The sequence below is a fragment of the Aequorivita aquimaris genome (assembly GCF_001573155.1).
In the GTDB taxonomy this organism is placed as follows: Bacteria; Bacteroidota; Bacteroidia; order Flavobacteriales; family Flavobacteriaceae; genus Aequorivita; species Aequorivita aquimaris.
In genome coordinates this window covers 57,672-288,357 of the sequence record NZ_JRWG01000003.1, presented here as the reverse complement: position 1 = coordinate 288,357, position 230,686 = coordinate 57,672, and the positions used below count along the sequence as shown (strand labels likewise).

The 230,686-nt window shown below is 39.6% G+C and carries 221 protein-coding genes, 2 tRNA genes and 1 riboswitch (2 of these 224 only partly in view); of the genes, 132 read left to right on the top strand and 91 right to left on the bottom strand.

The window, feature by feature from the left end; genetic code table 11:
• On the top strand, positions 1-852 hold the 3' portion of the coding sequence (locus tag LS48_RS06615; RefSeq protein ID WP_062621522.1) for a phosphatase PAP2 family protein. The gene continues 153 nt to the left of window position 1, outside the view; 852 of the gene's 1,005 nt are visible here — the last part of the coding sequence; its start codon lies off the left edge, out of view; it ends in the stop codon at positions 850-852.
• An 83-nt stretch (positions 853-935) separates the two neighbouring features.
• Here LS48_RS06615 and ychF read toward each other — a convergent pair whose 3' ends face one another.
• Complete coding sequence (gene ychF, locus LS48_RS06610; RefSeq protein ID WP_062621520.1) at positions 936-2,030, bottom strand: redox-regulated ATPase YchF; 1,095 nt, start codon at positions 2,028-2,030, stop codon at positions 936-938.
• A gap of 204 nt (positions 2,031-2,234) precedes the next feature.
• On the opposite strand from ychF, the gene LS48_RS06605 reads away from it, so the two are divergent.
• The 3 genes from LS48_RS06605 (at position 2,235) to LS48_RS06600 (ending at position 3,712) form a co-directional block, all read left to right on the top strand.
• Positions 2,235-2,708, top strand: coding sequence for a hypothetical protein (locus LS48_RS06605; protein WP_062621242.1), 474 nt, complete (start codon positions 2,235-2,237; stop codon positions 2,706-2,708).
• A gap of 154 nt (positions 2,709-2,862) precedes the next feature.
• On the top strand, positions 2,863-3,039 hold the full coding sequence (locus tag LS48_RS15315; protein WP_157881722.1) for a hypothetical protein: 177 nt from the start codon (positions 2,863-2,865) through the stop codon (positions 3,037-3,039).
• Between the two features lie 136 nt (positions 3,040-3,175).
• On the top strand, positions 3,176-3,712 hold the full coding sequence (locus tag LS48_RS06600) for a hypothetical protein (RefSeq protein WP_062621240.1): 537 nt from the start codon (positions 3,176-3,178) through the stop codon (positions 3,710-3,712).
• 80 nt (positions 3,713-3,792) lie between these two features.
• Here LS48_RS06600 and LS48_RS06595 read toward each other — a convergent pair whose 3' ends face one another.
• A complete protein-coding gene (locus LS48_RS06595; protein WP_062621238.1) occupies positions 3,793-4,143 on the bottom strand; it encodes a 4Fe-4S dicluster domain-containing protein in 351 nt (116 codons plus the stop codon).
• A 62-nt stretch (positions 4,144-4,205) separates the two neighbouring features.
• Between LS48_RS06595 and LS48_RS06590 the strand changes: the two genes are divergently transcribed.
• The 8 genes from LS48_RS06590 to LS48_RS06555 all read left to right on the top strand — a co-directional run bounded on the left by LS48_RS06590 (position 4,206) and on the right by LS48_RS06555 (position 11,555).
• A complete protein-coding gene (locus tag LS48_RS06590; protein WP_062621236.1) occupies positions 4,206-5,231 on the top strand; it encodes an acyl-CoA reductase in 1,026 nt (341 codons plus the stop codon).
• A gap of 68 nt (positions 5,232-5,299) precedes the next feature.
• Entirely contained in the window at positions 5,300-6,367 is a 1,068-nt protein-coding gene (serC, locus tag LS48_RS06585) for a 3-phosphoserine/phosphohydroxythreonine transaminase (protein WP_062621234.1), read from the top strand.
• Positions 6,368-6,426: 59 nt separating this feature from the next.
• Positions 6,427-7,380: a D-2-hydroxyacid dehydrogenase gene (locus LS48_RS06580; RefSeq protein ID WP_062621232.1), complete on the top strand. Its 954-nt coding sequence runs from the start codon at positions 6,427-6,429 to the stop codon at positions 7,378-7,380.
• Between the two features lie 108 nt (positions 7,381-7,488).
• Positions 7,489-8,127: a DUF937 domain-containing protein gene (locus LS48_RS06575; protein ID WP_062621230.1), complete on the top strand. Its 639-nt coding sequence runs from the start codon at positions 7,489-7,491 to the stop codon at positions 8,125-8,127.
• Between the two features lie 120 nt (positions 8,128-8,247).
• Entirely contained in the window at positions 8,248-8,670 is a 423-nt protein-coding gene (locus tag LS48_RS06570) for a DUF6146 family protein (protein ID WP_062621518.1), read from the top strand.
• Entirely contained in the window at positions 8,667-8,969 is a 303-nt protein-coding gene (locus LS48_RS06565) for a DUF6787 family protein (protein ID WP_062621228.1), read from the top strand. The genes LS48_RS06570 and LS48_RS06565 overlap by 4 nt, the downstream gene beginning before the upstream one ends.
• Entirely contained in the window at positions 8,966-9,295 is a 330-nt protein-coding gene (locus LS48_RS06560) for a hypothetical protein (RefSeq protein ID WP_062621226.1), read from the top strand. Before LS48_RS06565 ends, LS48_RS06560 begins: the two co-directional genes overlap by 4 nt.
• A gap of 46 nt (positions 9,296-9,341) precedes the next feature.
• Entirely contained in the window at positions 9,342-11,555 is a 2,214-nt protein-coding gene (locus tag LS48_RS06555; RefSeq protein ID WP_062621224.1) for a TonB-dependent receptor, read from the top strand.
• 27 nt (positions 11,556-11,582) lie between these two features.
• Here the strand turns inward: LS48_RS06555 and LS48_RS06550 are convergent, their stop codons facing one another.
• A complete protein-coding gene (locus LS48_RS06550; protein WP_062621222.1) occupies positions 11,583-11,885 on the bottom strand; it encodes a hypothetical protein in 303 nt (100 codons plus the stop codon).
• Between the two features lie 49 nt (positions 11,886-11,934).
• Positions 11,935-12,534, bottom strand: a complete 600-nt coding sequence (gene folE, locus LS48_RS06545; protein ID WP_062621516.1) for a GTP cyclohydrolase I FolE — start codon at positions 12,532-12,534, stop codon at positions 11,935-11,937.
• 121 nt (positions 12,535-12,655) lie between these two features.
• Between folE and LS48_RS06540 the strand changes: the two genes are divergently transcribed.
• The 9 genes from LS48_RS06540 to LS48_RS06500 all read left to right on the top strand — a co-directional run bounded on the left by LS48_RS06540 (position 12,656) and on the right by LS48_RS06500 (position 21,353).
• Positions 12,656-13,318 carry an ABC transporter ATP-binding protein gene (locus tag LS48_RS06540; RefSeq protein ID WP_062621221.1) on the top strand — a complete coding sequence of 221 codons (663 nt, stop codon included), beginning with the start codon at positions 12,656-12,658 and terminating at the stop codon, positions 13,316-13,318.
• Positions 13,319-14,083, top strand: coding sequence for a TIGR02757 family protein (locus LS48_RS06535; RefSeq protein ID WP_062621218.1), 765 nt, complete (start codon positions 13,319-13,321; stop codon positions 14,081-14,083).
• Positions 14,084-14,206: 123 nt separating this feature from the next.
• A complete protein-coding gene (locus LS48_RS06530; protein WP_062621216.1) occupies positions 14,207-15,412 on the top strand; it encodes a sensor histidine kinase in 1,206 nt (401 codons plus the stop codon).
• Between the two features lie 95 nt (positions 15,413-15,507).
• Complete coding sequence (locus LS48_RS06525) at positions 15,508-16,704, top strand: sensor histidine kinase (protein WP_062621213.1); 1,197 nt, start codon at positions 15,508-15,510, stop codon at positions 16,702-16,704.
• 45 nt (positions 16,705-16,749) lie between these two features.
• The gene (locus tag LS48_RS06520) at positions 16,750-18,672 is read left to right on the top strand and encodes a BatA domain-containing protein (protein WP_062621210.1); all 1,923 of its coding nucleotides are present in this window, start codon (positions 16,750-16,752) and stop codon (positions 18,670-18,672) included.
• On the top strand, positions 18,669-19,925 hold the full coding sequence (locus tag LS48_RS06515) for a dihydroorotase (RefSeq protein WP_062621207.1): 1,257 nt from the start codon (positions 18,669-18,671) through the stop codon (positions 19,923-19,925). Before LS48_RS06520 ends, LS48_RS06515 begins: the two co-directional genes overlap by 4 nt.
• On the top strand, positions 19,925-20,245 hold the full coding sequence (locus LS48_RS06510; protein ID WP_062621204.1) for a hypothetical protein: 321 nt from the start codon (positions 19,925-19,927) through the stop codon (positions 20,243-20,245). The genes LS48_RS06515 and LS48_RS06510 overlap by 1 nt, the downstream gene beginning before the upstream one ends.
• A 50-nt stretch (positions 20,246-20,295) precedes the next feature.
• Positions 20,296-20,619: a DUF4870 domain-containing protein gene (locus LS48_RS06505; protein ID WP_062621202.1), complete on the top strand. Its 324-nt coding sequence runs from the start codon at positions 20,296-20,298 to the stop codon at positions 20,617-20,619.
• A gap of 77 nt (positions 20,620-20,696) precedes the next feature.
• Complete coding sequence (locus tag LS48_RS06500) at positions 20,697-21,353, top strand: alpha/beta hydrolase (protein WP_062621200.1); 657 nt, start codon at positions 20,697-20,699, stop codon at positions 21,351-21,353.
• Between the two features lie 22 nt (positions 21,354-21,375).
• On the opposite strand, the gene LS48_RS06495 is transcribed toward LS48_RS06500, so the two are convergent.
• The gene (locus tag LS48_RS06495) at positions 21,376-21,870 is read right to left on the bottom strand and encodes a hypothetical protein (RefSeq protein ID WP_062621197.1); all 495 of its coding nucleotides are present in this window, start codon (positions 21,868-21,870) and stop codon (positions 21,376-21,378) included.
• A gap of 2 nt (positions 21,871-21,872) precedes the next feature.
• Positions 21,873-22,649, bottom strand: a complete 777-nt coding sequence (locus LS48_RS06490) for an MBL fold metallo-hydrolase (RefSeq protein ID WP_062621195.1) — start codon at positions 22,647-22,649, stop codon at positions 21,873-21,875.
• 78 nt (positions 22,650-22,727) lie between these two features.
• On the opposite strand from LS48_RS06490, the gene LS48_RS06485 reads away from it, so the two are divergent.
• Positions 22,728-24,182 (top strand): hypothetical protein, encoded by a 1,455-nt coding sequence (locus tag LS48_RS06485; RefSeq protein ID WP_062621192.1) that lies wholly within the window; start codon positions 22,728-22,730, stop codon positions 24,180-24,182.
• On the opposite strand, the gene bcp is transcribed toward LS48_RS06485, so the two are convergent.
• Entirely contained in the window at positions 24,179-24,631 is a 453-nt protein-coding gene (bcp, locus tag LS48_RS06480; protein ID WP_062621190.1) for a thioredoxin-dependent thiol peroxidase, read from the bottom strand. The two genes, LS48_RS06485 and bcp, sit on opposite strands and share 4 nt — an antisense overlap.
• A gap of 30 nt (positions 24,632-24,661) precedes the next feature.
• On the opposite strand from bcp, the gene LS48_RS06475 reads away from it, so the two are divergent.
• On the top strand, positions 24,662-25,324 hold the full coding sequence (locus LS48_RS06475) for an endonuclease III domain-containing protein (RefSeq protein ID WP_062621188.1): 663 nt from the start codon (positions 24,662-24,664) through the stop codon (positions 25,322-25,324).
• A 107-nt stretch (positions 25,325-25,431) separates the two neighbouring features.
• On the opposite strand, the gene LS48_RS15500 is transcribed toward LS48_RS06475, so the two are convergent.
• Together LS48_RS15500 and LS48_RS06470 are read right to left on the bottom strand one after the other, a co-directional pair.
• A complete protein-coding gene (locus LS48_RS15500; RefSeq protein WP_166517850.1) occupies positions 25,432-25,584 on the bottom strand; it encodes a hypothetical protein in 153 nt (50 codons plus the stop codon).
• 57 nt (positions 25,585-25,641) lie between these two features.
• Positions 25,642-26,226 (bottom strand): RNA polymerase sigma factor, encoded by a 585-nt coding sequence (locus LS48_RS06470; protein ID WP_062621186.1) that lies wholly within the window; start codon positions 26,224-26,226, stop codon positions 25,642-25,644.
• Positions 26,227-26,481: 255 nt separating this feature from the next.
• Between LS48_RS06470 and uvrA the strand changes: the two genes are divergently transcribed.
• A complete protein-coding gene (gene uvrA / locus LS48_RS06465; protein WP_062621184.1) occupies positions 26,482-29,259 on the top strand; it encodes an excinuclease ABC subunit UvrA in 2,778 nt (925 codons plus the stop codon).
• A gap of 283 nt (positions 29,260-29,542) precedes the next feature.
• Positions 29,543-30,832: a hypothetical protein gene (locus LS48_RS06460; protein ID WP_062621183.1), complete on the top strand. Its 1,290-nt coding sequence runs from the start codon at positions 29,543-29,545 to the stop codon at positions 30,830-30,832.
• A 157-nt stretch (positions 30,833-30,989) separates the two neighbouring features.
• On the opposite strand, the gene LS48_RS06455 is transcribed toward LS48_RS06460, so the two are convergent.
• The 3 genes from LS48_RS06455 to LS48_RS06445 form a co-directional block, all read right to left on the bottom strand.
• Positions 30,990-32,276 (bottom strand): glycosyltransferase family 4 protein, encoded by a 1,287-nt coding sequence (locus tag LS48_RS06455; protein ID WP_062621180.1) that lies wholly within the window; start codon positions 32,274-32,276, stop codon positions 30,990-30,992.
• Complete coding sequence (locus LS48_RS06450) at positions 32,277-34,712, bottom strand: YfhO family protein (protein ID WP_062621178.1); 2,436 nt, start codon at positions 34,710-34,712, stop codon at positions 32,277-32,279.
• Positions 34,713-34,825: 113 nt separating this feature from the next.
• Complete coding sequence (locus LS48_RS06445; RefSeq protein ID WP_235811011.1) at positions 34,826-35,089, bottom strand: DUF4834 family protein; 264 nt, start codon at positions 35,087-35,089, stop codon at positions 34,826-34,828.
• A 106-nt stretch (positions 35,090-35,195) separates the two neighbouring features.
• On the opposite strand from LS48_RS06445, the gene LS48_RS06440 reads away from it, so the two are divergent.
• Genes LS48_RS06440 through LS48_RS06425 form a run of 4 tightly spaced genes read left to right on the top strand, consistent with a single transcriptional unit; the run spans position 35,196 to position 37,783 of the window.
• Complete coding sequence (locus LS48_RS06440; RefSeq protein WP_062621172.1) at positions 35,196-36,173, top strand: transporter; 978 nt, start codon at positions 35,196-35,198, stop codon at positions 36,171-36,173.
• 11 nt (positions 36,174-36,184) lie between these two features.
• Positions 36,185-37,303, top strand: a complete 1,119-nt coding sequence (locus LS48_RS06435; protein WP_062621170.1) for a GNAT family N-acetyltransferase — start codon at positions 36,185-36,187, stop codon at positions 37,301-37,303.
• 18 nt (positions 37,304-37,321) lie between these two features.
• Positions 37,322-37,510: a hypothetical protein gene (locus tag LS48_RS06430; RefSeq protein ID WP_062621168.1), complete on the top strand. Its 189-nt coding sequence runs from the start codon at positions 37,322-37,324 to the stop codon at positions 37,508-37,510.
• Positions 37,511-37,519: 9 nt separating this feature from the next.
• On the top strand, positions 37,520-37,783 hold the full coding sequence (locus tag LS48_RS06425; RefSeq protein ID WP_062621165.1) for a hypothetical protein: 264 nt from the start codon (positions 37,520-37,522) through the stop codon (positions 37,781-37,783).
• Positions 37,784-37,862: 79 nt separating this feature from the next.
• On the opposite strand, the gene capB is transcribed toward LS48_RS06425, so the two are convergent.
• From capB to LS48_RS06410, 3 genes are all read right to left on the bottom strand, one after another.
• Positions 37,863-39,128, bottom strand: a complete 1,266-nt coding sequence (gene capB / locus LS48_RS06420) for a cysteate-C-fatty acyltransferase (RefSeq protein ID WP_062621163.1) — start codon at positions 39,126-39,128, stop codon at positions 37,863-37,865.
• A 178-nt stretch (positions 39,129-39,306) separates the two neighbouring features.
• Entirely contained in the window at positions 39,307-40,344 is a 1,038-nt protein-coding gene (gene capA / locus LS48_RS06415; RefSeq protein ID WP_062621161.1) for a cysteate synthase, read from the bottom strand.
• A 78-nt stretch (positions 40,345-40,422) separates the two neighbouring features.
• On the bottom strand, positions 40,423-42,561 hold the full coding sequence (locus tag LS48_RS06410; protein ID WP_062621154.1) for a S9 family peptidase: 2,139 nt from the start codon (positions 42,559-42,561) through the stop codon (positions 40,423-40,425).
• 63 nt (positions 42,562-42,624) lie between these two features.
• Here LS48_RS06410 and LS48_RS06405 point away from each other — a divergent pair, with 63 nt between their 5' ends.
• Positions 42,625-42,948 carry a YbaB/EbfC family nucleoid-associated protein gene (locus LS48_RS06405; RefSeq protein ID WP_062621152.1) on the top strand — a complete coding sequence of 108 codons (324 nt, stop codon included), beginning with the start codon at positions 42,625-42,627 and terminating at the stop codon, positions 42,946-42,948.
• A 102-nt stretch (positions 42,949-43,050) separates the two neighbouring features.
• Complete coding sequence (locus tag LS48_RS06400) at positions 43,051-43,371, top strand: YegP family protein (protein WP_062621150.1); 321 nt, start codon at positions 43,051-43,053, stop codon at positions 43,369-43,371.
• Between the two features lie 60 nt (positions 43,372-43,431).
• Here LS48_RS06400 and LS48_RS06395 read toward each other — a convergent pair whose 3' ends face one another.
• The 3 genes from LS48_RS06395 to LS48_RS06385 all read right to left on the bottom strand — a co-directional run bounded on the left by LS48_RS06395 (position 43,432) and on the right by LS48_RS06385 (position 45,403).
• A complete protein-coding gene (locus LS48_RS06395) occupies positions 43,432-43,671 on the bottom strand; it encodes a hexameric tyrosine-coordinated heme protein (RefSeq protein WP_062621147.1) in 240 nt (79 codons plus the stop codon).
• Between the two features lie 67 nt (positions 43,672-43,738).
• The gene (locus tag LS48_RS06390; protein ID WP_062621145.1) at positions 43,739-44,764 is read right to left on the bottom strand and encodes a threonine aldolase family protein; all 1,026 of its coding nucleotides are present in this window, start codon (positions 44,762-44,764) and stop codon (positions 43,739-43,741) included.
• 9 nt (positions 44,765-44,773) lie between these two features.
• Complete coding sequence (locus LS48_RS06385) at positions 44,774-45,403, bottom strand: hypothetical protein (RefSeq protein ID WP_131807701.1); 630 nt, start codon at positions 45,401-45,403, stop codon at positions 44,774-44,776.
• A 110-nt stretch (positions 45,404-45,513) separates the two neighbouring features.
• Here LS48_RS06385 and prfB point away from each other — a divergent pair.
• Positions 45,514-46,621, top strand: a protein-coding gene (prfB, locus tag LS48_RS06380) for a peptide chain release factor 2 (RefSeq protein WP_117590214.1) whose coding sequence is annotated in 2 segments (ribosomal slippage) — positions 45,514-45,576 and positions 45,578-46,621 — 1,107 coding nt in all. Because the reading frame shifts where the segments join, the coding sequence is not laid out codon by codon here.
• Positions 46,622-46,807: 186 nt separating this feature from the next.
• On the opposite strand, the gene LS48_RS15310 is transcribed toward prfB, so the two are convergent.
• From LS48_RS15310 to LS48_RS06360, 5 genes are all read right to left on the bottom strand, one after another.
• Positions 46,808-46,978, bottom strand: coding sequence for a hypothetical protein (locus LS48_RS15310; RefSeq protein ID WP_157881721.1), 171 nt, complete (start codon positions 46,976-46,978; stop codon positions 46,808-46,810).
• Positions 46,979-47,076: 98 nt separating this feature from the next.
• Positions 47,077-48,825, bottom strand: a complete 1,749-nt coding sequence (locus LS48_RS06375) for a carboxypeptidase-like regulatory domain-containing protein (protein ID WP_131807700.1) — start codon at positions 48,823-48,825, stop codon at positions 47,077-47,079.
• Positions 48,813-50,021, bottom strand: coding sequence for a DUF4249 domain-containing protein (locus LS48_RS06370; RefSeq protein ID WP_076692422.1), 1,209 nt, complete (start codon positions 50,019-50,021; stop codon positions 48,813-48,815). Before LS48_RS06370 ends, LS48_RS06375 begins: the two co-directional genes overlap by 13 nt.
• Positions 50,022-50,026: 5 nt before the next feature.
• A complete protein-coding gene (locus LS48_RS06365; RefSeq protein WP_062621513.1) occupies positions 50,027-52,786 on the bottom strand; it encodes a TonB-dependent receptor in 2,760 nt (919 codons plus the stop codon).
• Between the two features lie 19 nt (positions 52,787-52,805).
• Positions 52,806-53,540 carry a hypothetical protein gene (locus LS48_RS06360; RefSeq protein WP_062621135.1) on the bottom strand — a complete coding sequence of 245 codons (735 nt, stop codon included), beginning with the start codon at positions 53,538-53,540 and terminating at the stop codon, positions 52,806-52,808.
• 152 nt (positions 53,541-53,692) lie between these two features.
• Here LS48_RS06360 and LS48_RS06355 point away from each other — a divergent pair, with 152 nt between their 5' ends.
• From LS48_RS06355 to LS48_RS06345, 3 genes are all read left to right on the top strand, one after another.
• The gene (locus LS48_RS06355) at positions 53,693-54,172 is read left to right on the top strand and encodes a hypothetical protein (protein WP_062621133.1); all 480 of its coding nucleotides are present in this window, start codon (positions 53,693-53,695) and stop codon (positions 54,170-54,172) included.
• Between the two features lie 16 nt (positions 54,173-54,188).
• Positions 54,189-54,530, top strand: coding sequence for an arsenate reductase (glutaredoxin) (arsC, locus tag LS48_RS06350; RefSeq protein WP_062621131.1), 342 nt, complete (start codon positions 54,189-54,191; stop codon positions 54,528-54,530).
• An 84-nt stretch (positions 54,531-54,614) separates the two neighbouring features.
• A complete protein-coding gene (locus tag LS48_RS06345; RefSeq protein ID WP_062621128.1) occupies positions 54,615-57,110 on the top strand; it encodes a TonB-dependent receptor in 2,496 nt (831 codons plus the stop codon).
• Positions 57,111-57,181: 71 nt separating this feature from the next.
• Here the strand turns inward: LS48_RS06345 and LS48_RS15495 are convergent, their stop codons facing one another.
• Positions 57,182-57,352 (bottom strand): hypothetical protein, encoded by a 171-nt coding sequence (locus LS48_RS15495; RefSeq protein ID WP_193392792.1) that lies wholly within the window; start codon positions 57,350-57,352, stop codon positions 57,182-57,184.
• 192 nt (positions 57,353-57,544) lie between these two features.
• Between LS48_RS15495 and fumC the strand changes: the two genes are divergently transcribed.
• Positions 57,545-58,930: a class II fumarate hydratase gene (fumC, locus tag LS48_RS06335; RefSeq protein WP_062621124.1), complete on the top strand. Its 1,386-nt coding sequence runs from the start codon at positions 57,545-57,547 to the stop codon at positions 58,928-58,930.
• Between the two features lie 80 nt (positions 58,931-59,010).
• Here the strand turns inward: fumC and LS48_RS06330 are convergent, their stop codons facing one another.
• From LS48_RS06330 to LS48_RS06320, 3 genes are all read right to left on the bottom strand, one after another.
• On the bottom strand, positions 59,011-62,205 hold the full coding sequence (locus LS48_RS06330; protein ID WP_062621123.1) for a cytochrome c biogenesis protein CcsA: 3,195 nt from the start codon (positions 62,203-62,205) through the stop codon (positions 59,011-59,013).
• Positions 62,206-62,267: 62 nt separating this feature from the next.
• Positions 62,268-62,675 (bottom strand): group III truncated hemoglobin, encoded by a 408-nt coding sequence (locus LS48_RS06325; protein ID WP_062621122.1) that lies wholly within the window; start codon positions 62,673-62,675, stop codon positions 62,268-62,270.
• Between the two features lie 3 nt (positions 62,676-62,678).
• Positions 62,679-62,966 carry a hypothetical protein gene (locus tag LS48_RS06320; protein WP_045079425.1) on the bottom strand — a complete coding sequence of 96 codons (288 nt, stop codon included), beginning with the start codon at positions 62,964-62,966 and terminating at the stop codon, positions 62,679-62,681.
• Between the two features lie 81 nt (positions 62,967-63,047).
• Here LS48_RS06320 and LS48_RS06315 point away from each other — a divergent pair, with 81 nt between their 5' ends.
• The 9 genes from LS48_RS06315 (at position 63,048) to LS48_RS06275 (ending at position 72,639) form a co-directional block, all read left to right on the top strand.
• On the top strand, positions 63,048-63,635 hold the full coding sequence (locus tag LS48_RS06315; protein ID WP_062621121.1) for a Crp/Fnr family transcriptional regulator: 588 nt from the start codon (positions 63,048-63,050) through the stop codon (positions 63,633-63,635).
• A gap of 126 nt (positions 63,636-63,761) precedes the next feature.
• Entirely contained in the window at positions 63,762-64,511 is a 750-nt protein-coding gene (locus LS48_RS06310) for a Rossmann-like and DUF2520 domain-containing protein (RefSeq protein WP_062621120.1), read from the top strand.
• A gap of 15 nt (positions 64,512-64,526) precedes the next feature.
• Positions 64,527-65,054 carry a KdsC family phosphatase gene (locus tag LS48_RS06305; RefSeq protein WP_062621118.1) on the top strand — a complete coding sequence of 176 codons (528 nt, stop codon included), beginning with the start codon at positions 64,527-64,529 and terminating at the stop codon, positions 65,052-65,054.
• Positions 65,055-65,171: 117 nt separating this feature from the next.
• Positions 65,172-66,086: a geranylgeranylglycerol-phosphate geranylgeranyltransferase gene (locus LS48_RS06300; RefSeq protein ID WP_076692421.1), complete on the top strand. Its 915-nt coding sequence runs from the start codon at positions 65,172-65,174 to the stop codon at positions 66,084-66,086.
• 53 nt (positions 66,087-66,139) lie between these two features.
• On the top strand, positions 66,140-66,727 hold the full coding sequence (locus LS48_RS06295) for a Maf-like protein (RefSeq protein WP_062621511.1): 588 nt from the start codon (positions 66,140-66,142) through the stop codon (positions 66,725-66,727).
• Between the two features lie 34 nt (positions 66,728-66,761).
• The gene (locus LS48_RS06290; RefSeq protein ID WP_062621508.1) at positions 66,762-67,697 is read left to right on the top strand and encodes a hypothetical protein; all 936 of its coding nucleotides are present in this window, start codon (positions 66,762-66,764) and stop codon (positions 67,695-67,697) included.
• 5 nt (positions 67,698-67,702) lie between these two features.
• On the top strand, positions 67,703-68,263 hold the full coding sequence (locus LS48_RS06285; RefSeq protein WP_062621113.1) for a mechanosensitive ion channel family protein: 561 nt from the start codon (positions 67,703-67,705) through the stop codon (positions 68,261-68,263).
• 55 nt (positions 68,264-68,318) lie between these two features.
• Positions 68,319-70,811: a PIG-L family deacetylase gene (locus LS48_RS06280; RefSeq protein WP_062621111.1), complete on the top strand. Its 2,493-nt coding sequence runs from the start codon at positions 68,319-68,321 to the stop codon at positions 70,809-70,811.
• Positions 70,812-70,932: 121 nt separating this feature from the next.
• Positions 70,933-72,639, top strand: a complete 1,707-nt coding sequence (locus LS48_RS06275; RefSeq protein WP_062621108.1) for a sodium:solute symporter family protein — start codon at positions 70,933-70,935, stop codon at positions 72,637-72,639.
• A gap of 133 nt (positions 72,640-72,772) precedes the next feature.
• Here LS48_RS06275 and LS48_RS06270 read toward each other — a convergent pair whose 3' ends face one another.
• Positions 72,773-73,816 carry a WD40/YVTN/BNR-like repeat-containing protein gene (locus LS48_RS06270; RefSeq protein ID WP_062621105.1) on the bottom strand — a complete coding sequence of 348 codons (1,044 nt, stop codon included), beginning with the start codon at positions 73,814-73,816 and terminating at the stop codon, positions 72,773-72,775.
• 225 nt (positions 73,817-74,041) lie between these two features.
• Between LS48_RS06270 and LS48_RS06265 the strand changes: the two genes are divergently transcribed.
• Both LS48_RS06265 and LS48_RS06260 read left to right on the top strand, forming a co-directional pair.
• Positions 74,042-75,253: an RsmB/NOP family class I SAM-dependent RNA methyltransferase gene (locus LS48_RS06265; protein WP_062621103.1), complete on the top strand. Its 1,212-nt coding sequence runs from the start codon at positions 74,042-74,044 to the stop codon at positions 75,251-75,253.
• A gap of 20 nt (positions 75,254-75,273) precedes the next feature.
• Positions 75,274-76,317 carry an endonuclease gene (locus LS48_RS06260; RefSeq protein ID WP_062621100.1) on the top strand — a complete coding sequence of 348 codons (1,044 nt, stop codon included), beginning with the start codon at positions 75,274-75,276 and terminating at the stop codon, positions 76,315-76,317.
• Positions 76,318-76,390: 73 nt separating this feature from the next.
• Here the strand turns inward: LS48_RS06260 and LS48_RS06255 are convergent, their stop codons facing one another.
• Entirely contained in the window at positions 76,391-79,309 is a 2,919-nt protein-coding gene (locus LS48_RS06255) for a GEVED domain-containing protein (protein ID WP_062621098.1), read from the bottom strand.
• A 132-nt stretch (positions 79,310-79,441) separates the two neighbouring features.
• On the opposite strand from LS48_RS06255, the gene purL reads away from it, so the two are divergent.
• On the top strand, positions 79,442-83,167 hold the full coding sequence (purL, locus tag LS48_RS06250) for a phosphoribosylformylglycinamidine synthase (RefSeq protein WP_262480965.1): 3,726 nt from the start codon (positions 79,442-79,444) through the stop codon (positions 83,165-83,167).
• Positions 83,168-83,261: 94 nt separating this feature from the next.
• Here purL and LS48_RS06245 read toward each other — a convergent pair whose 3' ends face one another.
• The 3 genes from LS48_RS06245 to LS48_RS06235 all read right to left on the bottom strand — a co-directional run bounded on the left by LS48_RS06245 (position 83,262) and on the right by LS48_RS06235 (position 85,268).
• Complete coding sequence (locus LS48_RS06245; RefSeq protein ID WP_062621093.1) at positions 83,262-83,717, bottom strand: hypothetical protein; 456 nt, start codon at positions 83,715-83,717, stop codon at positions 83,262-83,264.
• A 188-nt stretch (positions 83,718-83,905) separates the two neighbouring features.
• Positions 83,906-84,694, bottom strand: coding sequence for a hypothetical protein (locus tag LS48_RS06240; protein ID WP_062621091.1), 789 nt, complete (start codon positions 84,692-84,694; stop codon positions 83,906-83,908).
• 343 nt (positions 84,695-85,037) lie between these two features.
• The gene (locus LS48_RS06235) at positions 85,038-85,268 is read right to left on the bottom strand and encodes a helix-turn-helix domain-containing protein (protein ID WP_062621088.1); all 231 of its coding nucleotides are present in this window, start codon (positions 85,266-85,268) and stop codon (positions 85,038-85,040) included.
• Positions 85,269-85,769: 501 nt separating this feature from the next.
• Here LS48_RS06235 and LS48_RS06230 point away from each other — a divergent pair.
• From LS48_RS06230 to LS48_RS06145, 18 genes are all read left to right on the top strand, one after another.
• On the top strand, positions 85,770-86,933 hold the full coding sequence (locus tag LS48_RS06230) for a T9SS type A sorting domain-containing protein (protein WP_062621086.1): 1,164 nt from the start codon (positions 85,770-85,772) through the stop codon (positions 86,931-86,933).
• Between the two features lie 240 nt (positions 86,934-87,173).
• Complete coding sequence (locus LS48_RS06225) at positions 87,174-88,280, top strand: T9SS type A sorting domain-containing protein (RefSeq protein WP_157881720.1); 1,107 nt, start codon at positions 87,174-87,176, stop codon at positions 88,278-88,280.
• A gap of 151 nt (positions 88,281-88,431) precedes the next feature.
• Positions 88,432-88,884, top strand: coding sequence for a GNAT family N-acetyltransferase (locus tag LS48_RS06220; protein WP_062621082.1), 453 nt, complete (start codon positions 88,432-88,434; stop codon positions 88,882-88,884).
• Between the two features lie 7 nt (positions 88,885-88,891).
• Complete coding sequence (locus LS48_RS06215; protein ID WP_062621080.1) at positions 88,892-89,461, top strand: GNAT family N-acetyltransferase; 570 nt, start codon at positions 88,892-88,894, stop codon at positions 89,459-89,461.
• Positions 89,462-89,501: 40 nt separating this feature from the next.
• Positions 89,502-90,698 carry a histidine kinase gene (locus LS48_RS06210; protein ID WP_062621078.1) on the top strand — a complete coding sequence of 399 codons (1,197 nt, stop codon included), beginning with the start codon at positions 89,502-89,504 and terminating at the stop codon, positions 90,696-90,698.
• 84 nt (positions 90,699-90,782) lie between these two features.
• The gene (locus LS48_RS06205; RefSeq protein ID WP_162266495.1) at positions 90,783-92,540 is read left to right on the top strand and encodes a sensor histidine kinase; all 1,758 of its coding nucleotides are present in this window, start codon (positions 90,783-90,785) and stop codon (positions 92,538-92,540) included.
• An 11-nt stretch (positions 92,541-92,551) separates the two neighbouring features.
• Positions 92,552-93,304 carry a LytR/AlgR family response regulator transcription factor gene (locus tag LS48_RS06200; RefSeq protein ID WP_062621074.1) on the top strand — a complete coding sequence of 251 codons (753 nt, stop codon included), beginning with the start codon at positions 92,552-92,554 and terminating at the stop codon, positions 93,302-93,304.
• A 233-nt stretch (positions 93,305-93,537) separates the two neighbouring features.
• Positions 93,538-95,319 (top strand): AMP-dependent synthetase/ligase, encoded by a 1,782-nt coding sequence (locus tag LS48_RS06195; RefSeq protein ID WP_062621072.1) that lies wholly within the window; start codon positions 93,538-93,540, stop codon positions 95,317-95,319.
• A 6-nt stretch (positions 95,320-95,325) separates the two neighbouring features.
• Positions 95,326-95,652: a DMT family transporter gene (locus LS48_RS06190; RefSeq protein ID WP_062621070.1), complete on the top strand. Its 327-nt coding sequence runs from the start codon at positions 95,326-95,328 to the stop codon at positions 95,650-95,652.
• A gap of 69 nt (positions 95,653-95,721) precedes the next feature.
• Positions 95,722-96,249, top strand: a complete 528-nt coding sequence (locus tag LS48_RS06185) for a DUF488 domain-containing protein (RefSeq protein WP_062621069.1) — start codon at positions 95,722-95,724, stop codon at positions 96,247-96,249.
• A gap of 74 nt (positions 96,250-96,323) precedes the next feature.
• A complete protein-coding gene (locus LS48_RS06180; protein WP_062621068.1) occupies positions 96,324-96,764 on the top strand; it encodes a MarR family winged helix-turn-helix transcriptional regulator in 441 nt (146 codons plus the stop codon).
• A gap of 84 nt (positions 96,765-96,848) precedes the next feature.
• Entirely contained in the window at positions 96,849-99,257 is a 2,409-nt protein-coding gene (locus LS48_RS06175; RefSeq protein ID WP_062621067.1) for a 3-hydroxyacyl-CoA dehydrogenase/enoyl-CoA hydratase family protein, read from the top strand.
• An 89-nt stretch (positions 99,258-99,346) separates the two neighbouring features.
• Positions 99,347-100,543 (top strand): acetyl-CoA C-acyltransferase, encoded by a 1,197-nt coding sequence (locus LS48_RS06170; RefSeq protein ID WP_062621066.1) that lies wholly within the window; start codon positions 99,347-99,349, stop codon positions 100,541-100,543.
• A 23-nt stretch (positions 100,544-100,566) separates the two neighbouring features.
• Positions 100,567-102,375: an acyl-CoA dehydrogenase FadE gene (locus LS48_RS06165; RefSeq protein ID WP_062621065.1), complete on the top strand. Its 1,809-nt coding sequence runs from the start codon at positions 100,567-100,569 to the stop codon at positions 102,373-102,375.
• A 103-nt stretch (positions 102,376-102,478) separates the two neighbouring features.
• A complete protein-coding gene (locus tag LS48_RS06160; protein WP_062621064.1) occupies positions 102,479-103,345 on the top strand; it encodes a TolB-like translocation protein in 867 nt (288 codons plus the stop codon).
• A gap of 77 nt (positions 103,346-103,422) precedes the next feature.
• Positions 103,423-104,754: a M28 family peptidase gene (locus tag LS48_RS06155; RefSeq protein ID WP_062621061.1), complete on the top strand. Its 1,332-nt coding sequence runs from the start codon at positions 103,423-103,425 to the stop codon at positions 104,752-104,754.
• A gap of 12 nt (positions 104,755-104,766) precedes the next feature.
• Complete coding sequence (locus LS48_RS06150; RefSeq protein ID WP_078056378.1) at positions 104,767-106,434, top strand: M1 family metallopeptidase; 1,668 nt, start codon at positions 104,767-104,769, stop codon at positions 106,432-106,434.
• A gap of 28 nt (positions 106,435-106,462) precedes the next feature.
• Positions 106,463-109,753 (top strand): amidohydrolase family protein, encoded by a 3,291-nt coding sequence (locus LS48_RS06145; RefSeq protein ID WP_062621059.1) that lies wholly within the window; start codon positions 106,463-106,465, stop codon positions 109,751-109,753.
• Positions 109,754-109,802: 49 nt separating this feature from the next.
• Here the strand turns inward: LS48_RS06145 and LS48_RS06140 are convergent, their stop codons facing one another.
• Entirely contained in the window at positions 109,803-110,435 is a 633-nt protein-coding gene (locus LS48_RS06140) for a fasciclin domain-containing protein (RefSeq protein ID WP_076692420.1), read from the bottom strand.
• Positions 110,436-110,643: 208 nt separating this feature from the next.
• Between LS48_RS06140 and LS48_RS06135 the strand changes: the two genes are divergently transcribed.
• On the top strand, positions 110,644-111,021 hold the full coding sequence (locus LS48_RS06135) for a LysM peptidoglycan-binding domain-containing protein (RefSeq protein ID WP_062621057.1): 378 nt from the start codon (positions 110,644-110,646) through the stop codon (positions 111,019-111,021).
• Between the two features lie 73 nt (positions 111,022-111,094).
• Here the strand turns inward: LS48_RS06135 and LS48_RS06130 are convergent, their stop codons facing one another.
• Positions 111,095-112,558 carry a hypothetical protein gene (locus LS48_RS06130; RefSeq protein WP_062621054.1) on the bottom strand — a complete coding sequence of 488 codons (1,464 nt, stop codon included), beginning with the start codon at positions 112,556-112,558 and terminating at the stop codon, positions 111,095-111,097.
• A gap of 107 nt (positions 112,559-112,665) precedes the next feature.
• Positions 112,666-113,787, bottom strand: coding sequence for a vWA domain-containing protein (locus LS48_RS06125; protein ID WP_062621052.1), 1,122 nt, complete (start codon positions 113,785-113,787; stop codon positions 112,666-112,668).
• Between the two features lie 158 nt (positions 113,788-113,945).
• Here LS48_RS06125 and LS48_RS06120 point away from each other — a divergent pair, with 158 nt between their 5' ends.
• Positions 113,946-115,886: a S9 family peptidase gene (locus LS48_RS06120; RefSeq protein WP_062621050.1), complete on the top strand. Its 1,941-nt coding sequence runs from the start codon at positions 113,946-113,948 to the stop codon at positions 115,884-115,886.
• A gap of 6 nt (positions 115,887-115,892) precedes the next feature.
• On the opposite strand, the gene LS48_RS06115 is transcribed toward LS48_RS06120, so the two are convergent.
• Entirely contained in the window at positions 115,893-116,858 is a 966-nt protein-coding gene (locus tag LS48_RS06115; protein WP_062621048.1) for an App1 family protein phosphatidate phosphatase, read from the bottom strand.
• 65 nt (positions 116,859-116,923) lie between these two features.
• Between LS48_RS06115 and LS48_RS06110 the strand changes: the two genes are divergently transcribed.
• The 4 genes from LS48_RS06110 to LS48_RS06095 all read left to right on the top strand — a co-directional run bounded on the left by LS48_RS06110 (position 116,924) and on the right by LS48_RS06095 (position 123,420).
• Complete coding sequence (locus LS48_RS06110; protein WP_062621047.1) at positions 116,924-117,826, top strand: diacylglycerol/lipid kinase family protein; 903 nt, start codon at positions 116,924-116,926, stop codon at positions 117,824-117,826.
• A 9-nt stretch (positions 117,827-117,835) separates the two neighbouring features.
• Positions 117,836-119,050, top strand: a complete 1,215-nt coding sequence (locus LS48_RS06105; RefSeq protein ID WP_062621044.1) for a bifunctional alpha/beta hydrolase/OsmC family protein — start codon at positions 117,836-117,838, stop codon at positions 119,048-119,050.
• A 98-nt stretch (positions 119,051-119,148) separates the two neighbouring features.
• Positions 119,149-119,751, top strand: coding sequence for a superoxide dismutase family protein (locus tag LS48_RS06100; protein WP_062621042.1), 603 nt, complete (start codon positions 119,149-119,151; stop codon positions 119,749-119,751).
• 138 nt (positions 119,752-119,889) lie between these two features.
• Positions 119,890-123,420 (top strand): TraB/GumN family protein, encoded by a 3,531-nt coding sequence (locus tag LS48_RS06095; RefSeq protein ID WP_062621040.1) that lies wholly within the window; start codon positions 119,890-119,892, stop codon positions 123,418-123,420.
• A 64-nt stretch (positions 123,421-123,484) separates the two neighbouring features.
• Here LS48_RS06095 and lpdA read toward each other — a convergent pair whose 3' ends face one another.
• Positions 123,485-124,888 carry a dihydrolipoyl dehydrogenase gene (gene lpdA, locus LS48_RS06090; protein ID WP_062621038.1) on the bottom strand — a complete coding sequence of 468 codons (1,404 nt, stop codon included), beginning with the start codon at positions 124,886-124,888 and terminating at the stop codon, positions 123,485-123,487.
• A gap of 175 nt (positions 124,889-125,063) precedes the next feature.
• Between lpdA and LS48_RS06085 the strand changes: the two genes are divergently transcribed.
• The 13 genes from LS48_RS06085 (at position 125,064) to ribB (ending at position 139,253) form a co-directional block, all read left to right on the top strand.
• Positions 125,064-126,266 (top strand): aminotransferase class I/II-fold pyridoxal phosphate-dependent enzyme, encoded by a 1,203-nt coding sequence (locus tag LS48_RS06085; protein WP_062621501.1) that lies wholly within the window; start codon positions 125,064-125,066, stop codon positions 126,264-126,266.
• An 82-nt stretch (positions 126,267-126,348) separates the two neighbouring features.
• Positions 126,349-127,842, top strand: coding sequence for a Na+/H+ antiporter NhaC (nhaC, locus tag LS48_RS06080; RefSeq protein ID WP_062621029.1), 1,494 nt, complete (start codon positions 126,349-126,351; stop codon positions 127,840-127,842).
• A 155-nt stretch (positions 127,843-127,997) separates the two neighbouring features.
• Positions 127,998-128,633 (top strand): peroxiredoxin, encoded by a 636-nt coding sequence (locus tag LS48_RS06075; protein ID WP_045079465.1) that lies wholly within the window; start codon positions 127,998-128,000, stop codon positions 128,631-128,633.
• Positions 128,634-128,636: 3 nt separating this feature from the next.
• Positions 128,637-128,951 carry a thioredoxin family protein gene (locus LS48_RS06070; RefSeq protein WP_062621027.1) on the top strand — a complete coding sequence of 105 codons (315 nt, stop codon included), beginning with the start codon at positions 128,637-128,639 and terminating at the stop codon, positions 128,949-128,951.
• Complete coding sequence (locus LS48_RS06065; RefSeq protein WP_045079467.1) at positions 128,932-129,180, top strand: DUF6952 family protein; 249 nt, start codon at positions 128,932-128,934, stop codon at positions 129,178-129,180. The genes LS48_RS06070 and LS48_RS06065 overlap by 20 nt, the downstream gene beginning before the upstream one ends.
• A gap of 148 nt (positions 129,181-129,328) precedes the next feature.
• Positions 129,329-129,829: a thiol peroxidase gene (tpx, locus tag LS48_RS06060; RefSeq protein ID WP_062621025.1), complete on the top strand. Its 501-nt coding sequence runs from the start codon at positions 129,329-129,331 to the stop codon at positions 129,827-129,829.
• Positions 129,829-130,188: a diacylglycerol kinase gene (locus LS48_RS06055; protein WP_062621023.1), complete on the top strand. Its 360-nt coding sequence runs from the start codon at positions 129,829-129,831 to the stop codon at positions 130,186-130,188. Before tpx ends, LS48_RS06055 begins: the two co-directional genes overlap by 1 nt.
• Positions 130,189-130,271: 83 nt before the next feature.
• The gene (locus LS48_RS06050; protein ID WP_062621021.1) at positions 130,272-131,666 is read left to right on the top strand and encodes a vWA domain-containing protein; all 1,395 of its coding nucleotides are present in this window, start codon (positions 130,272-130,274) and stop codon (positions 131,664-131,666) included.
• Positions 131,667-131,668: 2 nt separating this feature from the next.
• A complete protein-coding gene (locus LS48_RS06045; RefSeq protein WP_062621019.1) occupies positions 131,669-132,667 on the top strand; it encodes a hypothetical protein in 999 nt (332 codons plus the stop codon).
• Positions 132,668-132,868: 201 nt separating this feature from the next.
• On the top strand, positions 132,869-135,229 hold the full coding sequence (locus LS48_RS06040; protein WP_062621017.1) for an FtsK/SpoIIIE family DNA translocase: 2,361 nt from the start codon (positions 132,869-132,871) through the stop codon (positions 135,227-135,229).
• A 1-nt stretch (position 135,230) separates the two neighbouring features.
• The gene (gene lolA1, locus LS48_RS06035; protein WP_062621500.1) at positions 135,231-135,869 is read left to right on the top strand and encodes an outer membrane lipoprotein periplasmic chaperone LolA1; all 639 of its coding nucleotides are present in this window, start codon (positions 135,231-135,233) and stop codon (positions 135,867-135,869) included.
• Between the two features lie 8 nt (positions 135,870-135,877).
• Positions 135,878-137,884, top strand: coding sequence for an LptF/LptG family permease (locus LS48_RS06030; RefSeq protein WP_317038834.1), 2,007 nt, complete (start codon positions 135,878-135,880; stop codon positions 137,882-137,884).
• Positions 137,885-138,104: 220 nt separating this feature from the next.
• Positions 138,105-139,253 (top strand): 3,4-dihydroxy-2-butanone-4-phosphate synthase, encoded by a 1,149-nt coding sequence (ribB, locus tag LS48_RS06025; protein ID WP_062621015.1) that lies wholly within the window; start codon positions 138,105-138,107, stop codon positions 139,251-139,253.
• Here the strand turns inward: ribB and LS48_RS06020 are convergent.
• The 5 genes from LS48_RS06020 to LS48_RS06005 all read right to left on the bottom strand — a co-directional run bounded on the left by LS48_RS06020 (position 139,250) and on the right by LS48_RS06005 (position 145,823).
• Positions 139,250-140,443, bottom strand: coding sequence for a DegT/DnrJ/EryC1/StrS family aminotransferase (locus tag LS48_RS06020; RefSeq protein WP_062621013.1), 1,194 nt, complete (start codon positions 140,441-140,443; stop codon positions 139,250-139,252). The two genes, ribB and LS48_RS06020, sit on opposite strands and share 4 nt — an antisense overlap.
• Positions 140,444-140,537: 94 nt before the next feature.
• Complete coding sequence (locus LS48_RS06015) at positions 140,538-141,176, bottom strand: NAD(P)H-dependent oxidoreductase (RefSeq protein WP_062621011.1); 639 nt, start codon at positions 141,174-141,176, stop codon at positions 140,538-140,540.
• A 94-nt stretch (positions 141,177-141,270) separates the two neighbouring features.
• Entirely contained in the window at positions 141,271-141,642 is a 372-nt protein-coding gene (locus LS48_RS06010; protein ID WP_131807699.1) for a hypothetical protein, read from the bottom strand.
• 35 nt (positions 141,643-141,677) lie between these two features.
• Positions 141,678-141,815, bottom strand: a complete 138-nt coding sequence (locus LS48_RS15490; protein WP_193392791.1) for a hypothetical protein — start codon at positions 141,813-141,815, stop codon at positions 141,678-141,680.
• 117 nt (positions 141,816-141,932) lie between these two features.
• Entirely contained in the window at positions 141,933-145,823 is a 3,891-nt protein-coding gene (locus LS48_RS06005; RefSeq protein WP_062621007.1) for a hybrid sensor histidine kinase/response regulator transcription factor, read from the bottom strand.
• Between the two features lie 142 nt (positions 145,824-145,965).
• On the opposite strand from LS48_RS06005, the gene LS48_RS06000 reads away from it, so the two are divergent.
• The 6 genes from LS48_RS06000 (at position 145,966) to LS48_RS05980 (ending at position 150,690) form a co-directional block, all read left to right on the top strand.
• Positions 145,966-146,053 (top strand) — tRNA-Ser (locus LS48_RS06000).
• Between the two features lie 172 nt (positions 146,054-146,225).
• Positions 146,226-146,390, top strand: a complete 165-nt coding sequence (locus tag LS48_RS15175; protein ID WP_045079580.1) for a Lacal_2735 family protein — start codon at positions 146,226-146,228, stop codon at positions 146,388-146,390.
• A 7-nt stretch (positions 146,391-146,397) separates the two neighbouring features.
• The gene (locus LS48_RS05995) at positions 146,398-146,808 is read left to right on the top strand and encodes a DUF2452 domain-containing protein (RefSeq protein WP_062621005.1); all 411 of its coding nucleotides are present in this window, start codon (positions 146,398-146,400) and stop codon (positions 146,806-146,808) included.
• Positions 146,805-147,089 (top strand): TIGR03643 family protein, encoded by a 285-nt coding sequence (locus tag LS48_RS05990; RefSeq protein ID WP_062621004.1) that lies wholly within the window; start codon positions 146,805-146,807, stop codon positions 147,087-147,089. Before LS48_RS05995 ends, LS48_RS05990 begins: the two co-directional genes overlap by 4 nt.
• A 115-nt stretch (positions 147,090-147,204) precedes the next feature.
• Positions 147,205-149,112, top strand: a complete 1,908-nt coding sequence (acs, locus tag LS48_RS05985) for an acetate--CoA ligase (protein WP_062621002.1) — start codon at positions 147,205-147,207, stop codon at positions 149,110-149,112.
• Between the two features lie 561 nt (positions 149,113-149,673).
• The gene (locus LS48_RS05980; protein WP_062621000.1) at positions 149,674-150,690 is read left to right on the top strand and encodes a helix-turn-helix domain-containing protein; all 1,017 of its coding nucleotides are present in this window, start codon (positions 149,674-149,676) and stop codon (positions 150,688-150,690) included.
• 223 nt (positions 150,691-150,913) lie between these two features.
• Here LS48_RS05980 and LS48_RS05975 read toward each other — a convergent pair whose 3' ends face one another.
• A complete protein-coding gene (locus LS48_RS05975; RefSeq protein ID WP_062620998.1) occupies positions 150,914-151,225 on the bottom strand; it encodes a hypothetical protein in 312 nt (103 codons plus the stop codon).
• 587 nt (positions 151,226-151,812) lie between these two features.
• Here LS48_RS05975 and purB point away from each other — a divergent pair.
• On the top strand, positions 151,813-153,156 hold the full coding sequence (gene purB, locus LS48_RS05970) for an adenylosuccinate lyase (protein ID WP_062620997.1): 1,344 nt from the start codon (positions 151,813-151,815) through the stop codon (positions 153,154-153,156).
• Positions 153,157-153,226: 70 nt separating this feature from the next.
• Here the strand turns inward: purB and LS48_RS05965 are convergent, their stop codons facing one another.
• Genes LS48_RS05965 through LS48_RS05950 form a run of 4 tightly spaced genes read right to left on the bottom strand, consistent with a single transcriptional unit; the run spans position 153,227 to position 155,285 of the window.
• Entirely contained in the window at positions 153,227-153,769 is a 543-nt protein-coding gene (locus tag LS48_RS05965) for a GFO_1091 family lipoprotein (RefSeq protein WP_062620995.1), read from the bottom strand.
• A 2-nt stretch (positions 153,770-153,771) separates the two neighbouring features.
• Positions 153,772-154,311, bottom strand: a complete 540-nt coding sequence (locus tag LS48_RS05960; protein ID WP_062620993.1) for a GFO_1090 family protein — start codon at positions 154,309-154,311, stop codon at positions 153,772-153,774.
• Positions 154,312-154,354: 43 nt separating this feature from the next.
• Positions 154,355-154,792, bottom strand: a complete 438-nt coding sequence (locus LS48_RS05955; protein ID WP_062620991.1) for a PG0215 family putative anti-sigma factor — start codon at positions 154,790-154,792, stop codon at positions 154,355-154,357.
• Complete coding sequence (locus LS48_RS05950) at positions 154,779-155,285, bottom strand: GFO_1088 family ECF-type sigma factor (RefSeq protein ID WP_062620989.1); 507 nt, start codon at positions 155,283-155,285, stop codon at positions 154,779-154,781. Before LS48_RS05950 ends, LS48_RS05955 begins: the two co-directional genes overlap by 14 nt.
• A gap of 208 nt (positions 155,286-155,493) precedes the next feature.
• Between LS48_RS05950 and LS48_RS05945 the strand changes: the two genes are divergently transcribed.
• Positions 155,494-156,888 carry a GFO_1087 family putative carboxy terminal peptidase gene (locus tag LS48_RS05945; protein ID WP_062620987.1) on the top strand — a complete coding sequence of 465 codons (1,395 nt, stop codon included), beginning with the start codon at positions 155,494-155,496 and terminating at the stop codon, positions 156,886-156,888.
• 70 nt (positions 156,889-156,958) lie between these two features.
• On the opposite strand, the gene LS48_RS05940 is transcribed toward LS48_RS05945, so the two are convergent.
• On the bottom strand, positions 156,959-158,008 hold the full coding sequence (locus LS48_RS05940) for a YncE family protein (protein WP_131459810.1): 1,050 nt from the start codon (positions 158,006-158,008) through the stop codon (positions 156,959-156,961).
• Between the two features lie 11 nt (positions 158,009-158,019).
• A complete protein-coding gene (locus LS48_RS05935; RefSeq protein ID WP_062620985.1) occupies positions 158,020-159,852 on the bottom strand; it encodes a TonB-dependent receptor in 1,833 nt (610 codons plus the stop codon).
• A gap of 29 nt (positions 159,853-159,881) precedes the next feature.
• A riboswitch (cobalamin riboswitch) is annotated at positions 159,882-160,094 on the bottom strand.
• A 143-nt stretch (positions 160,095-160,237) separates the two neighbouring features.
• Between LS48_RS05935 and LS48_RS05930 the strand changes: the two genes are divergently transcribed.
• From LS48_RS05930 to LS48_RS05910, 5 genes are all read left to right on the top strand, one after another.
• The gene (locus tag LS48_RS05930; protein ID WP_062620984.1) at positions 160,238-161,386 is read left to right on the top strand and encodes an ABC transporter substrate-binding protein; all 1,149 of its coding nucleotides are present in this window, start codon (positions 160,238-160,240) and stop codon (positions 161,384-161,386) included.
• Positions 161,386-162,417: an iron chelate uptake ABC transporter family permease subunit gene (locus LS48_RS05925; protein ID WP_062620982.1), complete on the top strand. Its 1,032-nt coding sequence runs from the start codon at positions 161,386-161,388 to the stop codon at positions 162,415-162,417. Before LS48_RS05930 ends, LS48_RS05925 begins: the two co-directional genes overlap by 1 nt.
• Positions 162,417-163,211 (top strand): ABC transporter ATP-binding protein, encoded by a 795-nt coding sequence (locus LS48_RS05920; protein WP_062620981.1) that lies wholly within the window; start codon positions 162,417-162,419, stop codon positions 163,209-163,211. Before LS48_RS05925 ends, LS48_RS05920 begins: the two co-directional genes overlap by 1 nt.
• A gap of 118 nt (positions 163,212-163,329) precedes the next feature.
• The gene (locus LS48_RS05915) at positions 163,330-164,658 is read left to right on the top strand and encodes a DNA recombination protein RmuC (RefSeq protein ID WP_062620980.1); all 1,329 of its coding nucleotides are present in this window, start codon (positions 163,330-163,332) and stop codon (positions 164,656-164,658) included.
• A 7-nt stretch (positions 164,659-164,665) separates the two neighbouring features.
• Positions 164,666-165,034, top strand: a complete 369-nt coding sequence (locus LS48_RS05910; protein ID WP_062620979.1) for a hypothetical protein — start codon at positions 164,666-164,668, stop codon at positions 165,032-165,034.
• A gap of 9 nt (positions 165,035-165,043) precedes the next feature.
• Here the strand turns inward: LS48_RS05910 and LS48_RS05905 are convergent, their stop codons facing one another.
• From LS48_RS05905 to rpmH, 3 genes are all read right to left on the bottom strand, one after another.
• Entirely contained in the window at positions 165,044-165,619 is a 576-nt protein-coding gene (locus LS48_RS05905) for a T9SS type A sorting domain-containing protein (protein ID WP_078056377.1), read from the bottom strand.
• A 60-nt stretch (positions 165,620-165,679) separates the two neighbouring features.
• Positions 165,680-168,532 (bottom strand): carbamoyl-phosphate synthase large subunit, encoded by a 2,853-nt coding sequence (carB, locus tag LS48_RS05900; protein ID WP_062620978.1) that lies wholly within the window; start codon positions 168,530-168,532, stop codon positions 165,680-165,682.
• A gap of 100 nt (positions 168,533-168,632) precedes the next feature.
• Positions 168,633-168,794: a 50S ribosomal protein L34 gene (rpmH, locus tag LS48_RS14845; protein WP_068760675.1), complete on the bottom strand. Its 162-nt coding sequence runs from the start codon at positions 168,792-168,794 to the stop codon at positions 168,633-168,635.
• Between the two features lie 244 nt (positions 168,795-169,038).
• Here rpmH and LS48_RS05895 point away from each other — a divergent pair, with 244 nt between their 5' ends.
• Both LS48_RS05895 and LS48_RS05890 read left to right on the top strand, forming a co-directional pair.
• On the top strand, positions 169,039-169,605 hold the full coding sequence (locus LS48_RS05895) for a hypothetical protein (protein WP_062620977.1): 567 nt from the start codon (positions 169,039-169,041) through the stop codon (positions 169,603-169,605).
• Between the two features lie 119 nt (positions 169,606-169,724).
• The gene (locus tag LS48_RS05890) at positions 169,725-170,426 is read left to right on the top strand and encodes a TlpA family protein disulfide reductase (protein ID WP_062620976.1); all 702 of its coding nucleotides are present in this window, start codon (positions 169,725-169,727) and stop codon (positions 170,424-170,426) included.
• A 42-nt stretch (positions 170,427-170,468) separates the two neighbouring features.
• On the opposite strand, the gene LS48_RS05885 is transcribed toward LS48_RS05890, so the two are convergent.
• Both LS48_RS05885 and LS48_RS05880 read right to left on the bottom strand, forming a co-directional pair.
• A complete protein-coding gene (locus tag LS48_RS05885; RefSeq protein ID WP_062620975.1) occupies positions 170,469-171,389 on the bottom strand; it encodes a lytic transglycosylase domain-containing protein in 921 nt (306 codons plus the stop codon).
• A 59-nt stretch (positions 171,390-171,448) separates the two neighbouring features.
• A complete protein-coding gene (locus LS48_RS05880) occupies positions 171,449-172,108 on the bottom strand; it encodes an alpha/beta fold hydrolase (RefSeq protein ID WP_062620973.1) in 660 nt (219 codons plus the stop codon).
• Positions 172,109-172,359: 251 nt separating this feature from the next.
• Here LS48_RS05880 and LS48_RS05875 point away from each other — a divergent pair, with 251 nt between their 5' ends.
• Positions 172,360-172,659 (top strand): GNAT family N-acetyltransferase, encoded by a 300-nt coding sequence (locus LS48_RS05875; RefSeq protein ID WP_062620971.1) that lies wholly within the window; start codon positions 172,360-172,362, stop codon positions 172,657-172,659.
• An 80-nt stretch (positions 172,660-172,739) separates the two neighbouring features.
• A complete protein-coding gene (locus LS48_RS05870; protein WP_062620969.1) occupies positions 172,740-173,375 on the top strand; it encodes a hypothetical protein in 636 nt (211 codons plus the stop codon).
• A gap of 4 nt (positions 173,376-173,379) precedes the next feature.
• Here LS48_RS05870 and mtaB read toward each other — a convergent pair whose 3' ends face one another.
• Positions 173,380-174,714: a tRNA (N(6)-L-threonylcarbamoyladenosine(37)-C(2))-methylthiotransferase MtaB gene (gene mtaB / locus LS48_RS05865; protein ID WP_062620967.1), complete on the bottom strand. Its 1,335-nt coding sequence runs from the start codon at positions 174,712-174,714 to the stop codon at positions 173,380-173,382.
• 143 nt (positions 174,715-174,857) lie between these two features.
• Between mtaB and LS48_RS05860 the strand changes: the two genes are divergently transcribed.
• Both LS48_RS05860 and LS48_RS05855 read left to right on the top strand, forming a co-directional pair.
• Complete coding sequence (locus LS48_RS05860) at positions 174,858-176,477, top strand: ABC transporter substrate-binding protein (protein WP_062620964.1); 1,620 nt, start codon at positions 174,858-174,860, stop codon at positions 176,475-176,477.
• Positions 176,478-176,514: 37 nt separating this feature from the next.
• Positions 176,515-176,796, top strand: coding sequence for a hypothetical protein (locus tag LS48_RS05855; protein WP_062620962.1), 282 nt, complete (start codon positions 176,515-176,517; stop codon positions 176,794-176,796).
• Here LS48_RS05855 and LS48_RS05850 read toward each other — a convergent pair.
• Positions 176,793-177,968: a GlmU family protein gene (locus LS48_RS05850; protein ID WP_062620960.1), complete on the bottom strand. Its 1,176-nt coding sequence runs from the start codon at positions 177,966-177,968 to the stop codon at positions 176,793-176,795. The two genes, LS48_RS05855 and LS48_RS05850, sit on opposite strands and share 4 nt — an antisense overlap.
• Before the next feature lie 182 nt (positions 177,969-178,150).
• Positions 178,151-178,432, bottom strand: coding sequence for a type B 50S ribosomal protein L31 (locus LS48_RS05845; RefSeq protein ID WP_045079611.1), 282 nt, complete (start codon positions 178,430-178,432; stop codon positions 178,151-178,153).
• A 186-nt stretch (positions 178,433-178,618) separates the two neighbouring features.
• On the opposite strand from LS48_RS05845, the gene LS48_RS05840 reads away from it, so the two are divergent.
• From LS48_RS05840 to LS48_RS05810, 7 genes are all read left to right on the top strand, one after another.
• Positions 178,619-179,161 carry a DUF4199 domain-containing protein gene (locus tag LS48_RS05840; protein WP_062621499.1) on the top strand — a complete coding sequence of 181 codons (543 nt, stop codon included), beginning with the start codon at positions 178,619-178,621 and terminating at the stop codon, positions 179,159-179,161.
• Positions 179,162-179,164: 3 nt separating this feature from the next.
• Entirely contained in the window at positions 179,165-180,112 is a 948-nt protein-coding gene (locus tag LS48_RS05835; protein ID WP_062620958.1) for a glycosyltransferase family 2 protein, read from the top strand.
• Positions 180,113-180,222: 110 nt separating this feature from the next.
• Positions 180,223-181,938: a phospho-sugar mutase gene (locus LS48_RS05830; RefSeq protein WP_062620955.1), complete on the top strand. Its 1,716-nt coding sequence runs from the start codon at positions 180,223-180,225 to the stop codon at positions 181,936-181,938.
• Positions 181,938-183,764, top strand: coding sequence for an ABC transporter ATP-binding protein (locus LS48_RS05825; protein ID WP_062620952.1), 1,827 nt, complete (start codon positions 181,938-181,940; stop codon positions 183,762-183,764). The genes LS48_RS05830 and LS48_RS05825 overlap by 1 nt, the downstream gene beginning before the upstream one ends.
• A gap of 73 nt (positions 183,765-183,837) precedes the next feature.
• Positions 183,838-184,389: an RNA polymerase sigma factor gene (locus LS48_RS05820; RefSeq protein ID WP_062620949.1), complete on the top strand. Its 552-nt coding sequence runs from the start codon at positions 183,838-183,840 to the stop codon at positions 184,387-184,389.
• A gap of 23 nt (positions 184,390-184,412) precedes the next feature.
• Positions 184,413-184,913 (top strand): hypothetical protein, encoded by a 501-nt coding sequence (locus LS48_RS05815; RefSeq protein ID WP_062620946.1) that lies wholly within the window; start codon positions 184,413-184,415, stop codon positions 184,911-184,913.
• Positions 184,910-185,371, top strand: coding sequence for a hypothetical protein (locus tag LS48_RS05810; protein ID WP_062620943.1), 462 nt, complete (start codon positions 184,910-184,912; stop codon positions 185,369-185,371). The genes LS48_RS05815 and LS48_RS05810 overlap by 4 nt, the downstream gene beginning before the upstream one ends.
• Positions 185,372-185,419: 48 nt before the next feature.
• On the opposite strand, the gene LS48_RS05805 is transcribed toward LS48_RS05810, so the two are convergent.
• Positions 185,420-186,265, bottom strand: coding sequence for a DUF2911 domain-containing protein (locus LS48_RS05805; RefSeq protein ID WP_062620942.1), 846 nt, complete (start codon positions 186,263-186,265; stop codon positions 185,420-185,422).
• Between the two features lie 339 nt (positions 186,266-186,604).
• Here LS48_RS05805 and LS48_RS05800 point away from each other — a divergent pair, with 339 nt between their 5' ends.
• From LS48_RS05800 to LS48_RS05780, 5 genes are all read left to right on the top strand, one after another.
• A complete protein-coding gene (locus LS48_RS05800) occupies positions 186,605-187,066 on the top strand; it encodes an SRPBCC family protein (RefSeq protein WP_062620940.1) in 462 nt (153 codons plus the stop codon).
• Between the two features lie 18 nt (positions 187,067-187,084).
• A complete protein-coding gene (locus LS48_RS05795; RefSeq protein ID WP_062620937.1) occupies positions 187,085-187,780 on the top strand; it encodes an SDR family NAD(P)-dependent oxidoreductase in 696 nt (231 codons plus the stop codon).
• A 3-nt stretch (positions 187,781-187,783) separates the two neighbouring features.
• A complete protein-coding gene (locus LS48_RS05790; protein WP_062620935.1) occupies positions 187,784-189,088 on the top strand; it encodes a cryptochrome/photolyase family protein in 1,305 nt (434 codons plus the stop codon).
• A gap of 110 nt (positions 189,089-189,198) precedes the next feature.
• Entirely contained in the window at positions 189,199-189,447 is a 249-nt protein-coding gene (locus LS48_RS05785; RefSeq protein ID WP_062620933.1) for a (4Fe-4S)-binding protein, read from the top strand.
• A gap of 78 nt (positions 189,448-189,525) precedes the next feature.
• Positions 189,526-190,113, top strand: coding sequence for a hypothetical protein (locus LS48_RS05780; RefSeq protein WP_062620931.1), 588 nt, complete (start codon positions 189,526-189,528; stop codon positions 190,111-190,113).
• A gap of 679 nt (positions 190,114-190,792) precedes the next feature.
• On the opposite strand, the gene murA is transcribed toward LS48_RS05780, so the two are convergent.
• The 3 genes from murA to LS48_RS05760 all read right to left on the bottom strand — a co-directional run bounded on the left by murA (position 190,793) and on the right by LS48_RS05760 (position 193,143).
• Entirely contained in the window at positions 190,793-192,106 is a 1,314-nt protein-coding gene (gene murA / locus LS48_RS05770; RefSeq protein ID WP_062620927.1) for a UDP-N-acetylglucosamine 1-carboxyvinyltransferase, read from the bottom strand.
• A 17-nt stretch (positions 192,107-192,123) separates the two neighbouring features.
• Entirely contained in the window at positions 192,124-192,777 is a 654-nt protein-coding gene (locus tag LS48_RS05765) for a DUF4290 domain-containing protein (protein ID WP_062620924.1), read from the bottom strand.
• Between the two features lie 75 nt (positions 192,778-192,852).
• Entirely contained in the window at positions 192,853-193,143 is a 291-nt protein-coding gene (locus tag LS48_RS05760; RefSeq protein WP_062621497.1) for a DUF493 family protein, read from the bottom strand.
• Positions 193,144-193,225: 82 nt separating this feature from the next.
• Between LS48_RS05760 and LS48_RS05755 the strand changes: the two genes are divergently transcribed.
• The 5 genes from LS48_RS05755 (at position 193,226) to LS48_RS05735 (ending at position 197,841) form a co-directional block, all read left to right on the top strand.
• The gene (locus LS48_RS05755; RefSeq protein ID WP_062620922.1) at positions 193,226-193,771 is read left to right on the top strand and encodes an AAA family ATPase; all 546 of its coding nucleotides are present in this window, start codon (positions 193,226-193,228) and stop codon (positions 193,769-193,771) included.
• Complete coding sequence (locus tag LS48_RS05750; protein ID WP_062620920.1) at positions 193,768-195,666, top strand: RecQ family ATP-dependent DNA helicase; 1,899 nt, start codon at positions 193,768-193,770, stop codon at positions 195,664-195,666. The genes LS48_RS05755 and LS48_RS05750 overlap by 4 nt, the downstream gene beginning before the upstream one ends.
• Positions 195,667-195,670: 4 nt before the next feature.
• Positions 195,671-196,621 (top strand): methionyl-tRNA formyltransferase, encoded by a 951-nt coding sequence (gene fmt / locus LS48_RS05745; protein ID WP_062620918.1) that lies wholly within the window; start codon positions 195,671-195,673, stop codon positions 196,619-196,621.
• 181 nt (positions 196,622-196,802) lie between these two features.
• On the top strand, positions 196,803-197,075 hold the full coding sequence (locus LS48_RS05740) for an HU family DNA-binding protein (protein ID WP_062620916.1): 273 nt from the start codon (positions 196,803-196,805) through the stop codon (positions 197,073-197,075).
• Positions 197,076-197,280: 205 nt separating this feature from the next.
• Positions 197,281-197,841 (top strand): YqgE/AlgH family protein, encoded by a 561-nt coding sequence (locus tag LS48_RS05735; protein ID WP_062620914.1) that lies wholly within the window; start codon positions 197,281-197,283, stop codon positions 197,839-197,841.
• On the opposite strand, the gene LS48_RS05730 is transcribed toward LS48_RS05735, so the two are convergent.
• Both LS48_RS05730 and LS48_RS05725 read right to left on the bottom strand, forming a co-directional pair.
• Positions 197,838-198,683 (bottom strand): aminotransferase class IV, encoded by an 846-nt coding sequence (locus LS48_RS05730; protein ID WP_062620912.1) that lies wholly within the window; start codon positions 198,681-198,683, stop codon positions 197,838-197,840. The two genes, LS48_RS05735 and LS48_RS05730, sit on opposite strands and share 4 nt — an antisense overlap.
• 56 nt (positions 198,684-198,739) lie before the next feature.
• On the bottom strand, positions 198,740-199,126 hold the full coding sequence (locus tag LS48_RS05725; RefSeq protein ID WP_062620910.1) for an START-like domain-containing protein: 387 nt from the start codon (positions 199,124-199,126) through the stop codon (positions 198,740-198,742).
• 196 nt (positions 199,127-199,322) lie between these two features.
• On the opposite strand from LS48_RS05725, the gene LS48_RS05720 reads away from it, so the two are divergent.
• The 3 genes from LS48_RS05720 to LS48_RS15300 all read left to right on the top strand — a co-directional run bounded on the left by LS48_RS05720 (position 199,323) and on the right by LS48_RS15300 (position 200,463).
• A tRNA-Met gene (locus LS48_RS05720) sits at positions 199,323-199,396 on the top strand.
• 251 nt (positions 199,397-199,647) lie between these two features.
• Positions 199,648-199,806: a hypothetical protein gene (locus LS48_RS15305; protein WP_157881719.1), complete on the top strand. Its 159-nt coding sequence runs from the start codon at positions 199,648-199,650 to the stop codon at positions 199,804-199,806.
• Between the two features lie 513 nt (positions 199,807-200,319).
• A complete protein-coding gene (locus LS48_RS15300) occupies positions 200,320-200,463 on the top strand; it encodes a hypothetical protein (protein ID WP_157881718.1) in 144 nt (47 codons plus the stop codon).
• A gap of 14 nt (positions 200,464-200,477) precedes the next feature.
• Here LS48_RS15300 and hisS read toward each other — a convergent pair whose 3' ends face one another.
• Positions 200,478-201,851: a histidine--tRNA ligase gene (gene hisS, locus LS48_RS05710; RefSeq protein WP_062620905.1), complete on the bottom strand. Its 1,374-nt coding sequence runs from the start codon at positions 201,849-201,851 to the stop codon at positions 200,478-200,480.
• A 149-nt stretch (positions 201,852-202,000) separates the two neighbouring features.
• Between hisS and LS48_RS05705 the strand changes: the two genes are divergently transcribed.
• Entirely contained in the window at positions 202,001-203,242 is a 1,242-nt protein-coding gene (locus tag LS48_RS05705; RefSeq protein ID WP_062620902.1) for an ABC transporter permease, read from the top strand.
• A gap of 81 nt (positions 203,243-203,323) precedes the next feature.
• Here LS48_RS05705 and LS48_RS05700 read toward each other — a convergent pair whose 3' ends face one another.
• The 4 genes from LS48_RS05700 to rpsF all read right to left on the bottom strand — a co-directional run bounded on the left by LS48_RS05700 (position 203,324) and on the right by rpsF (position 205,064).
• Positions 203,324-203,797, bottom strand: coding sequence for a DUF6495 family protein (locus tag LS48_RS05700; protein WP_062620901.1), 474 nt, complete (start codon positions 203,795-203,797; stop codon positions 203,324-203,326).
• A gap of 66 nt (positions 203,798-203,863) precedes the next feature.
• On the bottom strand, positions 203,864-204,409 hold the full coding sequence (gene rplI, locus LS48_RS05695; RefSeq protein WP_062620900.1) for a 50S ribosomal protein L9: 546 nt from the start codon (positions 204,407-204,409) through the stop codon (positions 203,864-203,866).
• 16 nt (positions 204,410-204,425) lie between these two features.
• Positions 204,426-204,722 (bottom strand): 30S ribosomal protein S18, encoded by a 297-nt coding sequence (gene rpsR / locus LS48_RS05690; protein ID WP_062620899.1) that lies wholly within the window; start codon positions 204,720-204,722, stop codon positions 204,426-204,428.
• A gap of 3 nt (positions 204,723-204,725) precedes the next feature.
• Positions 204,726-205,064 carry a 30S ribosomal protein S6 gene (rpsF, locus tag LS48_RS05685; RefSeq protein ID WP_062621494.1) on the bottom strand — a complete coding sequence of 113 codons (339 nt, stop codon included), beginning with the start codon at positions 205,062-205,064 and terminating at the stop codon, positions 204,726-204,728.
• A 212-nt stretch (positions 205,065-205,276) separates the two neighbouring features.
• On the opposite strand from rpsF, the gene LS48_RS05680 reads away from it, so the two are divergent.
• On the top strand, positions 205,277-205,990 hold the full coding sequence (locus tag LS48_RS05680; RefSeq protein ID WP_193392790.1) for a LytR/AlgR family response regulator transcription factor: 714 nt from the start codon (positions 205,277-205,279) through the stop codon (positions 205,988-205,990).
• On the opposite strand, the gene priA is transcribed toward LS48_RS05680, so the two are convergent.
• The 4 genes from priA to nadC all read right to left on the bottom strand — a co-directional run bounded on the left by priA (position 205,987) and on the right by nadC (position 210,749).
• The gene (priA, locus tag LS48_RS05675; RefSeq protein WP_062620895.1) at positions 205,987-208,437 is read right to left on the bottom strand and encodes a replication restart helicase PriA; all 2,451 of its coding nucleotides are present in this window, start codon (positions 208,435-208,437) and stop codon (positions 205,987-205,989) included. The two genes, LS48_RS05680 and priA, sit on opposite strands and share 4 nt — an antisense overlap.
• 87 nt (positions 208,438-208,524) lie before the next feature.
• Positions 208,525-208,953: a DUF2147 domain-containing protein gene (locus LS48_RS05670; protein ID WP_062620893.1), complete on the bottom strand. Its 429-nt coding sequence runs from the start codon at positions 208,951-208,953 to the stop codon at positions 208,525-208,527.
• 24 nt (positions 208,954-208,977) lie between these two features.
• A complete protein-coding gene (locus LS48_RS05665) occupies positions 208,978-209,892 on the bottom strand; it encodes a YihY/virulence factor BrkB family protein (RefSeq protein ID WP_062620891.1) in 915 nt (304 codons plus the stop codon).
• Complete coding sequence (nadC, locus tag LS48_RS05660; protein WP_062620888.1) at positions 209,889-210,749, bottom strand: carboxylating nicotinate-nucleotide diphosphorylase; 861 nt, start codon at positions 210,747-210,749, stop codon at positions 209,889-209,891. The genes LS48_RS05665 and nadC overlap by 4 nt, the downstream gene beginning before the upstream one ends.
• A 106-nt stretch (positions 210,750-210,855) precedes the next feature.
• Between nadC and rlmH the strand changes: the two genes are divergently transcribed.
• Positions 210,856-211,329, top strand: a complete 474-nt coding sequence (rlmH, locus tag LS48_RS05655) for a 23S rRNA (pseudouridine(1915)-N(3))-methyltransferase RlmH (RefSeq protein WP_062620887.1) — start codon at positions 210,856-210,858, stop codon at positions 211,327-211,329.
• Between the two features lie 138 nt (positions 211,330-211,467).
• Here the strand turns inward: rlmH and LS48_RS05650 are convergent, their stop codons facing one another.
• The 11 genes from LS48_RS05650 to udk all read right to left on the bottom strand — a co-directional run bounded on the left by LS48_RS05650 (position 211,468) and on the right by udk (position 220,000).
• Entirely contained in the window at positions 211,468-211,773 is a 306-nt protein-coding gene (locus tag LS48_RS05650) for a DUF6122 family protein (protein WP_062620885.1), read from the bottom strand.
• A gap of 14 nt (positions 211,774-211,787) precedes the next feature.
• The gene (locus tag LS48_RS15560; RefSeq protein ID WP_235811010.1) at positions 211,788-211,964 is read right to left on the bottom strand and encodes a DUF1572 domain-containing protein; all 177 of its coding nucleotides are present in this window, start codon (positions 211,962-211,964) and stop codon (positions 211,788-211,790) included.
• Between the two features lie 500 nt (positions 211,965-212,464).
• Entirely contained in the window at positions 212,465-213,196 is a 732-nt protein-coding gene (locus LS48_RS05640; protein ID WP_062620881.1) for a hypothetical protein, read from the bottom strand.
• 215 nt (positions 213,197-213,411) lie between these two features.
• Positions 213,412-213,762, bottom strand: coding sequence for a hypothetical protein (locus LS48_RS05635; protein WP_062620876.1), 351 nt, complete (start codon positions 213,760-213,762; stop codon positions 213,412-213,414).
• 54 nt (positions 213,763-213,816) lie between these two features.
• Complete coding sequence (locus tag LS48_RS05630) at positions 213,817-214,662, bottom strand: hypothetical protein (RefSeq protein ID WP_131807698.1); 846 nt, start codon at positions 214,660-214,662, stop codon at positions 213,817-213,819.
• A 10-nt stretch (positions 214,663-214,672) separates the two neighbouring features.
• Positions 214,673-216,841: a methylmalonyl-CoA mutase gene (scpA, locus tag LS48_RS05625; protein ID WP_062620872.1), complete on the bottom strand. Its 2,169-nt coding sequence runs from the start codon at positions 216,839-216,841 to the stop codon at positions 214,673-214,675.
• Positions 216,841-217,488, bottom strand: coding sequence for a hypothetical protein (locus tag LS48_RS05620; protein WP_062620869.1), 648 nt, complete (start codon positions 217,486-217,488; stop codon positions 216,841-216,843). Before LS48_RS05620 ends, scpA begins: the two co-directional genes overlap by 1 nt.
• 4 nt (positions 217,489-217,492) lie before the next feature.
• Positions 217,493-217,666, bottom strand: a complete 174-nt coding sequence (locus LS48_RS15295; protein ID WP_157881717.1) for a hypothetical protein — start codon at positions 217,664-217,666, stop codon at positions 217,493-217,495.
• Positions 217,663-219,054: a methylmalonyl-CoA mutase subunit beta gene (locus tag LS48_RS05615; protein ID WP_062620867.1), complete on the bottom strand. Its 1,392-nt coding sequence runs from the start codon at positions 219,052-219,054 to the stop codon at positions 217,663-217,665. The genes LS48_RS15295 and LS48_RS05615 overlap by 4 nt, the downstream gene beginning before the upstream one ends.
• Positions 219,051-219,383, bottom strand: a complete 333-nt coding sequence (locus LS48_RS05610) for an FtsB family cell division protein (RefSeq protein ID WP_062620864.1) — start codon at positions 219,381-219,383, stop codon at positions 219,051-219,053. The genes LS48_RS05615 and LS48_RS05610 overlap by 4 nt, the downstream gene beginning before the upstream one ends.
• Positions 219,380-220,000, bottom strand: a complete 621-nt coding sequence (udk, locus tag LS48_RS05605) for a uridine kinase (RefSeq protein WP_062620861.1) — start codon at positions 219,998-220,000, stop codon at positions 219,380-219,382. Before udk ends, LS48_RS05610 begins: the two co-directional genes overlap by 4 nt.
• A 193-nt stretch (positions 220,001-220,193) precedes the next feature.
• On the opposite strand from udk, the gene LS48_RS05600 reads away from it, so the two are divergent.
• Complete coding sequence (locus LS48_RS05600; RefSeq protein ID WP_317038833.1) at positions 220,194-220,817, top strand: WbqC family protein; 624 nt, start codon at positions 220,194-220,196, stop codon at positions 220,815-220,817.
• 57 nt (positions 220,818-220,874) lie between these two features.
• Here the strand turns inward: LS48_RS05600 and LS48_RS05595 are convergent, their stop codons facing one another.
• From LS48_RS05595 to LS48_RS05565, 7 genes are all read right to left on the bottom strand, one after another.
• Positions 220,875-221,891, bottom strand: coding sequence for an endonuclease/exonuclease/phosphatase family protein (locus tag LS48_RS05595; protein ID WP_062620857.1), 1,017 nt, complete (start codon positions 221,889-221,891; stop codon positions 220,875-220,877).
• 3 nt (positions 221,892-221,894) lie between these two features.
• A complete protein-coding gene (locus LS48_RS05590) occupies positions 221,895-222,770 on the bottom strand; it encodes a rhomboid family protein (RefSeq protein WP_062620854.1) in 876 nt (291 codons plus the stop codon).
• 2 nt (positions 222,771-222,772) lie between these two features.
• Positions 222,773-223,516, bottom strand: coding sequence for a rhomboid family intramembrane serine protease (locus tag LS48_RS05585; protein WP_062620851.1), 744 nt, complete (start codon positions 223,514-223,516; stop codon positions 222,773-222,775).
• Positions 223,517-225,361 carry a DNA mismatch repair endonuclease MutL gene (gene mutL / locus LS48_RS05580; RefSeq protein WP_062620848.1) on the bottom strand — a complete coding sequence of 615 codons (1,845 nt, stop codon included), beginning with the start codon at positions 225,359-225,361 and terminating at the stop codon, positions 223,517-223,519.
• A gap of 6 nt (positions 225,362-225,367) precedes the next feature.
• The gene (locus LS48_RS05575) at positions 225,368-225,652 is read right to left on the bottom strand and encodes a hypothetical protein (protein WP_062620845.1); all 285 of its coding nucleotides are present in this window, start codon (positions 225,650-225,652) and stop codon (positions 225,368-225,370) included.
• Positions 225,653-225,794: 142 nt separating this feature from the next.
• Complete coding sequence (ribH, locus tag LS48_RS05570) at positions 225,795-226,292, bottom strand: 6,7-dimethyl-8-ribityllumazine synthase (RefSeq protein ID WP_062620842.1); 498 nt, start codon at positions 226,290-226,292, stop codon at positions 225,795-225,797.
• Entirely contained in the window at positions 226,293-227,060 is a 768-nt protein-coding gene (locus LS48_RS05565) for a tetratricopeptide repeat protein (protein ID WP_062620840.1), read from the bottom strand.
• 164 nt (positions 227,061-227,224) lie between these two features.
• On the opposite strand from LS48_RS05565, the gene recF reads away from it, so the two are divergent.
• From recF to LS48_RS05550, 3 genes are all read left to right on the top strand, one after another.
• Positions 227,225-228,304, top strand: coding sequence for a DNA replication/repair protein RecF (gene recF, locus LS48_RS05560; RefSeq protein ID WP_062620838.1), 1,080 nt, complete (start codon positions 227,225-227,227; stop codon positions 228,302-228,304).
• Positions 228,305-228,419: 115 nt separating this feature from the next.
• A complete protein-coding gene (locus LS48_RS05555) occupies positions 228,420-228,857 on the top strand; it encodes a lipocalin-like domain-containing protein (RefSeq protein ID WP_062620836.1) in 438 nt (145 codons plus the stop codon).
• A gap of 15 nt (positions 228,858-228,872) precedes the next feature.
• Positions 228,873-229,169: a DciA family protein gene (locus LS48_RS05550; protein WP_062620834.1), complete on the top strand. Its 297-nt coding sequence runs from the start codon at positions 228,873-228,875 to the stop codon at positions 229,167-229,169.
• Positions 229,170-229,234: 65 nt separating this feature from the next.
• Here the strand turns inward: LS48_RS05550 and LS48_RS05545 are convergent, their stop codons facing one another.
• Positions 229,235-229,654: a nucleoside-diphosphate kinase gene (locus LS48_RS05545; protein WP_062620831.1), complete on the bottom strand. Its 420-nt coding sequence runs from the start codon at positions 229,652-229,654 to the stop codon at positions 229,235-229,237.
• A gap of 148 nt (positions 229,655-229,802) precedes the next feature.
• Between LS48_RS05545 and LS48_RS05540 the strand changes: the two genes are divergently transcribed.
• Positions 229,803-230,686 carry the 5' portion of a DHH family phosphoesterase gene (locus tag LS48_RS05540; protein ID WP_062620829.1) on the top strand. The gene runs 142 nt beyond the window's last position, so the window shows 884 of its 1,026 coding nt (coding positions 1-884); its start codon is at positions 229,803-229,805; its stop codon lies beyond the right edge, outside the window.

The window sequence follows — 230,686 nt, the reverse complement described above, 5'->3', positions numbered from 1 at the left end:
AATTCGCAAAACACATCTTCAGTACTTAATTTTAACCCAAACGAGAAGACTGTTTTTGAAACCCAAAGGAGTAATTCACCATATGAATGGAAATGGGTTCGCGATGGAATTTGGACGGGTGCTGCACTTGGAGCTAGCGCCTATGGCTTGATACTTATAAAAAACAAAGACGATTTGTCCTTGGCAGAGCGGGAAAAGTTTTTAAATGAAGAAAGCCTTCAAAAAGAAATTGATAAAATAAATTTCCTGGATCAATGGGTTGCCGGAAAACATAACGAAGACGCAAATGCAATTAGCGACATTCCTTTTGCACTTTCCTTTGCAGCACCTTTTGCATTTTTATTTGACGATGAAATTAACGACCACACCGGACAATACGTGGGACTTTATATAGAAAGTTTGGCTACCACCGCAGCTATCTATACTATCACGGCCGGATTGGTAAATAGAAGCCGTCCGTACGTTTATGACAATAGTGGAGATACCTCCGAAGATAGACGTTTTAAGAATAACGGCCAACGTTCCTTTTATTCAGGCCACGTAGCGGCAACCGCGACGGCCACGTTTTTTGCCGCAAAAGCTTATAGCGATTTCAATCCTGATGCAAGCGGAAAAGTATGGATTTGGACGGGTGCCGCCGTTCTGCCAGCATCGGTCGGGGTTTTACGGATGGAAGCCGGACAGCACTTTTTAACCGATGTGCTTTTAGGCTACGTTCTGGGAGCTGGAACCGGTATTTTAGTACCCGAATTGCACAAAAAGAAAATGGAAAATATAGATATATACCCCAGCTCCGGAACCAGTTTTAATGGTGACAGCTATAACGGGATGGCTTTTAGGTATACTTTTTAGATGTGAGATTTGAGATTTGAGACGTGAGACGTGAGATATGAGACCTAAAATCTAAAATCTCACGTCTAATATCTCATATCTATCTACACATTGAATCGGAAGTGCATTACATCGCCATCCTTCACAATGTATTCCTTTCCTTCTACGCCCATTTTACCAGCTTCTTTTACTTTCGCTTCGCTTCCGTAGGTTACGTAGTCGTCATACTTAATCACTTCGGCACGAATGAATCCTTTCTCAAAATCGGTATGGATTACTCCTGCAGCTTGTGGTGCCGTAGCGCCCACGGGAATAGTCCAAGCCCTTACTTCCTTTACACCCGCAGTAAAATAGGTTTGAAGGTTTAATAGTTTATAAGCGCTGCGAATCAATTTTGCGGAACCAGCTTCGTCCAGACCCAAATCTTCCAAAAACATTTGGCGCTCCTCAAAGGTTTCCAATTCTGTAATATCGGCCTCTGTGCCAACCGCCAGTACCAAAACCTCAGCGTTTTCATTCTTTACAGCTTCCTTTACCTTTTCAACATAAGCATTTCCTGTGGCAGCGGAACCTTCGTCCACATTACATACGTACATTACCGGTTTATCGGTGATGAATTGCGCATTTTCAATAAATTCTTCTCTTTCGCTTTCCGTTAAATCGATAGCGCGGACAGAGATTCCAGCCTCCAGCCCTGCCTTTACTTTCAGCAAAGCAGCTTCTTCTTTTTGGGCATCCTTGTTTCCAGTACGGGCTGCGCGCTTTACTTTTTCGAGTTTTTTATCAACTGTTTCCAAATCCTTCAATTGAAGTTCAATATCAATGGTTTCCTTATCGCGGATTGGATTTACGCTTCCGTCCACGTGAACTATGTTGTCATTGTCAAAACAGCGCAAAACGTGCAGAATGGCATCAGTCTCGCGAATGTTGCTCAAAAACTGGTTGCCAAGCCCCTCTCCCTTGCTTGCTCCTTTTACGAGACCTGCAATATCAACAATTTCAACCGTGGCGGGCAATACGCGTTCCGGTTTCACCAATTCTTCCAATTTCAGCAAGCGCTTATCGGGAACGTTTACTACGCCCACATTTGGCTCTATGGTACAGAAAGGAAAATTGGCACTTTGCGCCTTGGCATTTGACAAACAATTAAATAGGGTGGATTTTCCAACGTTTGGCAATCCTACGATACCTGCTTTCATTAAATATAATTTTTTAAGGGCAAACCTTTTCTTAAAATACCTTCGGTTTACGCGGCTGCAAATATACATCTTCAAAATAGACTTTCAGCATTTGGCAATAAATGCTTTTCAGAAAAAGTTTGGGTTTTATTTCACTTTAAATTTGCAAGAAATTAACGTTAATAGGGTTAATTTTACTGAATAAACCATAAATAACCAATTATTATGAAAAAAATAATTTTAAGCTTAGGTATTGCAATTTTTACATTAACGGGAATTAATGCACAAGAAAATAAAGATGTGCAATCTACTACCACCGTTAAAAAAGTTACCCAAAAAGGGACTGACGTAAAAACGAAAATAATTGCGGAGACTGAAACGGACAAGGAAACAATTAAAGTGGAAGGTAACGAAAAGCAAGACCAGGCCGCTGATGTAATCAAAGATAAAAACATTGATTCAAAAGTTGTGGCCGATGACGTTACTGTAGATGTTGCAAACCAACAACAAATGATTTCTATAAAGCAGCAACAGCAAGCAGAGCTTGCCAAAAAAATTGCTGATCAAAAAGCAGAAGCTGCTGCTAAAGCTGAAAAAGAAAGACAAGCAAAGTTATTGCAACAACAAAAAGAGCTAGAAGCCAGAAGAGCTGCGCTTACCAAACGCCCAGAAGGAATGGCTAAGTTGAAAAAGGATTAAACAGTATATTTTTGCTTATTATACGCCCGTTCCAAGTTTTGGAACGGGCTTTTTCAATTGTAAAAACTTTATTTAATAGAATTTAACAAATTACGGTGTACTACCATAAAAATTTTAGAACAGCAAAAATTCGGAATATGCAATTCTCAAACCATTGGGACAAAAAGGATATTACCTTTTTAACAAAGATGGTAAAACTTCAGTTGGCTACTTTAACCAATATGGCAATTTTGTAGTTGAGGGGTTTGATTCCAATACAGACAATGTCTCTACCACTATTTTCATTCTTGATGAAAAAAGTAGGGATATGATGAAAGAGCAAAAAATGTAAATTTCTTTCTGAAATAGATTTAAGAAAATACTGGTTTCCGGTATTTTTATAATGAATTAGCTTTTCATTATCAAACCTTTACGACAATTTAACAAACACAAACCCTACATTTGAAATAACACTTAAAAACTATATCATGAAAAAAGCAATTTTACTTTTAGCGATGGTTTCTTTTTCGGTTACTTTCGCACAAGTTGATAAAAACACCAACACTCAAAAACAAACGGTCGTTACCAAAACCACGGTAACCGATGACAAAGGAACTGATACTGCCACAAAAGCTGTGACACAAACCAAAAAAGAGGTCTTGACCCTAAAAGATAGTGATGCCAACCAGACCAACCAAAGCGTAATTATGAAGCCTATTGTTGTGGATACCGATGTTACTTATAGCTACGACGGTAACCGCTTCAAGTTTTTGAGCCAAAAGGACGAAAATGGCTATCGTTTAATGACCATAAAAGATAACGCAACAAATGAACAATACGCCGTTATCAAGCCTACTTCACAAAATGGATATTATATTATGTCGCAAGATGGAAAATCCTCTTTTGGATATTTTAACGCAGACGGCAATTTTGTAGTAGAACGCTATGATGCAAAAACAGACGCAATTGTCTCGGAAGTTTATAAACTGAATGTGAAAAGTGATATGAAAAAAGATAAAATGTAGAATATTTATTAACTATCCCTACAAAATGAAAAACGCCTCTCGGTTCTCACCGAGAGGCGTTTTTCATTTATAATATTATTTTAGTCTTTATGCATAAAAGCCTGCTTCGCCAAAAGCTCTTCTTCAGACTCTACGAGATCATCATCTGGCACGCAACAATCTACAGGGCATACGGCAGCACATTGAGGTTCATCGTGAAAGCCTTTGCACTCGGTACATTTATCTGGTACAATAAAATATATTTCGTCACTAATAGGCTCCTGCGCCTCGTTTGCATCAACTTCCTTTCCATTGGGCAGCACTACTTTGCCTTCCAAATCGGTTCCGTCGGCATAGCGCCAATCATCAGCTCCTTCATAGATTGCGGTATTGGGGCATTCCGGCTCGCAAGCACCGCAGTTTATACATTCATCGGTTATTATAATGGCCATGGGATATTCTTTTTCTAACTTTGCGCAAATTTAAGCCCTATTGGGGGAACTCCAAAATAAGTATGCAATTAAAACAAAGAATTAACGCTTTTGTTGAATTGGGAGCATTTCTGAAGCAGATTGCATCGGAAAATCCGACTTCCGAAGCCAAAGAAATTTTCCAAAGAGCCGAAGCCGAAAACGGGTGGTTCACGCAGGAAAATATCAAGTTCGCGCTAAAAAGTTGGGGCGACGCGCTTTCCGAAGAAAATTTAGAGCAATGGATTGCTAATTATGAAATTAAGGCTACAAATCCGAGGTGTGTTGCCATAATAATGGCGGGCAACGTTCCCTTAGTTGGATTTCACGATTTTCTCTCCGTTTTGGTTACGGGCAATAAAGTGCAGGCGAAACTTTCTTCAAATGATAAAACCTTGCTTCCATTTTTGGGCAAGCATTTAATTTCCGTGGCACCAGAATTCAAAGAGTATATTGCATTTACGGAAGGCAGGTTACAGAATTTTGATGCGGTCATTGCAACCGGGAGCAATAATACCGCGCGCTATTTTGAATTCTACTTTGGAAAATATCCGCACATAATCCGCAAAAACAGAAATTCGGTTGCAGTGCTAACCGGGGATGAAACTCAAAAAGAACTCAATGCATTGGCAGATGATATTTTTAGATATTTCGGTCTCGGATGCCGCAATGTGTCCAAAATTTATATTCCGGAAAACTATGATTTTGAAGCCTTTTTTAAGGCAATGTTCAGTTGGAAGGAAATTATCCATAACCATAAATACATCAACAATTACGATTATAACAAAGCGGTCTATTTGATGGATAGCTTTCCCTTATTGGACAATGAGTTTATGTTGCTGAAAGAAGATTCGGGCTTCTCCTCTCCTATTTCAGTTGTTTTCTACGAAAAATACGATTCAATGGAACATCTCAAAAAGGAATTGCAAACCCAGTCGGAAAATATACAATGCATAGTTTCAAATTCAGGCCTTCCCAATGAAATCCCTTTCGGAAAGGCGCAGGCCCCTGCGTTGTGGGATTATGCCGATGGCGTAGATACGGTTGATTTTTTGTTGAAACTTCCTTGATAAAAAAATTATAAATCCCACATTTTTAGTAGGGTAATTCACATCTTTGCATTATAAATTTTCATATCATGAAAAAACATAATTTTAGCGCAGGTCCCTGCATTTTACCGCAATCAGTCCTGCAGCAGTCTGCGGAAGCGGTTTTAAATTTCAACAATTCAAACCTTTCCCTGATTGAAATCTCCCATCGTAGCAAGGATTTTGTCGCGGTAATGGAAAACGCCCGCAACCTGGCCCTGGAACATTTGGGGCTTCAAAATAAAGGTTATCAAGCCTTGTTTTTACAAGGTGGAGCAAGTCTTCAGTTTTTAATGGCGGCCTACAATCTTTTGGAAAAAAAAGCTGCTTACCTAAACACGGGCACTTGGAGCGATAAGGCCATAAAAGAGGCAAAGTTGCTGGGCGAGGTTGTGGAAGTAGCAACTTCAAAAAGTGAAAATTTTAACTTTATTCCAAAAAACTATACCATTCCTAAGGATGCAGATTATTTCCACTGCACGAGCAACAATACTATTTTTGGAACGCAGATGCGCACTTTCCCAGAAACTGAAATCCCCATGGTTTGCGATATGAGCAGCGACATCTTTTCGCGCCAGCTCGATTTTTCCAAATTCAGTTTAATCTATGCCGGCGCCCAAAAAAATATGGGTCCCGCAGGCACAACCCTCGTGGTTATAAAGGAAGATATTCTTGGGAAAGTATCGCGCGCCATTCCTTCTATGCTCAGTTATAAAGTACATATAGACAAAGAAAGTATGTTCAATACGCCGGCGGTCTTTTCAGTTTATGTGTCTATGCTTACTTTGGAATGGCTGAAAGAAAAGGGTGGAATTACTGCTATTGAAAAAGTAAACAAGCAAAAAGCGGAACTTCTTTACAGTGAAATTGATAGAAATCCTTTGTTTGAAGGCTTTGTTGCCGAAAAAGAAGACCGTTCAAAAATGAATGCCACCTTTAATTTAAAAAATGATGAATTGAAGGCAACCTTTGACGATTATTTAAAACAAGCTGGAATCAATGGTCTAAATGGCCATCGCAGCGTTGGGGGCTATCGAGCCTCTATGTATAACGCATTGCCTTTGGAAAGCGTACAGATTTTGGTGGATGTAATGCAGGCAATTGAAAAAGGGGCGTGATGCGGTTAAATATAAATAAGAAACAACTTAATAAAACAATAATCTAGGAACCTATTTTCATGAAAGTATTAGCAAACGACGGAATTTCACAAAGCGGAATCGATATATTAAAAGATGCGGGGTTTGAAGTTTTGACCGTACACGTGGCGCAGGAACAACTTCAAAATTATATCAACGAGCACAAAATTGAAGTGCTTTTGGTACGAAGTGCCACCAAGGTTCGGAAAGATATTATTGACAGCTGCCCATCCCTAAAAATTATAGGCCGCGGCGGCGTGGGTATGGACAATATAGATGTGGAATACGCCCGTGAGAATGGAATTTATGTAATCAATACTCCTGCCGCCTCCTCAGAATCGGTGGGAGAGTTGGTATTTGCTCATTTGTTCGGTGGGGTTCGTTTTTTGCACGATTCAAACCGCAATATGCCATTGGAAGGCGACACGAGATTTAAAGAGCTGAAGAAAAGCTATGGTGCGGGTCGCGAGCTGCGCGGCAAAACTTTGGGAATCATCGGGTTTGGAAGAATTGGCCGGCAAGTAGCGAAAATAGCCTTGGGCTGCGGAATGAAAGTGATTGCCAGCGACCACGAGGTAGGCGAAGCAGATATAACCCTAACCTTTTATGACGGGCAGACCATCACCCTAAAAATTAAAACCGCGCCAATCGACAAATTGATAAAACACAGCGATTTTATAAGTCTCCACGTGCCTTCGCAATCGGGATATTTAATAGGCAAGGAAGAAATTTCAAAAATGAAGGACAACGTAGGTATCGTGAACGCAGCCCGCGGAGGGGTTCTTGACGAAAACGCGTTGCTGGAAGCTATTGAGGATGGAAAGGTTTCTTTTGCTGCACTTGACGTTTTTGAAAACGAACCCACACCTTCCATAAAAGTATTGATGCACGATAAAATTTCGCTTACACCACACATTGGTGCAGCTACAAATGAGGCACAAGATAGAATTGGTGTAGAACTGGCAAATCAGATAATTTCGATTTTAGTAAAATAGAGTGTTTTTATTCACATAAGGCGCAATAATGTTATTATATTCATTTTATAAATAGATAATTATTCATTTTCAGTAACTTGCGGAAATAATTAATTAATGTAAAACAAAATGTCAGGAATTTTAGATTTATTGAACAGTAACCTCGGAAAACAAATTATTGGAGGTATTAGTCAAGAAACCAATCAACCAGCAGACAAAACAGCTTCTGTTGTAACAATGGCTATGCCCATACTGCTAGGAGCTATGAAACGCAATGCGAGTAACGAAAGTGGAGCCGCTAATTTGATGAATGCTTTAAACAGCAAGCATGACGGTAGTATCCTCGATAATTTAGGCGGTCTTTTCGGGGGCGGTGTAAATGAAGAAGTGAAGCAGGACGGGCTTGGTATTTTAGGTCACGTTTTAGGAGGTTCGCAGGATAACGCAGTAAGAGCACTTTCACAAAAATCTGGATTGGACACCAATTCTGTTATGCAAATTTTACAGGTTGCAGCACCTATTTTATTGGGTTATTTGGGAAAACAAAAGCAGCAGAAAAACGTAAACTCAGATTCTGGCATTGGTGATTTACTTGGCGGTCTTATGGGTGGCGGCAATGCGCAGCCAAAACAGCAATCAATGATTGAATCTTTGCTTGACGGAAATAATGACGGAAGTGTAATTGACGACATCGCTGGAATGGTTTTAGGAGGCAGTCAGAAAAAAGGTGGTCTCGGCGGTCTTTTGGGAGGCTTCTTTGGAAAATAAAAACACAAACACAAACCAGTCAAAATACTGTCATTCATAAAATGGCGGTATTTTTTTTAAATGAAAGTTAAATCAGGCTACCTTCATTTTACATTTGTTAACTTTGTAAAAATCATTGATATGAAAAATTTTCTACTAATTGCAGTACTTTCATTTGTGATTCATAGCTGCGGAACAGGAAATACCTCCATAACCAGCTCACCTTCTGATGGAAGCACAAAAAATGATACAGTCAGAATAGCAAATGATAGCCTTGAATATGAAATAATAATTGTAGAACCCGGGTTTCAATCTTGGCTAATTTCCCAGCCACAACGCGGTTTTTATGGTCAAGCAAAATTAGAGGGGAAAAACCGTCAGTTCGTAGCTGAGTACAATAGTCGTGTTTTACAGCCAAATTTATATTCCAGAAATTTGTACGGTGAACAAATAAATTACGACCCAACTATTGATTATGGATATGAGGTGAATTACTTATTGTATAACTATTTTGTCTATTTTCAGGAAAAATACAATCAAAAATTTATAGGCGGAAGAAATTGAAAAAGCTTAAAGAACGTTGGAATATTGAAACCAACAGACAACTATTTATAATTTTACTAGTATTTGCCATTACTGGAAGTTCAGCTGCAAAACTGGCTGCTCCATTAACAGATTTTTTTAATATAACCGAAGAAATGGGTTGGTACATTTACTGGCCGTTCCGAATTTTGATTATCCTACCAATTTATAAAGTACTTTTGGTGTTTTTTGGATGGGTTTTTGGAGAATATCACTTCTTTTGGAATTTTGCGAAAAAAATGCTCCGCAGTATGGGTCTCGGTTTTTTACTTAAACAATGACAAATCTTAAAACAACAGTAACGCAAGTTTTAGTTGCAGCGATATTCTCGTTGGCATTGCTACTTCCTACTGCTGTACAATTTGCGCATACTTTTGAGGGACACGAGCATAAGGCCTGTACCGATATTTCCACACATCTTCACCAAAAGCAGCTAGACTGTTCTATTTGTGATTTTCACTTTTCAATATTTACCTTTATTCCTCTGGAATCTCCCGATTTTACTGTATTTCACAGTTTTCAAAATATTGAATTTTTTTACTCTACATCTCCTTTTAACTTAGACCCTTCCCACTATTTTCTTAGAGGCCCTCCTCAACTTTCTTAATTATTATCATTTTATTTTAATTCAAACATTTTTAAATCAAGAAAGCATGAAAAACATATTATGCTTACTTGTGGTGTTCTTTATATATACCACAGTAAGCTCACAAAATTCCTTAATGGGAAACATAACATCAAAAAATACAAATGAACCAGTGCCCGCAACAATCTATATTCCGCAACTTGAAAAAGGAACCGTTGCAGATTTTGACGGTAACTATACGATAATCAATATTCCTGACGGAAGCTATAACATAGTTTTTTCTTCACTAGGATTCGCGACCATTTCAAAAAAAATTAATTTTTCAAACGGAAAAATCGTTACCGAAAATCTTGAAATGCAGGAAAGTGCAGTTGAAATGGAAGAGGTTATAGTTTCTACGCCCTTCCATAAGTTACAGAGTGATAATGTAATGAAGGTGGAACGCATTTCAACTGAAGATCTAAACGCCTCTGGTGCCGTAACCTTGGCCGATGGCATTAAAAATATTGCAGGAGTAGATATCATTAGTACAGGAACGGGCATTGGAAAACCAGTTATTCGCGGACTAAGCTCAAATAGGGTTTTAACTTATGCACAGGGTGTTCGTTTAGAAAATCAGCAATTTGGAGACGAGCACGGGCTCGGTATTAATGAAGCGGGAGTAGAAAGTGTAGAGGTTATAAAAGGCCCTGCGTCATTGCTATACGGAAGTGATGCTCTGGGCGGAGTACTTTATCTTAATCCTGAAAAATTTGCACTCTCGGGTGAAACTCACGGTGATCTAAACAGCGATTACTTTTCAAATACATTGGGAACCGCTACAAATCTTGGAATTAAAACCTCAGGTGAAAAGCTAAAATTTTTGGCACGGGGCGCGTACGCTATTTTTAGTGATTATGATACGGGAGCAGATTATCGTGTTACCAACACTAGGTTTAATGAAAAAGATTTCAAGACTGGATTGCAATATTCTGGCACAAAATTTAAGTCAACACTTCGCTATAATTACAATCGTTCCAATATTGGTATTCCTGAGGAAGTCAGTGAGCAAACGCGTTCAAAGGATTTAGAACTTCCTTTTCAGGAAATTGATAACCATATTTTAAGTTTTGATAATACGTTATTTTTTACTAACTCCAGTTTAGATATAAAAGCCGGTTATCTGTTCAATGACAGACGTGAATTTGAAGACGAACCACATGTGGCAGCTCTTCAGCTTAAATTAAACACATTTAATTATGATGTGAAATATCACCTACCTCAATTGGGCAATTTTGAAACTATAGTGGGTCTTCAGGGAATGTTTCAAAAAAATAAAAACGAAGGTGAAGAAATTTTAATTCCTGATGCGAAAACTACTGATATCGGAATTTTGGCAACTTCACACTATCATTTGGAAAAGATAGATTTTCAAGCCGGAATCCGTTTCGACTCTCGAAAAATTAAAAGTGAAGCCGCTGGAAATCCTGCTGATTTGGATTTTATTCCAGCACTTAATACCACTTTTAATAGTTTCACTGCTGCTTTAGGAGCTAAACTCGATATTGTTCGAAATTTTTCAACACGAATCAATCTTGCCAGTGGATTTAGAGCACCAAACTTGGCAGAACTAACTTCTAATGGCGTTCACGAAGGTACAAATCGATACGAACGTGGAAATATAAATTTAACGAACGAGCAGAATTTCCAAGCTGATGTTGCCTTGGAGTACAGAAACGAACATATTGAATTTTTTGCAAACGGTTTTTACAATGCCGTTAACGATTACATTTTCTTGTCGCCTACCAATGAAACTATTGACGACGCACAGGTATTTGATTATTTGCAGGGCAATGCGTCGCTTTTTGGGGGCGAATTGGGCTTTCACCTTCACCCCCACCCGTTGGATTGGCTTCATTTGGAAAGTAGCTTCGAAACTGTTACCGGCAAATTGAGCAATGATAAATATTTGCCATTAATTCCGGCAAATTCACTTCGGAATACGTTTCGGGTAGAACTAAATGACGGAAAGACCAGAAAATCAAGTTCAGCTTTTATAACGCTCGAAAATACTTTTGCCCAAAGAAATGTGAGCAATTTTGAAACAAGAACCGGAGGTTATTCATTACTAAGTGCAGGAATTGAAAGCAGCTTTCAACTTCAGAAGGTTTTATTTAAAATTGGCTTGAACGGAACAAATCTTACCGATAAAAAATATATAGCCCATTTGTCGAGATTAAAACCCGACGGTATCTTTAATATGGGAAGAAGTATTAATGTAAACTTAAAATTAGAAATCTAAAGAAAAAGCCCCAAGTCGGGGCTTTTTTTATTCATTTGCTCGAATTTCAATAGTTTGAGGTGTGGGCTGTTTTTTCCACACAAATGTGTATAACCACATTAGTGTAAAGGTAGGTACAACATCCGTAAAGGGTAAAACTTCCTCTACAAATACAAGAACAGAAGCGATTTTACCTTCAGTTCCTTTATACATTTCACTCATACTTTTTGCTGCAATGGGCGCCCAAAGTAAATCTAAAAAGGGTCCAACTACGGGAATGGCCATTGTAACCATACCAATTATATCATAAAAGATACTTTTTCGAAGCAATTTATATTTTTCGTTTTTCATTTTTGTTGTGTTTAATTTTATTACAAAGAGCAAAAAACATTCCAAAAAATTAACCCAAATCGCTACTAATTAACTTTAGAAATTCACTTCTAGTTTCTATAGCCTCAAATTGACCACGAAAGCCAGAAGTTGTGGTTACGCTGTTCTGTTTCTGAACGCCGCGCATCATCATGCACATGTGCGAGGCTTCAATAACTACAGCCACTCCTTTAGGCTTTAGTGTGTTATTTATACATTCCAAAATATCATGGGTAAGCCGTTCCTGCACTTGTAATCTTCGCGCAAAAACATCAACCACACGCGGAATTTTGCTAAGACCCACAATATGACCATCGGGAATATAAGCAATATGTGCTTTCCCAAAGAAGGGAAGCATATGGTGCTCACAAAGCGAATAAAGCTCAATGTCCTTAATAATAACCATATCGTGATAAGCTTCAGCAAACATTGCGCTTTTTAAAATTTCAGCAGGATCTTGACAGTTGCCCGAGGTTAAAAATTGTATCGCCTTTGCGGCGCGTTCGGGTGTTTTTACAATACCATCGCGCGAAATATCTTCGCCTACCGTATGCAAGATTTTACTATAATTTTCAATCAACGTGTCCGTTACAGGTTGGTCGTATTCTTCAAAATATCTATAGGAAGCCATTAAAATTTGTTTAATAATATTGAATTCAAAAATAAACACATAAGTCCGAATAAAAACAATATAATCCATTGGATTGTATTATAGCGCTATAAATAGTACTTTCACGGTTTAAATTTTTGCTATGATTGAAGCCCAAAATATTCATAAATTCTACGACAACCTCCATGTTTTAAAGGGTGTTGACCTATACATAAAAAAGAGTGAAATTGTTTCAATAGTTGGTGCTTCGGGCGCGGGAAAAACAACCTTGCTGCAGATTTTGGGAACCTTGGATGCTTTTGATAAATCAAAAAGTAAATTATCCATAAACGGTGTAAATATTGGTTCCCTTTCGGGAAAGAAATTAGCACAGTTCCGAAATGAAAATTTGGGGTTTATTTTTCAGTTTCACCAACTATTGCCAGAGTTTACAGCACTTGAAAACGTCTGTATTCCAGCATTCATAAAAAACACTCCAAAGAACGAAGCTATAAAAAGAGCGAAAGAACTACTCGCATTTTTAGGACTTTCGCACCGCGAGGGCCACAAACCCAACGAACTTTCGGGCGGGGAACAACAACGAGTTGCCGTTGCAAGAGCTCTGATTAACAATCCGGCAATCATTCTGGCCGATGAACCTAGCGGAAATCTTGATACCGAAAGTGCCGAAAACCTGCACAATCTGTTTTTTAAATTGCGGGATGAATTTGGGCAAACCTTCGTAATTGTTACGCACAACGAAGAGCTTGCAGATATGGCCGATAGAAAATTGGTGATGCAGGACGGAAAAATTGTGAGCCATTAAATGAATAAAACAGAACTTAAAGCATTTCTAGACGAAAAAGTCAATACATACAATAACCCCAACTTTATTGAAACCGATCCCATTCAAATTCCGCATTTATTCACATTAAAGGAAGATATTGAAATTACAGGCTTTTTGGTGGCTACCATTGCTTGGGGAAATAGAAAAAGCATCATAACCAATGGCAACCGTTTAGTGGAATTGATGGGCAACTCCCCTTATGATTTTGTGATGAATTTTTCAGAAGAGCAATCAGAGTCTCTTTCAAATTTTGTGCATAGAACTTTTAATAATGAAGATCTTGCTTATTTTCTGAAATCGCTTCAAAATATATATAAAAACCATGGTGGGCTGGAAACCTTGTTTTCAAAATATGCAGAAATTGACTCGATGCAACCAGCAATACATCACTTCAAAAAAACTTTTTTTGAACTCCCCCACCCTTCTCGAACTCAAAAACACATTAGTGATCCCTTAAAAAATTCGGCTGCAAAAAGAATAAATATGTTTCTTCGGTGGATGGTTCGTAATGACGCTACGGGCGTAGATTTTGGAATTTGGAAAAGCATTGATTCTTCCCAGTTGTCTTGTCCGCTTGATGTTCATAGTGGTAACGTCGCACGGAAACTAAAACTACTGAAACGTAAACAAAACGATGCCAAAGCTTTATTGGAGTTGGATAATTCGCTTCGCAAATTGGACTCACAAGATCCTGTAAAATATGACTTTGCTCTTTTCGGATTAGGCGTTTTTGAACGCTTTTGATTTAAAAGTTGATACATTTCACATTATTTTTATCCGTTTCAAAACTGATTGTAAAATATTGTACATTTACGTTTAATTCTTAAAAACCGATATTTTCGGTTTTAAGATAAAGTAACCTAAACCTTGATAAAACCACAATTTCCAATAGATGAAGAGCAACGCTTGGCCGCTGTACGTTCCTATCATTTGTTGGACACCTTGCCAGAAAAGGATTTCGACAATATAACCGCATTGACAGCAAATATATGTGATGTGCCAATTTCATTGGTAACGCTTCTGGATGCAGATCGTAATTTTCTGAAATCGCATTACGGTATTCCATTTAATGAATCACCACGAGATATTTCTTTTTGCGGACACGCCATATTGGAAGAATCGAACATTTTTATTATTGAAGATGCCCGAAAAGACATCCGTTTTAAAGATAATCCACTGGTTACGGATATGAATGCCATTTTCTATGCCGGTGTGCGCTTGGTAAATAGCGAAGGTTATCCGTTGGGAACTCTTTGCGTTTTTGATACAAAGCCACGGATATTGACAAAATCCCAAAAAAAGGCACTTACTGCAATGGCTTACCAAGTTGTGAATTTATTTGAGGCCCGAAAACGTAATAGAGCATTGCTATCTGTGCAAAAAGAACTTAGGGAACGCAATGAGGAACTTAAAAATTTTGCTGGCGTAGTATCCCACGATATGAAAATGCCGCTGGCAAATATGATTATCACTTCTGATATGCTCCGCACTAAATACGGTCAACACTTGGATGAACAGGGCAAAGAATATTTAGATTACATCAAGCAGTCTTCCTTTACATTAAGTGAATACGTTACTGGCCTACTGGAACATTACGAGACCGATAAAACAGCATCTTTGCGAAATGAACCTTTTGACAGTCAAGACCTTTTAGAGGAAATAATAGAACTGCTGAATATCAACGTTGATTGTGAAATAAATCTACCCGAAGAGAATATTGAAATGCAGGCCAATAAAGTTGCGCTTGAGCAAATACTTTTAAACCTTATTGGCAATAGCTTAAAATATAACGACAAAAAGAAAATAAAAATTGATATTGATTGTGAAGAAAAGGACGGTTACTACCATTTTACAATTACCGACAACGGAATGGGAATACCAAAAGACCGAATAGGTAATATTTTTGATCTTTTCGTCACAACTGGAACCTTAGACCGGAATGGTAAAAAAGGAAATGGTATAGGACTTTCCACAGTAAAAAAGCTAGTAAATAGACTTGATGGTGAAATAGAAGTTTCTTCCACTTTGGGAGAGGGCACAACTTTTATGTTTACTATCAAAAAACTAAATTAGCATCCGCTTTTATAACAGGAAGTTGAAAACATTTTTATCTGGGCCCCATTTCAGATTATATTTACCTGCATAAAACAATACTGGTTTACTTTTTTATGACTTTTCCCGAATTCCCCGAAAATGAAGCAGCACGAATTGCTGAACTGAAAAAATATAAATTACTCGACACCTTTTCTGAAAATGATTTTGACAACATTACAAAGCTAGTCGCGGCTATTTGTGAAGTCCCTATCGCGTTGATTACCTTGCTTGATTTGGAACGAAATTTTTTTAAATCACATGTTGGAGTGGATTTTAACCAATCGCCTAGAAATATTTCCTTTTGCGGGCATGCAATTTTAGAAGACGATGAAATTTTTATAGTCGAAGATGCCACTAAAGACGAGCGTTTTGACGACAATCCATTGGTGACGGAAAACCAAGCTGTTTTTTATGCAGGTGTCCCACTTATAAACCCAAACGGTTTCAAGTTGGGAACACTGTGTGTTTTTGATCATAAACCTAGACAATTAACCGATGTCCAAATCATCAGCCTAAAAGCTTTGGCCAAACAAGTTGTCAATCTTATTGAACTCAGAAAAAAGAACAGCCTTCTCATTGAAATTCAAAAGGAACTGCAAAACAGAAATGAAAGACTTGAAACATTTGCGCACGTGGTATCACATGATTTAAAGTCGCCGTTGGCAAACATAACTTCGCTTACACGATTCTTAAAGGAAGAAAATATTGAAAACCTCTCAACAGATTCAAAGATGTACCTTGATTATATTGAAGATTCATCACTGACTCTGAAAAATTACATTAACGGAATTCTAAAATTTTATAAAGCAGATGAATTGCTTGATTCACAAAAAGAGGACGTTTTACTAAAAGAACTTTTTGATGAAATAAGCGAAGTACTGATCAGTGATGACACACTGTTTGATTTTCCGATGGCGGGAACACTTAAAAATGTTAACAAAGCTGCACTCACACAAATTTTCTTGAACTTGATTGACAATAGCTTGAAGTATAATTTAAATGAAAAGCGTATAGTTTCTGTAAAATATATTGACGAAACCGACTTTCATAAATTTGCTATCACAGACAATGGAATGGGTATAGACCTTGGTGTGCAGGAAGAAATATTCAATCTCTTTAAAACCACGGGCATCAAAGACCGTGACGGAAAAGAAGGTACGGGAATTGGATTGGCAACCGTAAAAAGCTTAGTTTCAAAGCTGGGCGGTACTATTTCTCTGGACTCTGAGCCCGGAAAAGGAAGCACCTTCACGTTTACCGTCCAGAAATAGCTGTAATTACGTTCCATTTTTTATCTTTGGGCAATATTTATAGGAATGCAGTTCAAACACCCAGAAATTTTTTACGCCCTTTTCCTACTGCTCATCCCGATATTTATTCATCTTTTTCAGCTTAGGCGTTTTCAGAAAGTAGATTTTACCAACGTCGCTTTTCTCAAAACAGTAACTATCCAGACCCGAAAGAGTTCGCAGCTTAAAAAGTGGCTTACGTTATTGATGCGTCTGTTCGCTTTGGCGTGTATCATTATTGCATTTGCACAACCTTTCACCGCTTCCAAGATTGCTTTAAACACTAAAAAGGAAACCGTCGTTTATATTGACAATTCCTTCAGTATGCAGGCCAAAGGCGCAAAGGGCCCAATGCTTGAGCGAGCCTTGCAGGATTTGTTTGATAAAACTGGCGGAACCGAAAAACTGAGTTGGTTCACAAATAATTCGGAAAGAAAGAATGCCTCGCCACAGGATTTTAAAAATGAAGTGCTTTCAATCCAATATTCCCAGAATCAGTTGACACCTTCGCAGGTTTTATTGAAGGCCAGACAACTCTTTTCCGATGAAAAAGATGCGGCGAAGCGTTTGGTGTATCTCTCAGATTTTCAAGTGAAGGATAACTTTCCCGAAATTCCGGAAGATATGCTCGTGGATGCCGTGCAATTAAAACCCGTAAACGCCTCAAACATTGCCATTGACAGTGCTTACATCGCTTCAAAAAATGCTGCGGTAACACAATTGAATGTAAAAGTCTCAAATACGGGAGCTGAAATTTCCGAAGTGCCCATTTCCCTCTTCAATAGAGAGAAATTGATAGCCAAAACCGCAGTGGATTTTTCCGAAAATGCCAGTGGAACCGTGACTTTTGATATTGACAATTCAGAAGAATTCATTGGAAAGTTGGAGATTAATGAAGCAAATCTTCCTTTCGACAACACACTTTTTTTCAGCATAAACAAACCCGGAAAAATAAAGGTCCTGGCCATTAACGAAGCCGACGGCAACTATCTGCAACGCCTTTTTGAAAAGGACGAATTTCAGTTTACGCAACAAACCTTTAAAACATTGAACTACAATGAAATTCCCGACCAAAATTTCATCGTGCTCAATGAGTTGAAGGAAATTCCCGCTTCGTTGGCAACCGCTTTAAAATCCTTTACCGATGCCGGTGGAAGCGTTTTGGTCATTCCCGCAGTACAGGCAGATTTAAACGGCTATAACAACTTTTTAATGACGATGGCCTTGGGCACACTTTCCGAAGCGAAAATCCAGGAAAAAATGATTACAAAAATTGTTTTTTCGCACCCGCTCTTTAAAGATGTTTTTGAAAAGGAGGTTGATAATTTTCAGTACCCGAAAGTCAATTCGTATTACAATATATCCTCAAATGCTACCTCCGCGCTTGCTTTTGAGGACAATCAGCCCTTTTTGCTTCAAAAGAATAAAACCTACTTTTTTACATCGGCCATAAATAAAGAAAATTCCAATTTTCAGAATTCACCTTTAGTTGTTCCTACTATTTATAATATGGCCTTGCAGAGTTTGCCCTTACCCCGTCTATACTATACCATTGGGCAGCAAAACGCAATAGCTGTTCCCGTGAAACTAGGCCCAGATGAAATACTTACCGTAAAAGACAGTACGGAGCAGTTTATACCGCTTCAGCAAACAAAGGCCAATTATGTTTTAATGACTACCACTGATGAACCCAAAAAAGCAGGAAATTATCAAATAGTGAAGAAAACTGAGTTTTTGGAAAATATAAGTTTCAATTATTCACGTGGTGAAAGTGAACTGCAATACCTAAACCCCGAAGATTGGGAAGGTGCGAAAGTTTACAGCTCTGTGGAAGACCTTTTTGATTCCTTGGCCGATGCAAACGCGATTAACAGTTTTTGGAAATGGTTTGCTATTTTTGCATTGCTCTTTTTACTTTTTGAAATGCTTATCTTAAAATTCTACAAATGAAGATACTACTGAAATCAGCCACCATTGTCGATGCTTCCAGCAAGCATCATTTAAAGAAACGGGATGTTTTGATAGAAAATAGTAAAATTTCAAAAATTGCCGCAACAATTCCTTCTTCCGAAAAAGTAAAAGAAATTTCACTAAAAAATCTGCACATTTCCCAAGGATGGTTTGATAGCAGTGTTTCCTTTGGCGAACCCGGTTTTGAAGAACGTGAAACTATTGAAAATGGCCTAAAAACAGCAGCGTACAGCGGATTTACAAGTGTTGCCGTAAATGCCAATAGTTTTCCGATTACGGACAGCAAAGGGCATATAAAATTTTTGAAAAGTAAAGCCGAAGGAAATGCTGTGAGCCTCTACCCCATCGGCGCGCTTACCGTGGGCAGCAAAGGAACAGACCTCGCCGAACTTTACGATATGCGGAACGAAGGCGCGGTTTCATTTTACGACTATAAAAACCCAATCGCAAACGCAAACTTGCTAAAAATAGCACTGCAATACACGCAAAACTTTGACGGCTTGGTACAATCGTTCCCTTTTGAAAAATCTGTGGCGCGAAACGGAATGGTAAACGAAGAGGTAAACAGCACCCGATTGGGCTTAAAGGGGATTCCCGCACTTTCGGAAGAACTACAAATAATTCGCGATTTGTATATTCTTGAATATACGGGTGGCAAGCTTCACATCCCGACCATTTCAACAAAAAAATCTGTAGAGTTGATTAGGGACGCTAAGAAAAAGGGACTAAAGGCAACGTGCAGCGTTGCCATTTTCAACCTTATTTTAACGGATGACGTTTTGGAGGAATTTGACACTAACTATAAATTGCTTCCGCCTTTACGCACCAAAGAAGATACAAAAGCATTATTAAAAGGACTGAAAGACGGCACCATTGACGGCATTACCAGCGACCACAACCCAATTGATGTGGAGCATAAAAAAACCGAGTTTGATCACGCGCATTTCGGAAGTATTGGTCTGGAAGGCTGTTTTGGCGCACTCAATATGGTTTTGGGAATTGAGCAATCGGTCAATGCACTTACGAGCTTGAAGAAAACTTTCAAAATTCCTTCGGAAAAAATTGAGGAAGGAAACCGTGCCGAACTTACCCTTTTCAATCCTGATGAAACTTGGAAATTTGCTGAAAAGGATATTCTTTCAACTTCAAAAAATGCAGCACTTCTGGGATCAAAATTAAAAGGAAAGCCCTACGGAATCGTATCCAATAACCAATTGGTACTGAATAAATAATGAAGAATACTCTCGCAGGAAAATCTACCGCCCTCATTGCCTATACCCCATTTGTAGGTTTTATTATTGCCTATTTTTTCAATAGGGAAGAAAACCACCCCTTTGCTACTTGGCATATTAAAAATATGTTTGGTATCACTTTAATGTTTATCGTTTCACTAGTTGTACAAGCACAAATAGATGTGACTATTGGCGATATTATATGGCTTGTTTGTGTTTTGCTTTGGCTATTTTCTTGGTCTATGGCTTTTTTCAACAAAAAGAAGGGTATTCCTTTTTTAAGTGAAAAATTTCAGGATTGGTTTACTTTTTTAAATTAAAGTATTGATTATCTTTAGCTTAAATAAAACACTAACCTAAAATCAAAAAAATGGAAACAACTACAGACAATGGCAAAACCGTGGCAATCATTGCATATATTACCTTAATTGGCTGGATAATAGCTCTAATAATGAACAACGGAAACAAAACTACGCTTGGTTCATTCCACGTACGTCAATCGTTGGGCATTATGTGCGTGGGAGTAGTATTGAGTATCATTATAAGCTTTATCGGCATTTCAATACTTACCTGGATTGTACAACTTGCTATATTCGTGTTTTGGCTCCTTGGCCTTATAAGCGCTGTACAGGGCGAAATGAAACCAGTTCCCGTTTTTGGCGAGCAATTTCAAGAATGGTTTAAAGGCATCTAATTATTATAACAACTTTAACGGGACCTTTTCTGCTGAAACAACTTCAGTTTAAAAGGTCTTGTTTATTTTTGCAGCCTATGGAAAAACACACGTTACTATTAGAACACAATTATAGACCCGCAAAAAATTCTGTGGAAAATCCGCCGGCAATTATTATGCTGCACGGCTTTGGGAGCGATGAAAATGATTTGTTTTCCTTCGCCAGCGAACTTCCGGAGAAATACGCAATCATTTCTTTAAAAGCTCCAATACGTTTGGAACCCTACGGAAATGCTTGGTATAATATCTATTTTGACAATTCACAGGGAAAATTTAGCGACGATGAACAAGCAATTGCCTCTCGCGAATTGGTTTCAAAGTGTATAGACGAAGTGATTGAAAAATATAAAGTTGACAAAAACAATGTTACGCTTCTCGGTTTTAGCCAAGGTACCATTTTAAGTTTTGCGGTTGCATTGAGCTATCCCGAAAAGGTAAAAAACGTAATCGGCCTGAGTGGTTATATTAATGAGGAAATTTTAAAGGATGGGTATGCTAAAAACGATTTCAGCAACCTAAAGGTTTATACTTCACACGGCAGCGTGGACCAAGTGATTCCCGTGCAATGGGCCCGAAAGACAGAGCCTTTTCTCAAAAAATTAAATATAGATTGTAAGTATTCTGAATTTCCCGTGGGTCACGGCGTTGCTCCCCAGAATTTTTATGAACTGAAAAATTGGTTGGATAAAAATTAATCGGTGGCTTTCATTCAAATATTTAATTTTGATATAAAAAGGAAGCGATTGGCGTCAATTCAAGTTCGTTTTTATCGTTGAAATAATATTCCAAAATCATCTCGCCCCAATAGGTGTTATCGGTAAAATCCGCAAGTATCCACTTGTGGTTGAGAAATTTTAATTTGTTGATTTTCATATCGCCAGCCATTCCCTCAAATGGCACCAAGGGATTGTTGCCTTTTTGTAAATTGAAATCATAAATCTGGTCCGAAACCATTGCTTCCACCTCCACTGCCTCAAATCCTCGGTTTTCGAAATAAGTCATCGCGTTGTCATTTCCCATTAAGGTGAAATAGTTCAAGTTCATTATTTGGCCATTCAGCCCCTCGATAGAGTCGTTATATTTTTGAACTTTCGTTTGCAGATTTTCAATTTGGGATTCCTGCGATTCAAAAATACTTTTCTCGTTCATATATTGATAAATTATGAAAAGTACTGCAAAAAGGAACAAATACATGAAAATTTTGTTTCTCATAATCAAATAGTTATAGTGAGTGTATCATAAGCCAAATGGACGTTTTTGGGAAGTTTTTTCTCCACTTCCTCATGAAAGCCCATTAAATGGCTAATATGCGTTAAGTATGTTATTTTTGGTTTCACCCTTTCGATAAAATCCAATGCTTCCGAAAGATTGAAATGTGAATAGTGAGGTTCCTCGCGAAGTGCATTTACTACCAGTACGTTTGTACCTTTTATTTTTTCAATTTCTTCTTCGGCAATAGTTTTAACATCTGTCAAATAGGTAAAGCTTTCCACACGAAAACCTAAAACCGGTAGGGTGTCATGATAGGCTTCTATTGATACAACTTGCTTACCTCCTATGGTAAATATACTGTCTTTATCTATTTCTATTTCTTCCACACTTGGCGCTCCGGGATATTTGTTTTCGGTTTCAAAAATATAGGCAAAGCGCTCGTGCAGTGATTTAAAAACACGCTTATGGGCATAAAAAGGCATATTGCCCTGCATAAAATTAAAGGGACGAATATCGTCAAGCCCCGCGGTATGGTCGCTGTGCTCGTGCGTTAAAAGAATGCCGTCCAGTTTTGAAACATTTTGGCGCAACATTTGCTGTCTAAAGTCTGGACCGCAATCAATAACGTAAGTAAAATCATTCCATTGCAATAAAACCGAAACACGCAAACGTTTATCTTTTGGGTCACTGCTTTTACAAACAGGGTGATTGCTGCCTATTACGGGTATGCCTTGTGAAGTTCCAGTGCCGAGAAATGTAACGCTGAATGTTGATTTCATCTGCGCAAAAATACTGGTATTTTTTTTGTTTACCTATTGTATTTGCTACCTTTGTTATATTAAAAAGAGAACGTTGCTATGCCAGAAACCATAATAGGAGACAAGGAATTTGAAAATATTCCCTCCATAAAAAGTAAGGCTTTACGAATCAATCTGAACGAAAACATTTACGGCACTTTTGCCGAAATTGGAGCCGGGCAAGAAACCGTTCGGAATTTTTTTAGGGCCGGCGGCGCCTCGGGAACCATCGCCAAAACAATGTCTGCCTACGATAAGGATTTTAGCGACGCAATCTATGGTATTGAGGAAGATGGAAGATATGTGACCGAATCAAGACTTCAGAAAATGCTCTCGCACGAGTTCGATCTGATTGAAGAGCGCATTAATCGTGAAAAACACCCCAACAGACTTTTCTTTTCATACGCAAACACCGTTGCCACCATCGACTTTGCCAAAAAATACAAAGGCCATGGCTGGGTGGGGATTCGGTACCAAATTGACCCGAAAGAGCCCTATAACGAAATAACACTTCACATTCGGTTTCACGAGAACGACGCACAGCTACAGCAAATAACCCTGGGAATATTAGGGGTGAATTTAATATATGGCGCATACTACAAATATGACCAGCCCAATAAACTGTTGCGCTATCTGTACGATCATATAGACAAGGACAAAATTGAAATTGACACCATCAATTTTTCGGGACCAAGATTTAAGGACGTTGATAACAGATTGATGAGCCTTCAATTGATCAAAAACGGGATGACGGATGCCGTTATGTTTGACCCCGATGGCCACAACATTCTTCCCGCAAGAATACTTTATAAGAAAAACATATTGGCCCTTCGCGGTAGTTTTAGACCTGTAACGAAGGTGAACATAGATATGTTTGAACGTTCCTACGAAATGTTTCTGAAGGAAAACAGGGTGGAAAAGGATAGAACGGAGGTTATTTTTGAAATAACACTGTCAAACCTACGTGCCGAGGGGGAAATTGATGAAGAGGATTTTATGGATAGAGCCCGGTTGCTCTGTTCTTTGGGGCATACCGTAATGATTTCAAATTTTCAGGAATATTATAAACTTGTTGAATATTTCTCAAGATATACCAAGATGCGCATGGGGCTCGCCATGGGCGTCAACAATCTAGTGGATATTTTTGATGAAAAATATTATCGCCATTTGAGCGGCGGTATCTTGGAAGCCTTTGGAAAGCTGTTCTTTAAGGACTTGAAGGTTTACCTCTACCCCATGAAAGATCCCGAAACGGGAGAATATACCACAAGCGAAAACCTAAAGGTTCATCCGCGAATGAAGGAACTCTACAAATTCTTCAAATATAACGGCAAGGTTGTGGACATCACTGATTACAACCCGGACAATATGGAGATATTCTCCCGCGAAGTGCTTGGAATGATTGAAAAAGGTGAAGATGGCTGGGAGCAGATGCTACCTCCGGGAGTTTCAGAAATTATAAAGGAAAAGCAACTCTTCAATTATAGACCCACTGCGGAAAAGGTTAATAGTTAATCCAATATCTGCGCCGCGTGGTCTTTAGTCTTAACCTTGTCGATAACACGTGTAATGATTCCGTTTTCGTCTATAATAAAGGTTTTTCGGTGAATTCCGTCAAATTCCCTACCCATGAACTTTTTTGGGCCCCAAACCCCGAAAGCATTTATCACCTCTTTATTCTCATCGGCCAATAACGGAAATGGAAAATTGTATTTTTCCCTAAAGTTTTTTTGGCGTTTTTCACTGTCGGCGCTTACTCCCAATAATTCATACCCTTCTTTTTGGAGTTCCTTATAATTATCGCGAAGGTTACAGGCTTCAGCAGTACAGCCGGGTGTGTTTGCTTTTGGATAGAAAAAGACAACCCATTTTTTTCCTTTATAATCTTTTGAGGAAATACTATTTCCGTCTTGATCGTTTACTTTGAAATCTGGAGCCTTATCTCCTACCTTTAATGTTTTCATTATCCTTATTTTTGCATAAAAGTACTTAAAATGACCAAACAGGAAAAGGTAACCTTTGTTATTGATACGTTAAATAAGATTTATCCACAAGTTCCAATTCCCTTGGAACATAAGGATCCCTATACTTTATTGATCGCCGTGCTGCTTTCTGCGCAAAGTACCGACGTTCGCGTCAACCAAATTACGCCCTTGCTGTTTGAAGTAGCTGACAATCCTTATGATATGGTAAAACTAACCGTAGAAGAAATCAGGGAAATAATTAAACCCGTAGGACTTTCACCGATGAAATCAAAAGGCATCCATGGGCTCTCAAAAATATTAATAGAGAAATATGACGGTAAGGTTCCCGCTGATTTTGAAGCCTTGGAATCCCTTCCCGCCGTGGGCCACAAAACGGCAAGTGTGGTTATGAGCCAAGCCTTTAATATTCCTGCCTTTCCCGTTGATACCCACATCCATAGATTGATGTACCGTTGGGGTTTTTCCAATGGAAAAAATGTAGTGCAAACAGAAAAGGATGCAAAGCGTTTGTTTCCAAAGGATTTATGGAATATTCTCCATCTTCAGATTATATGGTACGGAAGGCAATACTCCCCGGCCCGTGGTTGGGATTTGCAAAAGGACATAATCACAAAGACCATTGGCAGAAAATCGGTGATAAAAGAATATTTAAAGAAGGTAGATAAGAGATGAGCGATGAACTATGCACATTATGCCCGTAAATAAATCCCCCTTTGGGGGCTAGGGGCTTTTTATTCAAAAAAAACCCTGAAAAGCTAATTCCAGGGTTTCTCCAAAGTTTAGTTTAGAAGTGCTTCAAACTTCATTTTATGGTAATCTATAACACTTAAAGCCATCGAATAATCCAGAAGAAATTTAATGGTTTCCTCTTTTGGAACGAGTTTTTTATTCACGCCGTCCACACGTGATGTTTCAGAGTAAAATTTTTGCATAGAATGTTATTTTGAGGTTTTATTTTCAAATAACGTAGCAAAAATTACTTTATTGTATCAATTGGTCAATATAATATTATGTTTATCAATTACTTTGCGTAAATTGATAAGGGCATAACGCATCCGTCCCAGTGCTGTGTTGATACTAACGCCTGTTTGCTCACTAATCTCCTTGAAGCTCATATCTTTATAAATTCGCATCATCAACACCTCTTTTTGGTCATCTGGCAATTCAAGAATCAATCTGCGCACATCGCTTTCCACTTGGCCCTTAATGATTTGTTTTTCAACATTTAAGGCATTATCGCTCAAAACGGAAAAAATATTGAAATCATTATTGTTTTCAAATTTAGGCATGCGGTTGTTCTTTCTGAAATGGTCAATCACCAAATTATGGGCAATTCGCATCACCCACGGAAGGAATTTTCCCTCTTCGTTATAGGCTCCTTTTTTTAAGGTCTTGATAACCTTAATAAAAGTGTCCTGGAAAATATCCTCGGCGACATCCCTATCAAAAACTTTCGAATAAATAAAACTGTAGATTCTTTGCTTGTGTCGAGTTATCAGCTCGCTAAGTGCAGCTTCATTACCGTTCATATAAGCGCTCACTAAAAACGCATCAGAGTTTGTGCTTTGCTTCATATCAATACTTCTTTAAAAAATAAACAACTATGGATTTGGTTGCTTAGTTAAAATGTTTATTTGTTAAAAGTAATGATCAGCTATAGGCAATAATTTTTTTATATGACGTTAAGAGCCGTAAATATAACAACAAAGAAATCACAAATGCAAAAAAAAGGTTAAATTTTTCATTAAAAAATAATAGTAACCGCAAATGTGCATTGCTGAAACCGATATAGTATCTTTGCGAAAAGCTATAAAAAAAGGAAAATTACATTGAGTACCGAAACCGTAGATACTAAAAAAAACATCCTTATTCAGGGTGCAAAACTTCACAATCTTAAAGACATTTCCGTCGCTATTCCGCGCAACAAATTGGTAGTTGTAACCGGTCTTTCGGGCAGCGGAAAATCCAGCTTGGCGTTTGACACGCTTTACGCCGAAGGCCAGCGACGCTATGTGGAGAGCCTTTCCAGCTATGCCCGTCAATTTTTGGGAAGATTGGACAAGCCAAAAGTAGATTCCATAAAAGGGATTGCGCCGGCCATTGCAATCGAGCAAAAAGTAAATTCCACAAACCCGCGTTCCACGGTTGGGACTTCCACCGAGATTTATGATTATCTGAAATTGCTCTACACCCGGATTGGGAAAACCATATCGCCAATTTCTGGCAAGGAAGTTAAAAAAGACACCACCACAGATGTTATAAATTTCATAAAAAAATTTCCCGAAGGCGAAAAATTACTGCTCCTCGCCCCTATCTTTTTGGAAGAAGGCCGCACGATGCAAAATAAAATCCAGGCACTGGCGCAACAGGGCTATTCCAGGATTAAAGTGAAGGATGAAGTTGTTAGGATCGATGAATTGGAGGGAAAATCATTTCCGAAGAAGATAGATTTGGTCATTGACCGGATTATCACAAAAGACGAAGAGGATTTCTATAACCGTCTTGCCGATGCTGTTGAAATAGCTTTTTTTGAGGGAAAAGGCGAATTGTATATTGAGGAACTTTCTTCAAATAAAGTTACGGAATTCAACAACCGTTTTGAGGCAGACGGCATGGTTTTTATGGAACCAAACGTGCATCTTTTCAGTTTTAACAATCCTTACGGGGCATGCCCGACTTGTGAAGGTTATGGCGATGTAATTGGTATTGATGAAGATTTGGTTATCCCAAATACTGCCCTCTCCGTGTATGAAAACGCCATATTTCCGTGGCGTGGCGAAAGTATGAGTTGGTATCGGGATCAATTGGTTAACAACGCTTACAAGTTTGACTTTCCAATTCACAAACCGTGGTTCCAGCTTACCGAAGAACAAAAACAGCTTGTTTGGGACGGAAATAAGTATTTTGAGGGATTGAATTCCTTCTTTTCCTTTTTGGAATCAAAAAGCTATAAAATCCAAAACCGGGTTATGCTCTCGCGCTACCGCGGAAAGACGAAATGCGCAACGTGTAAAGGAAAACGTCTTCGTCCAGAAGCTGGATATGTAAAAATAAACGGAACAGCAATTCAAGAATTAGTCGAGCTGCCTTTAGACAAAACGGCGATATTTTTTAAAAATTTAGAGTTGTCCGAGTTTGACGAAAAAGTCGCAAAGCGTTTGCTGCTTGAAATCAACAACCGACTTCGTTTTTTGCAGGATGTTGGCTTGGGCTATTTAACGTTGAACAGAAAATCGAACACACTCTCGGGCGGTGAATCACAGCGAATCAATCTCGCCACCTCTTTGGGAAGCAGCCTTGTGGGCTCTATGTATATTTTGGACGAGCCCAGCATTGGACTCCACCCAAAAGACACGGAACGGCTTATCGTGGTTTTAAAATCCCTTCGCGATTTGGGCAATACGGTAATTGTGGTTGAACACGATGAGGACATAATGAAAGCCGCCGATGAAATTATAGACATCGGTCCCGAAGCCGGAACGTTTGGCGGCGAAGTGGTTGCCCAAGGAACCTATACTGAAATTTTACAATCAAACTCGCTTACCGCGAAGTATTTGAATGGCGAAATGGAAATTGAAGTTCCAAAAAATCGGCGTACTTCAAAAAATAAAATTATAATCAGTGGAGCTCGGCAAAATAACTTGAAAAATATAGACGTAACTTTTCCATTGAATGTTTTCACGGCAGTTACGGGCGTTTCCGGTAGCGGAAAAAGTACGTTAGTAAAGAAAATTCTCTATCCAGCCCTGATGCGTGAAATTGGTGGTTATGGTGAAAAACCCGGACAGTTTTCAGAAATAAAAGGAGATTTCAACACCATCAAAAGTATTGAATTTATAGACCAAAACCCAATTGGTCGCTCCAGCCGAAGCAATCCGGTGACCTACATTAAGGCGTATGATGATATTCGGAATTTATATGCCTCACAAAAGCTTTCGGACATTCGCGGGTATAAAGCAAAACATTTCAGCTTCAACGTAGATGGCGGGCGGTGTGAAACCTGCAAAGGCGAAGGCGAAGTAACCATCGAGATGCAATTTATGGCAGATGTGCATTTGGTATGCGATACCTGCAACGGCAAACGTTTCAAAAAAGAAGTGCTGGAAGTAACGTTTCAAAATAAAAACATAGACGATATCCTTACAATGACTGTGGATGATGCCGTTGCATTCTTTAATGAACATAAGCAGGATAAAATTGCGGCGAAATTGCAACCCCTGCAGGATGTGGGATTGGGTTATGTTCAGTTGGGGCAAAGCTCCTCCACCCTTTCCGGTGGCGAGGCACAGCGTATCAAGCTTGCTTCGTTTTTGGTAAAAGGGACATCAAAAGAGAAAACCGTTTTTATATTTGACGAACCTACAACAGGGCTTCATTTTCACGATATCAAAAAATTATTGGCTTCTTTTTATGCTTTGCTGGAAAGAGGGCATACCGTAATTGTTGTAGAACATAATTTAGATTTGATAAAATGTGCAGACCACATTATCGATTTGGGCCCTGAAGGCGGCGAAAATGGTGGACAAGTAGTTGCAACAGGTACTCCGGAAGAAGTTGCGAAAAATAAGGACTCATTTACCGCTTCCTATCTAAAAGAAAAACTTTAAGAGTTACTATGTTTTTTTGGCACACTAATTGAAATCAAAATAACAGAAAATAAGACTTTTAGTTTTTTTGGTTGGTTAGTTTTTAAAATCCGTTGGAGCAGTAAATACCTTCAGCGGATTTTTTATTTGAATGCTCCCAAAATTCCAATTTAATCTTATAATAGCTTAAAGCACTACTGAAAATCAATGCTTTAAAAACTTGGCACGGTCGTTGGTAATTTAAAAGCGTACTCCGCTAACCAAGAAACATCATGCAAGTACAAACCTTTTAAAATTGAAACTTATGAAAAACATAGCATTTATTTTCAGCGTCCTTTTGATGGGATTTTCAGCAAATGCAACTACCCACGAAAGTGAAGACCAGTACAGAAGGGGATACGACGGAAGCGCCTACATTTTTGTGGAAGGCAACGTAGAATTCTCCGTTTTCCCAGACGGCCAATTCGATTTTGTGTACGTTGGGCCCCAAAAAGGTTCAAGCGTTACCATTAACACTCCCAATGTGAACATAAGTTTCAATTCGGGTTATGATTATGATGCTTATGTGCAGTATGACGATTACGGCGCAGTAATACAAGTGGAAAGTGTTCCTATTTATTATGATTACTACGGCCGTATCATTCAAGCCGGTAATGTTGATATTCAATACAACGACCGTCGCGTGGTTCGTGTGGGAGGACTTCATGTTATTTATAACAACCGTGGCCACTTTTCACACGCCACCGGTATCATAAATGTATATAATCCATACTATGTTTATCGTCCTTGGCACGTGTATTATGCGCCACCTATTTTTACACACTGTGTAGTTTATGATCTGCCATATAGGAGATATTACAGCCCAGTGAGATATAGTTATCACGATCACGTAGTTTACTACAAAAAGAGACATCATGTGGCCTACCACAATGGCCGCAGGGATTTTTATCGCCCAGGAAGCCGTGTTTACGACAAAAAAGGTAGAGCATCGGTAAATAAGAACTTCGATCCGAATAGAAAAAATACCATGGTTGCAACCAGCAATCCACGATCCAATAGTTCCATTCGAACCAATAGCTCTGTTCGAAACAATAACGCCCGCGGCAGCAATAACGTTAGAAGTAACAACTCTCGAGTTACAAGTGAAGGAAGAAGTAACAATACCCGTAGGGAAACCGTTTCAAGAAATAGAAGCACAAACAGCAAAGGTGCAGCGGCCATTGACAGAAGCAAGCGAAATGACAGAAATTACTCGAGCAAGTCAACAAGAAATACGGTACATACCCGAAACAGCGACAACGCGAAAGTAAGTAACAATAGAAATAATGTTAAAAACACCCGAAGTGAAAATGTGGTGCGTTCATCTAATAAACGGAGCGTTTCCAACAACAAAACGCAAAGACAAACCCGAACCACACCTAACAACAGAAGCACTTCGATAAGCCGAAATAAAGCACAGGCTCCAAAGCGTGAAACCGCTAGAAGCCGCAACACAGTAAATAAGTCCAGCGCTCCTTCGCGCAATAGTTCAAAAGCGAAAACCTCACGAGGCAGTTCCTCAAGAGAAGCTAGCTCCAGAGGCGGACGCGGATAAAGATAGTTTTTTGGTTGGTTGAAAACCTCCGTGAATCTGTATAATAACAGAGGATCGGAGGTTTTTTTTGAATCGAGATCAAAGGGAAACAGGAAAAAGGACTAAAGGGAAACAGGAAAAAAGAGCTTCGATCAAACTACAGACTACCGACAACCGACTACCCACAACCGACTAAAATCAAAGACGCCATTTGCCTCGTCAGCTCCCTCCTACTATATTTTTCAATTCCTTCGGAAGCAATCTTTAGCTCGCCATTTTTGAAATCTTTGTATAATTGGAGAATCTCAGTTTTCAATTCATCATCGTCCCAATAGCTAAAAAATTTCCCCGATTTAGTCTCATTAATAATTCCCTCAATATCACTTTCCTTCGGCCCCAAAGCGATTATTGGGCGTTTGGCAGCGAGATATTCAAAAAGTTTTCCGGGAATGATGGCACGGGTTTCCGCGCTGTTTATTTCCACCAAAAGTAAAACCTGGCTTTGATGCTGCATTTTCAAGGCTTCGGAATGGGAAATATATCCTAAAAACTCACAGTTTTCCGAAAGCTGAAAACTTTCAAGACTTTGTTTTACTTCTTCGCTTACGGCACCAGCAAATTTCAACTGCAAATCGTTTTTGAAGGAAGTATCTTCCTTGCAGATTTCAGCAAGCACTTTCCACAAAAACTCTGGATTGCGTTCGCTTAAAAGCGAGCCTATGTGTGAAATGGAAAACTTGGAATCCATCTCAAAATCTATTTTTCCTGAAATATCGTACCCGTTTGTTATAACCTCAATCGGGGTTTCGGTAATCATTTCAAATTCTTTTTTGGTTGTTGGACTGGTTACCGTTATTATGTCTGCGGCTTTCAATACGGAAGCTTCCAACGCTTTGTGTTTGCGTTCCGAAGCTTTGTTCAACCGAAGGGATTTGTGGTAATGGATCGTCGTCCACGGATCGCGGAAATCTGCAATCCACTTTACGTTCAGGTCTTTCTGAAGTTGCATCCCAATTAAGTGAAGGCTGTGCGGCGGACCGGTTGTAATCACAACATCCACTGAATTTTCCGCAATATATTTCGAAAGAAATTTTACCGAAGGTTTTACCCAGCCCATCCGCGCATCGGGGATAAAAAAATTCCCGCGAACGTAGAGCATAAGCTTTTCCACTGCGGAAATTTCCTTTTTTGAAATGATGCCGCTACTCATCTGCTTGGTTTTCTTTTTTGAAAAGAGTTTCGCAAAACGATACGGTTCATTAATTGGCTGTTTTAATACTTCAATATCCGAAGGAATTTCCGAAGCAAACTTTTCATCAACCAATGGATAGTTGGGGTTTTCGGGCGCATATACAATCGGTTCCACGCCAAACTCCCGAAAATATTTTACAAATTTCAACCACCGCTGTACGCCCGGGCCGCCCGCGGGAGGCCAATAATATGTGATGATTAGGGCGCGTTTCATTTATTCCTTAAGTTCTTTTTTGCGAAAGGCGAAATACAGCCCGCTCAATAAAATCAAAAGAAATATAATACTGCTCACCAATGAAATGGTGCTTCCCGTTTGTATCACTTTGGGTTCAAACTTGAATTCTATTTTATTATTTCCGGGAGGTATAACCATTGCGCGCAATACGTAATTGGCACGAAAATATTCCGCAGGTTTTCCATTTATGTAAGCATTCCAGCCTTTTGGATAATATATTTCGGAAAAGATTGCCAGTTGAGGCGATTTTGTGGAAGCTTCATAAACCAATTTATTCGGCTGGTGGCTGAAAAGTTCAATGGTCGCAGTGCTATCCCGTTCCATTTTTTGGCTCGGTATTTTTGAAAGAAATTCTTTATTTACAACCGCAGTCTTTTTGGTGTCTAAACTGTCCAAAAGTTGAATTTCCTCATCGGCATTTTTGGCCGGCTGCACGTTTTCCACAAACCACGCATCGCCATTTGCATATGGATTGCGCTGTGCTACTGGCCCACCATTCTTTGTTTGCGTAATTATGTAACGCACGTTCAGCATATTCAGGATGCCAATATTTCCTTGGCTGATATAATATTCAAAAAGGTCCTGCATTCTACCCGGCTTGGCTGCGTGATACCCGCCCAAAGCGTTGTGGAAATAACTGGCCCGACCACTGTTGAATGCGTTTGTTGTGGCATCGTAAACGCGGTAATGCCCATCGTCTTCCAAAATTTGGATGTCAGCACCATTCTTTTGGAAAGGTTCGTCCACCAATCTGGCTTGCACAAAATCTTCTTCATTTACATATCTTCTATCAACCCCTACCAAATCGACCAAAACCAAAACACAAAGCGCAGCCACGGCGAACCCCTTTTTTAGCGTTCCCTTCATAAAAAACCAGAGAACAGCGGCCGTCAATAACACAAATATCAGCGAACGGATTGCATCGGAAGTAAAGAGCGACATTCGGTCTTCGCGGATTGCCTCCACGAAAGGAAGTCCCATTTCTTCCCTAAAATAGCTGTCGTACGGACTTGCAAAATCGAATAATCTTGCTTTAAAAAGAATAAATAGCAACGTAAGTCCGCCCACAATTCCCGTGGACCAGAGCAGGGCTTTCTTCTTTTCCGCTTCCCTTTCAAATTGATTAAAAAACTGGTGAAGTCCCACAATAGCGAGAATTGGAAGAATTAATTCGATAATTACCTGAATAGAGGAAACCGCGCGGAATTTATCGTACATCGGCACATAATCAATAAAGAATTGGGTCAAACCTTTAAAATTGTCTCCCCAAGAGAGCAGCAGGGTTAAAATAAAACCCGAAACCACCCACCATTTTAATCTGCCGCGGACCAAAAAGAGCGCCAGCACGGCAAGAAAAATCACAATCGCGCCGATATACGCCGGAGCCCCCACATAGGTCTGATAGCCCCAATACATCGGGATTTGGCTTAAAACCTGATTGGCTTCCTGCGCAGAAGCACCCATCCGCATCAAGCTCTCTACGGTTTTTGAATCCTTCGGAAATGCTTCGGAAGAGCTTCCGCCCATAAACCGCGGAATGAAAAGATTGAAACTTTCCAGCCTTCCGTAACTGTATTCCGTGATATAATCGTAATCAAGCCCTGTTTTGTTATCCTTTGAGGTACCGTCCGCATTTACGGTCAGTTCAGTTTTTCCGCGGGTTGAAGTATCGGCATATTCCTTGGTTGCCAAAATATTTGTGGCATTCAACCCGATGGAAATAATTACGGCAACTACCATAATTCCGACGGCCTTAAAATAATGCGGAAGTAATTTTTTCCTAAAAGCATCAATCAAATAAACAATCCCGATGATTATCAACAAAAGCATCAAGTAATAGGTCATTTGGAAGTGGTTTGCAACCAGTTCCAATCCCATGGAAACCGTGAGCAGTAAAAATCCCCAGAGATATTTTCCGCGGAAGGTGAGAAATATTCCACTTAAAACAAAGGGCATATAGGCTATGGCGTGGGCTTTTGCGTTGTGCCCAACGCCAAGGATAATGATTAAATACGTTGAAAAGCCAAACGCCAGCGCACCTAAAAAAGCCAGTTTATAATCCACTTTCAGCACCAAGAATAGAATATACATTCCTATGAAATAGAGGAAAAGATAATCTGCCGGACGCGGCAAAAAGCGGATTGCGAGATCGAGCTGTTTTATGTAATTGTTCGGATATTTTGCGCCCAATTGATAGGTAGGCATCCCACCGAAAGCCGCATCGGTCCAATAGGTTTCTTCTCCTGTAGCTTTTCTGAAATCATTCTGTTGCTTCGCCATTCCGGTATATTGCACAATATCGCTTTGGAATATTTTTTTTCCCTGTAAAACGGGGTTGAAATAGGCCAATGAGGCAACGATAAACAAAACAAAAACAACTAAATGCGGAAGAGATTTTTTATAGTTGGACTGCATAATTTGGCTTGTGATTTTGAAGAGGGGAAATTATGAAAAATATATTTAATGTTGGACGCTGGAATTACCTCAAGTTTTTGCAAACCATATCATCCCCTTTCATGCAATCACCGCTACTCTACCTCTTCGTAATCCACATATTCCCCAACTTTTTTACTATTTCGCGAATTTGGTGAAGGATTTTTATCAATAGTGATACTCCCCTCCTTTTCGCGATGGGTGTTGACGTTTGGACTATTTCCGAAGAAATGCTCAAACTGCTGCCCTGCTTTTTTTGAAATATAGCGCATTAAATAAGGGGTTGCCAGCCTAATAAGAAACTTTAGACCAAAATATACCAGAAGAACGATTAATATCGTTTTTAGGAATGTCATCATAACTGTAAAATTCTTTCCAAAAATAAGAATTGGTGTAGAAAAAGACGAATGTTGACTATTAAATAAATGGTAAAATCTTATATCTTTGAACTAAACCCAACTATCCATGAATATCAAACTTCCCTTTCTATTTCTGCTTTGCACTATTTCTTTTTCTCCTGTTTCGGCACAATATACCGAAATGATTAATACCAACCGCCCCGGCGGCTCACAGGGTGCTTTTTCGGTTGGAACTAATGTACTTCAGGTTGAGACTGGATTTAGCTACGGAAAAGAAAAGCACGAACTTTTGAAAACAGAGACAAACGGTTTTAGCATTGATTATTCCGTTCGCTATGGTTTTTGGAAAGAACGTCTGGAAGTGAGCCTAATGGGCGAATTTCAATCAAATTCAGTTACGGATAATCGCTCCGCCGTTGCAAGGGAATACAGCCTTTCAAATTTTAAAAGCAATACGCTTGGTGCAAAATATTTAATATATGATCCCTATCGAAAACGTGAACTTAAAGGTCCAAACCTTTACAGTTGGAAGGCAAATAATAAAACGCAATGGGCAGATTTAATACCTGCAATTTCAATTTATGCAGGCGCCAATTTTGATTTTGCAGACAATCCATTTACTCCCGAAGCCGAAGGCAAAATAAGTCCGAAATTTGTTCTTTCAACTCAAAACAATTTTATTGGCGGATGGGTTTTTGTAACCAACATAATCGTGGACCGCATTACTACAGATTTTCCCACCTATGGCTATATTTTAACCCTAACACACGCTACCAATCGCTATTTTTCAGTTTTTCTCGAAAACCAAGGTTTAAAAAGTGACTTTTATTCAGACCAATTGGTGCGTGGAGGTGCTGCTGCGCTTATTAATCAAAATTTACAAGTTGATCTCTCACTTACTTATAGTTTTAAGGATACTCCGTCTAAATTTTATGGACGTGCGGGCTTAGCCTATCGATTTGATATGCACAATAAAGATGAATATTTGGAAGATGATGCAAAAAAGGAGATGAAAGACAAAAAAGAAAAGGATAAAAAAGAAGAACGCCAAGATGAATTAAACTTTGATGAAGATGGCAAATAATACATTTTTGTATGATTACAATAAAACAACTGACCTCCAAAAGTGATCTTAAAAAATTCGTCACTTTTCCATTTAAGCTATACAAAGACAGCAAATATTGGGTTCCATCGCTTATTAAAGATGAAATGGAAACTTTGGATACTGCGAAAAATCCGGTTTTTAAAAATGCCGAGGCTTGGTATTATTTGGCTTATAAAGATGACGAAATAGTTGGTCGAATTGCCGTTATTTTGAACCATTTGGAAATAAACGAACAGCAAAAGAAGAAAATACGTTTTGGCTGGCTCGATATGGTTGACGATGTAGAAGTCACCAAGGCCCTTTTGGAAAAGGTTTTTGATAAAGGTCGGGAACACAATTTGGAATATGCCGAAGGCCCCGTGGGTTTCAGTAATATGGAAAAGGCCGGAATCCTGACAATGGGTTTTGAGGAAATGAACACGATGATCACGTGGTACCATTTTCCGTATTACGCCGAACATCTTCAAAAGCTGGGCTTTGAAAAGCAGGCGACTTGGGTGGAATATAAAATGAACGTGCCGCAGTCCATTTTTGAAAAGGTGAAAAAATTTTCCGAATTGGTGAAATCGCGCTACGGACTTTCCGTAATCCGTTTTAAAAACAAAAAGGAAATTTTGCCGTATGTGGACAGTATGTTCGACTTGCTGAACAAAACCTACAACACGCTCCAAACATTCGTGCCCATCCAGCAATACCAAATAGATTATTATAAGGAGAAATACTTCAACTTCATCCACCCGGATTATATCACCTGCATTAAAGACAAAGATGGAAAATTGATTGCCTTTTCCATCGTAATGCCCTCTTTTTCCAAAGCATTAAAAAAAGCCAATGGCAAGTTGTTTCCGTTTGGCTGGAACCATATTTTGAAAGCGCAGAAAAAGAACGACACCGCCGCTTTTTATTTAATAGGAATTGACCCCGAATACCAAGGCAAGGGCGTTACTGCAATTATTTTTGAAGAAATGCAACACCTCTTCAATTCCAAAGGAATCCAGACTGTTGAAACAAATCCTGAATTAAAGGAAAACACTGCCGTGCAGTTGCTTTGGAAAGATTATAATCCTGTGCAGCATAAGGAGCGGAGTACGTTTAGGAAGGATATTTAAAATTAATAATTACGTGTAATGGAAATTGAAAACAATAATAAATTTAATGAAACATTAACTTGGGTTTCTGGATATATTGATGCGATAGCAGAAAATGATTTTATTAAGAAAAATCAAATTGAAAAAATGATAAGTAAAATTTCTAATGCATTGGAAGCAGACTATCCTTTTTCCTTAGATGAAAAATATGATGATTTACCATTTTAAAAAATAAATATGGACAAAAGAGATTTGCTTATATATATTCTTGGATATTTAAGAAGCCTACATTCAATGAGTAAAGTTTCAAAAGAAAAGGTTATTTTAATAAAAACATTTATTGATGACTACAACGAAATTGAACAAAGAGAAAAGGATAGATTTCATAGAAACCCCGAAGACTATGATCCAGCTGAACATTATAAGGGTACTATTTATGAATACCCTCATTACGACGAGGATGCGGATTTAGATCAACAAAGTCCAGATTTCGATTTATAAATTTTTATTATAAAAAAATCCACCAAAAAAGGTGGATTTTTTTAATATCATGAGATTCCCGCCTTCGCAGGAATTTGTTTTAAATCTTCTCTCCCATCGCCTCAGCAACAGCAGCGGAAAGTCGTTTGTAAGTTCCGTTCTCCAAGCGCTCACGGATGGATGAAAACGCGTCCAAAGTCTCTTCAATATCCTGCATGGTGTGCGAAGCCGTTGGAATCATTCTTAAAAGGATCAATCCTTTCGGTATTACCGGATAAACTACAATCGAGCAGAAAATACCGTGGTTTTCACGAAGATCTTTTACCAAAGCCATCGCCTCTGGAATACTTCCTTTTAAATAAACGGGAGTTACGCAGCTTTGGGTAGTTCCAAGGTCAAAGCCTCTTTTGCGAAGTCCGCCCTGCAAAGCATTTACGTTTTCCCAAAGCTTTTCTTTCAGTTCGGGCATGGTGCGAAGCATGTCCAAACGCTTCAATGCACCTTCAACCAAAACCATCTGCAATGATTTTGCGAACATTTGCGAACGCAGATTATATTTTAGGTAATTCATTATTTCCTCATCACCCGCAATAAATGCTCCCGTACTCGCCATGGATTTTGCGAAAGTTGCAAAATATACGTCTATTCCATCTTGCACTCCCTGCTCCTCACCTGCTCCGGCACCTGTTTTTCCAAGCGTTCCGAAACCATGGGCATCATCCACGAAAAATCGGAAATTGTATTTTTCCTTAAGTGCAATAATTTCTTTCAATTTTCCTTGCTCGCCGCGCATTCCGAAAACACCTTCAGAAATAAGAAGAATTCCGCCACCCGTTTTTTCGGCAACTTTTGTGGCGCGCTGCAGGTTTTTTTCGATACTTTCCATATCGTTGTGCTTGTAAGTAAAGCGCTGGCCCAAATGAAGACGAACGCCATCAATAATACAAGCATGGGCATCAACATCGTAAACAATCACATCGTCTTTTGAAACAAGCGCGTCTATGGTTGAAACCATTCCCTGGTATCCAAAATTCAGCAAATAAGCTGCTTCTTTATGTACAAATGCTGCGAGTTCTCTTTGAAGTTGTTCGTGAAGATCGGTATGGCCGCTCATCATTCGTGCACCCATTGGGTAGGCAGAACCCCATTTTTTGGCGGCTTCGGCATCTACCTTTCTAACTTCAGGGTGGTTGGCAAGCCCTAAATAATCATTGATGCTCCAAGTGATTACCTCCTTGCCCTTAAATTTCATTCTATTGGAAATGGGGCCTTCCAGTTTTGGGAAAACAAAGTAGCCTTCCGCTTGTTCGGCCCATTTTCCCAATGGACCTTTATCTTTATAGATTTTATCGAATAAATCTTTCATTAAATCTTTAGTTAAAAATTTGGGACAAAATTAATTAAATTATTTGTGAGATATTGGATTTTAGTCGTGAGATTTTAGACAACCCAAATCCAAATAAAAAACCGATTGAAAATAACAATCGGTTTTTAAATCGTATATCTAAAATCGTAAACCTGCCTAGTGGTAGGCGGGTCTAAAATTACTTTACGTACTCAATTTTATGAATTTCTGCAGTTTCAGAATCAAAGAAACCTTGCTGGTTCATCCAATCATCGTTGTAAATCTTACTCATATATCGTGAACCGTGGTCTGGGAATATAACTACAATGTTGCTGTTTTCATCAAATTCGCCTTCTTCTTCCAACTGTTTCAAACCCTGCATCGCCGCGCCGCTGGTGTACCCTACAAACAGCCCTTCGGTTTTTGCAAGCTCACGGGCCGTGTGCGCGCTGCTCTCGTCCGTTACTTTTTCAAACTTATCAATAATATTGAAATCGGTTGCGGTTGGAATTAAATTCTTGCCCAAACCTTCAATTCGGTAGGGATAGATTTCGTTTGCGTCAAACTCCTTGGTTTGGTGATATTTTTGAAGAACCGAGCCGTAAGCGTCGATTCCTATAACTTTTATATTCGGGTTTTGCTCTTTTAAGAAACGAGCCGTTCCAGAGATTGTTCCTCCAGTTCCGCTGCAAGCCACTAAATGTGTGATTTTACCAGCAGTCTGCTCCCAGATTTCTGGGCCGGTAGTTTGGTAATGCGCATCAATATTCAACTCGTTAAAATATTGATTGATATAAACCGAACCTTTTATTTCGTTGTGAAGTCTTTTCGCAACTTCGTAATATGAACGTGGATCGTCCGCGCTCACGTGGGCCGGGCACACATAAACCTTGGCGCCCATGGTTTTCAGCATATCAATCTTATCTGCCGAGGATTTTGAACTTACTGCCAAAATACATTCGTAACCCTTAATGATGCTAACCATCGCAATACTGAAACCTGTATTGCCACTGGTGGTCTCAATAATGGTGTCGCCAGGTTTTAAAATGCCTTTTCTTTCGGCTTCTTCAATAATGTAAAGTGCAATGCGGTCTTTTGTAGAATGCCCCGGGTTGAATGCTTCAACCTTTGCGAAATAATTACCCTTCATCTTTTGGGTAATCTTGTTAAGCTTAATCAACGGTGTGTTGCCTATAAGTTCCAACACGTTATTGTGGGCTTTTATTTCTTCTTTCATAAAGAGGGAGTTCGTTTTAAAATGACTTCAGTTTTAAACTGAAAATTTTAACCGCACAAAGGTAAGGAATTATTTTTATTACTCCTTAATTCCTTCCAAATCCAATAGAAAGGCATAATCCATAGCTACTTCCTTTAAGGCTTCAAAACGCCCGGAAGCCCCGCCATGGCCTGCATCCATATTGGTTTGTAATAACAATGTATTGTTATCAGTTTTCAAATCGCGAAGCTTCGCCACCCATTTAGCAGGTTCCCAATATTGCACTTGACTATCGTGAAGCCCGGTAGTTACGAGCATATTTGGATAGGCTTTTGCTTCAACATTGTCATAAGGCGAATAGCTTTTCATATAATTATAGTATTCCACCTCATTAGGGTTTCCCCATTCGTCATATTCACCCGTAGTTAATGGTATGGAATCATCGAGCATTGTTGTAACCACATCAACAAAAGGCACCGAAGCAATCACACCATTATATAAGTGGGGAGCCATATTTATTACAGCGCCCATCAAAAGGCCGCCCGCGGACCCGCCGGAAGCATAGAGATGTTCCGGGGAAGTGTAGCCCTGCTCAACCAAGTATTTTGAAGCGTCAATAAAATCGGTGAAGGTGTTTTTCTTTTTCAACAATTTTCCGTCTTCGTACCATTGTCTGCCCATATATTCGCCGCCGCGAACGTGGGCAATTGCAAAAATAAACCCACGGTCCAACAGACTTAATCGCACGGACGAAAAGTATGGGTCTATCGTGGCACCATAGGAACCATACCCATAAACCAGCGTTGGGTTTTTACCATCTTTTTTAATTCCTTTTCTATAAATAACAGACATCGGTATTTTGGTGCCATCTGCGGCGGTTGCCCATAAACGCTCGGTTTCATAATTATCTTTATCAAACTTTCCGCCTAAAACTTCCGTTTCTTTTAAAACCGTTTTCTCCTTAGTTTCCATATTGAAATCTATTACCGAAGCGGGCGTATTCAAGGAATTGTAGCCATAGCGAAGAATTTTGGTGTCGAATTCGGGGTTTTGGGTCGTGAAGGCTGTGTAGGTTTCATTATCAAAAGGCAGATAATAATCTTCCTTGCCATTCCATTTTTTTATACGAAGCTTTGTGAGCCCATTATTTCGTTCGCTTACCACCAAATAATCCTTAAAAATATCAATGTCTTCCAAAAGCACATCATCGCGATGCGGTATCATATCTTCCCAATTTTCTTTGGAAGTTTTATCTTCTGAGGTTTTCATGAGTTTGAAATTGAGCGCTTTGTCCTTGTTTGTCAAAACGTACCAATTGTTGCCGTAGTGCGAAATACTGTACTCCAACCCTCTTTCGCGCGGTTGAAAGATTTTGAAATCTCCCGTGGGCCTATCAGCTCTTAGAACCCGAAACTCTGAGGTAAGGGTGCTGTAACTGCCAATGACAATAAATTTTTTCGACTTTGTTTTATAAACGTAAGTGTTGAAGGTATCGTCATTTTCCGTAAAAACAAGTTCGTCCGCAATTGGGTCCGTGCCCAGGGTGTGACGATAAATTCGATCGGCACGTAGGGTTTTTTCATCCTTCCGGGTGTAGAAAAGGGTTTTATTGTCGCTGCCCCAAGTGGCGCTTCCCGTAGTTAGCGGAATGCGCTCTGGGTAAATCTCGCCCGTTTCAAGGTTTTTTATATAGATGTCGTATTTTCTTCTGCTTAAAGTATCTACCCCAAATGAAACCAGTTTGTTATCTTCGGAAACATTTAGACCCGTAAGGTTGTAATAGGAATAATCCTTCGCCATTTCATTCACATCAAAAAGAATTTCTTCGGTGGCCTCCAAGCTTCCTTTTTTTCTAGTGTAAATAGGGTAATCTTTCCCTATTTCATACCTAGTGATGTAGTAATAACCGTTTAATTTATATGGAACTGATTCGTCATCCTCCTTTATGCGCGCCTTCATTTCCTCAAAAAGATCTTCTTTGAACTTTTTGGTGTGCGCCGTCATCGATTCGTAATATTCGTTCTCTTCCTTCAAATAATTAATCACTTTTTCATCCTCGGGATTGTTGAGCCAGTAATAATTATCAATGCGTATATCATCGTGGGCTTTTAATTCCTTGGCTATTTTTTCTGCTTTCGGGGGAGTAATTTCCATAGTTTTTTTTGAAGTTTCCTGCGCGTATATTGAAGCGGCAAAAATAAGGGAAGCAATTGAAAAGAAGGTGGATTTTTGAATCATTATATTATTTTTGAATAGCTAGGCAAATTAGTAAATTTGCATCAAACTTAAATACAAAAAAATATGTTTGGAGATTTAATGGGAATGATGGGCAAACTAAAAGAAACCCAAGAGAAAGTAGAAGCTACAAAAAAACGTTTGGACACCGTAATGATTGATGAAAGCAGCAGCGACGGACTTCTAAAAATAACCCTTACCGCAAACCGACAGATCAAAACGATTGAAATTGACGATGCTTTGCTGGAAGACAAAGAGCAATTGGAAGATTACCTAATCCTTACTTTGAATAAAGCCATCGAAAAAGCTACTAATGTTCACGAAACAGAAGTGGCTGCCGTTGCAAAAGAAGGTATGCCAAATATTCCTGGGATGGATATGTTTAAATAAATAATGCTAAACTTATTATAAATGCGTTCAGCAATTTTTTAAACATCTTATTTTTCACGATATTGAGCATTCAAATATTCAATAAACCTTAAACACCTAATTATGTTTGAACTTAAAAAAAGTGGTGATAAATTTCACTTTGTACTTAAAGCAGCCAATGGTCAAGTTATTTTAACCAGCCAAATGTACGCTACAAAAGCTTCTGCAATGAACGGGATAGAATCTGTTCAAAAAAACTGCGGAAAAGACAGCAGTTTTGAAATGAAAACCGCAAAAAACGGAAAAATCCATTTCAACATTAAAGCAACAAATGGGCAAATTATTGGCAGCAGCCAAATGTATGCCGCTGAGAGTGGAGCTAAAAACGGAATTGAATCCGTCCGAAAGAACGCACCCGGTGCTACGGTGAAAGAAGTTGAGTAAACTTTAGCCACGAATCCAAAAAATCGTTTTAAAATTTTTTGTGGATTTGTGGCTTTTATATTATTTCCAATAATTATTCGCAGCAGCAATAGTTGCAAATTCAGTTGCAACTACCTGCCCTATAGCGATGAGCATTGCAGCGTCCTGGGCATAAATAGGTCTTAGTTTTTCACGAACCGATGCATCCGGTTGTGTTGCCTTAATTACCAATCGCGCCATTTTAACGGCTAGCTGCCTCCCTTCTTCGGGAGTTTTTGTAATTAATGAATTTCCTGGAATCATTTGAACCTGTTCTGACATAATGCTTTAAGTTTTAAATATTTTCTTTAAAATTAACGAAACCTACAATAATCCAAAAAAAGAAATTTTAAGTTGGGTATTCTGTAAGTGTTTCAAGGAATGTTTCGTGCATTTCATTAGTATAATCAAGGTGGGTAACAATACGTAGCTTGCCCTGCCCCATTGCGCTAATTTTAATATTTTTTTGAAGAAGATCATTCATGAATTTCTCTTCAGATATTTCTCCAGCCAAGTAAAATATCACAATATTCGTTTCAGTAGGCTCTACTTTTTTTACAAATTGTTGCTGTGACAGTACCTCTGCAATTTCAAAAGCCTTTTTATGGTCTTCCGCTAAACGCTCAATTTGATTGTCCAGAGCATAGATTCCAGCCGCTGCCATAAAACCAATCTGCCGCATGCCGCCACCCAAAACTTTCCGGATGCGCATTGCTTTCTGCATAATTTCTTTTTTTCCTATTAAAACGCTCCCCATAGGCGTACCCAACCCTTTACTTAAACATACTGAGACGGTATCAAAAATTTTTCCGTAGTCTTTCGGATCTTCTTTTTTGGCAACCAAAGCGTTCCAAACTCGTGCGCCGTCTAAATGCAAACCTAAATTGTGGTCGTTGCAAACTTTGCGGATTTTTTCAATTTCTGAAAAATCATAACAGGCACCCCCACCTTTATTTGTCGTGTTTTCCAAACAGACCAAACTAGTGAGCGGACTGTGGTAAAAATCAGGCGGATTAATGTTTTCGGCCACTTGCTCAGCTGTAATCATCCCTCTGTGTCCGTCAATCAACTTGCACGATACACCACTATTGAAAGAAACCCCACCACCTTCATAATTATAAACGTGCGCCCATTTATCTGCTATCAACTGTTCGCCCGGTTGGGTGTGCATTTTTATGGCAGCCTGGTTCGCCATACTGCCAGTTGGGAAAAATAATGCAGTATCCATCCCAAACATATCTGCCAATTTTTTTTCCAGTCTATTTGTGGTTGGATCTTCTTTATATACGTCATCCCCTACTTCGGCTTCCAAAATTGCCTGCATCATTCCCTTCGTGGGTTTGGTTACCGTATCGCTTCTTAAATCTATTATCATTATCAGCTTTTAGTTTTCTCGGAAGAATTTTCCATTTTCGTCAAAGTTTTTAATCATTTCAGAAATAATATTGTCCATCTTTATAAGTTCCAGTGAATTGTTATGCTCGGCATTAATATTTTTATATTTTGAATCATTTGTCAAGTCAAATTCCTTAAATTTTTTTTCAAAGGGTTTTCCTCCAAAAACAAACTTATACTCCTTATGGCAAGACTGAACTGACATATTTCCGAAAGCATTTTCGTCAATTTTCTCTCCTTCATAGGGTTTTACCTCCCCTTCTCTTAACGCGTTTTTATCTTTAAGTAGTTTTCCTAATGTGCTTTTTTTACTAATGCTTATAGGCATAAAGCTTCCACAATTATCAAACTTTTGAAGCTTCATAACATCTTCATCTTCGCTCCAAAAAACATACACAGAATAATAGGTAGATTTTGAAGTGCAAAGCTTTCCGCCGGGCAAATTAAACATCTGGATATTGCCATCGCAGTAATCCTTTCTAAAGAAGTACTCAGGGTTTTGCTGTAATTCAAGTTCCGCCATTTTTTGGGCAACCTTAGCATCCACATACGCTTCATCATTTTGAGTAAAACCTGCAGCAGTTATAAGCACTGTAAATAAAAATAGTAGTTTTTTCATTTGTAAAAATATTTTGAGAAATACGTTTTTATAAGAAACCATAAAATTAGCCGAAATATTCGTTTAGCTCACGAAGTTAATAGTATTTTTGCTGAAATTCTTATCCAAAAATGACTACAACAGACCAAATCAAAGACCTTAAGGTGCGGTTAGATGCCTTAAGGCGCTATCTTTGACATTGCCGGAAAAAGCATAGAGATTACAAACGACGAAGAAAAAACCTTTGACCCCAACTTTTGGAACAATCCGCAGGAAGCAGAAGCTTTTATGAAAGTGCTACGTACCAAAAAAAAATGGGTTACCGATTACGAAACCGCAAAAACACTTACCGAAGAAGCTGAAATTCTACTTGAATTTTACAAAGACGGCGAAGGAAAACCTGAAAATGTAGATGTGGCCTTTGAAAAGGCTGAATCTGCAATTGAAGATTTGGAGTTCCGCAATATGCTGGGCGAAGAAGGCGACGACATGAGCGCTGTACTACAGATTACCGCGGGCGCCGGCGGAACCGAAAGCTGCGATTGGGCACAAATGCTTATGCGCATGTACCTTATGTGGGCCCAAAAAAACAATTTTAAAGTAAAGGAACTCAACTTTCAGGCCGGCGATGTGGCGGGCGTAAAGACCGTAACGCTGGAAATTGAAGGCGAATATGCTTTTGGCTGGCTAAAAAGCGAAAACGGCGTACACCGCTTGGTGCGTATTTCTCCTTTTGATAGCAACGCAAAGCGACATACAAGTTTTGCTAGTGTGTATGTTTACCCATTGGTTGATGATACCATTGAAATTGAAATAAACCCAGCCGATATTTCCTGGGAATTTGCCCGCAGTAGCGGTGCTGGCGGCCAGAATGTAAACAAGGTAGAAACAAAAGCCATACTTACCCACCACCCTTCCGGTATTGTTATTCACAACAGCGAAACACGAAGCCAGTTGGACAACCGCGAAAAAGCGATGCAGATGCTCAAATCGCAATTGTATGAAATTGAACTTCGTAAGCAAATGGCACAGCGTGCCGAAATTGAGGACAACAAACTTGCCATAGAATGGGGCTCGCAAATACGCAACTATGTGTTACACCCATACAAACTTGTAAAAGATGTACGTACAGGCCACGAAACCGGAAATACAGATGCAATGCTGGACGGTGAGATTGACGAGTTTTTAAAGGCGTATTTGATGATGACTGGGCAGAAGGAGAAAAGTGATGAGCTTTAAAAAACAAAGGGAACAAGATTTGAACAAATCTTCGTTCCCTTTGCAAATCATATTCCTTCTGCTGGCATTATCCGTTTCGAAGTTTTGCGGGTATATTCTCAGCTGTTTTTAAAACTTAAGCACCCCGATATGATAGTCTTGTAAAGTTACAAAAATTATTTACACAAAATGTTCATTTTCAATATTTTAACTTTTACGCCTTCCCAGAAAATCGGTTGCCCAAAAAGCCAAAAGCAAAAGTAGAAAAATTCCAGAAATATATTTTGCAGGTTCAAGCCCGCCATCACCAATCCCGATAAAACCCACAACTGCGAAGACTATTGTTAGTATAATGTATATAGCTTTCCAATGAAGCATAAGGTGGTTGGCTTGAAAGTTGTTTAGTCAAAGTGAATAAAGTTAAAACATTTTTATTCAAATTTTAACAATGAAATCACCTTTTTTAAAACCAAAAGCTATTTGTCTATAATTTTAAAATAATATTTAGCCAAATAATATTTACCATCCTCACTAAAACCTTCTATTGATATTTCATAAGTACCCGACACGTCCGACGTATAAAAAGTTGTTGAATAACTTCCGCCGGAAAATTGAACATTTGGTTCCCAGAAAAGTTGAATGCGATAATCTGGAATTCTAGCCTGTACTTCCTTATTACTATAATCTGGTCTATAATATTTTTTTTGTTTAATAAGGGGCGGAAGCTCAATTTCTTTCAAATAATCGTGAGATAGATTTGGAACAAAATTTCCGTTTTTGGTTTCTACAGCTATAATTCCACTAAAAATTTTAGATCCATATCGATACGGTTCGTTGACCACACGTATACTTTCAATATCGCGGGCATTGTAATTTATGAGTTCTTCATTGTTCTGGATTAAAATTCCATCCACAAGCACCAATGGGTCAATGTCATTAAACTTTGCTATTCTATTAGGATCATACTCGTTGTTTACAATAAATTTAGCATTATCTCCAGTTCCTCTAATTGCTGCCAGAGTAATTACCTCTATAAAAGTTTCTCTTACGGTAGGAAACCTTGTATAATCATCAAGTAAAAAAACGGTTCCTAAATTATCATAAAATATAGAGTTGAATTTATTTTTTAAAATACTGTCCTTCTTTACATCAAAATAGGCATTCTCAACTTGCAATTGTACGCTACGTTCTTCTAGCCAATCTTTTAATTGTTTGTCTAATTTTAAAAAATAGGGCTCGTCTTGGTTTAAATGAAAATTTTTTTCATCCATAACAATTTTAAAATCTCGCCTTGTAGCTTCATCTCCATATAATTGCACGATACTTTTTTCTGAACCATAACCTTCTGCCACCGAAAAGAAAAAACGCCCCTCGCTATTGGTTTTAGCAATTTTATAAACAAAATCCTTTCCTGGTATGGTGAGCGCTACTTCCCTATTTGCCAAAGGAACATCACCAAGCTTGGAGAGAACAACACCTGAAATTAGTTCGCCCCGCAGTTCTGGCAAATAAAAGTTTTCTGATGGAATAGCTGTTTTGGCTTTTATAACTTCACCGGAAACTTCAACCGGGTTTACCTTTCTTACCGACAATCTGTAACTTCCATTTGCAATGCTGGAGTTGCTTTTCAGTTTTAAGTCCACTTTTTCTCGAAAACCAAATGTTTCTTTATTCAAAATAGTTTCAAATACTTCGGAACTGCCATCACTTCCAGAATTTTCAACAGGGTTTTCAGTCAATGCACTTATAAAAATTGTATCCTGTGTTGTATTGACGAGTTCATTTTTTTTGAAAGTATTTATAATATAAATGGACTTCTCTGCAAAAGCATCTTGAATGTTATTCCTTGAAAAGTTAGTATATCCAATCAAATTATAAACACCCGTTTGCAAATTAGATGGCAGAAAAAAATCTCCATTTGCAACCCCGTTTTCAACCTTTATTTTATGATTAAAGACTAGCGAATCTTTTTGATTCCTCAGCGATACATAAACCACTTTACTTAATAGGCCTTTTCTGTTTGAAGTATTGAGTATGTAAACTTTATACTGAAGCAATTCTCCAGCAAGCAACACTTCTGAATTAATGGATAGTGCTACAGTTTCCTTGGGAAAAATACTTACATCAACGGTAACATTATTTTTAGGAATTTGGGCTGTCGCAAAAAATCCTAAAAAAGCGAAAATTATAAAAACTAATTTTTTAACCATAATCAATCTTCCCAAAAACTGGGTTTTACATTTGATGAAAAAGAAGTGCACACGGTGCATTCTGGCTTAGCGATAGTGTATAAAAAATTTTGGGCAAAACTTACTACCTGATAATCATAGTAGGTTAAGTAATTATAGATTATTTCGCGCTCGTCCGGATCGTTATCCAGTGACGTATTGTCGCGGTAATCTAGCAATAGTAAATCACAATCCACAAAATAGGGTGGTTTTTCCAAGTTAAAGTCCTCGTAATTAAAATAAATTCTTTTTGATGTCATTGATGACGCCTCAAAGAAACCCAAAACTTTTTCTTGAGGATTTGCTTCAGAAACCATATTGCCGGCAACGTAACCGGGCTGACCTTGCGATAAAAGGCTTTCAATACTACCAAGCTCATCTATTATTTTATAAAATGTATAGGCCTCTACACTTTGCGCATATTGTTTTACCAGAATACTGTATCGGGTTTGCAGCTTAGCATCAAATTTTGACAAATAACGCACTGGAAAGCGAAAAATCCTATTTTCATTTAACTCTGTTGTAGTAATTTGGCTAATTCCAGATGAAAATTCAGTAGAATAACATATTTCTTCAGGCTCCCGAGGAGTTAAAACTACTTCATAACTTCCAGTGGAAGGATTATAATTAATAATTTCTGAAATATATGGAGAAGGATTGGGAGTGATAATTTTATAGGTCTCTTCGTACTCATATCTATAATATTTTGCTTGCCCTGTTAAATCTTCTGTGTCCACCAAAACTTGAACGCCATCCTTGTTATCAGTGGCATCTACAATTCGTTCCGCATACAGCTCACCTATTTCCACTGAGGGTGGCAATGTAACTGCAGTTGACGAATAACGCTTCCCATCTGAAGTGACAATCTTTAAAATATAAGATGTATTGGGGGCCGCGCTAAACGGCTGTTCAGATAAATAATTATCGGACTCACTATCCCAATAAAAACTATAATTATCGCCATTGCTTGCTGATACAGTAACTGTGGCGTTGTTCACAATTAAAATTTCCGGATCTTCGAGCCTTGAAGTTTTACTTAGTTTTACAACTTGTGGTTTTACTTCATTGGTAATGGTGCTTTCCACTACCAAAACACTTTCAAAATCTACAGTTTCAATTTCATAAGGCTCTGTGCAACTTATTTGCAAAAGCATTAATGAAATGAATGTGGTACATAAGAATCGTAACCTCATAATTCCTAAAACTTAAAGTTATACGTTATAGTTGGCACCGGCACTGAAAAAATTGATGTTTTATAAGCCTTAATCTGCCCTTCCTCATTTACAAAAAATACCGAATATGGATTATTTCTTCCTAAAACATTATATACCGAAATGTTTATAAAACTATGCGCAAGTTTATTCAATTTATGGTTGCCCTCTATGTTCACGCCCAGATCCAGCCTGTAATAATCCGGAATCCGGAACTGGTTGCGGTCGCTGTAAAGCACCTGCTCCTCCCCTGCAAAAACATACCGCCCAATAGGATAGGTAATCGGTCTTCCCGTTTGATAGGTGAAATTTCCAGAAAAACTAAAGCGCTTGGTCAACTTATAATTAGCAACTACCGAAAAGTCGTGAGGCTTGTCATAATTTGCCGGAAAAAACTCGCCATTGTTAACCCGCTCCTGCATAAGCTGACTGTCCAGTTTAACCTCTGACCGGGAATAACTGTACCCCACATATCCATTGAATCTCCCCGAGTTCTTTTTTACCAAAAACTCTACACCGTAAGCCCTTCCCTCGCCTTGTAAAAGGTCTGTTTCGAGGTCATCGTTCAAAATTAATTGGGCGCCTATTTTATAATCCAGCAAATCCTCCATCGTTTTGTAATATCCTTCCAAGCTGAATTCTACATCCTTGCCGGGAAGATTTTTAAAAAACCCGAGACTGTACTGGTTGGCGCGTTGCGGGGCAATGTTCAAATCCGATAGTTTCCAAATATCCGTAGGCGATTGGGTTGTATTTGTAGAAAGAAGATGCAAATATTGGATAGTTCTGTTAAAGCCTCCCTTTACCGAAAAATCATTGCCCAATAAATAGCGCGCGGCAATGCGATATTCCGGGCCGCTGTATGTTTTAATCGATTCGTTTTTACCGAACTCCCGTACTTCAATCACCGAACTTTCACTTTTGGGAACACCTTCCTCATAAACATTTTGGATGGAAGGACCCAGCGCCATATAAAACGAATAGCGCAATCCCAAATCCAGCAAAAACTTGTCACTAACTTCAAACAAGTCTGAAAGATACAGGGCCGATTCCAATCCTTTTTCACGGTCGATGGACTTGGGGTCTACATCAGAGTTGGGGCCAATAGGTACAATATTTCCCGGGTCTATGGAATACAGTTTACTGCTCAACCCATAGCTAAGTTTATGCTTGGGGCTTAATTTGTAATTGAGATTCAACTTTGCCTGATATTCGTTCAACTCATACCCAAAATCGAAATCCTCGTTGGCGTCTGCCTCATAGTTCACTCCATATTTGTATTGGCTGTTTACCAAAATGAGTTCTGCCCTACTCCTTTCGCTGAAGGTATGACCGTACTTCAAGGAAATTAAGCGGTTGCTGTAATCAAAAATAGAATCTGAAGTTATGCTGAAACGATCTTTGCTATAATAAAAAGTACCTTGTAGGGAATTGTTGTTATCAATATTGTGCTTGTACTTCACAATGCCATCATAAAAGGAAGCCTCGCTGTTTTTCAGTTCCTCTTCGTCAAGACTTCTTAAAATCCAATCGGAATAGGTAGCTCTAAAACCGGCTATTACTGAAGCTTTTTCCTTCACAATGGGCACTTCAACGGCAAGATTGGCGGTAATTGGCCCTACGGAACCCTCACCTTTAAATTTTTCCATATCGCCCGATTTGGTTTCAATATCAAAAACCGAGGAGAGCCTTCCCCCGTATTCAGAGGGAATGCTCGCCTTGTAAATTTCAAGGCTTCCGGTGGTAAAGGGATTTACCGCAGAAAAGAAACCCAAAAAGTGCGATGGATTATACAACACGGCATCATCCAGTAAAATTAGGTTTTGGTCTGCCCTGCCGCCGCGCACGTTAAAGCCGCTGGAACCTTCACCAGTGGTTTTTATTCCGGGCATGGTTGTGGCGACTTTTAAAATATCGCGCTCGCCTAAAACAAGGGGAATGGTTTTAATGGATTCAATATCAATATTGGTAACGCCCACCACGGCATCGCGCACGTTGGCGTCTTTGTTTGATTTTACCACAACTTCTTCAAGCGATTCGGTGTTTTCGCGCAAGTCGATATTTAGCGAGCCATCGCCGTACATAATTATATCCTGCCGAATTTTTTCAAATCCCAAAAGATTGGTCTCCAACTTATTCAGACCATACGGAAGCCGAATACTGTAGCGGCCTTCGGCATCGGTTACGGCATATTTTGTCCTGTCAATGGTAGAAATGGAAAGATTTTGAAGCGGTTCCCCGGTCTTTGAATTTCTAAAAACACCCGAGAGCGTATATGTTTTGTTAGCGACGTTGGGGCGTTGTTTGCCAATGGTAACCAATTTTCTGGTCTGAACGGCGCCCTGTGAAATATATTCCTCTTGAAAAATGGGCGCGTTATTATTTTCAACTGCGTTTTTATCGGGTTTTGCTTCGTTAAAATAATCTGGGGGCAGTTCGGTATAAATGTAAGTATTGTTCAGCAAGATGACTTTGCCATCCTTCAAAATATAGTTGATATTTGTATTGCTGAAAAGCTCGTCCAGCACCTCACGAAGGGACTCATTCTGAAAATCCTTCGTCACAAAATGACCCTTCAGCCACGCTTCATCAAAATAGAAGATTTTTTCTGAAAGCGATTCAACCTTCAAAATTGCTTCCTTTAGCGGCGTATTCTTAAAACTTGCGGTTATGTTTTGGTTGTTTTGCCCAAAAAGCCCAGGTGATGACATTAAAACTATGGCGAGGACAAGAATTATATTTTTCATGCAGAACTTTGGCTTCAGGTTACTGTTGGTTTGAGTTGGAATCCCGCCCATCGAGATAGGTAACAAGCTTGGTCATAAATAAGTCTGGGTTCGATTTTCGGATGGTTTTATAACTTTTGTAAAACTCACGAATTTCCCCAGCTTTCTCCGGAAGCAGTTGCCGAATGTCCCGTGGGGAGCCAACGAGGGAATACTTCCCATTATATTTCAACACATAATAATTGGCTTCAGAAAATCTGTATTGAATTCCGTTCCTCAGGGCTCTATCCTTCATTTTTTTTGTGTGCTTGATGTACAGTTCCAAATCATAGCCAAGATAGGCGGCTTCATAAAAACCATTTCCGCCAAAACCCAAATCCACATTGGGAAGTCTCACAAATTTGTGGTTGTGGATTGAAAATGAATCTACAAACCCAGGAATTAATTTCACATTAAAAATGCTCAGATTGTCATCAGACCGCGTGAGCAGATTATCGCGCAACAGATCGTATTTCAGCAGGATATTTACGTAATACTGGCCATTGTAAGTAACCGAACCTTTTGTGTAATCATAATCTTGGTAATATCTAAACGTGCCGTCCGTATTCAAAAACAGATCTGTGAACTCCGTCCCGTTATACAGGCCCGTGTTGTCCAGTCCCACGATTTTATCATAGGTTTCATAAATTTTATCCGGTAAATTTGCTTGTGAAAATGTCGCCAGAGGAAACAACGAACAAAATAGAAAAGGTTGGAAGGTTTTTAGTATTTTCATTTCAGAATTTTACGATTTTAAAAGTACATAAAAATGAGTACCAATCTAAAAATCGTTCCGTTAAATAACGGTCAATCTGAAATTTTTTATTCATAAGAATATATCTTCGTGCAAAACCGAGATTAAATATTTTACTATTATCAACACCTTATATGAAGGCTGCATCGCTCAAAGAAATAAAAACCGAACTAAACCACCGCTCCACCCAGGAATTGCTGGAGCTTTGCCTTCGCCTTGCAAAATTCAAAAAGGAAAATAAGGAGCTACTCACCTATCTTTTGTTTGAATCTGCAGGTGAGGAAACGTTCATCCAAAGCGTAAAAGCCAAGGTTGATACAGATTTTGAAACTATAAATACCAAAACATTTTTCTACATAAAAAAGAGCGTCCGGAAAATTTTGAGGGAGCTTAAAAAATTCATTCGCTATTCGCAAAACAAAGAGACCGAAGTGGAACTTTTGCTCTATTTTTGTGAAAAGTTGAAAAACTTCAAACCATCCATAAATCGAAATACTACCCTTACCAATTTATACAACCGGCAGATAGATTATATTTCAAAAAAAGTAGAAACCCTGCACGAAGATTTGCAATATGACTATAAATTGGAACTGGAAGAATTATCAAAAAAGTAAAATTTTATTATAAAATATGACGACCCTCTACCACAATCCCCGCTGCAGCAAATCGCGCCAAGCTCTTCAACTTTTGGAAGAAGAAGGCGAAACCATTGAAATTGTAAAATATCTTGAAAACCCGCCCACGCACCAAGAGTTGAAGCAAGTTATAGAACTTTTGGGCATAGACCCAATCAAACTTGTAAGGACGCAGGAACCTGATTGGAGGGAAAATTACAAAGGGAAGAATCTCACCAATGAAGAGGTTATAGATGCCATGATTCAACATCCGAAATTGATTGAACGGCCCATAGCCATAAAGGGCACGCACGCCGTTGTGGGCAGACCTCCCGAGAGAGTGCTGGATATTTTATAGTTTGAGCATCTTTATTTAACAAGAATTTAGCAGTTTCCAATTAAACCACGGCTATTTTCGTGGGTCAAAATTGCTAAAAATTACATGAAAATCAACCTCTTAATACTATTCGCTTTTGCCACCTCACTCTTGATGGCACAAAACCCTGAAAAAAAAGAAGTTAACATTAAAGGCCTTATTCTTGAAGAAGGCACTGATTATCCTTTAGAATATTCCACTGTTTCCTTTATAAACAAACAGGGAAAAACCGTTACTGGAGGAATAACAGATACCGAGGGAAAATACAGCATTGATGTACCAGCAGGTGTTTATACCGTGAAATATGAGTTTATTTCCTATAAACCAAAAGAAGTTCCAAACCAAAACCTAAATAAAAATACTACCCTTCCTACAGTAAAACTGGCTTTGGATGTTGCTAGTTTAGATGAAGTTGTGGTACGTGCTGAGACTACTGAAGTTCAAGTAAGGCTCGATAAAAAAATATATAATATAGGTAAGGACCTTACCGCAGGTGGCGCTACCGTTAGTGATGCATTGAACAATGTTCCATCGGTTACGGTAGATGTAGATGGCGCCATTGCGCTCCGCGGAAATGATAACGTACGCATTCTTATAAACGGCAAGCCATCTGCAATAGCGGGGTTCGGCTCTACCGATGCTTTGCGACAGCTGCCCGCAGAGGCCATTGAGCGTGTAGAGGTTATTACTTCACCTTCTGCCCGTTATGATGCCGAGGGAACTGCCGGAATTTTAAACATCATCCTCAAAAAAGAAAAAACACTTGGTTTAAACGGCTCGCTTAGCACAAGTTTGGGAGTACCTTTAAATAGTAACGCCACCGGTAATATTAACCTAAGAACCGACAAGTTTAATATTTTCAACACCACGGGCGTGTATTACAGAAACAGTCCCGGAAACGCCTTTTTTGACAATAGATATTTCTCGCGTACGGTGCTGGATGACGATGGAAATCCCGTGACGACAGATCCTCAATTCGATCAAGTAATAGAGCGCAGAAAATATGAGCGTATGGGAAAAGGATTCAATACCAACTTGGGTATTGAATATTTTTTAACTGATCGCTCTTCCGTTACGGCAAGTGCATTTTACCGCAAAGGAGATGGTAATGATGAAACTACCAACAATACCTTCAACTACAATGACAATACTGTTGAACAACAGATTACGAGAATTGAAAACGAAGGTGAAGATGACGAAACCTATCAATTATCATTGAATTATGTAAATGAATTTAACGATAACGGCCACAAGCTTACAGCCGATTTTCAATATGAGAACGATACGGAAACTGAAACATCCTTTATCACGGAAAGACTTATTTTCCCAACCATTGATCCACTCCCGGCAGAAGATATTATTCAAAAAGAAGACCAGAAAGAATATTTAGCGCAAGTAGATTATGTACTTCCTATAGGTGAAAATGCACAGTTCGAAGCAGGCTATCGCGGTAATTTTGAAGAATCTATTACGGATTACACTTTATTTGAAGAAGATGGTACTACAGGGAATTTTATAAGAAATGATCGCATCTCCAATATTTTCACCTATAACGAAAACGTGCACGCCTTTTATTCGCAATATGGAAATAAATTAGGAAAGTTTTCTTTCCTATTAGGGCTTCGATTGGAAAACACACAATTAAAGGGTAAAGTGGACGCTGAAAATATTACCGGCAACACTGCTTTTGACTTAAATTTTGATAAAAACTATACAGGTCTTTTTCCAACGGTAAACCTTACCTATGAGTTGAAGGAAAACGAAAACATCACACTTGGTTACAACAGACGTATAAATAGACCGCGCAACTGGTTCATTAACCCGTTCCCGTCACGTTCCAGTGAAGCAAATGTATTCCAGGGAAATCCTGATTTGGATCCGGCATACGCAAGCGCTTTTGATTTAGGGTATTTAAAACGCTGGAAGAAACTTACATTAACATCCTCTATCTATTACCAGTACGAAACCGATGCATTTGAAAGAGTGCAAGAGGAAACCGGAGAGGTAACCAGTAACGGAATTCCGGTAATCCGTACTATTCCTATAAACCTTTCCACCAACGAACGTTATGGCTTTGAATTTGGACTGCTTTATAATCCTACAAAATGGCTTAACCTGAACGGAAGTTTTAACTATTTTCTGTTCAAGACTGAAGGGTTTTATAATAATGTAGATTACGGAGCCGAAAACACAAGTTATTTTGGGCGTTTCAGCAGCAAAGTGAAACTTCCGGCAAAGATTGAATGGCAGACCAATGCTTTTTACAGAGGGCCATCCAATAACTCCCAAACAGAATCTGAAGGTATTCTCTCCGTCGATATGGCAATGAGCAAAGACATTATTAATGATAACGCTACATTAGCCTTGAACGTAAGAGACCTTTTCAATTCACGTAAAAGAAACAGTATTACTACAACCGACACATTTACCAGTGAAAGTGAATTTCAGTGGAGACAACGCCAGGTAACACTTACGTTTACCTATAGATTTAATCAGAAAAAGCAACGCCAGCGTCCTGAAAGAAATGGTAATGGTGAAGATGATGGTGGTTTTGAAGGTTAAACACGATTGATTGCCAATTAAAAAAAGGGAACCAAATTGGTTCCCTTTTTTAATATAAAATTTATAAGTATTTACTTCATTTCGTTTCTACGTTTTGCCTCACGCTTCAATTTCCAGTTTTCATAAAGTGCGCCTCCAATCCAATAGGGAAGAATACTCACTAAGAATATCATTAACCAAAAACCCATAGTAAGAATGGTTAAAAAAGCAAGAAAACCTAAATATTGTTCAAATGTAAACATGATGTGGCGTTTTAAATGATGCCCCAAAGATAATAGGTTTTTTTGAAAAACGGCAACAAAACTTTTCGATTTATTCACAACAAATAAACAGCCGTGCGGGTTGAACAACTTTTGCCTTTTCGTTACCTTTGCCTTTGAGCTCTAAAACTTTGTACGAAGAGTTCATTTATAAACTTTCAAAACACATTCACAATGCAATATAGAATAGAAAAAGACACTATGGGCGAGGTAAAAGTACCCGCCGACAAACTTTGGGGCGCGCAAACCGAGCGTTCTTTTGAAAATTTTAAAATCGGCCCGCGTGCTTCCATGCCCATGGAAATTATTTACGGGTTTGCCTATTTGAAGAAAGCAGCCGCCTATACCAATTGCGACCTCGGCGTACTTTCCGAAGAAAAAAGAGATTTGATTGCCAAGGTTTGCGATGAAATTTTGGAAGGAAAGCACGACGATCAGTTTCCGCTAGTAATCTGGCAAACGGGAAGCGGTACCCAAAGCAATATGAACGTTAATGAAGTGATTGCGAACCGTGCCCACCAACTTGCGGGAAAAACCATAGGCGAAGGCGAAAAAATCCTCCAACCCAATGACGATGTGAACAAATCGCAATCATCAAACGATACTTTCCCAACGGGTATGCACATTGCGGCGTACAAAAAATTGATTGAAAATACCATTCCCGGTGTGGAGCAGCTTCAGAAAACCCTTTCCAAAAAAGCATCGGAATTCAAGGATGTGGTAAAAATAGGCCGCACCCATTTTATGGACGCCACTCCCCTCACCCTCGGGCAGGAATTTAGCGGGTATGCAGCACAGCTAGAGCACGGAATTAAAGCCTTAAAAAACACCCTGCCACATTTGGCCGAACTTGCTCTTGGCGGAACCGCCGTCGGTACGGGATTAAATACCCCAAAAGGCTACGATGTGAAAGTTTCCGAATACATTGCAAAATTTACAGGCTTGCCATTCAAAACTGCACAAAACAAATTTGAGGCATTGGCATCGCACGACGCTTTTGTGGAAAGCCACGGCGCTTTAAAACAATTGGCGGTTTCATTGAATAAAATTGCGAACGACGTGCGTATGCTCGCCAGCGGCCCAAGAAGCGGTATTGGCGAAATCATCATTCCAGCAAACGAACCCGGTTCTTCCATTATGCCAGGAAAGGTAAACCCAACGCAGTGCGAAGCGTTAACAATGGTCTGCGCACAGGTTATTGGCAACGATATGGCAATTGCCGTTGGCGGGATGCAGGGACAATTTGAATTGAACGTTTTTAAACCCGTGATGGCGGCAAATTTCCTGCAATCGGCGCAACTTATTGGCGATGCTTGTGTTTCTTTTGACGAGCATTGCGCACAGGGAATTGAACCGAATTACGAAGTAATCAAAAAACAGTTGAACAATAGCTTGATGCTGGTTACTGCCCTCAATCCAAAGATAGGTTATTACAAAGCTGCGGAAATTGCAAACACGGCACATAAAAACGGTACAACGCTAAAGGAAGAAGCTGTAAATCTCGGCTATTTAACTGCCGAAGAGTTTGATGAATGGGTTAAACCGGAAGATATGGTTTAATTGATTGACGATTGTAGATTTCATAAACCACGAATTCACGAATAATTATTTAAAAATATTCGTGAATTCGTGGTCATTTTTTATTCAATAGCTTTCTTTTTAGACTTGCTTTTCTTCCCATAAAACTTTTTATATCTAAAATACGCCACGGCACTCAAAATAACTGCAAACAGCGTTATCCACCAAACGAACGTTGGGGTTGCAGGTGCATCCCCGCTTGCGTAGGAATGTAAGCCGCTCAGGTAAAAATTCACCCCAAAATAGGTCATCATTATTGAGGCGTAGGCAAACATCGCCAAAACGTTAAACGTCCAGCGTCCTCGAAGCCCGGGAACAAGGCGCGCATGGATTACAAACGCGTAAATCATAATACTGATAAGCGCCCAGGTTTCTTTCGGGTCCCAGCCCCAATAGCGCCCCCAGCTTTCGTTGGCCCATTGGCCCCCCAAAAAGTTACCAATGGTGAGCAACACCAAACCAACGGTCAGCGCCATTTCCGTTACAACGGTCAACTCGCTAATGTTGATTTCCATATTTTTGAAATTTCGCTTTGTGGTAAAAATCATTAGGAACAACGATGTTGCGCCCAGAATCATTCCCAAGGTGAAAGGTCCGTAGCTCATTACTATCACCGCCACGTGTATCATCAACCAATAACTGTCCAAAACAGGCTGTAAGGTTGATATGGATGGGTCTAACCAATTTTCGTGGGCTACCCAAAGTATGATGGCACCCGCAAAAGCTGTGGAGGCTACGGTTAAATCGCTTCGTCTTCCAAATGCCAATCCAAAAAATATTGTAGCCCAAGCCACATATACTACGGATTCATAAGCATCACTCCACGGGGCGTGGCCACTCACGTACCAGCGCAAGGCCAGACCCAGCGTCATCAAAACAAAGAATACCCACATTATAATTTTGGAACCTTTGATGAGGGTGCGAAGTATTTTGCGGTCCTTAAACAGTTGTGCTATTATGAAAACCATCATCAAAATTCCGAAAATGGCAAAATATTTATAAAGCCTGTTGAAAATATCGGCCTTATTATAAATGGTCTCTGCGCGAAGTTTATTTTCTGAAGGCATCACTTCTTCTCCATATTTTTTCTGGAAGTTGGTTATGCTTTGCAAAAATTCATTCGCCTGTGTATAATCTCCGGTTTGGCGCGCTTTCTTTAAACTATCAAAATATAGTGGCAGAATATTTTTGGCATATAAGGAATCCATTCCTTTTAAATTAGCCTCTCCCAATTCCGGATACGAAACCCATTTGTTGCCTTCATCGCCGGGAATGGGGAAAATTTTCAGAATGCTTCCGCTAAGGGCAGCATTCAAAAGTGAAAAGTTTTCGTGGGCGCGAATAAAGTCCTTCTGAAATTGGTTGGGCGTATTGGTGCGCGTTGCGGCTTCCAAATAAGGCTCCAACTTATAATTTCCTTTTTCATCAAAAAGATCGAGCAGGGCAATATCCTTTTGGCCCTCGGGCACACCGGCCACATGGCGGATACTGTCGTTGCCGCGTTTTAAGGCAATCAAAGGAACTTCTACCCAAAGACGAGGAAATTCTGTCATCGAAATAAAAACCTGATTCGCATCCAAGCCTTCATAGGTTTCACTTCTGCTTATTTTACGCAAAAGCTCGCTTGCAAAGGTATTTACGGGTTTCATCCGCCCGTTGTCCTGAATTATCAGATGGCCAAATTCAGCCGCGTGCTCCTTGCTTACAGCGTTTGCCTTTATCAATGAGTCAATTTGCGCTTTCGGAGGAGGTGTGTGCGCAGAGGGCGGATGCTGCTGGGAAAATCCAGAGAGGGAAAATAGCAATATCATTACGGTAACCATATTCTTTTTCTTTCGCTTTATTCTGCTTAAAATTTCCTCCAGTTTTCCAAAACGGCTATGCTTGCTAAACAGAATGGCCATTAAACCGAGGTACAAAAAGAAATAGCCAATATAGGTTATCCAAGTGCCCCACCAATCGTGGTTTACGGAGAGGATTGTCCCTCCTTCATCGGGGTCGAAACCGGACTGGAAGAACCGATACCCTTCGTGGTCCAGCACGTTGTTCATAAAGATGTCTGCATCAAAATGGGTTTTGTCCTCATTTATTACGGTGACTTTACTTTTGAAGGAAGAATACCCTTTTTCTGTACCGGGATATTTTTCTGCAATAAAATCGTTTAAAGTTATGCTGAATGGCAGTTCAATTTCCTTAGAACCATAACTGGTATAAACTTTTAAGCCTGCAATTTCCGTTTCCACCGGATTGGGCGCTGTCCCTTTGCCGCCGAGCAAGGAAACCGTTTTTGTTTCGTCGCCCGAAGATATTTCAAGAATCAGAGCATCCTGATTATTCGGCTGGTCGGGAGTGGCCGCCACTATCCCGAACTCACCTTTAGTGACAGGTTCCGGCACTACGAACGAAATACCGCCAATTCGGTACAGGGAGCGCAGATTGAAAGGCTGCACACTGTCTGCAACAACCTCACCCTGCAATTGGTCTGCCATTCGCATATAGTCGCCCTCAAATGGACTGGAGATGGTGTACTCCCCATCTTCGGAATAAGTTATGTTTATAGCGCCTTCCGTAGGTTTGTTAACCGCAAAAAGTATGTTGTGGATATTTGAGACCTCTCCCACTTTCACCCAATGGTCGTGACGCTCGCCATCGCCAGATTCCACGATTTTCATATATTCCTCGCCGTTTTCGTTCGGTGTTAGGCCTTCCACGGCGCCATCAATAAAATCTTTATATTTAATAGTTACCGGTTGATTGTTATAATCGGTTTCTATTTTAAAGTCGTTGTTCAGCTTTTCTGAAAGTCTCAATTTTTTAGGTTTCACCTTTCTCCGTTGCGCCACGCCATCAATCATATAATCGCCATCAATAAATACATCGAGGTAGGTCTGTTCCGAAAGAATGGTATTTTCAGTTTGGCCTTCGCGAATGTGCATAACGCCTTCAAAACCTATGTAACGCGTTACAAAAGCACCAATAATCACCAAAATAAAAGATACGTGAAGCATCAACGAAGCCCACATTTTGCGCTTGTGAAGATTATATCGAAATATATTTCCGACAAAGTTGATTACGAAAAGCAACATAATTGCCTCAAACCACCACGCGTTGTAGATAAGTTCGCGCGTGTAGGGAGTTGGCGGACTTTGGGAATCGGCATCCATAAAGGTTCCGGCAGCCATGGCTGCTGCAAAAACTATAAATAAAACGGCGGTTAATCGAGTGGAGAAAAGAACGGAAGCAATCTTTTTTTGCATTATAGGAAATTTTGGCGCAAAAATAAGGAATTGCGCCCATTTAGACTACTTAAATCTGTTAACTATTCGGGCTTTTTTGAAGTCTCATTTCGGGCATTAAAAATGTTCAGGTGAATGAAGGTCCCCATATTTCTCGCCCGGTTTTTTGCGATATTGGCGGTTTCGCCCTCAAAAAGTTCGTTGATGGTTTGGTGCCATAGGTTAATCCACGTGCCAAAGTGAAGTTCGTTGATGGTTCCCCCCACTTTTTTATCAACCTCAATGTGTGCGTGCATCGGGTTTCCGAAGTATTTTCGCTTAAAGAAAAGATTGGTCTCCCAAAAATCGGTAAGAAGTTCAAGGTGGGTTTCCCAATCTGTTATGATTCCATTGAAAATAGGCCCGAGAAGCGTGTCCTTCCTCACTTTTCCATAGAATGTATTAACGAGCAAAGACACATCTTCGCGGGATTCAATTTTCTTTCTTGCCATTTTTTATAGCAAAGTTATTAAAATCAACAACATGTTTACGACTAAACTTACCACCAATAACCAAAAGGCAAATTTTCTATTTGTTCCTGCAAGCAAAGCCGCATTATAGCCCATACACAGTGCAACGCAAAGAGTAAGCTCAATGCCGGTAATAAGACCCGTTCCCTGCGCCAAAATTGTCATGGCGGCAATAGAGCCTATGCAGCTATTTATGATAATGGACAGCGGAATATACATATAATAATCGTGTACAAATTCGTCCTGCAATTTCTTTATAGATAGGGTTTTCATAATATAAATAGGGTTTTGATTTTTAAGGTGTAAATTTACAATGCAGAACAGGCCTTATTTTATGAGGCAAATCATAAACCCATGATTCCAGAAAATTTACTGTTGAACTACGGCGCAACCCTTGAAAATATTAAGGCTTCGGAAATAATTCTTCACGAAAATAAGCGGGCAGATTTCTATTTTCAGATAAAGACCGGCGAGGTAAAAATGTTCAACATCAACGAACAGGGAAAGGAATTTGTACAGGGCATCTTTTACGACGGGGAAAGTTTTGGCGAGCCGCCATTGCTGGGCGATTTTAAATATCCCGCTTCCGCTTCGGCCGTAAAGCAAACGCAGCTGTACAAATTGAGCAAAACAAAATTGTTTGAATTGCTTACCGAAAACCCTGAAATAAACCTAAAATTTACCAAGGCCCTAGCAAAACGGCTCTATTACAAAGCCACCATTTTAAAGGAAATTTCAGTACATCCGCCCGAACATCGCATCTTGACCTTGATAGATTTTTTAAAACGAAAATACGGTTCCGAAGAACTTTTTCAAGTAGAACTGACCCGTCAGCAAATTGCCGACTTGACCGGGCAGCGCGTGGAAACCGTAATTCGCGCCATCAAGCAACTGGAACAAGACGGCGAGATAAAATTGATAAAGCACAAAGTCTTCCGTTGAAAATTTTTGGCAGCGCAAAGTGGAAAGAGGAAAGACGAGTTTGTATTACAACAAGAATTTTGATTACATCTTTCTTTATTCTTTTTTTCTCTATTCCTTTTTTCTAAAAACCGCTAACTTCGCACTATGATAAAGGTAGTTTTATTAGGCTTCGGAAATGTAAATAGCCATTTACTCAATGCTTTACATAATAATTCGAAAGTTTCTGTAATACAGGTTTTTAACAGAAATATTATCAAAATGATTTCGCCTTTTGAAAAGATTCCCTTTACCGATGATATTTCAAAAATTGCCGATGCAGATATTTACATAATCGGGATTCCCGATGATGCAATTTCAAGCTTTTCCGAGTCGCTTTCATTTCAAAATAAATTGGTAGTGCACACTTCCGGCGGTGCTGCAATGAACGCACTTGCCGCAAAAAACCGACGCGGTGTCTTCTATCCGTTACAGACTTTTTCCAAGCAGCGGAAAGTTGCTTTTAAGGAGATTCCTATTTGCATAGAAGCCGAAAACCCCGCCGATTTGGAGCTGCTGCGAAAATTGGGCGAGACCATTTCAGAAAATGTAGTAGAAATTTCTTCGGAAAAAAGAGCCAAGCTGCATCTTGCCGCGGTGTTCGTGAACAATTTCGTGAATCACTTATACGGCATTGGCAGTGAAATTTTAAAGGACGAAAAGTTGCCGTTCGATTTGCTGAAACCGCTGATTGCTGAAACCGCTTCAAAGATTAAAACCCTTTCCCCCGAAGAAGCGCAGACTGGCCCTGCAAAAAGGAACGACAAAAAAACCATTGAAAAACATTTACATTTGTTGGAAAATAACTCTTACAGAGATTTTTATGAAATGTTTACAAAAGCGCTGAAGAAAGACTAAAAAAACACCAAATATATGAGCTATAAAGAATATTTAAAACACATAACCACCTTCATTTTTGATGTGGACGGCGTTTTGACCGATGGTACAATCCAAGTAAATACCGAGGGTGAGATGTTTCGGACGATGAACATTAAAGATGGTTACGGACTAAAAACAGCGGTTGACCAAGGTTATAATGTTTGCGTTATCTCGGGTGGTTCCAATGAAGGCGTGCGCGTGCGGCTGCAAAATTTGGGCGTGAAGGACATATTTTTGGGCTCCCATCAAAAAACACAAATTCTAGAAGAATATTTAAAAACCAACAATATAAAGCGAGAAAACACTTTATTTATGGGCGATGACCTTCCAGATTATGAAATTATGCAGGAAGTGGGCCTGCCCACGTGTCCGCAAGACGCTGTTCCCGAAATCAAAGCGATTTCAAAATACATATCCCATAAAAAGGGCGGTAAAGGCTGTGTTCGCGATGTGATTGAACAAGTGCTGAAAGTGCAGGGAAAATGGAAAGTTACGGAGGGCGTGAGCGCAAAGTATGATTAAGCTGGGTGCGGGGTGCGGGATGAAATCTGCCAAACTTCATCCGTCATCTGTCATTTGTCATTTGTCATTTGTTATCCGAAAAGCATTCATAGAATATAAAACTTTCAAAATTAAACCTTGAACTACCTAAACCTCATCCGTTACCAAAACCTGGTGTTTATCGCCCTAATGCAGGTTTTCATAAAATACAGCCTGTTTCAGCCTTTTGGGGTAGATACGGCCTTGACCAATTTCAGTTTTACCTTGCTCGTAATAGCCACAATCTGCATAGCCGCTGCGGGAAATATCATCAACGATATTTACGATGTGGAAATTGACAAAGTCAACAAACCGAATAAGGTTTTAATCGGCAAAAGGATTTCGGAACGCAATGCGAACAGGCTTTTTGTACTTTTCAACATTGCAGGTGTCGCGATAGGTTTTTATCTTGCCAACAGCATCGGCAAGCCGAGTTTTGCTGCGCTGTTTATCGTTTTTTCGGCCTTGCTTTATTTGTATGCCTCCTATTTAAAAGGAATATTGCTCATCGGCAATCTCCTGGTTTCAGCCTTGGTCGCGATGAGCCTAATAATTGTAGCGCTTTTTGATTTATTCCCTGCAATTACGCCACAGAACCAAGCTACACAATCGGCCGTTTTTAAAATTGTGCTGCATTATGCGTTGTTTGCGTTTTTCATAAATTTCATACGAGAAATTGTAAAGGATTTACAGGACATCAACGGCGACAAAAAGGGAGGCATAAACACATTACCCATTGCTTTGGGGCGAAAAAGAACCATTTCGATAGTGTTCCTTTTGGGTGTGTTTATGACTTTAGGCGTTGTTTTTTATATGTATGAAAATTTATACAACCAACAAACCTTGCTGCTTTATTTTCTGTTTGCCATTGTTGCGCCGCTGCTCTATTTCTGTATAAAATCTTGGGATGCCGACTCGCCAAAGGAATACGGATTTCTTTCAAAACTGTTGAAAATCATTATGTTTTTGGGAATATGCTCCATTCCGATGTATCAATTTGTAATTTTGAAATAATTTACCCAAAACCTGATCCTGAAACTTGAATCTTGAAACCTGAAACCTCAAAAATGCTTCGCGAAAAATTAAAAAACCACAACATCATCCTCGCTTCCGGCTCGCCGCGCAGACAGGCTTTTTTCAAGGGATTGAATCTGGATTTTACCATTCAGGTAAAGGCTGTTGATGAAACTTATCCGAATAATTTAACACGTTCAGAAATAACCGATTATCTTTCACAACTTAAAGCATCCGTTTTTCTCGATTTAGACGAAAATGACATTCTTATTACCAGCGATACGATTGTTTGGAAGGACGAAAAAGCCCTCGGCAAACCGAAAGATTTTGGCGAGGCCAAAGAGATGCTTCAAAATTTAAGCGGGCAAATGCACGAAGTTATCACTTCGGTGTGTTTTACTTCAAAAGAATTTCAGAAAACAGTGAACGATGTTACAAAAGTTTGGTTTAAAAAACTTTCTGATGAAGAAATTGATTTCTACATAGAAAACTACAAACCTTTTGATAAAGCTGGAAGTTACGGCATTCAGGAGTGGATCGGCTACATAGGCATCGAAAAAATTGAAGGCTGCTATTTTAATGTGATGGGGTTGCCCACGCGACTTGTTTATAAAACGTTAACCGAGATTGCCAACCGTTGAATTTGTGGTATTTTTGGGCAAAATTCTTCGAATAATGGACTATTTCAGATTCTTTCCTCTTCTCATTTTTTTAATGTTGCTGAGCGGTTGTAATTCTTCCGAAGAAAAAAGTGATTCACAAAAAATTTCAGCCAAAAAGAAAGCTGCCATAACTGCGACCCCACGGAACATTTCAAAGGAATTTAAAGATTATTGGTACAGCGGAACTGCCGAAATAACCTCGTATAGCCTGATGCAAGAGCGGTATGGTGAGATTCGGGAAGGAACAGCGGTCAACATCTTTGTTACGGAAGATTTTTTACCGGATGCGCAGGTAAAAGCGAACAATGCTTCCGAAGAAAATATTTCGGTGATGAAATTGAACCAAATGAAGAATTTCAATACCGGCATTTATCCGTATTCCATAATGACCAGCACATTCAGTCCGATTGCAACGAAAGAGCATCCGTTAAAAATCACCAACAGCGTGCAGGAATGGTGCGGCCAGGTTTATATGCAACTCAACACCCGCGATGATTTTGAAATTGAATCGCACTCCTATTTTCAGGGCGAGGCAGACCAAAAACTCTCTTTGCCAAAAACCTATTTGGAAAACGAACTTTGGAACCTTATAAGAATCAATCCCGAAGAATTGCCCACGGGCGATGTAATGATTATCCCTTCGTTTGAATATTTACGGCTTCGGCACAAGGAAATAAAGGAACACAATGCTTTTGCCAGTTTGAAACAGGGCGATTCCATAACCATTTATACATTGAATTATCCCGATTTACAGCGGCAGTTAATGCTTTTTTTCAGCAGCACTTTTCCGTACGAAATTGAAAAATGGGAAGAGGTAAACGCCGCAGACCAAAACGACACACTGCGACTGAAAACCACGGCTACCAAACTGAAAAGGATAAAAAGCGATTATTGGACCAAAAACAGAAATGAAAACCTCAACCTGCGCGATTCGCTTCAACTGAAATAGAAAATATGAACATTCAAGAACACACCCTTCAACTTATAGAGTCAGCCGTATTGATTCTGGTATTGCTATTTATCAGGGTCATGCTCAAAAGAACCGTCCGCAATTTCGCCAAAAAAATAGAAAGGCTGGAGCACCGCACAGGGCTTATAATGAAACACGTGGATTTTGGTGTTTTCTTTCTTATGGTTTTAGGACTTATACTTATTTGGGGAGTGGATTTTAGAAATCTGGGGTTGGTAATGTCGTCAGTTTTTGCGGTTATTGGTATCGCCTTTTTTGCGCAATGGTCCATTTTGAGCAACGTAACGAGCGGCGTGATTATGTTTTTCACATTTCCATACAAAATAGGCGACTATATAAAAATACACGATAAGGAAATGCCCTGTGAAGGAATTATTGAGGATATAAAAACCTTTCATATTATTTTGCATACAAAGGATAATGAAATCGTTACCTACCCCAACAGCATGATGCTCCAAAAAGGCGTGAGTATTGTAAAGGCCGAAGATTTTCACGAACAACAGCACGAACATGATAAAAATAAGGAAGGTCTTCCCCACGAATAATTTTCACAAATAAGTATCTTTGAAGGGTTTTCGAATAAATCAGCACTTACAATTTATGCACAAACCGTTTTTTTTCCGACTTCTATTTTTATTTTTTTCGATAGTCGCAGTCGCGCAAGCTCCCAAAAAACCTACCGCTTCCGAAATATATCACGACCTGCAAAAGTTGAATTTTGTAGGTTCCGCATTGTATATTGCCGCACATCCCGATGATGAAAACACGCGGCTCATTTCCTATTTGGTGAACGATGTGCACGCAAATACAGTCTATCTTTCCATAACCCGTGGCGATGGCGGACAAAACCTTGTTGGCCCCGAACTGCGCGAACTTTTGGGCGTAATCCGCACCCAGGAATTGCTGGAAGCACGAAAAATTGACGGCGGGTACCAGTTTTTTACCCGCGCGAACGATTTCGGTTATAGCAAAAACCCGGAGGAAACATTTGAGTTTTGGACAAAAAATGAGGTGCTGGGCGATGTCGTGATGACGATTCGCAAATTCAGGCCAGATATAATCGTAAACCGTTTTGACCATCGCAGTCCCGGCAGCACGCATGGCCATCACACGGCCTCGGCCATGTTGAGCCTGGAGGCTTTTGATATGGCTGACGACGCTTCCAAATTTCCAAAATCGGCTGCCGAATATGGCGTTTGGAAACCGCAGCGTCTGTTCTTCAATACTTCGTGGTGGTTTTACGGCAGCCAGGAAAAATTTGAAAAAGCCGATAAATCGCAAATGGTTTCCGTTGAAACGGGCAACTACTTTCCGACGCTCGGGCTTTCCAATGGAGAAATAGCTTCGTTGAGCAGGAGTATGCACAAATCGCAGGGCTTTGGCAGTACAGGCTCCCGAGGAACCGAAACGGAATATTTGGAACTGCTGAAGGGAAGCAAACCTTCGGACAACAACCTTTTTGAAGGCATCAATACAAACTGGTCCAGACTGGAAGGCGGAAAGGAGATCGGAGCTATTTTGAATCCGTTGGAGGAAAATTTCAACTTTAAAAACCCTTCGGAAATGTTGCCGCAGCTTTTGAAAGCGTATCACTTGGTCTCAAATTTGAAAGATACCCATTGGCGAAAAATAAAGCTCGAACAATTGAAACAACTCATTTTGGATTGCGGCGGTATTTTTATTGAAGCCGTTTCCGAAGCAAATTTAGTTAATCCAAATGAAAACTTTAAGGTTAATGTTGAAGCCGTCAACCGCGGAAAGGCAGAGGTAGTCTTAAAATCGTTGAAAAATTCTGAAGGAAAAGTGCTGTGGAGTGCATCGGAAAAACTTCCTTTTAATGAAAAGAAAAATATCGAAATACCTGTTTCAGCCGGAAATAACAATCCGCCCTACTCGTCGCCCTATTGGCTGAACGAAAAAGGAAGCGTCGGCATGTACACCGCGCCCGAAGCCTTGATTGGGCTGCCCGAAACGCCCACTTTGGAACAACTTACTTTTGAAATGCAATTTGGTAACGCTACCATTCCTTTTACGAAGGATATAATTTACAAATTCAACGACCCCGTAAAAGGCGAAGTCTATCGTCCGTTGGATGTTTTGCCCGAAGTTACCGCTTCCATCCCCGAAAAAGTCTTGATTTTCGCCAACGATGAAGCTGAAACTGTTTCAGTAATTGTACGCGCGGGAAAGGATAGCATTTCCGGAACCATAAGCCTTCAACATCCCGAAGGTTGGCAAGTAGCGCCTTCGCAGCAAACATTTCAGCTTGACAGAAATGGCGAAACTAAAACCTTTAATTTTACAGTAACTCCTCCAAGCGGACAAAGTGAAGGTTTTTTAAAACCAATTGTAAATGCTGAGGGAAGAATTTTCGACAGGGAATTGGTGACCATCGATTATGAGCACATTCCGTATCAAAGTGTGTTATTGCCTTCCGAAGCGAAAGTTGCAAAAATCGACATTCAGAAAAAAGGGCAAAACATTGGCTATATAAACGGCGCGGGCGATGCCATTCCCGAAAGTCTGAAACAGATTGGCTATTCGGTTACAACCATTGACCCTTCAAATATTTCCGCAGAAAACCTTCAAAATTTTGATGCCATTGTTGTCGGTATCCGTGCGTACAACACCGTCCCAGAGCTTACCTTTGCACAGCCTGCCCTAAATAAATATGTTGAAAATGGCGGAACGCTCATCGTGCAGTACAATACCAGTCGCGGTTTGGTTACCGAAAACCTGGCGCCTTACGAACTAAAATTATCTCGCGACCGTGTAACCGATGAATTTTCGGAAGTAAAAATACTTGCCCCCGAAAACCCTGTCTTAAACACCCCAAATAAAATTACCCAAACAGATTTTGAGGGTTGGGTACAGGAACGCGGCCTGTACTTTCCCGATGAATGGGCCAAGGAGTTTACGCCAATCCTCGGAATGCGCGACAAAGGCGAGAAAATGACAAAAGGCTCGCTGCTGGTGGCCAAATACGAAAAAGGGTATTATATTTATACGGGGTTGAGCTTTTTCCGCGAACTGCCCGCCGGCGTTCCCGGGGCTTATCGATTGTTTGCGAATATGCTGTCAATAGGGAAATAATTTAAGAAACGTGACCGAAGAAAAACAAAAATTCAACTGGAAATGGAGCTACACCTTAGTGCTCCTATTCAATGCTGTTTACATCTATCTGTTTTATTTACTAATGCAAAACTTCGCCTAAATGCAGCAGATTGATTGGATTGTTTTAATTGGGACCCTTCTTTTTATCGTGCTTTACGGCACTTGGAAATCGCGGCAGCAGCGCGATGTGGGCGATTATTTAAAAGGTGGAAGCACCGCGCATTGGTGGACTATTGGGCTTAGCGTTATGGCTACCCAGGCCAGTGCCATAACCTTCCTCTCCACTCCCGGGCAGGCCTTTCACGATGGGATGGGCTTTGTGCAGTTCTATTTTGGATTGCCCATTGCGATGGTAATTATCTGTTTGGTTTTTATCCCAATTTATCACAAACTAAACGTTTATACTGCTTATGAATATTTAGAAAGCCGTTTCGATAAAAAAACACGAACACTGACCGCAATATTATTTTTAATACAGCGCGGACTGGCTTGCGGAATTACCATTTTTGCGCCTTCCATCATACTTTCGGCAGTATTGGGTTGGAATTTGATTTATCTGAATATCATCATCGGCGTGCTCGTAATTATTTACACCGTGAGCGGCGGCACAAAGGCCGTGAGCGTTACCCAAAAACAGCAGATGGCGGTTATTTTCTTCGGAATGTTGATTGCCTTTCTTTTGATACTGAATTATCTTCCGCTTGATATTTCTTTTTCCAAAGCACTTGAAATTGCCGGTGCGAACGGTAAAATGGACATCCTCGATTTTTCTTTTGATTTTGATAACCGCTATACTTTTTGGAGCGGAATCATTGGCGGAACTTTTCTGGCTCTCTCCTATTTCGGAACCGACCAAAGCCAAGTGCAACGTTATCTTTCGGGCCGAAGCGTGAAACAAAGCCAGATGGGTCTTATTATGAACGGCTTGCTGAAAGTACCGATGCAATTTTTTATATTGCTCGTGGGGGTTATGGTCTTTGTTTTTTATCAGTTCAATAGTTCCCCATTGCACTTTAACCCTGCTGCGGTAAAAGACGTAAAAAAATCGGAATATGCGGGTGAATACAAGGCTTTGGAAGTTCAAAAGGAAGCAATCGACCAAGAATTGGCGGCCACGCAGATAAGTTATTCCAAAGCGGAAAGCGATGCCGCCAAGCAAATTTTGGCCAACGAAATTGAGCAACTCAACAATACTGAAAAACTGTTGCGTGAACAATCTGTGGCCGTAATCAAAAAGGCAAATCCAAATGCGGAGACCAACGATAAGGATTACGTTTTTATCCACTTTATCCTTAACAATCTTCCACGCGGCTTAATCGGGTTGCTGCTGGCCGTGATTTTAAGCGCGGCTATGTCATCCACCGCTTCTGAACTTAATGCGTTGGGAAGCACGACAACCATCGACCTTTATAAACGCAACGTTCCCGGCAAACGCGAAAGACATTATGTAGCCGCGTCGCGCGGGTTTACGCTTTTATGGGGAATTATAGCGATTTTGGTAGCCTGTACCGCCCATTTATTCGACAACCTGATTCAGCTTGTAAATATCATTGGCTCCATTTTCTACGGAAATGTTCTGGGTATATTTCTTCTCGCGTTTTTTATAAAATACGTGCGCAGCAAAGCGGTTTTTATTGCAGCGCTTATCACCCAAATTATCATTATCTATTTTTGGTACATCGACCTTATGCCCTATCTGTGGCTGAATTTGGTGGGTTGCGCAATTGTTATGGGAATTGCTATTTTATTACAGCTATTTTTCCCGAAGAAAAATGATGCGGAAATAATCCTTTCAGAAGAAACATAAAAATCAGCCACGAATTCACGAATGATAATGTGAAAATATTCGTGTATTCGTGGTAAAAAAGTTGGGCTGGCGAGTCTGCAACTTTGCTGGCGCGAGTTGCAACTCATGCCCACTCCAAAAGAGAATCTTTATATTATTTCCTAAAAATCAATTTTGAAATACGATTATTCCCCGAAGCGAAAGCAAGGCTATCATTTACAAATTCAATTGCGAAAAAGCCTTCTTTTGAAAGAAGTTTCCAGTTTTTGCCGCCGTCGCCGCTAAAGGAAATACCGGGCGAGCCGATGGCCACTATCCCCTGCCCTTCCGTTCCCGGAATATATTTTACTGAAGAACGATACCCGGGTTCTTTGCCGTTGGCAATCAGTTTCCAAGTTTTGCCGCCGTTTTTGGTGATGGCCTTATTACCTTCGTTAAAAGATTTGTTCTCCCAATTGCCACCGAAAATGATTCCATGCTGTTCATCCCTAAAATCAATGCTGTAAATACCCGTCATCGCCTTTCCTTGAACAATTGGCGTATCAAAAACTTCCCAAGTTTTTCCTTTGTCGCCCGTGTGCATTACTCGCGATTTTCTTCCTCCGGTCGCAACCCAAGCATTGTCGCCAAAAATAGCGATGTTGCTATTGCTGGCCGCAAAAGCTGCTTCTCCTCTTTCCACTTTCGGCAAATTGTCGCACGGCAGTTTTTCCCAAGTGTTCCCACCGTCGCGAGTGATGATTATGGACATACAATCTTCCACGGGGTCGCCAATGGCAATGCCTTCGTTTTCGTTCCAAAATTTCATGGAATCGTAGAAAACCTTTTCGCCTTTTTCGTTATAGACTTCTTCAATATTGGTCGCTTCGGTACCGTTAAAGCCAATTTTGTACAGCACTGCGGGATTGGAGATACTCAAAACAAACACCGCTTCCTTAGTGGCGGCGATGGAACGAAAATGCAGCAACGAATCGCCGTATTTTATGATTGCGAGCTTTGGCGTATCGCCGTCAATCAATCCTACCTTTCCTTTATCCGCGGCAAACCAAACCCTATTTTCATCCAACGGTTGGATGGCACGAATGCTCAGGCTATCAATAAATACGGGCGTAATTTCAACGGAATTGATTTCAATTTCAGTTTTCTTTTCACAGGAAAAAAGAAAAAGGACGAGTAACGTGGCAATGGCAAGACGCATAGATTCAATTTTTGGCAAAAGTAGTGATTCTAAAATTTCAAATGGGTTTTTGGGTTGTTGGGTTATTGAGTTACTGAGTTACTGAGTTACTGAGTTACTGAGTTACTTAAAGGCTATTTCCATTTCCATTTCCATTTCCATTTCCATTTCGATTTCGTATTTCGTATTTCGTATTTCAAAAATCTAAGTTTAAAAAGATACCTTTGCAATCGCAAAACGCAGAAAATGAAATTACACAGAAATTTAGTATTCGCCACCATAGATTCCCTTCACTTGATTTTTAACGAAAACAAGCAAGCGGACAAGGTGCTAAAAAATACCTTAAAGCGCGACAAGCGTTGGGGCGCCCGCGATCGTGCCTTTATAGCCGAAACCACCTACGACATTGTACGCTGGAAACGGCTCTATGCCGAGATTGCCGAAGTGCGCGAACCCTTTGACCGTCCCAATCTTTTCAGGTTGTTCACGGTTTGGGCCACACTGAACGGAATTGCCATCCCTGAATGGAAACAGTTTGAGGACACGCCAACCCGCCGCATAAAAGGGAAATTTGACGAGCTCTCAAAAATCAGAAAATACCGCGAATCCATCCCCGATTGGTTGGATGAATTGGGACAGAAGGAACTCGGCAAAAAGTGGGACAAGGAAATTGCCGCGCTAAACCAACAGGCCGACGTGGTGCTACGAGTGAATACCTTAAAAACCACGGTTGAAAACCTGCAAAATGAATTGGCCGACCTTGAAATAGAAACCGAAATTTTGAGCGGTTATCCCGATGCGTTGAAGCTGAAGGAGCGCGCAAACGTGTTCACAACCGATGCCTTTAAGAATGGGCTGTTTGAAGTGCAGGATGCGTCTTCACAGAAAGTTGCGGAAATCCTCGACCCAAAACCCGGAATGCACGTAATAGATGCGTGTGCGGGAGCGGGTGGAAAAAGCCTTCACATTGCCACGATGATGGAGAACAAAGGCCAATTGATTGCCATGGATATTTATGAAAACAAGTTGAACGAGCTGAAACGTCGTGCCCGACGCAACGATATTTTCAATATTGAAACCCGCGTGATCGATTCCACCAAAGTGATAAAAAAGCTGATCGATAAAGCAGATAAGGTGTTGATCGATGCTCCTTGCTCCGGTCTGGGCGTTTTAAGAAGAAATCCGGATGCCAAGTGGAAATTGCGGCCTGAGTTTTTGGATAATATTCGCGCCACACAAAAAGAATTGCTGGACAGCTACTCCCGAATGGTAAAACCGGGCGGGCAGTTGGTTTACGCCACTTGCTCCATTCTTCCTTCGGAAAACGAATTGCAGGTAAAGGATTTCCTGGCCCGTGAAGCCGGAAAAGATTTCACACTGTTAAATGAAGAAAAAATAATGCCCAGCAAAAGCGGATTTGATGGATTTTATATTTCTTTGCTGCAAAAAAAAGATTAATTTCAAAATACTATTAAAAAATGAACAAAATATTTACCCTATTTCTTTTATTAAGCCTACAAACCCTTTTTGCCCAACAGCCTTATTATGATGATGTTAATCTTTCCTTAACTGGGCAAGACTTATATTTTGCCCTGCAACAAAAAATTGAAAATGCAAGCACATCTTTCAATTATGGCGATACACGTGATTCCATGAAAATCACAGATGAAGATCCCGAAAACAATAATAATGTTTTGTTGCTTTACGGTTATGACAATTCGGGAAGTTGCACTACAGACCGAAGCCGCGACAAGGATGATTTTGGAGGTAGCAGTTGTCAATACAACCGCGAACATACTTTTGCCCGGTCAAACGCAAATCCTTCGATGGGAAATGTAGATAATGGCACTACCGGAATTGGTGCAGATCCACACAACATTCGCCCAACTGACCAGCAAATGAACAACAACCGCGGAAGCAAGAAATTTGCAGATGGCTCTGGGAACGCTGGTGATGTAGGAAGTGGATATTGGTATCCCGGTGATGAATGGAAAGGTGATGTTGCTAGAATAATGATGTATATGTACACCCGATATGGCGATCGTTGCAAACCTTCCTTAAACGGCAATGGGGCTTTACAAGGCTCTACAGAAATGCTACAAGTTTACTTGCAATGGAACGCTGAAGACCCTGTTACAGATTTTGAAGACCAACGAAACCCGTATTTGGAAAATTTTTACGGAAACCGAAATCCTTTTATTGACAACCCATATTTGGCAACGCTTATTTGGGGTGGCCCCGCTGCAGAAGATCGCTGGGGTTTAATTGGAACCGAAGAATTTATTGCGGAAAATATTTCAGTGTATCCAAATCCAACTTCTGAAATTATTTGGGTTGAGGACAATACCTCCTTTTCTGTTAATAATTATTCAATATATGATATTTCAGGAAGACGAATATTGTTCAACACTTTCAATTCTTCTGAAAAGAAAGTGGATGTTTCAAATCTCAACAGTGGAGTCTATCTTTTAGAATTGGTCTCTTCTGAAAGAAAAATTATCAAAAAAATTGTGGTTCAATAAAAAAATTGAACAATATAAAGAAAGAGCGGGCAATGCCCGCTCTTTTCATTTTTGGATTATTTCAGCGAATAATTTATTTTACAATAATTCGTGCCGTTTTAAAAGATTTGGTGTATTGGCCACCTACCCTTACAAGATAAACTCCACTTGCCGCTTCCCTCATATCGAGCTTTGCCTTAAAAGAATTACCTATCTTATCTAGCATCTTCACCTTAAGTTGTTGCCCCAGCATATTATAAATTGCTAAATAAGCTGTTCCCTCATATGCTGTTATAAAGTTTATTTCAAAATTTTTGTTGTTTTCTGATGTAATTATCAAATCCCCTTTGCTGATTGAAAAGTCATTTACACCAAGTGTTCCAATATTTGCGGTATAGTCTTCAGTTTCTCCGAAGCTGGTTTCTTCACAGGCGTCTGCCGGCACTTGGCCATTCCAATTGGTCTTTGCACGCATTCGGTGCGGGCCCATTGCTACTCCTGGGGGTACAACCAAATCCATTGTAACTGTATAGGTTCCCTGTCCTTGACCAGAGGCAATCTCTACATTATCAACTACAACCTCATCTGCAGTAAACGTGGAATCATCATTAAAATCAATCCAAACTTTCACAAATTGATCGCCATAGCCAGTGGTTATGGTCAATTCATTTGTGCTATCCGGTGCCAAATTGGCTACAAGGTTGGTAAAATCGCCATAACCTTCACAAGCTGAAGGATTATTTATTTCTGCAACTGAAAATAATTGAAAACCATCACCAAATTCACAGTTCAAAAAGGGCTGGCATAAAATGTTTTCTATTTCGGTTGTAACGGCATCATTCGCAGCATTGGCATCACCTGCCAAAGAAGTTGAGACAGTTACGTTATAAACACCCAGCGCTGTAAAATCTGCTGTTTGTGTAAAACTATAGCTCATCTCCTGTTCGGAATCAATAGGTCCCATAAAGGTTTCAACCACGGGCGTACCACCATTTATAACATACTGTACATTAAAATTTGATTGTGTATTAGCCCCAAAGTTTTTTATCGTTGCAGTGATAGTTTCGTTGCCCAAACCTGAACCAGATATTGGCGCTGTAATCTCTAAAGCTCCAACATCATTCGCCAAAAGATGTGTGATATCTTTTGTGAATGGATCATTAGCAGGAAATTCGTCTCCCGCCAGATTAGATTTAACTTGAATAGAATATGTTTGTCCGGGGTTTGACAAGTCAATTGTTTGAGAAAAGGTATAGTTTGCCGTCGAACCTGCAGCTATACTCCCCGAGAAAGTTTCAGAAGCAATCAGGTTGCCGTCCACACGAAGTTCCAAAGGAATATTTGCTTGAGCCGCAGTTCCGAAATTTCGGATGCTTACCTCAACTGTTTCGGCATTTGTCAAAATTCCATTTTCCGGTTGAATTAATGCGTTAACACCTACATCTTTAGCAAAACCTCCAGACAATGTGAATGCAGCAATTTGGGTTCTCCAGTTGTTATCTGATGAAAAATATTCCGCTGTGTGCCAAAAAGTGAAATTATCCGGATCTAAAGTTAAATGTGAATAGTCACCAAATCTATTGGTAAACGTTTGTACGCCAGCACCAGGAATTATTTCAGTCTCGGCAACTGTCATTTGACCAAGTGGATCTCCGTCAAATCTACCCGTATAGCGTATTCCCGCTTTAAGGGAGCCACTGGCTATGTTAAATGCAAGGCCAATATTTCCTGCGGCATCCATTCCCGCACTTCCCATAAAGCGACTATTTCCATCCGCAGGTGCATAGGTGCCTTCTTGAAATATGGACCAAGGGTTTGAAGCGTCATTTCGAAGTTCAATCCATCGAATGCCGGAAGTGTCATTGCCATCAATATCTGTATTAAAAGTGATTACCCAGCTATTGTGACCGGCGAAGCTTCTATAGTTAGGCGCATAAGATATTATACCCCCAATCATATCAATCTTTTGGTTAGTGCCTGGTTGGGCCACATCACCAGACCCAAAAGGAGCAAACACAGAATTAAAAGGAGCGGTCGGTATTTCAAGAGGTGCCGATATTGTAGAATTACTTGTTGTGTTCCAGTCAAGATCAATTTCCCAAACTTTTAAATGGTCAAAAGTAACCCCCGACCATCCATCATCTTGAAGATATGTTACATATCCAGGAACATCTGCAGGATAAGTGGTCCCTAATAGGTTTGCCGGTTCTGGACTTAAAACCGTATTTGTGTTTTGGGTAGCGCCTGGAAGCGGAAAGCCCACAATCTTTGGATTAGCTCCCCCAGCCAACATTACATCTCTTTCAACCGCATAAACCTTATTTGTTGTTCCAATATTGGCTGTTAGATAATAAGCGTCGTGCCAAACGCTATAATGGGGATAATCAGGAAAGCTTCCAAAGGTATATTGATATACATTGTAAGCACCCGTGGGATCATTTGTTTCAGAAACGCCTATTGCAAGTGAATTGTTTAATGAACCAAATTCACTAACAAACCAACGGTCTGCCAATTGATCGTAAAGCACAATGGGATCTCCGGAATTGGAACCAATTCCTAAAAATGTTCCCAAAGCTACGGGGCCAACTACAAGATTGCCCGTTTTGTCAAAAATCTTTACGATAGAGTTAACCGCATGAACGTAATGGTTGGGTCCCGCTGCTCCAGTAGGATCGGGCGGAACAAAACCTGACTCTGAAGAGGAAGCCCCTATAAAATTTTGTTCAATCGCCCTAGTTTGGATATTTCCAAAGTTCTTTTGAACTGTTTGGTCAATACCCATGGGCAAGGCATTTGCATTTACTTGTTCGTGATAGCGTGAACCGTTTTGTACAATTCTGATTTCCTTAATAGTTTGATCAAGATTTTCTTCTTGAAGGGCAAAATCCCTCAATGGAATTGTTTTTCCTATAAAAGTTCCAACAATAACTTCGTCTGGCGGAAAAGTTTCCTGGGAATATGCTCCCAGTCCAAATAGCATACAGGCTACAAATAGTAGTTTTTTAAGTTTCATGGTTTGATTTTAAAAAATTGAAGAGGAAAGGTAAGGCATATTCCTTAATTATTAATTGTTAATAACCAGAAGTTTATAATAAATTGAGGACTCATAAATCTTACATTTTTATGTGATTAAAAATCCTTCAAAATTGGTTATCTTTGCACCTTCAAAAAACATCAAATATTCAAAAGGATGATTCACTTTTTCGGGAACGTTGAAAACACTGTTTTTGGAGTCCAGACCCAGGGAGAAATTTCAGAAGAAAACATTAAAAAGTTGGAATGGCTTTTCGGCAACCAACCTAAAATAAAGCAATCCGTCCTGTTTACAAACGCGACGGATTTTTTTGTTGGGCCACGTGCCGCAATGATTACGCCTTGGAGTACCAATGCCGTTGAAATTACCCAAAATATGGGCATTGATGGAATTATCCGTATTGAAGAGTTTCACAACCACAAGATTGAAAAAGGAACTTTCGATCCTATGCTTTCGCAGAAATTCAACCAATTGGATCAGGATATTTTTGACATCCACATTCAGCCCGAACCTATTTTGGAAATTGATAATATTTCCGAATACAACCAAAAGGAAGGTTTAGCATTAAATTCCGAAGAAGTTGAATATCTTGAAAATCTTTCCAAAAAACTAGGACGAAAACTTACAGACAGTGAAGTTTTCGGCTTTAGCCAAGTAAATAGCGAGCATTGCCGCCACAAAATTTTCAACGGCACTTTTGAAATAGACGGCAAGGAAATGCCTACTTCCCTATTCAAATTAATAAAAAAGACTTCAGCTGAAAACCCGAATGATATTGTTTCGGCATACAAGGATAACGTGGCATTCGTAAAAGGCCCGAATGTGAAACAATGGGCCCCAAAAAGTGGCGACAAGCCTGATTGGTACGAGGAAAAAGATTTTGAAAGTGTAATTTCGCTTAAAGCGGAAACCCACAACTTCCCAACAACCGTGGAGCCCTTTAACGGCGCGGCAACCGGAAGCGGTGGGGAAATCCGTGACCGCTTGGCTGGCGGTAAAGGTTCCTTACCATTGGCGGGAACTGCGGTTTATATGACTTCATATTCTCGGTTAAATGAAGAGCGTCCCTGGGAAAAAAGTATGAAAGAACGCGATTGGCTCTACCAAACGCCGCTTGATATATTGATTAAAGCCAGCAACGGAGCTTCAGATTTTGGAAATAAATTCGGACAACCCTTGATTGCAGGTTCTGTACTTACGTTTGAACACGAAGAGGATGCTCGCCGATTAGGCTTCGATAAAGTGATTATGCTGGCTGGCGGAATCGGTTACGGAAAGGCAAGCCAGGCCATTAAGGACAAACCGCAGGAAGGCGATAAAATTGTAGTTTTAGGCGGTGACAATTACCGTATCGGGATGGGCGGTGCCGCGGTGTCTTCGGCAGATACGGGGGAATTTAGCAGTGGTATTGAATTGAACGCAATCCAACGGAGCAATCCCGAAATGCAGAAACGCGCCGCAAACGCCATCCGCGCAATGGTTGAAAGTGATGAAAACCCAATTGTTTCCATTCACGATCACGGCGCTGGTGGGCACTTAAATTGCTTAAGCGAATTGGTGGAAGACACGGGCGGAAAAATTGATTTGGACAAACTCCCCATTGGCGACCCTACCCTTTCCGCAAAGGAAATTATGGGCAACGAAAGCCAGGAACGCATGGGCCTTATTATTGGCAAAGAGAATATCCAAAAACTTCAAAAAGTGGCAGACAGAGAGCGCTCACCCATGTATGAAGTAGGCCACGTTACCGGCGATAGACGCTTCTGCTTTGAAAATGAAAAAGGTGAAAAGCCAATGGATTTCGCTTTGGAAGATATGTTCGGCAGCTCGCCAAAAACCATAATGAAGGACAAAACCGTAAACAGGAATTATAAAAATGCTGCTTACGAAGTTTCCAGCATAAAAGAATATTTGGAGCAAGTGCTCCAATTGGAAGCCGTGGCCTGTAAGGACTGGCTTACCAACAAAGTGGACCGTTGTGTTACGGGCCGCGTTGCCAAACAGCAAACCGCAGGACCGTTACAACTTCCATTGAACAACTGCGGCGTAATGGCGCTGGATTTCCACGGAAAGGAAGGGGTTGCAACGAGTATTGGTCATTCGCCATTAACGGCTTTAATTGACCCTGCTGCCGGTTCGCGCAATGCCATTACAGAATCGCTTACCAACATTGTTTGGGCGCCGTTGAAGGATGGTTTAAAAAGTGTTTCCCTTTCCGCAAACTGGATGTGGCCCTGCAATAACGAAGGCGAAGATGCCAGACTTTATGCCGCCGTAAAAGCCGTTTCCGACTTTGCGATTGATTTGGGAATCAATGTCCCCACTGGAAAAGATTCGCTATCGATGAAGCAGAAATACAAGGATGGCGAAGTAATTTCTCCCGGAACCGTGATTATTTCTGCCGCGGGAAATTGCAATGATATTCAAAAGGTTGTGGAGCCTGTTCTGCAGAGAAACGGAGGTTCTCTTTATTACATAAACATTTCGCAGGACGATTTTAAACTGGGCGGTTCCTCTTTTGGACAGATTTTGAATGCCATAGGAAATGACGCACCAACGGTGAAAAGTGCGGAATATGTAAAAACCGTTTTCAACACGCTGCAGGAATTGATTCGAGAGGAAAAAATCCTTGCCGGGCACGATGTGGCCTCGGGTGGATTGATTACCACTTTGCTTGAAATGTGTTTTGCAGATGTGGATTTGGGAGCAGATTTGGACCTTTCAAGTTTAGAGGAAAGTGATTTGGTGAAAGTATTGTTTGCTGAAAACTGTGGCGTTGTCATTCAAGCTTCGGATGATGCTTTGGTTGAAAAAATGCTTTCTGATAATAAAATCGATTTCCAAAAGATTGGAACTGTTTCAGAAAGTGATTCCCTTTCAATAAAAAATAACAATAAAGAATTAGAATTTTCTATTTCTGAAATGCGCGATGCTTGGTACAATACTTCGTATTTATTGGACAAAAACCAAAGTGGCGAAAGACTGGCAAAAGCGCGTTTTGATAATTATAAGAACCAACCGTTAACTTTTGAGTTTCCGAAGGATTTCACTGGAAAGTTCTCCCCCAAACCCTCCAAAGGAGGGGAGCGGCCAAAGGCAGCGGTAATCCGCGAAAAAGGCAGCAACAGTGAGCGCGAAATGGCCTATATGATGCACCTTGCAGGTTTTGATGTAAAGGATGTGCATATGACCGACCTGATTGAAGGCCGGGAGGATTTGGAAGACATAAAACTATTGGTGGCCGTTGGAGGTTTCAGCAATAGCGACGTTTTGGGTAGCGCAAAAGGTTGGGCAGGCTCGTTTTTGTACAACGAAAAAGCGAACACGGCCCTAAAGAATTTCTTTGCAAAAGACGATACACTTTCCCTGGGCGTCTGTAACGGTTGCCAGCTTTTTGTGGAGCTCGGCCTTTTAAATCCCGAAGATGATGAAAAGCCGAAAATGCTCCATAACGATACAGGCAAGTTTGAATGTGTGTTTACTTCGGTGAAAATTCAGGAGAACAATTCCGTGATGCTATCTTCAATGGCGGGAAGTACTTTGGGAATCTGGTCTGCACACGGGGAAGGGAAATTCAGTTTTCCAAAGGCGGAAAGCCATTATAAGATTGTAGCGAAATACGGCTACGATGCGTTACCGGCCAATCCCAACGGCAGCGATTTCAACACGGCGATGATGACCGATAAAACCGGAAGACATTTGGTTATGATGCCGCATTTGGAGCGTTCTACTTTTCCTTGGAACTGGGCGTATTACCCAAAGGATAGAAAAAATGATGAAGTTTCGCCTTGGGTTCAAGCCTTGGTCAATGCCCGGGAGTGGATTGAGCAGAAGTAATATTTTCGTTTAGTTTTTTTAAAGAAATTATTAAGGGCCACCGGAGGATCTTCCAGCTTGGGCACGCGTTGCAAATGCGCGCCAGCTTGGGGCTTTACAATTCAGGTAATTGCTTCCAGTTTTCAGGGTTATAGCTGTTCTCTATTTTTTCAAGGGCTATTATTCTTTTGGCTAGACTGCGCATAAGGCCGGCGTTAGCTTCATTATTTACAATAGACGCAATAACGTACTCCCGAAGGTTTGGGTGGGTTTGGCGCATCTGTTGCACGTGTTTGGTCAACTCCTCTTCGGCCATTATCACCTGCTGTTTGACCAACTTCTCGTCAAGAATGGCGTCCTCATATTTATCAATTACACTGTCATAGGTCTTAAACGCTTCCACGGTATCCAGTATGTTGCCACCGCCCTCTTCTGGAGGAAGCTCGCCCAGTTGTTTAAGTTCGCGCATAATGGCTGGCTGGTCAAGTGCGGGTTGCGAAATGAGCCATTGCTGAAACTCTTGGACCGAGCCTTCGATTATCAGCTTTAGTAGTTTTTCACGGTATTTCATAATAGCTATTTGTCTTGATGGTAGTATGGTTTTTCCCGTACATACTTTTTATGTTTAAAACAGTATTCCATACAGGGAGGAACTTGCTTAATCGTGGATACGGTCGGCCTATTTTCATTATTAAACAAGTGACTACTATTTTTTGGAACGGGATTAGTGCTTTTCATAGGATACATTGTTGCCCACAGTTATTCTCCATTCAGTTTTTCATAAAAGTCTTTAAATTCAATTTCTCCGGTATAATCTGGCAAGTCAGATTTATTCTTTTCTTTTGAGATAATTTTGAGTTTGTCATCTAATAAAATCGCTTTAGTGACTCTATAAATAATTTCTTTTTTGGGTTTCTCAACCAATATAATTCCGATTTGATTTGGAAGGTCACTTTCTTTTTCATTCACAGTTTGATTTTCTGTTATATAACCATATCGCTTTTCACCGTTTGGTAGAAAATATTCATATCTAATTGATGCTAATTTTTTGCGGTTAGGAATGTCACTGAAAAGAATTTTTAAACTAAAGTTATTATCCAATTTCATTTCACGCTTAACATCTTTTAAATCCGCATCATAATCATAAACAAATTGTATTTTAATGTTTTTTTCAGACAATTTTGAGTTTTTATCAGTTCTGAATTCAAGTTGATAGTGTTTGTTCTGATTTTTGTTCGAAAATATAAATCGTGCGTCATTTTCAACAACTTCGTATTGGTCAGAAAAAATTAGAGTATCATTTTTCCTTTCCCAAGTTCCATAATATTCTCTCCAAGTTAAGCAACTTGACCACGACGGAAAACTTCGAAATTCAAATTCCGTTTTTGATGTTAGAGTAATTTCGCTTATTCTTTCATCCCAATCTGATACAAAGTCTCTAATTGTATCCTTTGCTCTTTCATTATTCACAAATGATATTGGTGTTTTCTGTCCAAAAACAGAATATCCAATCAGTAGTGAAATTAATATTGCAAAGTTGTTTTTCATAATTGTGGGCAACGTGTATATATACGCATGTTTTTAAATCGCTATGGCTGTTATCCCCATATGTACATTACCCCACTTTTGTACATTACCCCACTTTATCAATAATCTTCCAAAATTTTTAAGCATACAAAACCCAAACAAGCCCTAACCAGCCTAAAGGTTTTATATAAAAGGGGAGAGCAGTAAATATATTAATAAATACTATTTCGTTTACAATTAAATTTATTTACTCGTTAAAATGTAGGGTTGTAAATTGTTTGGGGTTTGGGGTTTGGTGTTTGGTGTTGGTTAAGAAAAAATCTCACGTCTCACGTCTCACGTCTCACGTCTCACGTCTCACGTCTCAAATCTCATCATCAGGAAGCCTGCCCCCACGCATATAGAGCATTTTTAAAATTACATCTTCAAGGTAGAAATGGGTGCTTCCAATTTTCATAAAAGGAATTTCACCTTTTTTTCGCCATCGATAAAGGCAGGATTTGCTAATTCCAAATAACTCAATAATCTGTTCATCCTTCAACAGGCGAATTCTCGACAGGTCCTTAGACCCATTTTTGATAGGTTCTTTATCCATAGTTTAAAGATTTAGGGCTGGGGAGATACTGCTAATATAAAATTTATTTTTAAAAATTCAGTTGTTTCTGAATAAGACGTGAGGCTTTAGAATTGAGCCTTGATTCGTGGCGCTCCATGCTTTTGGCGGTTGGCAGTTATGAAGCGTGAAGCATGAGTTGTTAATTTGTTAGTATGTGCTTAGAGAGTATGTCTTGTCTTACTTCTTATGTCTTTCAGCGCAGCAGTCATACGTCGGTTGTCGGTTGGATGGGATGATGAATAGGTGAATCCGTGAATATGTGTATGCGTAAACAGTTGAGCGATACTCTTGCGACTTACCTTCCTACGTCTTTTGGCTATTAGCTGTAAGCTGAAGGCTTTAGGCTTTAGCATTGTGATTTGGAATTCGGGATTTGTGCAATCTATCAATTCAAACGTAACGTTTATCAATTAACAACATTTCAAAATAGTGCTCACATATACATTTGCCCCATCATATAAAACTATAAACTATTAAACCATGAAATCAGTACACATTATCTCAATGCTATTATTCACTTTCGTGTTTAGCCAAAAATTGGAAGCGTCTAGCAATCCTATTATGATCGCTCCGCCCTCCAACGATCTAATTGAAAACGCCATCAATCTTAACTTTGGTCCAGCTTCTCCATATAATGGAATGAATGTAAATTTTCCCGAAGCCACAAACACAAACGACCATACGCCCGTTGTGGGATGCGGTGTTTCACAACCGGGAGTTTGGTATAAATTTACAGCCACAAAAAATGGAAGTGTTGCGGCAGGAATTGTTAATCCGGATGAAGCTGTGGTCGTTTTTTTTGAAGGGCCCGCAAACGCCTCCACAGGTATGCAGTTAACTTATATAGATGAAACTGACAACCCCTGTGCTTCAAACCCCTTGGCCAGTATTCATGTTACCACTGGAAAAACCTATTACATTTATATGCGAAATTTAGTTATATCAAATGTATTGGTAAATACCATCGGTGCTTTCCAGATTCCCGCAAACGATTTGATAGAAAACGCAACTGACATTGCCCAAAGTTCTCAACCATTAATAGACAACAACATACATTTTTTAGTTACAACTGACACAAATGATGGCGGACAGCCTTTCTGCTCAACTAGTGGATATGCAGGAGTTTGGTACAAAATTACACCAGAAGTTAACGGCACTATTGAAGCCCTTATGGAGGGGAGCCCCGCAAGCGAAAGTGCCATGCTCTTCTATTCCGCCACCCACCCAAATGTTTCTTCCGGGGCCGAACTAAATTTGGTGGACCAACCAACCAACCCCTGTACCTTCAACAATACTTCAAGTATTTTGGCCGAGGTTGGTATTACATACTATCTGTTTGCATTTTCCGCAAGCCAGCCTTATGCCAATGTAATCATTAATGCAAGTCAAGTTCTGGGAACTTCAGAAAATGTGTTGGAAGATTTTAAGTTTTATCCAAACCCTGTGAAGGATGAATTAAATCTAAGTGCAAAAACAATAATAGAAGAAGTGAATATATACAATTTATTGGGGCAAGTGGTTTTCGCAGCAAAAATGAATTCTTCAAACAAAGCGATAAACATTTCGAGTCTGAGTAAAGGGGTTTACGTGATGTGTGTAACATCAGAAGGAAATACTGCAAACTATAGAATTTTAAAAGAATAGGCTTTTTGGCACCATATAGATACTCTATTTCGCGAAGCCGTTCTCTTTTTAAGAACGGCTTTTTATTGCAATATGCAATAATTATAAACGTGAAATATATCAATTGAAAACTACCATTTGTCAATTGGTCAGGATTAGTAACGGAAAGCCGAAGTAGTTTTGAACTATTGAAATCCTAAAAACTTAATTATGAAAACAACAATCACACAAATCATTTTATTATTCACATTACTGCTCCTTATGAATGAGAACGTATTTGCCGGCAATCCAGCAACTTTTGCGCCACCGACAAATGATCGAATAGAAAACGCCATCGACCTAAATTATGGACCGCTTTATTATAACGACGCCAATGTAAACTTTCCCGATGCAACTTTCACTGGGGACGGATCATCCTCTGGTTGCAACCAAGTGGTTGGCGGAATTTGGTATAAATTCCATGCTACTAAAAATGGAAACGTAAGCGCATTTATCCAAACAAATAATGGTGCAATCGTGACATTTTATTCAGCAGATAACGGAAATGTCACAAATGCAAGCCAACTTACCTATGTAGATCAGCCCTCCAATCTGTGTGCGTTTGGGAATCTTTCACAAATCGATACCATAACAGATACCTACTATTACATCTTTATGAGAAATATTGATGTATCTACTATTGCTATCAATGTTTCCAATACATTCGCTTCTCCTGAAAATGATTTTATCTCTATGGCAACTGAAGTATCTGTTAATACCCCTAACAATACTTATGAAGACATTCATTTTCTTCTAGCGACACATGAAATGGATGGTGGTCAGAATGGCTGTAATACCGAAGATGTTCCTGGTATTTGGTATAAATTTTATTCGGAAGTCAGCATGGATGTTTCAGCACTAATGAGTAGTGATAATATTATAAGTTCAATTATTTTTTATAAATCATTGAACGAAGGTGATGCGCAAAGTGGTTCAGATCTGGAACACGTGGTGCAAACTGAAAATCCATGTGGTATTCAAAACACTGCCAGCATCACAACTGAAGCAGGTAATTGGTATTACATTTTTGCATCAACATTGGAGCCCTATGCAGATGTTACTATTGAATCCATGGTATTGGGTGTTTCAGAAAATGAATTGGAAGGTTTTGTTTATTACCCAAATCCCTTTACAAATGAAATTAATTTTAATGCAGAAACCAATATCTGTGAAGTAAATATATTCAATGTTATGGGTCAAAAAGTGTATAACCAAAAAATCAATGCAACAAAGAAAAACATCGATCTTTCACATTTACAATCTGGAATATATATTATGAAAGTTACAGCTGAAGGTAGTTCGGCAACCTATAAAATTTTAAAACGGTAATTCCCTAATTTTATATTGCAATTTGCATAAAATAGGTAGATTTTTTAAAATCTCACCTTAACGTTCCACGGAACTATAGCATGGGTAAATATTTTTTAACACCTAAATAACTCAAAATCTAAAAAATACGGATAAAACTTTTTTAACATGTATGAAGCTAGAGATAATTGAAAGAAACCCATTAAAATTGAAGCAAAATTGTAATTCAGAAAATTATCGAGAACTACTAAACCTATATGAAGATTTTTATAAAAAAATAGGGTTTACACTTCCGTGGGTGGGTTACTTTATTATTAATGAGAATAAAATTGTTGGTTCCTGCGGGTTTGTGGGACCACCGGAAAAGGGAAGGGTTGAAATTTCCTATTGGACCTTCAAAGAATATGAAGGGCAAGGCATTGCAGGTTTTGCCTGCAGTCAGTTAATCAAAATCGCCCATAGTAAAGATGAGAACTTGAATATAACGGCGAAGACCGCTCCACAGAATAATGCATCGACCACTATTTTGCAAAAAAACGGTTTTGAATTTTCAGGAATTGTCCAAGATGAAGGAATTGGAGATGCGTGGCTCTGGATAAACCGTCATTTTAAAAAAGATAAATGAGTTGCCAATGAAAAAATTAAAAATAAATACCCCCAGGCTTATAATACGAAGCTTAAAAATGTCAGACCTGCTCGAATTCCATTTTTACCGCTCAAATCCACAAGTAACAAAATACCAAGGTTCTGGCGTACTAACAATGGCACAGGCAAAAATGTTTATTGATGAACAAGTTGGAAAAAAATTCGGGCAGCCTGGACAATGGGTTCAATACGGAATCGAAAACAAACAAACTGAAAAAATTATTGGAGATTGTGCAATCAAACTTGAGCAAAACGATATTCGCATAGCGGAAATAGGCATTACAATTTCACATCCTGAACAACAAAAAGGGTATGCAAAAGAAACAATGCTTGGTATACTGAATTTCCTTTTCACAATTAATGATTTTCACAGAGTGAAGGAAACGGTTGATGTGGAAAACATTGCTTCCATAAAACTTTTAGAAAGCATTGGCTTTAAAAAAGAAGGCCATTTTGTAGAAAATATATTTTTTAATGGAAAATGGGGAAGTGAATATCAGTACGCTATGCTTAGAAATGAATGGGAAAGTCTATATTCCAAAAAATTATATCTTTAAAATATATATATGTTTAACGAACCATTAAATTCCCGTTTGTTTGAAAACCTTAAACCCTAACAAGCAAAAGTTGTTAACCTTCGACCAATTTGAGGAGATACTTGTCTATTTTTCAAATTCCATACATCACCAAACCACAATAGATGATGTACTTTGGGACCTTGCCAAAAACTGTATCTCTAAATTAGGCTTCACAGATTGTGTGGTATATTTAATAGACCATCAAAAAAATGAACTGCTGCAAAAAGCTGCGTTTGGTCCCAAAAATCCAAAGGACAGAGAAATATATTGTCCCGCAGTTATAAAATTAGGGGAAGGCATTTCGGGGAGTGTTGCGGTTTCGGGAGTTGCCGAGATTATTCCAGATACTTCCAAGGATTTTAGATATATTGTTGATGACGAAAGAAGATTTTCAGAAATTACCATTCCTATAAAAATTAACGATGAGGTTATCGGGATAATAGACTGCGAGCATCCACGGAAAAATTTCTTTAGCCCACAACATGAGCGTATATTGACCGCCATTGCAGCAATGTGCGCTATAAAAATTGAAAACATTCGGAATGATGCAAAAATAAAAAACGAGCAGGAAAAGCTTTTGCAAGTAAGGGAAGAAATGCTGCAGCTCAAGTTAAAGGCCTTCCGCTCGCAAATGAATCCGCATTTTATTTTTAATGCGCTAAACGCAATCCAGTATTTTATTACTTCAGAAGAAAAAAAACTGGCACTAAATTATCTCTCCGTTTTCAGTAAGCTCATCCGTTTTTACATAAAACATATGGAAAGTGAAACGGTAAACCTGGCCGAGGAAGTTGCGATGCTAAAAGGATACCTCACACTTCAAAAATTACGCTATGGCAACCTGATAGAATATGAGATACAAGTGGAGGAAGAAACAGATTTGGACGCTGTGGCCATACCCTCATTTGTTCTGCAAACCTTGTTAGAAAACAGTATAGAATACGCTATTTACAAGCAGTTCAGAAATTATAAAATAAAGGCACACTTTCGGGCAAACACACAACGGGTATTTATTACTATATCGTTTACATACGATGCAACAACAGCAGATACCAACTATACCCCGGAATACAGGGAACAGCTTGTAAAGTGGCAGGATCAAATACGAATGTTGCGAAAATTGAAAAGTTATGTAATTGAAAAAAAAATTCACTTCACCAAACGTGAAAATTCAGACAGTGGGTATATGATATTGGTATTGCCAAATTTGATTTAGCCTATGCGCATTTGTTATAATTATTTTTACATTTTTCTCTGCTTTCTTTTATTGGGAAATTCGGTTAGTTTGGCCCAAAATGGGATGCAGTTTTCTGTACCGGTTACTTATTATAAAGCCATAAACGATACGGTTTCCGTAGGTTATTTGGTAAGCCGCCCGCTTTTGTTTACTGACAATGACATTTTCCCAAAACAATCAAACGGGAAAGATGCCTATTGGCTAAAGTTAGATTTTTCGGGATATTCGGATATGTTGGAGGAAGGTATCTCATATTTTTTACACGCCGGAAGATTTTTGGAGGTGCAATCCTTTTCAAAAGCAAAAGACGGGATTACTTCACGCGATTTTGGATATTTTAACAGACGCGATATAGCTGCACCCAATCTTCCCACACGAGGCATACTTTTCAAAAAAAGTGAACTTTTTCAAAACTCTTTTTTGCTTTTAAAAGTAAAAAGGTACACTTCCAATAAAAAACCGACAGCGTTAACCTTCACTTTTGAAACGGAACAATCGCACCAATTTCGCAATACATATTTAACGAAACGCGAAATGATATCACAAATTCCTTTATATCTATTTATTGGGGCATTTTTGTTTATCTTAATTTTTATAGTCATAACATATGGGACCGTGCAACGTGCGGACTTTTTATTTTATGCCCTGTACATATTCTGTCTTTTGCTCTATTTGGGCAAGAGCGCATTCGATTTTGAAACTTTTTTAAATGATAACTACCCATATATTGGGTATTTGACCCACTCGCAATTACAAATTTGGATAAACCTTTTTTATGTAAGTTTTGCCAAGTACTATTTGGAAACAGATAGAAATTATCCGAAACTCGACAAAGCCATTTACGCAGTGGCAATTCTCCTTTTCTCCTTTTTGGTAATAGAAACTTTTCTTTTGTTTACCCAAAGTTTTGAGGCCCATTTCACATTAATGAACATCCATCGCTCCATAATGTCCCTCTTTGCAGCTGTTTCCTTAATATATCTGCTGGTTTTTGCTAAGAACAGGTTGGCCTATTTTATTGTCATCGGTTCCTTGGCATTTACCGCCGGGGCATTGGGAATGCTTTTTACACTAAACAAAAATTATATGATAATGGGTTCCTCGTTGGAAGTTTTACTCTTCGGTTTGGGCTTAAACTATAAAATAAAACTTCATTATAGGCAACAGCAAAAATTGAAACAGGAGGCGTTTGAAAATAAAGTTACTGCATTGCGTGCGCAGATGAATCCCCATTTTGTGTTCAATTCGCTCAGTTCAATCCAACATTTAATTACGGAAAACAATAAAGAGGCCGCAATAAAATACCTAAATAAATTCAGCATTATTATGCGAAACCTTTTGGAAAGCTCCATTCAGGGAAATATTGTCTTGAGTGAGGAAATTTCGCTATTAAAAAAATATCTAGCTCTTGAGGCACTACGTTTTGATGATTCCTTCACTTATAACGTTTCAGTGGCTGAAAATCTAGATGTGCACTCGGTAGAAATTCCTGCCCTTCTCGTGCAGCCTTTTGTGGAAAATGCCATTCTGCATGGCCTTCGTAATAAATCTGGAAATGATAAATGCCTGAAAATAAGCTTTAAAAAGGAAAAACGTTTTATTGTTTGTGAAGTTGAGGACAACGGAATTGGCCGAAAGGCTTCTGCCGAAAGGAAGTCAGTTTTAAAAATACCCAAAAAATCGAGGGGCATTAAAGTGACTGAAAAACGTTTGGAACTGCTGAACAATTCTGAAGAAAACAGTATTGAAATCATCGATAAAATCAATGCCGCAGGCGAGTCCGAAGGCACATTGGTTATCATAAAAATATCTATTGAGTAATACCAAAAGACATGAATTTAAAAACTATAATTGTTGACGACGAAAAACACAGCCGCGAAACCCTAAAAAATCTTGTAACGGAATTTTGCAACGATGTGGAAGTTACGATGACAGCCAGTAATATAATGGAAGCCATTTCGGCAATAAGGGCTCACCGACCTGACCTCGTATTTTTGGACATAGAACTACAGAGCGGTACCGGTTTCGACATTTTAGACCAGTTGGAAGATGTCCATTTTGAAGTTATTTTCACCACTGCTTTCGAACAGTATGCCCTAAAGGCCGTAAAATTCAGCTCGTTGGATTATCTGCTGAAGCCCATCGATTTAGACGAACTCCAAAAAGCTTTGGAAAAAGCTAAAAAAGCAAAAGATAAAAAATCATACAGCAAACAGCTGGAAACGCTCATATATAATTTGAAACAGCCTCAACCGAGCAACCATAGGATTTGTTTGGCCACAGTAGATGGATATGAATTTATAAATGTTGAAGAAATAATATACTGTAAGGCAGAGGGTAGTTATACAACATTTAAACTTACCAATGGCCCAAGTTTGTTGGTGAGCAAGCATTTAAAAGAATACGAAAATTTACTTAATGAACAGCATTTTATGCGCGTGCACAACAGCTATTTAATCAATCTAAATGAAGTAAGAAAATATGTGAAGGCAGATGGAGGCTACATCCTTATGAACAATGGTGAGACGGTAAGCATTTCGCGGAGCAAAAAGGAAGATTTCTTTAAAATTATGAAATTTACTTAAATATAGGTTTCAAGCAGATTTGTAAGGTTTATACAACCCTCACTACTAAATTTATTTAGGGAGAGCCTATTCTCAATATAACTAAGCATCACTTAAAGCTGTAAATTAGCCACTAAAAAAATGTCTTTCCTAAAACACAACTATTTTTTAAGGAACACACGATTTGGTGTTCCTTTTTTATTTCAGCAAAACTTAAAAAAAATCGTTATTTTCACTTCCTTAATAATTCTATCATGAAAGACCCAAAAAGACTCTTCGACTTTCCATATTATCAACTTGAAAAATATCCTCAGGAAAAAGCCCTTGTCACAAAATATAACGGTGAATGGAAAGCCACATCCACTCAGGAATATATAGATAAGGCCAATGCGTTAAGCCGTGGTTTAATGCGACTGGGCGTAAACCCCAACGATAAAGTGGCAATAATATCTATGACCAATCGCACCGAATGGAATATCTGCGATATTGGCATTATGCAAACAGGCGCACAGGATGTGCCAATTTACCCTACCATTTCTGAGGATGAATATGAATACGTTTTAAACCATAGTGAGTCTGTTTACTGTTTTGTCTCCTGTAAGGAGGTTTACGATAAAGTCCAGAAAATTAGAAACAATGTGCCATCCTTGAAGGAAGTTTACACTTTTGATGAAATTGAAGGCGCCAAAAACTGGCAAGAAGTTTTGGATGAAGGAAAGGACGAAAGCAACCAAGACGAATTAGACAAAAGAAAGGAAGCCATTAGTGAAGATGATTTGGCAACCTTAATTTATACTTCCGGTACTACCGGAAAACCAAAAGGCGTAATGCTTTCGCATAAAAATATAGCTTCAAATTCAAAATATAGTGTGGAACGTTTGCCCTTAGATTTCGGAAAATCAAAGTCATTAAGTTTCTTGCCCGTTTGCCATATCTATGAGCGAATGATTCTCTATATGTACCAATACTGTGGGGTGAGCATCCATTTCGCAGAAAGTCTGGAAACTATTAGCGATAATTTAAAGGAAGTTAAACCTGAAGTGATGACTGCCGTTCCGCGTTTGCTGGAGAAGGTGTATGATAAAATCTATGCCAAGGGCGCCGAACTTACGGGAATAAAGAAAAAGCTTTTCTTTTGGGCAATAGAATTAGGGCTAAAATACGAACCCTATGGCCAAAATGGTTGGTGGTATGAAACCCAATTGAAACTCGCCAATAAATTGATTTTCAGCAAATGGCGCGAAGCCTTGGGTGGAAACCTAAAAGCCATCGCTTCCGGCAGTGCTGCACTGCAGCCGCGTTTGGCAAGGGTTTTCAATGCTGCACAAATACCGGTAATGGAGGGTTATGGTCTTACGGAAACTTCGCCCGTAGTTTCGGTGAACGATATGCGTAACCACGGTTTTAAAATTGGTACAGTAGGCAAACCGCTAAGGGATACCGAAGTAAAAATTGCCGAGGATGGCGAAATTTTAGTAAAAGGTCCGCAGGTAATGTGTGGTTATTACAAAAATCAGGAACAGACTGAGGAGGTACTGAAAAATGGTTATTTCCACACAGGCGATATTGGGGAGGTTGATAGTGAAGGTTTTTTAAAAATTACGGACCGCAAGAAAGAAATGTTCAAGACTAGCGGCGGAAAATATGTGGCGCCACAACTTATTGAGAATGCTATGAAACAGTCCCGTTTTATAGACCAGATAATGGTTGTGGGCGAAGGTGAAAAAATGCCGGCTGCACTAATCCAGCCCGATTTTGAATTCATCAAGGAATGGGGAAGCAAAAAAGGAAGAAATATTCCTTCAGATCCAAAAGAAATGGTAAAAAACCAAGCCGTTATAGACCGTATTCAAAAAGAAGTTGATTTTTACAACGAGCGTTTTGGAAAGTGGGAAAAGGTTAAAAGATTTGAACTTACCCCTGAGCAATGGAGTATTGAAGGTGGCCACCTAACCCCTACCATGAAAATGAAACGGAAAATAATCAAAGAAAAGTATTTAGACTTGTACAATAAGATTTATGAGCATAATTCCTAAATATTCATGAATTGGCTCCTACTAATTATAGCTGGCCTATTTGAAGTGTCTTTCGCAGCCTGTTTGGGAAAAGTAAAGGAAACCTCTGGCCTCGATTCAAAATTGTGGTTCGGAGGTTTTTTAATTTGCCTTTCCATTAGTATGTTTCTGCTTATAAAAGCTACAAAAACGCTTCCCATCGGCACTGCCTACGCGGTTTGGACGGGTATTGGCGCCGTGGGCACGGTCTTGGTGGGTATATTCTATTTTAACGAACCGGCAACTTTTTGGCGTGTTTTCTTTCTTTCTACCCTCATTGCCTCCATAGTGGGGTTGAAATTTGTTGCGAATTAAAATTCCGTTAAACTACCCTTCCCCTCCTAACCTATTTCATATCTTTAAAAGAAAACTTTTTCTTTTGAAATGAAAACCATTTGGACCATAGGCCATTCCACACGTTCCATCGAAGAATTTATAAAGTTGCTGAATTCCTTTAAGATTGAAACACTTGTGGACGTTCGCCATTTTCCCGGCTCCCGAAAATTTCCGCAGTATAACAAAGAAAGCCTAACAGTATCGCTTCCCGAGAACAAAATTGATTACAAACATCTTGTTGACTTGGGCGGTCGGAGAAAACCAGAGCCAAATTCAAAAAATGATGCCTGGCGGCTCGATTCCTTTAAAGGGTATGCAGATTATATGCAAACGGAGCAATTTCAGCATTCTTTAAGTATTCTAAAGGAAATCGCTTCAGAAAAACGAACTGCAATAATGTGTGCAGAAGCCGTGTGGTGGAGCTGTCACCGCTCTTTAATCGCAGATATTTTAAAAGTTGAAGGCTGGAAAGTGATGCACATTATGTCAGAAAACTCAGCTACGGAACATCCCTATACCCAACCAGCACAAATCGTGGACGGAAAACTTGATTATTCAAAAGTGAAAAACAAATAATTTGTTCTTAATTTACTATGCGTGCATAATAAATTTTTTGTATATTTGATATTCCATTTTTTCAAGGACTTTTAATGAAGGAAAAAACAATAGATTATATTCTGCGCTCAACGTGGATGAGCGTAACAAAAATGTACAATGAAGAAGCGGGAAAAAAAGGTAGTACCATGGCCACGGGCTTTGCCCTAATAAGCATTGATCCCGAAGACGGTACGCCATCAACGGCACTTGGGCCCAAAATGGGAATGGAGGCCACCAGCCTTTCACGCACCTTGAAATCTATGGAACAAAAAGGATTGATTGAGCGAAAGCCGAACCCTGAGGATGGCCGTGGAGTGTTGATACACTTAACGCCCTTCGGAAAGGAAATGCGCGAATTTTCAAAAGGGGTGGTTTTAGGTTTTGATGAGGCTGTCCAAAAAAATGTACCCGCAGAGGAATTGCAAATTTTTAGAAAGGTAGCAAATACTATTAATGAGTTGATCAACTCAAAAAAAATATACGAGTCTGAATAGAGAATTAGGAATTAGGAATTAGGAATTAGGAAAATAGTTAAAACCCAATTAACGAATAACTATTAACCAATAACTTTAAAAAATATGTCAAAAAGAAGAATTAACAAAGTAGCGGTAATCGGTTCCGGAATTATGGGAAGCGGTATAGCCTGCCATTGCGCCAATATTGGCGTGGAAGTGCTATTGCTCGATATTGTTCCGCGTGAGCTTAATGATGCCGAAAAGAAAAAAGGGCTTACCCTTGAAGACAAAGTGGTGCGAAACCGAATTGTAAACGACGATTTGCAAAAAGCCATAAAAAGCAACCCTGCCCCACTCTATCACAAGGATTTTGCAAAACGAATCTCCACCGGAAATTTGGAAGATGATATTTCAAAAGTGAAAACTGCTGATTGGATTATTGAAGTTGTGGTAGAACGTTTGGATATTAAAAAACAAGTCTTTGAAAACCTTGCAAAACACAGAAAAGAAGGCACGCTCATTACCACAAACACCTCCGGAATTCCAATCCATTTAATGAGTGAAGGCCATAGCGAGGATTTTCAGAAACACTTCTGCGGCACGCACTTTTTCAATCCGCCCCGCTATCTAAAACTTTTTGAAATCATTCCCGGTCCAAAAACCTCTCCCGAAGTTTTGGAGTTTTTAAATGAATACGGCGAAAAATTCCTCGGAAAAACCTCCGTGGTCGCAAAAGATACTCCTGCATTTATAGGAAATAGAATCGGAATCTTCGGTATACAAAGCCTTTTTCACCAAGTGAAGGAAATGGGACTGACTATTGAGGAAGTGGATAAATTGACCGGCCCCGTAATCGGCCGCCCAAAATCAGCAACCTTCCGTACTGTTGATGTTGTAGGGTTGGATACTTTGGTGCACGTTTCAAAAGGAATTTACGATAACGTTCCCGATGACGAGGAACACGGTATCTTCCAAATTCCCGGCTTCATCGATACGATGATGGAAAACAAATGGTTGGGAAGCAAAAGCGGACAAGGTTTTTACAAAAAAGTGAAAAATGATGACGGCAGCAGTGAAATCCTATCGCTCGACCTCGATTCAATGGAATACCGAAAAAGTAAAAAAGCATCTTTCGGCACTTTGGAAAAAACAAAATCGGTTGACAAAGTTTCCGACCGTTTCCCAATTCTTATAAAAGGTGAAGACAAGGCTGGCGAATTCTATCGAAAAAACTTCGGGGCGATGTTCGCTTACGTTTCAAAACGAATTCCCGAAATAACCGACGAGCTTTATAAGATTGATGACGCAATGAAAGCAGGTTTTGGCTGGGAAAATGGCCCCTTCGAAATTTGGGATGCCATTGGCGTAAAAAAGGGAATTGAACTAATTAAGGATTTAGGGAAGGAACCGGCAGCTTGGGTAACTGAAATGCTTGAGAGTGGCGTGGATAGTTTTTACGATGTTCGAGATGGAAACACCTATTATTATAGCATTCCAGACAAAACACATAAAAAAATACCCGGACAGGATTCCTTTATCATTTTGGACAACATCCGAAAATCCAAGGAAGTATGGAGCAATAAAGATGTAGTGGTTGAAGATTTGGGCGATGGTATTCTAAATGTGGAATTCCGAAGCAAAATGAACAGTATTGGTGGTGATGTTTTGGCTGGTGTAAATAAAGCGATTGATTTGGCAGAAGCTAGTTTTGACGGTTTGGTAATTGCCAATCAAGGAAAAAACTTCTCTGTTGGCGCCAATATTGGGATGATTTTTATGATGGCGGTAGAACAGGAATATGAAGAATTGAACGCTGCGGTAAAATATTTTCAAGATACCAGTATGCGTCTTCGCTACTCCTCTATCCCAGTTGTGGTAGCCCCTCGCGGAATGACTTTGGGCGGTGGTTGTGAATTTACACTTCACGCAGACCGCGTTGTGGCTGCAGCCGAAAGCTACATTGGGTTGGTTGAATTTGGTGTTGGGGTAATTCCCGGCGGTGGAGGCTCCAAGGAAATGGCAATGCGCGCCAGCGATACTTTCAAAAAAGATGATGTGGAATTGAACAGGCTACAGGACTATTTCTTGACCATCGGAATGGCGAAGGTCTCCACTTCTGCTTATGAGGCTTATGATACCGGAATTCTTCAAAAAGGAAAGGATATTGTAATTGTAAACGAAGCAAGACAGATAGCTGCGGCAAAAGCCGTTGCGCGTTTTATGGCTGATCAAAGTTATACGAAACCAATTCCTCGAACCGATGTAAAAGTACTTGGAAAACAAGCTTTGGGAATGTTTTTAGTGGGAACCGACCAAATGGTGGCCGGAAACTACATTAGCGAACACGATAAAAAAATTGCGAATAAACTCGCTTATGTAATGGCGGGAGGCGATTTAAGTGAAGCAAGCTACGTAAGCGAACAATATTTGCTTGATCTTGAAAGAGAAGCATTCCTAAGTTTGACGGGGGAACGAAAAACTTTGGAAAGACTTCAACATATGATACAGAAAGGGAAACCTTTGAGAAATTAGAAAAAAGAATAAAGAACAGAGATAAAAGAACAGAGAAGCTACAGATCTATTTTCTTTATTCTCTACTCTCTTCTCTAAAAAAACAAATTATGAAACAAAGAACCGCATATATAGTAAAAGCATACAGAACCGCAGTGGGCAAAGCGCCTCGCGGAGTTTTCCGTTTTAAAAGACCGGATGAACTGGCCGCGGAAACCATTAAATATCTAATGAACGAATTGCCGCAACTCGACAAAAAACGAATTGATGACGTAATCGTGGGTAATGCCATGCCCGAAGCCGAGCAAGGCCTCAATATGGGTAGATTGATCTCGTTAATGGGGTTGGATATAGTGGACATTCCCGGAATGACGGTTAACCGTTATTGCGCTTCTGGCCTGGAAACCATTTCAATTGCTGCGGCCAAAATCCAAACAGGAATGGCAGATTGCATCATTGCAGGAGGTGCTGAAAGTATGAGTTACATTCCAATGGGTGGTTACAAACCTGTTCCAGATTATAAATTGGCAAAAGAAGGCCACGAAGATTATTACTGGAATATGGGATTGACTGCGGAAGCAGTTGCCAAAAAATACAACGTTTCCCGTGAGGACCAAGATGAGTTTGCTTACACAAGTCAAATGCGTGCATTAAAAGCGCAGGATGAAAATCGTTTTCAGGATCAAATTGTGCCTATTGAAGTAGAGCACACTTTCGTAAACGATTCAGGCAAAAAAGTAACTGAAAAATACACAGTTAATAAAGACGAAGGCCCACGAAAAGGAACAAACATTGAAGCGCTTTCTAAACTTCGCCCCGTTTTTGCACAAGGCGGAAGTGTTACCGCAGGTAATTCCTCACAAATGAGCGACGGTGCTGCCTTTGCCGTTATTATGAGCGAGGAAATGGTAAAGGAACTAAATCTTGAGCCGATTGCCAGATTGGTAAGCTTTGCAGCTGTTGGCGTAGAGCCCAGCATTATGGGAATTGGTCCGGTTTACGCAATTCCAAAGGCTTTAAAACAAGCTGGATTGAAGCAGGACCAAATGGAACTCATAGAATTAAACGAAGCCTTTGCCTCACAATCTTTGGCCGTAATCCGTGAACTTGGTTTGGATAAAGAAAAAGTAAATGTAAATGGAGGCGCAATCGCATTGGGACACCCATTGGGCTGTACTGGCGCAAAACTTTCCGTGCAACTTTTTGATGAAATGCGCAAGCGAAACCTACAAGGAAAATACGGAATGGTGACAATGTGTGTTGGTACCGGACAAGGTGCTGCGGGGGTTTATGAATTTTTGAAATAACAACTTAACAAAATTATAGAGTAATGGAAACTGAAACAAAAAATAACGAATTGCTTCGCGGCGGACAATTTCTTGTAAAGGAAACTAAAGCTGAAGACGTCTTCACCCCAGAAGATTTTTCCGAAGAACAAAAAATGATGCGCGATTCCGTGAAAGAATTTGTAGATCGCGAAATTTGGCCAAAGAAAGAAGAGTTTGAGCATAAAAACTATGCGCTAACCGAAGAAGTTATGCGTAAAGCCGGCGAAATGGGCTTACTTGGCGTAGCTGTTCCCGAAGAATATGGCGGGCTCGGAATGGGTTTTGTGACCACAATGCTGGTTTGCGATTACATTTCAGGCGCAACGGGCTCTGTGGCTACGGCATTTGGCGCACATACGGGTATCGGTACGCTTCCTATTACACTTTATGGAACGGAGGAACAAAAGAAAAAATACGTTCCAAAACTCGCCACGGGCGAATGGTTTGGCGCATATGCGCTGACTGAACCAAGTGCGGGAAGCGACGCCAACAGCGGAAAGACAAAAGCAGTACTTTCCGAAGACGGAAAATATTACAAAATCAGTGGGCAGAAAATGTGGATTTCAAATTCAGGTTTCTGTCATACCATGATTGTTTTTGCACGAATTGAAGATGATAAATACATAACAGGCTTTATTGTTGAAAATGATCCCGAAAACGGAATCTCAATGGGCGAGGAAGAAAAGAAACTCGGAATCCACTCCTCCTCTACCCGTCAGGTTTTCTTCAGTGATACAAAAGTTCCTGTTGAAAATATGTTGGGCGAACGCGGTGAAGGGTTTAAAATTGCAATGAACGCCCTGAACGTAGGGAGAATAAAACTTGCTGCGGCTAGTCTTGACGCACAACGCCGTGTAATAGCAAATGCTGTTCAGTACGCAAATGAGCGAATTCAATTCAATGTGCCCATTTCATCTTTTGGGGCAATAAAACTGAAATTGGCCGAAATGGCAACCAGTGCGTATGTGGGTGAAAGTGCCAGTTACCGAGCCGGAAAGAATATTGAGGACCGAATCGCACTTCGCGTGAAAGCTGGAAACAGCCACCAAGAAGCTGAATTAAAAGGTGTAGAGGAATACGCCATTGAATGTTCCATTTTGAAAGTAGCCGTTTCCGAAGATATTCAAAACTGTAGTGACGAGGGAATCCAAATCTACGGCGGAATGGGCTACAGCGCAGATACCCCAATGGAATCTGCCTGGCGCGATGCCCGTATTGCCCGTATTTACGAAGGAACAAATGAAATCAACCGTATGCTGGCAGTGGGAATGTTGGTGAAAAAAGCAATGAAAGGTCACGTAGATCTTCTGAACCCCGCACAGGCAGTAGCCGCAGAATTAATGGGAATCCCTTCTTTTGAAACGCCCGATTTTTCGGAATTGCTTTCAGAGGAAAAAGCGATGATCGCCAAACTGAAAAAAGTATTCTTAATGGTTGCCGGAAGCGCCGTTCAAAAATACGGCACTGAACTGGAGGAACATCAGCAAACGCTAATGGCAGCGGCAGATATTTTGATTGAAATTTATATGGCTGAAAGCGCAATCCTTCGTACTGAAAAGAACGCGGAACGCTTCGGTGAGGATTCGCAAAAGGAACAAATTGCGATGTCGCAATTATACCTTTACCACGCCGTTGATATAATTACCGTGAAAGCTAAGGAAGCCATTCTTTCTTTTGCTGAAGGGGACGAACAACGGGCGATGCTGATGGGTCTTAAACGTTTTACGAAATATCAAAATATGCCAAACATTGGCGAATTGCGTAGAACAATTGCACATAAGGTTATTTCGGAAAACAATTATCCGTTTTAAATCAATTGATAAATTATTCTTAAAACCGCTTCAGAAATGAGGCGGTTTTATTTTTAGCAGTATTTTGGTTCGAAGTTTGCTATTTTTAAAAAAACAATTTATAATGAAGAAGCTCCTTTTCCTATCAATCATATTCACTACTTATCTCACTTTCGCACAAACCAATACTGAAGTGTATGTTTTTGATATTCGCCCAGCTTATGAAGGGCTGGAATTGTTAAATATCCAAAACATTTCAAACAACAAAGGTTACAACAACCAACCTTCTTTCATCGCTAATGAAACCCTTGTTTTTGCAGGAAACAATGAAGGTCAAACCGATATTGTAGAATATAGCCTGAATACCAAATCAAAAAAATGGTTCAATCAAAAAACCGAGGGCGGCGAATATTCGCCACAAAAATTTCCATCAAATGAAGACGTGGCAGCCGTGAGATTGGACAAAGACGGCTTGCAGCGGTTGTATCGTTACAGTCCGGCTACGGGCAAGTCTTCAGAAATTATAAAAGATTTGCAAGTTGCATATTTTGCCTTTTACAACGACAAAAAAATACTCGCCACAGTTTTGGATGGCGATAAAATGGATTTGGTGTTAATAGATTTGCAATCAAAAAAAACAGACACATTGTTTTATAATGCAGGACGTTCCCTTCAAAAAGTCCCAAAAACCAATTCAATGAGTTATTCCTTGGTAAACGAGGAAGGAAATCTGGACCTTTACCTCTTGGATATGAATTCCTATGAAAACTTTTTCGTAACCCAATTGCCCATTGGCATTCAGGATTATGTTTGGATAAACGATACTCAAATTTTAGTTGGAAGCGGAAACAAACTCTATATGTACGATACGTTAGGTGAGTCGGAATGGACACGAGTTGCCTCCCTTGAGGATTATGGCTTAAAGAATATTACACGTATGGCCATCAGCCCAAATGGCAAGAAGCTCGCTATAGTGACTGAATCTAAATAGTTTCATTTTTACATTCTCAAAAAGTTTTAGTAGGTTCTTCGTTCTTTTTGGTATTTTTAAACAAAATTACTTTCCCAATGAAAAGTGTTGTTTCCTTCATTATAGTTTGTTTTACCTTTTCCTGTTTTTCACAGACCGATCAAAGAATTTACGACATAATAAACGCTGTTTCTTCTGAAAGGATTAAGGCAGATATCACCACGCTTGCAAATTTCGGCACTCGAAATACTTTTAGTGATACAATTAGCAACACTCGCGGAATTGGTGCAGCAAGACGATGGATTAAAGGTGAATTTGAAGCTATTTCAAAAGATTGCAACAATTGCCTAAATGTTTTCTACCAAAAGGATTTCGTAAAAGCTGAAGGCAATGACCGCATTCCGAAGGATACTTGGATTGTAAACGTGGCCGCGGTTCAAAAAGGCACAAAATATCCCAACCGCTACATCATTATGAGTGGCGATATTGACTCCCGAAATAGTGACGGCAGCGATTTCACAAAAGATGCGCCCGGCGCCAACGACAACGCCAGCGGTATGGCAGGGGCTATTGAAGCCGCCCGTGTTCTTTCAAAACACAAGTTTGAAAGCAGTATTGTTTATTTAGGATTGAGCGGCGAAGAACAGGGGCTTTTCGGCGGAAAAGGCTTTGCAGACTATGCAAAAGCACAAGGTTGGGAAATAATCGGCGTTTTAAATAACGATATGATCGGCAATATTGAAGGTGTAAATGGTGTAATCAGCAATCGCGATTTTAGGATTTTCAGCGAGCCCGTTCCTCCCACCGAAACAGAACGCGAGCGACAAATGCGGCGCTTTTACGGTGGTGAGGTTGACGGCATTTCGCGCCAGCTTGCCCGTTACGTTCTTAAGACTACGCAGACATATATGCCAGAAATGAACCCAATGATGATTTATAGATTGGACCGTTTTGGTCGCGGCGGCCACCATCGTCCCTTTAACGATTTAGGCTGGGCCGGAATCCGTATTATGGAAGCCCACGAAAATTACAATCAGCAGCACCAAGACATCCGCACTGAAAACGGAATAGAATACGGCGATAAACTGAAATTTGTAAACTTCGATTACGCCGCCAAGCTCACAGCCGTGAACGCCATAAATCTGGCCAGTCTTGCGTGGGCGCCGCCTGCGCCAACAAACGTTGCCATTGGCGGCATTGTAGAGCCTTCCGCTAAGCTGAAATGGGAAAAAGTTGATGGCGCAGCTGGCTATAAAATTTATTGGCGCGATACCACAAGTCCAACTTGGGACCACAGCCGATACGTAGGCGATGTTTCAGAATTTACCTTGGAAGGTATTGTGATTGACAATTACTTTTTCGGTGTAGCTTCCGTAGGAAAGGATGGGTTTGAAAGTATTGTTATGTTTCCAAATTCGGTATTTAGATAATAAATTAATAAAATGACTTCACTAAAAAATCAAAACATTATTTCCCCTTTGAAGGGAGTTAGGGGGATGTTTTTCGTCGCAATTTTATTTTTATTTCAATCCGCCTTGGCGCAAAAATTTACACGCGCAGATACGCTTATAGGAAGCATAACGCCGGAACGAGCGTGGTGGGATGTAACGCACTATGATTTAAAAGTAACAGTGAATCCTTCGCAAAAAACCATCAAAGGAAGCAACACCATTTCCTATAAAGTCTTGGAGCCTAACAATATTATGCAAATAGACCTGCAAGCGCCGATGAAGATTGATAAAATACTCCAAGACGGAAAAGAGATTCTTTATTCTTCTGAAGGAAATGCACATTTTCTAAAACTTCAGAAAAAACAAAAACAGGGAGACAAAAACAAGATTACAATCTTTTTTTCCGGCCAACCTAGAGAGGCAATCCGCCCGCCTTGGGACGGCGGTTTTACTTGGGGCAAGGACAGCAATGGCAAGCATTTTATTGCAACGAGCAACCAAGGAATCGGCTCCAGCGTTTGGTGGCCCTTGAAGGACCATCCTTCCGAAGAGCCCGATAATGGGGTTACCATTTCGGTAACAACTCCAAAGGATTTGATGGACGTTAGCAACGGAAGATTGATTAAGGTAATTGAAACCGATACCACAAAAACCTGGGTATGGCAAGTGGTAAACCCCATAAACGCTTATGGCGTGGACATAAACATTGGCGATTATGTACATTGGGGCGAAAATTACAAAGGCGAAAAAGGAATGCTCGATATGGATTATTATGTGCTTCGCGAAAATGAAGCGAAGGCGAAAGAGCAATTTAAACAGGCGCCGATGATGATGGAAGCTTTTGAGCACTGGTTTGGCCCCTATCCTTTTTACGAAGACGGCTACAAGCTGGTGGAAGCCCCATATTTGGGAATGGAGCACCAAAGCAGCGTAACATACGGCAACAAATATGAAAATGGCTATCTGGGCCGCGACCTCTCCGGCACGGGTTGGGGATTGAAGTTCGATTTTATAATCATCCACGAAAGCGGGCACGAATGGTTTGCGAACAACATCACCAATAAAGATGTGGCCGATATGTGGATCCACGAAGGATTTACGGCCTATTCAGAAAATTTGTACCTGGATTATTTCTTCGGAAAAAAAGCTTCCTCGGAGTATGTACTTGGTACCCGAAATAATATTTCAAACGATCGCCCAATCATCGGGGTTTACTATGTTGACAATTCCGGCAGCGGCGATATGTACTACAAAGGCGCAAACATTCTGCATACCGTAAGGCAACTTATTGAAAATGACGAAAAATGGCGAAGTATCTTACGTGGTTTGAATAAACAGTTCTACCACCAAACCGTTACTACCAGGCAAATCGAGGAATATATTTCAAAAGAAAGCGGTATTGATCTCACGGCATTTTGGAACCAATATTTACGGACAACCAAAATTCCAAAAGTGGAATACAGTATTGAAAGAAACGATTTAAAATTTCGGTACGTCAACACAGTTGAAAATTTCGACATGCCCGTAATAGCGATAGTCAACGGCAAAGAGGAATGGATTTTTCCAACTTCGGAATGGAAAACGAAAACATTTGCGCAACCCATTGAAACCTTTCAAATCAAAAAAGATTTTTATGTAAATTCTGAAAATCTTGAATAACAATTTTTACACCCTTTAATTCAAAAAAATGAAAATATTCTCCACGCTCCTGTTATGTGCTCTTAGCTTATCACTTACCGCACAAAAGAAAAATAAAAAAGAAAAGGAAAAAGAAGACCCAAAATGGGAAGTTGCCAATCCCGGAAAGGATTTCAATTATAAAACCCATTCCTTTACTACAGATGAAGGCACTTGGATGAACCTTGACGTAAGTCCCGATGGCAAAACCATTGTTTTTGATATGCTTGGCGATATTTATACCCTGCCCATTTCGGGAGGGACTGCCAAAGCAATCAGAACGGGCATTCCTTTTGAAATCCAACCCAGATTCAGCCCCGACGGCACAAAAATTTCGTTCACCAGCGATGCTGGCGGCGGCGATAATATTTGGGTCATGAATGCCGATGGAAGCGATGCAAAACAAGTTACCAAGGAAGATTTTCGCTTGTTGAACAATGCCGTGTGGAGTGCGGACGGCAATTATTTAATTGCGCGCAAACATTTCACCTCGGGCAGAAGTCTGGGCGCAGGCGAAATGTGGCAATACCACAAATCGGGCGGGACGGGTTTACAGCTCACAAAACGAAAAAACGACCAGCAGGACGTAAACGAACCCTTTGTTTCCCCTGATGGAAAATATCTTTATTACAGTGAGGATATGTATCCCGGCGGCTATTTTCAATACAACAAAGACCCAAACGACCAAATTTATGTGATAAAACGTTATGAATTTGAAACCGGAAAAACCGAAACAATAACAGGCGGACCGGGCGGTGCCGCTAGACCGACAATTTCACGCGATGGAAAGAAATTAGCATTCGTTAAAAGGGTGCGCACCAAAAGCGTGCTTTATATCCACGATTTGGAAACTGGCCAAGAATGGCCCATTTACGACAAACTGAACAAAGACCAACAGGAAGCTTGGGCGCTTTTTGGCGTTTATCCAAATTTTAGTTGGATGCCAAACAACAACGAAATCGTTTTTTGGAGTGGTGGAAAAATCAACAGGATTGATGTGAATTCCCTGGCAGTGAACAATATTCCCTTTACGGCAAACGTAAAGATTGATTTGGCTGAAACGGTACATTTCAACAATAAAATTGAAACCGAAACTTTCACGCCGAAAATGATTCGCCACGCCGTTACCTCGCCAAATGGGGAATATATGGTCTTCAGTGCCTTGGGACATTTATATAAAAAATCCTTGCCAAATGGCGAACCGCAACGATTAACGAACAGTACTGATTTTGAATTTGAGCCTGCCTTCTCCCCCAATGGTTCCGAAATAGTATATGTTACTTGGAACGATCTGGAAAAAGGCGCTATCCATAAAATTGCAGCAAATGGTGGAACGCCGGTAAAACTTACTTCAGAAAAAGGAATTTACAGAACCCCTTCCTACTCGCAAAATGGAGCATTTATTACCTTCAGAAAAGAAAAAGGAAACACCGATCAAGGTTTTACTTATACGAAAAATGATGGTATTTATATAATGAACACCGATGGAAGCAATGAAAAATTTGTAGTCGATAAAGGCGAATACCCTATGTTCAGCAAAGACGGAAAACGGATTTTTCTGCAGACCGGCGGAACCTATTTTGGAGATATTGAGAAAAAACTAATCAGCGTTAACCTTTCGGGAAATGATGAGAAAACACATGTTACTTCAAAATATGCAAACAGATTGATTCCCAGTCCCGATAACGAATGGATCGCTTTTACAAATCTTCATAAATTGTTTGTGGCCCCCTTGGTACTGAACGGCCAGACTGTTGACTTGGACGACAAAACCAAGGCCCTGCCCGTTTCGCAACTTGCGAAGGATGCTGGTATAAACATTCATTGGTCGCCGAACAGCCAAAAAGTGATGTGGACTTTGGGCGATGAATATTTCAATAACGAATTGAAGAACAGGTTTACGTTTTTAAAAGACTCTCCGGAAGAAGTGCCGGAAATAACTTTAACAGGAACAAAAATCGGTCTGCAAGCCCCGGTGGATAAACCCAGCGGAAGGATTGCCTTCACCAATGCCCGAATCATTACCATGGAAAACGATGAAGTAATTGAAAATGGAACCATCGTAATCAACGGAAATAAAATAGAGGCCATTGGCGCAGCCGATAAAGTTTCTGTTCCCTCTGGCACAAAAGTTTATTCCGCGGAAGGAAAAACCATTATGCCCGGCATGGTTGATGCGCATGCCCACGTGGGCGCTTTCCGCTATGGCTTGCCCACACAGCAATTTTGGCCTTTTATGGCAAATTTGGCTTTCGGGGTAACCACTTCGCACGATCCTTCGGCAAATACTGAAACGGTATTTACCCTTTCTGAACTTCAAAAAAGCGGACAATTGGTGGGGCCTCGGTTGTTTTCCACAGGATTCATTCTCTATGGCGCCGATGGCGATTTTAAGGCAGTTATCAATAATTTGGAAGATGCGCGTAGCAGCATTCGCCGTACCAAAGCCTTTGGGGCAAAAAGCGTAAAAAGCTATAACCAGCCACGCCGAGACCAACGACAGCAAGTATTGCAGGCAGCTCGCGAGCTGGGCATTAATGTGGTTCCAGAAGGTGGTTCTACTTTTTATCACAATATAACTCAGGTTATTGATGGCCACACAGGGATTGAGCATAACATTCCGGTGGCGCCCGTTTATAAGGATATTCTCGAAATTTGGGGCAAGAGCGGTTCCGGCTACACGCCAACCTTGATTGTAAATTACGGCGGAATGAACGGTGAGTTCTACTATTACGAGCGCGACAATGTTTGGGAAAATAAAAAATTGTTGACCTTCACGCCCCGTAGCATAGTGGACAGCCGATCGCGCCACAGAATTAAATCACCCCAAGACGAATATGAAAATGGACACATTTTGGTTTCCGAAACCGCAAAAAATTTGAGTGATGCAGGTGTAAAAGTGAATATGGGAGCGCACGGTCAATTGCAAGGTCTCGGCGCACATTGGGAAACCTGGATGCTGCAACAGGGCGGTATGAGTAATTTGGAAGCCTTGAAAGCGGCTACGATAAACTCTGCTGAATATATAGGGGCTGGGGAAGATATTGGTTCGCTCAAAGTAGGAAAGCTTGCCGATTTAATCGTGCTGGATAAAAACCCATTGGAAGATATTGAAAACACCGAATCCATAAAAATGGTGATGATTAACGGTAGATTATACGATGCGGAAACCATGAACGAAATTGGTAACAATCCTAAAAAACGCCTTCCCTTTTTCTGGGAGATGGACAAATACAACCAAGCTTTCCCTTGGCATCAGGAAACCCACGGGTTTATGGATGGTGGATGCAGTTGTCATTAATAAAAAAGCCCCAAAACTGGGGCTTTTCAAAATTATTCAAAATACTGAATTACATTTTTGGCATCAATACTTTATCCACAACGTGAACAACACCGTTTGATGCATCCATATCAGCACTTGTTACAGTGGCCATATTTCCTTTTGCATCCTTAATTATTACTTTTCCACCTTTTTCAGACAAAGTCAAAACTTCACCGTTAAGTGTAGTAACATCAAGTTTGTTATTGGCCTCCTTAATTTTAGCCAAAACGTCAGCGGCATTCATTTTTCCTTGTAATACGTGATACTTCAATAAACCTTGAAGTTGCTCCTTATTTTCAGGCTTCATTAGGTTATCCAAAGTTGCTTTTGGAACTTTGTTAAAAGCTTCATTGGTAGGAGCAAATACAGTATATTCACCTTCAGATTTTAAAGTCTGTGCCAAATCTGCTGCTTGAAGTGCGCTAACCAAAGTTGACAAATCTGAATTGCCCATTGCTTTTGCAGCAATTGAATTAGCTTCCATCTCGGCCATTCTCGCTTGGTTATCTGCCTCAACTTTCATCAAGGAATCTTTTTCACGCTCCATGTGCATTTGTTCTGCTTGGGCTTGAGCCTCAGCTTCTTTCTTTTTAGAGTCTTCACAGCTTGCAAAAAGCATTGTAACCACTGCAAGAGACATAACGATTGTTCTTAGTTTCATAATAGTTTTTGTTGATTTAAAGTTTGCACCAAAGTTATTTCAAGCGCAGGGAATTATTTCACCATTCACATTAATCTTTAGTTAAATTTTTTGTGATTTTTTTAAAATAATCTCAACAGACCGTCCTTATTACTAAAGTTTTGCTAATAAGGAAATTTAAAGCCATAAAATAGTATCTTTAGGGAAATTAACTTTAAAATTCTTAGTAATGATTAAATCGAAGTATCAAAGCGTTTTGGATTTAGGTGAAAAACTAAACATCCAAAACGGAGATGTAAAAGAGGAAAATGGCCAACTCAAAGTATGGGGTACGGCTAAAAACCAATATGAAAAAAATCTTCTTTGGGACGAAATTAAACGCGTTGGCGGTGAAAACCCAACCGATATTATGGCGGATATAAAAGTTGCCGACACTTCGGCCTTTGCGCACCACACTGTAAAGAGTGGAGAATCATTAAGCAAAATTGCAAAACACTACTATGGCGATGCCAATAAGTACAACGCTATTTACGAAGCAAACAAAGGCAAGTTGAAATCTGCAGACCTGATCCATCCGGGCGATGAATTGGTGATTCCAAATATTTAATACTCGCTGAAAAACATAAAAACCGCCACTCCTTTAAAGAATGGCGGTTTTTTTATGATGAAACTTTCCCGTTTTAAAGTCCGCTGATATAACTTCCGTACAAATCCTTGAAGTGCAAACCATTGCCTAAACTGAATCTGCTCAGTTTTTTATTTTCGGCCAACGCCCACAGAATTACTTCCTTTAAAAAGTAGCTGGCCTGTTTTGGGGTTTCGGGCTGGTATTTTTCTATCAATTGTTGCAACGGAATGATTCGGTCCAGTTCATTCTTATATTCCTCATCGGAATAGGAATCGAGCAATTCAAAATCATTCTCCTCAAAAAACCAGGCAACTATTTCGGCGTACGGATCTGGGTCACTTTCTTTCGTTAGCTTTTCTATTTTCGGAAATTTCTCTTTGAAAATAGTGTTTACGGCATCGGCAATCAATTGTTGTGCGACCTGCGAAACGCCTTCCTGTTCCCCTTCGTACACCAGTTCAATCTTGCCGGTTATGGAAGGAATGATGCCGACAAAATCGCCCAAGCGCACACTTGTTTTTTCCTCGCCATTTCGCAAGGCCCTTCTTTCCGCCGTGCTCAACAGATTTTCAAAAGCAGTAATACTCAAACGGGCGCTCACCCCACTTTTGGCATCGATAAAATGATTCTCTCGCGCCTCAAAACTTATCTGTTCCAAAATGTCCTTTGCCAAATCGGGCACATAAATACTTTCCTTTGCCTTGATGGTCTCTGCCGTTTCCTGTTCCGTTATGGTTCGGGCCGTTCCGATATCCTCGGGATAGTGGGTCAAAATTTGGGAGCCAATTCTATCCTTCAATGGAGTAACAATGCTCCCACGGTTTGTATAATCCTCGGGGTTTGCTGTGAAAACAAACTGAATATCCAACGGCAATCGCACAGCAAAGCCACGAATCTGAACATCGCCTTCCTGCAAAATATTAAAAAGTGCCACCTGAATTCGCGGCTGCAAGTCGGGCAATTCGTTGATTACAAAAATACAACGGTTGCTTCGCGGAATCATTCCAAAATGAATCACGCGGTCGTCAGCATAGGTCAACTTTAGGTTTGCAGCTTTTATAGGATCTACATCGCCTATGATATCTGCCACGGTAACATCGGGCGTTGCAAGTTTTTCTGAAAAGCGGTCGTTCCGGTGCAACCAACCGATTGGCGTGTCATCACCATTTTTGTGCATCAGGTTCTTCGCGTAACGCGAAATTGGGTTGTAAGGGTCGTCATTTATTTCGCTGCCTTCCACAATGGGAATGTATTCATCCAAAAGTCCGACCATTTGCCGTGCCAATCGGGTTTTTGCCTGCCCGCGAAGCCCCAGCAGGTTTATGTTGTGTTTGGAAAGAATGGCGCGTTCCAGTTCTGGGATTACGGTTAGTTCATACCCGTGAATGCCAACAAATGGAGTTTCCTTCTTCATTATTTTTTGAAGCAAATTCCTTCGCAATTCTTCTTTGATTGATTTTGGTTCGTAACCTGCTTTTTTAAGCTGTCCGAAGGTTTTTATTTTTTCTGTTTCCATAATTTTTCAATTGTATTTTTTAACCACAGAGGGCTCAATGTTTTTCACAAAGGTCACAAAGGATATTTCCATTAAAACTCGATTGCTCGCGATAAATCGCGAGCCTACTATTTTATCCGTTTTCTGCGATTCGTTTCATAATCACTAAAAATCATTTCTCCCAAACCTTTCAATCCGGTATAGAATGCCTTGCCCTTATTGGCTGCCGTAAATTCCTCCACAAACTGCATTAAATAAGGATCCTCAGCAATCATAAAAGTGGTAATCGGGATATGGAGTTTCCGCGCCTGTGAGGCCATTGCGTAGCATTTGTTCACAATATAACTGTCCAGGCCGTTGCTGTTTTTATAATACCGGCCATCAGGAAGCCTTACGCAGCTTGGTTTGCCGTCGGTTATCATAAAAATCTGTTTGTTTGTGTTCCGTTTTCTTCGCAATAAATCCATCGCCAACTCCAGCCCAGCCACGGTGTTGGTATGATAAGGCCCAACATTCAAATACGGCAAATCCTTGATTTTAATGGGCCAGGCGTCATTTCCGAAGACCAAAATATCCAAGGTATCTTTTGGGTAGCGCGTAGTTATAAATTCGGAAAGCGCCATCGCCACTTTTTTTGCCGGCGTAATTCTATCTTCGCCATAAAGAATCATACTGTGGCTGATATCAATCATCAAAACCGTGCTCATTTGGGTTTTGTACATGGTTTCCTCAACCACCAAATCGTTTTCAGAAAGGGTAAAATCGCCCAACCCGCGATTTATCTGGGCATTTTTGAAACTTTCAGTCATCGAGATTTGTTCCAGGGAATCGCCAAAACGATAATCCCGAAACTCGCCAGCCTGCTCATCCCCCCTGCCCGTTTGCTTGGTTCGGTGGTTTCCTGCGCCGCTTTTTCGGAGCTTTCCAAAGATTTGTTCCAAAGCTCTTTTCCGAAGTGCCCTCTCGGTTTTTTCGGTGATTGCCAAACCGTTTGAACCGTCAACCTTTATTTCTTCTCGCAGATATCCCTTCTTTTTAAGGTCTTCCACGAAATCATCCAAGGTATAATCGTCGGTAGTAAGATTGTATTCCTCATCCAATTGTTCTAACCAGTCCATAGCCTCGTCGAAATCGCCCGAAGTGTGGGTTATCAATTCCTGAAAAACATCGAAAAGTTTTTCAAATGGAGATTGGTCTTTGGGAGTGTGTTTCGTGAAGATAAATCCGCTCTTGGCTTCTCTTTTATTCATAATCTAAAAGTATAACAATCCTTGTTTATAAAAAAAGTCGAAACGTTAAACTACTACCAAAAAATTAGACTTTTCAAAGCAGACAAATAGTGCTTACAGAGCAAAAATGATTAGTTTTGTTTTGAAAATCAACAGTATAACCTGCAAATCACATCTTTATGAAAAATTTCAGTTTAATTTTTTCGGCGATTCTTCTCTTTGTTGCTTGCAAAAACAACAAAAATGAGGAAACTAAAGAAATTGCCGAGGTAAAAACTTATTCCATAGAGCAATTTATGGGTAATGAAAACGCTTTTGCAAATGGTTTTTCGCCAGATAAATCCAAAGTCTTGATAACCAGCAATCGTTCCGGGGTATTCAATATGTATTCCGTACCTACGGAAGGCGGCGATTTTATGCCGATTACCCTATCGGATAGCGCTTCGGTGTATGGTATTTCCTATTTTCCGAATGACGATAGGATTCTCTTCCGAATGGACGGCAACGGCGATGAAATTTTTAAAATTTTCGTGAAGGATAGCAGCGGCATCCAAAGACTCACGCCCGAGCAAAATGTGAGGGCGCTCTTCCAGGGCTGGGCCAAGGATGGCAAAAGCTTTTACTACAATAGCAACGAGCGCAATCCACAAATGATGGACGTTTATGAAATGGACATTGCCACCTTTAAACCCAAACTTCTTCTTAAAAATGATGACGCCATGGATTTCGGCGGAATTTCAGCGGATAAAAATTACATGTTGCTCTCCAAAGCCGTAAATACCAACGATAGTGATTTATTTCTGCTGAATCTTAAAACAAATCAAAAGACCAAGATTAACGAAACATTGAGCAAAAATTCACCCCAGGATTTTTCCCCCGACGGGAAATCGTTCTACTACACCACCGACGCCGACGGAGAATTCAGTTATCTGATGAAATACAACATTGAAGACGGCAGCAAGGAAAAGGTTTTGGAAAAGGATTGGGATATTATCGCCTTCTACTTTACTCATAAAGGAAAGTATCAGGTTATGTTTACCAACGAAGACGCCAAAACAGAGATGTATGTTACCGAAGTGGCGACGGGCAAAGAATTAAATTTCCCCGAAATTGACGGGCAGGAAATAAGCGCCGCCAGTTTTTCAAGAGATGAAACTATGGCATTGTTAACGGTTGGCAGCTCGCAACTTCCCACCAATACGTATTCCTATACTATAGCAACTGGAGAATATCACAAGCTTACCGATGTTTTGAACGAAGAGATAAATCCCGACGACTTGGTTAAGGCTGAAGTAGTTCGCTTCAAATCTTTTGACGGTTTGGAAATCCCGGCAGTTTATTATCAACCCAAACAAGCGAGTTCCAACAATAAAATGCCGGCATTGGTTTGGGTGCACGGCGGACCGGGAGGACAATCCAGGCAAAGTTTTAGCTCCCTAATCCAATATTTGGTAAACCACGGGTATGCAATCTTGGCGGTAAACAACCGCGGAAGCAGTGGTTATGGGAAATCTTTTTTCCAAATGGACGATCAAAACCACGGCGATAAGGATTTAAAGGATTGCATTGCCGGGAAAGATTGGTTGGCGAGCCAAGATGTTATCGACAAAGATAAAATTGGAATTATTGGAGGTTCCTACGGCGGTTATATGACGATGGCGGCCCTCACCTATGCGCCGGATGAATTTCAGGTGGGCGTTAATATTTTTGGTGTAACAAACTGGATACGAACCCTAAAAAGCATTCCGCCCTGGTGGGCATCGTTCAAGGATGCGCTCTATACCGAAATGGGCGACCCGAATACGGCAGATTCCGTGCGGTTGAAGCAAATTTCGCCCTTGTTCCATACCGAAAACGTGACCAAACCTTTAATGGTATTGCAAGGCGCACAGGATCCGCGGGTGCTGAAAATTGAATCGGATGAAATTGTGGAAGGGGTTAAAAAGAACGGCGTGCCCGTGGAATACGTGGTTTTTGAAGATGAAGGCCACGGCTTTGTAAAAAAGGAAAACGAAATAGAAGCCTACGGAAGGATTCTTAAATTTTTGGACCATTATTTAAAAGGCGAAACGCAAACTGCCATGGATAGCGGCAAAACGGAAGCAACCGAAGTTAAATAACAAAACTTAAATAATACCGATGTTTTCGGAATGTGCAATAGCCTTTTCGCTGTTGGCAAAATAGCAAGTGGAGACGCCCATGGATTCAATATTTTTTAGAATCTCTTGGGTGTTCTCTTTTTTTCGTTTTGAAGTCTGCCGAATGTAAATTGCCTTTATATTCTGCGGAAATATTTTTACAATCCGTTCATAAAGATCAGGGTCTTTTTGCGAATCATCGCCCAAAAGCACATATTCAAGTTTTGGGTAAAACATGATTATATCCTTTATTTTTTCAAACTTGTGGTCGTGACTGCCCCTTCCGGTGAAAAGAAAATCAGAGATTCCCGTTTTTATCTTTTTAAGTTTTATCACGGCTTTTGGCAATTTATGGAGGCGTGCAAAGGAGTCGATAAATTCATAAAGGTTCCACTCGCTGCTGGAGACATAGAAGAAGGAATTGGAAGCCGTTTCGTTCTCCTGCCCCGCCTTACTCAAGGCTTGGTAGTGCGGTACTACATCCTCAAAAACCTTTCGTTTGTTGATATTCTTCAGAAGTAGGACATATAATTTCTTTAAAAAATTTCCGCTGTGCGAAACCAAAAAAGTATCGTCAATGTCTGAAATTACGCCCACCTTGCTTTCAAAAGGCTTCAACAATTCAGAATTTTCTACGATGCCGTAGTCATAAAGTTCACAACTAACCTGAAACGGGTGCCAGCCGCTCTCAAGTTTTTCGGAATACGGAATGGTAAACCGAAAGTATCCATCGGCCAATGTTTTGGTAGAGACCTCAATATTCTTAAATTTCAATTTCACTGGAACGTTTTCCAAAGGTTTTATGCGGAACATATGGATTACGGACATCGCATGCCGGATTCCCTTTCGGTCCAATCTGTATTTATCGGGCGCCCAGGATTTAAAGACGTGGCCAAAGACAACCAATTCCTCATCGTTTACATAGCCGCGGTACAGTTTTAAATCAAGTTTCACTAATTGAGATTTCGTTAACGGTTTAGCATTTCCAAAATAGGTATTTTTAAATTCAATTTTTACTAATGAAATCAGAAAATTATATTTTATTGGTCGTAAATCCCATAGCCGGGAGCTCCGAAAAGAAAACCATTATAGACGCTGTAAAGATTGAAGCCGTTAAACAAGGCTATCAATTCAAACTATACCAAACCACGGGGAAAGAGGACGAAAAGGCAATAAAGCCAATTATCGAAGAATTAAAACCTGCGCGGGTTATAGTCGCTGGTGGTGATGGCACGATTTCATTAGTTGCGCAGTGTGTTTTTGAAACGGAAATAATTCTCGGAATAATTCCCGCGGGCTCAGCAAATGGAATGGCCGTAAACTTTGGCCTTCCGGAGACTCTCGAAGAGCAGATAACCATCGCTTTTTCGGACTGTAAATTAAAAATAGATGCGCTTTTCATCAATGGCCAAATGTGCCTTCACATAGCCGATTTGGGCATTAATGCCGAACTGGTTAAAAATTACGAAGCCTCTGGCGTGCGGGGCAAACTCGGTTATTTCCTGCAATCTATCCCTACGCTTATAAATTCTGATTCCCCATTTCACTTTACCATTAAAACTGGAGACGAAATAGTCGAAGTTTCGGGTATTTTGCTGGCTATTGCCAATGCCAATAAATTTGGAACTGGCGCCACCATCAACCCGCATGGCAAGGTAAACGATGGCAAGTTTGAGGTCTTGGTTTTTAAGAATTTGGATTTTATTGAAATTTTTAAAACGATGCACGACCAACCCGATATGTCTTCAGACTTTGTGCAAATAATTTCGACCGAAAAGGCAAGCATCAAGTCCCGCAAAAAAATTCCCTTCCAGATTGACGGCGAATATATGGGCGAAGTAAACGAAGTAAACGTGTCTGTGGCACAAGAAAAGTTATTGATGGCTTTGCCTGAAAAATTCTGTAAATTACACTCCACCTAAAACCAAACCATGAACATCCACAAAGTTTCCTTTACCAACAAAGACGAAGAACAACTGGCAGGCCGCCTGGAGCTTCCCATAAACCAACAGCCCCACAATTTTGTGATTTTTGCACATTGCTTTACGTGCACAAAAAATCTGACTGCCGTTAAAAACGTGGGGCGAGCCCTTACCGATTCGGGTTTTGGGGTATTAAGGTTTGATTTTACAGGTTTGGGCGAAAGTGAGGGCGATTTTGAAAACACCAATTTCTCCGGGAATGTGGAAGATTTAATTGAAGCAGCAAATTTCCTAAAGAAAAATTACGAAGCCCCCACGCTTATTATCGGCCATTCCCTTGGGGGCGCAGCCGCAATCTTTGCCGCAGCCAGAATTCCGTCGATAAAGGCGGTGGCTGTTATCAATTCGCCCAGCCATCCATCGCATGTTATGCGCCTGTTAAAGGATAGTGCGCACGAAATTACCAAAAGCGGAAAGGCAAAAGTAAATTTGGGCGGCATGGATTTTACCATTAAAAAACAGTTTTTGGACGACCTCGAAAATAAGCCCCTGCGTGAAGTTGTAGGCAATTTCAAAAAAGCACTGTTGATTTTGCATTCCCCCCAAGACCGAGTGGTTGGAATAAAAAATGCCGAAGAAATCTATATCGCCGCGCATCATCCCAAGAGTTTTGTGTCGTTGGACGGCGCCGACCATTTATTGAGCAAAAAAGAGGACTCACATTATGTGGGGGAAGTGATTGCCGGTTGGGCTTCGCGATATGTAGAAATTCCACCGGTTGAAAAAATTCAAAGCAAAAGTAAGGTTGCCGCAAGTTTAGATGGAGATAAAATGTTTACCACACACTTAAAATTGGGCGACCATTATTTTATTGCGGATGAGCCAACCACTTTTGGCGGAAACAATTTTGGGCCTTCCCCCTATGAATTTCTTTCCGCCGGCCTCGCCGCCTGTACCGTGATGACCATACAAATGTATGCGCGAAGAAAGAAATGGGAAGTTGAAAATGTAACTTGCCACATCAACTATTCGAAAGACCACGCGGTGGATTGTGAGCATTGCGAGGAAGATTCGGCTAAAATAGACACCTTTACCCGTGAAATAAAGTTGGAAGGAAATCTTTCCGAAGAACAAAGAGCAAAGTTGCTCGAAATTGCCGATAAATGCCCCGTGCATAGAACATTGCATTCCAAAACACAGATAGTCACGAAGCTAATCCAGTAAAATTATCATGCTGTCAAATGCTAAGATTATTTTAAAATTTTGTATGCCCACGATTGAAATCATACCTTTAAACTAACATTAACTATAAACTATTACCAATGAAAAAACTAGGAACACTAATTGCTGCCGCTGCGATCCTCGCCTTTGTAGGCTGCAAGAATGAGAAAAAAGATATGGATTCCATGGATGATATGAATGATTCCATACAGATGAATTCTGAAAATCAAGAAGATATGAAAATGGAAGAGGCTAAAACCCTTTCCGTTATGATGGAATCAAAAAGTAAAAGTACGGCCCAAGGTGAAGCTTATTTCACTGAAGAAAATGGGGTGGTAAAATTGGAAGCCAAATTTACCGGGCTAACGCCAGGTACCCACGCCATTCACCTTCACGAAAAAGCAGATTGCAGCGCAGATGACGCGACCTCTGCTGGCGGACACTGGAATCCAACACATTCCAAACACGGTAAGTGGGGCGATGCTGAAGGATATCATAAAGGTGATATAGGCAACTTTGAAGCGGATGCCGACGGTGTTGGAAAAGTATCCATGCAAACCGACGAATGGTGTATAGGCTGTGGTGATGAAACCAAGGATATTCTTGGAAAGGCAGTTATTGTACACGAAGGAAAAGACGATTTTACCACACAGCCTACTGGTGATGCCGGTGGAAGAGTAAGTTGTGGGGGCATAATAAAATAATACACCGCAAATCTTAAAAAACGCCACCCACAAATGTTGGGTGGTTTTTTTTATAATCTTTCAAGAAATATAATTTTAAAAATGGCTATAAATCATTATCATTGAAATTTATTTTATCAACGATTTGCATAGCCCCTTATGAGTTCAACTTTCCGCACCCTGTTTATTTCTTTAATTCTTTTATTTACCCTAAATCCAATCTTCTCCCAAGACCGAAAAAATTATGAACTTCTTTGGGAAATTAAACACAAGACTGGAAACAAAAAATCTTATTTATTCGGAACACTCCACCTAAAAGATGCTCGAGCTTTTAAGTTTAGTGATTCAGTTATTCCAGCGATAAAAAAATCTGAAATGTTTGCCTTGGAGATTCATCCAGATTCGGCAGTTAGTGGTTTTAGTGAAAGTTATTTCGATACAAAAAGGGAAAATGTGTATAAAAAAATTCTTTCAAAAGAAGAATATCAAAAACTAAAGAACCGCTTTTATGAAATCAATAAAATAGATTTGGATAGTTTTCCTATGAAACACCCAAGTATAATAGAATCCATGCTAACGTTTCAGAAGGAAAAAGTAGATGACCGACGTACATTTTTAGATGCGTATTTATATGGTATTGCATTCAATAATAAAAAAATAATAACGGGCCTCGAGAAAGTTGAAGACCAGATACCTCTACTTGAAAATATCAGTGAAATGAAACTGAGGGAAAGTATTCTGTCTATTCTTGACAATGCGGGAGATAAAAAAAATAATGAATTTGATAAAATAACAGAGCTTTATTACGAAGGAGATTTAGAAAAAATTTGGAACTACATTAGTGATAGCCAGGCTAACGATTCTATCATGACAAAAAGGAACAACGTCATGTTTAACAGTTTGGATGAAATTATGAAAACCCATAGCATATTTGCGGCTGTGGGTGCAGCACATTTGCCAGGTGAAAATGGTTTGATTACCCTACTTCGCGAAAATGGATACCAGGTAAATAAAGTAGATGCAACTTTTAATGATTACGAACAACAGTACGAAATTGCTCCAGACCTAGATAGATGGGTTATGGATAGGAATGATTTTTTAGGGTACAGTGTTTTAACGCCCAGTAAAGCGGTACCTGTTGAAATTACCGAAACCATAAACGCCATGACCAGTACCGACCTCATTTATGGCGGCACTTTTGTGTACATGGTCGCAGACTTAAGAAATCAAATTTTAAAAGAGGGTTATGATTTTGTTGAAAATATTATAAATACCCAAACCCAAAAGGATACAGACTCCATTATTAGTAGGAATACCTTTGTGAAAGATGGAGTTGACTTTACAGAAGTTTTGATCAAAAAAGCAGAAATCTACACACGTTTGCAGGTTGTTTTTAAAGATAAAATAATCTATACTTTTATGACCGAAAATACTTTAGAGGAAATCACTTCAGTATATGCAAACGCTTTTTTTGATTCCGTGGAACTATTTGCTCCCAAAATAGAAGCATCGGTGTGGCAAAACCATACAGACCGTATGGGCGCTTACAGTGTAGAGGTTCCTGGTAAAATTCATGATCGCAGCCAGACAAGTGATAATCCTAACGGTGATAAAGATTCGCCTTATATTATTAATATTTTTTCTGCAGAGGATAAAGCTAATAAAGCTGTTTATTTGCTTCGTTATAACGATCAGCCAGTAGGGTATTATTTGGACGAAAAAGAAAGCTACTTTGATTATTTTGATAACTATTTCAAAGAGAATGGAACTTTTCTGAAAGAACCCCAAGACATAATGATAGATGGTAATGAGGGAAAAAAATACGAGCTTTTATTTTCTGATAAATTCCATACCGTAGCAAAACTTATTTTGAGAGGTAACAGGACCTATTTGTTAATGGCCCAAAAATATAATGAAGATGATAAAATTTCGGAAGACGATTTGTTTTTCAATTCCTTTAAATTTTTACCATACGCAGAGGCTTCTTTCGACACCATTATAAATATCCAAGATAAGTATTCATTTAAAGCTCCCAGTAAAACAGTAATTGTCAAGGAAGAAATTCAGGATGAATATTCAGAATATAGCTATGTGAAAAACTATAGCTCTTTAGATCCCACCACCTCTGGAACCTATCTGGTCCAGCACATAAAATTAAAACCATATTATCGCAAAAAATCCCTTCAACAATTTTATGACGATTATGCCGAACTACTTACTGAATATGACGATACCATTGTAAGTAATGTAAACATCACAATGGGTGGAAAACCAGCACGTGCAATCAGAATGAACAACCAAAATACCCACGTAAAACAAAGAATGAAGTTATTGCTGGATGACGATTCAATTCTTCTTTTTTTAACTTATTTGGGCGATGAAGAAATAGATAAACCACGGGTAGATAGATTTTTCAACTCACTGGGAATAAAGAAAAGTTCCAATAATTTTGATCTTACAGCCTCCAAAGCCGATTTAATCTTTAAAAACCTAAAATCCAAAGACTCCATAAAATTTGCAGAAGGGAAAGGCGCCCTGAATTATTATGAATTTGATGCTTCTGAATATAAACTTCTTGAGAAGAACTTAAAACGCGAATTCAAAGATGACTCTATTTATTATGGTACAAAATATTATATAATCGGTGCCTTGACCGATCTAGAGAAACCAGAAACCCTCAAAACTTTCACGGACTTTTATAAAAATAAAAAAAGCAGCCACCACGCACGCATGGAAATTCTTGAGCAAATGTTGAGGCTTAAAAACAAAAATGCAGAAACAACCTATTTTGACCTTTTAGAAAATCATAAACTTGAACGTAAAGATGTTAATGGTTATGATATAATGACCACGCTCTCAGATACCTTATCACTTTTTGTCAATCACGATGCCCAATTGGCCAAACTTACAGACATTAATGATTACAGGGATGGTATAGCTTCTATTTATGCCTATAATATTTCAAACGACAGCGTGTATGGAAACAAAATGCCTTTGCTAAAGAACAAGTTGCTCTCATATATGTATCAGGACGTGACAACCTATTTAGATACAATAGCTCGAAAGAACAACCACCATATAAATGAAGGCCTAATGTATAGCTACATTGAATTTTCAAAGGAATTTGAAAATAAGCCCGAAGAAGTAGTAAAAACATTGAAGCTTATGTCTGAACAATTCAAGGACAGTAAATGGCTTCAAGCACAAGCACTCATGGCAGCAACAAAGTTGAATGTAGAAATTGAACCACAAACACTGAACGAAGCTTTTGAAGATATGTATGTTCGGTTTGAGTTGATGGAAAGTTTGGTTAAAACTGATAATAGTAAATCAATCCCCAAAGTATATCTAGAGCCACAGGAATTTGCAAAACTTTCACTTTATAATTATGTTGGAGATGATTACGACGGCTATCCAAATATTTTTGACTATTTAGGTGAAGTAACTGTTGGCGAAAAAAATTATTTTGTATTTACTTTTTCCTATGGGGAAATAAGCGAAGAAGATACAGAGGAAGCTGACGGAACAGAAAAATATGTAGGTATAGTTGAGAAAACCCCTATCAATTTTTCAGAATTTGAAATGGCAAAATCCTTTACCGATTGGGAAACCGTTGAAGAAGACTGGAAAGCGCAGGCCACAAAAACTATAAATGATAAGGTTAAGTCTGAAAATTCTGAAACTGAATAATAACTTTTCAAAAAACAAAAAATCCCGCTTCGGCGGGACTTTTTTTTGACTAAACTTTAAAGATTTAAATGTGTAACGCTCTATCATCCGTAGCGGCAAGGGCGGCTTCCTTCACAGCCTCTGCATACGTAGGGTGTGCGTGGCTCATTCTGGAAATATCCTCGGCGCTTGCACGGAATTCCATTGCGGTAACGGCTTCAGCGATTAAATCGGCGACACGCGCGCCCACCATATGTACTCCAAGCACCTCATCGGTTTTTTTATCGGAAAGAATTTTTACAAAACCATCGGTATCGCCACTTGCACGGCTTCTTCCCAAAGCGCGCATCGGGAACTGCCCGCTTTTGTATTCTACTTTCGCATCCTTAAGTTGCTCTTCGGTTTTCCCTACGGAAGCAACTTCCGGCCATGTGTAAACCACTCCCGGAATTAAATTGTAATCAATATGTGGCTTTTGTCCAGCTATAATTTCAGCAACCATAACACCTTCTTCCGAAGCCTTGTGCGCAAGCATTGCCCCACGAACCACATCGCCAATGGCGTAAATATTTTTAATGTTGGTTTGCAGTTGGTCGTTAACATCAATCATTCCGCGCTCGGTGATTTTAACGCCTGCGTTTTCAGCTTTAAGACCTTCCGTATAAGGCTTTCTTCCTACGGAAACCAAGCAGTAATCGCCTTTGAAAGTTACTTCTTTATCATTTTTATCGGTAGCAGTAACGGTAACTTCCTTTCCTTTTTTGGAAACTGCGGAAACTTTATGCGAAACGTAAAATTTCACACCCTGTTTCTTCATCACCTTCATCAATTCCTTGCTTTGTGCAGAATCCATCGTTGGGATAATTCGGTCCATATATTCCACTACGGAAACCTCAGCACCCAAACGGTTATAAACCTGACCAAGTTCCAAACCAATCACACCACCGCCAATAACGATAAGGTGTTTTGGAACCTCTTTCATATTTAAAGCTTCGGTTGAAGTGATAATTCGGTCTTTATCCAGTTTTATAAAAGGAAGTGTCGCGGGTTTACTTCCCGTTGCAATAATGGTATTTTTCGCTTCAATGGTTTCCTTTTTCTTTCCGTTGGTGATTTCAATATGGGTGGCATCCTTAAAAGCGCCCATTCCGGTGAAAACGTCAATTTTGTTTTTATCCATCAAAAACGCAATCCCTTTGGTGGTTTGATCCACAACCGAAGCTTTGCGCTCTATCATTTTTTTCAAATTCAACTTTATATCGCCCGTAATTTCAATGCCGTGCTCCTCAAAATGCTTCATGGCATCTTCGTAATGATGTGAAGAATCTAGTAATGCCTTGCTTGGAATACAACCTACGTTTAGACAAGTTCCGCCCAAAACGTCATATTTTTCAATGATTGCGGTTTTCATTCCCAATTGTGCGCAACGGATTGCGGCAACATAGCCACCGGGACCCGAACCAATTACTGCTACATCATAAGTGCTCATAAAGTATTTCTTTTAAATTGAAGTGCAAATTTAACAGTTAAAGCTTAGATAGTAAAAGTTATAATCAATAAAGTTTTGGCAATTCTGAAAACTAAATTTAGAAAAGGAAATGGCTTATAATTTTACCACTCCTTTAATTTTTCGCAAATTTGCCAAACAACCTAAAATAACTATCATGGCTTTTAAACCAGCAGACAAAATTCAGGATTTACAATACTTTGGCGAATTTGGAGGTGTTAATCCTTCCATTTCAGATTCTTCCACCTATACGTTTCTTTCCGCAAAAACGATGTTCGATACTTTTGAAGGCAATGCGGACGGCTGTTATTTATATTCCCGCCACTCTACTCCTTCCAATCTCTATTTAGGCCAAGCTTTGGCGGCAATGGAAGGAACGGAAACGGCAAATGTTGCCGCAAGCGGAATGGGTGCAATTACCCCTGCAATTCTTCAGCTTTGTAAAGCGGGCGACCATATTGTTTCCAGTAGAACTATTTATGGAGGAACATACGCTTTTCTGAAAAACTTTGCGCCACGGTTGAATATTGAAACTTCGTTTGTGGATATTACAAAATTGGATGAAGTTGAAAATTCAATCACTGAAAACACAAAAATTATATACTGTGAAACCGTAAGTAATCCACTTTTGGAAATTGCGGATATTGAAGCCCTTTCAAAAATTGCGAAAAAGCACGGCCTGCAATTGTTGGTTGACAATACCTTTTCGCCTTTGAGTATTTCTCCTGCAAAATTGGGAGCCGATGTTGTTTTACATAGTTTGACCAAATTCATCAACGGAAGCAGTGATACTATGGGAGGCGTGACTTGTGGAACTCAGGAATTTATAGATAGTTTGCGCAATGTGAACGATGGCGCAAACATGTTGCTTGGCCCCGCAATGGATAGCCTTCGTGCAGCTTCTATTCTGAAAAATTTGCGAACGCTTCACATTCGAATAAAACAGCACAGTGAAAACGCCTTGTATTTAGCTGAAAAATTTGAGGCCGATGGTTTAAAAACGGTGTATCCGGGATTGAAATCGCATAACGGCCACGAGCTTTTCAAAAAAATGATGAACGAGGAATACGGTTTTGGAGGAATGTTGACCATTGACGTAGGCGGAATTGATAAAGCTAACGAATTGATGGAATTGATGCAGGAACGCAATTTAGGATACTTGGCCGTGAGTCTTGGTTTTTACAAAACGCTTTTTAGCGCGCCGGGTTCTTCAACTTCCTCTGAAATTCCCGAAGAGGAACAAAAGGAAATGGGACTTAGCGATGGGTTGATACGTTTCAGTATAGGTCTGGACAACGATATTGAGCGCACCTATAAGATGATGCGGGAATGTATGGTGCAAGTTGGAATCAACATGTAGGCGCGCGATTAATCGCGCGCCTACGATATTTGTTTAATAATATACAAAATCGTAACATTACATTCCATTTTAAAATTTCCCTATGCAAAGTCAAGACATTAAGCCCACCGACCCAAAAGACGATCAGATAGTTGAAAACGTTGAACTGAATATTTGGGAGGCGCTCATTCCTGTTTTTGCACTTATTGGGATGCTATTTTATAATGTGTTTTATGCCTATGGCGATAGCGCTTTGGACGGAAGTAACCAATTCATTCTCTTAATGGGCGGTGCCGTGGCGGCCATTGTGGGTTTTTTCAACAAGGTGAAATTTGACCAAATGCTGGAGGAAGTGGCGATCAACATAAAATCGACCGCAGGGGCTATTTTAATTTTATTATTGGTAGGGGCATTAGCCGGAACTTGGCTTATTAGCGGCATTATTCCCACAATGATTTATTACGGTCTTCAAATTTTAAATCCAACAATATTCCTGGCCTCTTGTGTAATTATTTGCGCCATTATCTCCGTGGCTACCGGAAGTAGTTGGACTACTTCAGCTACTGTGGGTATTGCACTTGTAGGTATTGCAAATGCATTGGACATTTCTATAGGAATGACCGCAGGCGCCATTCTTTCGGGAGCCTATTTTGGCGATAAGATTTCACCTTTAAGTGATACCACAAACCTTGCCCCTGCAATGGCAGGCACAGATTTGTTCACACATATTAGATACATGCTTTATACCACAGTTCCAACGTTGATTGTTACTTTGATAGTTTTCATAATTATCGGTCTAAACTTGGATACGTCAGGAACAGCAGATACCCATCTAATTCTCGCCGCTGTAAAGGATTCCATAAATGTGAGCCCTTGGTTATTTATAGTACCTATTGTTGTTATATTTTTAATTGTGAAAAAAACCGCTCCACTAATAGCCCTGCTTATAGGAACTCTTTTAGGCGCAGTTGCGGCATTAATATTTCAACCGGATATTGTGGCTTCAATTGGGGGCGGGTCTTCCCTTACTTTTGAAAATGGCTATAAAGGAATAATGAACGCAATAACTGTAGATAGCGCCATCCCTACAGAAAATGAAGCTTTAAAGGATCTCTTCTCCGCAGGGGGTATGTCTGGAATGTTAAACACTATTTGGCTTATATTATGCGCAATGGTTTTTGGTGGAATTATGGATGCCATTGGTGCATTAGCGGCAATCAGCAAGGCATTACTGAAATTGTTTCACACAACCTTCGGGCTTTTTGCTAGTACTGTAGCCAGTTGTCTCGCGCTAAACCTTACCGCCAGCGACCAATATCTGGCAATCGTTGTTCCCGGTAAAATGTATGCAAAAGCCTTTAGGGACAAAGGTTTAGCGCCTGAAAACCTCTCCCGAACTTTGGAAGATTCGGGAACGGTAACTTCTGTATTGGTACCTTGGAATACTTGTGGCGCATACCACAGTGGTGTATTGGGGGTTGATACGCTTCACTATGCTGGCTATGCCATCTTTAATTGGTTAAGTCCGTTTATGACCTTGCTTTTTGCAGCTTTTAGAATTAAGATCAGGGAGTTAGCTACTCCGGCAAAAGCATAACTATTTTTTTGATAGTAATTTTCTATTGTTAAAAAATCAACCTATTGCCAAAATCTATGGTTTTATAGATTAATACATTTGCTTCCTCCCCTTTATCCATAAGGACTTTTTATCTTTGCAATAGAAAATTATTAACCTTTAAAATATTTAAAACTATGTCATTAGTAGGAAAAACTTTCCCCAACATTTCAGTTGATGCAATGAACGAAATGGGCGATACATTCAAGCTTAATGTGCTTGAGGAAGCCAAAAAGAATAAGAAAAAAGTATTGCTTTTTTGGTATCCTAAAGATTTCACCTTTGTTTGCCCAACCGAAATCCATTCTTTTCAAGAAGCACTTTCAAAATTTGAAGACCGAAACACAATGGTAATTGGTGCATCCTGCGATACTCCTGAGGTACATTTCGCTTGGTTGAACACCCCAAAAGACAATGGCGGAATTGAAGGTGTAACTTACCCATTGCTTGCAGATACAAACCGTAACCTTTCAAATGCCCTTGGAATTCTTGATATTACCAATGAGCGTTATGATGAGGAAACTGGTTTATTGATGGTTGACGGTGACAACGTAACCTATCGCGCAACTTATTTGATTGACGAAGAAGGAAAAATTTTCCACGAAAGTGTGAACGATATGCCTTTGGGAAGAAATGTAAACGAGTTCATTAGATTGGTAGATGCTTACACCCACGTACAGGAAAAAGGTGAAGTATGCCCAGCAAACTGGGAAGAAGGAAAAGAAGCAATGATTGCCAACCGTGAAGGTGTTGCAACTTACTTAAGAAACTAAATTATGGTACTTGAATTAAAAGACGATAGCCTACAACAACTGGTAGCTGAGGAAAAGGACGTAATTGTTCAGTTTTCGGCAGGTTGGTGCGGCAATTGCAGATTGATGAAGCCAAAATTTAAGAAGTTGGCTTCAGAAACTGAAGATTACAAATTTGTTTTGGTTGATGCCGAAAAATTCCCTGAAAGTAGAAAAATGGCGAATGTGGACAATTTACCAACCTTCGCAAGTTTTAAAAACGGCGAATTGGTAAACCAGGTCCAGACCAACAAGTTTGAACTTTTAAAAGATCTTGTAGATGAAGTTGCCCGTAATTAGACATATTCAGCGAAACAATTCCACGGCACAGATAGAAAACTGTATCGAAGTTTTGGAATCGTATAGCGAATACAGCCGAATAACCGAAGAAGAGATGGATATCATTGGCGAACTTATCACCAATCTTTGCGGAGCGGTGGAAGTCCACAAAATGATTGAGGATGGCATGCCCGAGCGTGATGCGGCAAATGCTTTTGCCCAAAAAGTCTTGGGTTCGATAGACCGATAGATTTATGATTAATATTTGATTGGAATCCCTTTTGTAAAATTGTTGCAAAAGGGATTTCTTTTTTTGGGGAATCAATTCTTTAAGAACTTGTTTGCATTTTAAGCAAAACCGAATACGTATCTTTAGGCTTCACTTTAAAAACTATAATATGGCAACCATAAAATTAGGCGGAAACAATATTGAAACAGCCGGCACTCTCCCAAAAGTGGGCGATACGGCTCCAGATTTCAATTTGACGGCACAGGACTTGAGTTCAAAAAAATTATCAGATTTCAAAGGCTCCCGTGTTATCATGAATATTTTTCCGAGTATTGATACAAATGTTTGTGCAACCTCAGTGCGCAAATTCAATGAAAAGGCAACGGGATTGAAAAACACCAAAGTGCTCTGTATTTCAAAAGATCTTCCCTTCGCCCAAAAACGATTTGTGAGCGACGAAGAAATTAACAACGTTACCAATTTATCAGATTTCCGCGATGGTAACTTCGGGAAAAACTATGGAGTAGAAATGACAAGTGGCGCCCTGCGCGGCCTACATTCAAGGGCGGTATTGGTATTGGACGAAAACGGAAAAGTAATCCACAGTCAGCAAGTACCGGAAATTGGTGAAGAGCCTGATTATCTTTCGGCCTTAAAACCACTGCTATAATGTGGAATTCATATTTAGGAAAGCGCCTAAAAGGATGCGGTTACGCATTCAAGGGCGCTTTGCTATTATTACGCCACGAGGCAAGCATCCAAGTTCAGGCGGTAATCGGCATCATTATGACCGTTGCAGGATTTTATTTTGAAATTTCCACTACGGAATGGATACTTCAAATTTTCGCAATCGGTTTGGTAATGAGCATTGAAGGCCTAAATACCGCAGCCGAGGAAATTGCCGATTTTGTGCACCCAGACTTTCATAACAAAATAGGTTTTATAAAAGATGTGGCCGCTGGAGCCGTATTCTTCGCCGCATTTACCGCCGTTATCATTGGTTGCATCATTTATATTCCGAAATTTTAAATCTACAATGAAATTTACAAAAGGTTGATAGACAAATAATTATATATTTTTTATATCTTTAAGGTCAACCAACCAATTTCATTATGAAGCAATTAGCCACAATTTTGTGTCTACTGCTGTTTTCAATTCAGCTTTCTGCACAATCCGAAGCCCCTTCTCCCATTATTTTTATTTATGACGCCAGTGGCTCCATGTGGGGCCAAATGCAAGGCAAGACCAAGATGGAAATAGCCACTGAGGTTCTTTCAACTACGGTGAATAAGCTTCCCCCAAACCAAAACGTGGGCCTTGTTGCCTACGGCCATCGGAAAAAGGGAGATTGCAAAGACGTGGAAACTCTGGTTTCCATGGAAAATAGTTCAAAAGGTGAAATAAACTCTTCCTTAAAAAAGATAAAGCCCTTGGGAATGACTCCCTTGGCATACGCAGCTTCACAAGTAATTGACGGACTTCGAAAATCAAAGAAAAAGGCAACCATTATTTTAATAACGGATGGTATTGAATCCTGTGATGGCAACATTTGTAATGTTGTGACAGCTGCCAAAAAAGAGGGAATTGATTTTAGATTGCACATTGTAGGTTTCGGCTTAAAAGCAAACGAAACGGAACAACTTAAGTGCGCCGCAAATGCGGGAGAGGGTAAATATTACGATGCTGCCGATGCCAGTGGACTAAGTGATGTAATGAATGAGGCCACTGCGGAAACCGTTGATAAGCCAAAAGGAAATGTTTCGGTGTATGCCGTTAAAAACGGCGTAGCAATAGATGCTTGGGTGAAAGCGTACGATGTAGTTGCAAAACGAGCTCCCATAAGCGTTCGAACTTATAAGGATACTGCCTATTTCTACTTACCTCCCAGCAAATACAATTTTGAGGTTACTCCACTTGAAGGTAGCGATGTAAAAATGGTTTCCGTGGAAGGGATACAGAGTTTTGAAGATAAAATAACACATAAAACCATAAGCTTTGACGGTGGAAAAATAGGTGTAACCACCACAAATAACGGGAAAAACTGGGACTGTATGGTCAAGGTTTTGGACGCAAACGGAAAAACCGTAGCCTCTCTCCGAACTTATAACGAACCTAAGGAAGTAGAAATAAATCCAGGAGTTTATAAAGTTTCCATACAAGCATTGAGTGATATGAAAGGGCTGGAAACGTATACAGAAATTGAAAACGTAACAGTTGAAGCAAGTGGAATTAGACCAGTATCACACAATTTTACCACAGGCACCGCTTTTATTGATGCGAAAGCGGATGGAAACTCCATAGACAGTGTAGTTACAATTGATGAAAGCCCTTCGGGCAAAAATGTTGCAGGAGGCAGGACCTATAGCCGTGGCAAAGAATTTTTATTGAATCCCGGAACTTATAAAGTAAAAGTGACGCCTCTTGGAAATTATAAAGATCGGAAAACACAAATTGTAACCGTTGAGGTGAAAAAAGGGGAAGCAATTACCAAAACCTTAAACTTTTAAGGATGAAAAAACTTCTGAAATCTTCCAGTATTGGCTTTTACATCCTGATGCTTTTAGTATGTTTTATAATTGGGCTTTATTTTGCTGTCGCTATCGATGCCGGTAAAAATCAAGGACTCGCGGGGGGTGCAATAGTTGTGGGCTATGGAGTACTTTTTGCGGGAGTGGGGTTTATTGCCTCCTTTTTTATAGCCTATTATGTTGCTACGAAATTGCTTGTTAAAATAAACGTTTTTTTATTAATCCTTTTGCTGGCCGCGATAGGCTATAAATATTTTGAGTTTCAGCAGCGAGATAAACTTCAAAAGGAAGAAAGCGAAAAATTTGACCCTCCATCCACTACTCCAACTTCGCAAACAGAACCATTGGGAATGGCAAAGCTATATTCCCCTCAAGTTAATGACGGGATTCCCCAAAAAATCTTGAATGAAGAAAACAGCGAAATGGGAATGGGATTTTTTTCACCCAATTATTACGAAAGTCCTACACTGTATTTCTACGGAAATCTCAATCTCGAAAAATCCTTGATGGACCACGCTCCCTATGACAGTATCACATTTAAACGAAATAAATTTAACCAATTTGAAATTGCCACCGCTGCCCCATTTTTGGTGCCAGAATATTTAAAATTGGATTATGATAGGCTATATTTTAAAGTGATAAGTGTAAGCGAAAATTTTATTGAAATAGTAGTAAATAAAACCAACGGTCAAACTTCTTATGTAGATAGACGTGCCGGACGATTAATATACTGGCCCGAATTTCTTTTAAGTATGCACTCGATTGAATTTTTACCCTATTCAAAAGAAAAAGTGCGTGAGCGCTCTTTTGAAAATTCCGGCGAGGTAAACACGCCTCACCAATTTATGAGAGCCGTTCAAATTAAAGGTGATTGGATGAAAGTTTTACTCTTAAATGGCAATTTTAAAACCGTTGCAAATGGTTGGATTCAATGGAAACGTGAGGGTAAACTTTTAATAATGTATAATTTGCTGAGCTAGGTTTTTATTGCGCTTACTTACTTTCTCTCACAAATTTTTTAAAAGAAGTAATTTAATTCTCTTTATATACTTTTAAGCGTTCTCCACGTTAAGAGTATTGAACCTTTTCGCTTGAAATTTAAATTTTGAATTTGTTTTTTGTAATTTCAAATTTTCCTCATTGATATTTGTATTTTTGCTGAAAAGACAACCGTTCCATTAATGGCCAAAAAGAAAAAATCAACAACTAAAACACCCCGTAAAAAAATAAGCTTTTCGCTGTCCAAACAACAGAAAATACTTTTAGGTAGCTTTTTGTTTTTGTTGGGATTGGCACTGTTGTTTTCTTTTGTTTCCTATTTTTTTACTTGGCAGGCAGACCAAAGCGAACTTGGTGTTTTGGCAGAGCGCGAATTGCAAACCAAAAATTGGCTCAACAAGTTTGGTGCCAACGTGGCGCACTTCTTCATTTATGACGGTTTCGGGATTTCAGCCTTTATTTTTGCCTTTTTGGTAACCTTAACGGGAATTTATTATTTTTTCGACTATGCCAAAAAACAATTGGCTAAGTTTTGGTTCTGGGGCTTGCTTTTAATGCTTTGGATTTCTGTTTTCTTTGGTTTTTTTGGAGAAAAAACAACACTTTTCAGCGGTATCATCGGTTTTGAAACCAACGACCTCATGCAGGATTATTTAGGTTTGGTTGGCGCTATGCTGGTAATGATTTTTATATTGATTGTCTATTTGGTAGTTCGATTAAAGCTTACGCCCGAAATGGCAATCGATGCTTTTAAAAGCTCCAAAAAACAAATTGCCTCAGAGTTTGTTTCCGATGAAAATAAAACCGACCACAAAACTTCAACAGCAAACAGTGAAATTGAAGATGAAGACGAAGAGAATATTCCCGAACCTTTTATTGAAGAAAAAGTAAGCCCTCCACCTCCCCCGCCGGTTGAAAAAATTATCCTCAAATCTGATGTGGAAGGCGATGTGGAAATGGAAGTGGAACAGGCGGCCGACGAAGAGGAAATAGAAAACCTAAGCGATAAACTTGTAAAAGATTTTGGGGAATTTGACCCAAAACTGGAACTGAGCAATTACAAATTTCCAAGTATCGAGCTCCTGCGCGACCATACCGTGGGCGCTGCCATAACCATCGATCAAGAGGAGCTTGAGGAAAACAAAAACCGAATTGTTGAAACCCTCAGCAATTATAAAATAGGCATCGCAAACATAAAGGCAACCGTTGGGCCCACCGTCACACTTTACGAAATTGTGCCCGATGCAGGTATCCGTATTTCAAAAATCAAAAACCTTGAGGACGATATTGCACTTTCGCTTTCGGCTTTGGGTATCCGTATTATAGCGCCGATTCCCGGTCGCGGTACTATTGGGATTGAGGTGCCGAATAAAAATGCAAAAATTGTTTCCATGCGTTCGGTGATTGCTTCGGCTAAATTTCAAAATGCCGAAATGGAACTTCCCATCGCTTTTGGAAAAACAATAAGCAATGAAACCTTTGTGGTAGATTTGGCGAAAATGCCGCACATGCTTATGGCAGGAGCCACGGGACAGGGAAAATCGGTCGGGCTGAATGCTGTATTGACTTCGCTTTTATACAAAAAACACCCTGCGGAAGTGAAATTCGTTTTGGTAGATCCAAAGAAAGTGGAACTGACGCTTTTCAACAAAATTGAACGTCATTATTTGGCAAAATTGCCCGACACCGAAGAAGCTATTATTACAGATACCGCAAAGGTTATCAATACATTGAACTCCCTTTGTATCGAAATGGACGCCCGTTACGATTTGCTGAAGGATGCCATGGTGCGCAACATTAAGGAATACAATACAAAATTCAAAAACCGAAAATTGAACCCCAACGAAGGGCATCGGTTTTTGCCGTACATCGTTTTGGTGATAGATGAATTTGCCGATTTAATTATGACCGCGGGAAAAGAAGTGGAAACGCCCATTGCACGTTTGGCGCAGCTTGCGCGGGCGATCGGAATCCATTTGATTATTGCTACCCAAAGACCTTCGGTAAACGTAATTACAGGTATTATAAAAGCCAACTTCCCTGCGCGTATTGCTTTTAGGGTAACCAGTAAAATAGATTCCAGAACCATTTTGGACAATTCGGGTGCAGATCAGCTTATTGGCCGTGGTGACATGCTTTACACCCAGGGCAACGAGTTAACACGTATTCAGTGCGCATTTGTTGATACGCCCGAAGTAGCAGATATTACGGAATTTATCGGTTCACAAAAAGCATATCCCGATGCACATTTGCTGCCAGAATATGAGGGCGAGGAAGGTGGCACAACTCTTGATATTGACATAGAGGAACGCGACAAACTCTTCCGTGAAGCCGCAGAAGTATTGGTGATTGCACAGCAAGGTTCCGCATCTCTGTTACAGCGAAAGTTGAAACTGGGATACAATCGGGCTGGAAGAATTATCGATCAAATGGAAGCGGCAGGCATTGTGGGCCCCTTTGAGGGCAGTAAGGCACGGCAAGTCTTGGTTCCAACAATAGATGCGTTAAACCAACTTTTAGATAACGAACAAAATGACAATTAAAATGCAAAAATTAGGTATTCTTTTAATCGCTCTTTTTATCACTACTTTTTCTCAGGCACAGGATGCGAAGACACTTTTGAAAGAGGTTTCAGCAAAAGCAAAGAGCTACGATAACATTTCAATCGATTTTAAGTATAATTTGAATAATTCAAAAGAAAACGTAAACCAAGAAACCCGTGGCGATGTTACGCTACAGGGCGATAAATATGTTTTGAACATGCTTGGAACCACCCGTATTTTTGACGGAAAAAATATTTACACCATTGTTCCCGAAGATGAAGAAGTAACCATTTCGGCTTATAATCCAAAGGATGACAAGGAAATTACCCCTTCAAAAATGTTGACATTTTACGAAAAGGGCTACACCTATAAAATGGACATTGAGCAAAATGTGAAGGGCAGAAAAATTCAGTATATAAAGCTTATACCAATTGATTCAAAAGCTGAAATAAAAGACATACTATTGGGTATTGATGTACAAACGAAGCATATTTACAAGCTGATACAAACTGATGACAAAGGCACAAAATATACCCTTACCGTAAATTCATTCAAAACAAACCAACCCGTTTCCAAAACCTTGTTTACTTTTGACGAGACCAAATATAAGAAAGACGGCTACTACATAAATAAGCTATAGCAGCATAAGTGAAAATACTGGACAGGTACATATTGGTTACATATTTGAAGACGTTCTTGAGCGTCTTCATTATTTTAATGTTCATATTTGTGCTGCAGACCATTTGGCTCTACATTTCCGAACTTGCCGGGAAAGATTTGGATGTTTGGATTGTATTGAAATTTCTCTGGTATGTTTCGCCGCGATTGATTCCGCTGGTATTGCCGCTCACCATTTTGGTGACTTCGTTAATGGTGTTTGGAAGTTTTGCGGAAAAATATGAATTTGCCGCCATGAAATCCACGGGAATTTCCTTGCAACGCGCTATGGGTAGCGTTATCGGTTTTATCATCGTACTTTCCATAACCGCTTTCTTTTTCGCAAACAATGTTATCCCCTATTCCGAATATAAATGGCAGAACCTGCGGCGGAATATTTCGCAGTTTCAGCCTTCCATGGTTATTTCTGAGGGGCAGTTCAGCCAAATTGGCGATATGTTCAATATCAAAGTTGAGAAGAAATCTGGCGACCGCGACCAGTTTTTAAAAGATGTGGTAATTCATAAAAAGAATGAAACAAAACCCAATGGAAATTTTACGGTAATCATTGCGAACAACGGGGAGCTCGCCAGTGAAGAAGGCAGCAATACGCTTTCGCTAATTTTAAAGGAGGGAAATTATTACGAGGAAATCCAGACCAAAAATCCAGGGAAACAAAAAGGCGAACCCTTTGCAAAGAGTTATTTTGACGAATATTCCATCAATATTGACCTTACTGAACTGAACAATAAGGACATTGATAAGGAGAACAATCTCAATAATCAAAACATGTATAACATCAGCGAATTACGTGTGGAGATTGATTCGCTTTCAGAGAGTTATTCCACCGATATCCAGTCTTACACCAAGAATATGTACTATCGCAGCGGTGTAGAAAAATTTAAGGAAAATAAAATTAGTGATTCTGCAAAACCTCCCGCAATAAGCTCCATTCTTGAAATTTATAATCCAGCCCATCAATTGCAAATTGTAAAACTTGCACTAAACAATGCCAAAGGAACCCTACAAACCGTGGATGCAAAAAAGGTAGAATTTAAAAATAAAACCAAAAGACTGAACAAAACCGAAATAGCATTGCACGAAAAATATGCTTTGGGCATTGCTTGTATTATTTTGTTTTTTGTGGGGGCACCGCTTGGTGCCATCATTAGAAAAGGTGGAATGGGCTTGCCTATGGTTGTAGCAATTCTACTATTTTTAACCTACCACTTTATCGGTATTTTTGCCAAAAACAGTGCAGAGGATGGCACAATGCACCCTTTTATCGCTACTTGGCTAAGTACTGCGATTATGCTTCCTTTGAGTATTTGGCTCACCTACCGCGCAACCACAGACCAAGGTATTTTTGATTTTGATTCATTTATGCAGCGTATTGGGCGACTGTTTGGTAAAAAGAATTCAGAGGAAGCTACCGAGAAAGCCAAAATTACCATCTTGCTCACACAGCAAGAAAAAGCATTAATTTTATCGAGGACCGAAACCCAACTTAAAGATATTGTAAAAAACTACAGGCAGTACGGCTATTCTGAAGAAGTTAGAAATGCAGCCCTACAACAGCTAAGTTTAAAGGGTTATACTGAAATGGAACTTAAAATGAGTGGCGATTTTGAGAATAGAGAATATTCCTCGGCACTTCAAAATTTTAAAGAATCTTCAAGTTTTTCAAAAAAAGCATTGGTTGCCTATTTTGCTTCCATCGTCTGTGTTTTAGGAATGATTTTATTTAATAATATAGATTTAGTAGCATCTGAAACACTAAAACTAATCTCTCAACTCGGGCAGATTATTTCGTTAATTGCGTTGTACATTTTTGCAATTAAATCGCTTTTAAATAGTTCAAAATTTTATAAAGTTTTAGGAAAAGATCAAGATACCGGCGCCTGGATAATTTTTATGTTGTTAGGCCCCGTTATTTATGTGTTTCTTCACTTTAACCATATAAAGAAAATGAAGGAGGAACTACAAATGATAAATTAGGTTTCTTTAGCATTATATCCATCCTAAAACTGAAATTGCTCTCACTGACTTGCAACCTTCTCTTTTTCTGAAATTTGTGTTTTATCTATTACTACTTCAAAACAACAAATCGAGCGGAGCATTATAATAAGACGGTTACTTTTAAAATAGCCAAAGTAAACTGGTTTGCAATGGCTAATTATAGAGGTTTCTATTATCTTTGCACCACATATTTAAAGCTATGATTTCCACAGAAAAAGAAAATTCCATTAAACTCAACACTATTGAAGAAGCCATTGAAGATATTCGCAATGGAAAGATAATTATTGTAGTTGATGATGAAAATCGGGAAAATGAAGGAGATTTTATTGCCGCCGCCGAAATGGTGACGCCAGAAATGATCAATTTTATGGCAACCCACGGAAGGGGGCTTATTTGTGCGCCTTTAACCGAGGATAGATGCAATGCCCTCGATTTGAATATGATGGTGGAAAACAACACCGTATTGCACCACACCCAATTTACCGTTTCGGTAGATTTGATTGGTCACGGTTGTACCACGGGCATTTCGGTCCACGACCGCGCAAAAACCATAAAAGCCTTGGTTGATGAAAATACAAAAGCCAGTGATCTGGGCAGACCGGGACATATTTTTCCGCTTCGCGCTAAGCAGGGTGGCGTTTTGAGAAGAACCGGACATACCGAGGCCGCAATCGATCTTGCACGTTTGGCAGGATTAAAACCTGCGGGTATTTTGGTTGAAATTTTAAATGAGGATGGCACGATGGCGCGGCTACCAGAATTGATGAAGGTTGCCAAGAAGTTTGATTTGAAACTCATTTCCATCGAAGATTTGGTAAAATACCGCATGGAAAACGATTCCTTAATTGAAAAAAAGGAAGATTTCAAAATAAATACAAAATTTGGGGATTTTAGGCTTCGCGCATACAAACAGACCACAAACGACCAAATTCACATCGCGCTTACAAAAGGTTCGTGGAAAGAAAATGAACCCGTACTGGTTCGCGTAAACGCAACTTTGGTAAATGGCGACATTTTGGGAACGCTCACCAACAACGCCGAACAGAAGTTGGATGACATGTTCAACGTAATCAACGGGGAAGGGAAAGGCGCTATTGTTTTCATAAACCAGCAGAGCCAATCGCTAAATCTCTTAAACCGTTTAAAAGAGCTGAAAGAAGCCCAAAAACCAAACGAAATTGCCAAAGCTCCGCGTATTGAAATGGACAGCAAGGATTTTGGAATTGGAGCCCAAATTCTTCACGATTTGGGAATCCATAAAATCCGCCTTATTTCAAACAGCGAGCAGACCAAACGTGTTGGGATGATTGGGTATGGTTTGGAAATTACAGAGTATGTAAACTACTAAAGGACTGAGGCAATCGCGTTTTTCATAGCTTCTGCCCTATCCCTTACCTGCTTTTCGGACCAACCAATCTTTATAAGTGAGGAAATAGTCCTGCCCATAACGGCATCACTTTTTGAAAAATCGGTATTGTTCAGATCCTGCATTTGGTTTTTCACTTCAGAAGGAAGATTTCCTAAAGATTTCAGATTTCGCAAATGTTCCCAACCGTTTATATAATGCCAGTTGTTGGTGTACCAATAAAAACAGGCATCTACGCCATTCTCTGATAAAGCTTTATGGGCCTTTTTAGCTAATTCTTCCGTAGGAAGGAAAAAATTCAAAAACGAATAGTTTTCCTCACCGCCTTCGGGAACCGTTCGGAAAGTTACCCCATCTACGGTTTCCAATGCTTCGCGAAGAATTGTATAATTTTCCTTTTGAGTCCTTAAAATTCCATCTAGTTTGCCCAATTGCGCCAAACCGACAGCGGCATTCAATTCGGAAATTCTATAATTATATCCCATAAAAGGGTGGCTTTCCGCGCCGCGGTCCTTCCCAACATGGTCGTGTCCGTGGTCTTGGTAATGGTCTGCGTGTTTTGCGAATTCTGCATTGTTGGTAATTATCGCACCGCCTTCGCCACAGGTAATGGTCTTTACATAATCAAATGAAAAACAGCCCAAGTGGCCGTAGCTGCCCAATGGTTTCCCTTTATATGTACCGCCGGGAGCTTGACAGGCATCCTCCAAAAGAATTAAGTTATACTTTTCGCAAATTGCCTTTAAGGCATCCAAATCTGCCATCGAGCCGCACATGTGAACGGGCATTACACATTTGGTTTTTGAAGTGATTGCAGCTTCCACGGCTTTGGGGTCAAGAGTAAGGGTGTCGTCAATATCCACCAAAATAGGAACCGCTCCTAAGGCCAAAATAGATTCAAAACTCGCCACGAAGGTGAAGGTGGGCATAATAACCTCATCGCCCGCACCGATGCCTGCCGAGGCCAGGGCAACGGTTAAGGCCGCCGTTCCGCTGGAAACCAGTTGGCTATATTCAGTGCCCATTCTTTTGGCGAAGGCGGTCTCAAACTCTTTGGCCTTCCAATGGTTGTTGCGCATACCGTCAAAGCCGTAGCGCATCAATACGCCTGTTTCCAACACTTCGTTTACCTGCTTGCGCTCCTCGGCGCCAAAAATTTCAAATCCGGGCATAATTTTTTTTTTTCTGTTTTATTTATATAAGCTCTAATATCAAAGGTAAGAGTTGCACGTTCAGCCTAAAATTTTGTAGCTAAAATTTTCAAAATTAATTTATTTCGATAATTAGCTCATCCACGCCGCGGCGCACTTTTTTGAGGTTGATGAAAAAGTCAGATTCATCGCGGTAGCCCACAGGAAGTACAATTACAGATTCCAGCCCCTTTTTGTCCAAACCCAATAGTTCATCGTATTTCTTCGGCTGAAAACCTTCCATGGGGCAGGCATCTATTTTTTCAACAGCACAAACTGTTAGCAATGCCCCCAGGGTTAAGTAGAGTTGGTTTATCATCCAATCCTTTATTTCCTCACTATTCTTTTCAGAAAAGGAAGCTATCAGATTTTTCTCAAATGGCTCTAAAATGGTGCGTGGCGTATTTCGCTGTCCTTCTACCCTTTTGAAATGGTCTATTATAAAATTTTCATTAATTTTTTTTTCAACGCACAATATTAAAACGTGCGAGGCATCGCGAACCTGTGGCTGGTTGTAGGTAAGCGGCATCAATTGGGCTTTCAATTCGGCGTTGCTGATAACCACCAATTTTAAGGGCTGAAGACCGTAGGAGGTTGCGGTAAGGTTAAAGGTTTCCTTTAATATATCCAACTTTTCTTCTGAAAGGATTCTCGACGAATCGAACCTTTTGGTGGCGTAGCGCCATTGCAGTCTCTCAATTGTTTTTGAAGGCATTTGAAAAAAATGAATTAGTATGAATCACAAAAATAGCGATAAAAATATTGAACTTTTACCGCTATCCTTTTGCTACTAATTAAACAATTAAAAATTAACCTCCACTTCCATATACTTCTTCGCAGCGGTTCCAGGTGCTTTCCATGTCTTCTTCTAATTCTTGTACTCGTTTATTAATACGAGAATTGAGCGTATTTTTTTCCTCAGCAGTGCAGCCTCCGTTTGAGTTCATCCAGCTCTGTCTATTTTTTAACGACTGTATATATTCTTCGGTCAATCCCTTTCTAATTAAGCACGCCTCCAATGATTGTGTATTTCCGTCATCATCCTTTGCATTGGTCATTTGATAATTGTAGGTTGTTTGCCAAGAATCCAAAGTATCTTCTACATCAATAAAACAATCGCTTTTACCCGCATCCTCCAATCCACAAGAGATAAAGAACGTTAGGACTCCAGCTAATAACAATAATTTAGAATTCATATTTCTTAGGTTTTAAGTTTTTACTTTTTTAAAATTTTTATGGTCTTCATCACTTTATTTTTTAAAAGAATTTTCAATTCATAGTTGCCTTGTTTAAGATGGTCGATGCTCATATAAATAACATCGTCTTTTTTATTGGTATCAGTTGAATTTTTCATCTATGAAGCCATTTGTTAAAACCAAAATTAGCAGGAATGATAAGCTGTGGGTAGCAGAAATGTTCCAAAACATACAAGATATGTTTCAGCCTTTAAAAAGCTTACTGTTTTTAGTAATTATGCTTTGTTTGAAAGATATTCGTTGGGCGTGCAGTTATACTCTTCCTTAAAACATTTGCTGAAATAGGAAGGTGTATTGAATCCTACTTGATAGGCTATTTCTGAAATTGAGGCATCAGATTCCTCGAGCAAACGGATGGCAAGCTTTAATCGTTGCGAGCGGATAAATTCACTTGCAGACATTCCGGATATTGCTTTCAATTTACGGTGAAGTTGGGTACGGCTCATGTGCATAAGCTTTCCAAAACGTTCACTTGTGAAATCTGGTTCAGTAATGTGTTCATCCAAAACAGTTTGCAACCGCTTTAAAAAATCACTTTCGGTAGAAGTTATTGATAATTCAGGTTTGATGCTTAAAGTTTTACTAAAGTGCTTTTGAAGTTGCCTTCTATTTTCGATGAGTTTTTCAACCCTAATTTTCAACTTTTCACTCTTAAATGGTTTGGTTACATAAGCATCGGCGCCGGTTTTTACTCCTTCAATCTCATTCTCTTCGCCCACTTTTGCGGTCAGGAGGATTATAGGAATGTGACTAGTAAGTTCATTAGTTTTAAGGGTGTTGCACAATTGGATACCGTCTATCTCGGGCATCATAATATCGCTAATTATCAAGTCTGGCATTTTTTTTAATGCTTTTGAAATGCCTATTTTCCCATTCTCCGCTTCTATTACTTGATAATTATTCTTAAATATTGAAATTATAAAAGCACGTATATCCGCTTCGTCCTCGACTACCAATAACAGTGGATTTTCCCTTTCAACACTTTCAACTTGTGGACTGATTTGGGGTTCTTTGTTTTCTATTTGGTCATCAAAAACCAAAACCTCATCTTCAAAAGCTGAACTATCTATAGGAATAGAAACAGTAAATTGAATTTTATTGTCATCGATATTGTTTGCGATTATGGTACCGTTTGAAAGTGTAACCAATTCTCTCACTAGAGCGAGACCCACTCCCACTCCTTCGGAAAGTTTATTGTCTTGATAAAATCGTTGAAATAATTTGCTTAAATCTTTCTTACCAACAAAATCACTTTGATTGATTACTGAAAGCACCAATACCCCCTCTTGATTACTCGCTTCAAAAACAATAGTGCTGCTTTCCGGAGAATATTTTATTGCGTTAGACAATAGATTTGATACAACTTTTTCAATTATATCGGTATCAAACCACACATTTTTCAAATCTTTAATACTGCTGGATATCGCAATGTTTTTTTCAGCTGCTTTGTATTGAAAGGCACTTATAAGCTGCTTGAGCAAAATAGCCAGATTTCCTTGTTTAATGGTTAATTTACGTTGCCCGGAATCTATCATAGACAAATCGAGCATTTGATCCACCAAACCCACCAACCGGTCTGCATTCTGCTTAACCAATGACAATTCCCTCTTATCTTCTTTGGAAAGTTTTGTTTTCGCCAATTGATTTTCAATCGGCCCAGAGATTAGTGTAAGTGGTGTCCGGAACTCATGCGAAATATTTGTATATAATTTGGTTTTAAATTCATCCAGTTTTTTCAAGCGTTCGGTTTCTTCATGTTCCAATCGCAGTTGAGCTTTTATTTCCCAGCGCCATTTTAAATACCTATAAAGATAAAACCCAAAAAGAACTGCCAAAAGCGCATATGCGCCTTTCGCCAAGTTGGTTCCATACCAAGGCTTTAAAATTGTAAATGAATACGTTGCGGGGTCAGTATTCCAAACGCCATCATAATTGCTTGAGATAACCTGAAATTCATAATCATTGGGCGGTAAATTTGTATAATGGGCAAGATTACTGTTACCCGCGGCAATCCAATCGGCATCGTTATTTAAGAGTTTGTATTTGTACTGGTTGCGCTCAGGCTGCGAAAAATGGAGGGATGAAAAAGTAAACGTTACTGTATTTTCAGTATGCTGAAGCTTTTGACTGGGCACAAGTCTTCTATCTCTGTTGAAGACTTCAAAGCCTGAAATAACTGTTTTTGGCTTTATAGGATTAAACGACAACTGGTTGGGGTTAAACCAATTGATGCCTTCCAATCCCCCAAAATACAGTATGCCGTTTTCATCTTTAAAATAAGCGCCCGTATTGAATTCAAACGCTTGCAGCCCGTCATAATTACTATAATTTTCAATTACGGAAATAGTGTTATTATGAAACTTTAATTTTGAAATACCTTTATTGCTGCTCATCCATAAATAGCCTTCTTTGTCTGGCAAAATTCCGTAAACAACATTGTTGGGCAACCCTTCATTGGTTGTGAAATCTTGAACGCTTTTTTCTTGGGGATTTAAAACTTGGAGGCCATCGCCATTGGTTCCAATAAAGAGCGATGTGCCATTGAAATATAATGATTTTATGCTGCTATTTATATCTTTTACTTTTTCAATCTTGTTGCTTTTTATATCTAATTTGAATAATCCATCGGTTTCGGTACCTATCCAAAGTTCATTGCCTTTACCCTTTTCAATCGTTCTAATATTGTTTGTGGTTAGTTTTGAATTTTTGCTGTTGTATTGTTGAATAATTCCTTCGCCTTTATCAAATAGAATAAGTCCATGATCTCTAGTGCCCAACCAGATTCTATCATTTTCATAATTATAAATTTTCCATATCGTGAAGTTTTCAGTTTGCTTAAATGAAGTGATTTTTCCCTTTGCATCCATTAATTGTAAACCAAAGGTTTGGTGACCTATCCAAAGTTTTTCATCGCCAAACAATAAACTCATTACCCTATCTCCCAACAGCTTGGAATTTTGAGCCGTGTAGGTATAAAAATCTTGCTTATCAATATTTAATCGGGTCAATCCCTTTCCGGAAGTACCTACCCAAATATTGTTTTCGGAATCTTTAGCAATTGCCCTAATTACATCAACATTCACATTTTGTGGAACTTGATCGTTTGTAAGTACGTTGAATTTAACTAAATACTCATCATAATAGCTGAGGCCAGTACCGTCAGTACCTAACCAAATGGTGCCGGTATTGTCTTCAAATAAACTTAGAACGTCATTATAATGCAGTGCATAGGGATTATTTTTATCCTCGGTAAAATTCTGGATGGTTTTCTTTTCAAAATTCACCAAATAGACCCCCTTGCCATAGGTTGCAATCCACAATTGGTTGCGTTTATCAACAAGAAGATCTTGAATTATTAAATTTTCAGGAAGTATCGCATTTCCAAATCCTTTGAATTGTTGAAAATGTGATTGGTTTTCTTTTTTAATAAAAAGTCCCTTTCCTGAGCTCCCTAGATAAAGACTATTATCAATAGCTTGCGAAACTGCACTAAAATTTGTTCCCGATATAATTTCCCTAAAAATATAATGACCATTCTTTATTTCGAAAAAACCATTGTTTGTAACAGCTAATATGGTTTTATCTTTCGTTTCGAAAAAATTATAAACGGTGCGTTGGGAATCTTTTGGTTTTAAAAATTGAATGGTGTCCTTGGTTTGATGGTTTATCCTGTAAATCCCGTTTCCATACGTTCCCAAAAAATAATCTAAACTTTCACTTTGAATAAGTGTACTTATCTTATTGACAGTACTTATAACATTAAAAGTATCGTTCTCTGTATCGTATTTTTGAAGTATCCCCGAATTGGAAACAATCCACAATTCTCCGTTTTTTGCTACATAAATTTTACCGAGTTTACTAAATGTGGGCCGGGTTACGTCTTCAAATTGTATGTCAAAATGTGTAAAATTTCTTCCATCATATTTGTTGAGTCCATCTTGGGTTGCAAACCACATAAACCCTGTACTGTCCTGCGCGATACTAACCACACTATTTTGAGATAATCCTTGCTCCACGGTAAGTTCACGAAACGCCACTTGCTTCTTGCTTTGGGAAAAACCGAAACATGAGATAAGGAAGATTAAAAGCAAACTGAAGAGTTTCATTTATAGCTGGTTTGTGAATTAAAGTTACTAAAAATATTGGGTTAAGCAGAAAGCAGTGGTGGCTGCTTTAATATTTGAATAAAAAGTTTTAAAAAAAGCTTTAAAAAATCAAAAAAAGCTTTCTATATTTGCACCCGCTAATGGAGAAATGGCAGAGTGGTCGATTGCGGCAGTCTTGAAAACTGTTGAGGGTAACACCTCCGGGGGTTCGAATCCCTCTTTCTCCGCCAAAAGCCCGTGAACAAGTTGTTCACGGGCTTTTTTATTTTTCAACTACCCTTTCCATTTCAAACAGTCCATTAAAATTAACTAAACTTTTTGTTTAACATTTTTATCAATCCATTAAACGTTTTGTATCTTCACACAATATAAAATGATTACGACCCTACTAAAAACGATACTATGTTTGGAATGTTTAAAAAGAAATCAGAAAAGGAAAAATTGCAGGAAGAATATCAAAAACTCCAAAGTGAATCCTTTAAGCTCTCAACAACCAATAGAAAATTGAGTGATCAAAAAGCATTTGAGGCCGAAGAAGTGATGAAGAAATTGGAAAAACTCAAATAATTCAATAATGACCGAAGAGAAAAAACCCGATAACGTAGTTTTCAATACAGATACAAATCGTTACGATGCTGCACTAAAACCTTATGCAACTTCCGTGGGTGCGCCGGTGATTACAAGTACCGATACCACCGCTTGGAAAAATAGGAGCATTAACAAAACCAATCATAAATTAAACGCCAAATACTTGGAACTGAAAGCGGAATATGAAAAAATGACGAGGGAGTTTGAGTATAACAGTCTTATTTTCAATTCGCATTTTAGTTTTGAACCTGTTATTGGCGAAGTTTATCATCTTTATAAAAGGGAAAATGGAAAAAATTTTCTTTCACTCATTGCTCCCGATCAGTGTAATTTTAATCACCTTGGCAGCTTTTATCTGAGCGTCGATCAAACCTGGGAAAAAGTGGATAAACTATGATTGGCGAAGATTTAACAGATAGACAATTGGATCGAATCATCGAAATGGCCTGGGAGGACCGCACGCCTTTTGAAGCCATAGAATTTCAGTTTGGATTCCCCGAGAAGGAAGTTATAAAAATAATGCGTGGCCATTTAAAAGAAAGTAGTTTCAGGCTTTGGCGCAAACGCGTTAATAGTGGCGTAAGCCAGAAGCACCTCAAAAAAAGAAGTTCTGAAATAAGCCGTTTTAAATGCTCACGGCAAAAAGCCATTTCCGGAAACAAGATAAGTAAAAGATAGCACAGCTATTTTTCTAAAATAAATTACCTCTTTCATTTTTAAGGCTCGCCAAAATTAAATATATTTCTGAATCCTTTTCAATTATTTCAGAGTTACTGCGCAAAATCTTAAAACAATGAGCAACTACCACATCAAAAATTTAGAAGAATATTTTCAGGTTTATAGAAAATCGGTCCGTGATCCGGAAAACTTTTGGGAGGAAATTGCAGAGGAAAACTTTCTTTGGCGCCATCGATGGAATAAAGTGTTGGAGTATGATCTAGCTAAACCTGAGGTTTCTTGGTACAAAGGTGCTAAACTGAACATTACCGAAAACTGCATAGACCGACATATCTACACCCGAGGCGACAAAACAGCAATAATTTTTGAACCGAACAATCCCGCTGAAGAAGCGCAAAATATAACTTACAAAGATTTACATGAACGTGTCTGCAGGTTTTCAAATGTACTGTTGGAACAGGGTATAAAAAAAGGAGATAGAGTTTGTATTTATCTCCCTATGATTCCTGAACTAGCGATATCATTATTGGCCTGCGCCCGGATTGGCGCTATACATTCAGTAGTTTTTGCTGGTTTTTCCTCCACCGCACTTTCTACACGAATTAACGATTCAGAATGCAAAATGGTTATTACCAGTGATGGCTCCTATCGCGGTAATAAAACTATTGATTTAAAGGGAATTGTGGACGAGGCATTGGAATCCTGCCCAAGTATAAAAACCGTGTTGGTAGCCAAGCGTACTCATACTGAAATAACAATGAAAAAAAATCGCGACAAATGGTTACAACCGCTACTGGACGAGGCCTATCACGATTGCGTGCCTGAAATTATGGACGCTGAAGACCCATTATTTATTCTATATACTTCTGGCAGTACGGGAAGCCCCAAGGGAATGGTACATACCACAGCTGGCTATATGGTCTATACCGCATATACTTTTAAAAACGTATTTCAATATAGGGAAGATGATGTGTATTGGTGTACAGCAGATATTGGCTGGATTACGGGCCACAGTTATATAGTTTACGGACCGTTGGCAAATGGCGCCACCACTCTAATGTTTGAGGGTGTTCCCTCCTACCCTGATTTTGGCAGGTTTTGGCAGGTTGTGGAAAAACATAAGGTTAGTCAGTTTTATACTGCTCCCACTGCAATTAGGGCGTTAGCAAAGGAACGGTTGGATTTTTCTGAAAACTATGATCTTTCTTCCTTAAAAATCTTAGGCAGTGTGGGTGAACCCATAAACGAGGAAGCTTGGCATTGGTATGATGAAAACATCGGGAAACGAAAATGCCCCATTGTAGATACTTGGTGGCAAACCGAAACTGGCGGGATAATGATTTCGCCAATTCCTTACTCTACACCCACCATTCCCACTTATGCCACACTACCATTGCCCGGTATACAACCCGCGCTGATGGATGAGAATGGTGATGAACTTAAAGGCAACCTCGTTAGTGGGCGTTTGTGCATAAAATATCCTTGGCCTGGAATGGCCCGAACCATTTGGGGCAATCACGAACGCTATCATGAAACATATTTTTCGACTTTTAAAAACAAATATTTCACCGGTGACGGAGCATTGCGCGACAGTACAGGCTATTATCGTATCACAGGCCGTGTAGATGATGTTATAATTGTTTCTGGTCATAACCTGGGCACTGCGCCTATTGAAGACGCAGTAAACGAACATCCGGCCGTGGCGGAAAGTGCAATTGTAGGCTTTCCACACGACGTGAAAGGTAATGCGCTGTATGGATTTGTTATTTTAAAAGAAATCGGTGAAAGCCGTCTGCACGAAAATTTACGCAAAGAAATAAACCAGATTATTACCGAACATATAGGTCCGATTGCAAAACTTGATAAAATACAGTTTACTACAGGATTGCCCAAAACCCGAAGTGGCAAAATCATGCGCCGAATTCTCAGAAAGATTGCAGAAAAGGACACATCCAATCTAGACGATATTTCTACCTTGCTGAACCCAGAGGTGGTACAAGAGGTTATGGACGGGGCCGTTTAAATAATAATTCATTCTTTTATATCAAAAATTTTCAAAAAGGAGTTTTAGCAATAATTTGAAAACACATTTAAACTAATATGGCTGCAATTATTTAAATGAGTTAAAAATAAGTGGAAATAAATTAGTTGAAAAATCAATAATTGAATACCTTTATAACACTGACAATTAATAATTTATAACCCACTAAACTCCTCGTCATGCTTTGGACCATCCTTTTTCTATTTTTAACCGTGGTGGCCGCTGTCCTTGGTTTTTTAGGATTGGGATTTGGCCCAATTGAACCCGCCAAAACTTTTTTCTATGTTTTAGGAGCTTGTTTGCTTATTTCCGTATTCATGCAGAAGCGAAAAAAACGCAAAAGATATTATGAATAGTTTTAGAAAAATTTTTTAAAAAGACCGCTCACTTACTATAGCGGTTTTTTTATTAAAATATTTTTTATAACCCTTTATTAAACAGAATATTATATTTTATAATTGCATTTAAGTTAAACTATGTACGGATATAGAACATTGCATTTCAAATGTAAGTTGTATTTTGGCTTAACAAAACAACCTCCAGATGAATTCCATTCAAGTTAACTCACTTCCCCTAAAGGATGTTATAAGGGATATAGCAAAAGTTTTCAACATTTCCTATTCTGAAAATTGCGGCGAATATTTATTGCAATTGCCCGAATCTGTTGGCGAGGGTACTATTCGCGGGATTAATTTTGAAGGCGGGCTAGGCCTTATCCAATACAATTGTCTTTTCAAGGAAGATATGGAAATACATTTTGTAGTAAACCAAATACATCCGCTAAAATTTCTTTATACAGTAAGCGGCACATTACAGCACCGTTTTGAGAATGAAGAAAACTTGCACGAGATTAAGCAATACCAAAACGCCATTGTAGCCAGCAGTAAGCACAACGGCCATGTATTACTGTTTGAAGCCAACCAACGTATAACAGTGAACAGCTTGGAAATAGAACGTGAAAAATTTCAGGCCAAAATGGAATGCGACATAAAAAGTCTTGATGACGAACTAGAGCAATTATTTAAGGATATTAAAGCCAACGGAGCATTCTATCACAGTGGAAATTACAGTCTTAACATTGCCGATATCTTGACACAAATGGTTGATTTTACTGATGAAAATTTTACTCGTAAACTGTTTTTGGAAGGCATGGCCTATCAAATTTTAACGCATCAGATTCTTCAATATCAAGATGATAAAAAAGACGAAGGGAGCCGCACGCTCATTCGCTCTACGGAATTGAAACAGATAAACCATATTTCCAGTCTTATAGAAAGCAATATTTCAGATGTACCCACAGTGGAGAACTTAGCACGTGAAGCGGGACTGAATATAAACAAGCTGCAAGAAGGTTTCAAAAAACTATATGGCACCACTGTAAATAATTATGTACAGAAAACAAGGCTTGATGCAGCTTACAATCTTTTGACCAAAACGGATCTTAATATTTCTGAAATTGTAAATGCAATTGGGTTAAGCAGTAAAAGCTATTTTTCGAAAATATTTAAGGAAAAGTATAATATATCACCTTCCGAATTTCGCAAAAAGCACCAAGGATAAATAAAAAACCCCAGTCAAAATAAATTCCGACTGGAGTTTCCTCCTTCATAGCAATTCTTTAATGTTGCTAAAATAGCTTAGTTAGCGATATTTTTTTAACTCAAAAAGACAAATCATTAACCCAAAATCTTTTTTTTAAATTATTATTTTTATTTAAAAAAGAAAACCCTTCCGTGCAGCGACGTTGGAAGGGTTTTACAGTTGCGTTATGTAGGTACAACTGCTATTTCCAGTTTTTTATTTCTTTTTCCAGTTGGGCTCTAGATTTTCCGGTTTTATTTTCAAGCTTTTTTAAAGTTTCTGAAAAGGATTCATCTTTAAATTCAGAGACGTTTATATTTAAATTGTAGTTTTTATTAAAGTCTGAAGCTATCTTTTTCCACTTTTGTTCTAAATAATCATTGCCATCCTTTTCATTTTCAGTATTGTCGGACTCGGTATTATCTTTAACGTAGCTTTTTTCATCTGGCTCGTTATGATGTTCACTTTGGGCACCTTTACCTACACTAAGTTTTGGATTTCCTTTATTGCTCATGGTCTAAATTATTTGTCGCAATCTTGCTAAATTATTAATTAATATTCTTTTAAATTAACATATATCATCTGTAAACTACCACAAAACGATTATTTTTCAATATATTTACCAATCCACTCTTTCCTTTTTATCCCCACAATAGAAACCCCTTTCTCATTGTGCTGATTAAGGGGTTTCGCCGTATCCTTAAAACGGATACTCAATTTCAAAAAAACCATTATTCTTCCTCTTCTTCTGGATGACGCTGGTTTTGTGGTCTGTTTTGAGGATTCCTCTGTTGATTTTGTTGTTCATTTTGAGGATTCCATTGCTCATTCTGATTTTGTGTACTCATAGCAATTTGTTTAAATTAATAAATCATTTTTCTTTTCACTCTTAAAGTTAACTTCATATCAAACTTTTGAAAGCCAACAAAATCATAAAATTGCAAAGCGATTTATTTTTTTAACTAACCATTATCTTAAAAAAGTCTTTTGTTGACATTTTGTTAAGTCTGAAGATCAAAATGAAATGGAAAATTTTAAACCAACACCCCTTCTTTATAACTCGTTGGCGTTTCGTATCTTTGCGCTTTTAAATTTTGAACCATGTATACCAACGCATTACAAGCCATTTCGCCAATAGACGGCAGATACGCATCAAAAACTTCCAGCCTTATTCCTTATTTTTCTGAAGAAGCGCTTATCCGTTATCGCGTGCAAGTGGAAATTGAATATTTTATTGCCTTGGTAGAACTGGAACTTCCCCAATTAAATGATTTTGAGCAAAAAAACTTTTCAAAGTTAAGAGACTTGTACCTTGAATTTACTGTGCAGGACGCCATAAAAATCAAGGAAACCGAAAAAGTGACCAATCACGATGTAAAAGCTGTTGAATACTTCATAAAAGAAAAGTTTGACGCTTTAAATCTTCAGAAATACAAAGAATTCATCCACTTTGGACTGACCTCACAAGACATCAACAATACTGCAATTCCGCTTTCGCTGAAAGATGCCATCAACAACGTTTACGTACCGCTCTTGATGGAAGTGAAAAATAAACTGAAGGCACTTTCTGAAGATTGGGCCGAAGTTTCCATGCTTGCACGTACGCACGGGCAACCTGCTTCTCCAACCCGTTTGGGAAAGGAAATAGAGGTTTTTATTGTGAGAATTGAGGAACAGTTTGATTTGATGAACGATATAAAAAGTGCTGCAAAATTTGGCGGTGCAACAGGTAACTTTAACGCACACAAAGTAGCTTATCCAGATATTGATTGGAGAGCGTTTGGAAAAAAATTCGTACAAAATAAGTTAGGGCTGCACCACTCCTTCCCTACCACACAGATTGAGCATTATGACCATATGGCTGCTCTTTTTGATTGTTTGAAACGAATCAACAATATTTTGATTGATTTGGACAGGGATATTTGGACCTACGTTTCCATGGATTATTTCAAACAAAAAATTAAAAAAGGGGAAGTTGGTTCCAGCGCCATGCCACATAAGGTAAACCCTATAGACTTTGAAAACAGTGAAGGTAATTTGGGAATTGCAAATGCGCTTTTTGAGCATCTTGCCGCAAAACTTCCTATAAGTAGATTACAACGTGATCTTACTGATAGTACCGTTTTAAGAAATATTGGTGTTCCCATTGGGCATACACTTATTGCTTTTCAATCTACTTTAAAAGGCTTGAACAAATTATTGTTGAACGAATCGAGGTTTGCAGAGGACCTTGAGAATAACTGGGCTGTAGTAGCCGAAGCTATCCAAACCATTTTAAGAAGAGAAGGCTATCCAAACCCTTACGAAGCTTTAAAAGGATTGACCCGTACTAATGAACGCATTAACCAAACTTCAATTGCAAATTTCATCGAAACGCTGGAAGTACCTGAAAGCGTTAAACAGGAAATGAGAAACATAACGCCCGGAAACTACACTGGAATTTAAAAAATAGACCAATAAAAAAGGCTTCAATCCAAATTTGGAAGAAGCCTTTTTCGACTATTAATCAACTAATTTAATCTTTAAATATTTTTCCAAAACCTTCGAGTTTAGAGACGTCCAAATCGCCTCGTTCAGCAGATTTCATTAGTTTCAACATTTGGTCAGGGCGCATATTTTCACCCAACAACCTGAAAACCGCAAAACCACGATTATCATCACTCGCAAAAACAATCACCTCATCAATAGCATCTTCTTCACCTGTATACTTTAGGGTTGCATTCCAGTCATTGCTTTTAATACGGGTAAGCTCTTTGTATTGCTCCTGGTCTAAGATGTTTTTTAACTTTTGACGTTCCATTTCATAATCGGCTGTATCACCTTCCACAATAGGATAAGCAACAACATTCACTTTTTTAATAGTATTCAGAATGTCTTTCTCTTCTTGTGTAAAATTGCTGGTGTTTCCTTGAAGCAAACTTGCTGCTATGTCCATTTTTACAAATTTGTCATCGTCTTGCTTTTCAACCAAATACTTTTGCAAAGATTTGTCACTACAGGAGACCAATGCTAGTGCACCCAATATTAAAGCCATAAAATATTTCAGTAATGATGCCATCGTTATTGTTTTTTCTTGGTGTCAATATTCTTAAGTTCTTCGCTACCGGGAACTTTTAGATCTTCTGTCAATTTTGAGATTTGCTTTAAGTCTATATTTCCGGTGATGCTCATAATAACGGTTGTGGGTTTTCCGTCCACAATTCCATCCATATGCATCAACAGTTCACTTACAAAGTTTTCATTTTTGCCTTCTTTGCTGTAGAATTTTATATTTCTGCCATCTTCTTTTACGCGCATCAATTCACCTAAATTTTTAGAAGTAGAAACATATTTTGACACAGCGGCATCCATTTTTTGTGAAACGGCTGGATTATCGGTGGTAAAAATTTTAATGTTGTCTAGATCGTTTACCATTTTCAAATATGCCTGCGCTTCTGGATCGGTGGAATTAAGATCCATTTTGCTCAAAAGTTTGAACATATTTTTGGTAACTACTACAGAGGTTACATCTTTTTCGTTTTCAAAGGAATCAAAAGCGTTCTGAGTCCACGAAATCATAGGCGCTATTGCCAGTGCTATTACTATTGCTATTTTTTTCATCGTTTATAAGTGTTATTAAGTTATTGTTTATTTTTAAAGCTTATTATTCAAAAATTTTATCTTTTGTTTTTCCAAATTGGCCCACAACGGTAAGCTGTTCTGTACCTTTATTTAGGTTTTCAGAAAGCAGCACCATTGCTTGTTTGCTTTTTTCAAACGCCTCCAAAGCCTCTTTTTCCTCTTGGGAGTAATTGGGTTGAGAAAGGTAAAAACCACCCACCCCAAACGCTACAACAAGCATTGCGGCTATGGAATACCACCAGGCTTTATTGCTTTGTGGTTTTGATTCAGGCAAGGCAAATGTTCTGGTAGAGCGTTCTGATTTTGCAGCCTTTAGACCTGCAAAAATTGGCTGATACTGAACTAAATCATCCGCAACCCTTTCATTATTAAAATAGTCTTGTAACAATTTTTCTTCTGCAAGGGTGGTTGTGCCTTCAAAATAGGCCTCAAGCAATTGTTTTATTTTAACTGATTCCATAATTATAATTTTTTATCATTGCATCCCTAACTGTTTTGCGGGCCCGGGAAAGTGCCACTCGTATTGCGGTTTCGTTACTATCAAGCATCTGCGCTATTTCTGAAAACTCAAATTGTTCTACATCGCGCAATTGGAGAACGATTCGTTGTTGCTCCGGTAAAGTTTCCATTATTTTGAAAACAATTTCAACCCCGTCATTTGCTTCAATTTTCTTTTCAATATTTTCTGAAGTTTGATAGTTGTTATGCACAATTTTCAAATTTGATGCCTGTTTCGATTTCAAACGGTCCAAGCAATAATTCTTAGTCATTGTGATTGCAAATGCTTCAGGATTTTTATAATTTTCAATGTTTTTTTTTCCGTTCCACAATTTCAAAAACACTTCTTGTACCGCATCCTCAGCTTCATCTTTTGAGACCAAGATTCGTTTCGCCAAACGGTACAGCTTATCCTTAAAGGGCATTATTAAAGTAATAAACTCGCTTTTTTCCATTTTGGTTGGTTGTTGGTTGTTGTGCCGTCTATTTTAAATGACGAATGTGTTCTATTTTTGTTACATTGAAATTTTATCCTTGAATTTTCGACAAAATTTTAGACTATATAAAGTCTCAAAATAATTTCGACTAAAAAAGCATATTTTTACCATTGCAATATAATCCCTAGTTTACCTGTTTAAAAAGAATACCTTAATAAACCTATTTATGAAGAAAAGAATTTTCATTTCCCTTTTAATCGTTTCCGTACTTTATGTTTCGTGTTTTGAAGATGCTGATGATAACCTTCAACCTGCATCTACCATAGACATTCAGAATTTTATTTACCGAGGCCTTAATTATTTTTATCTATATAAAGCGGACACTCCAGAACTGGCGAATGATGCTTTTGCCAACCAGGATGAGCTAAACAGCTTTTTAAATAATTATGAAACTCCCGAGACTCTTTTTGACTATTTGTTGTCATCCCAGGATCGTTTCAGTAATCTTTATAGCGACTACACACTTATTGAGAATGCACTTAGCGGGATAACCTTAAGCAACGGCATGGAGTTTGGTTTGGTTTATTATCCAGACAACAGCGGAAATGTTTTTGGGTACGTGCGCTACGTGCTTCCCAATACCGATGCCCAATCACAAGGTTTGGTACGGGGTGATATTTTTACAACAATAGATGGTCAACAATTGAATGAAAACAATTACAACGACTTGCTTGCGCCAAACACTTATACCATTGGGCTCGCTACTTACGATGGGGCTGATTTTACCCTTACGGGAGAAACTGCTCTTTTGAACAAAACACAATACAATGAAAACCCTGTATATAAAGCTGAAACACTTACCGTCAACGGAAACAAAATAGGCTATTTAATGTATAACGGTTTCATAAAAGATTATGATACCGAACTTAACAATGCCTTTTCTCAGTTTAAAGCTGATGGAGTGAGCAGCTTGGTGCTCGACCTTAGATACAATGGCGGCGGTTCTGTTGAAACTGCGACAGATCTAGCCAGTATGATAACTGGACAATTTAACGGGCAGGTTTTTTATCAAGAATTCTGGAATGAAGATAGACAAGCTGACTATGCTGAAAATGGTCTTTTTGACAGTACCATTAGTAATGGAAGTTCCATTAGCAGTCTAAACCTTTCACAAGTTTATATTATTACCACCAGAAGAAGTGCTTCGGCCAGCGAATTGGTTTTGAACGGACTAAAGCCCTATATAGATGCTGTTCAGGTGGGTGATACAACCACAGGAAAATTTCAAGCTTCGTTTTTGTTATACGATGCGCCCGCACCACAGTTTAGCAGAAGTGAGGCAAATCCGAACCATACTTATGCCATGCTTCCTTTGGTGTTTAAAACAGCCAATGCTGCTGGAAACACAGATTTTACAGAAGGTTTGTTTCCGCAGATTCCATTGCAGGAAAATTATTTCAATCTAGGGCAATTGGGTGACGAAAATGAACCACTGCTGGCTGCGGCTTTATTCGAAATTGCAGGAAGACCTATGACTTCCCAAAAAGAAGGTCCGCATTTAAAGGAAATTTCAGACAGTAAGGCCTCTTCTCCTCTTTTCGGAAAAATGATTGGAAACTAGTTATTATTAAAATGAAGCTCCGTTAAATTTATATAGTTTAACGGAGCTTCATTTTATATATGAAAAATTATTACTCGTTAAAATAGACGCCGCCGGGTACTATGCCTACCTGAAAATCCTGGATTTGTTGATTGGTTGATAAATCATAAATTTTTAATGAACCTCTGCTCGCAAAGTCATCAGCGTCCGTTGCGTATAGGAGGCCATCCTTCGCAACCATAGTGTAGAAAAAACCGGCTATGATATCATTTCCGGGTAAGGAAATGGAACTGCTGTTTAACTTATAAACGTTTCCATCCAAAGAATAGAAAAAGCTATTACCGTCCATCGTTAGGTTGGTTGGGTGCTCCGTCGTGCCAAAAGTGTATGTATTTAAAACCTGTCCGTTTGCAAGGTCAATTTCAACGAGCGAACCTGCGGTTTCGTTGCCGGTATAACTTGGGTTTCCGCCACAAAGTACAAACAGTGAACTACCTTTAACAACCATTGAGTTCGGAACATCACCCACGGTAATGGTATTTTCCAGGTTGGTACCCGAAATTACAGAAATTAAATTATTTTGACCGTAACCGCCCTGGTGCGCCACGTAAATTTTATTATTGTAAGTTACCATACGTTCTGGTCCAAAGGCAACAGGAATGGTAGCAGCAATGGTATTGTTGCGCAAATCCACTACCGCCACAAAATCGTCGCCGTTATCATTGGGGTCGCCCCAATTGGTTACATATCCCCTGTTACCATCTGTTCCCATAAAGTAACGTGGATTGTTAATACCGGTCTTAATTGAATCGACCGCTTCAAAGGAATATCTATTGGCAATCATTATTTTGTTTGAATTGTTCACCACTATATATGCATTATCATCTTGAAAACCCATGGATTGAACAATGTTCCCAAGCTCCGTTCCGTTCACGGTCCTGTAAATATTTTGCGTAACCGTACTGTAATCTTCAGAAATAAAGGTAATGTTGCCACTTCCATTGCCAAAAGGACCTTCGTTGGTTACTAAAATTCCCTTTTCAAACGCCGCCGGCACGTATTCTGGCTGGCTATCGTCATCATTGCTACAAGACACAAAAAATAGCGCTGTAATTGCTAAAAAAAATACTTTATTCATCATTTTCATTTTAATTATATTTTAAGGTTTAAGAATATTTGAATATTTCGTGAAGGCATAGGCCGGTACGCCACATTTTCATAATAGGTGTTGAAGGCATTTTTGAGTCTGCCGCCAACGGTAAGGTTCGGTTCAAATGGCAGTGCGACCGAAGCGCCAAAATTAAAAACCGTATAGCCTGCAACACTGCTGCTGTTGTCCGTAGTTGTGTAGGCTTCGCCATTGAACAATCCTTGGGCGTATATTGAAAGTTTTCTAAAATCGTAAGCCACGGTACCCCCAGCCTTTTGGAACGGCACGTAAATTAGCTGCTTTTTCTTTTCCAAATCCTCTGCCTTGGTATAGGAATAATTCGCGCTAAAATCCAACGAGTGTTGCGGACCCAATTTTATAAAATAGCCCAGGGTCGCCTCAATTCCATAATTTCGGGTTTCTTGAATATTTATTGGCTCCCATACACTTCCGCTTATGGGCACCCATTTTATTAAATCTTCGGAAGAAATATAGTAAGCCGCTATGTCAGTCTTCAAATTGCCGAAGGTTATTTCCTGCCCAAGTTCCACTTGATAGGAAGTTTCAGGTTGCAGATTACTATTTCCGCCGCCATACCAGTACAAATCGTTAAAGGTGGGAATGCGATAATTCTTTGAGCCATTCACGCGCAGGGAATAACTTTTTGAAACATCCCATTTCGCATCTGCGGAAAAGAGCCAAGGGTTGTCAAAACCGTTCAGGAATTCTTTCCGAAGATTCAAGCCATAACTAAAATCCCTTGAAATTTTATGGTTGAACAACAAAACGGCGGCCAGTGTTTTGCGGTGGTTTTCTCCCACATTACTGCCTTGTGCTGTAACATAAGTATATTCAATCTTGCTATTTATTCGAAATTTTTTAGAGAGCAAAACTTCCGTTTGAAGGCCGCTGATAAAGGTATTTGCACGCCCCTTGTCATAGAGTGGTTTATCACTATCGGGAAAATATTTAAACTGTTCAAAAAGATGCGCAGCACTTATTTTCATCTTGAAAACTCCCATTTCCTGCTGGATTTGCCAAAGGTTCCGCGTAGCAATATCATTGTAGCCATCCTTTCCCACAGTGTTTAAGCTGCCCGAAAAATTCCGATTGTTGTAACTGTACTCAGAATTCCAGGTGGCCACCCCGCGTTTTAGTTTACGGGCCTCATTAATTTTTGCCGAAAAGCGCAAAAACTCACCGTGTGTATTTTTTTGATTCTTCCCCACATACTCATAATCATTATCGGAACTGATAAAATCCACGCCCACGTTCAAATAATGGTCACCCCAAGTTTGAGTTGTACTGGCCGTTCCACCAAGGGTCGCAAAACTCCCGTAAAGCAGGCCAACTTTAGTACTATGTATTTTTTTGAATGAATACGTATTGTTCAGGTGAATACTTCCGCCCACGGCACCGCTGCCGTATTGCACCCCGCCGCCGCCACTTCTAATTGCGATTTCTTCATAATTTAAAGGTGAAATTACATTGAAATCGGTCTGTCCGGTAAATACCGAATTTATATTGATACCATTCCAGATTACGGCAGTCTGAGCGGCATTGGTTCCGCGGAAAGACGGGGAGGAAACCATTCCAAAACTGTTTTCCTTAAAATATATGTTTGAATTGTAACGTAGCGTCTCGGTAAGTGAAGTTGCATTTCGCTCAATTAGGGAATCACCCAATTTTTCAAGTTTGAAACCTTTAGAAAAATGCACGAGTTTGGAATCGGTCAACATCACCTCGGGCAACTGCTGAATACTGTCAAGCTGCGCAAACGCCGAGGCCGTGCACAGAAAAATAGTGAAAAAAATATGGTAACCCTTTAGTTTCATACTGCAACCTTTATCCCGAAAGTTTGACGTTTTATATTATGAATCTGGCAGGTCTCCTGGCTTGTCTTTTTGTGCAACCTTCCCATCCGCTATATGCGAACAGTGGTTTTTGAAGCATGCACGCCCGAAAATACTTCGGGACGACTTACAGTTGCGGGAACAGCTTCGGATTTTAACCGAATTCCCTTTTAAGAGCTTTTTCCGTGGTGGAAAATTGCTCACCAAAATTCATCGCGAAGATAGTGGTAATTTTTGAAGGATTGAAAAGTTATTTCACGAAGTTTGTCCTTTAGTTTTTTAACTTCATAATAGCAAAGGAAATCAATTAACACTTTCTGAAACTTTGTGATACCTTTGTGCAACTTTGTGTAAAAAACACCCAACAATGCTTTATTTCAAAAAGAACTTATTCAAACTACTTTTTTTCGTAGCCTTTGTTTCCTGTAAAACTGAAACTGAAAAAACTCCTGAAATTGCTGATATTCCCACGAAAGAGAAGGAAATTAATTACGCCCAAGGTTTTGAAATAAGCACTTTTGAAGGCTATAAAACCATAACATTGAAAAACCCTTGGCCGGGAACGGACAGGACATTTAAATATGCTTTAATTGAAAAGAACACTACCCTTCAAAACCCTGAGGATTACGATGCTGTGGTGGAAGTTCCGGTAAAGCAAATTGTAGTCACCTCCACTACCCATATTCCTTCTTTGGAAATGTTAAACGAACTGGACGCCTTAATCGGTTTTCCGAATCTGAATTATATTTCTTCGGAAAAAACGCGCCAAAAAATCGCCGAGGGAAAAATTGCCGAACTGGGAAAAAACGAAGATTTGAACACCGAAATTTTGATAGACCTAAATCCCGATGCGGTGATTGGGTTTGCAGTTGACGGAAACAATTCTACCTTTTCAACGCTTCAGAAATCGGGCATTCCCGTACTTTACAATTCAGATTGGACAGAGACTTCCCCCTTGGGAAAAGCCGAATGGATTAAATTTTTCGGAGCGCTTTTCAACAAAGAAAAAGAAGCAGATAGCGTTTTCAGAAATATTGAGACCGAATATCTCTCCGCAAAAAAAATAGCTTACGAAGCCAAGACAACACCCTCCGTAATCAGTGGTGCAATGTATAAGGATGTGTGGTATATGCCACAGGGCAATAGCTGGGGCGCACAGTTTATAACCGACGCCAATGGCAATTATCTCTGGAGCGACACATCAGGTACGGGCAGTCTTTCCTTAAATTTGGAATCGGTTTTGGAAAAGGGCCACGACGCCGATTTTTGGATTGGGCCCGGCCAGTTCACTTCACTGGACGAAATGGAAAACGCCAGTCAGGTTTATACGCAATTTAAAGCTTATAAAACGGGAAATGTATATTCGTATAGCATGAAAAAAGGCCAGACTGGCGGCGTTATTTATTATGAATTGGCACCCAACAGACCTGATTTGGTTTTAAAGGATTTAATAAAAATCTTACATCCAGAACTTTTCCAGGAGCACCAACTTTATTTTTTCAACAAACTCGATTAATGCAGGTTAGCCAAACATACAGATTGCAATTTGCGGTGCTCTTTGTCGCTCTCCTCGCGGCATTCTTGATGAATTTGGGAATGGGGTCGGTTTCAATTCCGCTTGACGAAATAATTTCATTATTTATAGGAAATGGCGCCTCAAAAGAAACCTGGCGTTTTATAATTTTTGACTATCGCCTCCCAAAGGCATTGACGGCGATGCTCGCTGGGGGCGGACTGGCCGTGTCGGGATTGCTCATGCAGACGCTATTCCGCAATCCACTGGCTGGACCTTTTGTGTTAGGGCTGAGCAGTGGAGCAAGTTTGGGAGTTGCTATTTTAATTTTGGGCGCTAGCGCCTTCGGAGGATTTTTTGGGACCCTATTGTTAAGCCAATGGAGCCTTGTAATAGCTTCGGCATTGGGAAGCTTTTTGGTGTTGCTGGCCGTGTTGGCGGTTACCTTCAGAATAAAGGATACTATGGCAATTTTGATTATTGGATTGATGTTCGGGAGCGTGACAACAGCGGTGGTTTCGGTTCTTTCCTATTTCAGCAATGCGGAACAATTGCAGCAGTACATTTTTTGGTCTTTCGGAAGTCTGGGAAACCAATCGTGGCAGGGCGTTTTGATTCTGACGATTTGTTTTTTGGCTGGTTTGGCACTTAGTTTTTTCAGCAGTAAATCTTTAAACGCTTTACTTTTAGGTGAAAATTATGCCAAAAGTATGGGGCTACACATTAAAAGAACCACTTTTATAATCATTCTCGCAACCAGTATTCTTGCGGGAAGCATTACTGCATTTGTGGGCCCAATTGCATTTGTGGGATTGGCCGTTCCACATTTGGTGCGCCAATTTTTTAAAACATCAAATCATTTTGTGCTTTTGCCTGCGGTGCTTCTGTGCGGAAGTTTATTATTGTTAATTTGCGATACGGTAGCACAATTGCCCTTCAGCGAATTTACGTTACCCATAAACGCCATCACCTCACTGGTAGGCGCGCCGGTGGTAATTTGGCTGTTGGTACGCAAACGAAAACTTTTCTTTTAATGGCTTTGGAAGAAAAACATAGTATTTTACAAACGCGAAACCTTGCGGTGGGTTATTCGAAAAAAGGCGACAATCTTATAATTGCCGATAGAATCAATTTTTCCATTAAAAAAGGGGAATTGGTAGGACTCGTGGGTGCTAATGGAATTGGTAAATCCACCTTGCTGCGCACATTAACGGGTATGCAGGCTGCTTTAAAAGGTGACGTTTTTTTAAATGGGAAGAATATCTCGGATTATTCCGCTTTCCAACTCGCAACCCGTTTAAGCGTTGTTTTGACCGAAGCCCCTGCCTCAAAAAACCTGTCGGTGCTGGAGCTGGTTTCCTTGGGCAGACAGCCTTACACAAATTGGATGGGTTCACTTTCCGAAGCAGATAAAAAAGAAATTCAAGCTGCGCTGGAAGCAACCGAAACTGCAACCCTTGCAAATAGAAAATGTTTTGAACTGAGCGATGGCCAAATGCAGCGGGTGGCGATAGCGAGAGCATTGGCGCAGGACACGCCGTTAATTATTCTAGACGAACCAACAACGCATTTGGATATTTACCACCGTGCCTATATTCTGAAATTATTGAAAAAGTTAGCCTCGGAAACGCAAAAGACGATTCTTTTTTCGACCCACGAAATAGATTTGGCTATCCAACTTACCGACAAGATGCTGGTGATGGCAAAGAATGAAACCTATTTCGATGATCCGTGCAAGCTGATTGAGGCCGGACGGTTTGATACATTATTTCCAAAAGAAACTATTGATTTCGATGGAAAAACGGGGCGGTTTAAGATAAAAAGTTAATTAGTTATACAGGTACTGAGCTAATTGATTCAGTATAACTTCTTATCTTTATCATCAAACCAAAACTTTGAAAAATAGTCTTTTTTCAAATTACTCATTAACCTAATAACTTAAAAAATTGAACGAAACTTTTCTATTCCTCTTACTTGCTGCCATTTGCTTATTAATCGGAGCTTTTTTGGGTAATTATTTTGCCCGTTTAAAGGGTAAAACCGAAACCAGCAAACTGGAAGAACGCCTGGAAAACGCGCAACTGCAATCAGAAAAACTGAACGAGCGTTTTGAGACCGCCTTGCGCGAAAAAGAACAAATCAGGCAGGAAAAGGAGCAGATTAATATGTTGCTCACGCGGCGCAATTCAGAATTTGAAAATCTTGAAAACCGCAACCGCGAACAGAAAGCAGAGGTTGAAAAACTTCAGGAGAAATTTACCAAGGAATTTGAAAATCTTGCCAATAAAATCCTGGATGAAAAATCCACTAAATTTTCAAAACAGAATAAGGAAAGTCTGGAAATAATTCTGAATCCACTTCAGGAGAAAATAAAAAATTTCGAAAAACGCGTGGAAGACACCCATAAGGAAAGTATTGACCGCCACGCAATGTTGCGACAGCAAATTATTGGTTTGAAAGAGCTGAACGAGCAAATGAGCAAGGAGGCTACAAACTTGACCAAAGCCTTGAAAGGGGATAGCAAAATACAGGGAAATTGGGGCGAATTGGTTTTGGAACGTGTACTCGAAAAGAGTGGTTTGGAAAAAGACCGTGAATATTTTGTTCAAAACAGTTTCACTACTGATGAGGGGAGGCGTGTATTGCCCGACGTCGTGCTGCACCTTCCGGATAACAAGAAAATGATTATAGATTCAAAGGTTTCCCTGGTGGCGTATGAGCGTTTTGTAAACGAGGAAGATGAAGACCAAAGGGCCCGTTTCTTAAAAGAGCACGTAACCTCCCTGAAAAAGCATATTGAGCAACTAAGCGGCAAAAATTACCACACGCTCTACGAAATTGAAAGTCCGGATTTTGTTTTGCTATTTGTTCCTATTGAGCCTGCATTTGCAGTTGCCATTAATCAGGACAACAATATTTACAACTGGGCTTTTGAGAAAAACATAGTGATTGTTACTCCTTCTACCCTACTGGCAACCTTGCGAACAGTGGACAGTATGTGGACCAACGAGAAACAACAACAGAATGCTATTGAAATTGCCACACAGGCAGGCAGGCTTTATGACCAATTTGTAAACCTAACCGAAGACTTGATAAAAGTAGGCAACCAGTTAAATACCGTAAAAGGCAGTTACGACAGCACAATGGTGAAACTTACCGGAAAAGGAAATTTGATATCCAAGGTAGAGCGTCTAAAAAAATTAGGTTCCAAGGCGAGTAAGCAAGTAAACGAAAAATTGCTGAAAAAAGCGGAGGAAAACTTTGACAACCAATAAGAAAGTTATGAAAAAAGTCCTCATTATCATCCTTGGCAGCCTTTTGGCATTATACCTGTTATATTTCGCCTTCGTGTATTTTGTACCGTATAGTGAGGGAACAAGAGCCGGCGAGCTTATAAAATTTAGTCATAAAGGAGTCCTTGTAAAAACTTGGGAAGGAGAGATTAGCCAGGGCATTAGCGGCGCACAGATTTTTTCCTTTTCGGTTTTGGACCAAGAAAAGGATGTTATTGAAAAATTAAAGGAGTATCAAGGCAGCTATGTAAAGGTAAGCTATGTAGAACGTTTTACGACCTTCTTCTTTTGGGGTGATACCAAGTATTTTATAAACGATGTGGTAAAAGAACAGTCACCGCATTTTAACCGCGAATAGATCTGAGGGTTATTTTTTTGCTATTTTCAGCGTAGTCTGTAAATTATTGGATGTCACTTTCACAAAATACAGCCCACTATTCAATCGGCTCATGTCAACTTGGGTCAAAGTGCCTGTACCCTTTCCTTCAGAAACCAAGGTGCCAAGAACGTTATAGATTTGATAATTATCTATTTTAAAAATAGATGATATAATTAAATCATTTTTAACCGGATTGGGATAGAAATTTAGGTTTTTCACAAATTTCTCTTCTACGGAAAGTTTCCCGACCACGGTTACTTTTCCTCGCATTAGAGGATTTGATTCATTTTCATATTCCGTAACTCCTCTTTTTTGAAAAGTGTATGAGAATTCAGTGTTCAAACCATCAAGAGTACCGCTGCCGAAATTTTCACTGCCGTTCGGGAGACTCGTAACGCTTTTTTGGGAACTGTCTTTCCAGACCCAAATCACAGTATCTCCCACTTCTATGGTGGGGCTTGCAACAGATTCATTTACACCTTGCCCCCAAGCAATTTCAACAACATTCTGACCCGTCAGAATGTTCATTGTAATAAAACATAAGAACAAAGTAATTTTTTTCATAAAAGAATATTTCAGTAGGTTAGTAATCTAATTTAAGAAAAAAAAATAACACAAAATTTATTATTTGCTCAGGTACATCTTTCTTCTCGCGTAGAGGTCGTAAAATGCATCGTCCTTTAAACTATCAATAAAAAGAATACTTTCGCCCGTGCTCTTCATTTCGGGACCTAGCTGTTTGTTTACATTTGGAAATTTATTGAAACTAAACACTGGCTGTTTTATCGCAAATCCTTCCAACTTAGGATTGAAGTCGAAATCGGTAACCTTATTGTGGCCCAGCATTACTTTTGTGGCGTAATTTACATAAGGTTCTCCGTAGGCTTTCGCAATAAAGGGAACTGTTCGCGAGGCGCGCGGATTGGCCTCAATAATGTAAACTATATCGTCTTTTATGGCGAACTGGACATTTATGAGTCCAACTGTGTTGAGTGATTTGGCAATTTTCGTGGTATGGTCCTTTATTTGTTGCATTACAAATTCCCCGATGTTGAAAGGTGGCAAGGTTGCGTTTGAGTCTCCGGAATGGATTCCGCAGGGCTCAATATGTTCCATTATGCCAATAATATATACATTTTCACCATCGCAGATTGCATCTGCTTCGGCTTCAATGGCGCCGTCCAAATAATGGTCCAGCAATAATTTGTTATTCGGAATTTTTCGAAGTAAATCAACCACGTGCTCTTCCAATTCCTTTTTGTTGATCACGATTTTCATCCCTTGTCCACCCAAAACATAGGAAGGACGAATCAATAACGGAAAGTCAAGCTGGTCTGCAAGTGCAAGTGCTTCTTCTGTGGTTTCTGCCGTTCCAAATTCTGGGTAAGGAATGTTGTTTTCTTTTAAAAGTGTTGAGAAACTTCCTCGGTCTTCTGCTAAGTCCAGCGATTTATATGTGGTGCCGATAATATTAATACCGTAACGATCTAGTTTTTCGGCAAGCTTCAAGGCCGTTTGTCCACCGAGCTGAACGATAACGCCCTCAGGCTTTTCGTGGCGTATAATGTCGTATATGTGTTCCCAAAAAACTGGTTCAAAATATAATTTGTCCGCCACGTCAAAATCTGTTGAAACCGTTTCAGGATTACAGTTTATCATTATGGTTTCATAACCACATTCCGCCGCTGCAAGCACTCCGTGGACACAGCAATAATCAAACTCGATGCCCTGTCCTATCCTGTTGGGACCGGAACCGAGAACGATAATTTTTTTCTTTTCAGTTACAATGCTATCGTTTTCAGAATATGGCTTTTCGCCCGCAAGCTGCATTTCGTTCTCAAAGGTTGAATAGTAGTAGGGTGTTTCCGCCTTAAATTCGGCAGCACAGGTGTCCACCAATTTATAAACGCGCTGGATGTTCATCTCTTCACGTTTTTTGTAAACTTGGCTCTCAAGACATTTCAGCATATGCGCTATCTGACGATCGCCGTAGCCTTTTTGTTTTGCTTCCAACAATAATTCCCTCGGAAGGGTTTCCAAGGTATATTTTGAAATTTCCTTTTCCAATAGAAACAATTCTTCATATTGACGAAGGAACCACATATCAATCTTTGTGATTTCGTGAATCCTGCTGAGCGGAATGCCAATCTGGATTGCATCATAAATCACAAAAACACGGTCCCAGCTTGCGTTTTTCAGTTTGTCGAGAATTTGCTCGTAGTTGGTGTAACTTTTCCCGTCGGCACCAATTCCATTTCTTTTGATTTCCAAGGATTGGGTGGCCTTGTGAAGCGCTTCCTGAAAGGAACGGCCAATGCCCATCACTTCGCCAACAGATTTCATTTGAAGCCCCAAAGTACGGTCTGATCCTTCAAATTTATCAAAATTCCAACGTGGGATTTTTACGATTACGTAATCCAAAGTAGGTTCAAACAACGCGGAAGTTGACTTTGTAATTTGGTTTTTCAATTCATCCAAAGTATAACCAATGGCCAACTTGGTAGCGATTTTGGCAATTGGATATCCCGTTGCTTTTGAAGCCAAAGCTGAAGATCGGGAAACCCGTGGATTGATTTCAATGGCAATTATTTCTTCCTCCTCATCGGGGCTTACCGCAAACTGAACGTTACAGCCTCCGGCAAAATCGCCAATACTGCGCATCATATGTATGGCCATATCGCGCATTCGCTGGAAAGTGCGGTCGTTGAGTGTCATTGCCGGGGCCACGGTAATGGAATCGCCCGTGTGGATGCCCATTGGGTCCATATTTTCAATGGTACAGATAATAACAACATTGTCATTTTTATCGCGGAGCAGCTCGAGTTCATATTCCTTCCACCCCATCATTGCCTTATCGATCATTACTTCGTGTATGGGTGAAATTTCCAAACCGTGCGATAGCAGCTCGTCAAAATCTTCTTCTCTATAAACAATGGAAGCACCTGCGCCCCCTAAGGTAAAGGATGCTCGGATAACCAATGGAAAGCCAAATTCCTGTGCGATTTCCTTTCCTTGTAGATAGGAGTTTGCCGTGGCCTGGGGTGCCATTTTTACCCCAATTTTTTCCATCAATTCCCTAAATTCCTCCCTGTCTTCTGTAATATTTATTGCGTTTATATCAACACCTATCAACTTTACCCCAAAGTCTTTCCAAATTCCCTTTTCGTCCGCCTCAATACACAAGTTGAGCGCTGTTTGTCCGCCCATGGTGGGAAGCACCGCGTCAATCTGCGGATGTTCTTTCAAGATTTTAACAATTGATTTTGTGGTAAGCGGAAGCAGGTAAATATGATCGGCCATTGACGGATCCGTCATAATGGTTGCCGGGTTGCTGTTTATCAAAACGGTTTCTATTCCATCTTCGCGCAATGACCGCAGCGATTGTGAACCGGAATAGTCAAACTCACAAGCTTGACCAATAACAATAGGCCCGGAGCCAATGATAAGAACAGATTTAATGGAGGGATTTTTAGGCATTTTCGTTTCTTTTTCGGTGCCGCAAATTTACGGCGCATTAGGGTATAAAAAAAAGGTGTTGCTTAGTTAAACAACACCTTTTATATATAATTTATCAACATTACTTTTTGTGACGGGCTTCAGAAGATACAGATAGTCTCTTTCTGCCTTTCGCTCTGCGGGCAGCCAAAACCTTTCTTCCGTTTACAGAAGCCATACGCTCTCTAAAACCGTGTTTGTTTCTTCTTTTTCTTTTCGATGGCTGAAATGTTCTTTTGCTCATTATAGTATTCTTTAACTTCTGTAATTTCTTTGTTCGGTTGACCTTTACTCAAAGTCGGGTGCAAAAATACAACAAGTTTTCACTTAGACAAACCTTTTTTGAAAAATATATAGAATTTTTTTCGATTCAAAATCTCATCCAGTTTGAGGCCACTTTGTGCAAAATAATTTAACCCGCAAGTTACAAAATCTTCATAAAAGTGTTTAGATTTTATACCTTTGCAGCCCATTGATAAAGACGATACATGTATAATAAAAATATAAAACTAGTTTTAGCTGCCTTGGTACTCGGGGCTGCGGTGTGGCAATTTACCGAAACTAATATCGGCAACGGTATTATGCTAATTTTGCTTTCTCTGATTTTCGTTTTTTTGTATTTTAAGAATGAAATCATCCTGCTCGCCTTTCTCCGCCTGCGCAAACAAGATTTTCCCGGCGCCAAAAAATGGTTGGATAAAATTAAGGACCCCGGTGCAGCACTCGTTCCAAAACAAGAAGGTTATTACAATTATCTGAACGGCCTGATGGTTTCGCAGACCAATATGGTGGAAGCCGAAAAATATTTCAAGAAAGCCGAAAAATTGGGCTTAAATATGTCTGCGGATATGGCAATGACAAAGTTGAACCTTGCTGGAATTGCAATGACCAAAAACCGCAAACGCGAGGCAGAACAACTCATGGCAGAGGCTAAAAGTTTAGATAAACACAAGATGCTGGACGAACAGATAAAGATGATGAAGCAGCAGATGAAAAAGATGGGACAGCCCAGACAGCAGTTCGGTCGCGGTGGCCGCGGCGGGAGAAGATTCTAATTTTTTCCAAACAAAAATTATCTTTTGAATTCTGTCTTTAAACGAGATTAAAGACCCAGTTGTCGAATAACATCCTGTTAACCAAGTAAATGACCTATCTTTGCCCAAAGCTTTCGCTTATGGGTAGAAAACTACTTTATCTCTTCTTATTGCTTTCGTTTACAACGCAATCACAGATTGGGCAGGGAGATTATTTTTCTGAAGCCATTGGAAAAAACATAAGAAAATACACGAAAAATTCACAAAAGGCCTATGCCGAACACGATTTTGAACGTGCGGAGTTTTTATTCGATTCGCTTATAAACAACGTCATTAACGGAAGCTATCTGGACAATTTTAAGGTACGCAAGCTTTCCGGCAGAAAAATCGAGCTGTATAAGTTTGAAAAGCCCATTTTTCTGATGACCTATGCCTCCTGGTGCACGCCGGGCGTTGGGGAGATTCCCGCCCTTAACGAGGTAGCCGAAAAATATTATAAGGATATTGATTTTGTAATTCTTTTTTGGGACACAAAACAGAGCGTTCGAAAATCCTCACGTGAATATTCAAACAAAATAAATATTGTTTATGTGGACGAAAAGGAAAACAAGAACGACCACATTGTTCAAATAATGAAGCACAGCCTCGGTTTCCCCACTTCTTTCTTTATTGATGAAAACAAACGCATTGTAGATGTAAGGCGCGGTGTATTGCATCCGTACAATGAAAAATATGAAATTTCATTTGAGCTCAACCACAACTCTTTCCTAAACGGAATTTCACTTCTAAAAAATTTAGGAGAAGACGACAAAGAACATTTGGCATCAAAACAAAACCCGTGAGAAATGCTTCTCACGGGTCGTAATTTTCACTTAGACATCAATTTATTGATAGTATCCCTTCTCGGGAATTTCAATAAAGTACTCCTTGCCAGAAGCATTTTTCAAATATGTATCCCGCAACCAAGGATTGTGAAGTTTTAAGATTTTGTAATTTATTCCGTAAGGTTTTACCCATTCCGACCAATCGTCCACCGGCGTATCCACTTTTACCGTGTAGGTTGGGATATTTGTGTACAAATCTTTTTCCCTAAAGTTGAAACCGTATTTTTGGGGATTGTTCATTATCTCCTTTAAGGCCAGAATCCTAAAGACATATCTGCTGGTTTCTGTGTTTAGCAGTAAATCGTAATAGCTGGTTTCCTTTTGTCGGTTTATCTGTTTGTTCATTCCGCCAACACCCGCATTATATGATGCTGCCGCCATTGTCCAACTTCCAAATTTCTCTTTGGATTTTTTCAAATATTCCGCAGCTACCATTGTTGCTTTTTCCAAATTGTAACGTTCATCTACATAATCGTTAATTTCAAGGCCATATTCAAGGCCTGTTCCCTTCATAAAATGCCAAATCCCTGAAGCTCCGGCAGGTGAACTTTGGTACTCCAAGCCACTTTCGGCAACGGCTAAGTATTTGAAATCGTCTGGCAAGCCATATTTTTTCAGCAAAGGTTCAATCTGTGGAAAGTACTTGTTCGCCCTTTTAAAGAGCAGCAGTCCGTTGGATTGCCAGTAGGTGTTCACCAACAATTCCCTATCCATCCGCTCGCGAATATCCGGATTGTGGAGCGGTACGGGCTCTCCTGCAAAATCCATTTTTTCTGGCAATGGCAAAGCATAAACATTGTAGTCATTGACCAATTTTTTTTCAAAATTCTCATCTGTGGGCGCATCCTGAACCGCGTGGATGCTAAGGGCACTAACTGCAATTATCAATATGCCCAACCCTATTTTACCTATCATTTTCATATCGTCTTATTTTTAATAAAGATACTTATTTCATCAATTCTTAAGTGGTAAAGAATACATTATTCTTCAAAAATCTCCAAAAGCTTTTGTGAAATTTCTCTCCCTCTATTTAGAATCATAATATGAGTTCCGCCTTTAATAACTTCACATTGGTCAATATATTTTATAGGAAAAACAACGTCTTTCTCACCATGAATGTGGATTACGTCCTGAAGTTTCTCTTTCTTACCCCAAGTTATCATCTTTTCGAGCGCCCAATCCAAATATTGCTTATCCCGAACGTGCAAGTATTCCTGATAAAGCGACAGGCGCTTTTTTGTTTTGGGACCGATGGAATATTTCGTCAAATCGTCGGCACTTAAAACCAGACCGGTGGGTATCAATTTGTAGGCCTTTGTTAAGCTGGCCAATTTCATCCTTCGCGGTAGCTCATTCTTGCTTTTTACACTTGAAATAATAATTAATTTTTTCACTTTCAGAAAATCGCTCATTTCCTGTGCCACTACCCCACCGAACGAAACCCCAATAAGAATTGGATTCTTTTCTTGTATGCGCCTTGCCATTCTTTCTGCATAGGCTTTTAAGCTTTCATTTTTTTCGGGAATCAACCATTCCAAAATATGCACTTCATAGGTTTCGGGAAATTTGATATTTCGAAATATTTCGCTTCCCGCAGCCATCCCCGGAACGAAGTAAATATGTGTTTTTTCAGAATTCATAAGTCTTTTGTGAAGAAAATGGCAAAGCCCAAAGATTATTCGTAAATTTACGGGTACAAAGATAGAATTATATAACCGTTTCTTAACAACTGGAAAATTTCAGTAATAATTTGCTTTGAATACAAACCGAACACCGAAAAGTAGCGTATATAATAATAACTTTTTAAGGTACCGTATTCCGTATCTTGAAAGTGACCGTTCCATATCACTGCATTCTGAACACCCTTTTTTCAAAATAAAAATGACTCCCAATGATTGAAGATGTAGAAATTACCGACAACGAGTTTTTGAGACAGTTCGAACTCGAAATTGGCGACAACATGGCCCGCATAGAATATGCTTTGCAGGACCGAAAAATTTTTCTCACCAAATATGAAATGCCCGAAGATCTCGAAGAGCAGGGTTTTCGTGAAATTTTTATCAAAGCCGTTTTTGAGGAAGTAAAAAACCGTGGCATAAGCTTGGTGCCAACAAGCCCAGAAATTGCAGGTTTTATGCGAAAAAACCGTCGGAAATATAAAGATTTGCTTCCTGTGGGCATCAATATTTAGAATAATGGTCCCTACAAGGTTTCCGAAATTTTGCAGGAATAAATCCTTAATTGCCTTTTCTCCACCAAATGCCCCTTTAAATGAAATATCTATATTGGTTACTCATACTCGCCTTCCTTTTTTCCCAACAAAGCTATGGGCAATTCTGGGAGAATAACTATTTGTATGGAAATATTGGGATTACGGGAGGAAATTACTTTGGTGCAAATGTAGGAGCAAACTTGATTTTCAACGAAAAATATTTTATAAACGTAGGGATACTTTCGCTACAAACAGAATCCAATGAAAAACCAAATGACTATTCCGCAGGGAGCGGAATACTTGGAAGTGGCGATTCAGATATCATGGACAGGTACAATACGCCTTTTGTTACGGCAGGGTATGTTTTAAAGTTAAGTTCCAAATTTAGGGTAATATTCGATGGAGGATTGGGACTTCAGTTCCGTCATTACGCCACTGATTTTAAGGTTCACGAGTCCAATGGAACCTTTGGCGGTTTTAATTATGGCAGCAGCCCTTCACACGATTTTGAATGGAAAAACGATGTTTCGGCGGCATTTATCATTCATCCACGCTTGGAATTTCTCCTCTCCCACATTTATGGCGTAGGGATTTCACCATTGTTTATTTTGAACAAGAATGAAACCTTTATCGGAATAGGCATCCATAATATAATTGGAAATATAAGAAAGCGGGCAATTATTACTGACGAATAATGTGTTAATCCACCGTTGCTATAGAAAGCTCCTCAAACCGCACCAACCCATCCTCGTCAATTTTAGTAAGCGTAATTTCCTTTAAGGTGTTCACCAATTCCGGATTCCACGGCGCTTTCACTTTTACGTAATTTTCCGTGAAACCGTGGATATAGCCCTCTTTGTTTTCGCCTTCAAAAAGAACGGTTCGGGTCGTGCCCAATTGACTTTCATAGAATGCCCTTCGCTTTTTTACCGAAAGACCGCGCAACATTTTGCTGCGCTTGTTTCGCACCTTCATCGGCACTACCCCCTCCATTTCAGCAGCGGGCGTGTTGTCCCTTTCGGAATAGGTGAAAACGTGCAAATAGGAAATATCCAACTCGTTTAAAAAATGATAGGTTTCCAAAAACCGCTCATCAGTCTCGCCCGGAAACCCAACGATAACGTCAACGCCAATGCAGGCATGCGGCATTACTTCCCGAATTTTTGCAACCCGTTCCACATAAAGTTCGCGCATATAGCGGCGACGCATCAATTTTAAAATTTCATTGCTCCCACTTTGCAATGGAATGTGAAAATGCGGTACAAACGTTCGCGACTTTGCCACAAAATCAATGGTTTCGTTTTTCAGCAAATTCGGTTCTATGGAAGAAATGCGAAGCCGCTCAATACCTTCCACTTCATCCAAGGCTTTTACCAATTCCAGAAACGTGTGCTCGTGTTTTTTGTTTCCGAACTCTCCTTTTCCGTAATCGCCAATGTTTACGCCGGTCAAAACAATTTCCTTTATCCCCTGTGCCGAAATATCGGCGGCATTCTGCAGCACATTTTCCAACGTATCGCTTCGGGAAATGCCCCGCGCCAAAGGAATGGTGCAATAGGTACATTTGTAATCGCAGCCGTCCTGCACTTTCAGAAAAGCCCGCGTTCTGTCGCCAATGGAATAGGAACCCACGTAAAAATCTGCATCCTCTATTTCACAAGAATGCACTTCCCCGAAATCATTTTTGGAAAGGTCATTTAGATAATCGGTTATTTTAAATTTTTCTGTCGCGCCCAAAACCAGGTCAACCCCATCCACATCCGCCAGTTCGTGCGGCTTTAATTGTGCATAGCAACCAACGGCAGCAACAAAGGCCTTTGGATTTGCTTTTTGCGCCTGCTTTACAATGGTCTTAAAACGCTTGTCGGCATTTTCGGTTACGCTGCACGTGTTAATTACGTAGATATCAGCTTTTTCGGAAAAATCCACACGTTGAAAACCTTCTCCCTCAAAACTTCTTGCAATGGTTGAAGTTTCGCTGAAGTTGAGTTTGCAGCCGAGGGTGTAAAAGGCGACTTTTTTTGAAGAATGCATTGTTGTATTTTTGGCAATTGCGATTGCAAAAGTACAAACTAAAAACCACGAATACACGAATTATTTGTTTTGAGATTTTACTATTCTAAACCTTAAAGAGCCAATAAACCTATATATTCGTGCATTCATGGTAAATTTTTTAAATGATTAAAATTCTATCAATTTTCACCGTATTCCTCACGCTCCTATCCTGTACCAAAAAGGCAGAATCAGACCGCGACCACCTCGTCTTCCGCTATAATGAACACGGAAACATACCAACTTTAGACCCCGCATTTGCCCGAAATCCACAGGCCATTTGGCCGGATAACCAATTGTACAATGGTTTGGTACAGCTGGATGATTCCTTAAATATTAAACCTGATATTGCGAAAAGTTGGGTTATAAACGATTCCTCTTTCACCTATACATTTACCCTGCGTAATGATGTTTATTTTCATCAAAATATAGCTTTTGCAAAAATGGATTCCGCGGGGCCAAATCGATATACCAGAAAAGTTGTGGCACAAGATTTTGTGTACAGTTTTGACCGTCTGACCGATGAAAAAGTGGCATCTCCGGGAAGTTGGGTAATGAATTATGTTGAAAAATATTGGGCTGAAAACGACCATACTTTTGTAATCAGATTGAAGCAGCCCTTTCCCGCTTTTCTGGGCTTGCTCTCGATGCGCTATTGTTCGGTGGTGCCGAGGGAAGCAGTCGAGTATTATGGCAATGAATTCCGAAGTAATCCTGTGGGCACGGGACCTTTTCAGTTTAAAATGTGGGAGGAAAACGTAAAGCTGGTTTTCAGAAAAAATCCGCTGTATTTCGAAAGGGATGAAAACGGAGAAAGGCTCCCCTACTTAGAGGCCGTGGCAATAACATTTTTGCCCGATAAGCAAAGTGAATTTTTACAATTCGCACAAGGCAAGCTCGATTTCATCTCGGGTTTGGACGGCAGCTACAAAGATGAGCTTTTAACCACGCGCGGAAAGCTGCAACCCAAGTACGACGATTTGGCCTATATGATTACTGGACCGTATTTGAATACGGAATACCTCGGTTTTTTCCTCGGAACAGATACGCCCGAAATAAAAAGCAAGACCTTGCGACAGGCCATCAATTACGGCTTCGACCGCCAAAAGATGGTAACCTATCTTCGCAACGGCATGGGCATTCCGGCCATTCACGGTTTTATTCCGAAAGGCTTGCCCGGCTATGCTGAAATTGACGGTTACACCTATCAGCCTGAAAAAGCCAAAGAATTGATTGCACAATACAAAACCGAAACAGGCGACACAAAACCCGAAATTACCATCGGTACCAACAGCCAGTATTTGGATCTGTGCGAATACGTGCAGCGCGAACTCGAAAAACTCGGGATTGCCGTGACCATAGACGTAATGCCGCCTTCCACGCTTCGGCAGATGAAAAGTAGCGGAGAACTTGATATTTTTCGCGCCAGCTGGATTGCCGATTATCCCGATGCAGAGAATTATCTCTCACTGTTCTACAGCCCAAACTTTACCCCAAACGGCCCTAATTATATGCACTTCCACAATGCTACTTTTGACAGTATTTATGAAAAGGCGCTTACAATTTCAGAAATTGAGGAACGAAAACTTCTTTATACTAAAATGGATTCCATTATTGTTGAAGAAGCGCCGGTAGTGCCTTTGTTTTATGACATGGCGGTTCGGTTTGTGAATAAAAAGGTTTCGGGTCTCGGAATCAACCCGCAGAATTTTTTGGTTTTGAAACACGTAAAAAAGTCGAAATAATTTGTAAATTACAGTTTAAACTTCAAAAAGGTAAAGAATGGGATTTGGAGGTTCTGCTCTGGCAATGGCACAAACGCTTCGCAATAATGCAAAGCAACTTGCTAAACGAAATAATTATTTTGAAAAAGATGTTCCTTCAAAATTTGGAACCTCAACAAAAATTGTTGATTACAAAAAAATGTCCCCTGCACAATTTGAGGCATTCAAACAAAAACTGCGTCAAAAAGAAATAGAGCGACAAAAACGGCTAACCATTGTCTTTGGAAGCGTTATGGTAGTGATTATTGCAGCCCTGGTTTATCTTTTATTTTTTTATTAAGCCTTTCGCCACTTAGCGGTTTGCTCAAAAACATGTTCCAAAATCTTGGCGTCCATTTCTGAAAATTCAATATTTCTTCGGCCCATCACTACTTTTGCCACTTCAAAAGCCTTGTCGGTTTTATAGGTTGTAAAACCACCGCTTCCGCCCCAACTGAAACTGGGAACAAAATTCCGCGGGAAACCACTTCCGAAGATATTGGCGCTCACGCCCACAACCGTTCCGGTATTGAACATGGTGTTGATGCCGCATTTGCTGTGGTCGCCCATCATTAACCCGCAGAATTGAAGCCCCGTTCTGGCAAAACCTTCGGTTTCGTAATCCCAGAGCCGCACTTCGGCGTAGTTGTTTTTTAGGTTGGAATTGTTGGTATCTGCCCCCAAATTGCACCATTCGCCCAAAACTGAATTTCCCAAAAACCCGTCGTGGCCTTTGTTTGAATATCCAAATATCACGGAGTTGTTAACCTCTCCCCCAACCTTGCTGTGCGGGCCAACGGTGGTGTTTGTGTAAATCTTGGTACCCATTTTTAAGGTGGAATGTTCGCAAAGCGCAAACGGCCCGCGCACCAATGCGCCTTCCATAATTTCGGCATCTTTACCTATATATATGGGTCCTTCGGAAGCGTTTAAAGTGCAAAATTCAATTTTCGCGCCTTCTTCTATAAAAATATTTTGAGGGTTTTTTGTCCAAACTCCTTCGGGAATAGGCTGCGATTTTCTACCCTGGGTGAGCATTTCAAAATCGCGTTTTATTGCCTCGCCATTTTTTGAAAAAATATCCCAGGTGTACTCTATTCTCAACACATCGTTGTGAGCATATTGGATTATATTAAAAGTTTCAAAATCTACTTCCTGTCCTTCGGTCGTAAAAAAAGCTATTGGTTCCTCCTCAAAAAAGACCGCCTGGTTTTCCTCCAATCCTTTAATAATATTCGCTAAATTTTCCGATGGAAGGAAAGAAGCATTTATCAAAATATTCTTCTCAAGCTCCAAAAAAGGATATTTTTCTGAAAGATAGTCTTCGGTAACGGTAGTTGTGGTAAAGCCCAACAAGTGTTCCCACTTTTCGCGGATAGTTAAAATACCCACACGAATATCGGCGACGGGGCGTGTAAAAGTGAATGGTAAAAGCTGGTTGCGGACGTTGCCGTCGAAGAGGATGTAATTCATTTTGATTTACGATTTTAGATATTTGATTTACGATTTCCTAAAAATCGTAGCTATAAAAATACAAATTCAATATTACTCAAAAATCTACAATCAACAATCGTCTCCCGATAACTATCGGGACTAAAATCAAAAAGCCCCCGATTTCTCGAAGGCTTTTCTATGTTTTACTAAAAAAGTGAAGACTATTCTTCAGTTTTAGCTTCTTTAGCTGCAGGTTTTTTAAACTTGTCGTATTTGTTTTTGAATTTGTCAATACGTCCCGCAGTATCGATAAGTTTTGCTTTTCCGGTATAGAAAGGATGTGAAGAACGTGAAATTTCCATCTTCACCAAAGGATATTCAACACCATCAACCTCGATAGTTTCCTTTGTATCTGCAGTTGATTTAGTAAGGAAAACGTCTTCATTACTCATATCCTTAAAAGCAACTATTCTATAATTTTCTGGGTGGATACCTTTTTTCATCTCTGTAATATTATAATTTAAAATACGCTCTTCCGACCTTTCGGAATTGAGTTTGCAAATGTAAGTATTAATTGGAAATTAGCAACAAAATTCTCCACTTTTTTAATTCGTTACTAAATCGCCCGCAAATGTAACGTTTTGCTATCTTTGTTTACTAACCAACCGAACTTAAAAAACAACGTTAAAATGGAAAACCAACCTATTTCAATTAAAAAATCGGCGGTCAACTACGGCCTTATTTTAGGTGCAGTTCTTGCGCTTATGACTACCCTGATGTATGTTTTAAATCCAGACCTTTTCACAAAATGGTGGGTGGGAATTATTAGTTTCATTATAATTATCGCCTTGGGGATTGTATCCGTGGCAAAAGCAAAGGGCTTGCTCGGAGGAATAATGAATTTTAAACAATCCTTTACAGTGTATTTTATTACTGTTGCAATCGGGCTTTTGATAAGTACTGTCGTTGGAATTTTAATATTCAACATCATCGATCCGGAATTAGCCGCTTTTTTACAGGAAAAGACTTTGGAAATGACCGCTGAATTCTTACAAAAACTAGGCACTCCACAAGCTGAAATAGATAAGCAAATGGCAAAAATGGCCGAACAGGATAACTTTGCAATTGGCACACAACTGAAAAATTACGTATTCAGTCTTGCTTTTATGAGTGTTATTGGGTTGCTGGTTGCACTTATTTTCAAGACAAAAAATCCAAATCCGTTAAACTAATTGATGAATATTTCCATCGTCATACCCCTTCTGAACGAAGAAGAATCGCTAAATGAATTGTACCGTTGGATTGCAGATGTTATGCAATCCAATGGTTTTTTGTACGAGCTCATCTTTATTGACGATGGAAGTACAGACGGTTCCTGGAAAATTATTGAAAAATTATCCCGTGAAAATTCTGAGGTAAAAGGAATCCGTTTTCAGAAGAATTACGGTAAATCGCAAGCCCTGCACGCGGGTTTTGCAATGGCCAAAGGCGATGTGATTATTACGATGGATGCCGATCTACAGGACAATCCAGAAGAAATTCCCGAACTCTATAAAATGATTACCGAGGAAGGTTTTGACCTTGTTTCGGGCTGGAAAAAGAAACGATACGATTCTGTTTTGAGCAAAAACCTGCCTTCAAAACTGTTCAATTATGCTGCACGGAAAACTTCTGGCGTAAAATTGCACGACTTTAATTGTGGGTTGAAAGCTTATAAAAAAGATGTTGTGAAAACCATAGAAGTTACTGGCGAAATGCACCGCTATATTCCTGTTTTGGCCAAAAATGCTGGCTTCAGTAGAATTTCAGAAAAACCTGTTTTGCACCAGGCCCGAAAATACGGAACGACCAAATTTGGCGCCGAACGTTTTATCCGCGGATTTTTGGATTTGATCACCATTTGGTTTTTGTCACGTTTCGGAAAAAGACCGATGCACCTATTTGGCGCGTGGGGCGCATTTATGCTTTTTGTGGGCTTTTCCTTCGCACTGTATTTGGGAATCGACAAGCTATTTATCAATCCTTCGGCAAGACTTATTACTGACAGACCTGAATTTTTTATTGCCCTAATAGCAATGGTTCTGGGATCGCAACTTTTTCTTGCTGGGTTTTTGGGTGAATTGATCCTTCGAAGCAAAAAAGATTCAAGAAACTATATCATTAAAGAAACTGTCAATCAGTAATTGGGGCTTCGGAATCCAAAACATTAGCACTCTTAACGACTCAAACATTAAATCTGGAATCTTATATTCTCCTTTATTTTATTGCTATTTTTGCACTTTAATTGAAACGAATGATTTACGTAGATCCGAAAATTTTAGACCGCGTTAACCAGTGGCTCACCCCTTTTTTTGACGAAAAAACCCAGCACGAAATCAAGGAAATGATCGCTTACGATCCTGAGGGATTGGAAGACAGCTTTTATAAAAATCTGGAATTCGGTACCGGTGGAATGCGAGGCATCATGGGGCTTGGCGACAACCGAATCAATAAATATACTTTAGGAAAAAACACCCAAGGGCTTTCAAATTATTTAAAGAAGCAATTTCCAAACCAAGAAATAAAGGTAGCCATAGCTTACGATTGCCGCCACAACAGCAAGGAATTTGCGAAAGTGGTAGCCGATGTTTTTTCGGCAAACAGTATTAAGGTCTTTCTTTTTTCAGAATTGCGGCCCACGCCCGAGCTTTCCTTCGCAGTAAAATTGCTGGATTGCAAGGCAGGAATTGTTTTAACAGCTTCCCACAATCCGCCGGAATACAATGGTTATAAAGTATATTGGGAAGATGGCGGACAACTGGTGCCGCCTCAGGATGGTGAAATTATTGCTGAAATAAATTCGCTGAATTACGAAGACATAAAGTTTGAAGCGAACGAAAATTTAATCCAATTAATAGATTCCGAAGTTGACGAAGCATTCGCAAAAGCTTCAGTTGAAAACGGTACTTTTAATACTTCCCAGGAAGCTAAAGACAATTTGAAAATTGTTTTCACTTCCCTCCACGGCACTTCAATTACCATGATTCCGAAGGTTTTGGAACAGGCTGGCTATAAAAATGTTTCCATTGTTGAAGAACAGGCAGAGCCAAACGGCGATTTCCCAACGGTAAAATCTCCCAATCCCGAAGAACCAGCAGCCTTAAAAATGGCTTTGGAACTCGCCGAAAAAGAAAATGCTGACATTGTAATTGGCACCGATCCAGACTGCGACCGATTGGGAGTTGCCGTTAGAAATGACAACAATGAAATGGTTTTGCTCAACGGAAACCAAACCATGGTTTTAATGACGCATTTTCTTTTGGAACAATGGCAAAAGGCTGGAAAGTTGAACGGCAACCAGTTTGTGGCCTCCACAATTGTTTCCACGCCAATGGTGGAGAAGGTTGCGGAGCATTTCAACGTAAAATATCTGGAAGGGCTTACGGGTTTTAAGTGGATTGCCAAAATGATAAAAGACTATCCCGAACTTGAGTTTATTGGCGGCGGCGAAGAAAGTTTCGGGTATTTGGTGGGAGATTTTGTTCGGGATAAGGATGCCGTAACCGCTACCCTACTGGCCTGCGAGATTGCGGCGCAGAAAAAACACGCCGGCAGCAGTATGTTCCAATATTTAAACGAAGTTTACAATGAATACGGAAACTACCGAGAGCATTTGATTTCAATAACGAAGAAAGGAAAACAGGGCGCTGCCGAAATCTCGGCGATGATGAAAAAGCTGCGCGAAAATCCGTTTAAGGAAATTGCGGGCAGTAAAGTAATCCGGATGGACGATGTTTTAAAAGGTGAAACCACAGATTTCACAAATCAAAAAACCTTGGCATTAAACCTGCCAAAAAGCAACGTGTTAATCTATTATACCGAAGACGGTAGCAAAATTGCAGCGCGACCCAGCGGCACCGAACCGAAAATAAAGTTCTACATTAGCGTGAACACTTCCGAAAAGGATAATTTTGAAGCGGTACTTCAGAAAAAAATTGACGCTATCGCCGCACAACTAAACGTGAGTTAATGAATTATTTCAGAAAAATACTGCGCTATGTTATTCCGTATAAAAAGTATGCGTATTTAAATATCTTTTTTAATGTGCTCTACGCACTATTCAGCACCCTATCTTTTTTGGCGCTAATACCGGTGTTGCAGGTTATTTTTAGCGATCAGCGTGAAGTTGGTCAAGAGCCAGTTTACGAAAGCATCACCAAATTAACCACTTACATTCAAGATTCGCTTAACTATCATTTGGTAAAGTACATCAATGAATACGGTGATTTTAAAGTGTTGCTTTTTATGATAGGATTGATCGTTACGATCTTTCTACTTAAAAACTTGAGCAATTATCTCGCAATGTATTATTCTACTTTTTTGCGGAATGGCGTGTTAAGAGACCTTCGAAACGATCTGTACAGCAAAGTAATTCAATTTCCATTGGCCTTTTATTCTGAAAAAAGAAAGGGAGACACTATTTCTCGCTTAAGTGGCGATGTGGACGAGGTGAAAAACTCGGTGCTTTCCGTTTTGGAAATGATTGTTCGCGAGCCATTGACAATCCTTTTTTCATTGGCAACTATGCTATTTATTAGTCCCAAATTAACGCTTTTCGTGTTTCTATTTTTGCCGATTTCAGGTTTTTTGATATCGAAAGTTGGAAAGTCGTTGAAAAGAGGTTCGTTAAAAGTACAGCAAGAGCAGGGCGTTTTCCTTTCAATTCTAGAAGAAACTATGGGAGGACTGCGCATTATAAAAGCTTTTCACGCTGAAAACTTATTTCAGAAAAAATTTGAAGATAGCAACCAAAGGTTTTACAGACATTCAAATAAGGTAATGAACCGGCAGAACCTCGCTTCGCCATTAAGCGAGTTATTGGGAATTATAACCATTGGAATCCTCTTAATTTATGGTGGCTATTTGGTGTTTGTTGACAGAACGTTGGACGCTAGTTTCTTTCTTGGCTACATAATGTTGGCGTACAATATTTTAACACCCGCCAAGGCCATTGCTAAAGCAAGTTATTCTGTTAAACGCGCCGACGGTTCTGCCCAGCGTATTTTAGAATTGCTGGAAGCCGAAAACACAATTACCGATATTGAAAACCCAATACAAAAGGAAGGTTTTGACGGACTCATTTCAATCAAAAACATTTCGTTTAAATACGAGGATCAGTACGTTTTAAAGGACTTTTCACTTGAAATTCCAAAAGGGAAAACCGTTGCCCTCGTGGGCCAATCCGGTAGCGGAAAAAGTACGATTGCAAACCTATTGACACGTTTTTACGACGTAAACCAAGGCACTATCGAGATTGACGGGGTGGATATAAAAAATATTTCAAAGCAATCGCTGCGGGGCCTAATGGGGATTGTTTCGCAGGATTCCATTCTTTTTAACGATACGGTGGCGAATAATTTAAAGCTTGGAAAACCACTCGCAACCGATGAAGAATTAAAAGAAGCCGCGGAAATTAGCAATTCATACGAATTTATAAAAGACCTTCCCGAAGGTTTTGAGACCAACATTGGCGACAGCGGTAACAAACTGAGCGGCGGCCAAAAGCAGCGGTTGAGCATTGCCCGAGCGGTTCTGAAAAACCCGCCGATTATGATTTTGGACGAGGCAACTTCGGCATTGGACACCGAGAGCGAGCGTTTGGTACAGGATGCCTTGGAAAAAATGATGAGAAACCGAACTTCCATCGTTATTGCCCACAGGCTCTCTACCATTCAAAATGCCGATAATATCGTGGTACTCTCCAAAGGAAAAATCGTTGAACAGGGCAAACATCAAGAACTTTTGGAAAAAAAAGGCGTGTATTACAGTTTGGTGGAAATGCAGTCGTTGGCGTAACGGATATTAAAAAATTCCGTACCAAATTAAACCTTTCCGAAATATTTCCGTCATATAACCGATTGCGCAAACAATGGTTGAAGAACAAGAACTGGTAACCGCATTACAGACCGAAGGAGCCAAAGAAGCCGCCTTTCGGGAATTGGTGGCGCAGTACAAGGAACGGCTCTATTGGCAAATCAGGAATATGGTTTTGGACCACGATGATGCCGATGATGTGCTTCAAAACACCTTTATAAAAATTTTTAGAAATATCAATTCGTTCAAAGGGGAAAGCAAGTTGCACACGTGGATGTATCGCATCGCCGCCAATGAGTCCATCACATTTCTCAATAAAAAAGCGAAGCGAAACAATGTGTCGATTGACAATGTAAAGAGCAATGCGGTGCGCAAATTGGAAACCGACGTATATTTTGAAGGCGACCAACTGCAACTGCAATTTCAAAAGGCCATCGCAACGCTGCCCGAGAGACAACGATTGATTTTTACAATGAAATATTTTGAGGACCACACCTTTGAGGAACTTTCAGAAATACTCGAAACCTCGGTGGGCGGATTGAAAAGCAGCTATCACATAGCCGTGAAAAAAATCACGGAATTTATAAAAACAGATGAAACCTTATAATGTAACGGTATTCAAGATTTAAAGTGAAAAGAGAAGAAAATATACCCAATTTTAGCATACCCGAAGGTTATTTCGAAACTTTTGAGGAGCGCCTTTTCAGCAAAATGGCGGAAGAGAATTTTCCGAAAACCGCTGGCTTTAAAACGCCGGAAGATTATTTTGAAAAATTGGAAACACGAGTTTTAAAAGAAGTTTCAGCTTTAGAAAAACCCAATAAAGTTATCCCGCTCTTTCCGCGGAAATATTTTGGCTATGCCGCTGCCATTGCCGCTTCATTGGTAATTGGCTTTTCACTTTTCAATACCACGAGCAATACTTCGAGTCTTGATTCGCTTCAACTGGCTGCTATTGATACCTATATTGAAGAGGGCAATTTAAATATGGACCTTTACGATCTTACTTCCTATATAGAAGATGAAGACGTTCCCGATATAGATTTGGATGCGAAGTATTTTAGTGACAGTTCGCTAAAAGAATATCTTTTGGAAAATATAGATACCGAAACCTTAATTAATGAGCAATGAATAAATTAGTTATCATACTTTTCCTTTTGGCCGCAACCGTGCAGGCGCAGGACGGAAAACACGAAAAAATAAAGGCTTGGAAAACAGCCTACATTACCGAAAAACTCTCGCTCACATCTTCAGAGGCGGAAAAATTCTGGCCCATATACAACAACTTCGATGAAAAATTTCACGAGTTGCGAAAAAAGGAGCGCACCGAGATTTTCCACAAGCTCCGCAATGGTCTTGAAAATCTTTCCGATGCCGAGGCCAATGAATTGATTGACAAAAACCTATCCATTGAAACTAGTGAATTGGAACTGCGCAAACAGTTGACGGCCGAATTGCGAAAGGTGCTTTCGCCAAAAAAGATAATCACCCTTAAAAAAGCGGAAAATGATTTTAAAAGAGAGCTATTAGACCGCTACAGGCACGGCAAAGGCGAAAAAGGTGAAAAGGGTCCGAAAGGTCCTAAATAAAAAAAGCCCCAAAAATTGGGGCTTTCGTAATTTATTGAAGCAGGTTTATTATTTGGCGCCCCATTCCTTCAAGGACTTTTCGTTCAGTGCAACATAATCATCGTTTCCGGCCGCTTTGGCTAGTTCCAAAGATTTTTTAGCTGCTTCTATTGCTCCTTTTTTATCACCCGCTTTCGCATAAATAAGCGATTTTTGACGCAGTTGCCAGAATTTTGGATCTTTGTTCATTTCAATTGATTTATCGATCCAAGTTTTAGCCTGGTTGATATCCTTGCCAGCTTCCAAATAATAAACAGCAGCGGCGTAATAATCGTTTGCCGAAGGGCCGTTCATTACCCTTTGAATGCTTGCCGTAACAGTTTTATCCGTATTGAATTTAATCGGCACGCCAACATAAGTTTTTTCCCAAAGCATTCCCAATAAAGCTGAATCGTTTTTCAACTCGTCAAAACTCATCGTGAAAGTTTCAATATTCATAGGCATTGGATAGGCCTGAACAGATACCTGGGCAGCAACTTTGCTATCGTCCCATTTTTCAGGATTCCCCCAATTGTCGGTTTCATCATAAAAATAAACGTCCCAGCTTGAGGCTCCTGGTTTAGTATAAATTGCGTACGATCCTGCCTTAAGGGTTTTGCCTCCTATTTCAACATCGTTACTAAAAGTAATTTTTGTGTTGGCATTTGCACCGGTACGCCACATAGCATTATAAGGAACCAAACCTCCAAAAATAGTTCTCCCTTTCATAGAAGGTCTTGAATATTCCAAAGTAACATCTGTAAGTCCTACTTTTTGTTCAATTTTTTGAAATGGGCTGGGCTGCGGTGTCTGTATTTGCGCTTGAATGCCAACGGTTAACATCAAAGCGGAAAAAAGTAAAATAATTTTTTTCATTGTAATGGTTTTAAGGTGATTATAATTTTCACGAAGTTACTGTTTGGAAATTTTTTAATCGTTAAGGAAAACCTAAAATCTAAAGAATTTACAACAAAAGAAAATGGCGCAATCCACGATTATAGTTTAAATGCGGTAGAATAGTTAATATTTTGTTTAAACTTTTTTTGATATAATAAAACAAAGTATTTTTAAGCAAAAATTAAAAAATCATGTTGAAGTTAGTGAAAAGAATATTTAGGATACGCTTCCGCAACAGTGCGATAGAGAACAATACCTACAGGCTCTTGCGCATGAATCGGAAACTTTCGTTCAAACAAGGCAAATAATAGGCGGTAGATGAAGATTTATACGCTACATGCCAAACAGAACCTGCCCATATCCCGGGAACAGGCATGGCAGTTTTTATCTGATCCTAAAAATTTGAAAGTTATAACGCCAGATTATATGGGTTTCAACATTCAAGCCGGTGCTGATAGGACCATGTACGCTGGGCAAATAATAGAATATATAGTCACTCCCATTTTAGGAATAAAAAACCGCTGGGTAACAGAGATAACCCACGTGGTAGATCAAGAATACTTCGTAGATGAACAACGCTTTGGGCCGTACGCCCTGTGGCACCACAAGCATTTTATAAGAGAAATTGAAGGCGGTGTGGAAATGGAAGACTTGCTTCATTATAAATTACCCTACGGGTTTTTAGGCCAATTAGCGCACCCTTTTTTGGTAAAACCGAAACTGGACGAAATTTTTGAATATCGAAAAAACAAATTGGTGGAGCTTTTCGGCTCTATGTAATTCCATAAAAATAATTTTATGCAAAAAAATATACTTCTCATTGGCGGTTCCTACGGTATTGGTGCGGCAATTGCAAAAAAACTAAAGGTTAACCACAATGTTATTATCGCTTCCCGCACCAAGGAGGATATTTCCGAAGACATTTTACATCACACCTTTGATGTTTTAAAGGATGACATTTCAGAACTTGACCTGCCTGAAGAAATCCACGGCCTTGTGTATCTTCCCGGAAGCATTAATCTGAAACCTTTTAAAATGATGAGTCCCGAAACCTTTTGCGAGGATATGGAGCTCAACTTCCACGCCCTGGTTCGCGTAGTGCACGGCCTATTGCACAAGTTAAAGAATGCGGAAGCTACAAGTCTAGTATTTTTCAGTACCGTGGCGGTGAAAGTGGGAATGCCTTTCCACACCAGTGTGGCTGCTGCAAAAGGAGCTATTGAAGGTTTCGCCAAGGCATTGGCAGCTGAGTACGCTCCCAATTTTAGAGTAAATGTAATCGCTCCTTCACTAACGGATACTTCCTTAGCCTCAAAATTATTGAATAGTGATTCCAAAAAAGAAAAAATGGCAGAACGGCATCCGCTGAAGAAAGTCGGAACGGCAGATGATATCGCAGCTATGGCTACATTTCTGCTGAGCGATGAATCGCAATGGATTTCCGGTCAGGTTTTTGGCGTGGACGGAGGTCTTTCAACTTTAAACATAAATTAAGTTTTGGCGGAAAAAGTAAATATATTTTGGTTCCGAAGAGATCTGCGCTTGGACGATAATGTAGGGTTTTACAAAGCCCTTCACGGAAAATATCCGGTATTGCCACTTTTTATATTCGATTCCGAAATATTGAACGAACTGCCCGAAGACGATGCGCGGATAACCTTTATATTTGAAACCCTGCAAAAAATGCGAAACCAACTGCAGGAACATGGCAGCAGTCTCGCAATCTACCACGGTAAACCGGAGGAAGTTTTCAAAAAAGTTATCTCTGATTTTGAAGTCCAAAATGTAATCACCAACCGTGATTATGAACCGTATGCCAAAAAGCGTGATGAATACATTCAGGAACTTCTTGAAGGAAAAGACATCGGTTTTTACACTTATAAAGATCAGGTGATTTTTGAGAAAGATGAAGTAGTAAAGGATGACGGCGACCCTTATGTGGTTTACACCCCTTTTATGAAGACCTGGAAGGCAAAATTCAAAAAAGAGTATGATGAAAAAATTTATTATACCAACGAATTTTTAAAAAATCTATATCAAAATTCGCGGCTTCCAAATCTCACTTTGAGCGATATTGGATTCAAAAAATCCAACATAGAAATTCCCGATTATGATGTTACCCCCACAACAATCCAAGAGTACGAAAAACGAAGAAACTTCCCGGCGGAAGACGCAACGTCGCATTTGGGCCCACACCTTCGTTTTGGCACCGTAAGCATTCGGAAAATAATGAAAAAGGCTACTGCTGAAAAGAATGAAGTGTTTTGGCAGGAACTTATTTGGCGTGAATTCTTTATGCAGATTCTGTGGCATTTCCCGGAAACGGTAGAAAATGCCTTTAAAAAGAAATACGATCGCATTGAATGGCGAAATAATGAAACCGAATTTAAAAAGTGGAAAGATGGTAAAACCGGCTATCCGCTGGTTGACGCAGGAATGCGACAATTGAACAAAACCGGCTATATGCACAACCGGGTACGCATGGTGGTCGCAAGCTTTTTGTGCAAACACCTGCTAATAGATTGGCGTTGGGGCGAGGCTTATTTTGCAGAAAAACTCCTCGATTACGAAATGGCTAGCAACGTGGGCAATTGGCAATGGGCCGCCGGCAGTGGCGTAGATGCGGCTCCGTATTTTAGAATTTTCAATCCCACCACACAAATTGAAAAATTTGACAAAAACCACAAATACATCAAAAAATACGTTCCCGAATTTGGGACTGAAAACTATCCCGAAAAAATAGTAGATCACAAAGAAGCGAGAGAAAGATGTTTACAGGTTTATAAAAAAACGGTTTCCTAAAATATGTTAATTTCTGTACGATTATTCCTATTTTGTGTATTATATCGATAAAATATGTAGTTTTATCGATATTTTCACGTTTAATTTTACAAACCCCCAAATTGTAAAGTATGGAAACCTACAAAAATGTTTACAGTAATGGTGAAGTGATTGTAACTTATGAACCCAGTCGATGCATTCACGCCGAGGCTTGCGCAAAAGGACTTTCCGAAGTTTTTAAAACCTCGGTGATACCTTGGATAGATTTAGACGGTGCCAGTACAAAAAAAATCATTTCTCAAGTAAAGAAATGCCCCTCCGGAGCATTAACCTGTACCAAAATAAGATCTAGGGAATTTGTTAAAGATTTTGTAATTTGAAACAAAATTTGAGTGGTTGTGGACAATTTTTTCTACTCTTGCACTGTTAAATAAAGCATTGCAAACAAACCTGAAGACATGAAGAAGATTTTAGTACTAACCCTCCCCCTATTTCTATTTACGCTGCATGCGGCAGCACAAGACTCAATCCAAGTTCGAAAAAACACTTTGAACGAACAGATGACGGATGCTTTCGATAAAAGCAACAGCTATCAAGAATACAAAGTAATTAAGAAGACCCAGCTTGCTACTTTAAAGCGAAATATTTTAGATTCCGTTTCTTCATTAGAGAAGAAAATAAATACTCAAGAAAGTGAATTAAGTCTTCAGAAAAACGAAATTGATTCGCTTCGTCAAAATCTTCAAAACACCAAACAAAGCTTGGCTATTGCTAAAGAAAAGGAAGACGGGATTGAAATTTTTGGCATTCTTACTTCAAAAGCCACTTATAATGCTATTATGTGGAGCATTATCCTTATTTTATTATTGATTAGCGGCTTCTTATTCTACAGATTTTTGAACAGCCATAAAATTACCAACGCTGCCCAACTGAAAATGGCAGAAATGGAAATTGAACTGGAAGATTACCGAAGAAACAGTCTTGAACGCGAGCAAAAGCTTCGCAGAAAACTTCAGGACGAGATTAACAAAAACCGGAAAGCTTAAAATAAACAGTCGATAAAATAGATGAAGTTTTAAAATGGTATTAATGAAGCCATAGCTTGTAAAATATTTATTCCTACATTTTTATTCCGCTCAATACCAGTCCATAAATTACGAATATCAATATTGATATCATAAAAGATTTAGTGGCTTTGTAAATTTTTGAAATATAGACCCAATTATATGCAAAAATAAAAATTGGTATCATAAAGAGTAAAATTCCAACTTCTTCTTTTATTTCAAAATCAACATAATGAAATCCAATATAAAATTGCAGAAGGCGAGATACAGATAAAAATATCAGAGCGAAAATGAATAAAGAGTTCGTTTGTGCAATTCGGTTTAGTCTTGTTTCACGTCTTGTATTCAAAATAGGTTTACATGTCCATAAGTAGACTGTAAAACTAAAGGCAAGACTTATTGAGAACAAACTCCAGAAAAACGAATAATAAAAAGTTGGTTTTGAATCAATAGGAATTTTCGAATAACTATCCGTTGCTAAAACTAAAGAATCGCTTATTCGAATAATACTCAAAAAGAATTGGTTTAAAACCAGACTAAAAATGAATCCGATTATTAGTCCGCTATAAAATCGGAAACACCCAATTTGCTCAATATTAAAATCCGATTTGTGCTTTATCAATTCAGCAAAATTTATATTTTAAATGTGAGATAAATTATTTTATAGATCAGTCCTCGTAATTTTCGCCCCAATGGCCCGAAGTCTTTCATCAATATTTTCGTAACCCCTATCTATCTGTTCAATATTGTGGATGGTGCTTGTACCTTGTGCCGAGAGCGCTGCAATCAATAGTGAAATTCCCGCCCGAATATCTGGTGATACCATAGTAGTAGCTTTCAGGTTTGATTGGAAGTTATGGCCAATTACAGTTGCCCGGTGCGGATCGCAAAGAATGATTTTGGCACCCATATCAATCAGTTTGTCTACAAAAAACAAACGGCTTTCAAACATTTTTTGGTGAATAAGCACGCTACCCTTTGCTTGGGTACAAACCACGAGTACAATACTCAACAAATCTGGTGTAAAACCAGGCCAAGGCGCATCGGCAACCGTTAGTATAGACCCGTCAATATAGCCTTGTATTTCGTATTCCTTTTGCGATGGAATGTGAATATCATCTCCTTTTTTGTTCAGTTTAATTCCAAGTTTTCTAAAGGTTTCAGGAATCAATCCCAAATTTTCCCAACTCACGTTTTTAATGGTGATTTCACTTTTCGTCATAGCCGCAAGGCCAATCCAACTACCAATTTCTATCATATCTGGCAGAATACGATGTGTGCAGCCACCTAGATTTTTTACACCTTCAATAACCAATAAATTTGAGCCAACTCCTGAAATATTGGCACCCATGGCATTCAGCATTTTGCAAAGTTGTTGGATATAAGGTTCGCAAGCAGCGTTGTAAATGGTTGTGGTTCCCTTAGCTAAAACGGCAGCCATAATAATATTGGCCGTCCCGGTAACGGAAGCTTGGTCTAAAAGCATATACGTACCCTTTAACCCTTTGGGCGCCTCCACTCCATAAAAACGCTCTTCTTTATTATAGCGGAACTTCGCCCCAAGATTTATAAAACCTTCAAAGTGGGTGTCGAGCCTTCTTCTCCCAATTTTGTCACCTCCCGGACGCGGTATATATCCTTTTCCAAATCTAGCCAATAATGGACCTACAATCATAATGGATCCACGAAGGGAGCTTCCCTCCTGCTTGAAAAGCTCTGACTCTAGATATTCCAGATTAATTTCATCAGCGATAAAGGCGTATTTACCTTTTGCCAATTTTTGGATTTTCACCCCAAGGTTCTCTAATATTTTTATGAGTTTATTTACGTCCAGAATATCCGGAATATTCTCAATTATTACCTTTTCTGGGGTTAACAATACTGCGCAAAGAATTTGTAAGGCTTCGTTTTTGGCACCCTGAGGCGTTATTTCGCCCTTTAGTTTATGCCCGCCCTCTATTTGGAAAGTTCCCATAAATAATGGTTGATATTTTAATAACGCTTGCGGTTGCGGTTATTTGATTTGTAATTTTTCTTGTTGGAAGAGTTGGTGTTGAAACGCTTTTTGTTTTTCATCAAATCGGAAGCGTTGCTCAGATCCTCATCGCTATTTTTAAGGTTTATCTTGCCACCGGAAAGTTCAAAAAGATGTTCAAAGATAACTTCGTCCTCCACAGTGTCCTTGTTCCAGTTTAGAAAACATTTTTTCATGTGATTGGCAATAGTAAGGATAAGCCCCTCTTTTTTGTCTCCTTCCTCCCAACTGTTTGCCACATCAATCATTCGTTTTATGTTGTTTCCATAAAAACGATATTTGGGATGGTTTTGGGGATAACTCAAAGGTTCGGGTCTTTCCATCAATTCTTCACGTGAAGGAATTGGGAAGGGAGAATCTACATCCAGTTTAAAGTCTGAGATTATAAAAAGTTGGTCCCAAAGCATGGGTTGAAAGTCCGGCACATCGCGAAGATGCGGGTTAAGGTTACCCATAACCGCTATTATGCTTTTGGCAATTTTATTGCGCTCTTCCTTATCTTCGGTGGCGATGGCCTGATCTACCATCTTTTGTATATGGCGGCCGTATTCGGGAATAATCAATTTTGGACGCTCTGTATTATATTCTATTTGTGCTACTTCTTGTATCAAAATGTTTTAATTAAGGGAAGAATATTTGTGTATTCGGAAAGATTGAAAATCATTTCTCTCGCAAAATACTAAAAATTAAAGTGAAATAACACCTTCAACGTTGGAAACTTCAAGATATTTTTTTACAACATCATCGGGAGATTCCATCGTAACTTTTATTGAAATGCTGGAATAGGTTCCTTTTGATGAATCACGGGTTGCAATTTCGGCATCGGTACCGTCAAAAATAGCTTCTATTTCTGCTATTTTCTCTAAGCTGGCGGGTACTATAAACTTAAATAGATAAGGTGAAGGCCACGTGGTATCCTCCTCAAGTTGTTTTTTTAATCGGTCGTAAAATTCTGTGGTGTTTTTTCCTTGATCCATCAAATAATTTTGCTCTGTGATCAACAAAGATACACTTTCACCACAAATATTTATTTACTTACTTTGTAGAAAATTGTAACTTTTGGACACGAGAAGAATTGTAATTACCGGAGGGCCCGGCTCAGGAAAAACGGCACTTATTAATTATCTGGAAAAAGAAGGCTATCCCGTGATGCACGAAATTTCAAGAGATGTAATTCTTGAAGCACAAAAGGAAGGGATTGAACAATTGTTTTTGGAGAACCCTATTTTATTCAGTGAAAAATTATTGGAAGGCAGATTGAAGCAGTTTCACGAAGGAAAAAATTGCGCAGCCCCTGTACTTTTTTATGACCGCGGGATGCCAGACGTTACTGCCTATATGGACTTTGTTGCTACCCATTATCCTGAAAATTTTTGTGAAACGTGCAATGAATACCGATATGATGAAATATTTGTGCTCCCCCCTTGGGAAGAAATCTATGAACAGGACAACGAGCGTTACGAATCTTTTGAGCAGGCCGAAAAGATATTTCATTTCCTAAAAAGCGGTTATGAAAACTTTGGCTATAAAATTCACGAAGTACCCGTGGGCACTATTAAAGATAGAGTTGAATATATTCTGAATCACCTTAAAAACACACCTTGACAAATGTCCGCGACATCCTGACCAAATACTGGGGCTATACTTCCTTCAAACCAATGCAGGAAGAAATAATCACGTCAGTAATGGATGGGAAGGATACTGTGGCGCTTCTGCCCACTGGAGGCGGAAAATCGTTGTGTTTTCAAATTCCGGCAATGGCAATGGACGGCATTTGTATTGTGGTTTCACCATTGGTGGCACTGATGGGCGATCAAGTAAATGCCTTAAAAGAGCGTGGGATAAAAGCCCTAAAATTAACTGGCGGTATTTCCTTTGATGAACTGAATACTCTTTTGGACAACACCCTTTACGGCAATTATAAATTTCTTTACCTATCGCCCGAACGGCTTCAGCAGGAAATAGTCCAAAACTACATCAAGCAGATGAACGTGAATTTAATCGCGGTTGATGAGGCGCACTGTATTTCGCAATGGGGAAACGATTTTCGCCCTGCATACAAAAACATTACACTGCTTCGGGAAATACACCCGTTAATTCCAATTATAGCACTCACTGCCACGGCAACACCCGAAGTTTTGGAAGATACCATTTCAGAACTAAAGATGGAACTGCCGGCGGTTTTCAGAAATTCCTTCGTTCGCGAAAATCTGTCGTATCAAGTTTTTAAGGAAGAAGACAAACTCTACAAAACCGAACAATTCCTTAAAACAAACAACGGCTCCGCAATTGTATATGTAAGAAATAGAAAGGGCACAATTGAAATCAGTGAACAACTCAATAGCCTGGGCATTTCTGCCACTTTTTATCACGGGGGAATTTCAGCAAAGGAAAAAGCGCAAAAACTGCAAGCGTGGCGCAACGGGGTTGTCTCTACTATGGTTGCAACCAACGCGTTTGGGATGGGCATTGACCACGCCAATGTGCGTTTCGTGATACACCTACAGATTCCCGAAAGTCTGGAAAGCTATTTTCAGGAAGCAGGACGTGCGGGCCGCGATGGCCAATATGCCGCAGCGGTATTACTTTATAATGAATACGACAAAATATATGTAAAGCAGCAGTTTGTGGAATCGTTGCCAACAACTTCAGATCTGAAAAATATTTACCGAACGCTGAGCAATTATTTTCAGATTCCCTATGGCGAAGGGGAATTCACAAAGCACAATTTTGGTTTTTCAGAATTTTGCAAAACTTACAGCCTGAACACCCTTTTAGCGTACAATGCGCTCAACAGTTTGGACCGTTTGGGTATTATTCAACTTTCGCAGGAATTTGGACGAAAATCAATCGTCCAATTTTTAATATCTTCGGAAAAAGTGCTGCAATATTTTGAAAAAGATATAACCACATCGGTAATCGGAAAAACCATTCTCCGTATCTACGGTGGCATTTTTGAGATGCCCACCGCCATCAATCTGGATTTGATTGTGAATAAAACTGGTCAGCCCATTGAAACCGTAATTTCAATATTAAAAAAAATGGAGCGCGACCAGGTTGTGGAAATGACGCTGCAGATAACTGACGCCACTCTCACCTTTTTGGTTCCAAGGGAAGATGATAAAACCATAAACGTAATTTCACGCGAGGTGGAAGCACTGAACCGCAAAAAGAAGGCGCAGGTAAATTCCGTTCTCAATTATATTGCGAATACCAAAACCTGCCGAAGCGTACAGCTTGTTATGTATTTTGGCGAAACTACTGCTTCAAAATGTGGTATTTGTTCCGTATGCAAAACGCAAACAAAGAAACTTTCAAAAACTGAAATGCAACAATTGGCAGAGCAGATTTTAGCTTTGCTTGAAGAAGCGGAATTAACTTCGCGAGAGATTTCAGAAAAACTTACTTTTGCCGAAACAGATATTTTGAAAGTACTCCGTTTACTAATGGATGCCGAGAAAATTAATGCCAATCCGAAAAACCAATATTATCTAAACTGAAAAGATGCAAAACGATTTGAGAATAGTATTTATGGGCACCCCAGATTTTGCAGTCGGGGTTTTAAAAAAAATGGTGGAAGCGGGCAAAAATATCGTGGGCGTAATCACAGCGCCGGATAGGCCAGCTGGCCGTGGCAGAAAGCTGATGGCCTCTGCGGTGAAGGATTATGCAGTTTCGCAAGATTTGAAAGTATTACAGCCCACAAATTTAAAGGACGAGTCATTTTTAAAGGAATTAAAAAAGTTGGACGCCAATCTTCAAGTAGTGGTTGCTTTTAGAATGCTTCCCAAGGTGGTCTGGCAGATGCCGGAATTTGGTACTTTTAATCTTCACGCATCGCTACTTCCACAATACAGAGGTGCGGCGCCTATAAATTGGGCCATTATTAATAATGAAAAGAAGACGGGCGTTACCACTTTCTTTATTGATGAAAAGATTGACACGGGTTCCATCATCGCCAATAAAGAAGTTTATATTGAAAAAGACGAAACCGCGGAAACACTTCACGATAAATTGATGGATGAAGGAAGCAAGCTGGTTTTGGAAACACTTGACTTGATTGAGAAGGGAAAAGCAAACCCAAAACCGCAGCCCAAGACAAGCAATTTAAAAGAAGCTCCAAAACTCACTTCAGAAAACACGCGTATAAATTGGTCAAAATCAGGAAAAGAGATAGAAGCTTTTATAAGAGGGCTTTCCCCGTATCCAGTGGCATGGACTATTCTTCATAATAATAATGAAGAATCGAAGACAAAGATTTATAGTGCAAATTTTGAGAGAAGTGAGCAAAATTTAAAACCTGGCAGTATTCTAATTTCCAAAAAAGAACTAAAAGTAGCCTGTGCAGATGGATTCATTATTATTAATGAAATACAACTTCCCGGTAAACGCAAGATGGACGTTTCTTCGCTTTTAAATGGTTATTCATTTGATGAAGATTCTAAACTATCGTGAACCCTTGTCACTACTGATACTTTTAAAAACATATAAAAAAACACCAAGTTTATTAACAAACACCCTAAGTTATCAACAAAAATAACGATTTCCTGCGTGGTTACTTGCCTGAACGGATATTCCTGTTAAATTTGTAGGGCAATTAATCGAAGTTTAACCAACAATTTAATTTAAAAAAATTATGAACAAATCAGATTTAATCGATGCAATGGCAGCTGATGCCGGAATTACAAAAGCTGCTGCTAAGAAATCTTTAGAGTCTTTCTTGGGCAACGTTCAAAAGTCCCTTAAAAAAGGTAACAGAGTATCACTTGTAGGATTCGGATCTTGGTCAGTATCAAAAAGAGCTGCTAGAGAAGGAAGAAACCCTCAAACTGGTAAAACCATTAAAATTGCTGCTAAAAAAGTAGTTAAATTCAAAGCTGGTTCAGATTTACAAAACAGTGTAAACTAAATTGTAAAATATTTTACAACATTGTTAGCCCTTCTTTTCATTTAAATGAAAGGAAGGGCTTTTTTATTAATCTGATCCATAGTTAATTACGAATTTTCAATAAAAATTTATATTTAACTAATAATATATCAATCAAACAACCATCACGGTAATTTTTTGGTATTTCTAAAATTATTACTTAGATTTAAATTACCAAAAAAACTATATGACCACTTTAAAACCAGCCAAGGGACTCTTATTGGTCGCGGAACCCTCTATTATTGGGGATGTATCCTTCAACCGATCTGTGGTGCTTTTGGCCGAGTATAATGAAAGTGGATCTGTGGGGTTTATTCTCAACAAACCCCTTCAATATAAGCTTCGTGACTTCGTTCCTGAAATAAATTCAAAACTTCCCGTTTTTAACGGAGGTCCGGTTGAACAGGACAATCTTTATTTTATTCATTGCATCCCAGAAATTATTCCAGATAGTATTGAAATCTCCAATGGTATTTATTGGGGCGGGGATTTTAGTGCCATAATCGATTTACTCAAGGAAGACAAATTAAATAAAAACCAAATACGTTTTTTTCTCGGTTATTCAGGCTGGGAAAGTGAGCAATTGGAGCAGGAACTTGAAGTAAACAGTTGGGTGGTAGTGCCAAATAATTACAATAATGCAATTATTGGCAAAACCAATATCAACTTTTGGAAGGAAAAAATGATTGAATTTGGAGGGGACTATATTCTATGGTCCAATGCACCAGAAAATCCAAGTTTCAATTAATCCATTCTAGCTTTTAGGTTCAACTTTGGCAGCAATATCTTAGCTGTAGAATTCACAAATTTCTTTTTTCTGTATTTTGTTACTGAAACAATTCCTTGAATGGTATTTGTTATGAAAATTTCGTCCGCTTTTTGAAGTTCAAAAGGCGAAATCGAAGTTTCTTCAAGACTAAAATCTGGAAGTAATTTAATGATAGCGATGAGCTGCTTGCGCATAATCCCGTTTAAGCAACCCTCTGAAAGCGGCGGGGTTTTAATAGTATTGCCAGAAACCATAAATATATTTCCGTTCAGCGCCTCTACAATTTGCTTGTTTTCGTTCAATAATAAACAGTTTTCATACTCGTTTTCCTTCGCATAAATACTTCCCAAAATATTTATGAGCCTATTGTTCGTTTTCAATGTTGACAGCAAACCTGAGGTAATAAAATGATCTTTGAAGAGCTCGACCTCATAATTTGTTTCGCTTAATACATAAAATGGAGTGGCGAGTTTTTCAAACGAAATAACATATTCAATATCATTTGTCTCTGGTGTATATTTTCCTCCTGTTTTACGCCAAACCAAGAACTTTATTCGAAGCGCAGCATTATTATTTTCAAATGAATTGACGGTTCGCAATATCTCTTCCTCCAGAAATTCCAAAGTAAAATTCATTGGTATTTCCATACGAAGAATTCGCATGGATGCCATTAATCTAAAGTAATGGTCTTCCCAGAAGTATATTTTTCTGGCAGAAAAACGCATCGTTTCAAAAACGGCATCGCCATAATTTAAGCCCCTATTATCTATAGCAACTGCTGCTTCAGCATCCTTTAGTACCGTACCGTTTAAATTTACCATAAAAAAACCGTCCTTTTGGAGGGACGGTGCAAAGGTATTAATATTTTAAAGGGATTTTAAGTAGAACCCAAAATAGACTTTAGATTCGAAATCATATTTTCCCAAAGCATTTTTCCTTCTTCTACTTCGTCCTCTTCGGCAAAATCAGTTACCATTAGCGAAACATCTTTTGTAATTTCATCAACCTGAATGCGAAGTTCAAAGTAAAAATCTTCACCCTCATCTTCTACCCACCTAAATTTGATGCGTTCAGGGCTTTTTTTACTGAGCAGTTTTGCGCGCTCTTCACTTTCAGACCAAATAAATGTATAAAACTCACCACGTGAATTTACGTTATCTGCATACCATTCGGAAAGCCCCGAAGGCGTTGAAATATATTGATATAAAAGTGAAGGGGAAACCTGGATGGGGAATTCCATTTCATATTTTATTTTATCTTCCATAGCTCTTTGTTAGTTGATGCCCAATATATATATATTAATTTTAACCTCAAATGAAAGATTGAAAATTTTTCATTCAAATGAATTTGCTAAAAAGAGGAAATAATTTCAATAAAAAACAGAACCTAATATTTGCGACAGATTATTTTGTTTCTATCTTTGCAGCCGCTTAGACATAAAGTTTGCAGCAAAAAAATATGGCGAGGTAGCTCAGCTGGTTAGAGCGTCGGATTCATAACCCGGAGGTCGCGAGTTCAAGTCTCGCTCTCGCTACTAAAATCCCCAAGGATAATTCCAAGGGGATTTTTTTGTTTGATACCTTTATACTGGAAAAATAATCAATGCTACTTCTGTAAGAAATGTCTTTCGAAAACGAAAAAATCTTCCGTTGGTCGAAAATTTCTTGGGTATATGCCCATTATTCTTACATTTGTTAAAATCTAGTTAATAAATAATTGAGCAACAGCTTTATATAGGTAGATTAAACGTTTAATTTTACTCTTGAACTTTTAAAACCTATTATTATGAAAAATTATTTATTTGCATTAGTAATGCTAGCAGGTCTAGCTTTTAGCTGTACCCCAGAAAACCAAATTAGCGATGAGCAACAAATCGACAAAGTCAAAATATGTCCGCCAGGAGACCGAAACTGTAACGGGATTCCTGATAATCAAGAAGACTAAAATAAGTTTTTACTTAATTTTTCTTGCAATTGTAGCGGTGCTATCACCGTTCTTACACATCTTTTATATTTTTAATGATAGAGAGGGCATATTTGGATTTTCATACATGTCCTCTTTTATGTATTCTTTGAGCCTTCCACTTATGGCAATCTGTTCTGGATTACTTTTAAAATTTGTTGCTCAACAAGTTTTGGAATTTAGAATGTTTTTAATTTTTATAAGCCATTCATTTCTTTTCGTTGGAATATTTTTTATAATTTACACCTTGGTTCCATTAACAGATTTTTCCACCTCTATATATTTTATCTCTCTATTTATACTTTCAGTTGCCCTTACTTTTGCCGCTCATTTTTTACACCGGGCTATATTTACTACAGAACAACGCCTCAAAAAAATAATATCAAAACTTTTCGACTTTATAATTCTTGAAACTCCCCGCAAACACGTTTCAGAGGAAAAACAGATTGACTATGTTATTTCCTATGAAAAGATTATTAACGAAATTGGGGATGAATGAAACAAACAATGACCAACCTTACTAAACTGCGTATTTCCGGTATGCTTTCGGAAGCGGCCCAACGGGAAGCTGAGCAAAAAATAATGGAAAAACGCAAACAGGAGTATTCAGAAGATGAAGCTCGAATAAATTTTGTTTGAAAATAATTGAAACTTTATTGGGCCAGCATTTTTTCCAATTCTGAATAGCTCACGGATGATTGCGCACCACTTTTCATGTCCTTAAGTGTGTATTGTTGTGCTTCCATTTCCTTTTCGCCTGCCAATACCGTAAAAGGAATATTCCGTTTGTCCGCATAGCCCATTTGCTTGCCCATCTTAGTATCATCAGGATACAATTCAGCCTTTATCCCTGCGTTGCGCAAATTTGTTATCGCTTCCATTGCATACAGCGCTTCCTTATTACCAAAATTTATAAAAAGCGCCTTACTGTTTTCTGAAACCGTTTTGGGGAAAAGATTCAGTTCCTCAAGAACCAAATAAATACGGTCCAATCCGAAAGAAATACCAACACCGCTAATATTCGGCATTCCAAAAATTCCCGTTAGGTCATCGTACCTTCCGCCACCGCCAATGCTTCCCATATTTACTTCGGCCGGGGCAGAAACCTCAAAAATGGCACCTGTGTAATAATTCAATCCGCGGGCAAGGGTAACATCAATTTGCAACGAAGCGGTTTGCAATCCGAGCTTTTCAATAGTCTTGGCTATAAATTCCAGTTCTTCCACACCTTTCATTCCCAATTCGGAAGTCTTTAGCATTTCACTTAAAGCGTTTAACTTTTCGTCATTACTTCCCTTAAAGGAGAACAGGGGCTGTAGTTTTTGCAAAGCATCTTCCGAAATGCTTTTTTCACGCATTTCCTTTTTCACACCATCCTCCCCTATTTTATCGAGCTTATCCAGAGCAACCGTAAAATCTATCAATTTATCTTCGGCGCCGATGGTTTCGGCGATGCCGCTCAAAATTTTTCGGTTGTTGATTTTTATGGTTACGTCCTTTAAGCCGAGTTTGGTAAAAACGGCATCGTACAATTGCACAAATTCAACTTCCTGCCAAAGCGAAGTGGAGCCCACAACATCGGCATCGCACTGGAAAAACTCACGAAAACGGCCTTTTTGTGGTCTGTCTGCCCTCCAAACGGGTTGTATTTGGTAGCGTTTAAAAGGAAAGGTAATTTGGTTTTGGTGCTGCACCACGTAACGTGCAAAAGGCACTGTGAGGTCGTAACGAAGCGCTTTTTCGGAGATTTTTGTAGTTATTTTATTGCTGTCCTTTTCAGAATATAGTTTATCGTCTACTTTGGAAAGAAAGTCCCCACTGTTCAAAATCTTAAAAATCAATCTATCGCCCTCTTCGCCATATTTGCCCATCAAAGTCTCGCTGTTTTCAAAAGACGGCGTTTCAATAGGTTGAAAACCATAGAGCGCAAAGGTTTCTTTGATTACATTGAAAATATAATTGCGGCGCGTAACTTCCTCAGGGTTGAAATCGCGCGTTCCTTTTGGAATGGATGGTTTTTTGGACAAGACTTTCAGGTTTTTATTTGATTAGGCAAATATCCTAAATATTAATGAAGTTTGCCACAATAAGATTGCTTGAAAAAATTATAAGCTTCACCGTTATTCTGTAACTTTATGGCCCGTTTGCAGTCTAACGGTAAACAGAACCAAAAAATATGTTTTCACTTTTCCGGGAAAATGTTCGAATTGCGTTGGATTCCATTAAAAGCCAACTCTTAAGGACCATACTTACTATTGTTATTATTGGAATTGGGATATGGGCGCTTGTTGGCATTTTGAGTGCTGTGACGGCACTTGAAAATACTATTTCGGGCAACTTTGCCTCCATGGGCGCCAATACTTTTAATATACAGCAATACGAATTTTCCGTTCAGTCAAATAGAAGTGGGGAAAGAGAGAAAATCAACCCCATAATTAGCTACAATAATGTTCGTGAATTTATTGACAAATATGAATTTCCGTACACACAAACGTCCCTTTCATTCCAAGGCACATCAACGGCCGAAGTAAAATATGGCTCCGAAAAAACCGATCCAGAAGTACAGGTTTATGGTGTGAATGAAAACTATTTGGAAAACACCGGGACCGAAATTGACAAAGGGCGAAATTTTACCATTTTTGATGTTCAGAATAACAATAAAGTGTGCTTAATAGGTGCAGATTTTGTAAAAAATCTTTTTGAGGATGAAGACCCCATCAACAAGACCATTAGCATTCGCGGGGTGAAATTTAAGGTAATCGGTTTATTGGAATCAAAAGGATCTACTTTTGGAAACAATCAGGATTTAAAGATTTTGATTCCCGTGCAGGTTGCTCGCGGCATTTTTACACAACCCAATATTAATTACAACTTAAGCGTAAAGGTTGACGACAAGCAAATGATGGAAGCCGCGCAGGACGAAGCCATTATTACTTTCAGAAATATTAGAGGTTTAAACCCTGTGGAAGAAAACAATTTCGGTATTGAGCGCAGTGACGATTTAATAAACCGTATCGCAATGATTACGGGCTACTTGGAAGCAGCGGCTTGGATAATTAGCATTATTACCATTCTGGGATCTTCCATAGCATTAATGAACATTATGCTGGTTTCGGTAACTGAGCGCACCCGTGAAATTGGCGTTCGGAAAGCCATGGGGGCAAAACGCTCCACGATTTCTACCCAATTTTTTATGGAGACCATTGTTATTGGGCAATTCGGAAGTATTCTGGGAATTATACTTGGAATTTTAACCGGCTTCGCCTTTGCTAAAATTTTTGAGTTTGACTTTACACTTCCCTGGGCTGCAATAATTTGGGCAACCATCATCACTTTTATAGTTGCTATAATTGCAGGTTCCTATCCTGCTTCAAAAGCCGCGCGGTTGGACCCTATTGAAAGTTTGCGTTATGAATAATAGAGAAAATTACAAATAACAAATTCCAAATCCCAATCATATTCAATTTTGGATTTGAGGAATTTTAACCGGTGCTTTTAATTATTCGCTCAACAAGTCGCTGAAATACGTATAAAGCTCTCCTTTGGTTATTACCGAACCTTGCTGTATCAAAACGAAAATATCTTTGTTGCGGTCATCGGTAATTGCTTTTGTGGATGTATATAAGTTTACCGAATCGTCGTGGAGATTTTGCTGAAGCCATTTGTAACCGTATTCTGTGGTAATGTCTATATTTTCATCATCAATCTTTATGGCTATCAATTCCATAAATGCTTCAGAAATATGAAAAAGCATTAATTGTTTTGGTGAAATGTGTTCCAAATACTTCACCTTATTTAATACTCCCTCCCAAATTAGATCGCTGAAAATATCGAGTTCCTGTTCGGCAACTTCGGGTTTTTCAATTTTAAGTTTTTTCCATTCATCAGCGGTAATGGACTGTGTGGCAAGAAAATTAATGAATTCCTGTTGCAGTTCCTCAAATTGTTCTTTTGTTAATCTGGCGTACTTCATAAGTTTATAAAAAAATAAAACCTCTCCCGAAAACGGGAAAGGTCTTAAAACAATTAATCGTGTTATTTAGTTTACTTCTTCCGAATTTGCTTCTTCAGAGGCAGTCTCTTCAGTTTTAGCTTCTGCCTTAGGCTTAGCCTCAGCCTTTGATTTAGTAGCTGGCTTAGCTTCAGCAATCACTTCAAAAGGGAAATTGCTCACTACGTCTCTGTGAAAACGAATTGTAGCCTCATAAGGTCCGGTGCGCTTAACGGCGCTACCAGCTATAATGATATACTTTTTCTCAATAGAAACGCCTTCTTTTTCAAGGGCATCAGCAAGGTCTGCATTTGTCACAGAACCAAACAGTTTATCGCCTTCGCCAGTTTTGGCAGTGATTTTAATTTCAAGTCCGTTTAGTTTCTCGGCCTGTGTTTTAGCTTCGTCAACCACTTTCTTTTCTTTAAAGGCACGTTGCTTCAAAGTTTCAGCCAATACTTTTTTAGCCGAAGGGGTTGCAAGTACTGCGTGCCCTTGTGGAATCAAAAAGTTTCTTCCGTAACCGTTCTTTACGGTTACCACATCATCTGTAAATCCCAGATTTTCTACGTCTTTTTTTAATATAAGTTCCATAATGTTCTCTGGTTTTTTATTTTAATAAATCGGCTACGTACGGCATAAGTGCCAAATGGCGTGCTCTTTTAACGGCAACGGCCACTTTGCGCTGATACTTCAATGAAGTTCCGGTAAGTCTTCTTGGAAGGATCTTACCTTGTTCGTTTACAAATTTCAATAAGAAATCTGGATCTTTATAATCAACATATTTAATACCAGACCTTTTGAACATGCAATATTTCTTGGTCTTGTTGGTCTCTATGTTAAGCGGAGTAAGATATCTAATCTCTCCGTCTTTTTTACCTTTTGCTTGTTGTTGTAATGTAGCCATAATTTAAGCTGATTTTTTATTGCGATTTCTTCTTTTTTCTGCCCAAGCAATTGCGTGCTTGTCAAGGCTCACTGTAAGGTAACGCATAAAACGCTCGTCCCTTTTAAATTCAGTTTCAAGTTCGTGAACTACTTCACCGTCAACGGTGAATTCAAAAAGGTGATAAAACCCACTTTTTTTGTTCTGGATTGGGTAAGCAAGTTTTTTCAAGCCCCAATTTTCTTTGGATATCATCTCAGCACCTTTAGAAACAAGAAGATCTTCGTATTTCTTTACTGTTTCCTTTATCTGGTCTTCAGATAAAACGGGATTTAAGATGAAAACAGTTTCGTAATGATTCATAAAAAATCTATTAAAATTAATGTTTAAATCCTTGGCTTTCTGCCAAAGAGGGTGCAAAAATAATACTTTATTTGGTATTATCAAACCTTATTTTGAATTGTCTTCAGAAAAAGCGATTTTAGACGAAGTGCGCAATTTTTTCGATTAAAATCAAAAAAAGTTGCATTTCATCGATTATTTGCATATTATTGCCTTAAGCAAAACCTACTATTGTGGAGAAAACAATACTTAAATGCGCAATTGTAGATGATTCTACACTGCAGCGGCTTTCCATTGTAAAGCTTATCCAAATGCACCCCTCACTTGAACTTGTTGGGGAGTATAAAAACGCAATTGAGGCCAAAATGGGCCTCGCTTCCAATGAAATTGACCTCATCTTTCTAGATATAGAAATGCCCATTCTTTCTGGATTTGATCTTTTGGATGATATTCAAAGAAAACCCCAAGTCATTTTTGTTACAGGAAAAACCAAGTATGCTTTCAAGGCATTTGACTATGATGCTGTTGATTATCTTCGGAAACCTATAGCCAAAGACAGATTTTTAAACGCTGTTCACAAAGCAATTACCAATTATAAACTTAAGCATGAAGAAGGTTTTGATGATGAAGATTTCATCTTTGTAAAAAGCAACCTTAAAAAGCGAAAAGTTTTCCTCAATGAATTACGTTATATTGAGGCTTTGGGTGATTATGTAAAGCTTGTAACAGAGCACGAATCACTTGTTGTGCTTTCAACAATGAAGGCTTTTCAAGCGCTTCTTCCTAAGGAACGGTTTTTAAGAATCCACAAGTCTTATATTGTGAATTTAGACAAGGTGCAACGTTACAACAGCAAAACAATTGAACTCGAGAAAGACCAATTGCCGTTGAGCAGAAATAGAAAATCTGATCTTGTAGAGGCACTGGCAGCAACCCAGAACGCTTAATAATTATCCACATCTATATTTACGCGAACGCTTGAAAATTCTTTAATAGAATTAAAGCTTCGCTGTACGTTGTCAATATATTTTTTCGTCTTTTCCAAAGATTGGTTTTTAGGAATTTTCACAAGTATATTCATAATATACTTATTCTTTATTCTTCCCACTGGTGGTGGCTCTGGCCCCAATATATTTTCTTTGAACTGCAATTCCAAAGCTTGGCCAAACCATACCGATGCTTTCTGCACACGCGTTAAATTTTTATCCTTAAAAACAATTTTAATGGTTCGGTAAAATGGCGGGTATTTATAATTGTAACGCTCTTCCAATTGTTCTTTATACATCGCTTCATAGTCGTTCACGCTTACTTGCTTCAATATTTGATGGTACGGATTATATGTTTGTATCAAAACCTTGCCACGCTTTTGGGTGCGTCCTGCCCTACCCGAAACTTGTTGTAGCAACTGAAAACTGCGTTCGTGCGCACGAAAATCGGGAAAGTTCAAAAGGTTGTCGGCATTCATTACACCCACCAAACTTATGTTTCTGAAATCTAAGCCTTTCGCGAGCATCTGTGTACCTACTAGAATATCAATCTCCTCATTTTCCAAAGCTTCAATCAATTTTGAATAAGCGTGCTTGCCCTTGGTGGTGTCCTGGTCCATGCGCGCCACTTTACTGTTTGGGAACAAGGTTTTCAACTCTGTTTCAATCTGTTCAGTGCCGAAACCTTTGGTATCCAATGTCTCGCTTCCGCAGGCAATGCAGCTTTTCATCATCGCCATATGATAGCCGCAGTAATGGCAACGCAACTGGTTTTTATACTGGTGAAATGTTAGGCTCACATCACAATTGGGACATTGTGGTGAGATGCCGCAGGTGGTACATTCCACCACGGGCGAAAAACCTCTTCTATTTTGAAAAAGAATGACCTGCTCGTCATTTTTTAAAACTTCTTGCATTTCTTCCAAAAGTCTATCACTGAAATGGCCCGTCATTTGTTTCTTACGGGTTTTTTCTTTTATATCTACCAATTCAATATCCGGCATTAACACATTTCCGAAGCGCTTCTTTAAGGTTACCAATCCAAACTTCCCGGTTTTTGCATTGTGGTAACTTTCCAGGGAAGGCGTTGCGGAGCCCATCAAAAGTTTAGCCTTGTGAAGATTTGCCAGCACAATGGCACTGTCGCGGGCATTATAGCGCGGCGCGGGACTGTATTGTTTAAAGGATGGCTCGTGTTCCTCATCCACAATAATAAGCCCTAAATTCTTAAAAGGAAGAAATAACGAAGAGCGGGCACCGATAATTATTTGTGATTTTGGTTTTTCGGAAAGTACGTTCTTCCAAACCTCAACCCTCTCATTTACCGAAAATTTAGAATGATATACCGAAATCCTTTCCCCAAAATATTTTTGAAGTCGCGTGATAAGTTGTGTTGTTAAAGCAATTTCAGGAAGCATATAGAGCACTTGCTTTCCCGTGGCAATCACTTCTTCAATCAAACGAACATAGATTTCGGTTTTTCCGCTGGAAGTTACGCCGTGCAGCAAAACCACATCGTTTGTTTCAAAAGAAGATTTTATTTCGCCGTACGCTTTTATTTGCGCTTCGTTCAGCGTTTTGATTTCTGAGGAAGCTTCGTCGGAAAACTCCACGCGATCCTGCTGAACGTAATACTCCTCCAAAATACCTTTATCAATCAACGCTTTCAGGGTTGCGGCAGATGCCTCACTTTTCTTTTGAAGCGCCGTACTGCTGATTGGCTTTTTGGTTTTGGTATTCAGCATAAAAAAATGCATCAAGACTTCGCGCTGTTTGTGGGCGCGGGTGAGTGAATCCAGAAGTTCGCGCAGCTTTTCTTCGGAAGTGTATTTAGGGGCCAGCTTTATGTAGCGCTTCATCTTGGGCACATACTGCTCATACACCGTCTCCTCCACTTCGATAATATTTTTATCCAACAATTTTTGGATAATGGAAACGATGTTTTTTCTGTCCAAAATAGCTCGCGCATCGTTTATGTGAAGCGAAGACTGGTGTTGCAAGGCTTCGTATAAAACAAACTCATCATCGCTTAGCGATTCCTCATCCTGAAAATTTCGGGATGAAAGTTTGATAATGGTTTCGCTTTCCAAAAGAAATGCGCTGGGCAGCGCTGCTTTAATCACTTCGCCTAAAGAACACATATAATAGGCGGCAAGCCATTCCCAATGTTTCAATTGTAGCGGTGTGATAATGGGGTTTTCGTCCAAGATATGGTCAATGGACTTGGTTTCATAGCCCACGGGCGGCTGGTCGTGTACTTGGTAAACAATTCCGGTGTAAACCTTCGACTTTCCAAAAGGAATGGCAACGCGCATTCCCTGCTTTAAAAAAGCAGCTTCATCTTTGTTCACGCTATAGGTGAATGCTTGCTTTAATGGAATGGGAAGGATTACATCTATGAAATACAAGGAGAGTATTTATTGTTAAAGGTTATTGAAAATACTATAAAAAAGCCACCAAAAATGGTGGCCTAAAGATAATGCTTTTATAATTTTTTAATCGACGCGCGTCCAGGTTTGTGTTCTCCCCAAAAGAGAAAAACCTATGTAACCGCGAACATCCAATTTGTTTGGGCCATCAAGTTCTATGTAGCACTTATATACTTTTCCATTGTTGGGATCCATGATGGTACCGTCATTGTATTCATCGCCGTCTTTTTCAAGTCCTTTAATGATTACCAGGCCAAGCACCGGTTTGTTTTTGTCCTCTCCCGGGCATTTGTCGCATTTTACATTTCTTTTTGCGGGGTTGAGGATTTCTACGATTTTTCCGTAAACCTTTCCATTTTGCTTATAGATTTCTACAATGGATTTTGCCTCGCCCGTCTCGTCGTCAATGGTTTTCCACTTTCCGGTTACATCCTGCGCCGTGGCAGTTAAAAGTGTTAAGACAATTAGGGAGCATGTTAAAAGTATTTTTTTCATCTGTTTAAAAATTTAGGTTTATAGTTAAAGTTTATCTTTTAGCCGCCTTATAGAAACATTCAATTCAAACCCTAGCAGCAATAGGTTTGCGTTTATCCAAATATAGAACATCAAAATTAAAAGTGCACCAATGGAACCGTATAACTCGTTATAATTTGAAAAGTTATTGATGTAAACTCCAAAAAGGTACGTTGTGACAATGAATAGGACCGTTGTAGTAATGGCTCCCACTGAAAAAAAGCGGGACTCCTTCCCTTCTTTGGTTCCAAAATAATACAAGGTGGCAATAACCCCGTAGATCATTATTACAAACACAATAAACTGAAAGAACGAAATCCAGAAAACATCATTGTCTATATACGCTCTGGACTGAAGGTCGTGTATAATATATTCACCATATAATATGACCCCTACCGAAGTTAACAACAACAATGCCAAGAAAATAGAAACAATAATCGCAACAAAATATTGCTTGAAAAAACTACGGTTTATTGTTACGTGAAACGAATGCTCAAAAGCACTAAAGATGGTATTAACACCATTGGCAGATAAAAAAATAGATAAAAAGAATACAAACGATATTAATCCTGCGCGAGGATTTACCGCAATATCTGCAATTATGGGATAAAAGAATTCTGTGGTTTGGGCTGGTAACAAGGCTTCCATAAATATTAAGAAGCGGGTTTGGAAACCATCTATGGGAATATAGGGAATTAGGTTTAAGAGAAATAATAGAAAAGGGAATAACGCAAGAAAAAAACTGTAAGCTATGGAGCTGGCCCTAAAGGAAAAGGTACCATTCAGGATGCCGGTGCCGTAAACATCCAGTAAGTTATATAGGGAAAAACCACCCATACCGGGAAGTTTTATCTGTTTACTGAAGCGTACCAAATCCCGAATTACCGGAATGTTTATTTCCTTTTCCTTCTCTTCGCTCATTTAATGGCTTTTAAACTCAAATCCATATTATAAACGGAATGCGTCAAGGCCCCACTGGAAATATAATCTACCCCACATTCGGCATATTTTCTTGCGGTTTCCAAAGTAATGCCGCCACTGGATTCGGTTAGACATTTTCCGTTTATTAAGCGTACTGCCTTGCGGGTATCTTCGTAATTGAAATTGTCTATCAAGATTCTATATACACCTTCGGATTTTAATATTTCCTCAATCTCGTCCAGGTTTCGGGCTTCAACAATAATTTTAAGCCCCAACTGATTCTCCCTTAAATAATTCTTTGTCTTTTCAATTGCCTTTGTTATTCCACCGCAGAAGTCTATGTGGTTGTCCTTTAACATTACCATATCATAAAGTGCAAAGCGGTGGTTCTCGCCGCCGCCAATCTTTACGGCCCACTTTTCCAAAGCGCGTATTCCCGGGGTGGTTTTACGGGTGTCGAGGATTTTGGTATTTGTGCCTTCCAGTAGTTTCACATATTCGTTGGTTTTGGTAGCAATGGCGCTCATACGCTGCATTGCGTTCAAAACCAATCTTTCCGATTTTAGGATGGATTGTGAAAGTCCCGAAACGTAAAAGGCCACATCTCCATACTTTACTGGGCTGCCGTCCTTTATCTTTATATCCAGCTCTAGGCCAGGATCAACAAACTCAAAAACCTGGCGGGCAAAGTCTATTCCTGCTATAATACCTTCATCTTTTACCAAAAGTTTTGCAGAGCCTCGCGCATCTTCTGAAATACAGGCCAGCGAGCTATGGTCGCCATCGCCTACATCCTCTCTGATCGCATTGGCTATAATGATATCTATTTCCTTATTGAATTGTTTTTCTGAAATCATTGCAAGATAATTTTAGCTAAAATACTTTAAAAAGTTAGAAGGACGAAGTGGGAAGTGGGAAGTAGCAACTTTTATCTTTGTATTTTTGGCATCTGAAAAGTTTTTAATGAAAATTACACTTCTCGCCATTGGCAAAACTGACAACAAGCAGCTGCAATCCTTGATGGATGATTACACCAAAAGGTTGGGGTTTTACATTTCGTTTGAAATGGAGGTGATACCCGATGTGAAAAATGCCAAGAATCTTTCGGAAGCGCTTCAAAAGCAAGCTGAAGGGGAAGAAATATTGAAGCGAACCACTACTGCCGATGTTTTGATTCTGCTAGACGAAAAAGGAAAAACCTATACTTCGGAAGGGTTTGCTCAGTTTCTTCAGAAGAAAATGAACAGCGGACTGAAGAACCTCATCTTCGTTATTGGTGGACCGTATGGTTTTAGCGAAGCGGTTTACGCACGGGCCAATGGAAAGGTTTCACTTTCGTCCATGACGTTTTCGCACCAAATGGTTCGTTTGTTCTTTATTGAGCAACTTTATCGGGGGTTTACTATTTTGAGGAATGAACCGTATCATCATAGGTAGTGAGTAGTGAGTGGTGAGTGGTGAGTGGTGAGTGGTGAACATCCCCCTAGCCCCCTTCAAAGGGGGGACTTTTTCCATTAACAAGCTATGGTTTACGCTAGTATCTGAAAACCACTTCAAAGGGGGGCTTTTTTTGGACTACCATTGGCAATCTATAAAGTCCGTTAGCATATGGAATAATAGACCAACGGCTATAATTCTTGTCTTTTTAAAAAATAACAATACCACATACACCGCCATTGCCCAATAGGTGTGCAGTGGGTGGAATTTTATGCTGCAACGACCGGGATCGAAGATTGGGGTGGCGAAAAGATGGTCCAAATCGACCAGCATTGTGGCGAGCATAATGAGCCAAGCCTTTTTCCACTCCTTTCTGAAAAAAATATATGCTATGAGTCCCGGGACTAATAGGTGCAGCGTGTAATGTACTAGGGTTTGGAGCATCGATGGGTTTTGGGTTATACCATTTTTGCCAAAAGCACTATCTGCCCCAAGTGATAGGCATCGTGCTGAATAATGCCGTGAATGTGCTTGTAGTAGCTGTGTTTGTTTGTGGGATATTCCTTTTCAAAATCTGCCTTTGGTAATGGTTGATTGTTGATTGTTGATTGTTGATTGTTGATGGAGGTTATCATTCAAATATAGAAAAAATTCTTCTGGGTTTGGGCTATATGCTTTAAGCTGTGAGCTGTGAGCTGTGAGCTGTGAGCCGTGAGCCGTGAGCTGTAAGCGGTAAGCGGTGAGCTGTGAGCCGAAAAGTCTTTATTTCAAAAAAAAAATTATTCACCCTATGCGTGCAGACGCCAATTCTATGCGTGCAGACGCAAACTCTATGCGTGCAGACGCCAACTCTATGCGTGCAGACGCCAATTCTATGTGTGCAGACGCTAACTCTATGCGTGCAGACGGCAATTCTATGCGTGCAGACGCTAATTCTATGCGTGCAGATGCTAATTCTATGCGTACAGACGTCAACTCTATGCGTGCAGACGCTAATTCTATGGGTTTTTGAGAAGGTATTATGGAAAAAGTAAAACCTTCCGTGATAGAAGGGTTGCTTTGGAAGGAAAAAATTGGGAGTTCAAAAATTGGGGAGTATTATAATACGAAATAACTGGGGAGTTATGCCGTGGGCTTACCTTCTTTTAAAGGTGCGGAATTTAATTCGGTTTACATCCTTAAACTGTGGGCTTCGGGCGCCGAATAATCCTTTTATGTATTGCTTTACCAGGGCCGCAACGGCTACCAAGCCTGTGTCTGGGGCGTACATAATTTCGTCCCGCTCGTTCATCTTTTCTGCCACGGAGGGGTGTGCCGCTGCCACGGCCTCGTTTGCGCTTACCATTGCCTCGTGCATTTCGGATAGGGTATCGGTTTGCAAAGCAACATCGGTTGGTGCGTAGAGTGGCTCACTTTCTAAGAGCGAGATGAGCTCTGCCCAGTGCGAGATGGTCTGCGCGAAGGACATCTGGCTGGCGCTAATGTCTCTGGGCGCGGAAGTATCTGGTTCTAGGGGAGTTTTTGGCGTGGCGCGCTGCCCTTGTATCTTGCGGTTAATGGTTTTTGCATCTTCCACGATTTCCTTAGAGGCGCCGGAGGTTGCCAGAATGTTGATGATGCGGGTGGCGAGCGGCCTGCGGTCTGCAAATACCTGCTGTCGGGCGTTTACGAAGTTGTTGTACACGGTAAGTTCATCTAACAGCGACTGCATAATGTTTTGCGATGCGGTGTACTTTACATTTAGCTGTGGAATTTGTAATGCAGCCATGGGCGGGTCGTACTGTGCGCCGTAGGAGATGGGAAACTGCATGAGTTCGTAAAAGTTGTCCACGTTTATTACATGGCCGGTTTCATTTTGTTTAGCCATGATTTCTATGGTTTTAGATTAATATTAAACTAAAAGTATGAAATCGGACTTTTATGGAAATACGAGTTTGCACGTATTTTTGGGGGAGTTTGGGAATAGGTGAGTTTGGGAATAGGTGAGTTTGGGAATAGGTGAGTTTGTGAATGTGGTGGGTTTGTGGGGATGGGTATGATTTTTAAATGAGCACGCTTTACAAAAGCGCGCTAGGGGGAGTTTTATTTATTAAACAAAGCCTCTATAATAAAACCAATGAAAATTAATAAAATGATGCTTATTGCAACCCAAACATACACTTTATAAAGCTTCTTTATATCGCGGAAATCATGATTTGAAATAGTTTCAGTGCTTGCGATTATATCGTTTTCAACAAGTAATTTATCTACTCTTTTGCGGTCTGTGTCTAATATAAAATACCTTATTCCTTCTGCTGTATTGGGCTGTTCGTTGATGTCTGAATAGAAAGGTATCTGTTTACGGTTCATTAAATCTTCAAACTTAATTGTATCCTTTACCAAAACATAGAGCTTTAGATGGTCTTGATGTTTTATGAGGAAGGGTTTGTTCATTTAAAGAGATTGAGGCACGAGCGGGACGTTCGCGTTAGCGGGGCTAGTCTTAATTTAGGATTTTATAAATATATTATAATCCAAGTATTCGTCTAACCATTCACCATCTTCTTTCTCTTTTAAGCCACTATCATAAATTTGATCAAATAACTTATCAGGATGGATTGAATACTTAGATTCAATGGGAATAAGGTGTGAGTCATTGTATTTTTGAAAACCCGCATAGTTTTCATTTGTCATTGTTTCACTATAAAAAGTGTAAATTCGAAACCATTGTAAATTGTAAAATTGATACACAAGATTGATATTAATTTGGTCCTCAGATAGGAAATATCTTAAAGGCGACAAATAAATATTTCCTTCATATTCATCAACTCCATCTCTATTAAGAAAAGAATAAATATCAGGTCTTAATTCAAATTTAAAATACAAAAAATTTAGTGGTTCCTCGTTATTTAAGAATCCGAGGAGTTTCTTATCAATAGAAATATTATTAGAAGCTAATCTGCAGCAAATAAATTTTGTAAAGTATCTGAATATATTATGTTTAAAATTTATAACATTTGTTTTTACAATATTATTTAAGTCAATAATACCTTTATCTAATATACTCTCATAATTTTTTAGAACGTAATTAACAAAAAGCACATAAGCTTTGTCAAAAGGTTGGCTTCTTTTATTGTTGCAAACTTGACATAGAACGTTATCAAATTTTAATAGCTTAGAATTAGGCCCCTGTATTTCCTTTTGGTAATTATCTCCAATTATTATTGGATTACCTTCAAACTTATTTCCAAAAATATGTTTAATATCAGATTTTTTATGTCGATGTTCCTGTGAGTCGGCTAGTTTACCACACCACCAACATATTCCTTCCTTATAAGATTGTATTTTAATCACAATATTTTTATCACTCCACCCCCTCAATCAAAACCCCCAACATTTCAATAGCAGCATCGCTAATACGAGTTCCTGGGCCATAAACAGCAACCGCGCCGGCATCAAAAAGGTATTGGTAGTCCTGCGCGGGTATTACGCCGCCCACGATAACCATAATATCTTCACGGCCATACTTTTTTAGGGCTTCAATCACCTGTGGCACTAAGGTTTTGTGCCCAGCGGCAAGGGAGGAAACGCCGAGAATGTGCACATCGTTTTCCACCGCCTGTTTGGCGGCTTCGGCAGGGGTTTGGAAGAGTGGGCCTATGTCCACGTCAAAACCTACATCGGCATAGCCTGTGGCTACTACCTTGGCGCCGCGGTCGTGACCGTCCTGCCCCATTTTGGCAATCATAATACGGGGGCGGCGGCCTTCAAGTTCGGCGAACTTGTCTGCCATTTGCCTTGCCTTATCAAAACTTGGGTCCTTTTTCATCTCTTTGCTATATACACCGCTAAAGGAGCGTATCTGTGCCTTATACCTGCCGAATTCCTTTTCCATTGCGGTGGAGATTTCGCCAAGCGTTGCCCTGTGGCGGGCGGCTTCTACGGCTAAAGCTAATAAATTTCCTTCACCTGTCTTTGCACATTCGGTAATATCTGCCAGGGCATTTTCTACCTTTTTGGTGTCGCGGGTGGCTTTTATGCGGTTTAGGCGTTCAATCTGCGAGGTGCGGACTTTTTGGTTGTCCACATCGAGGATTTGCAACGGGTCTTCCTTTTCAAGACGGAATTTGTTTACGCCTACTATTATGTCCTGTCCGCTATCAATACGCGCCTGCTTACGGGCAGAGGCTTCCTCTATGCGCAGTTTGGGGATGCCGGCCTCTATGGCTTTGGTCATGCCACCGAGTTCTTCTACTTCCTCTATTAGCGCCCAGGCTTTGTTGGCAATTTCGTCGGTAAGGTTTTCCACATAATAACTGCCCGCCCAAGGGTCAACCGTTTTGGTGATCTGGGTTTCGGTTTGCAGGAAAATCTGGGTGTTTCTGGCGATACGGGCAGAGAAATCGGTTGGTAATGCAATGGCCTCATCCAAAGCGTTTGTGTGCAACGATTGCGTGCCGCCGAAAACCGCTGCGGCGGCTTCAATGGCGGTTCGGGCTACATTGTTGAATGGGTCCTGCTCGGTAAGGCTCCAACCGCTGGTTTGGCAGTGGGTGCGCAGGGCGAGTGATTTTTCGTCCTTTGGATTGAACTGTTTTACAATCTTTGCCCATAGCATACGGGCAGCGCGCATTTTTGCGATTTCCATAAAATGGTTCATCCCGATTGCCCAGAAAAAGGAAAGTCTTGGTGCAAAAGTGTCAATATCCATTCCCGCTTTTATTCCGGTGCGGATGTATTCCAGACCGTCTGCAAGAGTGTATGCAAGTTCAATATCAGCCGTGGCGCCCGCTTCCTGCATATGGTAACCAGAGATTGAAATGCTGTTGAACTTAGGCATATTTTTCGAAGTGAATTCAAAAATATCGCTGATGATTTTCATGGAAGGCGTGGGCGGATAGATGTAGGTATTGCGCACCATGAATTCCTTTAGAATATCATTTTGGATAGTTCCTGCCAAATCTTTTGGCAAAACGCCCTGCTCTTCCGCAGCCACAATGTAGAACGCCATAATGGGAAGCACGGCGCCGTTCATCGTCATGGAGACGCTCATCTTGTCCAACGGAATTTGGTCGAAGAGGATTTTCATATCCTCCACGCTGTCAATTGCTACGCCTGCTTTGCCCACATCGCCCTCCACGCGGGGATGGTCGCTATCGTAACCTCGATGGGTGGCAAGATCGAAAGCTACCGAAAGTCCTTTTTGGCCAGCTGCTAAGTTTCTTCTGTAAAAAGCGTTGCTATCCTCCGCCGTTGAAAAACCGGCGTATTGGCGGATGGTCCACGGGCGGCGGACGTACATGGTTGAATATGGCCCGCGCAGGTGTGGCGCGATTCCAGCTACGAAGTTTAGGTGTTTAAGATTGGCAATGTCTTCAGCTGTGTATTGCTTTTTTATTTCTATTTCTTCGGCTGTGGTAAAAGTTTCGGGTTTCAGGTTACTGGTTTCAGGTTGCAAGTTATTATTTGCTTCCGGTTCCCGGCTTCCAGCTTCTGTCTTCAAATCGATATGTTGTATATTTTTTCTGGCCATTATATTTCCAATTTTTCAATAAAAGGGTCAAAATAAACCCCTACTGGCGTAATAAGCTGATAGGCTATTGTCTTCCCGTTACGGGTAATAAAGTACAGAGCGTTGTAATACTCAAAGTTCTTCGCTTCGGAAGAAATTTTATAGACGCTTTTAAAGATACAGTTCTTTGGGTAGCCCACATATTTAGCGGTAATTTTTTCGTAGGAAGAGCTGGCGTCCAATAGATTTTCAGTTTGGGTACGCATCATTCCCAAAAACAATTGGGCATCTTTTTTTGAAATTTCCATATAGGGAATTCCAAAAACCAAACAGGTGGAACCCGATTCCTTATCAAAATATATATACAGCTCTCCGTCCAGACTTGCTTTTTGGTTGATGTTCACAATCTGTGCATTGGCTTCCTCTTCGGAAAGTTTCTCCTTTAAGGTCTGCTGGTATTCTGCCATCGAGTAGCGTTCAAAGCTAAGCGGCAGAAAAACCCGTGCGCCATCTTCTTCCAAAAAATGATATTCGCCTTTTAGTTCCAGCTCTGGATTGCCTTCCTTTAATTCCATCCAATCCACTACCTGTTTGCCAACTTCCAGACAGGAAAAAAGTGTGGTTGCCAATATGGCGGCAAGTAGGAAGAAAGCCGATTTTTTAAACATAATGCTATAAACTGTTTGTTGCCAAATAAATTCCGAAGCCAATCAAAAGGATTGCCGTTACCAAAAACAGATAGCGGTAGTATTTTGATTTGCTAAGTTTTTTGAGCCGGATAAGAATTGCAAGACCCAAAATGGCGAAAATAATACCTACGATAACTTTTAGTGCTTCTATACTCATGATTCAGTTTTTAAGCGTTCCTGTTCCGTGTTTTCTGATAATCTTTTTTCTACAATCGGGGCGATTAAGGTTTTGGTGGGGTTGTGTTTTACGAAAGGGAAAAGTTCCAAATCGCCTTTCATTCGGTCGTTTTTGTTGGGGTGATAGTTTGTGCCCAATAATTTCAGTTCGCCACTGTCAAAAAGTTGTTGTTCCTTTTCGGCGCTTTCCTTTATTTTCTTTTGAATGGTTCCATCCTTTAACTGCTGTAGAAAACCGCCGCCCTTTTCTATTTCCTTAAACAATTGAAGCGCTTTTTCGGCCAATTCATCTGTGAGGCTTTCAATATAATAGGTTCCGTCTACAGGATTGCTGACCGTGTCGAAATAACTTTCGTGCTTTAAGATAAGCAGTTGGTTGCGGGCAATGCGCTCGCCAAACTCGTTGCTCTTGTGGTAGAGCGCATCATACGGCAAATTGCAAACAGTATCGCCCCCGCCCAAAATTGCGCTCATACATTCGGTGGTGCTGCGGAGTAGGTTTACATTGTAATCGTAAAGGGTTTTGTTTCGTTTTGAAGGGGTGGATATAATGTGGCAGGTTTCGGATGTTCCGTATTCCTTTGCCAGGGCTGCGTAAAGTTTACGCAGAGCCCGGATTTTTGCTATTTCGAAGAAGTAGTTTGGGCCTATGGCGAGCTTGAAGGTTAAACTTAAAGGTTGCTTCGTTTCAGTCGCGATGTGGTTTAAATATTCATTGGCATGCGCCAACGCATACGCCAACTGTTGTACTGAATTTGCCCCTGCATTTTGATATAAAGTTGCATCAACGGAAAGCAGGTTTTGCGAAAGGTTCTTTTCAAAAATACTGTCCAGAATTTCGTGGTCCTTTTTCAAATTATGAAACCAGTTGCCCGTGCGGGCGAGATTTCCTATTAAATCTATATTGTAATAAACTATTGCTTTTCTCTCCGAATTGGCAGGTAGGTCTGAAAAGAATTTGATGAGCTTATTATAAAATGCTTCGGAAAGGAATGTTAGGTTGAAGTAGATTGAAACCGTTTCAAAAGGAAAATCTTTAAACACGGTTTTTGGGTCAAATTCTTCCGCGGCACTAAAAATAATTGCCTCCGCCCCTCTTTCCGCGGCATCCAAGGCGATGTTATTCGCTATTTTTTCATTATCGATAAAGATTTTTTGGGCTATTCTCCACGACTTCGGCTGCCCGGGAATGGGTTGGAATTCTTCCTCGAAATCGTCTTGATGGTAAAACGGTTTCACGTGAACCCCTTCGGGACTTTGCCAGACCAAGGTTTCGTTATAGTCGGCGCCCTTTAAATCGTACTGAATTTTTTGTTTCCATTGTTTTGCGGAAACTTCATCAAAATCCTCGAACAAAAAATCACTCATCGCTTTTCTTCTTTTTTGATACTGTCTTCGTGCTCAATTATATAAATATCTTCGTTTTCCTTTTTCAAATAATACTTTTCGCGGGCAAATTTCTCCATCTCATTGCTGTCCTCCATTTTCTGGATGAAGCTTTTATCGCGGTCTATTTCCTGTTGGTAGAATTCAGCGTTGTCTTCCAAAGCATTGATATCACTATCCAATTCGTGATGAATAAGGTATGAATTGGCGTCGAAAAAAATCATCCAAACAATAAAAAGGATAAGGATAAGCACATATTTATTGCTTATAAACCGTACCCACTTTTTATTTTTAAACTCCTTTAAATTCACGATTCGGTATAACTTATTTTTTGGTGGATAATGCTTCTTATAACGTTTACCGCTACTGTATTGTATTTATTTGTTGGAATGATAATATCCGCAAATTCCTTGGTCGGTTCTATAAATTGCTGGTGCATCGGTTTTAGCGTGGTTTGGTAACGGTTCAGCACTTCCTCCAAATCGCGGCCGCGGGTGGCTATGTCGCGTTTCAACCTTCGTATCAAGCGTTCGTCACTATCTGCGTGCACGAAAATTTTTATATCAAACATTTCGCGAATGTCGGGATGCGCCAAGATTAAAATTCCCTCAACAATAATAACTTTTTTTGGAAAGGTAGTGATTGTTTCTCCAGTTCTATTGTGCTCCACAAAGGAATAGACGGGCTGCTCAAAGGAATTCCCTTCGCGAAGCTCCTTTAAATGCCCTACCAACAAATCGAAATCGATAGCTTTGGGATGGTCAAAGTTTATTTTTGTACGTTCCTCAAACGAAAGATGACTGGTGTCGTGATAATAGGAATCTTGTGAAATAACGCATACTTCATCTGCGGGAAGCTCTGCGACTATTTGGTCCACCACTGTTGTTTTTCCGCTGCCGGTGCCGCCGGCGATGCCAATTATGAGCATATTTTAAAGGTTTATACAAAGGTAGGGAAAAGGGTTGCAGGTTTCAAGTTTCAGGTTCTGAAAAGAGTCGATGAGTTTATGAGTTTAGAAAAACGTAAGTAATGCTAAACTCATCGACTTCTAAACTCATCGACTTTAATTTCGTATCTCGTATTTCGTATTTTGTATTTCACACTTCTTTCCTATTTTTGAAATGATGAAAACAATCCTCCTCCATCCCTCCTATTTTCCGTCCATTGAGCAGATGGCTGCGGTGGCGCAGGCCGATAAAGTGGTTTTTGAGGTGGAGGACAACTACCAAAAGCAAACCTACCGCAACCGTGCCTACATTGCGCACAGCAACGGTCGGCTTTTGCTGAACATTCCCATAAAACACACGGGGAAACGCAGAAAAACGAAGGATGTAGTGGTTGAAAATGATTTTCCGTGGCAGGAACAGCACTGGAAGAGTTTGCAGAGCGCCTATCGAACCTCTCCTTTTTTTGAATATTACGAAGATGATTTGGAGCCATTGTTCACCGAAACCGTCGGCAACTTGATGGAACACAATCTAAAAATATTCAACCTGCTGTGTGAACTGATTGGGATTGATGTTGAAATTTCAAAAACTATTTCCTTCGAAAAAAATCCTGATTTAACCGATTTGCGCATTTTGGTAGATGCAAAAAGAAAAACAGATTTTAAAGCCGAAGAATACACGCAGGTGCATCAGGCAAACCACCCATTTCTGCCCAATCTTTCGGTTTTGGACTTACTTTTCAATGAAGGGGCGAATACTTTAAATTATTTGGAAAGAAACGCGATTAGGTACCAATAGCTATCGTGGTTGTGATTCGATATTAGTAAATCGAAAATCGTAAATCAAAAATCGAAATTACCAGCCCACGGTGGCCCGCACGGCATAATGGTCGGAAAAAGTTTTCTTCATAGTATCGAATGACAGTATATCGAGCCCATTTGAAGCAAAGATATAATCGATCCGCATCGGGAAACCCTCAAATTTGAAGGTGGTCCCCAACCCATTGCCCCGCTCGCGGAAGGCGTCCTGCATCCCATCTTTCAATTTTCGATAACTGTACGAAAAAGGCGTATTGTTGAAATCGCCGGAAAGGATCACCGGATGCTTGGTTTTCGCTTTGTGTTCCAAGATGGCCGCTACCTGTTGCTGTTGCATTTCAAAGGCTCGCGACACCCGTTTGCGGAGTTTTTCGTTATCGCTTTCCTGTAAAAAACTTACCCGCGGAATAATGCCGAGCGACTGCAAATGTAAGCTGTAAATACGAAGGGTATCGGTGCCCTTTACCACATCGGCGTAAAGCGTATTGTTATAGGTATCCTCAAAATCGAAGGCCCCGGTATTTACCAACGGATATTTTGAAAAGATGGCGTGGCCCAGTTTTGCCTTTTCAGATTTAAAGTGAATGTATTGATAGGGATAGCCGGAAAAGTCGATGGTATTGGGATTGTAGTATTCCTGCACGCAGACCACGTCGGGATTTTCCTCAAAAAGCATTTCAGCAATTATTTGAGGTGCATCGGTGTCTGGATTTTTTTCGTAGGCATTAAAAAGCCGCACATTGTAAGATAAAACACTGAGGGTATTTTTATATTGGGAAGCGTCGCCTTCCGAGGAAACTTCGTAAAATACGTTGAAGTAAAAATAGGAAATCAAAAGTACGGTGAACGACACTAAGAATCTGCGCCTAAACTGCACGGCCCAATAGATAGCGAAGATTATATTCACAATTATTAGCAATGAGACCACCAAACTCAGCAAGGACAATGTCGGGAAACTTTTGGGTGGCAAATACGGCAGAACGAAGGAAATCAACAATAAAAATGCCGCGAGCAGATTGCCCCAGTAAATGAATTTGTTGAGAGATTTCCGCATGGGTTAGTCGTCTTTTCCGGCCTTGAACAGAAAGTCCTTTTCTTCCTTTGTAAGACTTTCGTAGCCACTTTTGCCTATTTTGTCCAAAATACTGTCCACCTTTTTTTGGTTTTCAGATTTTTCAGCTCTTGGTTTAGAACGTTGCGAAGCGGGTTGTGTTGTGCGGTGTACTTTTTTAAAAGGCTTTTTTGTTCGTGGCTTGAAAAGGTTGGCAATCCAATCCATAAAATTCTCGAACCACTTGCCAATGTCGTTCCCCTTAGCGAGTTGAACTGCATAGATATAACCGAAAATTGCACCACCCACGTGGGCCATCAATCCGCCGGCATTTCCCGATGAAGGTATGCGTACCAAATCAAAAAGAAAAAGGAAAAGCGCAATGTGCCACAGTTTTATAGTGAAGGTAAAGATTCGGACTTCGGTATTCGGGGTGTAGGTGGCGATAAAAACCATCAGGGCCATAACTGCTCCCGAGGCGCCAATTAAAAACCCGCGTTGCATTTCAAAAACCGGAAAAAAGTTATAGGACAAAATAAATAACAGCCCGCCAAATGCAGCCCCCAACAGATAGATGGTCAACAGTCGTTTTCCTGTAAAAAGGTTGAGCACAAACTGCCCAAACCAGTACAGCCAAAGCATATTAAAGAGAATATGGAAAAAACCGAAATGCAAAAACCCATAGGTAATAAGCGTCCACGGCCGAAACAAAAGAGTGTCGAAATCATCGCCTAAAACAAACCATCGAGAGAAGTATTGCGGACTCACACTCAAAAAGAAGGACCCCAACCTTACCACCAAAAATGCCGCTACATTGATGACAATGAGCTTTACCAAAATATTGGCGGTTTTATACTTATATGAAAGACTGGTAGCTGCCATAGTTAATTCCAACGATGGTTATCAAAACTATTCTTTTTCCAGTACCAAGCCATTATAAAACCGAAGAGCGCGCCACCAATGTGGGCCCAATGCGCAATACCCGTGGCGGTTCCGGTAATGCCAAAAATTAAATCCAATAAGATTATTCCGGGGATAAAATATTTCGCCTTAATTGGAATTGGGAGAAAGATTAACATCAGTTCAATATTCGGGAACATAATTCCGAAGGCAACCAAAATTCCATAAACCGCCCCGGAAGCTCCCAAAGCCACGCCGTTATAAGATTGAGCCATGGCCCGAATATTTTCCATGGAAACGGTGTCCAAAACCGCCCTGCTACCGCCGTTGCCGCCTGATAAATAACTCATTACTTCAGCTTCACTCCAGCCGCCAGCAATTAGCGCGTCCATAACACTGTGAATCTGGAAATAATTTACCAAAGTATGGATAATGGCTGCGCCCAAACCCGCTGAAAAGTAGAAGAAAAGAAACTTTTTTTGTCCCCAGCGCATTTCCAACGGCGAACCAAAAGCCCAGAGCGCATACATATTAAAAAGTATGTGGAATATAGACGACGGGTCGTGCATAAACATATGCGTGATAGGCTGCCAATATTGAAAATTGGGGTTTTCAAAATAGTAAAGCGCAAACAACTTAATCGATAAGTCACCAATAATAAATGATCCTATATAAAAGATCACATTCAGTATTAACAGAAATTTTACGGTATCGGTTATTCTTCCCATTTACATAAATTTTTTATCGAGGTCACTTACGTCCATCGTTGTAAAAACCAGCTTGTTATTTGGCGAAACGGAAGGTTCTTTGCACGCAAATAATTGATTGATTAAATGCTCCCGTTCTTCCCTGTTCAGCGAAACCCCTGTTTTTATGGCCATACTCGCGGCCATAGATTTTGCAAGCATATCGTTCTGGCTAAAACCACTTTCGGGCACTTCTTCCTTTATATCGTGCACCAACTGGCTGAGCAAATTTACAACATGGCTTTCCAAAATCATCACGGGAATACCGCTAATCTCAATCGTTTCCTCTTTTATTTCTGAAAAAATAAAGCCCGTGTGCTCCAATTGCTCGCGTACTTTTTCAATAATTTCCAAATCGGGCTTTGAAAAATGCAGTTGCAGCGGAAACAACAATTGCTGGCTAACCGCTTCCTTTACAGTAATATTTTTTAACAGCTCTTCGTAAAGAATCCGTTGGTGAGCAAGGTTTTGATGGATAACCATCATTCCGTTTTTCAGCGGGCTAACGATGTATTTATTTTGAAGCTGAAAAGTTGTTTGTCCTGTTTCGGTTTCGGTATTTTCAAAAAGGCTTCCGGTTACTTCCTCGCTTTCAAACTCAATATCTCCCAAATTGGAAACGGCAGCATTTTCATCATTTAAACCTACATATAATGATTCCCACGAGGCAGATTGCTCTCTTTTAAAAGGAAAATTGATATTGCCCTGCTTTGGCTTTTCCTTAAAGGGATTAAAGTCGCGATCTACTTCAATGGAAGGCGCGGTGGGTGATTTTTTACTGTATTCGTAAGGCGTATCAAAACCCTTATCCCTTTCAAAATCGAGCACGGGCGCAATATTGAACTGCCCCAAACTGTGCTTTACCGTGGCGCGGAGCATGGCATAGATGGAATGCTCATCGTCAAACTTTATCTCGGTTTTTGTGGGATGTATGTTGATGTCAATGGAATGCGGATCAACTTCCAAAAAAAGAAAGTAGCCCGGATGCACGTCATTTTTCATCAAACCTTCAAAGGCCGATGAAACCGCGTGGTGCAGATACGGACTTTTTATAAAGCGGTCGTTTACAAAAAAGAACTGCTCGCCCCTACTCTTTTTTCCGAATTCCGGTTTTAAAACAAAACCTTCAATTTTTAGGATTTCGGTTTCTTCGTGAACGGGAACCAGTTTTTCATTGGTTTTGCTTCCAAAGATATTTACGATACGTTGCCGCGAATTTGTCGATGGAAGATTGAAAACATCGCTCCCGTTGTGAAGCATTTGAAACGCGACGTTTGGATGCGCCAAGGCCACGCGATGGAATTCATCAATTATATGACGGGTTTCCACAGGATTGCTTTTTAGAAAATTTCTTCGGGCGGGAATGTTGTAGAAAAGATTTTTTACTGAAATGGTCGTGCCCTTTGGAACCACCGCCGGGTCCTGCGAAATTACTTTGCTGCCTTCAATGGTGAGATGCGTTCCTATTTCGGAATTTTCAGTTTTGGTTTTAAGCTCAACGTGCGCAATTGCGGCGATAGATGCCAAAGCCTCACCCCGGAAACCTTTTGTATGAAGATTAAAAAGATCTTCGGCCGATTTGATTTTTGAAGTGGCGTGGCGCTCAAAACTGAGCCGGGCGTCGGTAACGCTCATCCCGATGCCGTTGTCGGTAACTTGGACGAGGGTTTTTCCCGCATCTTTAATTACCAGGGTGATTGAAGTTGCCTTTGCGTCAATGGCGTTTTCCAACAATTCCTTCACTACCGAGGCGGGGCGTTGCACAACTTCGCCGGCTGCAATCTGGTTTGCAACGTGGTCCGGTAATAACTGAATAATGTCTGCCATTAAAATTTATGCGTAGAAAATAGATAAATCGAATTCAATAATAAATAGGAAAAGTAGGACGAGAATGGCAATGATTACAATCAGCCTTCGGTTTGCGTTTCTGTCGGAAGATTGCCGCAAATCGGCCCACGCGGTTTTAAATTTTCCCTTTAAGCCTTTGTTATCGCCAACCGTAGTCCGAAATTCATCAAACTTATGCCCCATGGTAAACGGGCTGCCCTCTCCGTCAAATTCATAATGACGCGGTTTGTAGCTGTACTTTTTATTTTTTCTCTTGCCTATTAGTCCCATAATTGTCGTGCTTCAAAGTTACTTAATTCAATTAGGAATTCAGAATTATGAATTCAGAATTTAATTGTTTTTTGAACAATTACCGTACCAATAGATAGTAGGGGGTGCTCAGTGACAATTGACAGTGAGTGGTGGTTTGAAACTAAAATTTAGATTCCTTCCGAAGCTGCGCCATTTTAATTGCAGCAATTGCGGCTTCAGTGCCTTTGTTGCCGTGTTTGCCACCGCTTCGGTCGATAGCCTGTTGCATGGTGTTATCGGTAAGCACGCAGAAAATTACGGGAATATTGCCACGAACGTTTAAGTCCTTTATGCCCTGGGCTACGGCCTCGCATACATAATCGAAGTGTTTTGTTTCGCCTTGTATCACGCTTCCAATGGCAATTACGGCATCTAGCATATCATAACTCTCGGCCATTCGCTTGCAGCCATAGATAAGTTCAAAACTGCCGGGAACATTCCAACGGACAATATTTTCATTGATAGCACCACAATCTTTTAGTGCATCAAATGCACCTTGGAACATGCCTTCGGTAATATCGTGGTTCCATTCTGAAACAACAATCCCAAACCGAAAGTCCTTCGCGTTTGGGATTGTTGTTTTATCGTAAGCCGATAAATTTGTATTTGCTGTAGCCATTTATTTGTTCATTGCTTCCGCGCGGCCGGTGTAGATTTCAGCCTTAGTAGCTTCGGTTGATTTTGGATACTCGTCTGCTATTTTTTTGAAATGAGCCAGGGCTTTATCATTTTGGTTCAAAGCCATTGCTGCGATACCTGCTTTCAAAAGAAAACGTGGGGTTGTAAAGTCGTTCGTACGCATTTTGGCAGCTTCCTCATAATATTTCAAGGCATCCTCATTTTGACCCAATTGTACGAAAGCATCGCCAATAGCGCCCTTTGCCAATGGTGCCAAAATATCATCATCGCTGCTGAATTTATCCAAATGTTCGATGGCTTGCTGGTATTTGTTGGTATTCAAATATGCCATCCCTGCGTAGTAATGTGCAAGATTGGCAGCGTTTGTTCCACTGTAATTTTCGATGATTTCCAAGAAACCATACTTGCCCTCTCCACCTTGAAGGGAAAGATTGTATAACGAATCCTTTGCAGGCGCCGTCAATGCTTGTTCCCAGTAGCTCTGCGCTTGGAACATCTCGTTCATCGCCTCAGCTTCCTTTGGAGTTTTAATATATTGGTCGTAAGCAAAATATCCCAAAACCAAAACTGCCACAACAATGATAAAGCCCAAAATTCCTTTTTGGTTCTTTTCAACCCAAGCTTCCGTTTTTGATGCGCCTTCGTCAAGCGTGTTAAATACTTCTGCCGTTGTGCTGTTTTCTTCAAGCTGCGTTTCTTTTTCAGCTTTTGTAGTTGGTTTGCCTCCGCGTTTCTTGTACGTTGCCATAGTGTTACTTCTATTTATTAAGATTCCCGCCTTCGCGGGAATGGCGCAAAAATAAAATTTTTAATGGAATTTGAAAGGATAAATATTTCTTATTTTTTAATAATTTGCAGAACGGTTATTCTTCCATTCGCTAAATAATCCAGAAGCACAACCCGCTCATTTTTATGATTTTACAAAAACTCTCTTTACTCAACTATAAAAATTTTGAAGCTGAAAACTTCGAATTTGATCCAAAAATAAATTGTTTTGTGGGAAATAACGGCGTGGGAAAGACCAATGTGCTGGATGCAATCTACCATCTTTCCTTCGGAAAAAGTTATTTTAACCCCATAACTACCCAAAACATAAAACACGGCGAGGATTTTTTTGTGGTGGAAGGGTTTTACGAAAGAAAGGAAGCACCCGAAAAAATTGTGGTAAGTGCAAAAAAAGGGCAAAAAAAAATTATAAAACGAAACGGAAAAACCTACGATAAATTCAGTGAGCACATAGGATTTCTGCCGTTGGTCATCATTTCACCGGCTGACAGGGATTTGATAATTGAAGGAAGCGACACGCGCCGAAAGTTTGTTGACGGCGTGATTTCCCAACGCGATTCGGATTATTTGAATACCTTAATAAAATACAACAAAGTTTTGGCGCAGCGCAATTCGCTTTTGAAATATTTTGCGGCAAACAATACGTTCAGTCAGGACACGATTGATATTTACAACGAACAGCTTCACAATTACGGAACTTCTATTTTTGGGAAACGCACTGCTTTTTTGGAAGAATTTTTGCCCATATTTTTAAAAAGATACAAATCCATCAGCAGTGGTGAGGAAAGTATCAACTTAATTTACGAAAGCCAATTGCAGGAAAATGATTTGTTGACGCTACTTCAAAAAAATATTACAAAAGACAAAATAACGCAATACACCAACTTCGGGATACACAAAGACGATCTCGTTTTTGAGATTGATGGGCACCCAATAAAGAAATTTGGCTCGCAAGGGCAACAAAAATCGTATCTTATCGCTTTAAAATTGGCGCAGTTCGATTTCATAAAAAACCATTCAAAAACAAACCCAATTTTGCTGTTGGATGATATTTTTGACAAATTGGACGAAACCCGCGTGGAGCATTTGATTACGCTGGTTGACAATGAAAATTTTGGGCAACTTTTCATTAGCGATACCCACGCTGACCGGACGGAAGAAGTGATTAAGAAGGTGCATCAGACATATAAAATGTTTCCGCTTTAGGAGTTAAGTGTTACGTATTAAATATTAATTGTCTTAAAAAAAACTCTGTGTGCTCTGCGCCTCTGCGGTAAACTTTCCACCGCAAAGGCGCAGAGGTCGCAAAGAATCTAACAAAATGAATTATAAACTTGCATTCTTAATAGTTATCTTATCTATAGCTTCCTGCGAAAAGCCCGATCCCGAGGCGCAAAAACAAAACCTCAGCGGTTATTGGGAAATAAAGACCGTAAAAATGCCCGATGGCGAAAAGAGGGAGTTTAATATAAATACGGTTATTGATCATATTGAAGTGAAAGGCGACAGTGGCGCACGCACAAAGGTTTCGCCTAGGTTTGACGGTACATTTCGAACCAATGGAGTTTCAGAAAATTTCACTTTAAAAATTGAGGAAGACAGTCTGCGGATGTATTACAAAACCCCTTTTAACGAATGGAAAGAAACCGTTGTTTTGGCAAAAGACAGCACATTAACTGTTATTAACCGGGACAATAAAATTTACACCTATTCAAAATTCAAAAAGTTTGAATTTGAAAAACCATCAACCAACAATTAGTAACCGACAACTGAAATGGCAAAAAGACACGCAGAAAATATATCAATTGGCGATGCTTTAAAAGAGTTTATCGGTGCTAATCGATTGGAGAAAGGTTTGGACAAAGTGAACGCCAAGGAAGCGTGGAATTCGGTTATGGGCACTGCCATTTCAAAATACACTACTGATATAAAATTGGATCACGATACACTTTATGTGCAACTATCGTCTTCGGTTTTGCGGGAAGAATTGAGTTACGGAAAGGAAAAAATCATTAAACTTTTGAATGAAGAAATGGGGAAGAAAGTGATTAAGAAATTGATTCTTCGCTAATAAATTCATAAAAAAAACGCCTTCCAAACTGGAAGGCGTTTTCAGTTAAAATATGTTGTAAATGCTTAGAACATTTCGCGACCCGCAAAATGGAAAGCACCTTCAATAGCTGCGTTTTCATCGCTATCACTTCCGTGAACTGCGTTTTCACCAATAGAAGCTGCATATAATTTACGGATGGTACCCTCGGCAGCATCGGCTGGGTTGGTAGCACCAATCAAGGTACGGAAATCCTCAACAGCGTTTTCCTTTTCAAGAATTGCCGCAACGATTGGTCCGCGAGTCATATATTCTACCAATTCGCCATAAAATGGACGCTCACTGTGCACTGCGTAAAATGCTTGCGCATCTTGTGTAGTCATGTGGGTAAGTTTCATCGCTACGATTCTAAAACCGGAAGCATTGATTTTTTCAAGTATGGCGCCTATGTGTCCTTTTTCAACCGCATCTGGCTTTAACATTGTAAATGTTCTGTCTGTTCTCATTGTGTTTTTAAAATTTCGGCAAAAATAACTATTTGAAAATGAAAAGCAACTATTTACTGAATGTTTAATGATTTCTTAAGGTTTCGATAGAAATATCTTGCCCGAAGCATTTCACTCATAAATTGTATTTATTGTATCTTCGCCAACTATGAATAAAGACACTACTGAAGCAGTTCAAAAACTCTTGGCTTCCCCGCAAAAAGTTGTAATTGTGGGACACAAAAACCCAGATGGCGACGCGGTGGGCTCGTGTTTGGGACTTTCTTTTTTTCTGAAAATCTTGGGGCACACTACCACGGTAATTATGCCAAACGACTTCCCCGATTTTTTAAAATGGCTGCCAGGTTGTGATGAAATCATTATTTATGAGAAAGAAGTTCAGAAAACTAGCGAAATATTTGACAATGCCGATTTAATTTTCACTTTGGACTTTAATAGTTTAGACAGAGTGGGTGGCGAATTACAAGCTGTTTTGGAAAACGCAACAGCAAAATTTGTGATGATAGACCATCATCAACAGCCTGCTGATTATGCTGTTGCAACTTATAGTGATGTTAAAATGAGTTCCACTTCCGAAATGGTTTATCATTTTATGGATGCATTGGGCCAAACAGAAAAGCTTTCAAAAGAAATTGCCGTAAATCTGTACACGGGAATTATGACCGATACTGGTTCCTTCCGCTTCTCCTCCACCAGCCCAACCACGCACAGGGTAGCTGCAAGATTGATTGAAGCAGGAGCAGAAAGTGCTATTATAAACCAAAATGTTTATGACACTAACAGCCCCGAACGGATGAAACTTTTGGGCGTGGCTTTAAATAATCTGGTGATTTTACCAGAAATGCACACAGCCTATATTACCCTCACTCAAAATGAACTGGATGACCACAACTTTAAAAAAGGCGATACAGAAGGTTTCGTAAACTATGCACTTTCCGTAAAAGGAGTTGTTTTCGCTGTAATTTTTATTGAAAACAAGCAGGAAAACCTTGTAAAGATTTCCTTTAGAAGCAAGGGAGATTTCTCTGTGAA

Bases quoted from the DNA above. Each gene is read 5' to 3' on its own strand.
- LS48_RS05565 (WP_062620840.1), bottom strand. From the start codon at position 227,060: ATGGCAACGTACAAGAAACGCGGAGGCAAACCAACTACAAAAGCTGAA.
- tpx (WP_062621025.1), top strand. From the start codon at position 129,329: ATGGCAACCATAAAATTAGGCGGAAACAATATTGAAACAGCCGGCACT.
- LS48_RS15560 (WP_235811010.1), bottom strand. From the start codon at position 211,964: ATGATAACCTCCATCAACAATCAACAATCAACAATCAACAATCAACCA.
- LS48_RS06500 (WP_062621200.1), top strand. From the start codon at position 20,697: ATGGAAAAACACACGTTACTATTAGAACACAATTATAGACCCGCAAAA.
- lolA1 (WP_062621500.1), top strand. From the start codon at position 135,231: ATGCAAAAATTAGGTATTCTTTTAATCGCTCTTTTTATCACTACTTTT.
- LS48_RS05635 (WP_062620876.1), bottom strand. From the start codon at position 213,762: ATGAACAAACCCTTCCTCATAAAACATCAAGACCATCTAAAGCTCTAT.
- purB (WP_062620997.1), top strand. From the start codon at position 151,813: ATGTATACCAACGCATTACAAGCCATTTCGCCAATAGACGGCAGATAC.
- LS48_RS06555 (WP_062621224.1), top strand. From the start codon at position 9,342: ATGAAAAACATATTATGCTTACTTGTGGTGTTCTTTATATATACCACA.
- LS48_RS05855 (WP_062620962.1), top strand. From the start codon at position 176,515: ATGGGATTTGGAGGTTCTGCTCTGGCAATGGCACAAACGCTTCGCAAT.
- LS48_RS06185 (WP_062621069.1), top strand. From the start codon at position 95,722: ATGAAAACCATTTGGACCATAGGCCATTCCACACGTTCCATCGAAGAA.
- LS48_RS06165 (WP_062621065.1), top strand. From the start codon at position 100,567: ATGGAAACTGAAACAAAAAATAACGAATTGCTTCGCGGCGGACAATTT.
- LS48_RS06175 (WP_062621067.1), top strand. From the start codon at position 96,849: ATGTCAAAAAGAAGAATTAACAAAGTAGCGGTAATCGGTTCCGGAATT.
- LS48_RS06570 (WP_062621518.1), top strand. From the start codon at position 8,248: ATGAAAAATTTTCTACTAATTGCAGTACTTTCATTTGTGATTCATAGC.
- LS48_RS15300 (WP_157881718.1), top strand. From the start codon at position 200,320: ATGAAACAAACAATGACCAACCTTACTAAACTGCGTATTTCCGGTATG.
- LS48_RS06200 (WP_062621074.1), top strand. From the start codon at position 92,552: ATGAATTTAAAAACTATAATTGTTGACGACGAAAAACACAGCCGCGAA.
- LS48_RS05990 (WP_062621004.1), top strand. From the start codon at position 146,805: ATGATTGGCGAAGATTTAACAGATAGACAATTGGATCGAATCATCGAA.
- rplI (WP_062620900.1), bottom strand. From the start codon at position 204,409: ATGGAACTTATATTAAAAAAAGACGTAGAAAATCTGGGATTTACAGAT.
- LS48_RS06225 (WP_157881720.1), top strand. From the start codon at position 87,174: ATGAATGAGAACGTATTTGCCGGCAATCCAGCAACTTTTGCGCCACCG.
- rlmH (WP_062620887.1), top strand. From the start codon at position 210,856: ATGAAAATTACACTTCTCGCCATTGGCAAAACTGACAACAAGCAGCTG.
- LS48_RS06365 (WP_062621513.1), bottom strand. From the start codon at position 52,786: ATGAAAAATATAATTCTTGTCCTCGCCATAGTTTTAATGTCATCACCT.
- LS48_RS06155 (WP_062621061.1), top strand. From the start codon at position 103,423: ATGAAAAGTGTTGTTTCCTTCATTATAGTTTGTTTTACCTTTTCCTGT.
- LS48_RS06595 (WP_062621238.1), bottom strand. From the start codon at position 4,143: ATGGCCATTATAATAACCGATGAATGTATAAACTGCGGTGCTTGCGAG.
- fmt (WP_062620918.1), top strand. From the start codon at position 195,671: ATGCAAAACGATTTGAGAATAGTATTTATGGGCACCCCAGATTTTGCA.
- LS48_RS06295 (WP_062621511.1), top strand. From the start codon at position 66,140: ATGCTTCGCGAAAAATTAAAAAACCACAACATCATCCTCGCTTCCGGC.
- LS48_RS05760 (WP_062621497.1), bottom strand. From the start codon at position 193,143: ATGGATCAAGGAAAAAACACCACAGAATTTTACGACCGATTAAAAAAA.
- LS48_RS06180 (WP_062621068.1), top strand. From the start codon at position 96,324: ATGAAGGAAAAAACAATAGATTATATTCTGCGCTCAACGTGGATGAGC.
- LS48_RS05835 (WP_062620958.1), top strand. From the start codon at position 179,165: ATGAATATTTCCATCGTCATACCCCTTCTGAACGAAGAAGAATCGCTA.
- capB (WP_062621163.1), bottom strand. From the start codon at position 39,128: ATGAAAGATTTATTCGATAAAATCTATAAAGATAAAGGTCCATTGGGA.
- acs (WP_062621002.1), top strand. From the start codon at position 147,205: ATGAGCAACTACCACATCAAAAATTTAGAAGAATATTTTCAGGTTTAT.
- LS48_RS15295 (WP_157881717.1), bottom strand. From the start codon at position 217,666: ATGAGTATAGAAGCACTAAAAGTTATCGTAGGTATTATTTTCGCCATT.
- LS48_RS05850 (WP_062620960.1), bottom strand. From the start codon at position 177,968: ATGAATTACATCCTCTTCGACGGCAACGTCCGCAACCAGCTTTTACCA.
- LS48_RS05910 (WP_062620979.1), top strand. From the start codon at position 164,666: ATGAAAAAAGTCCTCATTATCATCCTTGGCAGCCTTTTGGCATTATAC.
- LS48_RS06100 (WP_062621042.1), top strand. From the start codon at position 119,149: ATGAAAAAACTAGGAACACTAATTGCTGCCGCTGCGATCCTCGCCTTT.
- LS48_RS05885 (WP_062620975.1), bottom strand. From the start codon at position 171,389: ATGAAAATGATAGGTAAAATAGGGTTGGGCATATTGATAATTGCAGTT.
- LS48_RS06575 (WP_062621230.1), top strand. From the start codon at position 7,489: ATGTCAGGAATTTTAGATTTATTGAACAGTAACCTCGGAAAACAAATT.
- LS48_RS05965 (WP_062620995.1), bottom strand. From the start codon at position 153,769: ATGGCATCATTACTGAAATATTTTATGGCTTTAATATTGGGTGCACTA.
- LS48_RS06315 (WP_062621121.1), top strand. From the start codon at position 63,048: ATGATTCCAGAAAATTTACTGTTGAACTACGGCGCAACCCTTGAAAAT.
- LS48_RS05950 (WP_062620989.1), bottom strand. From the start codon at position 155,285: ATGGAAAAAAGCGAGTTTATTACTTTAATAATGCCCTTTAAGGATAAG.
- mutL (WP_062620848.1), bottom strand. From the start codon at position 225,361: ATGGCAGACATTATTCAGTTATTACCGGACCACGTTGCAAACCAGATT.
- LS48_RS06075 (WP_045079465.1), top strand. From the start codon at position 127,998: ATGTCATTAGTAGGAAAAACTTTCCCCAACATTTCAGTTGATGCAATG.
- LS48_RS05615 (WP_062620867.1), bottom strand. From the start codon at position 219,054: ATGAGTGATTTTTTGTTCGAGGATTTTGATGAAGTTTCCGCAAAACAA.
- LS48_RS06425 (WP_062621165.1), top strand. From the start codon at position 37,520: ATGGACAAAAGAGATTTGCTTATATATATTCTTGGATATTTAAGAAGC.
- rpsF (WP_062621494.1), bottom strand. From the start codon at position 205,064: ATGAATCATTACGAAACTGTTTTCATCTTAAATCCCGTTTTATCTGAA.
- LS48_RS06505 (WP_062621202.1), top strand. From the start codon at position 20,296: ATGGAAACAACTACAGACAATGGCAAAACCGTGGCAATCATTGCATAT.
- LS48_RS06590 (WP_062621236.1), top strand. From the start codon at position 4,206: ATGCAATTAAAACAAAGAATTAACGCTTTTGTTGAATTGGGAGCATTT.
- LS48_RS06435 (WP_062621170.1), top strand. From the start codon at position 36,185: ATGATTACAATAAAACAACTGACCTCCAAAAGTGATCTTAAAAAATTC.
- rpmH (WP_068760675.1), bottom strand. From the start codon at position 168,794: ATGAGCAAAAGAACATTTCAGCCATCGAAAAGAAAAAGAAGAAACAAA.
- LS48_RS05670 (WP_062620893.1), bottom strand. From the start codon at position 208,953: ATGAAAAAAATACTTTTAACATGCTCCCTAATTGTCTTAACACTTTTA.
- LS48_RS06145 (WP_062621059.1), top strand. From the start codon at position 106,463: ATGAAAATATTCTCCACGCTCCTGTTATGTGCTCTTAGCTTATCACTT.
- LS48_RS06360 (WP_062621135.1), bottom strand. From the start codon at position 53,540: ATGAAAATACTAAAAACCTTCCAACCTTTTCTATTTTGTTCGTTGTTT.
- LS48_RS05845 (WP_045079611.1), bottom strand. From the start codon at position 178,432: ATGAAAAAAGGTATCCACCCAGAAAATTATAGAATAGTTGCTTTTAAG.
- LS48_RS05875 (WP_062620971.1), top strand. From the start codon at position 172,360: ATGATTGAAGATGTAGAAATTACCGACAACGAGTTTTTGAGACAGTTC.
- LS48_RS06520 (WP_062621210.1), top strand. From the start codon at position 16,750: ATGCAGTTCAAACACCCAGAAATTTTTTACGCCCTTTTCCTACTGCTC.
- LS48_RS05590 (WP_062620854.1), bottom strand. From the start codon at position 222,770: ATGGCAGCTACCAGTCTTTCATATAAGTATAAAACCGCCAATATTTTG.
- LS48_RS06005 (WP_062621007.1), bottom strand. From the start codon at position 145,823: ATGAAACTCTTCAGTTTGCTTTTAATCTTCCTTATCTCATGTTTCGGT.
- LS48_RS06490 (WP_062621195.1), bottom strand. From the start codon at position 22,649: ATGAAATCAACATTCAGCGTTACATTTCTCGGCACTGGAACTTCACAA.
- LS48_RS05925 (WP_062620982.1), top strand. From the start codon at position 161,386: ATGCAGGTTAGCCAAACATACAGATTGCAATTTGCGGTGCTCTTTGTC.
- LS48_RS06540 (WP_062621221.1), top strand. From the start codon at position 12,656: ATGATTGAAGCCCAAAATATTCATAAATTCTACGACAACCTCCATGTT.
- LS48_RS05810 (WP_062620943.1), top strand. From the start codon at position 184,910: ATGAATAAATTAGTTATCATACTTTTCCTTTTGGCCGCAACCGTGCAG.
- fumC (WP_062621124.1), top strand. From the start codon at position 57,545: ATGCAATATAGAATAGAAAAAGACACTATGGGCGAGGTAAAAGTACCC.
- LS48_RS06105 (WP_062621044.1), top strand. From the start codon at position 117,836: ATGAACATCCACAAAGTTTCCTTTACCAACAAAGACGAAGAACAACTG.
- ribB (WP_062621015.1), top strand. From the start codon at position 138,105: ATGATTTCCACAGAAAAAGAAAATTCCATTAAACTCAACACTATTGAA.
- LS48_RS06515 (WP_062621207.1), top strand. From the start codon at position 18,669: ATGAAGATACTACTGAAATCAGCCACCATTGTCGATGCTTCCAGCAAG.
- LS48_RS06190 (WP_062621070.1), top strand. From the start codon at position 95,326: ATGAATTGGCTCCTACTAATTATAGCTGGCCTATTTGAAGTGTCTTTC.
- LS48_RS06510 (WP_062621204.1), top strand. From the start codon at position 19,925: ATGAAGAATACTCTCGCAGGAAAATCTACCGCCCTCATTGCCTATACC.
- LS48_RS06230 (WP_062621086.1), top strand. From the start codon at position 85,770: ATGAAATCAGTACACATTATCTCAATGCTATTATTCACTTTCGTGTTT.
- LS48_RS06285 (WP_062621113.1), top strand. From the start codon at position 67,703: ATGAACATTCAAGAACACACCCTTCAACTTATAGAGTCAGCCGTATTG.
- LS48_RS05935 (WP_062620985.1), bottom strand. From the start codon at position 159,852: ATGAAACTAAAGGGTTACCATATTTTTTTCACTATTTTTCTGTGCACG.
- LS48_RS06050 (WP_062621021.1), top strand. From the start codon at position 130,272: ATGAAGCAATTAGCCACAATTTTGTGTCTACTGCTGTTTTCAATTCAG.
- LS48_RS05995 (WP_062621005.1), top strand. From the start codon at position 146,398: ATGACCGAAGAGAAAAAACCCGATAACGTAGTTTTCAATACAGATACA.
- LS48_RS05955 (WP_062620991.1), bottom strand. From the start codon at position 154,792: ATGGAATCAGTTAAAATAAAACAATTGCTTGAGGCCTATTTTGAAGGC.
- LS48_RS06440 (WP_062621172.1), top strand. From the start codon at position 35,196: ATGAATATCAAACTTCCCTTTCTATTTCTGCTTTGCACTATTTCTTTT.
- LS48_RS05730 (WP_062620912.1), bottom strand. From the start codon at position 198,683: ATGGTAAATTTAAACGGTACGGTACTAAAGGATGCTGAAGCAGCAGTT.
- murA (WP_062620927.1), bottom strand. From the start codon at position 192,106: ATGGGAACTTTCCAAATAGAGGGCGGGCATAAACTAAAGGGCGAAATA.
- LS48_RS15495 (WP_193392792.1), bottom strand. From the start codon at position 57,352: ATGTTTACATTTGAACAATATTTAGGTTTTCTTGCTTTTTTAACCATT.
- serC (WP_062621234.1), top strand. From the start codon at position 5,300: ATGAAAAAACATAATTTTAGCGCAGGTCCCTGCATTTTACCGCAATCA.
- nhaC (WP_062621029.1), top strand. From the start codon at position 126,349: ATGCAAAGTCAAGACATTAAGCCCACCGACCCAAAAGACGATCAGATA.
- LS48_RS06065 (WP_045079467.1), top strand. From the start codon at position 128,932: ATGAAGTTGCCCGTAATTAGACATATTCAGCGAAACAATTCCACGGCA.
- LS48_RS05640 (WP_062620881.1), bottom strand. From the start codon at position 213,196: ATGGCTAAACAAAATGAAACCGGCCATGTAATAAACGTGGACAACTTT.
- LS48_RS06215 (WP_062621080.1), top strand. From the start codon at position 88,892: ATGAAAAAATTAAAAATAAATACCCCCAGGCTTATAATACGAAGCTTA.
- LS48_RS06195 (WP_062621072.1), top strand. From the start codon at position 93,538: ATGAAAGACCCAAAAAGACTCTTCGACTTTCCATATTATCAACTTGAA.
- LS48_RS15500 (WP_166517850.1), bottom strand. From the start codon at position 25,584: ATGCAAAAATTTTACTCTGAAACATCACGTGTGGACGGCGTGAATAAA.
- LS48_RS05665 (WP_062620891.1), bottom strand. From the start codon at position 209,892: ATGAGCGAAGAGAAGGAAAAGGAAATAAACATTCCGGTAATTCGGGAT.
- scpA (WP_062620872.1), bottom strand. From the start codon at position 216,841: ATGGCCAGAAAAAATATACAACATATCGATTTGAAGACAGAAGCTGGA.
- LS48_RS06085 (WP_062621501.1), top strand. From the start codon at position 125,064: ATGGCTTTTAAACCAGCAGACAAAATTCAGGATTTACAATACTTTGGC.
- LS48_RS05800 (WP_062620940.1), top strand. From the start codon at position 186,605: ATGAAGATTTATACGCTACATGCCAAACAGAACCTGCCCATATCCCGG.
- LS48_RS06205 (WP_162266495.1), top strand. From the start codon at position 90,783: ATGCAGTTTTCTGTACCGGTTACTTATTATAAAGCCATAAACGATACG.
- LS48_RS05785 (WP_062620933.1), top strand. From the start codon at position 189,199: ATGGAAACCTACAAAAATGTTTACAGTAATGGTGAAGTGATTGTAACT.
- LS48_RS06110 (WP_062621047.1), top strand. From the start codon at position 116,924: ATGAAATCAGAAAATTATATTTTATTGGTCGTAAATCCCATAGCCGGG.
- LS48_RS06055 (WP_062621023.1), top strand. From the start codon at position 129,829: ATGTGGAATTCATATTTAGGAAAGCGCCTAAAAGGATGCGGTTACGCA.
- LS48_RS06120 (WP_062621050.1), top strand. From the start codon at position 113,946: ATGAAAAATTTCAGTTTAATTTTTTCGGCGATTCTTCTCTTTGTTGCT.
- LS48_RS15305 (WP_157881719.1), top strand. From the start codon at position 199,648: ATGAAAAATTATTTATTTGCATTAGTAATGCTAGCAGGTCTAGCTTTT.
- LS48_RS06495 (WP_062621197.1), bottom strand. From the start codon at position 21,870: ATGAGAAACAAAATTTTCATGTATTTGTTCCTTTTTGCAGTACTTTTC.
- LS48_RS05805 (WP_062620942.1), bottom strand. From the start codon at position 186,265: ATGAAAAAAATTATTTTACTTTTTTCCGCTTTGATGTTAACCGTTGGC.
- LS48_RS06220 (WP_062621082.1), top strand. From the start codon at position 88,432: ATGAAGCTAGAGATAATTGAAAGAAACCCATTAAAATTGAAGCAAAAT.
- LS48_RS15490 (WP_193392791.1), bottom strand. From the start codon at position 141,815: ATGAAAAATTCAACTGATACCAATAAAAAAGACGATGTTATTTATATG.
- LS48_RS06460 (WP_062621183.1), top strand. From the start codon at position 29,543: ATGAAAAACATAGCATTTATTTTCAGCGTCCTTTTGATGGGATTTTCA.
- LS48_RS06095 (WP_062621040.1), top strand. From the start codon at position 119,890: ATGAGTTCAACTTTCCGCACCCTGTTTATTTCTTTAATTCTTTTATTT.
- LS48_RS05895 (WP_062620977.1), top strand. From the start codon at position 169,039: ATGTATAATAAAAATATAAAACTAGTTTTAGCTGCCTTGGTACTCGGG.
- LS48_RS06245 (WP_062621093.1), bottom strand. From the start codon at position 83,717: ATGAAATACCGTGAAAAACTACTAAAGCTGATAATCGAAGGCTCGGTC.
- LS48_RS15175 (WP_045079580.1), top strand. From the start codon at position 146,226: ATGTTTGGAATGTTTAAAAAGAAATCAGAAAAGGAAAAATTGCAGGAA.
- LS48_RS05725 (WP_062620910.1), bottom strand. From the start codon at position 199,126: ATGGAAGATAAAATAAAATATGAAATGGAATTCCCCATCCAGGTTTCC.
- LS48_RS06405 (WP_062621152.1), top strand. From the start codon at position 42,625: ATGTTTGGAGATTTAATGGGAATGATGGGCAAACTAAAAGAAACCCAA.
- LS48_RS05945 (WP_062620987.1), top strand. From the start codon at position 155,494: ATGAAGAAAAGAATTTTCATTTCCCTTTTAATCGTTTCCGTACTTTAT.
- LS48_RS06045 (WP_062621019.1), top strand. From the start codon at position 131,669: ATGAAAAAACTTCTGAAATCTTCCAGTATTGGCTTTTACATCCTGATG.
- LS48_RS06345 (WP_062621128.1), top strand. From the start codon at position 54,615: ATGAAAATCAACCTCTTAATACTATTCGCTTTTGCCACCTCACTCTTG.
- LS48_RS06450 (WP_062621178.1), bottom strand. From the start codon at position 34,712: ATGCAGTCCAACTATAAAAAATCTCTTCCGCATTTAGTTGTTTTTGTT.
- LS48_RS05905 (WP_078056377.1), bottom strand. From the start codon at position 165,619: ATGAAAAAAATTACTTTGTTCTTATGTTTTATTACAATGAACATTCTG.
- LS48_RS05920 (WP_062620981.1), top strand. From the start codon at position 162,417: ATGGCTTTGGAAGAAAAACATAGTATTTTACAAACGCGAAACCTTGCG.
- LS48_RS06280 (WP_062621111.1), top strand. From the start codon at position 68,319: ATGCACAAACCGTTTTTTTTCCGACTTCTATTTTTATTTTTTTCGATA.
- LS48_RS06600 (WP_062621240.1), top strand. From the start codon at position 3,176: ATGAAAAAAGCAATTTTACTTTTAGCGATGGTTTCTTTTTCGGTTACT.
- mtaB (WP_062620967.1), bottom strand. From the start codon at position 174,714: ATGCATTCTTCAAAAAAAGTCGCCTTTTACACCCTCGGCTGCAAACTC.
- LS48_RS06290 (WP_062621508.1), top strand. From the start codon at position 66,762: ATGGACTATTTCAGATTCTTTCCTCTTCTCATTTTTTTAATGTTGCTG.
- LS48_RS06135 (WP_062621057.1), top strand. From the start codon at position 110,644: ATGATTAAATCGAAGTATCAAAGCGTTTTGGATTTAGGTGAAAAACTA.
- LS48_RS06305 (WP_062621118.1), top strand. From the start codon at position 64,527: ATGAGCTATAAAGAATATTTAAAACACATAACCACCTTCATTTTTGAT.
- LS48_RS06170 (WP_062621066.1), top strand. From the start codon at position 99,347: ATGAAACAAAGAACCGCATATATAGTAAAAGCATACAGAACCGCAGTG.
- LS48_RS05705 (WP_062620902.1), top strand. From the start codon at position 202,001: ATGTTTTCACTTTTCCGGGAAAATGTTCGAATTGCGTTGGATTCCATT.
- LS48_RS06455 (WP_062621180.1), bottom strand. From the start codon at position 32,276: ATGAAACGCGCCCTAATCATCACATATTATTGGCCTCCCGCGGGCGGC.
- LS48_RS05820 (WP_062620949.1), top strand. From the start codon at position 183,838: ATGGTTGAAGAACAAGAACTGGTAACCGCATTACAGACCGAAGGAGCC.
- rpsR (WP_062620899.1), bottom strand. From the start codon at position 204,722: ATGGCTACATTACAACAACAAGCAAAAGGTAAAAAAGACGGAGAGATT.
- LS48_RS06265 (WP_062621103.1), top strand. From the start codon at position 74,042: ATGAAATTACACAGAAATTTAGTATTCGCCACCATAGATTCCCTTCAC.
- LS48_RS06020 (WP_062621013.1), bottom strand. From the start codon at position 140,443: ATGCCCGGATTTGAAATTTTTGGCGCCGAGGAGCGCAAGCAGGTAAAC.
- LS48_RS06485 (WP_062621192.1), top strand. From the start codon at position 22,728: ATGCCAGAAACCATAATAGGAGACAAGGAATTTGAAAATATTCCCTCC.
- udk (WP_062620861.1), bottom strand. From the start codon at position 220,000: ATGCTCATAATTGGCATCGCCGGCGGCACCGGCAGCGGAAAAACAACA.
- recF (WP_062620838.1), top strand. From the start codon at position 227,225: ATGATTTTACAAAAACTCTCTTTACTCAACTATAAAAATTTTGAAGCT.
- carB (WP_062620978.1), bottom strand. From the start codon at position 168,532: ATGCCTAAAAATCCCTCCATTAAATCTGTTCTTATCATTGGCTCCGGG.
- LS48_RS06580 (WP_062621232.1), top strand. From the start codon at position 6,427: ATGAAAGTATTAGCAAACGACGGAATTTCACAAAGCGGAATCGATATA.
- LS48_RS05575 (WP_062620845.1), bottom strand. From the start codon at position 225,652: ATGGGACTAATAGGCAAGAGAAAAAATAAAAAGTACAGCTACAAACCG.
- LS48_RS05795 (WP_062620937.1), top strand. From the start codon at position 187,085: ATGCAAAAAAATATACTTCTCATTGGCGGTTCCTACGGTATTGGTGCG.
- LS48_RS06130 (WP_062621054.1), bottom strand. From the start codon at position 112,558: ATGGAAACAGAAAAAATAAAAACCTTCGGACAGCTTAAAAAAGCAGGT.
- LS48_RS06270 (WP_062621105.1), bottom strand. From the start codon at position 73,816: ATGCGTCTTGCCATTGCCACGTTACTCGTCCTTTTTCTTTTTTCCTGT.
- LS48_RS06370 (WP_076692422.1), bottom strand. From the start codon at position 50,021: ATGAGGTTACGATTCTTATGTACCACATTCATTTCATTAATGCTTTTG.
- LS48_RS06355 (WP_062621133.1), top strand. From the start codon at position 53,693: ATGAAGGCTGCATCGCTCAAAGAAATAAAAACCGAACTAAACCACCGC.
- LS48_RS05650 (WP_062620885.1), bottom strand. From the start codon at position 211,773: ATGCTCCAAACCCTAGTACATTACACGCTGCACCTATTAGTCCCGGGA.
- LS48_RS05890 (WP_062620976.1), top strand. From the start codon at position 169,725: ATGGGTAGAAAACTACTTTATCTCTTCTTATTGCTTTCGTTTACAACG.
- LS48_RS06410 (WP_062621154.1), bottom strand. From the start codon at position 42,561: ATGATTCAAAAATCCACCTTCTTTTCAATTGCTTCCCTTATTTTTGCC.
- LS48_RS06330 (WP_062621123.1), bottom strand. From the start codon at position 62,205: ATGCAAAAAAAGATTGCTTCCGTTCTTTTCTCCACTCGATTAACCGCC.
- LS48_RS05940 (WP_131459810.1), bottom strand. From the start codon at position 158,008: ATGATGAATAAAGTATTTTTTTTAGCAATTACAGCGCTATTTTTTGTG.
- LS48_RS05980 (WP_062621000.1), top strand. From the start codon at position 149,674: ATGAATTCCATTCAAGTTAACTCACTTCCCCTAAAGGATGTTATAAGG.
- LS48_RS05860 (WP_062620964.1), top strand. From the start codon at position 174,858: ATGATTAAAATTCTATCAATTTTCACCGTATTCCTCACGCTCCTATCC.
- LS48_RS06550 (WP_062621222.1), bottom strand. From the start codon at position 11,885: ATGAAAAACGAAAAATATAAATTGCTTCGAAAAAGTATCTTTTATGAT.
- LS48_RS06240 (WP_062621091.1), bottom strand. From the start codon at position 84,694: ATGAAAAACAACTTTGCAATATTAATTTCACTACTGATTGGATATTCT.
- LS48_RS06235 (WP_062621088.1), bottom strand. From the start codon at position 85,268: ATGGATAAAGAACCTATCAAAAATGGGTCTAAGGACCTGTCGAGAATT.
- LS48_RS05880 (WP_062620973.1), bottom strand. From the start codon at position 172,108: ATGAATTCTGAAAAAACACATATTTACTTCGTTCCGGGGATGGCTGCG.
- LS48_RS05600 (WP_317038833.1), top strand. From the start codon at position 220,194: ATGATGAAAACAATCCTCCTCCATCCCTCCTATTTTCCGTCCATTGAG.
- LS48_RS06445 (WP_235811011.1), bottom strand. From the start codon at position 35,089: ATGATGACATTCCTAAAAACGATATTAATCGTTCTTCTGGTATATTTT.
- folE (WP_062621516.1), bottom strand. From the start codon at position 12,534: ATGGCTTCCTATAGATATTTTGAAGAATACGACCAACCTGTAACGGAC.
- LS48_RS05830 (WP_062620955.1), top strand. From the start codon at position 180,223: ATGATTTACGTAGATCCGAAAATTTTAGACCGCGTTAACCAGTGGCTC.
- LS48_RS05975 (WP_062620998.1), bottom strand. From the start codon at position 151,225: ATGAGCAATAAAGGAAATCCAAAACTTAGTGTAGGTAAAGGTGCCCAA.
- LS48_RS06260 (WP_062621100.1), top strand. From the start codon at position 75,274: ATGAACAAAATATTTACCCTATTTCTTTTATTAAGCCTACAAACCCTT.
- LS48_RS05595 (WP_062620857.1), bottom strand. From the start codon at position 221,891: ATGCGGAAATCTCTCAACAAATTCATTTACTGGGGCAATCTGCTCGCG.
- LS48_RS05740 (WP_062620916.1), top strand. From the start codon at position 196,803: ATGAACAAATCAGATTTAATCGATGCAATGGCAGCTGATGCCGGAATT.
- LS48_RS05870 (WP_062620969.1), top strand. From the start codon at position 172,740: ATGAAATATCTATATTGGTTACTCATACTCGCCTTCCTTTTTTCCCAA.
- LS48_RS06160 (WP_062621064.1), top strand. From the start codon at position 102,479: ATGAAGAAGCTCCTTTTCCTATCAATCATATTCACTACTTATCTCACT.
- LS48_RS06535 (WP_062621218.1), top strand. From the start codon at position 13,319: ATGAATAAAACAGAACTTAAAGCATTTCTAGACGAAAAAGTCAATACA.
- LS48_RS06470 (WP_062621186.1), bottom strand. From the start codon at position 26,226: ATGAAGCAAAGCACAAACTCTGATGCGTTTTTAGTGAGCGCTTATATG.
- LS48_RS06040 (WP_062621017.1), top strand. From the start codon at position 132,869: ATGGCCAAAAAGAAAAAATCAACAACTAAAACACCCCGTAAAAAAATA.
- ribH (WP_062620842.1), bottom strand. From the start codon at position 226,292: ATGGCTACAGCAAATACAAATTTATCGGCTTACGATAAAACAACAATC.
- capA (WP_062621161.1), bottom strand. From the start codon at position 40,344: ATGAAAGAAGAAATAAAAGCCCACAATAACGTGTTGGAACTTATAGGC.
- LS48_RS05930 (WP_062620984.1), top strand. From the start codon at position 160,238: ATGCTTTATTTCAAAAAGAACTTATTCAAACTACTTTTTTTCGTAGCC.
- LS48_RS06430 (WP_062621168.1), top strand. From the start codon at position 37,322: ATGGAAATTGAAAACAATAATAAATTTAATGAAACATTAACTTGGGTT.
- LS48_RS05585 (WP_062620851.1), bottom strand. From the start codon at position 223,516: ATGGGAAGAATAACCGATACCGTAAAATTTCTGTTAATACTGAATGTG.
- LS48_RS06255 (WP_062621098.1), bottom strand. From the start codon at position 79,309: ATGAAACTTAAAAAACTACTATTTGTAGCCTGTATGCTATTTGGACTG.
- LS48_RS06140 (WP_076692420.1), bottom strand. From the start codon at position 110,435: ATGAAACTAAGAACAATCGTTATGTCTCTTGCAGTGGTTACAATGCTT.
- LS48_RS06070 (WP_062621027.1), top strand. From the start codon at position 128,637: ATGGTACTTGAATTAAAAGACGATAGCCTACAACAACTGGTAGCTGAG.
- LS48_RS05620 (WP_062620869.1), bottom strand. From the start codon at position 217,488: ATGTTTAAAAAATCGGCTTTCTTCCTACTTGCCGCCATATTGGCAACC.
- LS48_RS05545 (WP_062620831.1), bottom strand. From the start codon at position 229,654: ATGAGAACAGACAGAACATTTACAATGTTAAAGCCAGATGCGGTTGAA.
- LS48_RS05700 (WP_062620901.1), bottom strand. From the start codon at position 203,797: ATGAAGTACGCCAGATTAACAAAAGAACAATTTGAGGAACTGCAACAG.
- LS48_RS05840 (WP_062621499.1), top strand. From the start codon at position 178,619: ATGGAAAACCAACCTATTTCAATTAAAAAATCGGCGGTCAACTACGGC.
- LS48_RS06385 (WP_131807701.1), bottom strand. From the start codon at position 45,403: ATGAAAAAACTACTATTTTTATTTACAGTGCTTATAACTGCTGCAGGT.
- LS48_RS05555 (WP_062620836.1), top strand. From the start codon at position 228,420: ATGAATTATAAACTTGCATTCTTAATAGTTATCTTATCTATAGCTTCC.
- LS48_RS06320 (WP_045079425.1), bottom strand. From the start codon at position 62,966: ATGAAAACCCTATCTATAAAGAAATTGCAGGACGAATTTGTACACGAT.
- nadC (WP_062620888.1), bottom strand. From the start codon at position 210,749: ATGATTTCAGAAAAACAATTCAATAAGGAAATAGATATCATTATAGCC.
- LS48_RS06275 (WP_062621108.1), top strand. From the start codon at position 70,933: ATGCAGCAGATTGATTGGATTGTTTTAATTGGGACCCTTCTTTTTATC.
- LS48_RS06560 (WP_062621226.1), top strand. From the start codon at position 8,966: ATGACAAATCTTAAAACAACAGTAACGCAAGTTTTAGTTGCAGCGATA.
- LS48_RS06400 (WP_062621150.1), top strand. From the start codon at position 43,051: ATGTTTGAACTTAAAAAAAGTGGTGATAAATTTCACTTTGTACTTAAA.
- LS48_RS06390 (WP_062621145.1), bottom strand. From the start codon at position 44,764: ATGATAATAGATTTAAGAAGCGATACGGTAACCAAACCCACGAAGGGA.
- arsC (WP_062621131.1), top strand. From the start codon at position 54,189: ATGACGACCCTCTACCACAATCCCCGCTGCAGCAAATCGCGCCAAGCT.
- LS48_RS05780 (WP_062620931.1), top strand. From the start codon at position 189,526: ATGAAGAAGATTTTAGTACTAACCCTCCCCCTATTTCTATTTACGCTG.
- LS48_RS06125 (WP_062621052.1), bottom strand. From the start codon at position 113,787: ATGAATAAAAGAGAAGCCAAGAGCGGATTTATCTTCACGAAACACACT.
- LS48_RS05550 (WP_062620834.1), top strand. From the start codon at position 228,873: ATGGCAAAAAGACACGCAGAAAATATATCAATTGGCGATGCTTTAAAA.
- LS48_RS15310 (WP_157881721.1), bottom strand. From the start codon at position 46,978: ATGCTTCATTGGAAAGCTATATACATTATACTAACAATAGTCTTCGCA.
- bcp (WP_062621190.1), bottom strand. From the start codon at position 24,631: ATGAAAACATTAAAGGTAGGAGATAAGGCTCCAGATTTCAAAGTAAAC.
- LS48_RS06395 (WP_062621147.1), bottom strand. From the start codon at position 43,671: ATGTCAGAACAGGTTCAAATGATTCCAGGAAATTCATTAATTACAAAA.
- LS48_RS06150 (WP_078056378.1), top strand. From the start codon at position 104,767: ATGACTTCACTAAAAAATCAAAACATTATTTCCCCTTTGAAGGGAGTT.
- LS48_RS05960 (WP_062620993.1), bottom strand. From the start codon at position 154,311: ATGAAAAAAATAGCAATAGTAATAGCACTGGCAATAGCGCCTATGATT.
- LS48_RS06475 (WP_062621188.1), top strand. From the start codon at position 24,662: ATGACCAAACAGGAAAAGGTAACCTTTGTTATTGATACGTTAAATAAG.
- LS48_RS06310 (WP_062621120.1), top strand. From the start codon at position 63,762: ATGATAAAGGTAGTTTTATTAGGCTTCGGAAATGTAAATAGCCATTTA.
- LS48_RS06015 (WP_062621011.1), bottom strand. From the start codon at position 141,176: ATGCCTTCAAAAACAATTGAGAGACTGCAATGGCGCTACGCCACCAAA.
- LS48_RS06605 (WP_062621242.1), top strand. From the start codon at position 2,235: ATGAAAAAAATAATTTTAAGCTTAGGTATTGCAATTTTTACATTAACG.
- LS48_RS05825 (WP_062620952.1), top strand. From the start codon at position 181,938: ATGAATTATTTCAGAAAAATACTGCGCTATGTTATTCCGTATAAAAAG.
- lpdA (WP_062621038.1), bottom strand. From the start codon at position 124,888: ATGAGCACTTATGATGTAGCAGTAATTGGTTCGGGTCCCGGTGGCTAT.
- LS48_RS06525 (WP_062621213.1), top strand. From the start codon at position 15,508: ATGACTTTTCCCGAATTCCCCGAAAATGAAGCAGCACGAATTGCTGAA.
- LS48_RS05735 (WP_062620914.1), top strand. From the start codon at position 197,281: ATGACCACTTTAAAACCAGCCAAGGGACTCTTATTGGTCGCGGAACCC.
- LS48_RS06325 (WP_062621122.1), bottom strand. From the start codon at position 62,675: ATGGCAAGAAAGAAAATTGAATCCCGCGAAGATGTGTCTTTGCTCGTT.
- ychF (WP_062621520.1), bottom strand. From the start codon at position 2,030: ATGAAAGCAGGTATCGTAGGATTGCCAAACGTTGGAAAATCCACCCTA.